Source organism: Streptomyces sp. NPDC091289, from assembly GCF_044757365.1.
GTDB lineage: Bacteria > Actinomycetota > Actinomycetes > Streptomycetales > Streptomycetaceae > Streptomyces.
The window spans coordinates 1-223,080 of the sequence record NZ_JBIVUT010000010.1; the positions used below are offsets into that span (position 1 = coordinate 1).

Annotated in this window: 210 protein-coding genes, 1 tRNA gene, 1 rRNA gene and 5 pseudogenes (1 of these 217 only partly in view); 116 read left to right on the top strand and 101 right to left on the bottom strand. The window is 71.7% G+C overall.

Translation table 11 applies throughout. From position 1 onward, the window contains the following. A 5S ribosomal RNA gene (rrf, locus tag ACIQPT_RS14695) occupies window positions 1-74 on the top strand; the annotation flags it as partial. 69 nt (window positions 75-143) lie between these two features. Here the strand turns inward: rrf and ACIQPT_RS14700 are convergent. The 4 genes and pseudogenes from ACIQPT_RS14700 to ACIQPT_RS14715 all read right to left on the bottom strand — a co-directional run bounded on the left by ACIQPT_RS14700 (window position 144) and on the right by ACIQPT_RS14715 (window position 3,786). Beyond that, entirely contained in the window at window positions 144-779 is a 636-nt protein-coding gene (locus tag ACIQPT_RS14700) for a response regulator (RefSeq protein ID WP_401156343.1), read from the bottom strand. A 3-nt stretch (window positions 780-782) separates the two neighbouring features. Then, window positions 783-1,883: pseudogene (locus ACIQPT_RS14705) on the bottom strand (sensor histidine kinase); the annotation flags it as partial. Window positions 1,884-2,026: 143 nt separating this feature from the next. Continuing rightward, window positions 2,027-2,827, bottom strand: coding sequence for an ABC transporter permease (locus tag ACIQPT_RS14710; RefSeq protein WP_401155963.1), 801 nt, complete (start codon window positions 2,825-2,827; stop codon window positions 2,027-2,029). Further along, entirely contained in the window at window positions 2,824-3,786 is a 963-nt protein-coding gene (locus tag ACIQPT_RS14715; protein WP_401155965.1) for an ABC transporter ATP-binding protein, read from the bottom strand. The genes ACIQPT_RS14710 and ACIQPT_RS14715 overlap by 4 nt, the downstream gene beginning before the upstream one ends. 158 nt (window positions 3,787-3,944) lie before the next feature. Here ACIQPT_RS14715 and ACIQPT_RS14720 point away from each other — a divergent pair, with 158 nt between their 5' ends. Beyond that, on the top strand, window positions 3,945-4,505 hold the full coding sequence (locus tag ACIQPT_RS14720) for a GNAT family N-acetyltransferase (protein ID WP_401155966.1): 561 nt from the start codon (window positions 3,945-3,947) through the stop codon (window positions 4,503-4,505). A gap of 52 nt (window positions 4,506-4,557) precedes the next feature. Here the strand turns inward: ACIQPT_RS14720 and ACIQPT_RS14725 are convergent, their stop codons facing one another. The 7 genes from ACIQPT_RS14725 to ACIQPT_RS14755 all read right to left on the bottom strand — a co-directional run bounded on the left by ACIQPT_RS14725 (window position 4,558) and on the right by ACIQPT_RS14755 (window position 12,788). Next, entirely contained in the window at window positions 4,558-6,138 is a 1,581-nt protein-coding gene (locus ACIQPT_RS14725; RefSeq protein ID WP_401155968.1) for a TraM recognition domain-containing protein, read from the bottom strand. A gap of 1 nt (window position 6,139) precedes the next feature. Further along, the gene (locus ACIQPT_RS14730; RefSeq protein WP_103512599.1) at window positions 6,140-7,558 is read right to left on the bottom strand and encodes an ATP-binding protein; all 1,419 of its coding nucleotides are present in this window, start codon (window positions 7,556-7,558) and stop codon (window positions 6,140-6,142) included. A gap of 123 nt (window positions 7,559-7,681) precedes the next feature. After that, window positions 7,682-9,232 (bottom strand): SCO6880 family protein, encoded by a 1,551-nt coding sequence (locus ACIQPT_RS14735; RefSeq protein ID WP_401155970.1) that lies wholly within the window; start codon window positions 9,230-9,232, stop codon window positions 7,682-7,684. After that, on the bottom strand, window positions 9,229-10,611 hold the full coding sequence (locus tag ACIQPT_RS14740; protein WP_401155971.1) for a hypothetical protein: 1,383 nt from the start codon (window positions 10,609-10,611) through the stop codon (window positions 9,229-9,231). The genes ACIQPT_RS14735 and ACIQPT_RS14740 overlap by 4 nt, the downstream gene beginning before the upstream one ends. Next, on the bottom strand, window positions 10,601-11,470 hold the full coding sequence (locus tag ACIQPT_RS14745) for a hypothetical protein (protein WP_401155973.1): 870 nt from the start codon (window positions 11,468-11,470) through the stop codon (window positions 10,601-10,603). Before ACIQPT_RS14745 ends, ACIQPT_RS14740 begins: the two co-directional genes overlap by 11 nt. Before the next feature lie 181 nt (window positions 11,471-11,651). Beyond that, window positions 11,652-11,960 (bottom strand): hypothetical protein, encoded by a 309-nt coding sequence (locus tag ACIQPT_RS14750; protein ID WP_003968086.1) that lies wholly within the window; start codon window positions 11,958-11,960, stop codon window positions 11,652-11,654. A 198-nt stretch (window positions 11,961-12,158) separates the two neighbouring features. Further along, window positions 12,159-12,788, bottom strand: a complete 630-nt coding sequence (locus tag ACIQPT_RS14755) for a hypothetical protein (RefSeq protein WP_401156345.1) — start codon at window positions 12,786-12,788, stop codon at window positions 12,159-12,161. A 353-nt stretch (window positions 12,789-13,141) separates the two neighbouring features. Between ACIQPT_RS14755 and ACIQPT_RS14760 the strand changes: the two genes are divergently transcribed. The 7 genes from ACIQPT_RS14760 to ACIQPT_RS14790 all read left to right on the top strand — a co-directional run bounded on the left by ACIQPT_RS14760 (window position 13,142) and on the right by ACIQPT_RS14790 (window position 21,453). After that, window positions 13,142-13,585 carry a hypothetical protein gene (locus ACIQPT_RS14760; protein WP_401155975.1) on the top strand — a complete coding sequence of 148 codons (444 nt, stop codon included), beginning with the start codon at window positions 13,142-13,144 and terminating at the stop codon, window positions 13,583-13,585. Next, entirely contained in the window at window positions 13,582-15,396 is a 1,815-nt protein-coding gene (locus ACIQPT_RS14765; protein ID WP_401155977.1) for an alpha/beta hydrolase, read from the top strand. The genes ACIQPT_RS14760 and ACIQPT_RS14765 overlap by 4 nt, the downstream gene beginning before the upstream one ends. Continuing rightward, window positions 15,393-15,953: a hypothetical protein gene (locus ACIQPT_RS14770; protein ID WP_401155978.1), complete on the top strand. Its 561-nt coding sequence runs from the start codon at window positions 15,393-15,395 to the stop codon at window positions 15,951-15,953. Before ACIQPT_RS14765 ends, ACIQPT_RS14770 begins: the two co-directional genes overlap by 4 nt. 233 nt (window positions 15,954-16,186) lie before the next feature. Further along, complete coding sequence (locus tag ACIQPT_RS14775; protein WP_401155980.1) at window positions 16,187-18,580, top strand: alpha/beta hydrolase; 2,394 nt, start codon at window positions 16,187-16,189, stop codon at window positions 18,578-18,580. Further along, on the top strand, window positions 18,577-19,197 hold the full coding sequence (locus ACIQPT_RS14780) for a hypothetical protein (RefSeq protein ID WP_401155982.1): 621 nt from the start codon (window positions 18,577-18,579) through the stop codon (window positions 19,195-19,197). Before ACIQPT_RS14775 ends, ACIQPT_RS14780 begins: the two co-directional genes overlap by 4 nt. Before the next feature lie 161 nt (window positions 19,198-19,358). After that, window positions 19,359-20,354: an NlpC/P60 family protein gene (locus ACIQPT_RS14785; protein WP_401156347.1), complete on the top strand. Its 996-nt coding sequence runs from the start codon at window positions 19,359-19,361 to the stop codon at window positions 20,352-20,354. Window positions 20,355-20,721: 367 nt separating this feature from the next. Next, window positions 20,722-21,453: a phosphatase PAP2 family protein gene (locus ACIQPT_RS14790; protein ID WP_401155984.1), complete on the top strand. Its 732-nt coding sequence runs from the start codon at window positions 20,722-20,724 to the stop codon at window positions 21,451-21,453. A 105-nt stretch (window positions 21,454-21,558) separates the two neighbouring features. Here ACIQPT_RS14790 and ACIQPT_RS14795 read toward each other — a convergent pair whose 3' ends face one another. Beyond that, window positions 21,559-21,777, bottom strand: a complete 219-nt coding sequence (locus tag ACIQPT_RS14795) for a hypothetical protein (protein WP_401155986.1) — start codon at window positions 21,775-21,777, stop codon at window positions 21,559-21,561. Between the two features lie 248 nt (window positions 21,778-22,025). Here ACIQPT_RS14795 and ACIQPT_RS14800 point away from each other — a divergent pair, with 248 nt between their 5' ends. After that, complete coding sequence (locus ACIQPT_RS14800; RefSeq protein ID WP_401155988.1) at window positions 22,026-22,901, top strand: hypothetical protein; 876 nt, start codon at window positions 22,026-22,028, stop codon at window positions 22,899-22,901. A gap of 174 nt (window positions 22,902-23,075) precedes the next feature. Further along, window positions 23,076-23,279 (top strand): hypothetical protein, encoded by a 204-nt coding sequence (locus ACIQPT_RS14805; RefSeq protein WP_215107999.1) that lies wholly within the window; start codon window positions 23,076-23,078, stop codon window positions 23,277-23,279. Between the two features lie 42 nt (window positions 23,280-23,321). Here ACIQPT_RS14805 and ACIQPT_RS14810 read toward each other — a convergent pair whose 3' ends face one another. Next, window positions 23,322-23,723: a metal-sensitive transcriptional regulator gene (locus ACIQPT_RS14810; RefSeq protein ID WP_401155990.1), complete on the bottom strand. Its 402-nt coding sequence runs from the start codon at window positions 23,721-23,723 to the stop codon at window positions 23,322-23,324. 285 nt (window positions 23,724-24,008) lie between these two features. On the opposite strand from ACIQPT_RS14810, the gene ACIQPT_RS14815 reads away from it, so the two are divergent. Then, on the top strand, window positions 24,009-24,629 hold the full coding sequence (locus ACIQPT_RS14815) for a DUF47 domain-containing protein (RefSeq protein WP_015610166.1): 621 nt from the start codon (window positions 24,009-24,011) through the stop codon (window positions 24,627-24,629). A gap of 5 nt (window positions 24,630-24,634) precedes the next feature. After that, window positions 24,635-25,633 (top strand): anion permease, encoded by a 999-nt coding sequence (locus ACIQPT_RS14820; protein ID WP_401155992.1) that lies wholly within the window; start codon window positions 24,635-24,637, stop codon window positions 25,631-25,633. Window positions 25,634-25,788: 155 nt separating this feature from the next. On the opposite strand, the gene pstB is transcribed toward ACIQPT_RS14820, so the two are convergent. The 14 genes from pstB to ACIQPT_RS14890 form a co-directional block, all read right to left on the bottom strand. Next, window positions 25,789-26,565 carry a phosphate ABC transporter ATP-binding protein PstB gene (pstB, locus tag ACIQPT_RS14825; RefSeq protein WP_398615393.1) on the bottom strand — a complete coding sequence of 259 codons (777 nt, stop codon included), beginning with the start codon at window positions 26,563-26,565 and terminating at the stop codon, window positions 25,789-25,791. Window positions 26,566-26,604: 39 nt separating this feature from the next. Then, window positions 26,605-27,690 carry a phosphate ABC transporter permease PstA gene (gene pstA, locus ACIQPT_RS14830; protein ID WP_401155993.1) on the bottom strand — a complete coding sequence of 362 codons (1,086 nt, stop codon included), beginning with the start codon at window positions 27,688-27,690 and terminating at the stop codon, window positions 26,605-26,607. Then, complete coding sequence (gene pstC, locus ACIQPT_RS14835) at window positions 27,687-28,679, bottom strand: phosphate ABC transporter permease subunit PstC (RefSeq protein ID WP_401155994.1); 993 nt, start codon at window positions 28,677-28,679, stop codon at window positions 27,687-27,689. The genes pstA and pstC overlap by 4 nt, the downstream gene beginning before the upstream one ends. A gap of 186 nt (window positions 28,680-28,865) precedes the next feature. Further along, complete coding sequence (pstS, locus tag ACIQPT_RS14840; RefSeq protein WP_401155996.1) at window positions 28,866-30,002, bottom strand: phosphate ABC transporter substrate-binding protein PstS; 1,137 nt, start codon at window positions 30,000-30,002, stop codon at window positions 28,866-28,868. A 198-nt stretch (window positions 30,003-30,200) separates the two neighbouring features. Then, window positions 30,201-30,650 (bottom strand): NUDIX hydrolase, encoded by a 450-nt coding sequence (locus ACIQPT_RS14845; protein WP_401155998.1) that lies wholly within the window; start codon window positions 30,648-30,650, stop codon window positions 30,201-30,203. Continuing rightward, window positions 30,647-31,903, bottom strand: a complete 1,257-nt coding sequence (locus tag ACIQPT_RS14850) for a CHAD domain-containing protein (RefSeq protein WP_401156000.1) — start codon at window positions 31,901-31,903, stop codon at window positions 30,647-30,649. The genes ACIQPT_RS14845 and ACIQPT_RS14850 overlap by 4 nt, the downstream gene beginning before the upstream one ends. After that, on the bottom strand, window positions 31,890-34,139 hold the full coding sequence (locus ACIQPT_RS14855; RefSeq protein ID WP_401156002.1) for an RNA degradosome polyphosphate kinase: 2,250 nt from the start codon (window positions 34,137-34,139) through the stop codon (window positions 31,890-31,892). The genes ACIQPT_RS14850 and ACIQPT_RS14855 overlap by 14 nt, the downstream gene beginning before the upstream one ends. Before the next feature lie 330 nt (window positions 34,140-34,469). Then, window positions 34,470-36,128: an IS200/IS605 family accessory protein TnpB-related protein gene (locus tag ACIQPT_RS14860; RefSeq protein WP_401156003.1), complete on the bottom strand. Its 1,659-nt coding sequence runs from the start codon at window positions 36,126-36,128 to the stop codon at window positions 34,470-34,472. 210 nt (window positions 36,129-36,338) lie between these two features. Further along, window positions 36,339-37,337 carry an ABC transporter permease gene (locus ACIQPT_RS14865; protein ID WP_401156005.1) on the bottom strand — a complete coding sequence of 333 codons (999 nt, stop codon included), beginning with the start codon at window positions 37,335-37,337 and terminating at the stop codon, window positions 36,339-36,341. Next, window positions 37,334-38,242, bottom strand: a complete 909-nt coding sequence (locus tag ACIQPT_RS14870) for an ABC transporter ATP-binding protein (RefSeq protein WP_401156007.1) — start codon at window positions 38,240-38,242, stop codon at window positions 37,334-37,336. The genes ACIQPT_RS14865 and ACIQPT_RS14870 overlap by 4 nt, the downstream gene beginning before the upstream one ends. Then, a complete protein-coding gene (locus tag ACIQPT_RS14875) occupies window positions 38,239-38,676 on the bottom strand; it encodes a GntR family transcriptional regulator (RefSeq protein ID WP_401156008.1) in 438 nt (145 codons plus the stop codon). Before ACIQPT_RS14875 ends, ACIQPT_RS14870 begins: the two co-directional genes overlap by 4 nt. Window positions 38,677-38,776: 100 nt before the next feature. Further along, on the bottom strand, window positions 38,777-39,115 hold the full coding sequence (locus tag ACIQPT_RS14880; RefSeq protein WP_401156010.1) for a MerR family transcriptional regulator: 339 nt from the start codon (window positions 39,113-39,115) through the stop codon (window positions 38,777-38,779). Between the two features lie 549 nt (window positions 39,116-39,664). Next, complete coding sequence (gene mshD / locus ACIQPT_RS14885) at window positions 39,665-40,588, bottom strand: mycothiol synthase (RefSeq protein WP_401156012.1); 924 nt, start codon at window positions 40,586-40,588, stop codon at window positions 39,665-39,667. Between the two features lie 116 nt (window positions 40,589-40,704). Continuing rightward, window positions 40,705-41,811, bottom strand: a complete 1,107-nt coding sequence (locus ACIQPT_RS14890) for a YhcG family protein (RefSeq protein ID WP_401156014.1) — start codon at window positions 41,809-41,811, stop codon at window positions 40,705-40,707. A 245-nt stretch (window positions 41,812-42,056) separates the two neighbouring features. On the opposite strand from ACIQPT_RS14890, the gene ACIQPT_RS14895 reads away from it, so the two are divergent. Then, window positions 42,057-43,892, top strand: a complete 1,836-nt coding sequence (locus ACIQPT_RS14895) for a bifunctional metallophosphatase/5'-nucleotidase (RefSeq protein ID WP_401156016.1) — start codon at window positions 42,057-42,059, stop codon at window positions 43,890-43,892. A gap of 92 nt (window positions 43,893-43,984) precedes the next feature. Here ACIQPT_RS14895 and ACIQPT_RS14900 read toward each other — a convergent pair whose 3' ends face one another. The 6 genes from ACIQPT_RS14900 to ACIQPT_RS14925 form a co-directional block, all read right to left on the bottom strand. Further along, window positions 43,985-44,965 (bottom strand): hypothetical protein, encoded by a 981-nt coding sequence (locus ACIQPT_RS14900; RefSeq protein WP_401156018.1) that lies wholly within the window; start codon window positions 44,963-44,965, stop codon window positions 43,985-43,987. 484 nt (window positions 44,966-45,449) lie between these two features. Next, on the bottom strand, window positions 45,450-46,106 hold the full coding sequence (locus tag ACIQPT_RS14905; RefSeq protein WP_401156020.1) for a YdcF family protein: 657 nt from the start codon (window positions 46,104-46,106) through the stop codon (window positions 45,450-45,452). Then, entirely contained in the window at window positions 46,103-46,951 is an 849-nt protein-coding gene (locus tag ACIQPT_RS14910; RefSeq protein ID WP_401156022.1) for a hypothetical protein, read from the bottom strand. The genes ACIQPT_RS14905 and ACIQPT_RS14910 overlap by 4 nt, the downstream gene beginning before the upstream one ends. A gap of 61 nt (window positions 46,952-47,012) precedes the next feature. Continuing rightward, window positions 47,013-47,507 (bottom strand): GNAT family N-acetyltransferase, encoded by a 495-nt coding sequence (locus ACIQPT_RS14915; RefSeq protein WP_401156024.1) that lies wholly within the window; start codon window positions 47,505-47,507, stop codon window positions 47,013-47,015. Window positions 47,508-47,580: 73 nt separating this feature from the next. Next, on the bottom strand, window positions 47,581-49,344 hold the full coding sequence (locus ACIQPT_RS14920; RefSeq protein WP_401156026.1) for an Imm49 family immunity protein: 1,764 nt from the start codon (window positions 49,342-49,344) through the stop codon (window positions 47,581-47,583). 74 nt (window positions 49,345-49,418) lie between these two features. Continuing rightward, a complete protein-coding gene (locus ACIQPT_RS14925; RefSeq protein WP_401156027.1) occupies window positions 49,419-50,135 on the bottom strand; it encodes an isochorismatase family protein in 717 nt (238 codons plus the stop codon). A 264-nt stretch (window positions 50,136-50,399) separates the two neighbouring features. On the opposite strand from ACIQPT_RS14925, the gene ACIQPT_RS14930 reads away from it, so the two are divergent. Further along, entirely contained in the window at window positions 50,400-51,395 is a 996-nt protein-coding gene (locus ACIQPT_RS14930) for a GlxA family transcriptional regulator (protein WP_401156029.1), read from the top strand. A gap of 162 nt (window positions 51,396-51,557) precedes the next feature. Here the strand turns inward: ACIQPT_RS14930 and ACIQPT_RS14935 are convergent, their stop codons facing one another. The 3 genes from ACIQPT_RS14935 to ACIQPT_RS14945 form a co-directional block, all read right to left on the bottom strand. Further along, window positions 51,558-54,902, bottom strand: a complete 3,345-nt coding sequence (locus tag ACIQPT_RS14935) for a S8 family peptidase (RefSeq protein WP_401156031.1) — start codon at window positions 54,900-54,902, stop codon at window positions 51,558-51,560. A 248-nt stretch (window positions 54,903-55,150) separates the two neighbouring features. Further along, window positions 55,151-56,389: a sensor histidine kinase gene (locus ACIQPT_RS14940; protein WP_401156033.1), complete on the bottom strand. Its 1,239-nt coding sequence runs from the start codon at window positions 56,387-56,389 to the stop codon at window positions 55,151-55,153. Beyond that, the gene (locus tag ACIQPT_RS14945; protein WP_401156035.1) at window positions 56,386-57,051 is read right to left on the bottom strand and encodes a response regulator transcription factor; all 666 of its coding nucleotides are present in this window, start codon (window positions 57,049-57,051) and stop codon (window positions 56,386-56,388) included. Before ACIQPT_RS14945 ends, ACIQPT_RS14940 begins: the two co-directional genes overlap by 4 nt. Window positions 57,052-57,278: 227 nt before the next feature. Between ACIQPT_RS14945 and ACIQPT_RS14950 the strand changes: the two genes are divergently transcribed. Then, the gene (locus tag ACIQPT_RS14950) at window positions 57,279-58,703 is read left to right on the top strand and encodes an ABC transporter permease (protein ID WP_401156036.1); all 1,425 of its coding nucleotides are present in this window, start codon (window positions 57,279-57,281) and stop codon (window positions 58,701-58,703) included. 8 nt (window positions 58,704-58,711) lie between these two features. Next, window positions 58,712-59,431: an ABC transporter ATP-binding protein gene (locus ACIQPT_RS14955; RefSeq protein WP_401156037.1), complete on the top strand. Its 720-nt coding sequence runs from the start codon at window positions 58,712-58,714 to the stop codon at window positions 59,429-59,431. Between the two features lie 142 nt (window positions 59,432-59,573). On the opposite strand, the gene ACIQPT_RS14960 is transcribed toward ACIQPT_RS14955, so the two are convergent. Continuing rightward, window positions 59,574-60,917: an LPXTG cell wall anchor domain-containing protein gene (locus ACIQPT_RS14960; protein WP_401156039.1), complete on the bottom strand. Its 1,344-nt coding sequence runs from the start codon at window positions 60,915-60,917 to the stop codon at window positions 59,574-59,576. Between the two features lie 290 nt (window positions 60,918-61,207). Then, entirely contained in the window at window positions 61,208-62,227 is a 1,020-nt protein-coding gene (locus tag ACIQPT_RS14965; protein ID WP_401156040.1) for a GlxA family transcriptional regulator, read from the bottom strand. Window positions 62,228-62,298: 71 nt separating this feature from the next. On the opposite strand from ACIQPT_RS14965, the gene ACIQPT_RS14970 reads away from it, so the two are divergent. Together ACIQPT_RS14970 and ACIQPT_RS14975 are read left to right on the top strand one after the other, a co-directional pair. Further along, the gene (locus ACIQPT_RS14970; RefSeq protein ID WP_401156041.1) at window positions 62,299-62,640 is read left to right on the top strand and encodes a cupin domain-containing protein; all 342 of its coding nucleotides are present in this window, start codon (window positions 62,299-62,301) and stop codon (window positions 62,638-62,640) included. A 233-nt stretch (window positions 62,641-62,873) separates the two neighbouring features. Next, a complete protein-coding gene (locus tag ACIQPT_RS14975; protein WP_401156043.1) occupies window positions 62,874-63,089 on the top strand; it encodes a hypothetical protein in 216 nt (71 codons plus the stop codon). A gap of 71 nt (window positions 63,090-63,160) precedes the next feature. On the opposite strand, the gene ACIQPT_RS14980 is transcribed toward ACIQPT_RS14975, so the two are convergent. Both ACIQPT_RS14980 and ACIQPT_RS14985 read right to left on the bottom strand, forming a co-directional pair. Continuing rightward, window positions 63,161-63,853 carry a fascin domain-containing protein gene (locus ACIQPT_RS14980; protein ID WP_401156044.1) on the bottom strand — a complete coding sequence of 231 codons (693 nt, stop codon included), beginning with the start codon at window positions 63,851-63,853 and terminating at the stop codon, window positions 63,161-63,163. 208 nt (window positions 63,854-64,061) lie between these two features. Next, a complete protein-coding gene (locus tag ACIQPT_RS14985; protein WP_401156046.1) occupies window positions 64,062-64,484 on the bottom strand; it encodes a MerR family transcriptional regulator in 423 nt (140 codons plus the stop codon). A gap of 113 nt (window positions 64,485-64,597) precedes the next feature. On the opposite strand from ACIQPT_RS14985, the gene ACIQPT_RS14990 reads away from it, so the two are divergent. Next, window positions 64,598-65,674 carry an alkene reductase gene (locus ACIQPT_RS14990; protein ID WP_401156048.1) on the top strand — a complete coding sequence of 359 codons (1,077 nt, stop codon included), beginning with the start codon at window positions 64,598-64,600 and terminating at the stop codon, window positions 65,672-65,674. 94 nt (window positions 65,675-65,768) lie between these two features. Beyond that, the gene (locus ACIQPT_RS14995; RefSeq protein WP_401156050.1) at window positions 65,769-66,713 is read left to right on the top strand and encodes a phosphatidylinositol-specific phospholipase C; all 945 of its coding nucleotides are present in this window, start codon (window positions 65,769-65,771) and stop codon (window positions 66,711-66,713) included. A 21-nt stretch (window positions 66,714-66,734) separates the two neighbouring features. Here the strand turns inward: ACIQPT_RS14995 and ACIQPT_RS15000 are convergent, their stop codons facing one another. From ACIQPT_RS15000 to ACIQPT_RS15020, 5 genes are all read right to left on the bottom strand, one after another. After that, window positions 66,735-68,186 (bottom strand): ATP-binding protein, encoded by a 1,452-nt coding sequence (locus ACIQPT_RS15000; RefSeq protein WP_401156052.1) that lies wholly within the window; start codon window positions 68,184-68,186, stop codon window positions 66,735-66,737. Further along, entirely contained in the window at window positions 68,183-68,920 is a 738-nt protein-coding gene (locus ACIQPT_RS15005) for a response regulator transcription factor (RefSeq protein ID WP_401156053.1), read from the bottom strand. Before ACIQPT_RS15005 ends, ACIQPT_RS15000 begins: the two co-directional genes overlap by 4 nt. A 55-nt stretch (window positions 68,921-68,975) precedes the next feature. Further along, on the bottom strand, window positions 68,976-70,031 hold the full coding sequence (locus tag ACIQPT_RS15010) for a S1C family serine protease (protein WP_401156055.1): 1,056 nt from the start codon (window positions 70,029-70,031) through the stop codon (window positions 68,976-68,978). Between the two features lie 132 nt (window positions 70,032-70,163). After that, a complete protein-coding gene (locus tag ACIQPT_RS15015; protein WP_401156057.1) occupies window positions 70,164-71,204 on the bottom strand; it encodes a LacI family DNA-binding transcriptional regulator in 1,041 nt (346 codons plus the stop codon). A gap of 24 nt (window positions 71,205-71,228) precedes the next feature. Beyond that, window positions 71,229-72,050: a winged helix-turn-helix domain-containing protein gene (locus tag ACIQPT_RS15020; RefSeq protein WP_401156059.1), complete on the bottom strand. Its 822-nt coding sequence runs from the start codon at window positions 72,048-72,050 to the stop codon at window positions 71,229-71,231. 290 nt (window positions 72,051-72,340) lie between these two features. Here ACIQPT_RS15020 and ACIQPT_RS15025 point away from each other — a divergent pair, with 290 nt between their 5' ends. The 8 genes from ACIQPT_RS15025 to ACIQPT_RS15060 all read left to right on the top strand — a co-directional run bounded on the left by ACIQPT_RS15025 (window position 72,341) and on the right by ACIQPT_RS15060 (window position 77,859). Next, entirely contained in the window at window positions 72,341-73,258 is a 918-nt protein-coding gene (locus tag ACIQPT_RS15025; protein WP_401156060.1) for an alpha/beta hydrolase, read from the top strand. A 46-nt stretch (window positions 73,259-73,304) separates the two neighbouring features. Beyond that, on the top strand, window positions 73,305-73,559 hold the full coding sequence (locus ACIQPT_RS15030) for a MoaD/ThiS family protein (protein WP_401156062.1): 255 nt from the start codon (window positions 73,305-73,307) through the stop codon (window positions 73,557-73,559). 10 nt (window positions 73,560-73,569) lie between these two features. After that, complete coding sequence (locus ACIQPT_RS15035; protein ID WP_401156064.1) at window positions 73,570-74,973, top strand: hypothetical protein; 1,404 nt, start codon at window positions 73,570-73,572, stop codon at window positions 74,971-74,973. A gap of 137 nt (window positions 74,974-75,110) precedes the next feature. Continuing rightward, on the top strand, window positions 75,111-75,800 hold the full coding sequence (locus ACIQPT_RS15040; RefSeq protein ID WP_401156065.1) for a DUF2993 domain-containing protein: 690 nt from the start codon (window positions 75,111-75,113) through the stop codon (window positions 75,798-75,800). A 229-nt stretch (window positions 75,801-76,029) separates the two neighbouring features. Then, window positions 76,030-76,110 carry a putative leader peptide gene (locus ACIQPT_RS15045; protein WP_350310325.1) on the top strand — a complete coding sequence of 27 codons (81 nt, stop codon included), beginning with the start codon at window positions 76,030-76,032 and terminating at the stop codon, window positions 76,108-76,110. Window positions 76,111-76,278: 168 nt separating this feature from the next. After that, window positions 76,279-77,118, top strand: a complete 840-nt coding sequence (locus ACIQPT_RS15050; protein WP_401156067.1) for a sulfurtransferase — start codon at window positions 76,279-76,281, stop codon at window positions 77,116-77,118. 39 nt (window positions 77,119-77,157) lie between these two features. Then, window positions 77,158-77,445: a DUF1416 domain-containing protein gene (locus ACIQPT_RS15055; RefSeq protein WP_003968135.1), complete on the top strand. Its 288-nt coding sequence runs from the start codon at window positions 77,158-77,160 to the stop codon at window positions 77,443-77,445. A gap of 156 nt (window positions 77,446-77,601) precedes the next feature. Next, on the top strand, window positions 77,602-77,859 hold the full coding sequence (locus ACIQPT_RS15060; protein WP_401156068.1) for a DUF3099 domain-containing protein: 258 nt from the start codon (window positions 77,602-77,604) through the stop codon (window positions 77,857-77,859). 35 nt (window positions 77,860-77,894) lie between these two features. On the opposite strand, the gene ACIQPT_RS15065 is transcribed toward ACIQPT_RS15060, so the two are convergent. Beyond that, the gene (locus tag ACIQPT_RS15065) at window positions 77,895-78,257 is read right to left on the bottom strand and encodes a DsrE family protein (protein ID WP_401156070.1); all 363 of its coding nucleotides are present in this window, start codon (window positions 78,255-78,257) and stop codon (window positions 77,895-77,897) included. A 193-nt stretch (window positions 78,258-78,450) separates the two neighbouring features. Here ACIQPT_RS15065 and ACIQPT_RS15070 point away from each other — a divergent pair, with 193 nt between their 5' ends. The 6 genes from ACIQPT_RS15070 to ACIQPT_RS15095 all read left to right on the top strand — a co-directional run bounded on the left by ACIQPT_RS15070 (window position 78,451) and on the right by ACIQPT_RS15095 (window position 83,346). Beyond that, on the top strand, window positions 78,451-79,272 hold the full coding sequence (locus ACIQPT_RS15070; protein ID WP_401156071.1) for a hypothetical protein: 822 nt from the start codon (window positions 78,451-78,453) through the stop codon (window positions 79,270-79,272). Then, entirely contained in the window at window positions 79,269-80,102 is an 834-nt protein-coding gene (locus ACIQPT_RS15075) for a hypothetical protein (protein WP_401156073.1), read from the top strand. The genes ACIQPT_RS15070 and ACIQPT_RS15075 overlap by 4 nt, the downstream gene beginning before the upstream one ends. After that, complete coding sequence (locus ACIQPT_RS15080) at window positions 80,099-81,019, top strand: hypothetical protein (RefSeq protein ID WP_401156075.1); 921 nt, start codon at window positions 80,099-80,101, stop codon at window positions 81,017-81,019. Before ACIQPT_RS15075 ends, ACIQPT_RS15080 begins: the two co-directional genes overlap by 4 nt. Window positions 81,020-81,295: 276 nt before the next feature. After that, window positions 81,296-81,868, top strand: a complete 573-nt coding sequence (locus ACIQPT_RS15085) for an FABP family protein (protein WP_401156077.1) — start codon at window positions 81,296-81,298, stop codon at window positions 81,866-81,868. A 50-nt stretch (window positions 81,869-81,918) separates the two neighbouring features. Next, a complete protein-coding gene (locus ACIQPT_RS15090) occupies window positions 81,919-82,371 on the top strand; it encodes a Fur family transcriptional regulator (protein WP_401156079.1) in 453 nt (150 codons plus the stop codon). 9 nt (window positions 82,372-82,380) lie between these two features. Continuing rightward, window positions 82,381-83,346 (top strand): YgfZ/GcvT domain-containing protein, encoded by a 966-nt coding sequence (locus ACIQPT_RS15095; RefSeq protein ID WP_401156081.1) that lies wholly within the window; start codon window positions 82,381-82,383, stop codon window positions 83,344-83,346. A gap of 24 nt (window positions 83,347-83,370) precedes the next feature. Here the strand turns inward: ACIQPT_RS15095 and dtd are convergent, their stop codons facing one another. Further along, window positions 83,371-83,820, bottom strand: a complete 450-nt coding sequence (gene dtd, locus ACIQPT_RS15100; protein ID WP_401156082.1) for a D-aminoacyl-tRNA deacylase — start codon at window positions 83,818-83,820, stop codon at window positions 83,371-83,373. A 115-nt stretch (window positions 83,821-83,935) separates the two neighbouring features. On the opposite strand from dtd, the gene ACIQPT_RS15105 reads away from it, so the two are divergent. From ACIQPT_RS15105 to ACIQPT_RS15120, 4 genes are all read left to right on the top strand, one after another. Further along, a complete protein-coding gene (locus tag ACIQPT_RS15105; RefSeq protein ID WP_401156084.1) occupies window positions 83,936-84,688 on the top strand; it encodes an ABC transporter substrate-binding protein in 753 nt (250 codons plus the stop codon). A 50-nt stretch (window positions 84,689-84,738) separates the two neighbouring features. Beyond that, window positions 84,739-85,725: an asparaginase gene (locus tag ACIQPT_RS15110; protein WP_401156085.1), complete on the top strand. Its 987-nt coding sequence runs from the start codon at window positions 84,739-84,741 to the stop codon at window positions 85,723-85,725. 24 nt (window positions 85,726-85,749) lie between these two features. Next, window positions 85,750-87,000: a GNAT family N-acetyltransferase gene (locus ACIQPT_RS15115; RefSeq protein ID WP_401156087.1), complete on the top strand. Its 1,251-nt coding sequence runs from the start codon at window positions 85,750-85,752 to the stop codon at window positions 86,998-87,000. A 323-nt stretch (window positions 87,001-87,323) separates the two neighbouring features. Beyond that, window positions 87,324-87,929, top strand: a complete 606-nt coding sequence (locus ACIQPT_RS15120; protein WP_401156349.1) for a TetR family transcriptional regulator — start codon at window positions 87,324-87,326, stop codon at window positions 87,927-87,929. Between the two features lie 58 nt (window positions 87,930-87,987). Here ACIQPT_RS15120 and ACIQPT_RS15125 read toward each other — a convergent pair whose 3' ends face one another. The 6 genes from ACIQPT_RS15125 to ACIQPT_RS15150 form a co-directional block, all read right to left on the bottom strand. After that, complete coding sequence (locus tag ACIQPT_RS15125) at window positions 87,988-88,791, bottom strand: phosphotransferase enzyme family protein (protein WP_401156089.1); 804 nt, start codon at window positions 88,789-88,791, stop codon at window positions 87,988-87,990. After that, window positions 88,788-89,411 carry an HAD-IA family hydrolase gene (locus ACIQPT_RS15130; protein WP_401156091.1) on the bottom strand — a complete coding sequence of 208 codons (624 nt, stop codon included), beginning with the start codon at window positions 89,409-89,411 and terminating at the stop codon, window positions 88,788-88,790. Before ACIQPT_RS15130 ends, ACIQPT_RS15125 begins: the two co-directional genes overlap by 4 nt. A 292-nt stretch (window positions 89,412-89,703) precedes the next feature. Then, on the bottom strand, window positions 89,704-90,705 hold the full coding sequence (locus tag ACIQPT_RS15135; protein WP_401156093.1) for a peptidoglycan-binding protein: 1,002 nt from the start codon (window positions 90,703-90,705) through the stop codon (window positions 89,704-89,706). A gap of 93 nt (window positions 90,706-90,798) precedes the next feature. Further along, window positions 90,799-92,325 (bottom strand): MFS transporter, encoded by a 1,527-nt coding sequence (locus tag ACIQPT_RS15140; RefSeq protein ID WP_401156095.1) that lies wholly within the window; start codon window positions 92,323-92,325, stop codon window positions 90,799-90,801. Window positions 92,326-92,414: 89 nt separating this feature from the next. Beyond that, on the bottom strand, window positions 92,415-92,903 hold the full coding sequence (locus ACIQPT_RS15145) for a MarR family winged helix-turn-helix transcriptional regulator (RefSeq protein ID WP_401156097.1): 489 nt from the start codon (window positions 92,901-92,903) through the stop codon (window positions 92,415-92,417). 188 nt (window positions 92,904-93,091) lie between these two features. Continuing rightward, complete coding sequence (locus ACIQPT_RS15150; RefSeq protein WP_401156099.1) at window positions 93,092-94,105, bottom strand: LysR family transcriptional regulator; 1,014 nt, start codon at window positions 94,103-94,105, stop codon at window positions 93,092-93,094. A 161-nt stretch (window positions 94,106-94,266) separates the two neighbouring features. Here ACIQPT_RS15150 and ACIQPT_RS15155 point away from each other — a divergent pair, with 161 nt between their 5' ends. Next, window positions 94,267-95,184: a reductase gene (locus ACIQPT_RS15155; protein WP_401156101.1), complete on the top strand. Its 918-nt coding sequence runs from the start codon at window positions 94,267-94,269 to the stop codon at window positions 95,182-95,184. Next, window positions 95,181-96,086: an aldo/keto reductase gene (locus ACIQPT_RS15160; RefSeq protein ID WP_401156103.1), complete on the top strand. Its 906-nt coding sequence runs from the start codon at window positions 95,181-95,183 to the stop codon at window positions 96,084-96,086. Before ACIQPT_RS15155 ends, ACIQPT_RS15160 begins: the two co-directional genes overlap by 4 nt. A gap of 33 nt (window positions 96,087-96,119) precedes the next feature. Here ACIQPT_RS15160 and ACIQPT_RS15165 read toward each other — a convergent pair whose 3' ends face one another. The 4 genes and pseudogenes from ACIQPT_RS15165 to ACIQPT_RS15180 form a co-directional block, all read right to left on the bottom strand. Then, on the bottom strand, window positions 96,120-96,974 hold the full coding sequence (locus ACIQPT_RS15165) for an alpha/beta fold hydrolase (protein ID WP_401156104.1): 855 nt from the start codon (window positions 96,972-96,974) through the stop codon (window positions 96,120-96,122). Between the two features lie 70 nt (window positions 96,975-97,044). Further along, a pseudogene (locus tag ACIQPT_RS15170) lies at window positions 97,045-97,940 on the bottom strand (aminoglycoside phosphotransferase family protein). Window positions 97,941-98,006: 66 nt separating this feature from the next. Further along, on the bottom strand, window positions 98,007-99,314 hold the full coding sequence (locus ACIQPT_RS15175) for an MFS transporter (RefSeq protein ID WP_401156106.1): 1,308 nt from the start codon (window positions 99,312-99,314) through the stop codon (window positions 98,007-98,009). Beyond that, complete coding sequence (locus tag ACIQPT_RS15180) at window positions 99,311-99,952, bottom strand: ArsR/SmtB family transcription factor (RefSeq protein WP_401156108.1); 642 nt, start codon at window positions 99,950-99,952, stop codon at window positions 99,311-99,313. Before ACIQPT_RS15180 ends, ACIQPT_RS15175 begins: the two co-directional genes overlap by 4 nt. A 189-nt stretch (window positions 99,953-100,141) precedes the next feature. Between ACIQPT_RS15180 and ACIQPT_RS15185 the strand changes: the two genes are divergently transcribed. The 3 genes from ACIQPT_RS15185 to ACIQPT_RS15195 all read left to right on the top strand — a co-directional run bounded on the left by ACIQPT_RS15185 (window position 100,142) and on the right by ACIQPT_RS15195 (window position 101,845). Continuing rightward, complete coding sequence (locus ACIQPT_RS15185) at window positions 100,142-100,648, top strand: helix-turn-helix domain-containing protein (protein ID WP_401156110.1); 507 nt, start codon at window positions 100,142-100,144, stop codon at window positions 100,646-100,648. A gap of 35 nt (window positions 100,649-100,683) precedes the next feature. Beyond that, window positions 100,684-101,361 (top strand): hypothetical protein, encoded by a 678-nt coding sequence (locus tag ACIQPT_RS15190; protein WP_401156112.1) that lies wholly within the window; start codon window positions 100,684-100,686, stop codon window positions 101,359-101,361. Between the two features lie 139 nt (window positions 101,362-101,500). After that, window positions 101,501-101,845, top strand: coding sequence for a DUF2516 family protein (locus tag ACIQPT_RS15195; protein ID WP_030590517.1), 345 nt, complete (start codon window positions 101,501-101,503; stop codon window positions 101,843-101,845). Here ACIQPT_RS15195 and ACIQPT_RS15200 read toward each other — a convergent pair. From ACIQPT_RS15200 to ACIQPT_RS15210, 3 genes are all read right to left on the bottom strand, one after another. Further along, the gene (locus tag ACIQPT_RS15200) at window positions 101,827-103,209 is read right to left on the bottom strand and encodes a PP2C family protein-serine/threonine phosphatase (RefSeq protein ID WP_401156114.1); all 1,383 of its coding nucleotides are present in this window, start codon (window positions 103,207-103,209) and stop codon (window positions 101,827-101,829) included. The genes ACIQPT_RS15195 and ACIQPT_RS15200 overlap by 19 nt on opposite strands. A gap of 306 nt (window positions 103,210-103,515) precedes the next feature. Next, window positions 103,516-104,607: an NlpC/P60 family protein gene (locus ACIQPT_RS15205; protein WP_401156116.1), complete on the bottom strand. Its 1,092-nt coding sequence runs from the start codon at window positions 104,605-104,607 to the stop codon at window positions 103,516-103,518. Between the two features lie 390 nt (window positions 104,608-104,997). Then, window positions 104,998-105,783, bottom strand: a complete 786-nt coding sequence (locus tag ACIQPT_RS15210) for a class I SAM-dependent methyltransferase (protein WP_401156118.1) — start codon at window positions 105,781-105,783, stop codon at window positions 104,998-105,000. A gap of 190 nt (window positions 105,784-105,973) precedes the next feature. Here ACIQPT_RS15210 and mshA point away from each other — a divergent pair, with 190 nt between their 5' ends. The 3 genes from mshA to ACIQPT_RS15225 all read left to right on the top strand — a co-directional run bounded on the left by mshA (window position 105,974) and on the right by ACIQPT_RS15225 (window position 109,859). Further along, entirely contained in the window at window positions 105,974-107,326 is a 1,353-nt protein-coding gene (gene mshA, locus ACIQPT_RS15215; RefSeq protein ID WP_401156120.1) for a D-inositol-3-phosphate glycosyltransferase, read from the top strand. 43 nt (window positions 107,327-107,369) lie between these two features. Further along, entirely contained in the window at window positions 107,370-107,882 is a 513-nt protein-coding gene (locus ACIQPT_RS15220; protein WP_401156121.1) for a YbjN domain-containing protein, read from the top strand. A 129-nt stretch (window positions 107,883-108,011) separates the two neighbouring features. Then, a complete protein-coding gene (locus ACIQPT_RS15225) occupies window positions 108,012-109,859 on the top strand; it encodes a glycosyl hydrolase family 28-related protein (RefSeq protein ID WP_401156123.1) in 1,848 nt (615 codons plus the stop codon). 8 nt (window positions 109,860-109,867) lie between these two features. On the opposite strand, the gene ACIQPT_RS15230 is transcribed toward ACIQPT_RS15225, so the two are convergent. Next, window positions 109,868-110,938: a phosphotransferase family protein gene (locus ACIQPT_RS15230; protein ID WP_401156125.1), complete on the bottom strand. Its 1,071-nt coding sequence runs from the start codon at window positions 110,936-110,938 to the stop codon at window positions 109,868-109,870. A 291-nt stretch (window positions 110,939-111,229) separates the two neighbouring features. Here ACIQPT_RS15230 and ACIQPT_RS15235 point away from each other — a divergent pair, with 291 nt between their 5' ends. After that, window positions 111,230-112,057, top strand: a complete 828-nt coding sequence (locus ACIQPT_RS15235) for a hypothetical protein (protein WP_401156126.1) — start codon at window positions 111,230-111,232, stop codon at window positions 112,055-112,057. A gap of 46 nt (window positions 112,058-112,103) precedes the next feature. On the opposite strand, the gene ACIQPT_RS15240 is transcribed toward ACIQPT_RS15235, so the two are convergent. The 4 genes from ACIQPT_RS15240 to ACIQPT_RS15255 form a co-directional block, all read right to left on the bottom strand. Then, a complete protein-coding gene (locus tag ACIQPT_RS15240) occupies window positions 112,104-112,346 on the bottom strand; it encodes a hypothetical protein (protein WP_401156128.1) in 243 nt (80 codons plus the stop codon). Continuing rightward, window positions 112,343-112,591, bottom strand: a complete 249-nt coding sequence (locus tag ACIQPT_RS15245) for a hypothetical protein (RefSeq protein ID WP_030590491.1) — start codon at window positions 112,589-112,591, stop codon at window positions 112,343-112,345. Before ACIQPT_RS15245 ends, ACIQPT_RS15240 begins: the two co-directional genes overlap by 4 nt. 139 nt (window positions 112,592-112,730) lie before the next feature. Continuing rightward, the gene (locus ACIQPT_RS15250) at window positions 112,731-113,120 is read right to left on the bottom strand and encodes a hypothetical protein (RefSeq protein ID WP_401156130.1); all 390 of its coding nucleotides are present in this window, start codon (window positions 113,118-113,120) and stop codon (window positions 112,731-112,733) included. 58 nt (window positions 113,121-113,178) lie between these two features. After that, complete coding sequence (locus tag ACIQPT_RS15255; protein WP_401156131.1) at window positions 113,179-113,892, bottom strand: class I SAM-dependent methyltransferase; 714 nt, start codon at window positions 113,890-113,892, stop codon at window positions 113,179-113,181. Window positions 113,893-114,061: 169 nt separating this feature from the next. On the opposite strand from ACIQPT_RS15255, the gene ACIQPT_RS15260 reads away from it, so the two are divergent. Then, complete coding sequence (locus ACIQPT_RS15260; RefSeq protein ID WP_401156133.1) at window positions 114,062-114,814, top strand: class I SAM-dependent DNA methyltransferase; 753 nt, start codon at window positions 114,062-114,064, stop codon at window positions 114,812-114,814. Window positions 114,815-114,927: 113 nt separating this feature from the next. On the opposite strand, the gene ACIQPT_RS15265 is transcribed toward ACIQPT_RS15260, so the two are convergent. Continuing rightward, window positions 114,928-115,689 (bottom strand): phosphoglyceromutase, encoded by a 762-nt coding sequence (locus ACIQPT_RS15265; protein ID WP_007446449.1) that lies wholly within the window; start codon window positions 115,687-115,689, stop codon window positions 114,928-114,930. A 205-nt stretch (window positions 115,690-115,894) separates the two neighbouring features. Here ACIQPT_RS15265 and ACIQPT_RS15270 point away from each other — a divergent pair, with 205 nt between their 5' ends. Then, window positions 115,895-117,238, top strand: coding sequence for an MDR family MFS transporter (locus ACIQPT_RS15270; protein WP_401156135.1), 1,344 nt, complete (start codon window positions 115,895-115,897; stop codon window positions 117,236-117,238). Between the two features lie 120 nt (window positions 117,239-117,358). Here ACIQPT_RS15270 and ACIQPT_RS15275 read toward each other — a convergent pair whose 3' ends face one another. Beyond that, window positions 117,359-117,508 (bottom strand): hypothetical protein, encoded by a 150-nt coding sequence (locus tag ACIQPT_RS15275; RefSeq protein WP_401156136.1) that lies wholly within the window; start codon window positions 117,506-117,508, stop codon window positions 117,359-117,361. A 277-nt stretch (window positions 117,509-117,785) separates the two neighbouring features. Beyond that, window positions 117,786-118,463 (bottom strand): phosphate signaling complex protein PhoU, encoded by a 678-nt coding sequence (gene phoU / locus ACIQPT_RS15280; protein WP_030590483.1) that lies wholly within the window; start codon window positions 118,461-118,463, stop codon window positions 117,786-117,788. Window positions 118,464-118,662: 199 nt separating this feature from the next. Between phoU and ACIQPT_RS15285 the strand changes: the two genes are divergently transcribed. Beyond that, a complete protein-coding gene (locus ACIQPT_RS15285) occupies window positions 118,663-119,925 on the top strand; it encodes a sensor histidine kinase (protein WP_401156138.1) in 1,263 nt (420 codons plus the stop codon). Then, window positions 119,922-120,602, top strand: a complete 681-nt coding sequence (locus ACIQPT_RS15290; protein ID WP_003968183.1) for a response regulator transcription factor — start codon at window positions 119,922-119,924, stop codon at window positions 120,600-120,602. Before ACIQPT_RS15285 ends, ACIQPT_RS15290 begins: the two co-directional genes overlap by 4 nt. 175 nt (window positions 120,603-120,777) lie before the next feature. Here the strand turns inward: ACIQPT_RS15290 and ACIQPT_RS15295 are convergent, their stop codons facing one another. Continuing rightward, on the bottom strand, window positions 120,778-121,482 hold the full coding sequence (locus ACIQPT_RS15295) for a DUF461 domain-containing protein (protein ID WP_401156140.1): 705 nt from the start codon (window positions 121,480-121,482) through the stop codon (window positions 120,778-120,780). Between the two features lie 690 nt (window positions 121,483-122,172). Here ACIQPT_RS15295 and ACIQPT_RS15300 point away from each other — a divergent pair. The 11 genes from ACIQPT_RS15300 (at window position 122,173) to ACIQPT_RS15350 (ending at window position 134,700) form a co-directional block, all read left to right on the top strand. Next, complete coding sequence (locus ACIQPT_RS15300; protein WP_006380568.1) at window positions 122,173-122,655, top strand: CarD family transcriptional regulator; 483 nt, start codon at window positions 122,173-122,175, stop codon at window positions 122,653-122,655. Window positions 122,656-122,984: 329 nt separating this feature from the next. Continuing rightward, window positions 122,985-123,752, top strand: a complete 768-nt coding sequence (gene ispD / locus ACIQPT_RS15305; RefSeq protein WP_401156142.1) for a 2-C-methyl-D-erythritol 4-phosphate cytidylyltransferase — start codon at window positions 122,985-122,987, stop codon at window positions 123,750-123,752. After that, a complete protein-coding gene (ispF, locus tag ACIQPT_RS15310; RefSeq protein ID WP_401156144.1) occupies window positions 123,742-124,254 on the top strand; it encodes a 2-C-methyl-D-erythritol 2,4-cyclodiphosphate synthase in 513 nt (170 codons plus the stop codon). Before ispD ends, ispF begins: the two co-directional genes overlap by 11 nt. 74 nt (window positions 124,255-124,328) lie before the next feature. Beyond that, a complete protein-coding gene (locus tag ACIQPT_RS15315) occupies window positions 124,329-125,051 on the top strand; it encodes a GNAT family N-acetyltransferase (protein ID WP_401156350.1) in 723 nt (240 codons plus the stop codon). Between the two features lie 27 nt (window positions 125,052-125,078). After that, window positions 125,079-126,632 (top strand): ABC transporter substrate-binding protein, encoded by a 1,554-nt coding sequence (locus tag ACIQPT_RS15320; RefSeq protein ID WP_401156145.1) that lies wholly within the window; start codon window positions 125,079-125,081, stop codon window positions 126,630-126,632. Between the two features lie 4 nt (window positions 126,633-126,636). Next, window positions 126,637-128,358 (top strand): ABC transporter permease subunit, encoded by a 1,722-nt coding sequence (locus ACIQPT_RS15325; protein ID WP_401156147.1) that lies wholly within the window; start codon window positions 126,637-126,639, stop codon window positions 128,356-128,358. After that, window positions 128,355-129,800, top strand: coding sequence for an MFS transporter (locus ACIQPT_RS15330; RefSeq protein WP_401156149.1), 1,446 nt, complete (start codon window positions 128,355-128,357; stop codon window positions 129,798-129,800). The genes ACIQPT_RS15325 and ACIQPT_RS15330 overlap by 4 nt, the downstream gene beginning before the upstream one ends. Before the next feature lie 51 nt (window positions 129,801-129,851). Then, entirely contained in the window at window positions 129,852-130,256 is a 405-nt protein-coding gene (locus tag ACIQPT_RS15335; RefSeq protein WP_401156151.1) for a PPOX class F420-dependent oxidoreductase, read from the top strand. Window positions 130,257-130,389: 133 nt separating this feature from the next. Beyond that, a complete protein-coding gene (gene cysS, locus ACIQPT_RS15340; protein WP_401156152.1) occupies window positions 130,390-131,790 on the top strand; it encodes a cysteine--tRNA ligase in 1,401 nt (466 codons plus the stop codon). A 100-nt stretch (window positions 131,791-131,890) separates the two neighbouring features. Beyond that, window positions 131,891-132,847 (top strand): 23S rRNA (guanosine(2251)-2'-O)-methyltransferase RlmB, encoded by a 957-nt coding sequence (rlmB, locus tag ACIQPT_RS15345; protein ID WP_401156154.1) that lies wholly within the window; start codon window positions 131,891-131,893, stop codon window positions 132,845-132,847. A 209-nt stretch (window positions 132,848-133,056) separates the two neighbouring features. Further along, a complete protein-coding gene (locus ACIQPT_RS15350; RefSeq protein WP_401156156.1) occupies window positions 133,057-134,700 on the top strand; it encodes a DoxX family membrane protein in 1,644 nt (547 codons plus the stop codon). A gap of 89 nt (window positions 134,701-134,789) precedes the next feature. Here the strand turns inward: ACIQPT_RS15350 and ACIQPT_RS15355 are convergent, their stop codons facing one another. The 3 genes from ACIQPT_RS15355 to ACIQPT_RS15365 form a co-directional block, all read right to left on the bottom strand. Beyond that, window positions 134,790-135,506, bottom strand: a complete 717-nt coding sequence (locus ACIQPT_RS15355; RefSeq protein ID WP_401156158.1) for an NDP-sugar synthase — start codon at window positions 135,504-135,506, stop codon at window positions 134,790-134,792. A 63-nt stretch (window positions 135,507-135,569) separates the two neighbouring features. Beyond that, a complete protein-coding gene (locus ACIQPT_RS15360; RefSeq protein ID WP_215106499.1) occupies window positions 135,570-135,983 on the bottom strand; it encodes a hypothetical protein in 414 nt (137 codons plus the stop codon). A gap of 246 nt (window positions 135,984-136,229) precedes the next feature. Beyond that, the gene (locus ACIQPT_RS15365; RefSeq protein ID WP_401156160.1) at window positions 136,230-137,366 is read right to left on the bottom strand and encodes an ABC transporter ATP-binding protein; all 1,137 of its coding nucleotides are present in this window, start codon (window positions 137,364-137,366) and stop codon (window positions 136,230-136,232) included. Between the two features lie 178 nt (window positions 137,367-137,544). On the opposite strand from ACIQPT_RS15365, the gene ACIQPT_RS15370 reads away from it, so the two are divergent. Both ACIQPT_RS15370 and ACIQPT_RS15375 read left to right on the top strand, forming a co-directional pair. Beyond that, window positions 137,545-137,618: transfer RNA gene (locus tag ACIQPT_RS15370), tRNA-Thr, on the top strand. Window positions 137,619-137,758: 140 nt separating this feature from the next. Beyond that, window positions 137,759-138,799, top strand: coding sequence for a MarR family transcriptional regulator (locus ACIQPT_RS15375; RefSeq protein WP_401156162.1), 1,041 nt, complete (start codon window positions 137,759-137,761; stop codon window positions 138,797-138,799). Between the two features lie 229 nt (window positions 138,800-139,028). Here the strand turns inward: ACIQPT_RS15375 and ACIQPT_RS15380 are convergent. Both ACIQPT_RS15380 and ACIQPT_RS15385 read right to left on the bottom strand, forming a co-directional pair. Continuing rightward, window positions 139,029-139,901: pseudogene (locus ACIQPT_RS15380) on the bottom strand (protein kinase); the annotation flags it as partial. Then, window positions 139,898-140,638 (bottom strand): FHA domain-containing protein, encoded by a 741-nt coding sequence (locus tag ACIQPT_RS15385; RefSeq protein ID WP_401156163.1) that lies wholly within the window; start codon window positions 140,636-140,638, stop codon window positions 139,898-139,900. The gene ACIQPT_RS15385 and the pseudogene ACIQPT_RS15380, both read right to left, overlap by 4 nt. Window positions 140,639-140,979: 341 nt before the next feature. On the opposite strand from ACIQPT_RS15385, the gene ACIQPT_RS15390 reads away from it, so the two are divergent. After that, on the top strand, window positions 140,980-141,894 hold the full coding sequence (locus tag ACIQPT_RS15390; RefSeq protein WP_401156165.1) for a diiron oxygenase: 915 nt from the start codon (window positions 140,980-140,982) through the stop codon (window positions 141,892-141,894). A gap of 9 nt (window positions 141,895-141,903) precedes the next feature. After that, window positions 141,904-143,571, top strand: a complete 1,668-nt coding sequence (locus ACIQPT_RS15395) for an FAD-dependent oxidoreductase (RefSeq protein ID WP_401156167.1) — start codon at window positions 141,904-141,906, stop codon at window positions 143,569-143,571. A 167-nt stretch (window positions 143,572-143,738) separates the two neighbouring features. On the opposite strand, the gene ACIQPT_RS15400 is transcribed toward ACIQPT_RS15395, so the two are convergent. Beyond that, entirely contained in the window at window positions 143,739-145,208 is a 1,470-nt protein-coding gene (locus ACIQPT_RS15400) for an MFS transporter (protein ID WP_401156169.1), read from the bottom strand. A 150-nt stretch (window positions 145,209-145,358) separates the two neighbouring features. Between ACIQPT_RS15400 and ACIQPT_RS15405 the strand changes: the two genes are divergently transcribed. Next, window positions 145,359-145,805: a MarR family winged helix-turn-helix transcriptional regulator gene (locus tag ACIQPT_RS15405; RefSeq protein ID WP_401156171.1), complete on the top strand. Its 447-nt coding sequence runs from the start codon at window positions 145,359-145,361 to the stop codon at window positions 145,803-145,805. A gap of 49 nt (window positions 145,806-145,854) precedes the next feature. Here ACIQPT_RS15405 and ACIQPT_RS15410 read toward each other — a convergent pair whose 3' ends face one another. Continuing rightward, complete coding sequence (locus ACIQPT_RS15410; RefSeq protein ID WP_401156173.1) at window positions 145,855-147,255, bottom strand: NAD(P)/FAD-dependent oxidoreductase; 1,401 nt, start codon at window positions 147,253-147,255, stop codon at window positions 145,855-145,857. 123 nt (window positions 147,256-147,378) lie between these two features. Here ACIQPT_RS15410 and ACIQPT_RS15415 point away from each other — a divergent pair. After that, window positions 147,379-148,234, top strand: a pseudogene (locus tag ACIQPT_RS15415) (aminoglycoside phosphotransferase family protein). Between the two features lie 79 nt (window positions 148,235-148,313). After that, window positions 148,314-148,793: a GNAT family N-acetyltransferase gene (locus tag ACIQPT_RS15420; protein WP_401156175.1), complete on the top strand. Its 480-nt coding sequence runs from the start codon at window positions 148,314-148,316 to the stop codon at window positions 148,791-148,793. A gap of 15 nt (window positions 148,794-148,808) precedes the next feature. On the opposite strand, the gene ACIQPT_RS15425 is transcribed toward ACIQPT_RS15420, so the two are convergent. Then, the gene (locus ACIQPT_RS15425; RefSeq protein WP_401156177.1) at window positions 148,809-149,807 is read right to left on the bottom strand and encodes a zinc-binding dehydrogenase; all 999 of its coding nucleotides are present in this window, start codon (window positions 149,805-149,807) and stop codon (window positions 148,809-148,811) included. Between the two features lie 80 nt (window positions 149,808-149,887). Then, window positions 149,888-151,087 carry an NAD(P)-binding protein gene (locus ACIQPT_RS15430; protein WP_401156178.1) on the bottom strand — a complete coding sequence of 400 codons (1,200 nt, stop codon included), beginning with the start codon at window positions 151,085-151,087 and terminating at the stop codon, window positions 149,888-149,890. A gap of 102 nt (window positions 151,088-151,189) precedes the next feature. On the opposite strand from ACIQPT_RS15430, the gene ACIQPT_RS15435 reads away from it, so the two are divergent. Next, the gene (locus ACIQPT_RS15435; RefSeq protein WP_401156180.1) at window positions 151,190-151,891 is read left to right on the top strand and encodes a pentapeptide repeat-containing protein; all 702 of its coding nucleotides are present in this window, start codon (window positions 151,190-151,192) and stop codon (window positions 151,889-151,891) included. A gap of 60 nt (window positions 151,892-151,951) precedes the next feature. Here the strand turns inward: ACIQPT_RS15435 and ACIQPT_RS15440 are convergent, their stop codons facing one another. Continuing rightward, the gene (locus tag ACIQPT_RS15440; RefSeq protein ID WP_352243609.1) at window positions 151,952-152,449 is read right to left on the bottom strand and encodes a hypothetical protein; all 498 of its coding nucleotides are present in this window, start codon (window positions 152,447-152,449) and stop codon (window positions 151,952-151,954) included. Window positions 152,450-152,673: 224 nt separating this feature from the next. Between ACIQPT_RS15440 and ACIQPT_RS15445 the strand changes: the two genes are divergently transcribed. From ACIQPT_RS15445 to ACIQPT_RS15460, 4 genes are read left to right on the top strand one after another with little or no spacing between them, the layout of a single operon-like run. Beyond that, window positions 152,674-153,072, top strand: a complete 399-nt coding sequence (locus ACIQPT_RS15445; RefSeq protein WP_401156182.1) for a hypothetical protein — start codon at window positions 152,674-152,676, stop codon at window positions 153,070-153,072. A 40-nt stretch (window positions 153,073-153,112) separates the two neighbouring features. After that, a complete protein-coding gene (locus ACIQPT_RS15450; protein WP_401156183.1) occupies window positions 153,113-153,880 on the top strand; it encodes an ATP-binding cassette domain-containing protein in 768 nt (255 codons plus the stop codon). After that, window positions 153,877-155,232 carry a hypothetical protein gene (locus tag ACIQPT_RS15455; RefSeq protein ID WP_401156185.1) on the top strand — a complete coding sequence of 452 codons (1,356 nt, stop codon included), beginning with the start codon at window positions 153,877-153,879 and terminating at the stop codon, window positions 155,230-155,232. Before ACIQPT_RS15450 ends, ACIQPT_RS15455 begins: the two co-directional genes overlap by 4 nt. Next, window positions 155,190-155,858: a hypothetical protein gene (locus tag ACIQPT_RS15460; RefSeq protein WP_401156187.1), complete on the top strand. Its 669-nt coding sequence runs from the start codon at window positions 155,190-155,192 to the stop codon at window positions 155,856-155,858. Before ACIQPT_RS15455 ends, ACIQPT_RS15460 begins: the two co-directional genes overlap by 43 nt. A 34-nt stretch (window positions 155,859-155,892) precedes the next feature. On the opposite strand, the gene ACIQPT_RS15465 is transcribed toward ACIQPT_RS15460, so the two are convergent. Beyond that, window positions 155,893-156,549, bottom strand: a complete 657-nt coding sequence (locus ACIQPT_RS15465) for a response regulator (protein WP_401156188.1) — start codon at window positions 156,547-156,549, stop codon at window positions 155,893-155,895. After that, window positions 156,546-157,838, bottom strand: coding sequence for a sensor histidine kinase (locus ACIQPT_RS15470; protein ID WP_401156189.1), 1,293 nt, complete (start codon window positions 157,836-157,838; stop codon window positions 156,546-156,548). Before ACIQPT_RS15470 ends, ACIQPT_RS15465 begins: the two co-directional genes overlap by 4 nt. A gap of 266 nt (window positions 157,839-158,104) precedes the next feature. Here ACIQPT_RS15470 and ACIQPT_RS15475 point away from each other — a divergent pair, with 266 nt between their 5' ends. The 4 genes from ACIQPT_RS15475 (at window position 158,105) to ACIQPT_RS15490 (ending at window position 162,070) form a co-directional block, all read left to right on the top strand. Further along, a complete protein-coding gene (locus ACIQPT_RS15475) occupies window positions 158,105-158,662 on the top strand; it encodes a heme-binding protein (RefSeq protein WP_401156190.1) in 558 nt (185 codons plus the stop codon). 34 nt (window positions 158,663-158,696) lie between these two features. Then, the gene (locus ACIQPT_RS15480; RefSeq protein WP_401156192.1) at window positions 158,697-159,293 is read left to right on the top strand and encodes an ankyrin repeat domain-containing protein; all 597 of its coding nucleotides are present in this window, start codon (window positions 158,697-158,699) and stop codon (window positions 159,291-159,293) included. Window positions 159,294-159,343: 50 nt separating this feature from the next. Continuing rightward, the gene (locus ACIQPT_RS15485; RefSeq protein WP_401156352.1) at window positions 159,344-160,552 is read left to right on the top strand and encodes a YncE family protein; all 1,209 of its coding nucleotides are present in this window, start codon (window positions 159,344-159,346) and stop codon (window positions 160,550-160,552) included. 108 nt (window positions 160,553-160,660) lie between these two features. Next, window positions 160,661-162,070: a M1 family metallopeptidase gene (locus ACIQPT_RS15490; protein ID WP_401156194.1), complete on the top strand. Its 1,410-nt coding sequence runs from the start codon at window positions 160,661-160,663 to the stop codon at window positions 162,068-162,070. Between the two features lie 37 nt (window positions 162,071-162,107). Here ACIQPT_RS15490 and ACIQPT_RS15495 read toward each other — a convergent pair whose 3' ends face one another. Continuing rightward, window positions 162,108-163,730 (bottom strand): M4 family metallopeptidase, encoded by a 1,623-nt coding sequence (locus ACIQPT_RS15495; RefSeq protein ID WP_401156195.1) that lies wholly within the window; start codon window positions 163,728-163,730, stop codon window positions 162,108-162,110. A gap of 272 nt (window positions 163,731-164,002) precedes the next feature. Further along, window positions 164,003-164,578, bottom strand: coding sequence for a TerD family protein (locus tag ACIQPT_RS15500; protein ID WP_401156196.1), 576 nt, complete (start codon window positions 164,576-164,578; stop codon window positions 164,003-164,005). A gap of 214 nt (window positions 164,579-164,792) precedes the next feature. Here ACIQPT_RS15500 and arfB point away from each other — a divergent pair, with 214 nt between their 5' ends. Next, window positions 164,793-165,227: an alternative ribosome rescue aminoacyl-tRNA hydrolase ArfB gene (arfB, locus tag ACIQPT_RS15505; protein WP_401156197.1), complete on the top strand. Its 435-nt coding sequence runs from the start codon at window positions 164,793-164,795 to the stop codon at window positions 165,225-165,227. Window positions 165,228-165,352: 125 nt separating this feature from the next. Here arfB and ACIQPT_RS15510 read toward each other — a convergent pair whose 3' ends face one another. Next, window positions 165,353-165,859, bottom strand: a complete 507-nt coding sequence (locus tag ACIQPT_RS15510) for a flavin reductase family protein (protein WP_401156199.1) — start codon at window positions 165,857-165,859, stop codon at window positions 165,353-165,355. 396 nt (window positions 165,860-166,255) lie between these two features. Here ACIQPT_RS15510 and cdgB point away from each other — a divergent pair, with 396 nt between their 5' ends. Then, on the top strand, window positions 166,256-167,911 hold the full coding sequence (gene cdgB, locus ACIQPT_RS15515; protein WP_401156201.1) for a diguanylate cyclase CdgB: 1,656 nt from the start codon (window positions 166,256-166,258) through the stop codon (window positions 167,909-167,911). A gap of 143 nt (window positions 167,912-168,054) precedes the next feature. Then, a complete protein-coding gene (locus ACIQPT_RS15520) occupies window positions 168,055-169,065 on the top strand; it encodes a carbohydrate-binding protein (RefSeq protein ID WP_401156202.1) in 1,011 nt (336 codons plus the stop codon). A gap of 42 nt (window positions 169,066-169,107) precedes the next feature. Here ACIQPT_RS15520 and ACIQPT_RS15525 read toward each other — a convergent pair whose 3' ends face one another. The 3 genes from ACIQPT_RS15525 to ACIQPT_RS15535 form a co-directional block, all read right to left on the bottom strand. Further along, window positions 169,108-170,034 carry a 1-phosphofructokinase family hexose kinase gene (locus tag ACIQPT_RS15525; RefSeq protein ID WP_401156204.1) on the bottom strand — a complete coding sequence of 309 codons (927 nt, stop codon included), beginning with the start codon at window positions 170,032-170,034 and terminating at the stop codon, window positions 169,108-169,110. A 156-nt stretch (window positions 170,035-170,190) separates the two neighbouring features. Continuing rightward, window positions 170,191-171,348, bottom strand: coding sequence for an N-acetylglucosamine-6-phosphate deacetylase (gene nagA / locus ACIQPT_RS15530; RefSeq protein ID WP_401156205.1), 1,158 nt, complete (start codon window positions 171,346-171,348; stop codon window positions 170,191-170,193). Continuing rightward, window positions 171,348-172,238 carry an ROK family protein gene (locus ACIQPT_RS15535; RefSeq protein ID WP_401156354.1) on the bottom strand — a complete coding sequence of 297 codons (891 nt, stop codon included), beginning with the start codon at window positions 172,236-172,238 and terminating at the stop codon, window positions 171,348-171,350. The genes nagA and ACIQPT_RS15535 overlap by 1 nt, the downstream gene beginning before the upstream one ends. A gap of 432 nt (window positions 172,239-172,670) precedes the next feature. Between ACIQPT_RS15535 and ACIQPT_RS15540 the strand changes: the two genes are divergently transcribed. Continuing rightward, window positions 172,671-173,948, top strand: a complete 1,278-nt coding sequence (locus ACIQPT_RS15540; protein ID WP_401156206.1) for an ABC transporter substrate-binding protein — start codon at window positions 172,671-172,673, stop codon at window positions 173,946-173,948. 58 nt (window positions 173,949-174,006) lie between these two features. Next, on the top strand, window positions 174,007-174,282 hold the full coding sequence (locus ACIQPT_RS15545; protein ID WP_401156208.1) for a DUF3263 domain-containing protein: 276 nt from the start codon (window positions 174,007-174,009) through the stop codon (window positions 174,280-174,282). A gap of 160 nt (window positions 174,283-174,442) precedes the next feature. On the opposite strand, the gene ACIQPT_RS15550 is transcribed toward ACIQPT_RS15545, so the two are convergent. Continuing rightward, window positions 174,443-175,123 carry a phosphotransferase gene (locus ACIQPT_RS15550; protein WP_401156210.1) on the bottom strand — a complete coding sequence of 227 codons (681 nt, stop codon included), beginning with the start codon at window positions 175,121-175,123 and terminating at the stop codon, window positions 174,443-174,445. 185 nt (window positions 175,124-175,308) lie between these two features. On the opposite strand from ACIQPT_RS15550, the gene ACIQPT_RS15555 reads away from it, so the two are divergent. From ACIQPT_RS15555 to ACIQPT_RS15570, 4 genes are all read left to right on the top strand, one after another. Beyond that, the gene (locus ACIQPT_RS15555; protein ID WP_401156212.1) at window positions 175,309-176,688 is read left to right on the top strand and encodes an alpha-lytic protease prodomain-containing protein; all 1,380 of its coding nucleotides are present in this window, start codon (window positions 175,309-175,311) and stop codon (window positions 176,686-176,688) included. A gap of 131 nt (window positions 176,689-176,819) precedes the next feature. Continuing rightward, window positions 176,820-177,680, top strand: coding sequence for a carbohydrate-binding protein (locus ACIQPT_RS15560; RefSeq protein WP_401156356.1), 861 nt, complete (start codon window positions 176,820-176,822; stop codon window positions 177,678-177,680). 171 nt (window positions 177,681-177,851) lie between these two features. Next, window positions 177,852-178,361: a SigE family RNA polymerase sigma factor gene (locus ACIQPT_RS15565; RefSeq protein WP_401156214.1), complete on the top strand. Its 510-nt coding sequence runs from the start codon at window positions 177,852-177,854 to the stop codon at window positions 178,359-178,361. Window positions 178,362-178,474: 113 nt separating this feature from the next. Further along, a complete protein-coding gene (locus ACIQPT_RS15570; RefSeq protein ID WP_401156216.1) occupies window positions 178,475-179,278 on the top strand; it encodes a hypothetical protein in 804 nt (267 codons plus the stop codon). Between the two features lie 15 nt (window positions 179,279-179,293). On the opposite strand, the gene ACIQPT_RS15575 is transcribed toward ACIQPT_RS15570, so the two are convergent. Next, on the bottom strand, window positions 179,294-180,979 hold the full coding sequence (locus ACIQPT_RS15575; RefSeq protein ID WP_401156218.1) for a bifunctional 3'-5' exonuclease/DNA polymerase: 1,686 nt from the start codon (window positions 180,977-180,979) through the stop codon (window positions 179,294-179,296). 81 nt (window positions 180,980-181,060) lie between these two features. Here ACIQPT_RS15575 and ACIQPT_RS15580 point away from each other — a divergent pair, with 81 nt between their 5' ends. Next, window positions 181,061-182,245, top strand: a complete 1,185-nt coding sequence (locus ACIQPT_RS15580; protein WP_401156220.1) for a DUF2786 domain-containing protein — start codon at window positions 181,061-181,063, stop codon at window positions 182,243-182,245. 38 nt (window positions 182,246-182,283) lie between these two features. Continuing rightward, window positions 182,284-184,410 carry an FUSC family protein gene (locus ACIQPT_RS15585; RefSeq protein ID WP_401156222.1) on the top strand — a complete coding sequence of 709 codons (2,127 nt, stop codon included), beginning with the start codon at window positions 182,284-182,286 and terminating at the stop codon, window positions 184,408-184,410. A gap of 27 nt (window positions 184,411-184,437) precedes the next feature. Here ACIQPT_RS15585 and ACIQPT_RS15590 read toward each other — a convergent pair whose 3' ends face one another. After that, window positions 184,438-184,962, bottom strand: a complete 525-nt coding sequence (locus ACIQPT_RS15590; protein WP_401156223.1) for a hypothetical protein — start codon at window positions 184,960-184,962, stop codon at window positions 184,438-184,440. A gap of 255 nt (window positions 184,963-185,217) precedes the next feature. On the opposite strand from ACIQPT_RS15590, the gene ACIQPT_RS15595 reads away from it, so the two are divergent. After that, window positions 185,218-185,460, top strand: coding sequence for a DUF397 domain-containing protein (locus ACIQPT_RS15595; RefSeq protein WP_073225869.1), 243 nt, complete (start codon window positions 185,218-185,220; stop codon window positions 185,458-185,460). Between the two features lie 37 nt (window positions 185,461-185,497). Here ACIQPT_RS15595 and ACIQPT_RS15600 read toward each other — a convergent pair whose 3' ends face one another. Continuing rightward, entirely contained in the window at window positions 185,498-186,004 is a 507-nt protein-coding gene (locus ACIQPT_RS15600; RefSeq protein WP_401156224.1) for an ATP-binding protein, read from the bottom strand. A gap of 360 nt (window positions 186,005-186,364) precedes the next feature. Here ACIQPT_RS15600 and ACIQPT_RS15605 point away from each other — a divergent pair, with 360 nt between their 5' ends. From ACIQPT_RS15605 to ACIQPT_RS15615, 3 genes are all read left to right on the top strand, one after another. Beyond that, window positions 186,365-187,228, top strand: coding sequence for a helix-turn-helix domain-containing protein (locus tag ACIQPT_RS15605; protein WP_401156225.1), 864 nt, complete (start codon window positions 186,365-186,367; stop codon window positions 187,226-187,228). Window positions 187,229-187,286: 58 nt separating this feature from the next. Then, on the top strand, window positions 187,287-188,744 hold the full coding sequence (locus ACIQPT_RS15610; protein WP_401156227.1) for an aldehyde dehydrogenase family protein: 1,458 nt from the start codon (window positions 187,287-187,289) through the stop codon (window positions 188,742-188,744). A gap of 109 nt (window positions 188,745-188,853) precedes the next feature. Next, window positions 188,854-191,892: a BTAD domain-containing putative transcriptional regulator gene (locus ACIQPT_RS15615; protein WP_401156229.1), complete on the top strand. Its 3,039-nt coding sequence runs from the start codon at window positions 188,854-188,856 to the stop codon at window positions 191,890-191,892. Window positions 191,893-191,954: 62 nt separating this feature from the next. On the opposite strand, the gene ACIQPT_RS15620 is transcribed toward ACIQPT_RS15615, so the two are convergent. Next, window positions 191,955-192,137, bottom strand: a complete 183-nt coding sequence (locus ACIQPT_RS15620; RefSeq protein WP_364874747.1) for a hypothetical protein — start codon at window positions 192,135-192,137, stop codon at window positions 191,955-191,957. 210 nt (window positions 192,138-192,347) lie between these two features. On the opposite strand from ACIQPT_RS15620, the gene ACIQPT_RS15625 reads away from it, so the two are divergent. From ACIQPT_RS15625 to thpD, 9 genes and pseudogenes are all read left to right on the top strand, one after another. Then, window positions 192,348-193,634, top strand: coding sequence for a diaminopimelate decarboxylase (locus tag ACIQPT_RS15625; protein WP_401156231.1), 1,287 nt, complete (start codon window positions 192,348-192,350; stop codon window positions 193,632-193,634). Next, window positions 193,634-194,032, top strand: coding sequence for a holo-ACP synthase (locus tag ACIQPT_RS15630; RefSeq protein ID WP_401156233.1), 399 nt, complete (start codon window positions 193,634-193,636; stop codon window positions 194,030-194,032). Before ACIQPT_RS15625 ends, ACIQPT_RS15630 begins: the two co-directional genes overlap by 1 nt. A 13-nt stretch (window positions 194,033-194,045) precedes the next feature. Further along, window positions 194,046-194,480, top strand: a complete 435-nt coding sequence (locus ACIQPT_RS15635; RefSeq protein ID WP_401156235.1) for a 3-aminobutyryl-CoA ammonia lyase — start codon at window positions 194,046-194,048, stop codon at window positions 194,478-194,480. Next, entirely contained in the window at window positions 194,477-196,021 is a 1,545-nt protein-coding gene (locus tag ACIQPT_RS15640; protein WP_401156237.1) for a class I adenylate-forming enzyme family protein, read from the top strand. Before ACIQPT_RS15635 ends, ACIQPT_RS15640 begins: the two co-directional genes overlap by 4 nt. Window positions 196,022-196,058: 37 nt before the next feature. Next, window positions 196,059-196,295: pseudogene (locus ACIQPT_RS15645) on the top strand (phosphopantetheine-binding protein); the annotation flags it as partial. 166 nt (window positions 196,296-196,461) lie between these two features. Then, a complete protein-coding gene (gene ectB, locus ACIQPT_RS15650) occupies window positions 196,462-197,730 on the top strand; it encodes a diaminobutyrate--2-oxoglutarate transaminase (RefSeq protein ID WP_401156239.1) in 1,269 nt (422 codons plus the stop codon). A 68-nt stretch (window positions 197,731-197,798) separates the two neighbouring features. After that, window positions 197,799-198,209 (top strand): ectoine synthase, encoded by a 411-nt coding sequence (locus ACIQPT_RS15655; RefSeq protein WP_364874761.1) that lies wholly within the window; start codon window positions 197,799-197,801, stop codon window positions 198,207-198,209. Continuing rightward, window positions 198,206-198,832, top strand: coding sequence for a diaminobutyrate acetyltransferase (gene ectA / locus ACIQPT_RS15660; RefSeq protein ID WP_401156241.1), 627 nt, complete (start codon window positions 198,206-198,208; stop codon window positions 198,830-198,832). Before ACIQPT_RS15655 ends, ectA begins: the two co-directional genes overlap by 4 nt. After that, window positions 198,829-199,725, top strand: coding sequence for an ectoine hydroxylase (gene thpD, locus ACIQPT_RS15665; RefSeq protein ID WP_364874765.1), 897 nt, complete (start codon window positions 198,829-198,831; stop codon window positions 199,723-199,725). Before ectA ends, thpD begins: the two co-directional genes overlap by 4 nt. A 57-nt stretch (window positions 199,726-199,782) precedes the next feature. Here the strand turns inward: thpD and ACIQPT_RS15670 are convergent, their stop codons facing one another. Further along, window positions 199,783-200,802 carry a GlxA family transcriptional regulator gene (locus tag ACIQPT_RS15670; RefSeq protein ID WP_401156358.1) on the bottom strand — a complete coding sequence of 340 codons (1,020 nt, stop codon included), beginning with the start codon at window positions 200,800-200,802 and terminating at the stop codon, window positions 199,783-199,785. A 64-nt stretch (window positions 200,803-200,866) separates the two neighbouring features. Here ACIQPT_RS15670 and ACIQPT_RS15675 point away from each other — a divergent pair, with 64 nt between their 5' ends. Beyond that, complete coding sequence (locus tag ACIQPT_RS15675; RefSeq protein ID WP_401156242.1) at window positions 200,867-202,150, top strand: MFS transporter; 1,284 nt, start codon at window positions 200,867-200,869, stop codon at window positions 202,148-202,150. A 72-nt stretch (window positions 202,151-202,222) separates the two neighbouring features. Continuing rightward, complete coding sequence (locus ACIQPT_RS15680) at window positions 202,223-202,468, top strand: hypothetical protein (RefSeq protein ID WP_073806258.1); 246 nt, start codon at window positions 202,223-202,225, stop codon at window positions 202,466-202,468. Here ACIQPT_RS15680 and ACIQPT_RS15685 read toward each other — a convergent pair. Then, window positions 202,438-203,532, bottom strand: coding sequence for a helix-turn-helix domain-containing protein (locus ACIQPT_RS15685; RefSeq protein ID WP_401156244.1), 1,095 nt, complete (start codon window positions 203,530-203,532; stop codon window positions 202,438-202,440). The two genes, ACIQPT_RS15680 and ACIQPT_RS15685, sit on opposite strands and share 31 nt — an antisense overlap. Next, window positions 203,510-204,541: a phosphoribosylglycinamide synthetase gene (locus ACIQPT_RS15690; protein ID WP_401156246.1), complete on the bottom strand. Its 1,032-nt coding sequence runs from the start codon at window positions 204,539-204,541 to the stop codon at window positions 203,510-203,512. The genes ACIQPT_RS15685 and ACIQPT_RS15690 overlap by 23 nt, the downstream gene beginning before the upstream one ends. A gap of 101 nt (window positions 204,542-204,642) precedes the next feature. Between ACIQPT_RS15690 and ACIQPT_RS15695 the strand changes: the two genes are divergently transcribed. From ACIQPT_RS15695 to ACIQPT_RS15705, 3 genes are all read left to right on the top strand, one after another. Next, window positions 204,643-205,284, top strand: a complete 642-nt coding sequence (locus ACIQPT_RS15695) for a PadR family transcriptional regulator (RefSeq protein ID WP_401156248.1) — start codon at window positions 204,643-204,645, stop codon at window positions 205,282-205,284. A gap of 86 nt (window positions 205,285-205,370) precedes the next feature. Continuing rightward, a complete protein-coding gene (locus tag ACIQPT_RS15700) occupies window positions 205,371-206,372 on the top strand; it encodes an ATP-binding cassette domain-containing protein (RefSeq protein ID WP_401156249.1) in 1,002 nt (333 codons plus the stop codon). Next, a complete protein-coding gene (locus tag ACIQPT_RS15705; protein ID WP_401156251.1) occupies window positions 206,369-207,235 on the top strand; it encodes an ABC transporter permease in 867 nt (288 codons plus the stop codon). Before ACIQPT_RS15700 ends, ACIQPT_RS15705 begins: the two co-directional genes overlap by 4 nt. A 26-nt stretch (window positions 207,236-207,261) precedes the next feature. Here the strand turns inward: ACIQPT_RS15705 and ACIQPT_RS15710 are convergent, their stop codons facing one another. From ACIQPT_RS15710 to ACIQPT_RS15725, 4 genes are all read right to left on the bottom strand, one after another. Then, entirely contained in the window at window positions 207,262-208,689 is a 1,428-nt protein-coding gene (locus ACIQPT_RS15710; protein WP_401156253.1) for a glutamate decarboxylase, read from the bottom strand. Window positions 208,690-208,730: 41 nt separating this feature from the next. Then, on the bottom strand, window positions 208,731-209,354 hold the full coding sequence (gene wrbA / locus ACIQPT_RS15715) for an NAD(P)H:quinone oxidoreductase (RefSeq protein ID WP_401156255.1): 624 nt from the start codon (window positions 209,352-209,354) through the stop codon (window positions 208,731-208,733). A gap of 154 nt (window positions 209,355-209,508) precedes the next feature. Then, window positions 209,509-210,804, bottom strand: a complete 1,296-nt coding sequence (locus tag ACIQPT_RS15720; RefSeq protein WP_401156257.1) for an ion channel protein — start codon at window positions 210,802-210,804, stop codon at window positions 209,509-209,511. A 116-nt stretch (window positions 210,805-210,920) separates the two neighbouring features. Then, window positions 210,921-211,286 (bottom strand): YbjQ family protein, encoded by a 366-nt coding sequence (locus ACIQPT_RS15725; RefSeq protein WP_070204481.1) that lies wholly within the window; start codon window positions 211,284-211,286, stop codon window positions 210,921-210,923. Window positions 211,287-211,438: 152 nt separating this feature from the next. Here ACIQPT_RS15725 and ACIQPT_RS15730 point away from each other — a divergent pair, with 152 nt between their 5' ends. Beyond that, window positions 211,439-212,167, top strand: coding sequence for a DedA family protein (locus tag ACIQPT_RS15730; protein WP_401156258.1), 729 nt, complete (start codon window positions 211,439-211,441; stop codon window positions 212,165-212,167). Window positions 212,168-212,254: 87 nt separating this feature from the next. On the opposite strand, the gene ACIQPT_RS15735 is transcribed toward ACIQPT_RS15730, so the two are convergent. Together ACIQPT_RS15735 and ACIQPT_RS15740 are read right to left on the bottom strand one after the other, a co-directional pair. Then, window positions 212,255-213,958 carry a threonine/serine exporter ThrE family protein gene (locus ACIQPT_RS15735; RefSeq protein ID WP_401156259.1) on the bottom strand — a complete coding sequence of 568 codons (1,704 nt, stop codon included), beginning with the start codon at window positions 213,956-213,958 and terminating at the stop codon, window positions 212,255-212,257. A gap of 189 nt (window positions 213,959-214,147) precedes the next feature. After that, the gene (locus ACIQPT_RS15740) at window positions 214,148-214,642 is read right to left on the bottom strand and encodes an inorganic diphosphatase (RefSeq protein WP_018514302.1); all 495 of its coding nucleotides are present in this window, start codon (window positions 214,640-214,642) and stop codon (window positions 214,148-214,150) included. A gap of 113 nt (window positions 214,643-214,755) precedes the next feature. Between ACIQPT_RS15740 and dacB the strand changes: the two genes are divergently transcribed. The 7 genes from dacB to ACIQPT_RS15775 form a co-directional block, all read left to right on the top strand. Further along, on the top strand, window positions 214,756-216,204 hold the full coding sequence (dacB, locus tag ACIQPT_RS15745) for a D-alanyl-D-alanine carboxypeptidase/D-alanyl-D-alanine-endopeptidase (RefSeq protein WP_401156261.1): 1,449 nt from the start codon (window positions 214,756-214,758) through the stop codon (window positions 216,202-216,204). A gap of 66 nt (window positions 216,205-216,270) precedes the next feature. Continuing rightward, window positions 216,271-217,407 (top strand): zinc-dependent metalloprotease, encoded by a 1,137-nt coding sequence (locus ACIQPT_RS15750; protein WP_401156262.1) that lies wholly within the window; start codon window positions 216,271-216,273, stop codon window positions 217,405-217,407. 186 nt (window positions 217,408-217,593) lie between these two features. Continuing rightward, window positions 217,594-218,706 (top strand): tRNA lysidine(34) synthetase TilS, encoded by a 1,113-nt coding sequence (gene tilS, locus ACIQPT_RS15755; protein ID WP_401156264.1) that lies wholly within the window; start codon window positions 217,594-217,596, stop codon window positions 218,704-218,706. Between the two features lie 97 nt (window positions 218,707-218,803). Further along, a complete protein-coding gene (gene hpt, locus ACIQPT_RS15760; protein WP_030593143.1) occupies window positions 218,804-219,343 on the top strand; it encodes a hypoxanthine phosphoribosyltransferase in 540 nt (179 codons plus the stop codon). A 182-nt stretch (window positions 219,344-219,525) separates the two neighbouring features. Then, entirely contained in the window at window positions 219,526-221,583 is a 2,058-nt protein-coding gene (gene ftsH, locus ACIQPT_RS15765; protein WP_401156266.1) for an ATP-dependent zinc metalloprotease FtsH, read from the top strand. A 164-nt stretch (window positions 221,584-221,747) separates the two neighbouring features. After that, a complete protein-coding gene (folE, locus tag ACIQPT_RS15770) occupies window positions 221,748-222,353 on the top strand; it encodes a GTP cyclohydrolase I FolE (protein WP_018514307.1) in 606 nt (201 codons plus the stop codon). A 67-nt stretch (window positions 222,354-222,420) separates the two neighbouring features. Further along, on the top strand, window positions 222,421-223,080 hold the 5' portion of the coding sequence (locus ACIQPT_RS15775; RefSeq protein WP_401156268.1) for a hypothetical protein. 330 nt of this gene lie beyond the right edge of the window; 660 of the gene's 990 nt are visible here — the first part of the coding sequence; it begins with the start codon at window positions 222,421-222,423; its stop codon lies off the right edge, out of view.

Sequence of the window (223,080 nt, forward strand, 5' to 3'; positions counted from 1 at the left end):
ACCCGGAAGCTAAGCCTTTCAGCGCCGATGGTACTGCAGGGGGGACCCTGTGGGAGAGTAGGACGCCGCCGAACAATTTTTCCGGGAAAGCCCCGTGCCTTGTGGCACGGGGCTTTTCTGCGTTCCCGGGTCCTTACGCACCGCTACATCGGGGTTACCAGGCGGGTGTCGTACGCCAGGATGACCGCCTGGACGCGGTCCCTCGCGCCTGTTTTGGCGAGGATGCGGGTCACGTGCGTCTTCACCGTGGATTCGGCGAGGTGGAGGCGGGCAGCGATCTCGGTGTTGGACCAGCCCTGACCGATCACGGTGAGGATCTCCCGTTCCCGTTCCGTGAGTGCGGTGATGCGCGGGTCCGACGCGGCCGGTGCGGCGCCGGGTACGGCCGGGAGGTGGTGGACGTAGGCGTCGAGGAGGCGGCGTGTCAGGGTCGGGGCGACCACCGCGTCGCCGGCGGCCACCGCGCGGATGCCGGCGAGGAGTTCCTCGGGCAGGGCGTCCTTGACCAGGAAGCCGCTGGCTCCGGCGCGCAGGCCGTCGTAGGCGTACGCGTCGAGGTCGAACGTCGTGACGATCAGGATGCGGGTCCTGGTGCCCGACGTGATGATGCGCCGGGTCGCCTCGATACCGTCCAGGCCCGGCATGCGGATGTCCATCAGCACGACGTCCGGGTGGTGGCGGGCGACCAGCTGGACGGCCTCGGTGCCGTTGCCCGCCTCGCCGACGACCGTCATGTCGTCCTGGCTCTCCAGCAGCATGCGGAAGCCGAAGCGCTGCATCGGCTGGTCGTCCGCGATGAGTCCGGCTTCGGCTCCGGTGCCCGTATCGGTGATGCGTGCGTCCAGGTGTGTGCGCGAGTAGGTGAGCGTGACCGTCGCGGATGTGGGCCCGGTGGCGTGTTTGAGGGTGCTGGTCAGGGCCTCCTGGACCACCCGGTAGACGGTGAGTTGGCGGCCCGGGGTGAGGGTCGGTCGCAGGGGTTCGCCGTTCAGTTCCAGGTGGACGGGCAGGCCCGCCCGGCGTACGCGTTCGATGAGGGGGGTCAGTTCGTCGAGCGTCGGCTGGGGCGTGCGGTCGGCGTCGGGGTGGTCGTCGCGCAGGACGCCCAGGAGCCGGCGGAGTTCGGAGAGCGCCTGCCTGCTGGTGGTGCCGATGGCGTCCAGCGCCTGGCCCGCGCGTTCCGGGTTCTTCCGGGCCGCGTACGCGCCGCCGTCCGCGAGGCCCGTGATGACGGACAGGTTGTGGCCGATGATGTCGTGCATCTCCCGTGCGATGCGGGTGCGTTCGGCGGCCGCGGCGAGCCGGGCCTGCTGGTCGCGTTCGTGTTCCAGCCGGTGGGCGCGCTCAACGAGGGCCTCGGTGTACTCGCGGCGCGTGCGTACCGCGATCCCCAGAAGCACGACGAAGACCAGGCCCCAGACGTACGAGACCACTTCCTGGCCCCAGGCGGAGGGGATGCGGATGCCGCCCGCCAGGACCGGGGCGACGAACAGCAGAGCCGCCGCCCCGACCGTACGGAAGGAGGAGCGCAGGACGATGTGGAAGACCGGGATCAGCTGGAGGAGGGATGCCTGCACCACGGCACCCGTCCAGATGTTGACGATCGAGACCGGTGCCATCAGCACCAGTACGGCCAGGGGGTGCGTGCGACGCCACAGCAGCGGCAGTGAGAAGCAGAGGCTCATCAGGAACACCAGCGGTTCGGCCGCCGTCACGTCGTGGTGTGCGACGGTCCGCCAGTCGCCGGAGGTGTAGTCGAGCACCGCCGCCACGGCCCAGAACGCCGTCACCGCCGCGTCCCAGACCCGTGGCCGGCGTCGGTCGAAGGCGCGGAGACGGTCCAGGGCGTCGCGGATGATCCGGGTGAGGGGGGCGGTGCCGGTGCTGTCGGAGCTGCTGTCGGAGCTGGTGTCGGCGGTGCTGGTGGTGTTGGCGGTGTTGGCGGTGTTGGCGGTGTTGGCGGGCGCGGTCGGGCCCGTGTCGGCGGGCTGGGAGTGGTCCGTCACCTGGTCGTTCTCCTCGTGCGTCAGACGTCGCGGCGGTTGAGCGCCAGCGCTGCCGCGGCCAGGGTCGTGCCGGCCCACAGGGACAGGGCGAGCAGGGCGGGGCCCGGGGAGATGGTGCCCGGGATGGGGGTGGCGGAGCCCAGGGCACCGGCGGCCTGGGTGGGAAAGTACATGATGGCGCGCTCGACGGCGTGGTACGGGAGCATCCCGAGGATCTCCGGCAGGATCATGACCCCGCCGATGAACGCGCCGATCGCACCGGGCACCGAGCGCAGCAGGGCGCCGAGGCCGAGAGCGATCAGGCCCATCAGGGTGAGGGCCCCGGCGTTGCCCACCAGAGCCCGCAGGACGCCCGGGTCGGTGAGCGAGGCCGCCTGGTCGGTGTCGTGGAGGAAGGCCTGGGCCGCCACGAACGTGACCAGGGCCGTCGCGAACATGACCGTGAAGACGGTGGCGGCGAACACCGCGGCCTTGGCCCCCAGGACGGGGAGCCGGGCGGGTACGGCGGTCAGCGAGGAGCGGATCATGCCGGTCGCGTACTCGCCCGCGGTCATCAGGATGCCCAGGACGACCAGGCACAGTTGGCCGAGCATGCTGCCGTACAGCGTCAGGACGACGGTGTCGATGTCGGAGTCCCCGCCGCCGGAGGTGTAGGTCCCGCCCATGATCAGGCCGACGCCCAGGACCATGACGACGGCTGAGGTGACAGTGATCCAGCTGGAGCGCAGGGAACGGAGCTTGTGCCATTCCGAGCGCAGGACGCGGGGCGGGGTGATGCGGTACGGCGGTGGCGGCTGAGGGGCGGGGTGGGGTGTGGTCATGCCGATGCTCCGATGCGGTGCTGGTGGTGGTGGCGTGAGCGGTGGTCTGCCGACTCCTGGGTGAGGTCCATGAAGGCCTGCTCCAACGACACGGTCTGCGGTGTGAGTTCGTACAGGGGGATCGCGTGCGTGGCGGCTACGGTCCCGATGCGTGTCGTGTCCACGCCCCGGATGCGGAGTTCGTGGGCCGGGGATTCGGGGTCGGGTTCGGGGACGTGGGTGGTGCTGATGGTCACGCCCGGGGCTGTCAGCTGCGCCCTCAGTTCCTCCGGCTGCGGGGTGACGACCTTGACCGACTCGCCGCCCGCCGAGCGGATCAGCTCGGCCACCGTCGTATCGGCGAGGAGCCTGCCGCGGCCGATGACGATCAGGTGGTCGGCGGTGAGGGCCATCTCGCTCATCAGGTGGGAGGAGACGAGGACCGTACGGCCTTCGGCGGCGAGGGAGGTGAGGAGGTTGCGGATCCAGAGGACGCCTTCGGGATCCAGGCCGTTGACCGGTTCGTCCAGGATGACGGTGGCGGGGTCGCCGAGGAGTGCGGCGGCGATGCCGAGCCGCTGGCCCATGCCGAGGGAGAAGCCCTTGACCCGTCGGTGGGCGGCGCCGGTCAGCCCGGCCAGGTCGATGACCTCCTCGACGCGGCGGCGCGGGATGCCGTGGGTGTGGGCGAGGGCGATGAGGTGGTTGAGGGCGGACCGGCCCGGGTGGACGGAGCGGGCCTCCAGCAGCGCGCCGACCTGGGTGAGGGGCGCGGGGTGGGTGGCGTAGGAGCGCCCGTTGACGGTGGAGCGGCCGTGCGTCGGGGTGTCGAGGCCGAGCAGCATGCGCATCGTTGTGGATTTCCCGGCGCCGTTGGGGCCGAGGAAGCCGGTGACCGTGCCGGGGCGGACGGTGAAGCCGAGGTCCTGGACGACGGTTCTGTCGCCGTACCGTTTGGTGAGTCCGTGTGCCGTGATCATGCGGTCGACGCTACGGAGCCGGCGGGGGGCGGTCGTCCGACCGGGGGTGGGACGTGGGCCGGCGTGTAGTACCGGGGTGCGACGGGGTGCGGGTGCGGGCGTGGGCGCGGTGGGTTTAGTCGGTTGAGCGTGGGCGGGCGGAGGACGAAGATCAGGGCATGGACTATGTGATGCGTGCTGTACGGGCCGACGAATGGCCGCAGGTCAGGCTGTTGCGGCTGGACGCCCTGAAGGATCCGGCGGCCCCCGTGGCGTTCCTGGAGTCGTACGAGGAAGCGGTGGCGAAGCCGGACGTCTTCTGGAAGGAGCGTGCTGCCGCCGCGGCCGAGGGCGGTGGCGGTCGTGTCCGGCAGTTCGTCGCGGAGTCGCCCGAGGGGGCGTGGGTGGGGACGGTCACCGTGCTCGTCGAGAGCCCGGAGGACGATGTGCGTTTCGGGGAGGCTCCGGCGGTGGACCAGGCGCACCTGGTCGGGGTGTTCGTCCGGCCCGAGGCCCGGGGGACCGGGGTGACGGACGCGTTGTTCCGGGAGGCCGTCGCGTGGGCCTGGTCGCTGTCCTCGCCCCGGCTGGAGCGGGTGCGCCTCTATGTGCACGAGAAGAACCCGCGGGCCGCCGCGTTCTACCGGCGGTTCGGGTTCGTGCCCTCCGGGCAGCGGATTCCGGCCCCGGGCGGCCGGGGCGAGCAGGAGCTGGAGTACGTCCTCGGGCGGGAGGGCTAGGGGCGGGGGTCCGGGGCTTTCATCTGGCCGACGACACCGGCCGGGGCTTTGATCAGCTGACGCCCGGGGCCGGAGCGTGGAGTTGTTCCCGCCAGCGGGCGCGGCCCTGTTCCCGGGAGCGGAGCAGCACCAGGGCGGGCATGCCCCGGTTCTGGCCGGTCGCCAGCAGCTCCGGGAGCTGGGGGAGCGGGGCCACGGCCGCGACGTCGTCGAGGACGAGCGTCATTGGTGGGTCGAGCCGACCGTCGGTTGACCGTGCGGCCATGCGGCGGCCGTGCTCGACCACGTCTGCGGCGAGCGCGGTGAGAAGGGGCATCGCGCCGGGGTGGGAGCGGGGATCCTCGATGGGTTCGCCCACCAGATAGAGCGTTCCCCCTTCGTCCGCAAAAGATTCCAGCGCGAGGGAATCCGCTCGGTTCGCCGTGCAGGCCTCGCGGATGTGCACCGAGGCCAGCGCGGCGAACGCCCGTACCGTCAGCTCCTGGGCCACTTCGCGCCGTTCCGGATAGGCGGTGAGGGCGGACTCCAGCAGCCCGGCGAGTCCGGACGCGGCTTTGGGGTGCGTACGGAGGAGGCGTACCGGTTCGTGGGCGCCGGCCCCGGAGGCCCAGCGCACGACCTGGCGGAAGGGGCGGCCGTCCACCGCGGCGGCGTGCAGCCAGCACTGGAGGAGCGTCTGCGCCGTGTCGGCCACCGCCGTGTCGATCCGGGCCTGCGGGCGTACCGGGGCGAGCAGGGCGGCCGCGCGGGCGGCGGCGACGTCGGGGAGCTCGCAGCCCGTGGTGGGCGACCAGTGGAGGCGGGCCGGGGTGTCGCAGAGGTGGCCCGGGTCGTAGACGAGGACCGGGCCGAGCTTGCCGCGGGCGTCCTTCGTCTCGGCCCAGACGGTGGGGTCCGAGGTGACGACGAGGGCGGGGCCTTCGGCGTCGTGGATGGCCTGGACGACGGTGGGGCGCCGGGCGGGGGCGGGGGCGTAGACGAGGAGGGGGGTGCGGGGGGAGGGGAGGAGAGCCGCGCTTGTCTCGGGGGGAGCGGGTGTGTCTTCGGCCTCGGGCGGGTTTACGGCTGGGGGGTGGGGTGTCGCTCCTGGTGCTGGTGCTGGTGCTGGTGCTGGTGCTGGTGCTGGTGCTGGTGCTGCGGGTGCCGGGGGCGCTGTCGGTGTCGGTGTCGGTGACGGCTTGTCCGTGGGGAGCTGCTGCTCGTGTGCCTGGAAGGCGCGCTCCTCGCGGCGCCGTTCCCGTACGGCACGACCGCGGGCCACGACCCCGAGGGTGAACACCGTGAGGACCAGCAGCACCATCAGTTCGCCGATGAACAGGCCCCAGAACAGCCCGTATCCGGAGAACTGGGCCGGGGGCGTGTCCGGCCAGGCGGCGGCGAGGTCCTGCGGGGCGGTGGCCAGTTCGCGCAGGGCGAGCGGGGCACGGGTGAACGTCACGCCGTCCGGCCAGGCCCCGTGGGCGAGGAGCCCGGCCAGGCCGGTGGCCGTCCAGGTGACCAGGGTGGCCGCGAGGAGCAGGGCCAGGAGGCCGATCAGCAGGCCGTCCGGGATGCCGCCGCCCTGGGGCCGGCCGTCGTGTCCGTCGTGATGGGCGGGCCTGCTGCCCCGGCCCCGTGCTGCCTGGCGTGCCATGTCATGCCACCGTTGACTCTGACGACTCGTTGATCCGTTGCTGGTTCTCGATCCGGGCCGCCCGTTGCTCCGCCTCCAGTTCGGCGGCGCGGATGTCCTCGGGGAGCAGGTCGTCCGTCGAACCTTCGGTCATGGCGCGGTCGGTGAAGACCAGGGGGCGTTCGGCTTCGGTGATCAGGTGTTTGACGACCTGGACGTTGCCGTTGACGTCCCAGACGGCGATGCCGGGGGTGAGGGTCGGGATGATCTCGACGGCCCAGCGGGGCAGCCCGATGACCCGGCCGGTCGCTCTGGCCTCGTCCGACTTCTGGGCGTAGATCGTGCGGGTGGAGGCCATCTTGAGGATGGCCGCCGCTTCCTTCGCCGCGGCCCCGTCCACCACGTCGCTGAGGTGGTGGACGACGGCGACGAAGGAGAGGCCGAGCCGGCGTCCGAACTTCAGCAGACGCTGGAAGAGCTGGGCGACGAAGGGGGAGTTGATGATGTGCCAGGCCTCTTCGACCAGGAAGATGCGCTTCTTGCGGTCGGGCCGGATCCAGGTGTGCTCCAGCCAGACGCCCACGATGGCCATCAGGATCGGCATCGCGATCGAGTTGCGGTCGATGTGCGAGAGGTCGAAGACGATGAGGGGCGCGTCGAGGTCGATGCCGACGGTGGTCGGGCCGTCGAACATGCCGCGCAGGTCACCGTCGACGAGCCGGTCCAGGACGAGGGCGACGTCCAGGCCCCAGGCCCGTACATCGTCTATGTCGACGTTCATCGCCTCGGCGGACTCGGGCTCGGGGTGGCGCAGCTGTTCCACGATGTCCATCAGGACCGGCTGGCGGTCGGTGATGGTCGCGGTGACGTAGGCGTGGGCGACCTTCAGCGCGAAGCCGGACCGCTCGTCGAGCCCGTGGCCCATGGCGACTTCGATGATCGTACGGAGCAGGGCGAGCTGGCCGGTGGTGGTGATGGAGGGGTCGAGGGGGTTGAGGCGGATGCCGCCGTTGAGCGCTGCGGTCGGGTCCAGGCGGATGGGGGTTATGCCCAGCTCCTGGGCGATGAGGTTCCATTCGCCGACGCCGTCCTCGCCCTGGGCGTCCAGGACGACGACCTGACGGTCGCGGAAGCGGAGCTGGCGCAGGACGTAGGTCTTCTCCAGCGCGGACTTGCCGTTGCCGGACTCGCCGAGGACGAGCCAGTGGGGGGCGGGGAGCTGCTGCCCGTACAGCTGGAAGGGGTCGTAGATGTAGCCCTTGCCGCTGTAGACCTCGCGGCCGATGATCACGCCGCTGTCGCCGAGGCCGGGGGCGGCGGTGGGGAGGTAGACGGCCTGGGCCTGGCCCGTGGACGTACGGACGGGGAGGCGGGTCGTCTCCACCTTGCCGAAGAGGAAGGAGGTGAAGGCATCCGACAATGCGGACAGGGGGTCTCGCATGGTGGAGTGCCCTCTCTGGTTGCGGGGGTGGTGCCTGGTGCCTGGTGCCTGGTGTGTCGAGTGTCTGTTGCCTGTTGCCTGTTGCGGGGTCTTTCGGGGCCGGGGCCGGGGTCGAGGTCCGGGTCAGCGGCGGATTCCTGTGGCGAACGGGAGGGTGTTCACGAAGGCCCGGTGGTGCTCGCGGTCGCACCATTCCAGCTTGAGGTAGGACTTGCCGGCCGAGGCGCGGATCGTGCGCTTGTCGCGGGCGAGGGCCTCGGGTGAACGGGACGACACCGTGATGTACCCCACCAGGTTCACTCCGGCCGCGCCGCTGGCGAGATCTTCACCCCGCTGGTCGAGCCGGCCGTGGGCGGCGATGTCGCGGGGGTCGACGGTGCGGTTCATCTTGGCCTGGCGGCTGGCCTCGGCGTCGTCGTTGGTCTTCTCGGTCAGCATGCGTTCGATGGCGACCTCGGTGGGTTCGAGGTCCATGCAGACGGCGACCGTACGGATGACGTCGGGGGTGTGGACGAGGAGCGGGGCGAGGAAGTTGACGCCGACGGGGGTCATCGGCCATTCCTTCACCCAGGCCGTGGCGTGGCACCAGGGGGCGCGGGTGGTGGACTCGCGGGTCTTGGCCTGGAGGAACGTCGGCTCGACCGCGTCCAGTTCGGCGGGCCAGGCGTTGCGCTTGGTCATGGCCTGGATGTGGTCGATGGGGTGGTCGGGGTCGTACATGGAGTGCACGAGGGAGGCCAGCCGGCTCTGGCCGAGGGGCTGGCGGACCCGGATGTCGGCCTCGGCGAGGCGGGCGCAGATGTCGGTCAGCTCGCGGGCCATGACGACGGCGAGGCCGGCGTCGCGGTCGAGCTTCCGGCCGCCGTGGGGGCGGGCGGCGCGGGCCATGGCGTTGGCCTCGGCGGCCAGTTCGCGGCTGTAGTGCATGCAGGCGACGAGGTAGGCGCGGTGCTGCTCGCTGGAGGTGGAGACCATGGACTGGAGCTGGTCGTAGGACTCCTGGAGCCAGCCCGGGGACGCCTTGTCGCCGCGCTGGGCGACGTCCTTGGCGTGGGCGTCGGGGTCGGCGGGGAGGGTGCGGGCGAGCATCTGGAGGCGGGTGACGAAGCCGTCGCCGTTGGCCACGTGCTTGAGGAGGGTGCCGAAGCGGTCGACGAGGGCTTCCTGGTCCTCGCTGTCGCGGAGGCCGACGCCGGGGCCCTCGATCTCGATGGCGGCGGTGACGGTGCGCCGGTCGGCGTGGAGGAGTACGGCGATCTCGTCGGGGCCGAAGGGGGCGGCGAGCCAGCTGATCCGGCCGATGCCGGGGGGCGGGCCGATCTCGACCTCACGGCCGTCGGAGCTGACGCCCGCTTCCATGGCGCTGGAGCGGTAGGCGGTGCCGCGGCGCAGGGAGCGCTTGAAGCTGCGGTTGATCTCGAACCACTTGTAGAAGGTCCGGCCCTTGTACGGGACGTACACGATGGCGAGGGCCAGCATGGGGAAGCCCACGAGGCAGACGATGCGCAGGGAGAGGACGGGGACGAGGAGCCCGCTCATCATGCCGAGGAACGCGCCGACGATGATCAGGGCGATCTCGCCGGTCTCGCGGTTCTTGCCGACGATCGCGTTCGGCCGGGCGCGGCCGATGAGATACGTGCGGCGGGGCGTCATCGTGTGGGACTGGGTCGTCAACGCCCTCCCCCTCCTGTGCTCGAGTTACCTGTGGTGCCGAAGCCGCCTCCGCCTCGGGAGGAGCGGCTGCTGTGGGGGGTCCCGGAGGTGGGGGCGGACCCGCTGCGGGGCGAGGGGGCGGCGGATGCGGCAGATCCGCCGCCGGCCCCGCCCCCGCCGCCTCCGCCGGAGGTACGGGAGCTGTGGGCGGCGACGCCTCCGCTGGCCGGGTTGGCGGGGCGGGCGCCTCCGCCTCCGCCGCTGTTCTGGTCGTTGCGGCCGCTGTGGGTCTTGATGCCCTGGGAGACGAGGGCGGCGGGGGAGCTGATCAGGGCGGCGGCCTGGGCGCCGTCGGTGGCCTGCTTGCGGTTGGTGCGGGCGCCCTGGATCTCGTCGCCGAAGCCGGGGACGAAGCGGTAGATCATGGCGGAGGCGAAGATGGCCAGCAGGATGATGGAGAGGCCGGAGACGACGGCGGAGAAGGCGTCGGGGCCGTCGTCGGCGGAGAGCGCTCCGGCGAGGCCGAGGACGATGACGATGACCGGCTTGACCATGATCACCGCGATCATGATGCCGGCCCAGCGGCGGACGTGGCCCCACATGTTCTTGTCGACGAGGCCGGCGTAGACGACGATGCCGAGGAGCGCGCCGACGTAGAGCAGGGCGGCGCGGATGACGAGTTCCAGCCACAGGATGCCGGCGGCGAGGATCGAGACGAGCGAGACGACGATCAGCATGATCGGTCCGCCGCCGATGTCCTCGCCCTTCTTGAGGGCATCGGCGAACGAGCCGAAGAAGACGTCGGTCTGGCCGCCGGTGGCGGAGGAGATGACCTCGGTGACGCCGTCGGTGGCGGAGACGATGGTGTAGAGGATCAGCGGGGTGAAGGCCGAGGCGAGGACGGTGAGCCAGAGGAAGCCGACGGCCTCGGAGATCGCGGTGGTGAGGGGGACGCCGCGGATGGCGCGCTTGGCCACGGCGAGGAGCCAGAGGACGAGGGTGAGGACGGTGGAGGCCGCGAAGATGACGGCGTACTGCTGGAGGAACTTGGGGTTGGTGAAGTCGACGTTGGCCGTGGACTCGACGGCCTCGCTGAGCTTGCCGACGATCCAGGAGGCGGCGTCGGCGCAGCCTCGGGCGAGGGAGGAGAGGGGGTCGAGGGATTCCGACGGGTCCGGAGACCCCGGCACGCTATCGGTCGCCCCGGCGCCGTCGCCCTCCTCGCAGAACTTCTTCACCTCACCGAACAGAAGACTGCAGTCCTCGTCGGTGCTCGGTGACGGGGTCGGGGTTGGGGTCGGCGCCGCGGCCGCACGTCCGGCGAACGCCAGTGCGCCGGCTTGCAGCCCGATCAGCGCGGTGGCCACCGAACGGAAGCGGTACTTGGGGCTACCTGGCATAAGTGAAGCCTCCGTACTCCTCGACGGCCTTGCTGATCGTGTCGGACTTGGAAGCCGCGACATCGCCGGGAACGGGCGCCGGTCCGTCGCTCTCGGTTGCGCCGGTCACTTTCCAGTCACCGCCCGACCACGACAACTCAGCTGTCCACGTCTTCCACGTGGTGCTCACAGGCTTGGTGGAGTCCTGTCCGGACATGCCGATGAGGCCCGTGTACCAAACAGCTACCTTTGCGGAGTCGCCTTCGTACGCCAGAACCTTCGTGCCCACGGGAACGGTCCGTGAGATGAAGGTGCTGCCCTCCGGGGCATTGCCGTCGGAGTCGAGACCGAGATGCTCGAGGAACGCGGTCGAGTAAGCCTGGTCCTGAGGTGCTCTGATCTTGTCTGCCGCGGCAGGTGAGTAGACGGTGTCGAGGATCTGGTCGCGGCCTTCCTTCGTGAACATCTCCGCCGACCCCAGCGCCACCGCATAGTTCGCCGCCGCGCTCTGCGCCCCCTGCTCGTCATGGGCGAAGCCGGAGGCGATCGTGCCGTTCTTGCCCTGGACGGGCTTGGTGCCGGTAGCGGCGGTGGGGGCGCTGCCCGCGGTTCCGGGGCTTTTGGCGCCCGAGGAGGCGTCCTTGTCGCTGCCACCGCCGCGGTTGGCGAAGGCGATGGCGGCGATGAGGAGGACCACGACGCCGGTGATCGTCACGAGCGAGCGGGAGTTGCGGACGGGGCGGCGCGCGTGAGGGTGGCCCGGGTCGCCGTCCGGGAGGCGGGTGCGGGTCTGGCGCGTGCCGCCGAGAGTGCTGTACGGGTCGTCCGGGCGGCTTCCCTGGTCCTTGCCGCGGTAGTCGTGCTCGTCACCGGGACTCATGCCGCGTTCGCTCCCTCGGTCGTGTGCGGATCCGCGCAAGACGACGGTAGCTGTGCTGGTTGCCGCTTGAGCGCGGTGTGGTGACTCGACATCAGGGAAACGCAACCTCAGCCGGTGGGCGCGACGGGCGGATGGTGGGGAGCGGGCTGGGACGGCCCGGACGGGGATGGCCGGCGCTGGGTCAGACGGCCATTCCGTACACGATGGTGAACAGGGTCCCCAAGGAGCCGATGATGAAGACTCCGGTCAGTCCCGCCACGATCAGGCCCTTGCCCTGTTCCGCGCTGAACGTGTCGCGCAGTGCCGTCGCTCCGATGCGCTGCTTCGCCGCGCCCCAGATCGCGATGCCGAGGCAGAGCAGGATGGCGATGGCCATCACCACCTCGATCATGATGCGCGCCTCGTTGCCCAGCGTCCCGAACGGCCCCCAGTCCGGAGCGATTCCGCCGATGATGGTGGTGATGTCGCCCTTCTCTGCTGCCAGGATCATGTAAGTCACCGCCCCTGTTGGGTAGTTCGCTGCCCATGCCGTCCGGCACGGGTCGCCTTCTATCTTCGCTGATGAAACCGCGCTCGCACGACGCCTTCCCGGGTCTCTTTACCCGGATCTCGCACGTTTGACCGGGTCGGTCGCCCTGACCTGCGGCTCGGCCCGGCTCCTCACGCATATGCCTGGTTACTCTGTGTATCACGGGGTGTGACCAGGAGCAACGACGGTGGCCATGGGTTCTGGTGCGGTTGCAGCGTTCGCGGGGCACGGCGTGTTCGTATGCGCCGTTCGAGAGCCGTTGGTGCGCCGGTAGTAAGAGATGGTGACGGCCCCGAGGAGCGGTCCCCAGAGGACGAGCGGCTGGTAGATGACGCCGACCAGGAGCCGGCCGGCGGGGGTCATGTCCGCGTGGGGGTACGTCCACCACAGCGGCATGGCGGCCCAGATCGCCGTCAGTGCGAGGGCCCCGGCGGCGGCAGGTACGACGGCGGCCAGAGGGCGAACGGGGCGGCCGCCGATGACGGGTATCCAGCGGGGCATCGTTTCGCCCCAAGGCCGCACCAGGCCGAGGGTCAGCAGGGCGAGCAGTTCGGAGGCGACGCTCAGCGCCAGCATCCACACCTTGGCGCCCGGGGTGTCGAACGGTACGAAGCCTGCCGCGGTGTACCCGGACGGGAACCCGCACGCCATCGCCAGCCGCCACAGCCCGGTCGGCAGCACGATCAGCGTGGTCAGCTGTGCGGCGCGGACCGCCCACCGGGGTGCGGGCGGGGGAGTAGGCGGAAGTGTGCGGGTGGCGTCGGTGGGGCGTTCCTGCCGGGTTCGCATCATGCATTTCATCGTGGCCCGGGGTCCGTGGTGGGGCGTCAGCTTCTGATCCCGAGTGCGCTGTTCTGCGGTACGAGGCCGGGGGCGGGGTCTCCGCCGTGCGGCGGAGGGGGCCTCGACCCTGGGCTCCGTGGAGGGGGAGGGGGCGATGACCACGGTGTGCGTGTGCCCGTCCTCTCCTCTCCCCTTCGTTCGGGTGAACCGCGCGGATCCGCGGGAACAGCGCCCCCGCTTCGCTCGGCCGGGAACCACGGGACCGGCCGCCTACGGAGATGGGGTTACGGAGCGTCGAGGGACGGCATGTCGCACACCGTGGATTTGGCACAGTGCCGCTCCACGATCAAGCGAACGGGGTGAGTGGTGTGGGCGGAGTAACCGTGGTCGGGCAGCCGAACGACGGCTGGGGGCGGCTGGGTGCACCGGCCGGAGCGGCGGGGCCGACGGGGTCGGCGGGGTCGGCGGGGGCAGCGGGGAGCGGGGATCTTCGGCACAGCAACGGTCCATGGCTGCGTGCCGCCGGTGGGGCCGACGAGCTGGTCACGCAGTTCGGCCCGGTGAAGAGCGAACTGGCGGCGGCGCACCAGGGCTTGATCGCCGAGGCCGGAGCGCTGTCCGCCTTGACCGAGCTGGGCACCGTGCGGGCCTCCTGGGAGCGCCGGATCGAGGCGGCGCGCGGCGAGTGCGGGAGCCTCGCCGGGAAGCTGCGGTCGGCCGTCCGAGGCCAGGCGCAGGTCAACGAGGCGGTGAAGAGCGGCTTCGACGGGGTGAAGACGCCGAGCGGTGGTGGCGCACGGTGAGTGGCTGGAGCGGTGCGGCGGGTTCCGCTCTGACCTGGTCCGCGTTACGCGATGTGAAGTGCGCCGAGCTGGAGGAGGCGGCGGACGGCTGGGGCCGGGTGAGTAATCGTGCCGACGCGGCCCGGGATCGTATCGAAGGCCAGTTCCTGCCCGGCCTGCGCGGTACGCAGGAGGGGGAGGCGGCGGGAAAGGCTGTGGGGCGGCTGCGCCGGCTGGGGACGAACTTCCAGTACATCTATACCGAGTGCGGGCTGCTGCGGACCACGCTGAACAGCCTGGCCCATGAGATCAAGACCCAGCAGCGTGTGTTGCAGGGGGCGCTGGACGATGCGGCGGCGCTGAAGTTCACGGTGCACGCGGATGGTTCGGTGACGTATCCGGCGGCGGGCGAGGGCCTGGTGGACGGAAAGCCGTTGGCGGGCGGGACGGCGTCCGGGGTTCCGAACCCGGGCATGGTCGCCCCTTCGGGGCTCGTCGCACCGAACCCGAACGCCGGCAAGGCCCAGGACATCGCGGACCGGGTGGCGCAGGCCGTACGGACGGCGGCCGATGCGGACTGGCGGTACACCAGGATCCTGCGGTCGCTGAAGGCGCACGAGGGCCTGGGCGTTCCGGCCGCGACGTGGACGGACGCCGCAGCCGATGCGGCGGCGGTGCGGCAGGCGGCGCGCAGCTACCTGAAGGACGCGATCCCGCACGATGCGAGTCCGGCCGAGCGCAAGGAGTGGTGGGCCGGGCTGACGGACGAGCAGCGGGAGGAGTACCTCGCCGTGTACCCGGACCAGATCGGCAACCTGGACGGGATCCCGGCGCTGGTACGGGATGCGGCGAACCGGGACAACCTCCAGTTGCTGATGGGGAAGCTGGAGGGGCGGGACGACGACGAGTCGGCGACCAAACTTGCGGCGCTGCGGGAGATCGACCGGCAGTTGCGGGGGGTGCCGAAGGCTGGGGAGCCGCCCATGTACCTGCTCGGGATCGGCGATCAGGGGAATGGGCGGGCGATTGTCTCGTACGGGAATCCGGATACGGCGCGGAATGTGGCGGCTTATGTTCCGGGGTTGAATACGTCGTTGGATGAGGAGTTTGCAAAGGGGGATTTGAAGCGGGCGCGTGACACGGCTGCCGCAGCACGAGAAATCGACCACTCGAGCGCGGTGATCACCTGGCTGGGATATGACGCGCCGCAGAGTCCGGACGGGTTGAGCAGCCTGGCTGTTGCCGGAACTGCGCGGGCGGAGACCGGTGGTCGTGCATTTAACGGCTTCATGGCCGGAATGGTGGCATCGAATGATCACGATGATCCTCACCTGACGGCTATTGGGCACTCCTACGGGTCCCGAACTGTGGGAGCGGCAACCCAACAGGGCGATGGAATCCCCGGAGTGACGGACATTGTCCTGGTCGGTAGTCCGGGCCTGGGCGTGGACCGGGCGGAGGACCTGGGGGTGGGGAGTGATCACGTGTACGTGGGCGCAGCCGAGAATGACGTGGTCACTAAGCTCCCATCGAAGGAGCGCGCAGTGATCTCAGGGGTCGGGCGGGTGCTCGGGCCAGCAGGTTCGCTGGTGGCGGATATGGCGAACAGAGGCGACGACGGGCTGTGGTTCGGACGAGACCCGGCGAGCGAGGAGTTCGGTGGGCGACGCTTCGGCGTGGAAGCAGGGCCGCCGTTGATCGGCCCAGGGGGCCTTTCTATCGATGCGCATTCACAGTACTTCGACCCGGAGTTGGATTCCGCCTCTGCCGGCAGTATCGCGCTGGTTGCTGCAGGGCGCGGACATATGGTCAAGCAGGAGCAAGCGCGATGACGCTGCTCGTGCGAACTCTAATTTCAGCGGTAATCGTCGGCCTGGTATCGACCGGGTGCGCCTCCGGGAAGGGTGATGCTTTGGATATGCAAGCTGCTGCGGTGCGATCTGACGAGATTCTTGACGCGGTGCTTCAAGAGATTCGCCCGGAGGTGCTGTGGACTCACGGTTTCACTTCGGTAGGAATGTGCGATGTGACGCGAAGGCGTGTCGTCATGACTGACATCTCTGCCGAGCGGAGGGGGAATTTTCTCGGGGTTGTCGACCGAATCTGGCGGAAGAGCGGGTACCGCATGACCGCGGTGAACAACAACGTGGAGCTTCCTGCTATCTATGCCCGTACCAGCGATGGGTTCCGTGTGAGTCTGCGTATCGGTGGTAAAGGGCAAGCGTTCTTCCAAGTGGATACGCCGTGTGTTCGGGAGTCCGAAGTGGCGGACTCCACCAGCAAGGCGACGGCGCCCCTGTACGAAGGCATGGAGTTCATCCCCCGCCCCAACATCCACTCCGACTTCTGGTCGGCAGGTGCCCCCAGCGCGGCGGCGAGTGGGTCGTGATCGGGTCAAGGTGGCTCAACTCAGTTGCACAGTAAGGATTTTGAGCCCGGCATTGGGCCCTGGGGCCCATGTCGCGTTCCCTGCCCGTGTGGTCGCATACGCGGAGTGACTGACCTGTCGCCCGTTCCGCCCACTCACGAGGTAGGGGACTGCTCTTGTCCGGCATACGAAGAAGCGCGGTCCCTGTTGGCGTCGATGTAAGCGCTGCCGTAGCGCGTTCGGGTGGGCGGTTGATGCCCCGGCCGTTGCAGGCGGTGCTGGTTCTCCTTCACGTTCTCTTGGTGGCCACCCTGGTGGGTGCGATCCGGGCGCTGTCGACGGCGTCCTCGGTGGACGCGGTCGACGGGTACCTCCTCGGGTTGCTGCTCTACGCATCGTTACCCGGCGTCGCCGCCTTCGTGCTGTCGTTGTACGTCCGTCATGGCGGCGTCCGGGTCTGGTACGGGCTCCTCGCCGTGCAGGCGTGGATCGTCCTCGGCGCCCTTGCCGAGCTGAGCGGCGGGGCCGGGGTCCAGGGCGTTGCGCGGTTGGTGATGCCGGCGGCCGTCATCGTGCTGCTGTGCCGGCCGGAGAGCCGGAGATGGTTCCGGAGCGGTCTGGAGCAACGGGCCGAGCAACGGCTGTTCAGCTTCGCTCGGATGATGAAGCTGCGCCGCGACGGCGGGCAGACCGCGTTGGAGTACCTGGGCCTCGTCCTGGTGGTCGTCGCTCTCGTCGGCGGGCTGATGGCCACCGGAACAGGCAGGCAGCTCACCGCGGAGATCCGTAGCGCGATCTGCGAACTGACCGGCAGCTCGTGCCCGGCCCCGGGGCATGACGTCGTGGCCGGCGGCGGGAGCACCAACGGCAACGGCAACGGCAGCGGTAGCGGTGACGACGCCTCAGGCGCCGGTGCCGACACCGGTGCAGGCGGTGCGGGCGGCGGCGGGGGTGACGAGTCCAGCCTTACCGGTGGTACCGGCAGCACCGGTACCAGCGGTGACACCGGAGGGGGCGCGACCACCGGCACCACCGCCGGAAGTAGCGGCAACACCGGCGGAAGTAGCGGCAATAGCGAGGGCAGCAGCGGTAGCTCCAGCAACTCCGGCAGCTCTGGAACCTCCAGCCCCTCCAGCCCCTCCGGTGACACCGCCCACCCCCAAGGCGACGACGCCTTCCCCCCGGCCGCCGTCTTCGTGCCGGTCGACGCGGGTAGACCCGCGGGCCCCAACGGCGGCGGGTTCCTCGACGGGCTGCTCGGGGACGGGCTGGGCGGTGACGTCCAAGGGGTCGTCGATGCGGTCCTGCGGCCGGGTGAGAGTGGGCGGCGCATCGTCGACCAGTGGGAGCGCGACACCCGTGGCGCGGGCGAGAAGTGGGCGCGGGGCGACTACATCGGTGCGGCCTGGGACTGGAACAAGGCCGTCGGCGGTGCCGGCGCCGGGCTGGCGATACCCGGCTCCGGGGCGCGGGTCGACGCCGAGGTGCGGGACGCCGAGCGCGCGCACCTCAGCGAGCGGATTCCGCAGAACGCCACGCCCGCCGAGCGCAAGGCCTGGTGGGACGGGCTCTCGCCGGAGGAGCGGGAGCGGTACATCGAGCTCGTCCCGGAGCGGATCGGCAACCTCGACGGCATCCCGGTCCTCGCCCGGGACGCGGCCAACCGCCGCAACCTTCCGGCGCTCATCGACAAGCTGGAGGGCGTCGACACCGACAAGGCCCGTGACCAGCTCGCCGGGCTGCGGGAGATCGAGCGGCAGTTGAAGGAGGACGGCGTGCCGCCCATGTATCTCATCGGGATCGGGGATGAAGGGAATGGGCGGGCCATCGTCTCGTTCGGCAATCCTGATGCCTCGCAGCATGTGTCCGCCTACGTGCCGGGGCTCAACACCTCGCTCGACGAGGAGTTCGCCAAGAACGACCTTGGGCGGGCCCGGGACACCGCGATCGGGGCGCAGGGGTACGACGACTCCACGGCGTCCATCGTCTGGCTCGGGTACGACGCGCCGCAGCTGCCGGACAAGGACGGGGCGGCGGGCTACTTCGCCGTCATGGGCACGGGGCGTGCCGAGAAGGGCGGGGCGGCCTACCGCGACTTCATGGGCGGGATCTCGGCCACCAATCAGAACGCGGATCCGCATCTCACGGCCATCGGGCACTCCTACGGGTCCCGGACTGTCGGTGCCGCGGCCGCGCGGCCCGGGGGGATTCCCGGGGTCGACGACATCATCCTCGTCGGCAGTCCGGGGGTCGGTGTCGACCACGCCGTGGACCTCGGCGTCGGCAGTGAGCATGTCTTCGTCGGGGCCGCCGCCAACGACCCGGTGACCAAGCTGCCCTCCAAGACCCAGGTCGTGGTGGGCGGGATCGGGCTGGCCCTCGGGGGACCAGGCGGGGCTTATCTCGCCGGCGACCTGGCCGATCCGGGTGACGACGACCTGTGGTTCGGGAAGGATCCGGCGAGCAAGGCGTTCGGGGCCCGGCGCTTCCCGGTGGCCGACGGGCCGCCGCTCGTCAGCGGGAGCGGGATCAGTCTGGACTCGCACTCGAACTACTTCAGCCCGGAACGCGACGCCGTGTCCGCGGACAGCATCGCCCTGATCGTGTCGGGCAACGCCGACCGGCTCAAGATGGAGGAACCGAAGTGAGGCGAGCGAAGCGGGTCCTGCCCCTCGTCGCGGTGGTCCTGGCCCTGGGGGTTCCGCTGTCCGGGTGCGGGAGCGTGGAGGGAAGCGCGCGCGACGACGGCGTGAGCACCGGGGAGGGGAGTAGAGAGGGGAGCAGAGAGGGGAGCGGGAAGGAGCGTGGGATGGATATGCAGGAGGCCGCCGAGCGGTCCGACGCGATGCTGGACGCCGTCCTGAAGGGCATCGACCCCGATGTGCAGTGGGCGCACGGGCCGACCACCACCCGGGCCTGCGGGGTGACCCGCCGGCGGACCGTCATGACCGTCATCTCCGCCGACCGCCGCCAGACTTTCCTGGACCGGGCGGAGACGTTCTGGCGGAAGAACGACTACCGGATCAAGGCGGTCAACAAGGACGAGAAGTTCCCGGCGGTCTACGCGGTCACGAAGAACGGATTCGGTGTCAGCGTCTCCTTCCGCGGGAAGGGGCAGGCCTTCTTCGAGGCCGACAGTCCGTGCGTGAAGGAGTCGAAGGTCGCCGACCCCACCACCGAGCCGAACGGGCCCGCGTACAAGGACGTCTATCCGCTGCCCCGGCCCAACGTCCGCTCCGACTTCTGGTCGGACAACGGTGCGTGAGGGCGGCTGAGGCCGCGTCAGCTCTGTGAGTGGTGAGCCGCCGGCGCCCCCGTGTGCTTCGGGTGCGCCGGTGGTGTGCCGCGGATGACTCGTACACACCGTCGAAAACACCTCTGAAGCGCGCCCCTATGGGGGATGGTTGAGGGGTGCGGAAATTCTGGGTGTTCGGTGGCATCGGCGTCGGCATGGCCATGTGCTTCGTGGCGCTGCTCGTCGTCGGTACGTACTCGGCCGCCGCCGGGCTCGCGGGGGCGGGCGGCGGCGGTGCCGTCGCGCTGGCCAAGGGGGCGGTCCCGGCACGCTTCCAGCCGCTCGTGCAGAAGTGGGGCAACCTCTGCCCGGCCATCAACCCGGCGCTGCTGGCCGCGCAGTTGTACCAGGAGAGCGGCTGGAACCCGAGGGCACAGAGCCACGCCGCCGCGCAGGGCATCGCCCAGTTCATCCCCGGTACGTGGGCCACGCACGGGATCGACGGCAACGGCGACGGCAAACGGGACGTGTGGGACCCCGCCGACGCGATCCCGTCGGCCGCCTCGTACGACTGCGAGCTCGCCGGGTACGTGAAGAAGGTGCCGGGCGACCCGACGAGCAACATGCTCGCCGCGTACAACGCCGGCGCCTACGCGGTGATCAAGTACGGCGGCGTCCCGCCGTACAAGGAGACGCAGAACTACGTCAAGATCATCCGTTCGCTGGAGGAGAGCTTCGCCCGGCCCGTCGGCCGTGTCGCGCCCTCCCGGCAGGCCGCCGGGGCCATCTACTTCGCACAGAAGAAGCTCGGCACGCCCTATCTGTGGGGCGGCAACGGGACGCCGGAGCAACAGGGCCGCTTCGACTGTTCGGGGCTGACCCAGGCGGCGTACCGGACCGTCGGCATCGAGCTGCCGCGTGTCGCCAATGATCAGTACAACGCGGGTCCGCACCCCTCGCGGGACGAGCTGCTCCCGGGGGATCTGGTGTTCTTCTCCGACGACCTGACCAACTCGCGCGCGATCCGCCACGTCGGGTTGTACGTCGGGGGCGGCTATATGATCAATGCGCCGTTCACCGGGGCGGTCATCCGGTTCGACAAGATCGATACGCCGGACTACTTCGGTGCGACCCGGGTCACCAAGGACGGAGCGGCCGCTCTTCCGACGGATCTGCCCACGGGGTGACGGATGTCTCCCCTGCGGGCGTGTGGATGTGCGGGTGTGCGGGTGTCCGTCGGGGTTCCGGAGCGGCGGCCGGTGCTGACAGGTAGTCGGCCGCGGTCGGAACTCTCCGTGAAGCCTGGGCCCTGAGCTGCGACGACCAGTCACTCTTCGATAACGTCATGGTGATCATTCGGTGGAGAGCGGAACGCACACGGCGGCCGGGCCGTTCCCTGGACGGGGTACGGGAACGGCATGCGCACTGAACCTTCGTCGCAGCGAGGGTGCAGTGCGGTAACGGATCGCACCGATACACGGGGGTTCGACCACGGCGGCGTGCAAGGACGCGCGTCGCAGCAGATGAAGCAGACAAGGCAAGGGGCCGCAGCAGATGGCTGGACTCGAACTCGACGGGTCGAACCCGGACGTCAGTCTGCTCTACGACATCAACGGGCTCGCGAAGGCCGCTCCGACCTGGTTCGACCGGGTCATGGAGTTCGTCGGCGAGTACGGGATCATGTTCGGCCTGGTCCTGGTGGGGCTCTGGTGCTGGTGGAGCATGCGCAAGCGTGGGACGGCCGAGGATTCGGTGACGGCTGCCGCCGCCATCGTCTGGGCGCCTCTCGCCGCCGCCATCGCGATCCTCATCAACATCCCGATCCGCGGTTTCGTCGAACGGCCGCGTCCGTTCAACGACCACGACGGCCTTGAGGTCCTGATCCACGGCAAGACGGACTTCTCGTTCGTCAGCGACCACTCCACCCTGGCGATGGGCATCGCCGTCGGCATCTTCGTGGCGAACCGGAAGTACGGCTTCATCGCGATCGGCCTCGCGCTCTTCGCCGGGTTCAGCCGGGTCTACATGGGCGTCCACTATCCGACCGACGTGATCGGCGGCTTCGCCCTCGGTACGGCGGTCGCCCTGCTGCTGGCCCCGCTCGCGATGGCGCTGCTGACGCCGCTGATGGCCGCGATCGCCCGCTCGCCGCGCGTCGGCTGGTTCGTCCGGTCGAAGAACGCGGACGTCGTGGCCGCGGATGAGCAGGGTGGGTCGAGGGGCATCCCCGAGCCCCGGCCCGGCCCCGGGCGCGGCGACCTGGGGGACAAGGACCTGGCCGCCTGACGGGCCCGTCCTTCCTCCCTTCCTTCTTTTCTCCCTCTGATCGACCGGTTCTTCCGTTCCCCCAGGTGTCCTGAGCGCCTGGGGGTTCGTGCTGAACAGGGCCGATCAGGGGGTGGCGAGGTGTTCGGCGGCGTCCGTACGGGCCCGGTCCCGCGATCTGCGCGCGGGGCCCGTCCAGCCGCAGGTGCAGCGGGCCAGGCAGAACGAGCCGCGCTCGGTCGTCGTGGCGCTGTGCCCGGCCGGCGGGCCGGTAGGGGGAGCTGACGCGGAGGCGGTCGTGGGCCCCGGGGTGGTGCGGGCCGGGGCGGGGCAATCCTCATGCACCCGACCACGGTACTGGCCGCAGCCAGCCGACGGGGACCGCGTCCCGGCCGTACCCCGGCCCCGCTCCCGGCCGTACCCCGGCCCGCTCCCGCCCGTACTCCGGCCCCGCTCCCGGCCGTACCCCGGCCCGCCTCGCCCGCGTCCCGGGGGCAGGACGCGCCGGGGCCGCGTGACGGGGGGCGGCGGCGGTCGTTATGCGGGGCGGGTGAGGGCTCGGCCGGGCGGTAGTCGTTGGGGGTTGGCAGGCGATGGTGGTGCAGCAGTACAGGGACGGAGGCGGGGCCCGTGCTGCTCGCGCCCTCGCCGTGGCCGGGGCGATCGCGGTCACCGCCGGGTGCTTCGGCGGGGACGCGGGGAGCGGCGCGAGCGACGGTTCCGGGCAGCGCTCCGTGGCCGCCGATCGTCCGCTCGATGTGCTCGGGCAGGCGGCGGACGTCCTCGTCGAGGCGGGCGGCGCGGAGGCCCGTACGTCGATGGAGACGGCGGCCGGCGGGACGCGGGTGACGATCCGGGGGCAGGGTGCGTACGACTTCCGCAGACAGATGGGGCGGCTCAAGGTGGTGCTGCCCACGGACGCCGCGGGCAAGGACGCCGCGGGCGCCGACGGCCACCGGCCGATCACGGAGCTGCTGGCCCCCGGCGCGCTGTACATGAAGAACCGCGGCGCCGGGGTCCCCGACGACAAGTGGGTCAGGATCGACACGACCACGCTGAAGGACGGCAACCTCGTCACGGGCGGGGTCACCGATCCGATGGCCGCCGCCGAACTGCTGCGCGGGGCCGACGATGTGACGTACGTGGGGAAGTCCGAGCTGGCCGGGGTGACGGTGCATCACTACCGGGGCGTCGCCGACCTGAACCGCGCGGCCCGGGCCGCATCGCCGCAGTCGCGCGGGGCGCTCGGCGCGGCGGCGAAAGGGTTCAGCAAGGACGCGGTCCCGTTCGACGCCTACCTGGACGAGGACGGCCGGCTGCGGAAGGTCCGGCACCGTTTCACCTTCCCCTCCGAGGGTCCGGAGGTGGCGGTGGTCTCGACGCTGCTGCTGTACGGGTTCGGGCTGCCGGTCAGGGTGACGCTGCCGGACGAGGACGCCATCTACACCGGCGAGATCCGGCAGAGCTGAGGGTGAGGGCCGGGACGGGCCGGGCGGTGGGGCCGGTTGGGAGGGGGCTCAAATGGTCCGTCCGTGCCATGCGCGGTGCGTATCCCGCTCCCTAGGCTGGGAAGCCGGTGCGCCCGCATGATCGGCAGGACGCCCCCAGGGGGGCCGGTGACGGCCGGGAGACGGCAGAGAGAGGTGACGCAGGTGGTGACGCTCAGCGCTCCGAACGCTCAGGACTGTGTGGCCCTCGCCGAGATCGAACTGTGCGGCGAGCTGATGATCGCCGCGTCGGCGGCGGGTGAGGAGCGCCTCAGTCCCGACCGTATCGACGAAGTGCTCGACGTCCGCGGTGCGGAGTCCTGGGCGACGGTCCCCCGGCAGGCCGCTCGCCGGGGGTGACGCCCACCACCCTCGTACCGCCGCCGCTCACGGGGCCGGGCCTCAGGTGCGGAGCAGGCGGGCGATGGCCTTCGTGGCCTCCTCGACCTTCGCGTCGATCTCCTCGCCGCCCTTGACGGCCGCGTCGGCGACGCAGTGGCGCAGGTGCTCCTCCAGCAGCTGGAGGGCGAAGGACTGCAGCGCCTTGGTGGACGCCGATACCTGGGTGAGTATGTCGATGCAGTAGACGTCCTCGTCGACCATGCGCTGGAGGCCGCGGATCTGGCCCTCGATCCGGCGCAGCCGTTTGAGGTGCTCGTCCTTCTGGTGGTGGTAGCCGTGGATGCCGCGGTCGTGGTCGGTGACGATCTCCACAGGAGCGGCCGCCCCCGCGTCCGGGGCCGCCACGCCCGCCGATTCCGTCCCAGTGCTCCCAGTGGTCCCAGCGGTCCCGGTGGTGGTCATCTGCGTCCTCCCGTTGTTGTCCTCATGCGTCCCGTGTCCCGTGTTCTGCGTTCTGAGCAACGCCGTGTTCTGCGCAACGCCGCGTTCTGCGTTCTGTGCAACGCCGCACTGTGCCGTTCTTATACCCCTGCCGGGTATATCGTAACGAATCCCGCCGAAACGTGACCGGGGGGCCGTGCTGATCGCCTTGTCCGATGGGCGACACTGAAGAACGCCGGTTAGCCGTGGCCGGATGATGCGCCTAGCATCAGCCTGACCGAATCCAAAGCACCCCGAGGACCCCACGTGCGCTTTCGTCTGACCCCCAGGGAGACGAGCTTCTACGACATGTTCTCCGCGTCCGCGGACAACATTGTCACGGGCTCGAAGCTCCTGATGGAACTGCTCGGGGCGGATTCTGCCTCCCGAGTCGAGATCGCGGAGCGTATGCGGGCAGCGGAGCACGCGGGGGACGATGCCACCCACGCGATCTTCCACCAGCTGAACTCCTCCTTCATCACGCCGTTCGACCGCGAGGACATCTACAAACTGGCGTCCTCGCTCGACGACATCATGGACTTCATGGAGGAGGCCGTCGACCTGGTCGTCCTCTACCAGGTCCAGGAGCTCCCCAAGGGCGTCGAGCAGCAGATCGAGGTGCTGGCCCGGGCGGCGGAACTGACCGCCGAGGCGATGCCGGGGCTGCGGACCATGGCCAACCTCACCGAGTACTGGATCGAGATCAACCGCCTGGAGAACCAGGCCGATCAGGTCCACCGCAAGCTGCTGGCCCAGCTCTTCAACGGCAAGTACGACGCCATGGAGGTGCTGAAGCTGAAGCAGATCGTGGATGTGCTGGAAGAGGCGGCTGACGCTTTCGAGCACGTGGCCAACACCGTGGAGACCATCGCGGTCAAGGAGTCCTGAACCTCGTGGACACCTTTGCGCTGATCGTGACCATCGGTGTCGCGCTCGGCTTCACGTATACGAACGGCTTCCACGACTCGGCGAACGCCATCGCCACCTCGGTCTCCACCCGGGCGCTGACCCCGCGTGCGGCTCTGGCGATGGCGGCGGTGATGAACCTCGCCGGCGCCTTCCTGGGCCAGGGGGTCGCCAAGACCGTCAGCGAGGGCCTGATCGCCACGCCCGTGGGACAGAAGGGGATGGGGATCCTGTTCGCGGCGCTGGTCGGCGCGATCATCTGGAACCTCATCACCTGGTACTACGGCCTCCCCTCCTCGTCCTCGCACGCCCTGTTCGGCGGCATGGTCGGGGCGGCGCTGGCCGGTGGGACGGACGTCATCTGGTCCGGCGTGCTGGAGAAGATCGTCATCCCGATGTTCCTCTCCCCGTTCGTCGGCCTGATCGTCGGCTATCTGGTGATGGTCGGCATCATGTGGATGTTCCGGAACGCCAACCCGCACAAGGCCAAGCGCGGCTTCCGGATCGCGCAGACGGTCTCGGCGGCGGGCATGGCGCTCGGCCACGGCCTCCAGGACGCGCAGAAGACGATGGGCATCGTCGTGATGGCCCTGGTCATCGCGGACATCGAGGGCCCCAACGACGAGATCCCCGTCTGGGTCAAGATCGCCTGTGCGCTGATGCTCTCGCTGGGTACGTACGCGGGCGGCTGGCGCATCATGCGGACCCTCGGCCGCAAGATCATCGAGCTGGACCCGCCGCAGGGCTTCGCGGCGGAGACGACCGGCGCCTCGATCATGTTCGGTTCGGCGTTCCTGTTCCACGCGCCGATCTCGACGACGCACGTCATCACCTCCGCGATCATGGGCGTCGGCGCCACCAAGCGGGTGAACGCGGTCCGCTGGGGCGTCGCGAAGAACATCATCCTGGGCTGGTTCATCACCATGCCGGCCGCGGCGCTGGTCGCCGCGCTGAGCTACGGAGCGGTTCTGCTGCTCTTCGGCTGAGCCCCGGCCGAGCGGCGCATCCGCCGGTTACACGTGTGGGTCCGCCCCCGTCCTCGTACATCTCGTACGGAGAACGGGGGCGGACCCTTTCGCCTTGTGGTGGCACCGCCATGCAGCACCGCAAGGCCGTATCGGGGGCGTGGAGCCGGGGCGGCTCAGCCGAAGCGGCCCGAGATGTAGTCCTCGGTGGCCTGGACCGACGGGTTGGAGAAGATCCGCTCCGTCTCGTCTATCTCGATGAGCCGGCCGGGCTTGCCGACCGCCGCGAGGTTGAAGAACGCGGTGCGGTCCGAGACGCGGGCCGCCTGCTGCATGTTGTGCGTCACGATGACGATCGTGAAGCGCTCCTTCAGCTCGCCGATCAGGTCCTCGATGGCGAGGGTCGAGATCGGGTCCAGCGCCGAGCACGGCTCGTCCATCAGCAGGACCTGCGGCTCGACCGCGATGGCGCGGGCGATGCACAGGCGCTGCTGCTGGCCGCCGGAGAGGCCGGAGCCGGGCTTGTTGAGGCGGTCCTTGACCTCGTTCCAGAGGTTCGCGCCGCGCAGGGACTTCTCCACGACGTCGTTCAGCTCGCTCTTGCGGTAGCTGCCGTTCAGCCGCAGACCCGCCGCCACGTTGTCGAAGATCGACATGGTGGGGAAGGGGTTCGGGCGCTGGAAGACCATGCCGACCGTGCGGCGCACGGTGACCGGGTCGACGTTCGCGTCGTAGAGGTTCTCGTCGTCCAGCAGCACCTTGCCCTCGACGCGGCCGCCGGGGGTCACCTCGTGCATCCGGTTCAGGGTGCGCAGGAAGGTGGACTTGCCGCAGCCGGACGGGCCGATGAAGGCGGTCACGGAGCGGGGCTCCACGGTCATCGAGATGTCCTCGATGGCCTTGTGGCTGCCGTAGAAGGCGTTGAGGCCGCTGATGTCGATGCGCTTGGCCATGGGAATCACTGCTTCTTTCGGGAGGTCGCTGTGGCCGCGTCAGCGACCGGTCTTCGGGGCCTTCCAGCGGGCGATGCCGCGGGCCACCAGATTCAGGATCATGACGAAGGCGATCAGCACCAGGGCGGCGGCCCAGGCGCGGTCGTAGGACGCGGCCTCGCCGACCTTGTACTGCTCGTAGATGTAGAAGGGCAGCGAGGACTGGGCGCCTTCGAACGGGTTCGTGTTGATCAGCTGGCTGCCGAAGACCAGCAGGATGATCGGCGCGGTCTCACCGGCGATACGGGCGATGGCGAGCATGACGCCCGTGGTGATGCCGCCGATCGCGGTGGGCAGGACCACCTTCAGGATGGTGCGCCACTTCGGGATGCCGAGCGCGAGGGAGGCCTCGCGCAGCTCGTTGGGGACGAGCTTGAGCATCTCCTCGGTGGAGCGGACCACGACGGGGATCATCAGGATCGTCAGGGCCAGCGCGCCCATCAGGCCGGACGGCTCCAGGTTGGCGATCAGCATGATCGACAGGATGAAGAGACCGGCCACGATGGAGGGGATGCCCGTCATCACGTCGACGAAGAACGTGACGGCCTTGGCCAGCGAACCCTTGCCGTACTCGACGAGGTACACCGCGGTCAGCAGGCCGAGCGGGGCGGAGATCACCGTGGCGATGCCGACCTGCTCCAGGGTGCCGATCAGCGCGTGGTAGACGCCGCCGCTGTGCTCGGAGCCGAGGACCCCGGCCATCGAGTGGGTGAGGAAGTAGCCGTCCAGGCGCTCGGAGCCGCGGACGATCGTCGTCCACAGCAGGGAGGCCAGCGGGACGACGGCGACCAGGAAGCAGACCCACATGACGCTGGTGGCGAGGCGGTCCTTGGCCTGGCGCTGGTTCTCGACGACCGTGGTCACCACGTAGGAGATGGCCAGGAAGAACAGGGCCGAGAGGAGGCCCCACTGGATGCGGCTGTGCCAGCCGGCGGCCAGCGGGATGCCGACGCCGAGGGCGACCGCCACGACGGCGAAGCCGAGCGGCGCGAGGCGGGGCAGGGAGCGGCTGCCGAGGCTGCTCTGCGGGGTGGGCGATGCGGGCGGCGTCGGGCGCTCGATGACGCCGGTGGGTGCGTGGCTCATGCGTTGGCCCCCGAGTACTCCTTGCGGCGGGCGATGATGAGCCGGGCCGCGCCGTTGACCAGCAGGGTGAGGACGAAGAGGACGAGGCCGGAGGCGATCAGGGCGTCCCGCCCGAACGCGTCGGCCTCGCCGAACTTGGCCGCGATGTTCTGGGCGAACGTCCCGCCGCCCGGGTTGAGCACATGCAGCGAGATGAGGAAGCTCGGGGAGAGGACCGTGGCGACGGCCATCGTCTCGCCGAGCGCCCGGCCGAGGCCCAGCATCGAGGCGGAGATGATGCCGGAGCGGCCGAAGGGCAGCACCGAGAGGCGGATGACCTCCCAGCGGGTGGCGCCGAGCGCGAGCGCGGCCTCCTCGTTCATCTTCGGGACCTGGAGGAAGACCTCGCGGCTGACGCTGGTCACGATCGGCAGGATCATGATCGCGAGCAGGATGCCGACGGTGAAGAGCGAGCGGGCGACGCCGACCTCGGTCTTCTCGAAGATGTACGTCCAGCCGAAGAACTGGTCGAGCCAGAGGTTGAGGCCCTCCAGGTACGGCACCAGGACGAGGGCGCCCCAGATGCCGTAGACGATGCTCGGCACGGCGGCCAGCAGGTCCACCACGTACGCGATGGGGGCGGCCAGCTTGCGCGGCGCGTAGTGCGAGATGAACAGGGCGATGCCGACAGCGATCGGAACCGCGATGACCATCGCGATGATCGAGCTGACGACGGTGCCGAAGAGCAGGACCGCGATGCCGAAGACCGGGGGGTCCCCGGCCGGGTTCCAGTCGAAGGTGGTGAGGAAGTTGCCCTCGTCCTTCGAGATGGCGAGCACCGAGCGGTACGTGAGGAACACGGCGATCGACGCCATGATCACGAGCAGCAGGATGCCCGAGCCGCGGGAGAGGCCCAGGAAGATCTTGTCGCCCATGCGCCCGGTGGCCCGGGTGCCGGGCCGCGGGACCGGCGGTGCCGGTGGCGTGTCTATCGGTGTGGTGGAAGCCATGGTCTTTCCGGTCTGTGTGGGGGAGCGGTGTGCTCCCCTGGCGGCGGTGCACCGGATGGGGGGAGCGGGGGGGGGGGGGGGGGGGGGGGGGGGGGGCCCCCCCCCGCCGGGGGGGGGGGGGGGGGGGGGGGGGGGGGGGGGGGGGGGGGGGGGGGGCGGGGGGGCCCCCCCCCCCCCCCACTGGTGTTACGAGAGGGAGCCGATGGTCTCGCGCACCTTCGCGTTGATCTCGGCCGGGATCGGGGCGTAGCCGGCGTCGGTCAGGATCTTCTGGCCGTCGTCGGAGGCGGCGTAGGAGAGGAAGGACTTGACCGTGTCGAGGGTCTCGGCCTTGTTGCCGCTGTCGCAGACGACCTCGTACGTCACCAGGACCAGCGGGTAGGCGCCCTCGGCCTTGGTGGTGTAGTCGAGGTCGAGCGCCAGGTCCTTGCCGGTGCCCTTGATCTTGGCGGCGGCGATGGCCTTGGAGGCGTTCTCCGAGGTGGCCTGGACCGGGGCGGCGCCACCGGTGTCGATGTCCACCGTGGTGATGTCCTGGGACTTGGCGTAGGAGAGCTCGAAGTAGCCGATCGCGCCGTCGACCTGCTTCACCTGGGCGGCGACGCCGGAGGAGCCGGACGCGGCCTGGCCACCGGGGGCCGGCCACTTCTTCTCGGCCTCGTACTTCCAGTCGCTCGGAGCGGCGGCGCCGAGGTACTTGCCGAGGTTCTGCGTGGTGCCGGAGTCCTCGGAGCGGTGGAAGGCCTGGATGGCCTTGTCGGGGAGGTTGGCGCCGTCGTTCAGCTTGGCGATCGCCGGGTCGTTCCACTTCTTGATCTTGCTGTCGAAGATCTTGGCGAGGGTCGGGGCGTCCAGCGTGAGCTTGTCGACACCCTCCAGCTTGAAGCCGACCGCGACCGGGCCGCCGACCATCGGGAGGTTGATGCCCTGGCCGGTCTTGCACATCTTCTTGGAGTCGGCGACCTCTTCGGGCTTCAGCGCCGAGTCGGAGCCGGCGAAGCCGACGGTGCCCTGGTTGAAGGCGACGATGCCCTCGCCGGAGGAGGAGGAGTTGTAGTTGATCTCCACACCGGAACAGGCGGCCATGTAGTTCTTGACCCAGAGGTCCATGGCGTTCTTCTGAGCGCTGGAGCCGGAGGCGCGCAGCTGGCCCTTGGCCTTGCCGCAGTCGACGTCCGACGCGGCGGTCGTCTTCTCGCCGGCGCCGGCCGTTCCGCCGCTGGTGTTGTCGTCCGAACCGCACGCCGTGAGGACCAGGGCGCCGGAGACGGCGAGGGCACCGAGCGCGGTGGCACGAAGCCGGTTCTTGCGCTGAAGCTTCACTTTCGGGTGTTCCTTCCAGGAGCCGCCGTGGTCAGTTCGTTCTACGACGGCGTGCGATGAGGAGGGATGCTGTGGCTTGTCGCCGCGCACCTTGTACGTCCGAAATTAGGCAGAACAGGTGAAGCCGCCTACGGGGGAGGGTGAACGGCAGGTGAACCGTGTCGGGCAGGCGGGTGCGCGGCCTGCCGGAGGCACTGATCAGGACGGGGGCAGGACGTCCAGGAGCGCGGTCAGCTGCTGGACGTCGCGGGGCTGGGTGAGGCGGACGCGGGCGGCGTCGGGTGCGAGCCACAGGATGCGGTCCACCTCGTCGTTGGCGGCGAAGGAGCCGCCGGTCGCCTCGGCCGCCCAGTAGGCGACCTCCTTGGGCCGGCCGTCCACCACGTAGTGCGCGGTGGGGAGGCGGGGGCCCGGGGCGCAGTGGTGTCCGGTCTCCTCCAGCACTTCCCGTACGGCGGCGGCGCGTGGCTCCTCGCCGCGCTTCAGCTTGCCCTTCGGGAAGGAGAAATCGTCGTATTTCGGGCGGTGTACCAGGCACACCTCCACGCTGCCGCCGCCCGGGCCGCGCCGCCACAGCACGCATCCCGCGGCGCGGATCACGGGGCCGTGGGGCGTGCCGCCCGCGGAGTCGTGAGGCGCGTCGCTCATGGGGCGCTCAGAGCGGTGGCGTACGGCCAGGTCTCCCGGAACACCGCCCGCGCCGCCTCCACCTCGTGGCGCTGGTCCGCGTGGAGCACGCCCAGCGCGTACGCCGTGGCCGGCGCGATCCGGGGGGTGCGGGCCGCTGCTGCCGCCGCTCCGGCCGCCTCCACGGCGTCCCGGTGCAGATCGAGGGCGTGCCCCGGCGCGGCCAGGACCGGGTCGACGGCGCCGAGGACGACCTCGTGGGCGTACCGGTGCAGCCGCAGCAGCAGGCGGGCCTGGTGCCACGCCGCGTCCTGCGCCTCGTTGTACGGCTCCGTGTCCGCGGGCGGGAGGGCGGCCACGGCGGCGAGGAGGCGTTGCTCGGCGCGTTCGGCGGGCTCCAGCAGGGCCTCGGCGGTCCGGCTCGCGGTGCCGGGGGCCAGCGGTACGTCGGAGGCCAGGAGCGCGACGGCGTCGGCGACCGCGTGGAAGCGGGAGGAGCCGAGCGCCTGGAGGGCCGCGGAGTGGGACCGGGTCCGGGCGAGGGTGAGGCGGCGTTCCAGCAGCGCCCCGGCGCGCGCGGCCCCGACCCCGAGGGCGGCGCGGCCCTGGGCGTCGGAGGCGGCGCCCTCCCCGGCGGCGCGGGCGCCCCGGGCGGCGGGGAGGGCCGGTCCTGAGAGCTGGTGCAGGGCCTCGACGAGCCGGGTGAGGCGGCCCGCGTAGGCGTGTTCGCGGGCGAGGACGCCGGAGAGCCAGGCCAGTTCGGCGCGGAGCTGATCGGCCCAGTGCGGGTCGAGCGCGGCCCGGAAGGTGTGCAGCGAGCCGCTGATCCGGCGGGCCGCGCGGCGCAGTGCGCGGGTGGCCGCCGCGGCGTCGTGGCCGCCGGACTCCGCGGGGGCGCTGTGCTCGTGGTGCAGGCGCAGGCTGCGCAGGAAGTCCGCGGCCTGCCCCCGGAGGTAGGGCGCGAGGACCGCCTCGGTGGTCAGGTCCCCGATGGGGCGGGCGGCGGCGGGCCGGGGGCCGGTGGGCCGGGATCCGGTGGGCCGGGAGCCGGTGGCGGCGTCCGGTAGGCGGCCCGCGTCGGCGGGGCGGCGGGCCGCGTCGGTGGGGTCGGCGAGGCTCCCTGTCCCCGTGGCGTCGGGGAGGCGCTCCGGTCCCGCCCCTGCCCCCGTCCCCGTCCCCGTGGCCCCGGCGGGCGGCGCGGCCGGTGTGGTGCCGGGGGCCGGGGCGGGACCCGTGGTCGGCCGGGTCGTCGTCTGCTGGTCAGGGCGTCGCACGCCTGCGCCTCCGGGCGTCGATGAGCATTTCCTGGACGTGCCGCAGCGGCTGGCCGTCCGCGTCCGTGGCGTGCCGGGTCCAGTTCCCGTCGGGGCCCAGGTGCCAGGAGGCGGTGGTGTCGGCCATACCGGTCTCCAGGAGTCGGCTGAGTGCGGCGCGGTGGGCGGGGTCGGTGACCCGGACGAGGGCTTCGATCCGGCGGTCGAGGTTGCGGTGCATCATGTCGGCGCTGCCGAACCACACCTCGGGCTCGCCGCCGTTGCCGAAGGAGAAGACCCGGGAGTGTTCGAGGAAGCGGCCGAGTATGGAGCGGACCCGGATGTTCTCGGAGAGCCCGGCGACGCCGGGGCGGATCGCGCAGATCCCGCGCACCCAGATGTCGACGGGGACGCCGGCCTGGGCGGCCCGGTAGCAGGCGTCGATGATCGCTTCGTCGACCATCGAGTTGACCTTGAACCGGACGTAGGCGGGACGGCCCGCGCGGTGGTGGGCGATCTCCTTGTTGATCCGTGCGATCAGCCCGTCGCGCAGGGACTTCGGGGCGACCAGCAGCCGGCGGTAGGTCTCGCGGCGGGAGTAGCCGGAGAGCCGGTTGAACAGGTCGGAGAGGTCCGCCCCGACCTGCGGGTCCGCCGTGAGCAGGCCGAGGTCCTCGTACAGCCGGGCCGTCTTGGGGTGGTAATTGCCGGTGCCGACGTGGGAGTAGCGGCGCAGGGTGTCGCCCTCCTGGCGGACGACGAGGGAGAGCTTGCAGTGGGTCTTCAGCCCGACGAGCCCGTAGACGACGTGGCAGCCCGCCTCCTCCAGCTTGCGGGCCCACTTGATGTTGGCCTGCTCGTCGAAGCGGGCCTTGATCTCGACGAGGACGAGGACCTGCTTGCCGGACTCGGCGGCGTCGATCAGGGCGTCCACTATCGGGGAGTCGCCGGAGGTGCGGTACAGCGTCTGCTTGATGGCCAGCACGTCCGGGTCGCCCGCCGCCTGCTCCAGGAACGCCTGGACGGAGGTGGAGAACGAGTCGTACGGGTGGTGGAGCAGGACGTCGCGTTCGCGCAGGGCGGCGAAGATGTCGGGCGCGGAGGCGGACTCCACCTCGGCCAGGTCCCGGTGGGTGCCCGCGATGAACTTCGGGAACTTCAGCTCCGGCCGGTCCAGCGAGGCGATGGCGAACAGACCGGTCAGGTCGAGCGGTCCGGGCAGCGGGTAGACCTCCGCGTCGGACACCTTCAGCTCGCGGACCAGCAGATCGAGGACGTACGGGTCGATGGACTCCTCGACCTCGAGGCGGACCGGCGGACCGAACCGGCGGCGCATGAGCTCCTTCTCCAGGGCCTGGAGGAGGTTCTCCGCGTCGTCCTCCTCGACCTCCAGGTCCTCGTTCCTGGTGACCCGGAACATGTGGTGCGCCAGCACCTCCATCCCCGGGAACAGCTCCTCCAGGTGGGCCGCGATGACGTCCTCGATGGGGACGTACCGCTGGGGCGAGGCCTCCAGGAAGCGGGTCAGCAGCGGCGGGACCTTGACCCGGGCGAAGTGCCGGTGGCCGCTGACCGGGTTGCGGACGACGACGGCGAGGTTGAGCGAGAGCCCGGAGATGTACGGGAAGGGGTGCGCGGGGTCGACGGCCAGCGGCGTCAGGACCGGGAAGACGCGCTGCCGGAAGAAGGTGAACAGGCGGGCCTGCTCCTTCTCGGTCAGGTCCGGCCAGCGGATCAGCTGGATGCCCTCGTCGGACAGGTCCGGGGCGATGTCCTGCTGGTAGCAGGCGGCGTGCCGGGCCATGAGTTCGCGCGAGCGGGTCCAGATGAGGTCCAGGACCTCGCGGGGCTGGAGGCCGGAGGCGGAGCGGGTGGCGACGCCGGTGGCGATGCGGCGCTTGAGGCCGGCCACCCGGACCATGAAGAACTCGTCCAGGTTCGAGGCGAAGATGGCGAGGAAGTTGGCCCGTTCGAGGACGGGGGTGTTCGGGTCCTCGGCCAGCTCCAGGACCCGTTCGTTGAACGCGAGCCAGCTGCGTTCGCGGTCCAGGAAGCGGCCCTGGGGCAGCTCGTCGCCGTCCCGGTCGGGCTCGTAGGCGTCCGCGTCGGCGTCGAGGTCGGGATCCAGATCGGCGGCGGTGGAGAAGCCGACCCCGTGGGACGCGGGGGTGGCGTGCGGCCGGTGCGCGGCGAGCGAGCCGACGGACGGCTGGGCTGCGGGCTGGACCGGGACCTCGGAGCTGGGCTGCTGGCTCATGGGCCCATTGTTCCGCGTGGAGGGCTCCGCGGGCGCGTCGGAGCCGCGAAAGATCGCGGAAGGCCCGGGAAACCCCGGGTCACGGCGGGGTGAGCCGGTGGGGGAGCCCGACGGGGAGGCCGGGGCGCCGGTGGAGGCGCTTCCCCGGGCTCTCCCGTTGCGGCGGGGGGCGGGCACAGCTGGCTGCATCCCGTGAGCGTCGCAAGGGCGTCTGAATGGCCGGTAACGGCGACATGACGTATAGGAAGCGGTGTGCCTGCGGATGACTGCGGCTCGGGCGCGCGGTGACTGTACGTGGTCGGTGAGCCGGGGCTGCCCCTGGGGGCCGGTCTAGGTGTTCGTCGTCCGGGCCCACCGTTCCTGGCCAGTGTGCATGAGTGGGTGTTGGATCCACTGATGTGTTCTGGGCGCATCCCGAACGGTTTTGGGTGCGCTGGGTTGCCGCTTTCGCGTCCCGTTCGGTGGCACGTCTCTGGGGGCGTGGTCCGTGGCGGGTGGGCGGGTTCCCTCGCGCTCTCGTGCACCTGGTGCGGCCTGGACGGTCCGATGCCGCACACGATCTCTCCGGTCGTGTGGGGGCGGTGCCGTCCGACGCCGGATCGGGTGTCCAAGAGCGCGTCTCCCGATGGCGATACCGGCGGCATCGTGACGGGACATCTTTCGGTGGGGTGTGGTCAGCGGTTTCTGCCAGTGCTGCCCGCCCCACATGGAGGTGTAGGCGGGGTCGACCGCGATGATGACCAAGCCTTGTTCGGCTGCCATGGAGACCAGCCGGGCTTTGAGTTTCCCGGTGGGGATGCCGGAGATCAGCTGCCGGAATCTTTTGCGGCGGCCGTGCTTCTCCCGGGTCTTCTCCGTACTGAAGTCGAGGTCCTCGATACCGATCCCCGTGGTACCGCTCTGCTTGGCCCAGTGGAGGAGGCGGGTGAGGGCGTGGCGGATCTGCGCGTCGCGGTGCGATGTGGTGCCGGAGAGGTCGTAGGGGAAGCGGTGTGGTTCGCCGACCGGGTTGCCGTGGGTGTCGAGGCGGTAGGCGGCGAAGTGGTCGGCGTTGGTGTCGACCCCGATCACACCCCCGGCCCGGGCGGCCTCCCACGGGATGGCCTGCACGAGGGGGCGTTGCCAGGACGCGGTGAGATACCAGCGGCCCCGGGCGGCATCGAGGTGGATCCGGTAGGCGACAGCCCGATTCGCTTGGATACGGTCGGCCCACTCCACACCCCGGTGCGCGAACACCACCGTCGAGGTGAGGGTGTAGCGCCCGTGTTTGGTGTTGGCCAGGTGGGCCAGTGGGGCGGGGAGTTTGATGCTGACCTGGCCGGTGGGGGTGACGCGGATCGTCTCGTTCGCGAACCGCTTCCCCGACTCGCCGTCCGCCGCCAGGAACCAGCGCTCCGCCTCCCACCGCCCACGCCACCGCTCCTCGGTGAGCCCAGCCACCGCGAGATGGTGGCGGGTGTTGAGGAGGCGTTTGCCGCCCCGCACGACCCGCACCCGTCCCGTCTGCCAGGCCGCGACGGCGGCAGCGTGCCGTGCTTCCAGGGTGGTGAGGCGACGTGACTTCTGAAACCACTCACCCCTGGACCGGTAACCGCCCGTCGCGCGTTTGGTGCCTTTCGTCCCGACCGGGATTGACAGGCGGTGCCGCAGTGTTCTGATCCCGGCCTCCAGCGACCGGATGTGCGCGGCCTGGCCGCGACGGGCGAGCGCCCACTGATCATGGGTGGCCTTGGTGATCGCCCCGGCGATCCGCGACGACGACACCTTCGTCAGCTCCCGCTTACGCGCAGCCCACGTATCAGCACCATGTTCCAGGCCCTGCGCGCAGCGAACCTTCAGATCACGCGAAGCGAGCGCACCCTGATGCTCACCGACCGCCCGCAACACCCGCTCGTCCTGAGGGGTGAGGTGTTTGAGACGGTCCCGCACCGCCACACCCGAAGGGCCCGACACCACGAACGGCGCCGCCAACGCGCGCACACCGCCCACCACCACACCCCCGCCCCAAAGCCGAACAACCCGTCACCCAGCACAACGAACAGCCGTCATCGAGGTCACCCATTCGGATTTGGAGCACCTGTTCTCATCTTCACCCGTCACACCACCGGACACACTCCCTGGTGCTGCAACCCACTCACGAACACCAAACCAACAGCAGTTGTCGACCCCCTCGTGGGGCCGACGGCTTGTGGAGCGCTTTCAGCCGTGCAGGCGGCGCAGGACCCGGAAGGCGGCGAACGCGGCGAGGGCGGCGAGGGCGAGGAGGATGCCGGTCTCGACGAGCTGGAGGGGCCAGTAGTGGGAGGCGGGGTGGTGCTCGGCGAAGTAGCCGACGGCGCCCCGGCCGCGCATGCAGGCCTCGATGCCCTGCACCCCGTCGGCGTCGTAGCAGTCCTGCCAGTACAGCTTCTGGCCCGACGCCGTGATCATGCCCATGTCGACGACCCAGTCGCCGGAGTTGAACGACACGACATCGGCGTTCTCGCGGAAGACGGTCGGCCACAGCTCGTAACGCCTCTTGCCCAGGCCCAAGGCCACCGTCCCGAGGACGAGGGCGGTGAGGGACATGGACAGCAGCGTGCGGCGGACGAGGACCGCACAGAGCGCGCCGACGGCCACGGCGAGCAGCCCGAAGCCGAGGAGGGCGGGCCCGGTGCCGGGGAAGATGCCGGATGCGTACCAGTTGGTCCCGTGTGAGTACGGGTATCCGCGGAGCGCCCACAGCCCCCAGCGGTAGACGATGGCCAGGACGGTCAGGCCGGTGACCGTCAGGGCGGCGGGCACGGCCAGCCGGGCGGCGAGCCAGTGGGCGGGGGAGACCGACTGCGCCCAGGCCAGGCGGAAGGTGCCGCTCTCCAGCTCGCGGGCGATCAGCGGGCCCGCGACGAAGACGCCGATGAGCCCGGCCAGCAGGAGCAGGACGGTGCCGCCTTCGGACAGGAAGGCCTCGGTGGACGTACGGGCGTAGCTGGGCTGGTAGACGGGGCCGCCGCACGGGGTGATGTCGCCGTCGGCGCACAGTTCCTTCGCGGACGCCATCCAGACGCGGAGGGCGACGACGATGCCGATGCCGATGACCAGCAGGCCGCCCGTCGCCCAGAGGGCCTTGCGGTGCAGGCGCAGCAGTACGCGTACCGGCCCGCGCAGGGTGGCCGGGGGCGTGGTGACGGCGTCCTTCGGGCGGGTGAGGGTGCTCATGCGGACGCCACCTCCGCATGCGTTCCGGCCGAGGCGCTCGGCGTGAGCAGCGGCGGGGCGTCCGGGGAGCGGAGGTGGGCGAGCAGCAGCTCCTCCAGCGACGGCTGGGTGACGGCCCAGTCGGCGGTGTCCACGGGGCCCTCCTTCCTGACGAGTGCGGTGAGCTGACGTCCCGTCGTGCGGGATTCGACGACGGTGTGCGGGGAAAGGTCCCGGGCCCGGCCGGTGAGCAGGGCGTGCGCGCCGACGATGTCCTCGGCCTCGCCGCCGAGCCGGATGCGCCCGCCGTCGACGAGCAGGAGGTAGTCGCAGGCGCCCTCCAGCTCGGTGAGGATGTGCGAGGACATCACGATGGTGGTGCCGTGCTCGGCGGTCTCCGCCATCAGGACGCCCATCAGTTCGTGCCGGGCGAGCGGGTCGAGATCGGCCATCGGCTCGTCCAGCAGCATGAGTTCGGGCCGCTTGCCGAGCGCGAGGGCCAGCGCGAGCCGGGTGCGCTGCCCGCCGGAGAGGGTACGGACGCGGGCCTTGTGCGGCAGTGTTCCGGCGATGCGATCGGCCGTGGCGCGGTCCCAGCGCCCGGGGTTCAGCTCGGCCCCGGCCCATAGCGTGTCGGCGACGGTGAGCTGCGGGTACAGGGGCTTGTCCTGGGAGACGAAGGCGATGCGGTCGCGTACGTCGCCGGGGCGGTCGGAGCCGAGGACGGTGAGCGACCCGGCGCTGGGCCGGTCCAGCCCGGCCGCCAGGTTCAACAGGGTCGACTTGCCCGCGCCGTTGGGCCCGACGAGGGCGCAGACGCGCCCGGCGGGCAGCCGGAACGAGCAGTCGTGCAGGGCGCGGTGGCCGCCGCCCCTGCGCCCGTAGGTTCTTCCGAGGCCGTGTGCCTCGATCGCGACGCCGGTCATCGTTCCTCGTCCCCCTTGTACGTGCTGTCCAGTACGGCGGTGAAGAGCGCGCCGACGTCGTCCTTCTCCAGCCCGGCCGCCCGGGCCCGGCGGGCCCAGTCGGCGAGTTCGGTGCGCAGCGGTGCGTCGGCGGCGGTCGCCTCGGCCGCGCCGCCCAGCGTCCCCAGCGTGCCCAGCGTCCTGCGGACGAAGGTGCCGAGCCCGCGGCGGGCCTCGACGAGCCCTTCGCGCTCCAGCTCCCGGTAGGCCTTGAGGACCGTGTTCGGGTTGATCGCGGTGGCTTCCACGACCTCGCGGGCGGTCGGCAGCCGGTCGCCGGGTTCGAGCACGCCCAGGCGCAGGGCCTGTTTGGTCTGCTGGACGATCTGGAGGTAGGTGGCGACGCCGCTGCGCCGGTCGATGCGGAACTCGACGGCTGCGGACTCGGCTGCCATGCGCTGCACCACCCTTTCACTAATTGAGTAGTGAAAGGGTGGTGTAAAAGTGGGGCGGCGTCAAGTGACGCCGCCCCGCAGTGGAGTTCGGGTGGAGCGGTCAGGGGCTCGGCGGGACCGGTACGCGGTCGGCGCGCAGCTCCTCGTTGATGCGCTGTGCCTCTTCCAGCTGGTCCTCGAGGATGACGATGCGGCAGGCGTCCTCGATCTTCGTGCCCTGGTCGACCAGTTCTCGGGCGCGGGCGGCGATGCGCAGCTGGTAGCGGGAGTAACGGCGGTGGCCTCCGTCGGAGCGCAGCGGGGTGATCAGGCGGTTCTCGCCGAGCGCGCGGAGGAAGGCGGGGGAGGTGCCGAGCATCTCGGCCGCCCGGCCCATGGTGTAGGCGGGGTAGTCGTCATCGTCGAGCTTGTTGGTGGGGCGGGTACTGCGAGGGGGCATAGCACCTCTTCTGCGGCTTCCTCGGCTTCTTCGGCCTTTTCGGGTTCTCCGGGGACACGTCGGGGGGCCCGAGCACCTTGCGGCGCTCGGGCCCCGAGCTTTCAACACCATCTGCCGGCCGACTGCGCCGGCTCATCTGTTCCGCCGGTCCGCCCGGGAGGGCGGGGAAGCGGGGATCGCGGATGCTTGACCGGGGACCACCTTCCGTTCCGGGGCCTGCGGTACCCGAGCGGAGTCTTCCTCGCTCAGGCGATCCTGATGGCGTCTGCTCCTTACCTCGTGCGGTTCAGCGTTTCGGTACTGCGGATGCGGCCGTGCGGCGGTGGTGACGTGCGACCCCTGGGGTCGCCCGGCCCGGCAGCCAGTGGGGGAACCCACCGTTTCCGGCTCCCTCGCTCCACTGCCGTTCCGCCTGTCGCTCCGGCCACGAGGAAAACGCTAACCCCGCCGAAGGCCAGATGTCTACTCCCGCCACGATAGATTTTCTTCGGAGTGGGGTGCGGTACTTCTGTGGCGGCGATGCTCCGGAAGCTGTCGCGTCCGACGGCCTCAGGACTCGGTGCGGTACATCAGGTCCACCTCGTGCGTGGTGAAGCCCATCCGCTCGTACACCGTCACGGCCGCCGTGTTGTCCGCGTCCACGTAGAGCATCGCGGTGGGCAGCGCCTGGGCCGCCAGGTGGTGCAGGCCGATCGAGGTCAGCGCCTTGCCGAGGCCGCCGCCCTGGGCCTCGGGCAGGACGCCGACCACGTACACCTCGCCGAGCTGCTCCTCGGCGTGCACCTTCGTCCAGTGGAAGCCGACGATCTCGCCGTGCTGCTCGGCCAGGAAGAAGCCCTTCGGGTCGAACCAGGGCTCTGCCTTGCGGTCGTCCAGGTCCTGCTGGATCAGCGTCCCCTGCTCGGGGTGGTGAGCAAAGGCGGCCCGGTTCACGGCGAGCCAGGCGGCGTCGTCGCGGCCCGGCTCGAAGGTCCGTACGGTGACGCCCTCGGGCAGCACCGGCTCCGCGAGGTCGAGCGGGATCAGACTCCGCCGGAGCTGGCGCAGTTCGCGGAAGAGGGAGAGGCCGAGGACCTGGGCCAGGTGGCGGGCCGCGGAGCTGCCGCCGTGCGCCCAGACCCGCAGCCGCTTGCCGGTCGCGGCGAGGAGGGCCGCGCCGAGCGCCCGGCCGTGCCCGTTGCCGCGCCGGTCGGGGTGGACGACCAGCTCGGCGGCCGGGGCCTCGACCGGGTCGGTGTCCTCGAGCTGGGCGTATCCGGCGAGCGCGCCGTCGACGGTGAGGAGGAAGTGCCGTACGCCGTCGCGGTGTCCGCCCCGGATCCGGAGTCTGCCCTGCTCGGAGACCGCCTGCCGGCCGTCGGACCGAGCGGCCTCGGCGAGCAGGGCGAGGACGGCGTCGGCCTGCGCGGAGTCGAGTGCGTCGAGGGTCTGGACCTCGCGTCCGGGAGCGGGGAGGGGTACGTCAGTCGTCATGTCTCCGAGCGTACGGCGATGGGCGCGCCCGACGGGGGCGCGGCGGGGTGGCGGGGCTGCGGTGCTGCGGCCTGTGTGGGGGCCGGCCGGTGCGCGGCCCAGGGTGGGAGGGGCGGTCAGGCGTCCTCGGGCGGTGGCGTGGCGTTGAGGACGTGGTCCGCGATGCGGGAGAGGTCCTCCGCGCTGGGCAGCAGCTCCCGTACCCCTTCGGGGAGCCCGGCGTACGTGCTGACGGCCAGCGGGGCGTTGTACCCGCGCAGGGCGTACTCCACCATGGCCCGGTCCCGGCTCTCGGCGATCAGGATGCCGAGCGTGGGCTCGTCCCGCTCCTTGTCCCTGACCAGGTCGTCCACCACCGAGACGTAGAACCCGAGCTGCCCGAAGTGCTCGGCCCGCGCCTTGCGGGTCTTCAGCTCCAGCACGACGTAGCAGTGCAGCTTGCAGTGGTAGAAGAGGAGATCGATGCGGTACTCGGAGTCGCCGACCACGATCGGGTACTGGCGTCCGACGAAGGCGAACCCGACGCCCAGCTCGGTCAGGAACCGGACGAGGTTGTCGACGAGCGCGTCCTCCAGATCGCGCTCCGCCGGCCGGCCCGTGAGCTCGGTGAAGTCGAGGCGGTAGGGGTCCTTGAGGATCTGCCGCACGGCGTCGGACTTGCCGGGCAGGCTGACGTCGAAGTTGTTCGCGGCAGCCCCTTCGGAGAGGTGCAGCTGCCGGTGGATCGCCGACTCCAGATGCGTACGCGACCAGCCGTGGTGGACGGCGTGCTGGGCGTAGAAGTCCCGCTCGAAACGGGTCGCGCACTTGCCCATGAGGAGGACGACGTGGCCCCAGGGCAATTGTCCAACAGGCTGTTGGACAATTGAATCGGGCCAGGTCCGGGCCATCTGCTGCATGTAGTGAAGGTTGGACCGGCTGAATCCCCGCTGCTGCGGGAACTCCGTCCGCAGCTCCGTGGCGATCCGCTCGATGACCTTCGTACCCCACCTTTCACCGCTCTGGCGCTCCAGGATGGTCCGCCCGATCTCCCAGTACATCCGGAGCATCTCGGTGTTGACCTTGAGCTGTGCTCGGACATGGGCGCCGCGGACGATCGCCTTGAGGTCGTCGACCATGTCGAGGAAGCCGTCGGGAAGGCCGGCGGGAGGCCCGGCGGGAAGTTCTGCCGACGGCTGCTGCTGGCCCGGAACCTTCGCCGTGGCCGCGAGTTCGTTCTCCATGGCGTACAGGCTTCCGGTGGCGATGCATGCGGTGACGTTTCTGCCCGGATATATGAGCCATACGGGTGACCCGGGCGCTCGTGGGCTGTTTCTGACGAGCCATTTGGCCGGATGGCAACCAGTCCGTAACCCCGAACACCTGTTGCGCTACGCGCGTTGACTCTAGGCTGCGGCACGCAGGATTCCAGACCTGACACCAGCGATACCACCGAGACCAGCGACACCACTGACACACAAGGGGACCGATGTCAGCGACTCCGCAGAAGAACCGTGCGACGCGGCGGGTGCTCGCCGCCGCGGCCGGTCTGGCCACCGTGGGCGCGCTCGTCGCCGCGATGCCGGCCGGCGCCCATGACCGGGGCAACGGGCACGGGCATGGCCACGGGCATGGCCACGGGAACGGCCACAAGTCCCGCACCGTCGACGTGCAGTTGCTGTCGTTCAACGACCTGCACGGCAACCTGGAGCCGCCGGCCGGTTCCGCCGGTACGGTCGACAAGACGCACGCGGACGGCACCGTCGAGGCGATCCCGGCCGGTGGCGTCGAGTACCTGGCGACCTCGCTGCGCACCGCGCGCAAGGGCAACCCGTACTCCGTCACGGCGGCCGGCGGCGACATGGTCGGCGCGAGTCCGCTGCTGTCGGGCCTCTTCCACGACGAGCCGACGATCGAGGCGCTGAACAAGCTCGACCTGGACGTCACGGCCGTCGGCAACCACGAGTTCGACGAGGGCGCGACCGAGCTGGCCCGCCTCCAGAACGGCGGCTGTCACCCGGTCGAGGGCTGCTACGAGAAGGGCAAGAAGTTCAAGGGCGCGGACTTCCCCTACCTCGCGGCCAATGTCACCAAGGAGAAGACCGGCAAGCCGCTGCTGAAGCCGTACACCATCTGGAAGAAGAACGGCGTCAAGATCGGCTTCATCGGGGTGACCCTGGAGGGCACGCCGGACATCGTCACCGCGAACGGCGTCAAGGGCCTCAAGTTCCACGACGAGGTCGAGACGATCAACAAGTACGCCAAGGAGCTGGACCGCAAGGGCGTCAAGTCCATCGTGGCCCTGATCCACGAGGGCGGGGCCCCGGCCTCCACCTCGTACAACTACGACTGCGACAGCCCCGGCGCGGGCGACGGCATCTCCGGCCCGATCGTCGACATCGCCAAGGGCATCACGCCGAAGGTGGACGCCCTGGTCACGGGCCACACCCACCAGGCGTACGTGTGCACTGTCCCGGACCCGTCCGGCAAGCCGCGCATGGTCACCTCGGCCTCGTCGTTCGGCAAGCTCTACACGGACACCACGCTCACCTACGACCGCCGTACCAACGACATCGTCCGTACGTCGGTGAAGTCCGCGAACCACGTCGTGACCCGGGACCAGCCCAAGGCCGCCGACATGACGCGCCTGATCGACCGCTGGAACAAGCTGGCGGCCCCGATCGCGAACGCGCCGCAGGGCTGGATCACCGCCGACATCAACGGCCGCGGCTCCACGGCCCCCGAGAAGCCGCTCGGCAACGTCATCGCCGACGCCCAGCTCGAAGGCCTCGCCCCGGCCGACAAGGGCGGCGCGGAAGTCGCGTTCATGAACCCGGGCGGTATCCGCGCGGACCTGGTGTACGCGGCGTCCGGCAGTGAGGGCGACGGGGTCGTCACCTACGGCGAGGCGTTCACCGTGCAGCCGTTCACCAACATGATGAACGTCGTCGACCTGACCGGCGCCCAGCTGGTCACCGCTCTCCAGCAGCAGGTCAGCGGCGGCAACGAGGCGAGCCCGAAGATCCTCCAGGTCTCCAAGGGCCTCACCTACACGCTCGACCTGACGAAGAGCGGCGCGGACCGCGTGGTCGCCGACAGCATCGAGCTGAACGGCGAGGCGATCGACCCGGCGCGCACCTACCGTGTCGCGATGAACGAGTTCCTCGCGGGCGGCGGCGACGGTTTCGCGGCCCTCGGCGAAGGCACGAACAAGCTGGTCGGCGCGTCCGACCTGGACCTGTTCAACGCCTACCTGGCGGCCCACTCCACGGCCGAGGCCCCGCTGGCCCCGCCGGCGACGGACCGGATCACGGTCATCCAGTAGCAGTAGCAGTAGCAGTAGCAGTAGCCCGTCATGTGACGGGGTGGAGGGGCGGCGGGCCTGCGGGCCTGTCGCCCTTTCTTGGTTGCGACGCTTCACGCTGCGGTTGGCATGTCGTCGGTTCGGTGCTCGTGGTGTGCGCGGGTTTCGCGGCAGTCGCGGCAGTGGCCGGGGGTGGGGGAGCGGAAGGCGCGGTCGCAGTCGTCGCATGTCTGGAAGGGGGTGACGGTGATGCGGGGGCGGTGGGTGAGTGCGTCGAGCGTGGTGAGGTCGTGGGTGCCGGGGGGTGGGGGTGGGAGGAGTTCGGTGAGCCGGTATTTGAGGAGGCTGGCGGGGTGGTTGAGGGGGTTGGGCAGGTCGTCGGTGAGGGTGCGGCGGATGGTGTCGGGGTGGGCGGCGCGTTCGAGCCAGGCGGCGACTGCGGGGGCGAGTCGGTGGATGTCGTTCTCGGAGAGGGTGAACTGGGGTGTGTGGCGGGGGAGGTCGCTGAGGAAGGTGGTGGCTGCGTGCTGGAGTTCCGGGGTGAGTTCGCTGGGTTGGGGGAGGGGTTTGCGCGGGGGCTTGGGCGCGGTCGGGGGCGGTACGAGCGGTAGCGGGGGCGGTACGGGGTCTTCCTGCGCGGGCGGTGCGGGCGGTGCGGGCGGCGTGGGCATCGGCTCCGGTTCGGGTTCCGGTTCCGGCGACGGGGCTGCCGGGTGGGGGCGTAGCAGTGCGGTGGGCTGGTTGCAGAAGACGGTGCGGGTGATGAATTTGCCGTTGGGGCGTCGGTCGCGGGCGCGTTGGAGGTAGCCGTGGGTTTCCAGTTCGCGCAGGGCGGCGGCGATGCGTTTTTCGCCTTCTTTGCAGCGGGCGGCGAGTGCTTTGATGCCGACCCTGGTTCCTTGGGGCAGTGACTGGATGCGTACGGCGAGGCCGACGGCGGTGCAGCTGAGGTCGGGGTGCTGGGCGAGGTGGTTGCCGACCACGGTGAAGTGGGTGGTGTGCGGGATCTCGATGTGGATCACGCCTCGGGCCGGGAGAGGCCCGGGAATCTCTGCCAGGGCGCGCAGGAGCGCAGTATTCTGCTGGGTATCCATCGGGGAAGCGGCTTTCTTCCTTGGTGGTCAGGCCCTCGGTTGGGATTGCACTCCCGGTCGGGGGCCGACGTATGTCCGGTGTGGTCTTGTCGCTGGCGTGAGCATATGCCGGGCAACCGGGCCGAAAGCGAGCCGAGTTGGCAAACCTCACCCGTGTGGGTGACGGAGCCCCAAGGCACCCACCGAGGCCCCTGGGGTGCGTCGGGTGGCTGCCGGGGTCGGGTCGGGTGGGGTTGGTTATTTCTCTTGTTTCTTTGAGTAGTTGATGTCGCGCTTCACCAAGTCGCGGTCGGGCGCGACCCGGTCGACGGCGTGTCGAGGTGTACCGGAACGCACCGGGTCGCGCCCGCGCACGACCCGGCATGACCAGGACTTTCAGCGGATGAAGGGCTTGACTCAAGCGGGCCCAGTGCGGGCTGGTTCAGTAGTGAGATTGGGCTGGTGGATGGCGCAGAGGGTGCCCACCGGGGTTGTGGACCTTCGGTCAGCCGGGGAGCAGCCAGGTGTCGTATCCGCGCTTCCGGAGGCGTTCGAAGGCGTCGCGGACATGCTCCGGAACCTCCTGCTCGATGGCGAAGCCACGGTGCGGATACTCCATGACCCGATGCGTGTCGCCCATCATCATGGCGATGAATTCCGCCTCGTCGTCCTGCGCTTTGGCGTAGTCGTCGAAGGTCACCGGTTGGGAAGCGCACACGAGGTCGACGTCCGGCCACTGCTTGCGACAGGTGGCGTACGCACGCCGCTGCATGTAGGGCATGGAGATCAGCAGAACCGACCGAACCACAGTCCCGCCGTGCGTGAGCACCTTGCGGCCGAAGCTGATGTTCTCCCCGGTGTTGGTCGCATGCGGCTCCAGCAGAGCGACATTTTCCGGTATGCCCAAGGCGATCGCTCTCTCGCGGAAGTGGACGGCCTCGCCGCGAGGGAAACGTCCACGGGTGGCCGGCATGATGCCGCCCGAGAAGACCACCGTGGGAAACAACCCGGCCCGGTAGAGATCGGCTGCGGCGGCCGCGACCCCGATGTCGCAGCCGCCCAGGGCCAGCGCGGCCGAACATGGGCGGACCGGCTGCTTCAGCACATTGAAGTCCCAGAGAATCCGGGCGCCGTCTCTGTCCGCGTCGGTGATCGGGTTCACGCGTACTCCTGGCTGTCACGAATGGTCATGATGCTGCGCAGTTGGTGCCCCAGTCCGTGTCGGCCGGCGGTGGCGGCTGCTCTGTCGAGGGTCTCCTCCCCTTCTCCGGCGGTCGCCGGGTCGGACAGCAGGATGTGAGCATGAGCGGTGTCGAGCTGCACATGCTCCAACGGAGAGTTCGGACGTCCGGCCGAGCGAGCCGTTTCGATGAAGCGGAGGGCGTGCGTGAGGTCGCCCGCTCCGCGATGGGCCAGCGCGAGCTTCTGCTGGGCCACCGCCCAGTCCTCCGGTTCCGTGAGGTCGTAGAACTCCCGGGCAGCCGACCGCATGAGGACGATGGCCGAGTCGGCTTGGCCTTGCTTGGACAGGGCGGTGCCGATCCAGAGCCGGGCCCGAACACGGTCACGCCTGCTGAGGCGGTCGTCCTCGGCCAGTGCCTCGTACCGGGATGCCGCAGAGGCGAGTTGGCCGGACATCTCCTCGACGACGGCCAGTGACAGCTCGATCTGGGCCGCACGACGTGGGACGCGGAGGCCGACGAACAGGCTGCGCGCGTCGGCGTACAGGCTCGATGCCGTGATGAGATCGCAGAACGAGCCCTGCAGGCGTCGCATATCGCCGAACAGCGTCAGAGTCCGCGCGTACAGATACTGACCTCGCTCGTCCAGTTCACGCGGCGGTACGCGGCGCAGCCACCGGTCGAGCAAGGTGCAGGCGAAGCCGAAGTCCTGTCGGCTCAAGCAGACCACCGCCCGCTCCAGGTCCTCGGCCCAGGTCTCGTCATCCCCGGCAGCCGACACCGGCTGCTTGTGGAGCCCGGCTGTCCCACCGTGGTCGTCCAGCAAGCGCTCGAACCGCTCCTGGACAGCAGCGTCGGCCCGGAACGTAGCGCACGGGGCCCGGGCTTCACGGACTCCAGGTGACGGCGAAGTACTTGACGCGTTCGTCCTCGCCGGCCGGTCGCATGCCGGCCGCGGTCATCACGTGCTGGGACGCCGTGTTGTCGTGGTCGGCGTCGCCCTTCACCGAGGCGACGCCCTGGGAGCGCGCGAACGACAGCAGGGCGCGCAGGGCTTCGGAGGCGTAACCCTTGCCCCGGGCCGACGGGACGAGGCCGTAGCCGATCGTGACGCTGCCGTGTTCGTCCGGAGGGCCGTGGAAGTCCACGCCGCCGATCGTCCGGCGGTCCGCGCGGAGGCAGATCTGGTACGGGCCGAACGGGCTGGGGTCACCGGTGCTCCCGTACGTCCTCAGGAAGCGTCCGGCCGCCGACACGTCCCCTTCGGTGGGGTACTCCGGGGCCCATCGGACGCTGTCGTCCGGCTCGTTCGCCACCAGCTTCTCGGCCTCGTCGATGGACATGGGGTGGAGCAGGAGCCGCGCGGTCACGAGATCGGTCATGTCGGGGAGATCTATCACCCGGGCGGCCCGGCCGCGCGTGGATTTCCGCGCGGCCGCGGCCGTTCCCCGTCGCTCAGGTCGGGAACTCCCCGCACCACGTCCGGCTGATCAGGTGCTTCGGCAGGCGCGGCAGTGTCGCGTCCACCGGGAAGTCCCCGTCGTGGGCCAGGCAGGCCAGGGCGAGGGGGCCGAGCGCCACGTGGCTGCGGGGGTCGGGTGAGCCGGTCCAGTAGCGGTCGTGGTGGGCCACAGCCTCGGTGAGGGTCTCCGCGAACGCCTCATGGTTGCGGGTGATGAGGCGGTGGAAGAGGGCGGCGGGCTGGTAGTCGATCTGGTTCAGCAGTTCGGGCGCGGTGCGCGTCGCCACCTTGGGCTCGGACGTCTCCATCGTCGCGATGAGCTTCTGGACGATGTCGTCCATGGACTGCCCGTTCCAGTAGGTCTGGAGGGTGTCGATCCAGTGGAAGAGGTAGGCGTCCTGCGACGGTTCCGCGCGGCGCAGGTCGTCCAGGGGGAACCGTGCCAGCCGGGTCAGGCGGTCGCCCTCGCGGCAGACGAGGGCGAGCCAGAAGGCGTCCAGCCAGGCGCGGCCGTTCGTGTGCGGGGACGGGCCGGTGGCGGGCAGGGGGATCACGCGGTCGCCGATGCGGAATTCCGCCGGGCCCCCGTGCGGGAGGGCCGTGGCGAACAGGGCGTCGCCGAGCTGCATCGCGGTGACCCAGGCCTCCCAGGTCTCCAGCTTCGCGCCGTCGGGGTCCTCGGCGCCGTGGGCGAGTGCGTGGGCCGTCGCCGCGCGGAAGGCCTCGGGGAGTGCGGCCGGGTCCTGAGCGAGGGCGGAGGTGAACCTGGTTGCTGTTGCGGCCAGTTCAGCGATGTCGGGTGCGGGGTTCGGGGCGGGGGGCTCCGTTGCGGGCCCACCCTCCGCGTGCAGCCTCCGCATCAGGTCCATCAGCTCCGGCGGCGGTGCGACCTCCATTGCGCGGGTCTTCTCGTCGACGGAGGTCAGGCAGACCAGGCCGTCCCGTCGCCACCAGTACAGCAGCGGGTTCAGGGATCCGGGCCCGTCCTCGTACGCGCCCATGGCGTACATCCCCAGGTCGTTGACCGCGTCCACCACCGTGGCGTCCTCGATGGGGTGGAACGCCAGCAGATGCCGGGTCGGTACGACGACGAGCGCCCCGGCCTCCGGCAGGTCCCGGCCCGTGAGGGAGCGGGCCAGGTCGCCCAGGACGAGCGCCTTGCTCGCCACGAAGTGGGAGTCGCCGTACACCGAGTGCAGGAGCGCCCCCGACGGCGTACGGATCTCCTCGTGCTCCACCGGTTCGGCCAGCAGGTTCGCCCGGCCCGCCGCCTGCAGCGCGTCGAGACCCGCGCGGTCGACGTCCGCATCCGTGAGCATGCGTACGGAGTCGGGGGCGTCCAGGGCGAGGGCGGTCACCAGGCCGTCCGCCGGCTGCCGGGCGTAGCCGTAGCCGGCCTCTTCGTCCGCCGTGAGAGCCTCGGCCGGCAGCAGGCGCAGGACGGTTCGGCGCAGCAGCTCCTCGGTGCTCTCGCCGCCCTGCGCCACCGCGTCCAGGGACGTGAAGTGCTGGGCTATCAGCGCCGGCCAGTGCTCCGGGTCCTCCGCCCCGCAGCGCTGCGCCAGGGCGGTGAGGTGGTGCGTGGAGCGTTCGCGTACGGCTGTGGCCCCCTCCACCCGGGCGGGCGCGCCGTCCCGCGCGCTCAGGTCGTCGGCCACCAGGCGGCGCAGGTGGTCGGCCCGGCCGGTGGTCAGCATGGGCAGATGGGCGTCGGGTGCGTTGTTGTTGTTCTGGGGTTCCTGGGTTTCCTGGGTCACCCGGAAACCCTACTGAGGCGTCTCGTCCGCCCGGAGCGCGCACGGCGGCTCCGGGCGGACGGGACGGGAACGGGCTACTTCAGGGACTTCTGCGTCGGGACGACCACCCCGTACAGGTCCTGGACCGTGGCCAGAGCCGACTCGTGCAGCTGCTGAGCCGGGATGCCGTTCGGGTTGCCCTTGAGCGGCAGTGGACGGGTCGCGGAGGCGTCGGCGACGACGGTCGGGTTGTTGCCGTTGATGAACGCGCCCTGGGTCGTGAACAGGGTGCACATGTTGGTCATGAACCCGGCGATGATGACGTTCTTGCGGCCGGCCTTCTCGACCTCGTCGGCGAGGTTCGTGCCGTGGAAGCCGTTCGGGACGCTCTTCTCGACGACCGGTTCGCCCTCGACCGGCTTCACGGCCGGGATGATCTGGCCCGCCTCGGACGTGAGGTCGTATCCCTTGTCGACGATGTGGATGACCGGTGTGCCGGCCGCGCGGGCGCGCTTCAGTAGGGCCGCTGTGTTGTCCACGGCGGGCTTCCAACCGTCGAGTTCCATCACGCCCTCGGTGTAGGTGTTCTGGTAGTCGACGAGGATCAGCGTCGCGTCGGTGAGCGTGGCGGGGGTCTCGTCGAGCTTGTTGAGCTCCCGCAGTGTCGTCGTCTTCTCGGCGACGTTCCCGGAGGCGGTGTTCGTCTTCTTGTCGGTCGCGGCATCGGCCCGTGAACTCCCTCCGCACGCGGTGGCGGTGGCGGCGAGAACGGCGGTGAGGCCGATCAGGGTGGCGGTGCGGAGCAGCTTCATGGGGTGATCTCCTTCTGGGCGGCGACGACGGCCCCGTGCAGGTCGCCGAGGGTGGCGATGCCTGCCGACCGTTGAGGTCGCGCGGGATGGCCGGTCCGGGGCATGGGTGTACCGCCTCGGGGCCGTACGTCGGGGGAGGGCGAGCGAGCTGAGCTCGGGTGGCGAGCTGTCTTAGACGCTAGGGCCCGGCCGTGATGTCCACAATGACGTCTAACATGCAGATACCGACATCCGCGTGGGCTGTCGGCGTCAGGAGGCCCATCCATGGACATCGTCGGACGGCTCGTCGTCATCGTCCTCTTCGACGGCGTCGACCTGCTCGACGTCACCGGGCCGCCGGAGGTGTTCTCGCTCGCCCGGCGCGAGACCGACGACGCTGCGGGGTACGAAGTCGTCCTGGCCGCAGCCTCCTTGGAGCCGGTCACCACCGGGGCCGGGGTCCGCATCCTCCCGGACCTCACCTTCGATGAGGCGGCCCGGCGGAGCATCGACACCCTCATCGTCCCCGGCTCGGTGGAGGTCGACAGCGAGCGGCGGGTGCACGCCCTCGTCGACCCCGAGCTGGTGGAGCGGGTGAAGGAACTCGCGGCGCGCACCCGGCGGGTCACCTCCGTCTGCGTCGGGGCGCATCTGCTGGCCGCCGCCGGACTGCTCGACGGCAAGCGCGCCACCACCCACTGGTCGACCGCGCGGCAACTGGCCGTCGAGCACCCGGAGATCGAGGTCGACGCCGACCCGATCTTCATCCGCGAGGGCGACGTCTGGACCGGGGCCGGGATCAGCGCCTGCCTCGATCTGTCCCTCGCCCTGATCGCCGACGACCTCGGCGAGGCCGTCGCCCTGCGCGTCGCACGTCAGCTCGTGATGTACCTGAAGCGGCAGAGCGGGCAGAGCCAGTTCAGCGTTCCGCTGGAGCGGATCTCGGCGACCCGGCGCATCGAGGACCTCCGCCACCACATCCTGCGCACCATCGGGCGCCGGCTCACCGTCGTGGACCTCGCGGAGTACGCCCATGTCAGCGATCGCCACCTCACCCGGCTCTTCAAGACCGAGCTCGGCATGACCCCGCACGCCTACATCGAGTCCGTCCGGGTCGAGAAGGCCCGTAACGAACTGGAGTCCTCCGACGCCACCCTCGAACGCATCGCGTCCGTCTGCGGGTTCGGCACGGTGGACACGCTGGTACGGGCGTTCCGGCGGCGGCTGAACACGACGCCCACGGAGTACCGGCGGCGGTTCCGGTCCCATCCGGTCGGCTGAGCGGCTGAGCGGCTGAGCCGTCGATCGGTCGATCGGTCGATCGGTCGATCGGTCGAGCCGTCGAGCCGTCGATCGGCTGAGCCGTCGAGCGGTGGAGGGCAGCGGGAACCCCCCGGCTCCCGCTGCCCTCCACCCGCTCTTTCGGGCCCCTGCCTCCCTCCCTCAGCGGCCCGCGAACGCGTCGTGGAAGGTCAGCGTGGACGTGTTGCCCTGCCGGTCGACGATCTCGGCGCGCAGCGTGACCGTCCGGTCCTCGGCGGGTGCCAGCAGGAGTGCCCTGCCGAGGATGACTGGGGCCCTCTGCCAGCTGACAGCGTTGTCGTACGACGCCTCGACCTTGAGGGACCGGAGACCGCTCCCGGCCGCCGCACCCTGGATCTCCACCGGTACGGAGACCGGGCGGCCCGCCCGGACCTGCGAGCGCAGGTCGACATCGGGCCGGAAGCGCACCACGGAGACCGGCAGGTCGCCGTCGTCGCCGGAACGCGAGCGGAACGTCCAGGAGGCGTCGATCCGGGTGCCGACCCGGGCGATCTTCGGGCTGCGTGTGACCGAGGTGCCGAGGGTGTACTCGGCGTCCTCGGCCGGCACCGGGAAGGAGCTGACGCTCAGGTCGTCGTCGTTCTCGGCGATCTTCTCGCCGTTCCGGTGCAGCGTGGTGCGGGCGCTTTCCACAGTGGTGTAGCCGTCGTGTCCCTGGCCGTCGGAGAACATGTTCAGGAACGCGTAGAGCGTGTCGCCGGAACGGCTGACGCCCTGCATGTCGCCGAGCACCGGACCGTAGACGCCGGTGTTGAAGGCGGTGCGGTAGGTCCGGCCCGGCCGGAAGGTCTCGTTGCTCAACCCGTAACGGCTGTCGGTGAGTTGCCAGCCGTTCGGCAGGGTGTCGCCGAGCTGCTCGAAGCCCACGTACCACTTCGTCCCGGTGGCTCCCGCCAGATACAGCGTCTGTGTGTTCGGGCTCGGCAGCGTGCGGCCCGAGGAGAGGCCGAAGCCGGCCGTCGGCAGCAGGCCCAGCGGGGTGAGGAAGGCGTCCTTGCCCGCCACCGGCTCCCCGAGTCCGGCGACCAGGCGGGCGAAGTCCCGGCTGCGCGGGTGCTGGGTGTAACCGGTCGCGGGGCGGGTCACCGGACCGCCGTGGATCTGTGAGTACTGGGTGTTCTCGCCGGAGGCGAAGTGCGCGTCCCACAGCTGCTGGAGCGAGCCGTCGGTGATGTCGGGGCCGAGCCCCGCCGAGCGGAAGTTCTCGAAGGACGGCAGCCGCCAGGCGAACTTCCGGTCCGAGCCGTCGACCTTGAGCGTGTAGCCGGCGTGCGTCTGCCGCGCCGTCGCCCTGCGGTCGGGGACGGTGATGTCGACCGGCTTCGCCGTCCGTGCGTCGAGCGTGACGTCCTGCGGGCCGTCGACCGTCAGCTTCGGCTGCGCGATCCAGTCGGCGCCCTTCGTGGTGTCGGCCCGGTCGGCGAGAACGATCCCGTGGACGCTGTACTCGCCCACTGGCAGCCGCAGTTCGGCCGACGCGCTCTTCTCGTCGAGGGGGAACTCCTGGCCCGCCGCCTCGCCGGTCAGGCCGGTGACGTACGTCTGGAAGGCGGTCGCGTCCTTGCCGTCGCGCCCCAGATGCCGGAGCTGTACGGGGTACGAGGCCGTCTCGCGTTCGACGGCTGCGGCGCTCCGGACGGACTGCCCGCCTCCGGTGGCGACCACGGCCGCGCTGTACTGCCCGTCGGGGGCGTCGACCGAGGTGTCGGCGGTCACCGCGACCTCGGCGGTCCCGCCCGCCGGGACGGTGACCTCGGCGGGGCTGACGGTGAACATGCCCTCGGGGGCCGCTGTGCCGCCCGGCCCCGTGCCGCCCGTAGTGACGTTCAGGGTGACGTCGGCGTCGGCGGAGTTGCGGTAGGTGAGCGTGCGCACGACGGGCCGGTCGTCGTCGTGCGGCCACTCGACGCTGCCGAAGTTCAGCGAGACCGGCTCGGCGTGCACCGTCTGCTCCACGGCCCGGTCGGCCTGGATGCGGCCGGAGCCCTGCTCGAAGGCGGTGAAACCGGTGTCCTTGGCGGAGGCGGTCAGGGCCCCCTTGAGCTCGGCGGCCCGCCAGTCGGGGTTGCGCTGCTTCAACAGGGCCGCCGCGCCCGCGACATGGGGCGTGGCCATCGAGGTGCCCGAGATGGTGACGTAACCCTCCGGGTTCTCGCCGTACTCGGTGGCGATGGCGCTTCCCGGTGCGGAGGCGGCGGTGATGTCGACACCGGGAGCCGTCACGTCCGGCTTGATCGCGCCGTCGCCGAGCCGCGGGCCCCGGCTGGAGAACGCCGCCATCGCGTCGTCGCCGTCCACCGCACCCACGGTCAGCGCCCGGTCGGCCGCGCCGGGCGTGCCGATGGTGCTCGCGCCGGGGCCCTCGTTGCCCGCGGCGATCGCGAAGAGGACGCCCGCGGTCTCGCTGTAGTGGTTGACCGCCTCTTCCAGCGGTTCGACCCCGGGCGCGTCCGGGCCGCCCAGGCTCATGTTGATGATGTCGGCGCCCTCGCCGACCGCCCACTCGATGGCGGTCATGATGTCCGACTCGTTGCCGCTGCCGGAGTCGTCGAGGACCTTGCCGTCGATGAGGCGCGCACCGGGCGCGACGCCCTTGTACGCGCCGCCGGCCTTGGCCCCGGTACCGGCGATGGTGGACGCGACATGCGTGCCGTGACCCTGACGGTCCTTGGCGTCGGCCGACGCGGAGAAGTTCTTCTCCGCGATCTGCTGCCCGGCGAGGTCCGGGTGGGTCTCGTCGACGCCGGTGTCGAGCACGGCGACCTTCACGCCCGTGCCGTCGTACCCGGCGGCCCACACCTGGTCCGCGCCGATCTGCGGGACGCTGACGTCGAGTTGGGAGGTGACCGTGCCGTCCAGCCACACCCGGTCGATGCCGGCGGCGGTGCGCCGGGCGGTGTCGTCGCCGCCTCCGCCGGCTCGTGTCAGCGCCTTCCACAGCTGTGGAAGGTCGCGGCCCGGCGTGGTGACGGCCTGCGCGTTCAACGCCCCGATGGTCCGGCGCACCTTCGTACCACCCGCCGCGGCGACCTCGGCGCGGGCCGTGGCGGCGGCGGCCGCGTCCGTGTAGCCGACGATGACCTTCAGGCCGTTCCGGTAGGAGGCGCGCGCCGCCTCGGTGTCCAGACCCGTTACCTCGAAGAGACGTTCGTCGACCGTGCCCGTGGTGATCAGCCGCTGGGCGTCCAGCGGCACGACCAGGCTGCGGTCGCCGTCCTCGCGCAGGTGGACGGGGATGTTCTCGCGGCCCGGCGCGGGGTCGAAGCCGGTGACGTGGCCCGAGGTCACCTCCACCACGTCGCCGGTGATCAGCTGTACGCGGTGCGGGGCGGCGGCCTTCGCCGCCTCTGCCGCTTCTTGCGCGGTCTGTGGACCGGCGGTCGCCGGTACGGCGGCTCCGGTCGTCGCCAGTGCCGCGATCACGGCTATGGCCGCGGCACGTCTTCTTCTCGCTTGGCTCGGCACGTGAATCCTTTGGATAGTCCGATGGGACAGATGCGTGCGGTGCGGGTGGTGCGTGCGGTGCGGGCGGTGCTGCGGTGCGGGCGGTGCGGCCGGGGCTCGTGCACTTTCGGCCATCTGCAGGCGCGACAACGCATCGGTCGCGTCAGAAACATCAGCCTCATCAGCACCACTGACCCCGTGGCCGTGCAGTATTCAGCCAGTGATCGTGTGGGACAAGAGCACGTCAGAGCCGGTGTACGTCCGCCGACTCACGCATCCTCGGTGAAATCCGCCCGTACCGTCAGGCCGCCGTCGGGGTTGGCGACGGCGGTGATCGTGCCGTGGTGTGCGCGCACCACCGCGTCGGCGATGGCGAGGCCCAGACCGTGTCCGGTCCGGTCGCTGCGCACGCGTGGCGCGGCCCGGTGGAACGGTTCGAAGAGGCGGTCGGTGTGCTCCGGGGCCAGCGGGGGACCGGAGTTGGAGACCTCCAGCGACACCTGTCCGTCGTGGCCGCCGAACACCGCCACGTGCACCCAGCCGTCGTCCGTGCCCGCCGCCGGGACGTTGTGCGTGAGCGCGTTGTCGACGAGGTTGTGCACCAGGCGGCGCAGCAGCGCGGTGTTTCCCGTGAACGTCCGGCGGCCGGGCTCCAGGTCGGTCTCCAGGGCGATTCCGGCGGCCCGGGCGCGTGGGGCCAGTTCCTCGCAGATCCCGGCGGTGATCGCTGCCAGGTCGACCGGTTCGCTGTCGGGCCGCGCGTGTTCGGCCCCGGCGAGCTGCAGCAGGCCGTGCACGATCTCGATGCTGCGTTCGTTGACGGCGGCCAGGCGCGGGGCCAGCCGCAGCAGTTCGCGGCCCGAGTCGTCCGCCGCCGCCAGTTGCAGGGCGGTACGGGTGGTGGCCAGCGGGGTGAGCAGCTCGTGGGAGGCGTTGGCGGCGAAGCGCTGATGGGCATCGAAGGAGCGCTCCAGCCGGTCCAGGGTGTCGTCGAAAGTGTCGGCGAGCGCGCGGAGTTCGTCGTTCGGGCCGGTGGCGTGGATCCGGTAGGAGAGGTCTCCCTCGCCCGCGCGGGCGGCGGCCCGGCCGATGGTGTGCAGCGGGGCCAGCAGGCGGCGCGAGAACAGCCAGCCGGCGGCCAGGCCGAGCGTGGCCACCAGCGCCGCGCCCGCGACGGACACGGTGAGCACGGTGGACCACACGTCCTCCTTGGAGCGGACCACCTGCGTCTCGGCGTACGAAGGCGGCGGATCGGCGGTGGGGAACGGCGTGGGCAGGCGGTCGGCCGGGAGACCGGGTACGAAGTCGGTGTGGACGGGCGCGGTGCCCAGGTCGTACGACGGCAGGAACCGCATACCGAGGTAGACCGCGGCCACCATCAGCGCCCCGGACACCACCAGGACTCCCGCGAAGCCGAGGAAGAGCCGGGTGTGGATGCTGACCCGGCGCTCACCCGTCGTGCGGGCCCCGCGCTTCCCGGTCCCGGGTTCCCGGCGCAGCCCGGTCACGGCCGTTCCGCCAGGTAGTAGCCGGCGCCGACCGCGGTGTGCAGCAGCGGTGGTTCGCCCAGCTTGCGGCGCAGGGTGTGGACGACGAGGCGCACCGCGTTGGTGAACGGGTCGGCCGCCTCGTCCCACGCCTTCTCCAGCAGATGCTCCGCGCTGAGCACACCGCCCTGCGCCCGCATCAGCAGCTCCAGGACGGCCAGTTCCTTCGGCGTCAGCCGGATCTCCCGGCCCGCCCGCTCCGCCCGCCTGCGGTGCGTGTCCAGGGTGAGGTCCGCGAGGGCCAGCGTCGGGGCGTGCGCGGGGGCGCCCCGGCGGTAGAGCGCGCGGAGCCGGGCCACCAGCTCCGGGAAGTCGAAGGGCTTGGGGAGATAGTCGTCGGCCCCCAGGCCCAGGCCCGCCACCTTGTCGCCGAGGCGGCCCGCGGCGGTCAGCATCAGGATCCGGCAGCCGGGGTGCTCCGCGACCGTACGGCGGCAGACCTCGTCCCCGTGCACGCCGGGCAGATCGCGGTCGAGGATCACGATGTCGTAGTCGTTGACCGCCAGCTTCTCCAGGGCCGCCGCACCGTCGTGGACGGTGTCGGACGAGATGCCCTCGCGGCGCAGGCCGAGCCCGATGACCTCGGCCATGAACTCCTCGTCCTCGACGATCAGCACGCGCATCGCCGGTCTCGCCCTCTCCTCGCGCGGGGTGGGCCGGGCCGCGGATGCGGAGGCGCCACTTGTCTGGATACGTCCCACAGCGGGCGCGTCCCCCATGACTATCAGAGCCCGCATTTGGACGACGTATGAAAGGCCGCCCGGCGCGGTCCGCCGCCGAACGCTGCCGATAACGCCCGCTTCCTAGCGTGAGCCGTCCGTTCGTCTCCGACTGCGAAGAGATCGATTCCATGAACCTGTTCAAACGGGCCTGGTGGCGTCTGACCGCCACGCCCGGCAAGGCGCTGCTGCTGACCGGCCTGTTCTTCGTCATCTGCGCCCTCGTCCTCTCCGGCTTCCTGATCCGGTCGGCGGCCGACCGCGCCGCGGCGGACGCGAAGCGCACGGTGGGGGCCGTGGCCACGATGTCCCTGGACATCAACGCGCTGATGGCGGCCGGGCAGGCGGAGAACGGGGGCGCGGCCGGTTTGCAGATCGACCCGGACGACCGGCTGCGCAGCGGACAGGCCGATCGCCTCGGCGCGTCACCGCTCGTCACCGGGTTCAGCTACAAGGTGGAGTCCGCCGGGCAGCCCACGGACCGGCTGAAGCTCTACCGCGCCGTACCACCGCCGCCCGCCACCGACACCGAGTCGGGCGACTTCTTCAAGATCGACGGTGTACGGGACCTCGCGGCGATGCCCGCCTTCCGCAACGGCACCTCGAAGATCGTCGCGGGCCGGGGCATCGGGCCGGACACCGGCGGCGGCGTCCTCGTCCTGGAGAAGCGGCTGGCCGAGGCGAACAAGCTGAAGGTGGGCGACAAGGTCACCGTGCGCCCCTTCCGCGGTGACGGCAGCACGCAGAAGCCGCAGGAGTTCACCGTCGGTGGCATCTACGTCAGCGACACCGCCTCCAGCAGCCAGTTCGGGCCCGCGCTCGCCGACCCGGCCAACCTGATCTACGCCTCCCCGGACGCGGCCGGCTCACTGTCGGCCGTCACCCCGACGGACGAGGGCTCGGACATCCAGGAGGCCACCTTCACCCTGCGCTCCCCGGACGATCTGCCGGAGCTGCGGAAGGCGGCCGAGAAGCTCGGCCTCGACCCGGAGATCTATCCGCTCGCGGTCAACGACAAGCAGTACCAGCAGCTCGTCGGGCCCATCACCAGGACGGCGGGGTTCGCCACGCTCACGGTGTGGCTGGTCTCCCTGGCCGGACTGGCGGTCGTGTCGCTGATCGTCGCGAGTTCGCTGCGCGAGCGCCGCCACGAGCTCGGCATCCTGCTGGCCATGGGCGAACGCAAGCCGCGGCTGCTCGGCCAGCACCTGGTGGAGATCGCCGCCTGCGCGCTCATCGCCATCGGCCTCGCCGTACCCGCCAGCCAGGCGCTGGCCGCGACCGTGGGCAGCGGGCTGCTCGCCGGCGAGGTCTCCGAGGCGAAGAACGACAGCAGCGCCGACAAGCAGAACGACTACGCCAACTCCATGGGCGCCGCACCGGAGGAGGAAGAGCCCACGGCCGAGCCCATCGACGCGCTGGACGTCCGGCTCACGGCGGGCGACATCGGCAAGGTCGGCGCGGCCGGTCTCGGGATCGCCGCCGCGGCCACCCTCGTACCCGGCTACCGCGTCCTGCGGCTGAAGCCCCGCCAGATCCTCACGAAGGGCGACTGACCATGGCCATGGCGCACACCGATGCGACGACCGGTCCGACGGATACCGGCCGGACCCCGGTTCTCCAGCTCGTCGACGTCCGGAAGAGCTATCCCGTCGGCAACCGGGCCCGGGAGCGTACGGTCCTCAAGGACGTCAGCCAGGACTTCGAGCAGGGCCGCATGTACGCGGTCGTCGGCCCCTCCGGCAGTGGCAAGACCACCCTGCTCTCCCTGGCGAGCGGCCTCGACGCACCCAGCGCGGGCACGGTCCGCTTCCGGGGGCAGGAGCTGGACCGGCTGGGCCTGGACACCTACCGCCGCCGGCACGCGGCCACCGTGTTCCAGTCCTTCAACCTGCTCGGCTATCTGACCGCCGTGCAGAACGTCACCTCGGCCATGGAGATCACCGGCGCGGCCCGGCGCGGCCGCAAGGACCGCGCGAACGAACTCCTCGGCCTCCTCGGCATCGCGGAGGAGGACCGCCACCGCAGGATCCAGCAGCTCTCCGGCGGGCAGCAGCAGCGGGTGGCGATCGCCCGCGCGCTGGCCTGCGAGGTGGACATCCTCTTCGCCGACGAACCCACCGGCAGCCTCGACCAGGACACCGCGGCCGACATCGTCGAGGTGCTGCGCAAGCTGGCCCACGACGAGGGCAAGTGCGTCATCGTGGTGACTCACTCCGCGAAGGTGGCCGAGGCGTCGGACGAGGTGCTGCACCTCAAGCGGGGGAAGCTGTCCCGGCGTTGAGCCGGACAGCCGCCCGGTACGAGGTGAGGGGGTGGAGCCCGCACGGGCCCCACCCCCTCACGCCGTCAAGCCTTCACGGCTCACTCCTTCACCGTCAGGTGTCGGAACCGTTAGGTGTCGGAACCGTTAGGCGTCGGAACTGTCAGGCGTCGGAACCGGCCTTCCGGCGACGGACGACGAACACCGCCGCCGCGCCGAGCACCACGGCCGCACCGCCCGCGAGGGCCATCGAGGTGGTGGCGGAGGACGAGCCCGTGGCGGCGAGGCTGCCGTCCGTACCGGTCTTCACCGGGGTGCCCGACGCCGTGCCCTGCGGCTTGTGCCCGGCGTCGTCGTTGCCGGGCTTCGCGGTCTTGACGGGCTTGGCGTCCCCGGGCTTGCCGGGCTTGCTGCCGGCGGCCTTGACGTCGAACTCGTACATGTCGAGACCGGGCGCACCGCCGCAGGAGCCGTCCTTGTTGTAGAACTCGGCGGCGATGAAGGCGACACCGTTGCCGGCCGGGGTGGCCTTGTCGAGCGTGAGGCGCAGCTTGACGTCGGCGTGGGCGCCGGGCTTCAGCGCGCCGACGGCGTCGATGTAGTTGTGCTTGTTGATGTTCTGCCACTTCGGCGAGGCCTTGGTGGACCACTGGAGGCGGAAGAACTTGCCTGTGTCCTTGAGACCGGTCCTGTCGGTGGCGTGGACACCGGTGTACGTGATGATCTCGTCCATGTGCCGCTTGCTGCCGTTGGTCACACGGATGGAGAAGGCGGTCGTCGTCCCGGCGACGAGCGTGGACGGCAGGCCGGTGACATCGGCGGTGAGGTCGAGTTCGGGCTCGCAGTCCAGGCCCTCCTCATCCTCTTCCGCCTCCTCCGCCTCCTTGACGGCCTTGGCCAGCGCCGCGTCGGCCGCGACCTTCGCGGCGCGCGCGTCGTTCAGAGCCTTGTCGGCCGCGCCGGCCGCGCGGAGTGCCGCGATCCGTGCGTCGTGGACCGCCTTGTCGGTCTCGGCGGCCTTGGTGTCGGCGGCGGTCTTGGCGGCGGCTGCCGTCGCCGCGGTCGCCTCGGCCTCGGAGAGAGCGGTCGCCGCGGCGGTCTTCTGCTCCTCGGTGGCGTCGGCGGGCAGGGCGTCGACGGCGGCCTTCGCGTCGGTCACGGCCTGGTCGGCGGCGTCCTTCGCGGCCGCGGCGTCCTTCGCGGCCTGCGCGGCGGTCTTGGCGGCGGCCACGAGCGGGTGGCTGTCCTTGGACAGTTCCTCGAGGGCCTTCTGCACCGTGACCTGGGCCTCGTCGCGAGCCTTGACGGCCTCTTCGTACGCCTTCTGCGCCTCGGCGGCGGCCTTCTCCAGCTCCTTGACGGTCGGCTTGCTCTGCTTGTTCTGCGCCTGTGCCTGCGCCTGTGCGGCCGGCTTGGTGTCGGCGAAGGCGGGCGTGACGGAGAGCAGCACGGCGGGAGTGGTCACGGCGAGGGCGACAGCCGTGGCGAGTACGCGGCGAATCTTCACATGATCCCTTGGGTCGGGTCCTGAACGGCAGATGAATGCCGAGGGGCGGCTGCCACAGCGGAATGGATCACGCGGGCGGCCTGTGCCGATCGTATGAGGATTCTGTGAGGGGCCGGCCGAATATTCCGGGGCCCCGGGCGGGGGCGGCGTCATGCGGAGCGGACAGACTTCGCCAAAGCGTGCAGTTGCTCTCAGTTTCTGCCTTATCGCTGTGACGAAGGCCATGCGGTCACGTTTCCCGCGCCGATGCGCTCTACCCGGTCCATACGGTCGCCCCCCGGCGGAGCGTGTCATTCCGTCAGGAGTGCTGTGGTGGTCGCCGCTTCGCCGAAGAGGGTGCGGTACGCGCCGGGAGTCGTCCCGAGGGCGGCGCGGAAGCGCCGCCGCAGATTGACCGCCGAGGACAGCCCGACCCGGACGGCGACCGTCTCGACGGGCAGTTCGGTCCGCTCCAGCAGCGACCGGGCCGCGTCGATGCGCTGCTGGAGCAGCCACTGCCCGGGGCTGGTGCCGACCTGGCGGACGAACCTGCGGGCGAAGGTGCGCGGGGAGAGTCCGGCGTACGCGGCCAGCCGGTCGACGGACAGGTCCGACCCCAGCCGCGTCAACGCCCACTCCAGGACCGGGGCCAGCGAGGCGTCCGAGCCGGATCCGGTACCCGCCCCCGTGACCGGGCCCACGGGGGCGGGCGGGGCCGCGTACTGGAGCTGGCTGCCGTCCCGGTGCGGCGGCAGCACCATGCTGCGGGCCACCTGCGTGGCGTAGAAGGCGCCGAGGTCGGACCGTACGAGGTGGAGGCAGAGGTCGATGCCCGCGCCGCTGCCCGCGCTCGTCGCCACATCGCCGTGGTCGACGTAGAGCACGTCCCCGACGACGGTCACCTCGGGGAATGCGTCGGCCAGTTGGCCGCTTCGACGCCAGTGCGTGGCCGCGCGCCGCCCCGTCAGCAGCCCGGCCCGGGCGAGGACGAAAGCCCCCGTGCAGATCGACACGATGCGCGCCCCGCGCCGGTGGGCCGCCCGCAGGGCGTCCAGGACGTCCTCCGGCACGGGCCCGCCGGGCGGCTGCCAGCCCGGCACGATCACGGTGTCCGCGCTGCGCAGTGCGTCGAGGCCGCTCTCGACGAGCAGCGCGTGCCCGACGGTGGTCGGCAGCGGGCCGGGCCGCCGCGCGCAGACCTCGAAGGTGTAGTGCGTGGGCAGCTCCGGGCGGACGGCCCCGAAGACCTCGGCGGCACAGGCGAGTTCGAAGGGGGACTGCGGCGCGTTGAGCAGCGCCACCACGTGATGCCGGGATCCGGATGCGGGCATGGCAGGAAAGTACCCGAGGATGTCATCTTGGACACTCGTCCGGGCTGATCGTTCCGCGTCACGCTGGGGCCATGAGCGAGGAGACCCGAAACGGCGCGGCGAGCGCCCTGAAGACCGTGGTCCAGGTCGACGACGTCGAGCCGCACGAGGTGGCCCCCGGAATCTGGCGCCGGAGGCTGCCGGGCACGGCGTACGCCCGGGGCTGGCTGATCGACTTCGCGGCGGGCACGGAATGGCCCGAGATCGACGAACACCACACGGAGGAGCGGTACTTCGTCCTCAGCGGTGAGGTCGTCGACGGCGGCGAGCGCCATGGGCCGGGGACGTACGTCGTGTTCGCGCCGGGCAGTGCGCACCGACCGCGTACGGAGACGGGGGCGCGGATGCTCGGCATCTCACTGATGACCGCCTGAGCCGGGGGCGATGGGTTTCGGCCGTCCGCCCGGAGCAGGGGACCGGGCGGACGGTTCGAGGCCGTCGGAGGCGTGTCTGCCGGTCGGCGTCGGTCGGCTGGCGTCGGTCGGTGTCTGCCGGTCGGTGTCGGTCGGTGTCGGTCGGTGTCTGCGCGGGCCCAATCCCTTCGCCGTGCGGCTACGAATCACTGGTGAGAGGCTGCCCGTCTCTCCTCGCACGGCAGGTGGGACCCATGGCCGCACGCTCACTCCTCACCCCTGATCTTCCGCCCCGCTACGCAACGCCGGACCTCCCCGGAGCGAGCGTTCCGGCGGTTCCGCCGCCGGCCGCCGTCGCGACCGTCGCCGCCGGCCGGGGGCGCTGTGTCCGTTCCGGGGGCCGCCGCCAGGGTGATCCCGGTGGTGAGCACCGCGAGGAGGGCGGCGGCGACCGCGAAGTCAGCCCGTGACCGTCCGCCGGGGAGGCGGGCACGGCCCGGTTGCTACGGCAGATCGGCCGGCCCGCGCGCGAACGGGTCGGTCAGCCGATGCTGTACAGGTCGAACTGCTCCCAGGAGCCGGTGACGTCGGCCGAGCGGGCGCGCAGCGCGTACTGGAGCGAACCCGTGTAGCTGTTCTCCATCGCGACGAAGAGATCGTTCAGGGTGGACCGGAGCGCGTAGAGGTTCAGGTCCGTGTTCTGGTAGAGCTCGAACCGCTCCCAGCCGCCCGCCGTCGTCGAACGGGCCCGCAGCACGTTCTTCGAATTTCCGGTGAAGTTCTTCTCGACCGCCACGTAGAGGTTGTTCGCGAGGGACTTCAGGGCGTACGTCTGGGAGGCCTCGTGCCACTCGAACGCGAAGCCCTCCCACGCGCCGGTGACATTGACTGAACGGGCCCGCAGTACACCGGTGTTGGGTGCGGCGTACTTCACCTCGGTGGAGGTGAACCTCCCGTTGCGCACCGACTTGACGGCCAGCTTCGATGTCTCGTCCGCCTGGGCCGAGGCGCTTCTGCCGGAGGCGGTCGGGGTCTGCTGTCTGTCGGAGGCGCCGGTGAGGTGTGCCAGGTCGTCTCCGTTCACCTTCTCCCAGCCTGTCGGGATCCGGCCTGTCGGGATCCCGGCTGCGGAGGCGCCGGCCGGCCGGTCGTTCTGCGGGGTGGCTCCGGCCGCCGGCGCGGCCAGGGCGGAGGCGGTCAGCGCGGCGGCCAGGGAAAGGAGGGTGGAGGTCATGCGACGCACAGGTATTTCCTCGCTTTTCGTCGCGGAAGATTCTGCACTCCACCGCCCCATTCCGTATTCCGGAATGGGGCGGTGGAGTGTGCAGGTTCGTGAAGTGGCCCCAGAGTAAGGGCAGTTCGCGATCTCCGGCAAAGCTTTTTATGGCTTCTCCGGAATTCCGGCAACAGCCGCGATGAATATATTCTTCCGTTGTTTCCCGTTAGGAAAGAAGACGTGCTTCGTTTCCGTCCCGGACGCATGCGGAAGGGGCGTCGGCGGGGCGGCGCAGGGTACGGCGGTGGGCGCGGTTGGTGGCCATCAGGATGTCCAGGGCGTCCCGGGTGGAGAGGAGGTCGTCGATGTGGGCGGAGAGCCGCTCCCGCTCCTGCTCCATCCGCTCCATCGCCGCGTCGGAGGATTCCTCGCTGGGGGCGTCGACGCAGGGCAGCAGCTCCTTGACGGTGCGGCTGGAGAGGCCGGCGGCGTAGAGGCGCTGGATGAAGTGGACCCGCTCGACCTCGGCGTCCGTGTAGTGCCGCTGGCCGCTCGGGCTGCGGGTGCTGCTCAGGAGCCGCTGCTCCTCGTAGTAGCGCAGGGACCGGACGCTGACCCCCGTGGCCGCCGCGAGCTCTCCGATGCGCATGCCGTGCCCCTCACGCTTGCCCCTCACATTGATGTCAGGTTTTAGCGTAGCGCTGTGCCCGGAAAACGGGCTTCACGGGAGCCGTACGGCCACGCAGCTAGGAGCTTCGCGCTATGAACCAGAGCCTTTTCGACAGCCACCGCCTCGGTGACCTGGTGCTGCCCAACCGGGTCGTGATGGCGCCGATGTCCCGCGTCCGGGCGGCCTCCGGCGGGCTGGCGACGCCCTCGATGGCCACGTACTACGCGCAGCGGGCCACCGCCGGGCTGATCGTGAGCGAGGGGGTGCAGCCGAGCCTGGTCGGGCAGTCCAACCCCGGCACGCCCGGGCTGTACACCGATGAGCAGGTCGCCTCCTGGCGTCCGGTGACCGCCGCCGTGCACGCGAACGGCGGCCGGATCTTCGCCCAGATCATGCACGGCGGCCGGGTCTCGCACCCCGACACCACCGGGCTGCGGCCGGTCGGGCCCTCCGCCGTCGCGGCGGTCGGCGATGTGTTCACCCCGACGGGCCCGCAGCCCGCGCCGCTGCCGCGCGCCCTGGAGACGGCCGAGGTGCCCGAGCACGTCGAGTCGTACGCGGCGGCCGCCCGCCGGGCCGTCGACGCCGGGTTCGACGGCGTCGAACTCCACGGCGCCAACGGCTACTTGATCTCCCAGTTCCTCTCCTCCAACGCCAACCTCCGCGACGACCGTTACGGGGGCTCGGTCGCCGGCCGCATACGGTTCGCGGTCGAGGCGGTGGCGGCGACCGTGGACGCGGTGGGCGCGGCCAGGACCGGTATCCGGCTCTCCCCGGGCGGCACGTTCTGGGGGGTCGAGGAGCGGGACGTCCCCGAGCTGTACGCCGCGCTGCTGGCCGAGCTGGCGCGGCTGGAGCCGGCGTACGTGCACCTGGAGGGCACCGCCGACGAGGATGTGCTGGTCGCCCTGCGGCGGGCGTGGCCCGGGACGCTGATCATGAACCCGTCGCTGCCGATGAGCGCGAAGCAGGTGGAACGCTCGGACGCCGACCGCTGGCTGGGGCTGGGGGCGGAACTGATCAGCTTCGGCCGGGCCTTCCTGTCCAACCCGGACCTGGTCGAGCGGCTGCGTACCGGGGTGCCGATCGCTCCGGCGGACGAGGCCTCGTACTTCCAGGGCGGCGACGAGGGCTATCTGACGTACTCGGCCTTCCAGTACGCGGCCTGAGGTGCGTCAGGTGGGCGTCGCCCTCTTCCCGCCGTGACGTGTGCCCGTCAGAATCCAAGGGCCCAGCCCCCCACGGCCCCTGGAGGCACCCCGCATGTCCACCGCCGCGCGCACGCCCAAGTCCCCGCCTCCACTCCTGCCCCTGCCGACCCGCAGAGGCTTCCTGGCCGGTGCGCTCGCCGTCTCCGCCACGGCGGTCGTCGGCGCCGCACCCGCCGTCGCCGCCACCCGGGAAGCCGGCCGCCGGGCGGTCCGGGGGACGCAGGACTGGATGGCCGCCCTGCCCGACGGCACCGCGCTCCAGCGGCTCACGATCCCGGGCACGCACGACTCGGGGGCCCGGTTCGGCGGTCCCTGGTCGGAGTGCCAGAACACGACGATCGCGCAGCAGCTGGAGAGCGGCATCCGCTTCCTCGACGTACGGTGCCGGATCACCGACGGTTCGTTCGCGATCCATCACGGGGCGTCGTTCCAGAACCTGATGTTCGGCGATGTCCTCGTCGCCTGCCGGGACTTCCTGGCCGCGCGGCCGACCGAGACCGTGCTGATGCGGGTCAAGCAGGAGTACTCGTCCGAGAGCGACGCCGCGTTCCGGGCGGTCTTCGACGACTACCTGGACGGGCGGGGCTGGCGGTCCTTGTTCCGCCTCGACTCCACCCTCCCCGACCTCGGCGGGGCCCGGGGCAAGGTGGTGCTGCTCGCGGACAACGGCGGGCTGCCCGGGGTGCGGTACGGGGATCCGGCGCTCTTCGACATCCAGGACGACTACATGGCGGAGCCGTTCGCCAAGTATCCGAAGATCGAGGCCCAGTTCCGCAAGGCGGCCGAACAGCCGGGCAGGTTCTACATGAACTACGTCTCCACCGCCGCCCTGATGCCGCCCCGCTGGAACGCCGACCGGCTCAACCCGCAGGTGCACTCCTTCCTGGAGCGCGCCGAGACGGCCGGGTGGACGGGGCTCGGCATCGTCCCGCTGGACTACCCGAACCAGCGGTCCGGGCTGGTGGAGTCGCTGATCCGGCACAACCCGACGGGGTGAGCGGAGTCCGCCGGCCAGGAATCACCTCTCCGGCGGCGGCGTCGGCGCCCCCGGCAGCGTGAGCGCCGCCACGGTCCCGGGGCCGTCGTCCGGGGCCGGGCGCAGGGCGATCGTGCCGCCCGTCTGGTGCACCGTACGGGCCACGATGGACAGGCCCAGGCCCGAGCCGGGGAGCTGGCGGGCGGACGGGGAGCGCCAGAAGCGTTCGAAGACGTGCGGGAGTTCCTCGGCGGGGATGCCGGGCCCCCGGTCCCGGACGGTCAGCTCGCCCCGGTGCAGCGTCACGTCGACCGTGGTGCCCGGCGGGCTGAACTTCACCGCGTTGTCCAGGACGTTGACGATCGCCCGCTCCAGGGCGGCCGGTTCCGCGCGTACGTACCAGGGGGCCAGGTCCTCCGTGATCGTCAGCTCGGGGCCGCGCAGGCGGGCGCGGCGCAGGGCGGTGCGGGTGATCTCGTGCAGGGCCACCACCTGGAGCGGGCCGGGCTGGGCGGCGTCCGGGCGGGCCAGTTCCTGGAGGTCGCCGATCAGCGCGGCGAGCTCCGTCATCTGGGCCTTCACCGACGCCATCAGCGCCTTGCGGTCCTCCGGCGGAATCATCCGGCCCGTCTCGTCGCTGCGGGCCAGCAGCTCCACGTTCGTCCGGAGCGAGGTCAGCGGGGTGCGCAGCTCGTGGCCCGCGTCCGCGATCAGCTGGGCCTGGCGGTCGCGGGAGGAGGCGAGCTGGGCCGTCATGGAGTTGAAGGAGTTCGACAGCCGGGCGATCTCGTCCTCGCCGTCCACCGGGATCCGTACGGTCAGGTCCTCGGTGCGGGCCACGTGCTCGACGGCCTCGGTCAGCTCGTCGACCGGCCGGAGCCCGGCCCGCGCGATCCACAGCCCGGCCGCGCCCGCGCCGACGACACCGATGCCGGAGACGATGAGCAGCACCCAGGCCAGCTGGTTCAGCGGATCGGTGACCTGCTTCATGGGGACGGCCACGGAGACCGCGAGGCCGGGGCGGTCCGGGCCGGCGGCCGAGGTGTGGACCCGCATCTCCGTGCCGTCCTCGGCCGTGGTCGTGTGCGTCGCGTCCTCGCGCAGCCCGGCGGCGACCGCCCGGTCGGCGGCCTCGATCGGGATGGCCGACTTGCCGGGCACCGTGCACGGCTTCTGCCCCACGGCCGGCACCAGCTGGATCGTGTACGGCCCGACGATCTGGAAGTCGCCGGGCAGCCCGCTCGTGCAGGACGTCGTCAGCAGGCGGATCGCGTTCTCGTTCGGCTTCACCTGGGACAGCGTCGTGTCGAGCTGCTCGGTCAGCCGCTCACGCGTGGTGACCCAGCAGGCCACCGCCACCGCCGCCACCGCCACCGCGACCGCCGTGGCCACCAGCATCGCGAGCCGCGAGCGCAGCGGCAGTGCCCGGAAGCGGCGCACCAGCCCGTTCCTGGCGGGCCCGGACCTGCCCGCGGGGGTGACCGCCGTGCTCACGCCTCCCCGCTCCCGCCCGTACGCAGCGCGTAGCCCACCCCGCGCACGGTGTGGACGAGGCGCGGCTCGCCGCCCGCCTCCGTCTTGCGGCGCAGGTACATCACGTACACGTCCAGGGAGTTGGAGCTCGGCTCGAAGTCGAAGCCCCAGACGGCCTTGAGGATCTGCTCCCGGGTCAGCACCTGGCGCGGGTGGGACAGGAACATCTCGAGCAGCGTGAACTCGGTACGGGTCAGCTCGACCCGCCGTTCACCCCGGGTGACCTCGCGGGTGGCCAGGTCCATCCGCAGATCGGCGAAGGAGAGGACGTCGTCGTCGGGGGCGTCCGCGCCCGCCGCCGACGCCGCGTAGGAGCTGCGGCGCAGCAGGGCCCGGATGCGGGCGAAGAGCTCGTCCAGCTCGAACGGCTTGACCAGGTAGTCGTCCGCCCCGGCGTCGAGGCCGGTGACCCGGTCCCCGACGGTGTCGCGGGCGGTGAGCATGAGGATGGGCGTGGTCGAGCCGGTGCCCCGGATGCGGCGGGCGGCGGTGAGGCCGTCCATCCGGGGCATCTGGATGTCCAGGACGATGAGGTCGGGGGCGTAGGCCTCGGTCATCGCCAGGGCGTCGTACCCGTCGACCGCGACCTGGGTGCCGTACCCCTCGAAGGCGAGGCTGCGCTGAAGCGCCTCGCGCACGGCCGGTTCGTCGTCGACGATCAGGATGCGCTGGGGATCGTCTTCGGCGGGGCTCATCGCTGTGTCGTCCTCTTCTCGTTCCGGCCGGTGGGAGTGTCCCAGCCTCGCACGGTCAGGAGTTGTTCCCGGCGCGCAGGGCGTCCAGGTCGGCCTTGAGCGTGTTCACCGGGATCGCGAAGCCGAGCCCCACGCTGCCCGCCGCCGAACCGCTGCCGGCCGCCGAGGAACTGGGCGCGTACATCGCGGAGTTGATGCCGATGATCTCGCCGTCCATGTTGATCAGCGCCCCGCCGGAGTTGCCGGGGTTGAGCGACGCGTCGGTCTGGAGCGCCTTGTACGTGGTGGTCTCCTCGCCCGTGTCGCCGTTGAACTGCTGCCCCCCGAACTCGAACGGCCACCGGTCGTTGCCGTTGCCGTTGCCCCGGTCCTGTCCGGAGCTGTCGGAGTCGTCCTTCGCCACCGTCACGTCCCGGTCGAGCGCGGAGACGATGCCGCTGGTGACGGTGCCGGTCAGGCCCTCGGGCGAGCCGATCGCCACGACCTGGTCACCGACCTTGACCTGCGAGGAGTCGCCGAGCGTGGCCGTCTTCAGCCCGCTCGCGCCCCGGAGCTTGATGAGCGCGAGGTCCTTGTCGGGGTCGGTGCCCACGACGTCGGCGGTGTACGTCTTACCGGTGGAGAGGGTCACCTGGATCTGCTGCGCGCCCGAGATGACGTGGTTGTTGGTGACGATCTCGCCGTCCTCGGTGATCACGACCCCGGATCCGGTGGACTTGCCCGCCGACGAGGCCGCGCCGATCTCCACGATCGCGGGCGAGACCGCCTCCGCGACGCCCGCGACGGTGCCCTTGCTGCTCTGCGAGACGGTGGTGCCGTTGACCGCGCCGCCCGATCCGGTGGCGCCGGAGCCGCCGTTCAGCTGCCCGACCAGGGCGGCGGTGCCGCCGCCGATCACGCCTGCCGCGATGGCCACCGCCGCCAGCAGCGCGACCGGCCGCTTCGCCCGGTGCTTGTTGGTGGGGGCGTACGGGGGCGGCGGCGGGTAGCCACCGCCCGCAGCGCCGTCGTACGCCGAGCCGTAGGAGGAGTCGTACGCCGTGCCGTAGCCGTACGGGGTCGGGTCCTGGTCCGTCGAGTGCGCGCCGCTCGGGCGAAGGTTCTCCGTCATGTGCACCAGGCTGGTCGGCGAACATGAGAAGGGCCTGAGCGCGCCCTGAGAAGCCCGGAAGAACCGCGTATGCCCGCTGTAAAGCTGTAAAGGGCCCGGCGGTCCAGACAGGTCCAGACCGGTCCAGACAGGTCAGGCGGACGCCGGGGGCTCCCCGCAGCCGCACGAGCGCCGGACCACCAGCGCGGAGGGGAACTGCTTCAGCCGCTCCCGGCGCGAGCCCGAGACCCGGAGCGAGTCGTCCAGCACCAGGTCCACCGCCGCCCGCGCCATCGCGGGGCGGTCGGAGTAGACGGTGGTCAGCGGCGGATCGGTGAGGCCCGCTTCCTTGACGTCGTCGAAGCCGGCCACCGCCAGCTCGCCCGGCACGTCGATGCGCAGCTCACGGGCGGCCCGCAGCACACCGAAGGCCTGGTCGTCCGTGGCGCAGAAGATCGCCGGGGGCCGGTCCGGGCCCGCCAGCAGCCCGAGGGCCACCTGGTAGGCGTCGTAACGGTTGTACGGGGCCTGGAACAGCCGGCCCTCCGTGGAGCGGCCCGACTCGTGCATCGCCCGCCGCCAGCCCTCGACGTGGTCGGCGACCGGGTCGCCGACCACCGGGGTCTCCTCCGTGCCGCCGAGGCAGGCCACGTACGCGTTGCCGTGTTCCAGCAGGTGCCGGGTGGCGAGCTGGGCGCCGCCCACGTCGTCGGTGACGACGGCGACGTCGTCGATCGCCTCGGGGCGCTCGTGCAGCAGGACGACCCGGGCGTCCCAGGCCTCGATCTCGGCGGCGGCGCGCTCGCTGGGGCCCTGGCTGACCAGGATCAGCCCGGAGACGCGCATGCCGAGGAAGGCCCGCAGATAGTGGACCTCGCGTTCGTCGCGGTAGTCGGAGTTGCCGACGAGCACCATTTTCCCGCGCTCGGCGGCGGCCTGTTCGACCGCGTGCGCCATCTCCGCGAAGAACGGCTGCCGGGCGTCCGGCACGATCATGCCTATGAGGTCCGTGCGGCGCGAGGCCATGGCCTGGGCGACCCGGTCGGGCCGGTAGCCCAGCTCCTTGATCGCGGCGAGCACCCGCTCGCGCGTGGCCGGGGCGACCGGCCGGGGTCCGTTGTTGATGACGTAGCTGACGACCGCGGTCGACGTCCCCGCCAGTCTCGCCACATCGTCCCGCGTCACCTTGGCCACGCGCCGCAGTCTACGCGGATGGACCTACCTCTTGGCAGCCTCTACCGGGGCTTCTTCCGTCACCCCGGCGGCCGGGGACTGCTCCGAACGGGCGACGGGGTCGGCTGCCTTCTGCTGGGCGGACTTCTGCTGGGCGGCGGCCCGGTCCTTCGCCTCCTCCGCCGCGCGCTCGACCTTCTCCGGAGTGACGAAGCGGTAGCCGACGTTGCGCACGGTGCCGATCAGCGACTCGTGCTCGGGGCCGAGCTTGGCGCGCAGCCGCCGTACATGGACGTCGACCGTCCGCGTACCGCCGAAGTAGTCGTAGCCCCAGACCTCCTGGAGGAGCTGGGCGCGGGTGAACACCCGGCCCGGATGCTGGGCGAGGTATTTCAGCAGTTCGAATTCCTTGAAGGTCAGGTCGAGGACCCGGCCCTTGAGTTTCGCGCTGTACGTCGCCTCGTCGACGGAGAGATCGCCGTTGCGGATCTCCATCGGGGAGTCGTCGGAGGTGATCTGCTGGCGGCCCATGGCCAGCCGCAGCCGGGCCTCGACCTCCGCCGGGCCCGCCGTGTCCAGCAGGACGTCGTCCACGCCCCAGTCGGCGGTGACGGCCGCGAGACCGCCCTCGGTGACGACGAGGATCAGCGGACAGCCGGGGCCCGTGGACCGCAGCAGCTGACAGAGCGAGCGGACCTGCGGAAGGTCGCGCCGCCCGTCGACGAGGATCACGTCGGCGCCCGGGGTGTCCACCAGGGCCGGGCCCTCGGCGGGGGCCACCCGCACGCTGTGGAGCAGAAGCCCGAGGGCGGGGAGCACCTCCGTCGACGGCTGGAGTGCGTTCGTCAGAAGCAGCAGTGAACTCATCGCCGCCCACCTGCCTGGTTCGGTCGATCGTGTTGCACGGTTCGCTCGCCCATTACGTCGGTCCTCCTCGTTCCCTGCGAGAGGGGCACTCCCGGGTCGGACCCGGGGGAGTATGCGGCACTGCTTCGTACGTCATGCGTCCCGCGTCACGCTTCATGCGGGTTTTACGGTGCGGTCCCGCGCCCTGGGACCGCTGAGCTTGTGGAAACGTCGTCGTAACAACGCCGGTAAAGCACAAAAGGACCCGGGGGCTGCATTGCCCGGATCCTCTTCGCAGCAGAATAGCCCACATGAGTTCCGTGTCCGAGGGTCGATTCCTGAGTTCTTCTGTTCCCTTCCTCACGCGACCCCCACGATTCGCCACGTTGCTGACGGATGACGGCGTACCGGTCGAGGCGGTGTACGAACCGTGTACGGCGGGTTCCGGGGCGGCGGAGACCGGGGCGGCCGGGACCCCGGCGGACACCCCCGCGATCGTCGTCGCGCATGGGTTCACCGGCTCGGCCGACCGCCCCGCCGTACGCCGTGCCGCGCAGGCATTCGCCCAGCGTGCGGCCGTGATCACGTTCTCGTTCCGGGGGCACGGGCGGTCCGGCGGGCGCTCCACCGTGGGTGACCGCGAGGTGCTGGACCTGGCGGCGGCGGTGGCCTGGGCGCGGGAGCTGGGACACACCCGGGTCGTCACGGTCGGGTTCTCCATGGGCGGCTCCGTGGTGCTCCGGCACGGCGCTCTGTATACGGCGGAATCCGTCCTCGGGGATGCACCCGTTCGCGTACCGGCGCGCGAGGGGCGCACTGGTAGCGCGGGGGCGCATTCGGACGCGGTGGTGTCCGTCAGTGCTCCCGCCCGCTGGTACTACCGGGGGACGGCCCCGATGCGCCGGCTGCACTGGGTGGTCACCCGCCCCACGGGCCGCCTCGTCGGCCGCTACGGATTCCGTACCCGCATCGCCACCGAGGAGTGGGACCCCGTCCCGCTCTCCCCGGTCGCCGCGGTCCCGCTCATCGCCCCGGCCCCGCTGCTCCTCGTGCACGGCGACCGCGACCCGTACTTCCCGCTGGACCACCCGAGGATGCTGGCGGACGCGGCCGGTCCCGGCGGCGCGGAGCTGTGGCTGGAGCGGGGGATGGGCCATGCGGAGAACGCGGCGGAGGACGCCCTCCTGGCCCGCATCGCCGACTGGGCGACGGCCGCGCCGCCCGCGTGACCCATCATGGAGAGCTGACGCACGAACCGACCGAAGGAGTGGCGCCATGGCAGCGGGGACGATCCGCTACTGGGCTGCGGCCAAGGCAGCCGCGGGGACCGCGGAGGAACCGTACGCGGCGGCGACCCTCGCCGAGGCGCTCGACGCGGTGCGGAGCAGGCACCCCGGCGAGCTGAGCCAGGTGCTCCGGCGGTGCTCGTTCCTCGTCGACGGGAACCCCGTCGGGACCCGCGGGCATGAGACCGTACGCCTTGCCGAGGGCGGCACGGTCGAGGTGCTCCCGCCGTTCGCAGGAGGGTGAACCGCAGGCCATGAGCAGCAGCGATCAGCAGTACCCGTATCCGTACGATCCCGAGCACGGGCAGCAGCGGCAGCAGCCTCCGTCGCCGCACTGGCCCGACGGGACGGCCGGACAGCACGCCGCGCCCCAGGAGCCGGCCGCCTTCGACCAGGGCGCGACGCAGACGTGGCAGGCACCGACCTGGGACACGCAGTACCAGCCGACGATCCGCCCGGACGACCCGCATCGGGCACAGGCACAGGCACAGCCTCAGGGATACGGGCACGGGCAGGGGCACGGTTACGGGCAGCCGCAGCAGCCGGATCCGTACCAGCAGCAGCACCAGGAACCGCAGTACCAGGAACCGCGGTACCAGGAACCCCCGTACCAGCCGCAGCAGCAGCCGTATCAGGAACCGCAGCGCCAGGGGCAGCACCAGCATCAGCACCAGCCCCAGCAGCCGTACCGGCCCTCGCCATCGCCATCGCCATCGGCGGCCGACACCGCCTATCTGCCGCCTCAGGGGGCATCGGGCTCCTTCCCGCTGCCGCCCGAGGTCCCGGCCACGCCCGCCGCCCCCGCCTCCGTGCCCGCCGCCCCCGCGCCCGCGCCCGTGGCCGGGCAGCCGGGGCCCGGTGACACGGGCTACAGCGCGCCCACGACGCTGGGCAACGCCCGGATCACCGACGCCCAGCGGGCCCGCGCCGAGGGGCGCTCGCCGATCATCGCGCCGGGGATGCAGCCCGCGGCGCTCACCGCCGTACTGGGCCTGCTGCTCGCGGGGGGCGCGGCCATCGGGCCGTACGCCCTGCTCGTCCCGGTGGTGCTCCTCCAGGCGGTGACGGCGGCCGGCTGGTTCCGGCTCAACGGCATGTGGCCCGCCCGCCAGGGCATCGCGCTCGCCTTCGCCGGGGGGCTCGTCGCCGACGTCGTCCTGCTCGCGGCGGGCCGGGAGCACGGCCCCGCCGCGCTGCTGGGCACGCTGGGCGTCTGGGTGCTGCTCACCGTGGTCCTCCAGCTCCGCAGCCACGCGGGGGCCGACGAGCGGATGTACGGGCTGATGGCCACCGTCGTCTCCGCGTCCCTCGCGGTCCTCGCCGGCGGACACCTCGCGGCGGTCCCGGACGCGGTGACCGTCGGCGGGGTGGCCGTCGCGGCGGCCGTGCTCGCCCGTGCCCTGCCGCTGCCGGGCGTGGTCTCCGTCGCGGTGGCCCTGCTCGCCGGTGCGGGCGCGGGTGTCGCGGTCGGCGGACTGACCGACTTCGGCGCGAAGGGCGCGCTGCTCGGCCTCGCGGCGGGCGGGTGCGCCCTCGTCGGGCTGCGGGTGGCGAGCTACGACTACCCGTCCCGGTTCGTGCACATGACCGCCGGGGTGGCCCTGCCGCTGACCGCGGCGGCCCCGGTCGTCTACCTGGTGGGCCGCGCCATCCTCTGACCGTCGTCAACCGCTGCTGACGGCCCCTCGGGAACCGATGAGGGGCCGTCATTCGTCGATCATCCAGGGTGTCCTCCTGCGGCAGTAGGCTCACGGACGCCAGGGGGACCGATCGGCACAGGGTGGGGAAACGACACATGCGCGCACTGCGAATACTGCTGGTTCTTGTGGTGGTGCTCGGCGGCCTCTTCATCGCCGTCGACCGCGCGGCCGTCTGGTTCGCCGAGTCCGAGGCGGAGGACCGGGTCACGATCAGCGGGGGCGGCTCCGCCACGACGGAGATCTCGATCAAGGGTTTCCCCTTCCTCACCCAGCTCGCCGGTTCGCAGCTCGACCGGGTCGACGTCAACCTCACCGGCATCAGGACCAGCGCCGCCGGCCGGGCGATGCGGGTCAGCGAGGTCCGGGCCGAACTGCACGACGTGAAGCTCGGCTCCGGCTACCGGAGCGCCACGGCCGCCCGCGCCACCGGCACCGCGCGCGTCAGCTTCGAGGACCTGACGGCGGCGGCCAGCGACGGCGTCGTCGTGGAGTACGGCGGCAACGGCAAGGCCAAGGTCACCGGCACGGTCGAGGTCCTCGGCCGCCCGATCTCGCGCAGCGTGCTGTCCACCGTGACCCGCGCCGACGGCCACACGATCAAGGTGCGCGCGGACGAGGTGCCGGGCAACGGGATCCCCGGCGTCGAGGAACTGGTCCGCAAGAAGACCGACTTCGAGGGCGACATCGACGGACTGCCGAAGGGCCTGGAGCTCCGGGACGTCAAGGTGACCGAGAAGGGCCTGGAGATATCGGTGACCGGTTCGGACGTCTCCCTGACCGGCTGAGCGGCTGACCGGCTGAGCGGCTGAGCGGTCGTACGCGGGGCGTCGGCCCCGGTTGATCCGGATGGTGAGACGCCCGCGTCCGGTCCGTAGATGAGGGGAAGGCTCGGGGGAGCCCGGCAGGCGGTCCGGGGCCCGACCACCCCTCTCGCGTCTCACATCACGGATGATCGTGTCTCATCATGCGACACGACGGTGACATCTCCGTCCGTACCTCCCTACGATCGGACCCATGAAGCGACAGGCGGATCTCACGAAGCGGCGGGCAGTAGACCTGTGCCGCGTCGCCGCCATGCTCTGTCGCACCTTCTGAGTGGGGCGTTCGCACCCGTCCCGCCTCCCCCCCCGGCCCTTCGACCGTCGTCAGGGCCGGCGCCGTGCCCCGTACGCGCCGCGTTCCGTGCCTCCGCGCGTACACCCGCACCTCGCACACTCCGCATCTCGCACCACACCGCCGCAGACTGCCCCGGAGGAGAACAACATGAGCCGCAGCGACGTCCTGGTAGACGCCGACTGGGTCGAGGCCCACATCGACGACCCGCAGGTTGCCATCGTCGAGGTGGACGAGGACACCTCGGCGTACGAGAAGAACCACATCACGAACGCGATCCGGATCGACTGGACCAAGGACCTCCAGGACCCGGTCCGCCGCGACTTCGTCGACCAGGCCGGCTTCGAGAAGCTGCTCAGCGAGAAGGGCATCGGCAACGACACGCTGGTCGTCCTCTACGGCGGCAACAACAACTGGTTCGCCTCGTACGCCTACTGGTACTTCAAGCTGTACGGCCACGAGAACGTGAAGCTCCTCGACGGCGGCCGCAAGAAGTGGGAGCTCGACTCCCGCGACCTGACCGACGTCGTCCCGACGCGCCCGGCCACCCAGTACACGGCCAAGCCGCAGGACGAGTCGATCCGCGCCTACCGCGACGACGTCGTCAAGGCCATCGGCAGCCAGAACCTGGTCGACGTGCGCTCGCCCGACGAGTTCAGCGGCAAGCTGCTCGCCCCGGCCCACCTCCCGCAGGAGCAGTCGCAGCGCCCCGGCCACGTGCCGAGCGCCCGCAACATCCCGTGGTCGAAGAACGCCAACGACGACGGCACCTTCAAGTCGGACGACGAGCTCAAGGCCCTCTACGAGGACGAGCAGGTCGACCTGGCGAAGGACACCATCGCCTACTGCCGCATCGGTGAGCGCTCCGCGCTCACCTGGTTCGTGCTCCACGAGCTGCTCGGCCAGGAGAACGTCAAGAACTACGACGGTTCCTGGACCGAGTACGGCTCCCTCGTCGGCGTGCCGATCGAGCTCGGCGCCAACAAGTAACCCACCGACCAGCACCACGACGACCCGAAGGACAGAACCATGTGTGGAGCACAGGCCGGTGGCCCCGACGCTTCGACGATCAAGCCCGGTGAGACCACCATCCAGGGCAGCGTGACCCGCGACGGCGAGCCCGTCACCGGTTACGTACGGCTGCTGGACTCGACCGGTGAGTTCACCGCCGAGGTCCCGACCTCGGCGACCGGACAGTTCCGGTTCTACGCGGCCGAGGGCACCTGGACGCTCCGCGCCCTGGTTCCGGGCGGCAGCGCCGACCGCACGGTCGTCGCGCAGACCGGCGGTCTCTCCGAGGTCGCCATCGCCGTCTGATCCTTCACGGGATCCGCGGCACGCCGTTTTCCACGGCACGCCGTTTTTCGCGGCACACGGAACGGCCGAAGGGCCGCACCCCAGGGGGTTGGACGCCACCTGACGCGGGGTGCGGCCCTTCGTGCCGTCCGGCGGCCGGAGACCTACGCTGGAAGCATGTACGCCCGACGCAGGCGGAACTACTTCCTCATGATGGGCGGATGCATCGCGCTCTTCGTGTCCGCCTGGGCCGTGGTGCGCCTGTGGTCCGTGCCGGTCGCCGTCGGCATGTGCGTGGTCGCCATGGTGATCCCGCCGGTCGCCGCGATGATCGCCAACCGGCGTGGCCCGGAGGACCGTTGGTGGGACGACCCCTCCGGGGACCCGAAGTCCGACGAGTGGTGGGACGAGCTGGACGGCAAGAAGCGCCACTGAGTCGTCGGTGTCATCAGTAACCGAGCTGTCCCGTACTAGTACACGAGCGCCTGGGTGCCGTCCGTCATGGCCTCCTGCACGAAGACCTGCGCCCCCGCGATGCGTACGCCCTCCAGCACGTCCTTCTCGGTGATGTCGCGCCGGGCCGCGCACTGGGTGCACAGGGTGATCCGGCCGCCCGCCAGGATCGAGTCCAGCAGGTCGGGCAGCGGGGCGGCGTGCGGCAGTTCGAACTCGGCGGCCCGGCCCGGCAGCGCGAACCACGAGGACTCCCCGGTCAGCCAGAGCGAGACCTCGACACCGCTGGCGACGCCCACGGCCGCCACGGTGAAGGCCTGCGAGCAGCGCTCGGCGGCCTCGGGCCCGGCGGTCACCTTGATCACAAGCTTCTTCGACATATGCCGAACTGTAATCGTCCGGAAGGCAACCTCCTTGCTGACCTGGGGGTCACTTGTGCGCGCGGGTAAGGGAACCCGCGCTTCAGGTCTCTTGGGGGGACCCCTTTTGGAACCGAACGACACCATTCCTGCCGCGCCGGAAGGGCCCGCACCCGTGCCGGCCCCGCCGGCAGAGCCGCCCACGCAGGCCGATGTGCCGACGCAGGCTGAGCCGCCCGCGCAGGCCGATGTGCCCGCGCAGACGGATCCGTCCGCCCCGGCCGACGGGCCCGTACGCCGCCGGCCGCGCGGCCGTACGACGCTGATCATCGCGGCGGCGGCGCTGCTCGGGATCTCGGGCGGGGCGGCGGTGGGCTACGGCATCCAGGCGGAGCGGGCACCGACGCCGCTGACCGCCCTGTCGCAGCCCGGCCTCGGCTACCCGGCGAAGCCACTGGCTGCCGACCGGGCCCCGGCCCCGCTGTCCGCGGCCGAGGACCGGCAGGTCAGGACGGACGGCGACCTGCGCAAGCTGCTCGTCGACCGGCCCAAGGGCGCGAAGAAGACGCTCACCGGCGAACTGGGCCCCGAGGAAGGCTGGGAGCCGCTCGGCCAGTATGCCGAGGGCTACTACAAAGACCCGAACTACATGTTCGAGTCGCTGGCCGGGTTCGGGCTGCGACGGGTGGCGTCGGTCGCCTGGCAGCAGGGGCAGCACCGCGAGACGTCCGTCCATCTGATCCAGTTCCGGCCGAGCGTCGTGCTCGGTGCGTCCAGCCACATCGCCGACCAGATGTCGTACATGCCGCGCGACGAAGGGGGCGCGGGCAACCTGGGCGATCCGATCAAGGGAAGCCGCGAAGGCCGCTATTTCCTGTACAAGGTCGAGCGGAAGGCCGGCTATCTGCCCGCCTACCGCGCCAGGGCCCTGGCCGTGCGCGGTGACATCGCGCTCGACATCAACATCCACGACACCGTCCCGATCAGCAAGAAGGACATCCGGACGCTGGCCGAGCGACAGCTGGAGCGGCTGTGAACGACGACGACACGCGCCCCGTGACCGAGGCGACCGGGACCGGTCCGGCCGAGCCCGACGCCGCGCCCGCGCCCGCACCCCCGCCCGCATCCGGCCGAGGGCGCCGGGTGGTGCTGGCCACGCTGCCCGTCGTCCTGGTGCTCGGGGCGGTGGGCGGCGCGGCCGCCTACACGAAGAACACCGTGGACACCGCCGACCGGACGGTCACGACGACCGTCTGGGACGAGGACCACGCCCCCGCGGGCAAGGATCCGGCGGGCGAGCCGTCCCGGGGCCGCCACGACAGCGAGCTGACCAAACTCCTGCTCCCGGTGCCCAAGGGCTACCAGCTCGGCCCGGACATCGGCGGGCTCGGCAACGACAGCGAGACGAGCGGCGCGAAGGCCACCGCCGCGATGAAGGAGATGGGGCGAGGCCTGGCCGGGAAGGACCGCCGCGCGCTGAACAAGTCCGTCGAGAAGCTCCGGGTCCGGGGCATCGCGCAGCGCTCGTACGCCTCGGACGCCCATGACCTCGTCGTGAACGTCCAGATCGTGAAGATGCAGGACAAGCGAGCGGTCCGCGAGACATATCTGACCCGCAAGAAGCTGCTGGACGGCATCGACGCGTTCCGCAAGGGGCCGTCGGTCGACGGCCACAAGAAGGTTTCCTGCTACCGGCTGCCCAAGGGCGACAAGGACACCCTCGACGGCGTCATCTGCGTCGCGTACGACGGAGAGACCTCGGTCACCGTGAACGCGAGCGGCAGCAAGCCGTTCAGCCCGTCCGACGTCGGGGACCTGGTGAAGGACCAGCTCGACCACATCGTGTCCCCGGGGGAGTACATATGAGCGAGCAGACGGTGAACCCCGAGGCGACGGCGACGCCGGAGGCGGCAGCGGCACCCGAGCCGGCGGCCACGCCTCCCCTGTCCGAGGCCCCGCCCGAGGCCCCGCCCACGGCCGCCCCCGAGGCGACCGGCACGCCCGCCGACGCGTCGCCGAAGCCGCCCCGGCGGGTCCTGCGCGCCGTGGCGCGATGGACGGCCGCCGCGCTGGCGTTCGGGGTGTTCGGCACCGGTACGGCCTTCGGGATCGCCTCCCTGGAGCGGACGGATGTCCCCGGGCTCGCCACCGAGGGCGACGGCCGCTGGGACTACCCGGAGCTGACGCTGCCCCCGCTCCCGGCCGGTTCGCCCCGGCCGTTCGGGGCCAACCCGGCCGAGACCCACCACGCCGACCTGCGCGACCTGCTGCTGCCGGCCCCCGCCGGAGCGGTGCCGGACAAGAAGCTGACCGGCGGCTGGATCTCCACGGAGACGTATCTCGACGCCTACCTGCCGCAGCACCGGAAGGCGGTGTCCCAGCTCCTCAAGGACTCCGCTCCGCGGCACATCGCGGCCCGTGGCTGGACCATGCCGGACGGCACGACGTCCCGGATCTATCTGGTGCGGTTCAACTCGACGGCGTTCGCGAGCCGCATGCTCGACGACCTGAACGTGGGCTCTTCGGCCGGTACGCCGCTGGACCGTACGGACACGGACACCACGGAGATCGACAGCAGCTGGAGCTCGGCCAACGACATCGAGAACCTCTCCTCGTTCGTCTTCGCCGAGCAGGCGCCCTTCGGGGCCGAGCACGTCCGGCTCGCGTACACCCTGGCGGGGGACACGCTCGCCCTCGTCGTGCACGAGCGCGCCGGGAAGCGGGAGACGGGCCGGATCCCCTTCCAGCAGACGCTGATCCTGCAGAACCAGCTGCTCGCCTGAGACCCGCCGCGGCGGCCTCCGGCCGACACCTGGACGAGAAGGCCGGGCCCCCACCCATTAGGCTGGGGGCCCGGCCCTGTACTGCCGCCACCCGCTCGTCACGAGGAGCCCCCTGTGCTTGAGGCATTCTTCACCGCCCTGCTGATCCTGGTCTGCGTCGGCGTCACCGCCTTCGCCGCGATCACCGTGAAGAAGCTGTACCAGGGCCAGCGCTGACCTCGCCGTCCCACGGTTCCCGCCCACCCCTCGCACCCTCACAGATCGTCTGAGCCGCTCATGATCGAGATTCCGTCCGACCTCCACCCGGACCTCGTCCCGCTGGCCTTCCTCCTCGGCAACTGGGCGGGCGCGGGCGTGTCCGACTTCCCCGGCGCCGAGAAGTGCAACTTCGGCCAGGAAGTCACCTTCAGCCACGACGGCCGTGACTTCCTCGAGTACGTCTCCCACACCTGGGTCCTGGACGACGAGGGCAAGCAGGTCCGGCCGCTGGAGACGGAGTCCGGCTACTGGCGCATCGACAAGGACCGCAAGGTCGAGGTCGTCATGGCCCGCGACCAGGGCGTCATCGAGATCTGGTACGGCGAGCTGGCCGACCAGAAGCCGCAGATCGACCTGGTCACCGACGCGGTGGCCCGTACGGCGGCCTCCGGCCCGTACAGCGGCGGCAAGCGGCTCTACGGGTACGTCAAGAGCGACCTCATGTGGGTCGGCGAGAAGGCCACCCCCGAGGTCGAGCTGCGCCCGTACATGTCGGCGCACCTGAAGAAGGTCGTCACCCCCGAGGAGGTCGCCGAGATGGCGCGGAACCTCGAGGACATGCCGGACGACGGCATCGCGTTCTTCAAGTAGAGGCAAGTAGAGGCACCACAGGTGTTTGACCGCACGCCTAGACTGGGCGTGTGGTGAGCACCGACTGGAAGACCGATCTTCGGCAGCGCGGCTATCGGCTGACGCCCCAGCGTCAGCTCGTCCTGGAGGCGGTCGACGCCCTGGAGCACGCGACGCCGGACGACATCCTGTGCGAGGTGCGCAGGACCGCGTCCGGCGTGAACATCTCCACGGTGTACCGGACCCTGGAGCTCCTGGAGGAGCTCGGTCTGGTCAGCCACGCGCATCTGGGGCACGGCGCCCCTACGTACCACCTGGCCGACCGCCACCACCACATCCACCTGGTCTGCCGGGACTGCAAGGACGTCATCGAGGCGGACCTCTCCGTCGTCGCCGAGTTCACCGAGAAGCTCCGTGCCGACTTCGGCTTCGAGACCGATATGAAGCACTTCGCGATCTTCGGCCGCTGTGCCGCGTGCACGGCAGCCAAGAAGGCAGCGGAGGACGCCTCCGCCAAGTCGTAGGCTGGGCGCATGAAGAGCCCCCTGCTGTCCCTGCCCGGTGCCGTTCCCGCCGAAGGCCGCGACGAAGGCGTCGCCGCGCATTACGGCGACCTGTTCCGCGAGCAACGCGCCCTCGCCGACGGCAACGGCTTCGTCGACCTCTCCCACCGGGGCGTCGTCACCGTCACCGGCGGCGACCGGCTGGCCTGGCTGCACCTGCTGCTCACCCAGCACGTCAGCGACCTCGCCCCGCACCAGGCCACCGAGGCGCTCATCCTCACCGCCAACGGCCACATCGAGCACGCGATGTATCTGGTGGACGACGGTACGACGGTGTGGATGCACGTCGAACCGGACACCCAGGACGACCTGATCGCCTACCTGGAGTCGATGAAGTTCTTCTACCGGGTCGAGGTCGCCGACCGCACCGAGGACATCGCGGTCGTGCACCTTCCGGCCGGCTCCATCGCGGAGGTCCCGGACGGGGCGGCCGTACGGGAGACCCCGCAGGGCCGCGACCTGTTCCTGCCGCGCCCGGAGCTGGAGGCGTACGCCGCCGCCCACGGGCCCGCCGCCGGGATCCTGGCGTACGAGGCGCTGCGCGTCGAAGGACACCGGCCGCGCGTCGGCTTCGAGACCGACCACCGGACCATCCCGCACGAGCTGGGCTGGATCGGCAGCGCCGTCCACCTCCAGAAGGGCTGCTACCGGGGTCAGGAGACCGTGGCCCGCGTCCACAACCTGGGGAAGCCGCCGCGCAGGCTCGTCTTCCTGCACCTGGACGGCAGCGAGGTGCACCTGCCCGGACACGGGACGCCGGTGCGGCTGGCCGCCGACGGCCAGGAGGGCCGCCAGCTCGGCTTCATCACCACCTCGGCCCGCCACCACGAGCTGGGCCCGATCGCGCTGGCCCTGGTCAAGCGGAATGTGGCCGTCGACGCGGAACTGATCGCCGGGGACACGGCGGCGGCCCAGGAGACGGTCGTCGAGCCGTAGGAGCCCCCTTCCGGTGGCGTACGGCTACACCTCGATGATCACCGTGAACGGGCCGTGATTCGTGAGCGAGACGCGCATGTCCGCTCCGAACCGGCCCGTCTCCACGTGCGCCCCCAGCTCCCGCAGCCGCGCCACGACCTCGTCCACCAGCGGCTCGGCGACCTCGCCCGGCGCGGCGGCGTTCCAGGTGGGCCGGCGGCCCTTGCGGGCGTCCCCGTAGAGAGTGAACTGAGAAATCACCAGGAGGGGCGCATGCACATCCGAACAGGACTTCTCGCCCTCCAGGATGCGCACCGACCAGAGCTTGCGGGCCAGCTGCGCCGCCTTCTCCGGGGTGTCGTCATGGGTGACCCCCACCAGCACACACAGGCCCTCACCGACGATCTCCCCGACGACTCCGGGGGCCGAGGGGTCGTCCGTCGCACCGGCGACGGAGACGCTCGCGCCGTCCACTCTCTGTACCACTGCACGCATACAGACCAACCTATCTTGGGCTGAACGGGTACAGAGCACCTGCATCGGCACGGTGCGGAGTGGCACGATGCACGATGTCGGTGTGCCGACGCACCGGTCGAGGGGACGGAACAGCATGAGTACATATGGAGCCGGACAATCTCCCGGTGCCGTACCGGGCGCACGTCACCGCACCAGCACCCTGCGGTCACCCGTACAGCGCAGTCTGCCAGGGCAGGGTCCCGTACCCCTGCCGCCGCCCGCCCAGGGCCCCGCGTCCGGACCCGCCTCCGGACCCGCCTCCGGACCTGCCACCGGGCCTGCTTCCGGACCTGCCACGGGGCCTGTCTCCGGGCCTGTCTCCGGGCCCGCCACTGTGCCCGAGCAGGCCGGCGGCGACGCGGGCTTCGGCGGGCTGCGGCTGCCGGAGCTGCGGACGCTGCGCCGGGACGCCCAGCGCGACGAGGCCGATATCGGTTACGTACGCCGGCTGGTGCAGGGGCGGATCGACATCCTGCGCGCCGAACTGGCCCGCCGCCGTGACCCGGAGGCGCCCGTGGAGGACGCGGCGGTGGTCGACCGGCTCTCGGAGATCCTGGCCGACACCCCGTCCCGGCACCGCTCCTCCGCCCGGCACGTCACGCTGCGGACGCCGCGCGGCGACGAGTTCCGGCAGCTCGCCGCCGAGACCCTCGCCGAGGTCGAGCTGTCCGATCTGGACGCCCGGACGGACGAGGAACTGCACACGGCGATGGGGCGGCTCGTCCGCTACGAACAGCAGGTCTCCCGGCGCCGTCACGAGCTCCAGCGCACCGCCGACGATTGCAGCGCGGAGATCGCCCGCAGGTACCGTGACGGTGAAGCACAAGTAGACGACCTGCTCGCCTGAAGCGATCCTTCCGGGCGCGGGTCCCGCACCCCCGTCCCCGGAAGGCCACCATGACGTCGACCGACGCCCCGTCCGCCATATCCTCCGCCCCGGTCCCCGCTCCGCCCGTCCTCGCCGAGGTCGTGCGCTCCGGGTTCACGGAGGGGCACCACCGGGGGTCGCTGGTGCTGCTGGCCGCCGACGGCAGCGTGGAGCGGGCGATCGGCGATCCGGCGGCGCCGGTCTTCCCCCGGTCCTCCAACAAGCCGATGCAGGCGGCCGCGATCCTGCGGGCCGGCCTCGACCTGTCGGGCGAGCGGCTGGCGCTGGCCGCCGCGAGCCACTCCGGGGAGCCCTTCCACCTCGACCTCGCGCGGAAGATGCTCGCCGAGCACGGACTGAGCACCGCCGACCTGCAGACCCCGCCGGACCTGCCGCTGGACCCGGTGGAGGCGGAGGCCTACCTCGCGAGCGGGAACGTACGCGAGCGGATCACGATGAACTGCTCCGGCAAGCACGCGGCCATGCTCGCCGTCTGCGTCCGCAACGGCTGGGACACCGCGACCTACCTCGACCCCGCCCACCCGCTCCAGCAGCTCGTGGGCCAGGTCGTCGCCGAGGCGGCCGGCGAGCCCGTCGCGGCGCTCGGCACGGACGGCTGCGGGGCCCCACTGATGGCGATCGGGCTGACCGGGCTGGCCCGCGCCTTCCGGTCCTTCGTGCTGGCCGAGCCCGGCAGCGCGGAGCGCCGGGTCGCGGACGCGATGCGCGCCCACCCGGAGTACGTCGCGGGCACCCGGCGGCCGGACACCTGGCTGATGCGCGCGGTGCCGGGGACGCTCTCCAAGATGGGCGCCGAGGCGGTCCAGGCGGTGGCCCTGGCCGACGGCCGGGCCCTCGCCTTCAAGATCGACGACGGGTCCGTCCGGGCGCTCGGCCCGGTGCTGGCCCGGGCCCTGGAACTGCTGGACGTGGACGCCCCGGTGGTCGCCCGGATCGGGCGTTCGCCGCTGCTCGGCGGGGCGGCGGAGGTCGGGGAAATTCGGGCGACATTCTGAGGCGCGCGTGCCTAGCGTGGGGGAATGAGCCTTGAAGTCCGTACCGTCACCGCGTCCGAGACCGCCGACTGGATGGGGGCGGTGGGGAACGGATTCCTGACACCGGGCACACCGGGCGAGGAGGTCGTCGCGGACAAGTTCGCCGACGCCGATCTCTCCCGTACGCAGGGCGCGTTCGAGGCGGGGCGCTGCGTGGCGACGTTCCGCTCGTTCGCCCAGGAGCTGACCGTGGTGGGCGGGGCCACCGTGCGGGCCGACGCGATCACCGGGGTGACGGTGACGCCCACGCACCGCCGGCGCGGACTGCTCAGCCGGATGATGGCGACGGACCTGGCGGCGGCCAAGGAGCGCGGCGAGCCCCTCGCCTCGCTGATCGCCGCGGAGTACCCGATCTACGGGCGGTTCGGCTTCGGCCCCGCCACCTGGAACACCGTGTGGGAGGTCTCCGTACACCGCGCCGGCCTCGACCCGCGCCGTTCCGGGCAGCCGGCGGGCGGCGGCCGGATCGAGATGGTGGACGGCGCGGACGTCCGCAAGATCGGCCCCGAGGTGCATGCGGCGCTGGCGGCCCGGCAGCCGGGCGTGGTCAGCCGGGGCGAGCGCTGGTGGCGGCAGCGCACGGGGGTCGCGCCCCGCGCGGACCACGACACGTGGGTCGAGCCCTTCTACGTGGTGCACCGCGCCGCCGACGGCACGGTCGACGGCCTGCTGGTGTACGGCGCGGACGACAAGTGGAGCGACGCCAAGCAGCCGCTGAACACCGCTTCCGTACGGGACCTGATCGCGCTGAACCCGGCGGCTGAGCGGGCCCTGTGGCACTACGTCTGCTCGATCGACTGGATCACCACGGTCCGCTCGGGCTACCGCGCCCCCGACGACCTGCTCCCGCTGCTGCTCCCCGACCCGCGCGCGGCGCGGATCATCACCGACACGGACTGGCTGTGGCTGCGGATGCTGGACGTGCCGCGCGCCCTGGAGGCCCGGACCTACGGCACCGAGGCGTCGCTGGTCCTGGAGGTCCGGGACGACGCGGGCCTGGCCGGCGGCCGCTTCCTGCTGGACGCCTCACCCTCCGGCGCGCGCTGCGTCCCGACCACCCGGAGCGCCGATCTGGCCCTGGGGGTGGGGGAGTTGTCCACGCTGTATCTGGGCGATGAGTCCGTGCGGCGGCTGGTGGACCTGGGCCGGGCCGAGGAGCTGCGGGCGGGTGCGGCGACAACGGCGGACGCGGCGTTCCGTACGGGCCGGCGGCCGTGGTGCCCGGACGTGTTCTGAGGTGACGGGCGGCGCTGATCCGGAAGACGCCGAGGGCACCCACGCCCCGGGCGGCGAGGTCAAGTCCGCTTGAGGTCAAGGGCGTACGCTTCATGGTCATGAGCGGAGAGAAGGCCGGGAGCGCGTCCGAGAACGACCCCGGGAACGGAGTCGGGAGCGGAGTCGGCAACGATCCCGGGAGCGATCCCGAGGGCGGCGTCGACGGGCAGACCGCCGGCCACGCGCGGCAGCGTCGCCGGGCCCAGGCCCAGGCCCCGGCCCCGGCCGCGGCCCCGGCCCAGGCTCCGGCCTCGCCCCGGGCCCCGGCCGCGGCGCCGGTCGGTCTGCGGGAGCGCAAGAAGCAGCTGACCTACCAGGCGGTCTCCGAGGCGGCCATCGCGATGTTCCTGGAGCGCGGCTTCGACAAGGTGTCCGTGGCGGAGGTGGCGGCCGCGGCGGACATCTCCAAGCCGACACTGTTCCGGTACTTCCCCGCCAAGGAGGACCTGGTGCTGCACCGGTTCGCCGACCACGAGGACGAGCCCGCCCGGGTGGTCGCCGGACGCCCCTCCGGCGACAGCCCGCTGGACGCCCTGCGCCGCCACTTCCTCGACGGCCTCGACCGCCGCGACCCGGTGACCGGCCTGTGCGACGTGCCCGAAGTGCTGGCGTTCCTCCGCCTGCTGTACGGAACGCCGTCGCTGGTGGCCCGCATGTACGCCTACCAGGGCCGCTCCGAGGCGGCCCTCGCCCGCGCCCTCGGCGGCGGCGCGCCCGAACGGCTCGCGGCCGGGCAGATCATCGCCGTCCTGCGCATCCTGGCCCTGGACAACTGGCGGCGGATCGACGCGGGGGAGAGCGCGGACCGGGTCTACGCGGGCGCGGTGCAGGCGGCCGAGCAGGCGTTCGTCCAGCTGCGGACAGGGCTGGAGCCCCGGCCGCGCGGCTGAGGGGGGCGATGGGGGCCGCCGGTTCGGCAGTGAGGCTTCGGCCGCTTCGCGGTGGCGGTCAGTCGGCGAGCAGGGCAGCGGTCAGCGCGCGGCGGTGGTCCACCAGCCAGGACTGGTGCCGGTCCCACACCGCACGCCCGCTTACGTCGTACACCGCTGTGTACGCCGGGTCGCCCCGCTCCACCCGCCGTTCGACGAACGCCCGGCACACCGCGGTGGCCCGCTCGATGACCCGAGGCAGGGCGGCACGGTCCGCGCGCCCCAGTCCGTAACCGTCGGCCAGGACGCGCAGGCGGTGCGGCGGGTCGAGACCGGCACGTCCCCGCATCGGCACCCAATAGCGCGCCGCCATGGCCACGTCCCACACCGGCCGGCCGGGCGCGGCCAGATCGAAGTCGATGAGGGCGGCGGCCCGACCGCCCCGGAACACCACGTTCTCCAGGCACACGTCGTTGTGGCAGACCACCGCGCCGGGAGCCGTCGCCCCCTCCGGATCGGCCAGGTCGCAGGGCCAGCCCACCCCACGGTCGAACGGAACGGCCGCCGTCGCGTCGTGCATCCGCCGGAGCAGCGCCCCCACGGAGTGCAGGGCCTCATCCGTCCAGGCCCAGGGCGGATGCGGGGCGATGGCGACCTCGCCGGGGACGTACGAGAGCCGCTCGCGGTGCCCCGAGGCGGAGACGCCCAGGGGTACCGGCACGCTGTCGAATCCCTGCTCCCGGAGGGCCCGGAGGTGGGCGTGCAGGACGGCGACGTGCGGTGGGGCAGGGCGTTCGACGGCGTCGCCGTGGCGGAGGACGGCTCCGGCGTTGGCCAGCCCGCCGGGCAGCACCTCCGGTTCCCGGCCCACGGCGTCCGTCACCGCCGCGCCCCGGTGTCCTGCGCGTACGCATACTCCGCGCACGGCCCCAACGCCCGCCGAAGGTCGGCCGGTTCGTGGTAGAGGACGCCGGTCATGCCGAGGGCGGCGGCCGCGTCGACGTTCTCCTGGCGGTCGTCGACGAACAGGCACCGTGCCGGCGGTACGCCCGCCCGCTCGGCAGCGATGCGGTAGATGGCCGGGTCGGGCTTGGCCACCTGCTCCAGCGCGCTGCTCACGACCGCGTCGGCCAGGTCGGTCAGGCCCAACAGGGCCAGATCGGCGTCCAGTTGGAGGGTGGCGTTGGTGACGATGACCAGGGGGACATGGGTCCTGGCCCGGCGCAGCAGGGACACCACCTCCCCGTCGGCCCGGAACGGCGCGTCCGCGAGGGCCCGGCCCAGTTCGCGGGCCCGGTCCGCGCCCACCCGCTCCGTGAGCCCCGCGGCGATGGACTCCACCCAGGCGTCCGGGGTGATCCGGCCCAGGAGCAGCGGGAGATCGACCTCCGGCGCGTAGGCGACGTCCGTCGTGGTGCCTTCCGGCAGTCCGGCGGCCCGTTCCAGGGCGGCGAGCGGGGCGGTGTCGTAGAAGCGGACGACGTTGTCGAGATCGCAGAGCACGGCGTCGAAGGCGCGCCCGGCGGGGGCAGGCGCGAGAGCGGGGGAGAGAGCGGGGGAGGGGGCGGCTCCGGTCGGGGTGCGGTCGTTGCTGCCCGGGGCGTGACGCGTGCTGATGGCTGGCCTCCTACGGCGGCTTTCGATGCGGTGGTGAGGCGCTGTGGTGGTGCGGTGCTGCGTGGTCGACCATAAACGGCCGCCGGACCGTTCATGGCCGACCACAACCGCCCCTTCGGGCGGCCTGCGGGGCGGCACGCGTCACCGCGCGCCCCACACTTGGAGGCGGGCCGGCCGGTCAGCCGGTCAGCGCCCGCCAGGTCACCGGGCCGGCCTCGCCGTCGGCCACCAGGCGGTTGGCGCTCTGGTAGGCGCGTACGGCGCTCGTGGTGACGGAACCGAACCCGCCGTCGACCGCCAGCCGTGCGCCGCGCTTGTTGAGCGCGGTCTGCAGGGCCCGGACGTGGGACCCGCCGCCGCCCTGCCGCAGGGTGTACACGAGCACCGGCCAGGTGGCCGGGCCGACCTGGCCGTCGGCCGCCAGCCCCTTGGAGCGCTGGAACCGCTTGACCGCCTCGGCCGACACGGACCCGTACTGCCCGTCGGCGACGAGCGCGTGGCCGCGTTGGGTCATCAGGTGCTGCATCACGACGACGGTGGCACCGCTCGCACCCGGGTCGATCCTCGACCAGCCGCCGGCCAGGTCCACACCCCGGGCGGCCAGGAAGCCGACCGGGTTCACCGTGGTGCCGAGGCTTCCCGTGTGCGTCTCGAAGTGCAGGTGGGGTCCGGTCACATTGCCGGTGGCGCCCATGTCGGCGATCCGCTGTCCGGCCGTGACCTTGGCGTTGAGGGCGACCCGGTAGGCGCTGAGGTGCCCGTAGTACGTGTACTGGTTGCTGCCGTGCGCGATCACCAGGGCGTTACCGGTCCGGCCGGGCAGGCCCCCGCCCCACGACCGGCGGACGACCGTGCCCGCCGCCGCCGCGTGGACGGCGGTCCCCGTGGAGTTGCTGACGTCCTGGCCGGCGTGGGACGCGCCGCCTCGGGGCGCGCCGTAGTGGCCGCCGGCCGGGAACCGCCCCAGGGCGGGATTGGCCCATGCCCCGTTCTTCGCGGACGCCGTTGCCGACGCTGTCGCCGTCGCTGTCGCCGTGGAGGCCCCCGCCGACAGATTCACGGCGAGCACGCCCAGGCCCAGCCCGGCCAGCAGCCCCCGACGGGACAGTCCGTGGACCGGGCCCTCCGCGTCCACCGGCAGTCCGGCCGGCGTGGCGGTGGTTGCACAGGATCGGCACATCAGGTCTCCCTCGAAGCGGGTCGGCGCGTGGCGTGGGGCGAGCGGGATACGAGGATCTACCCGCATAGACGGTAGGCCCGGCCGGCGGTCCTGTCAGGGGCCCACGGGCCCACCGCTGGGCCCAACGCGCGGATCGTTTCGCCGAGTTGAGCGTGCGGATGCCCCTCCGGTGCGCCCCGGCCGGAGCATCAGGGCCGCGACGACGAAGGCCGCGACGAGAAGCCCCGCGCCGACGGTGAACGCCAGCCGGTAGCCCCCGGTCAGCGCCTCGTCCGAGGGGAGTCCGGCGGCGCCGAGCGCCTCGGTCCGGCCGGCGGCCAGGGTGGACAGGACGGCCACGCCGAGCGCCATGCCGATCTGCTGGGTCGTGTTGAAGAGGCCCGAGGCGAGCCCGGCGTCGTCGTCGCCCGCGCCCGACATGCCGAGCGAGGTGAGCGCCGGGAGCGCGAGCCCGAACCCGGCCGCGAGCAGCATCACGGGCAGCAGATCGCTCACGTAGTCCGCCCGCACCGGCAGCCTGGCGAGCAGCCCGAGGGCGGCGACCAGCAGCCCGATCCCGGTCAGCAGGACGGCCCGCTCGCCGAACCGGGTGGCGAGCCGCGCCGAGAACCCCAGCGAGACGACTCCGATGACCACGGCGGCCGGCAGCATGGCGAGCCCGGTGGCGGCGGCCCCGTAACCGAGGACCTTCTGCAGGTAGAGCGCCATGACGACCTGGAACGCGAAGAGCGCGGCCACCATCAGCATCTGGACGAGGTTGGCGCCGGACACGTTCCGCGAGCGCAGGATCCGCAGGGGCATGAGGGGGGTGTGCGCGGTGGCCTGCCGTACGACGAAGGCGGCGAGCAGCGCGAGTGCGAGGCCGCCGAGGCCCAGGGTGTGCGCCGAGAGCCACCCGTACGACTCCACCTCGACCACGGTGTAGATGCCGAGCATCAGACCGCTGGTGACGAGCAGGGCCCCGAGCACGTCGGCCCCGGCGGCGAGACCGGGGCCCCGGTCGGCGGGCAGGACGCGCCGGGCGACGAGGAGGACGGCGAGGCCGATCGGCAGGTTGATGAAGAAGATCCAGTGCCAGTTCAGGGCGTCCGTGAGGACACCGCCGAGCACCTGGCCGATGGAGGCCCCGGCCGCGCCGGTGAAGGAGAACACGGCGATGGCGCGGGCGCGTTCGGCGGGTTCGGTGAACAGGGTGACCAGGATGCCGAGGGCCACCGCGGCGCTCATCGCGCTCCCGAGGCCCTGCGCGAATCGGGCGGCGATCAGTACGGCGGGCGAGGAGGCGGCCCCCGCGACCAGCGAGGCGGCGGTGAACAGCACGGTCCCGGCCAGGAACATCGGCCGGCGGCCGATCAGGTCGCCGAGCCGGCCGGCCAGCAGGAGCAGGCTGCCGAAGGCGATCAGGTAGGCGTTCACCACCCAGCTGAGCCCGGCGGGCGTGAACCCGAGGTCGTCCTGGATGGCCGGCATCGCGACGGTCACGATCGAACCGTCGAGCACGATCATCAGCATCCCCGTGGCGATCACGCCGAGGGCGAGCGCCCGGGTCCGGGCTGTGGGTGGCGGTGGCGGCGGCTGCGGCGGGCGGTGCGCGGAGGTGGGCAGGGCGTCGGCAGACATGGGTCCACTCCTGTCGATGGAGGCGACGACAGGTGTGACCGTAGCAGATGGTTTTGTTGCGGACTATCTCTTACGGTCCGCCCGGCTTCCTACTTCGCTGTCTGGCGCGCCCGGCGCACCGTGCGGGGGCTCTCCACGGGCGTGGCCAGATGTCCGGCGGCCAGCGCGTTCAGCGCCTTGAGCAGGGCGGCGCGGTCGTCCGCGCCCAGGGCCCCCAGGGCCTCGTCGTGGACCTGGTCGACGATGGTCTGGCTCTGCTGCGCGAGGGTGGCGCCCTTCTCGGTGACCGCGATGATCCGGGCGCGCCGGTCCCGGCTGGAGGGTCGGCGCTCGGCGAGCCCGGCGCTCTCCAGCGCGTCGACCGTCACGACCATCGTGGTCTTGTCCATGTCGCCGATCTCGGCGAGCTGGATCTGGGTGCGCTCTTCCTCCAGGGCGTGGACCAGGACGCAGTGCATCCGGGCGGTGAGCCCGATCTCGCCGAGCGCCGCCGACATCCGGGTCCGCAGGACGTGGCTGGTGTGGTCGAGGAGGAAGGAGAGGTCGGGGGCGGTGCGGGTGGGTGTCATGGCGGTCATGGCATCCAGCGTAACCATTCGATCCGTGATGGATCATCCGGAAAGGGATGTTCGGCGGCTACCGGCGGCTACCGGCGGCTTCCGGTGGCTTCCGGCGGTGGAGCGGCCCGGCGCAGCTCCGTGCGATGCGGTGCGATGCGGTGCGGACGAGGCACGGTGTGGCTCCGTCGGTACGGGCGTGGCTCGGGCTACCGCGCGGGTCCGGCCGGCTCCTGTGTGCCGCCGAGGGCGCGCTCCCCGTCGAGGACCTGGGCCCAGGTCTGGGTCTGGGGCTGAGCTTGGGCCTGGGACTGGGCCTGGGCCAGGATCCGGGATGCCAGCTCCTCGGCCAGGCGGGCGGCGGGGCCGCGCCGGCGGCGGGAGAGGGCCAGGCCCAGGTGGCGGCGCGGGCTCGGTTCGGCCAGCGGGAAGTCGATCAGCTCCGGGTCCCGGGTCAGGCCGATCTCGGGGATCAGCGCGATACCGACGCCGGCGCGGACGAGCGACTGGGCGAAGTCGTAATCCGTCGCCGTGCACGAGATCCGCAGCTCGACGCCGGCCAGTTCGGCGTGGCCGGCGAGCTGGGCGGCCGACTTGCGGCAGCCCAGGATCCAGCGCTGGTCGGCGAGTTCGGCCAGATGTGGCGGCTCCGGCCGGTCCAGGTAGCGTGCCGCCGCGGGGTGGACCCGGGGCAGGACGACCCGCAGCGGGTCGACACCGAGGGGCGTCCAGTCCAGGCCGGAGCGGTCGCCGGGCCGGGCGGGCGGTGGCCCGTCGAAGTGGTAGGCGAGGGCGAGATCGGCCCGCCCCTCCCGGACGCCGGGCAGGCTCTCCTCCGGCTCCGCCTCCAGGATCGTCAGCTCCACCTCCGGGTGGTCGGCGACGAAGCCGGAGAGTGCGGCGGGCAGCAGTCGACGGCCGCCGCTGGCGAACGTGGCGACGGTGAGGGCGATCCGCTCGGCGGCCAGCCGGTCGATGCGCCGCTGGGTGTCGGACAGTTCGGCGGCGATCGAGTCCGCCGCCTCCACCAGCAGTCGGCCCGCGTCCGTCAACGTGACGCCCCGGGTGGAGCGTTCCACCGCGGGCGCGCCGAGGCCGCGCTCCAGGGCGGCGATCTGCTGCGAGACCGCGGAGGGCGTGCAGTGCAGTGCGAGGGCCGCCCGATTGAAGCTGCCGTGCCGGGCGACCTCGCGCAGGACGGCCAGCCGCTGAACGTCGATCAACAGTTCTCCTAATGACGTGGTGCCTCGATCGACACTACCGCCGTTGATCGGGGCTGAGCAGACTGAAGGCCGAAGGCGACGCGGTGCGAAGCAGTACGACGCAGTGCGAAGCAGTGACGACGCAGAACTCGCGGGACGACGTACGGGAAAGGGGCCGCGGCATGGACGTGTGCGTGATCGGAGGAAGCCGCCACTTCGGGCGCCGGCTGATCGGGGAACTCCGGGACTCGGGGGCGGCGGTGACCGTCGTGAACCGGGGGTCGACGCCCGCGCCGCGCGGCGTGACCCACCTGCTCGCCGACCGCGACGACGAGGCCGCACTGCGGGCGGCGCTCGGCGGCCGGCGCTTCGACGCCGTGGTCGACCAGGTCTGCTATTCGCCGCTCCAGGCGGCTGTCGCCGCCCGGGTCTTCGCCGGCCGCACCCGGCGCTATGTGCTGACCTCCACGGTCGAGGTCTACGCCGAGCTCGGCCGGCCGGGCGGACCGGCGCTACCGGAGGAGGCGGTCGACCCGTCGGTCGGGTCGTTCGACCTCCAACTCCCATGGACGGAGCAGCGGTTCCTGGAGGACCACTACGGCGAGGGCAAGCGCCAGGCGGAGGCGCTGCTCACGCGGGAGGCGCCGTTCGACGTCGCCGTGGTCCGTACGGCGCATGTCCTCGGCGGCGCCGACTTCACCGGGCGGCTCGCGCACTACGTCGAGCGGATCGAGCAGGGCCTGCCGGTGGTGGTTCACCCCGCGCCGCAGCCCGCGTCCTTCGTCCATGAGCCGGAGATCGCCCGCTTCCTGGCATGGGCCGCGGCGGCTGACTTCACCGGACCCGTCAATGCGGCGTCCCACGGGGCCCTGGACGCACGGGAGTTGTGCGCGGCGATCGGCGAGGTGATCGACGAGGTGGTCGGCGGGCCGCCCGGTGCGGAGCCGCGGCTCGCCAACGGGCCGGACGAGCTCCTCTCGCCGTTCTCCTTCGACCGCTGCTACGCCATGGACACCGACCGGGCATCGCGGCTCGGCTTCGGCTTCTCGGCGGTCGCCGACTGGCTGCCGCGCGTGATCAAGGAGGCCCGAGAACGATGAAGACCCCACCGAATCCGACGACGTCCGCCGTCGCCCGCACCATCGGCGGCATCGCCGTGGGACCCATCGGCCTCGGCGCGATGCCGCTCTCCGTCGAGGGGCGCCCGCGCGAGGAGCAGGCGGTCGCCACGATCCATGCCGCACTCGACGCCGGCGTACGGCTGATCGACACCGCCGACTGCTATCAGTGGCACGCCGGCGAACTCGGCCACAACGAACGGCTGATCGCCCGGGCGCTCGCCGCCTACGGCAGCGGTTCGGCGGAGGTGCTGGTGGCGACCAAGGGCGGTCGCGGCCGTCCGGGAGACGGTTCCTGGACGGTGGACGGCGACCCGCGCCACCTGCGTCGCGCGGCCGAGGCCTCGGCGGTCCGGCTCGGCGTGGAGGCCATCGGCCTCTACCAGCTGCACAAGCCGGACCCGGCCGTCCCCTTCGCCGAGTCGGTCGGCGCACTGCGGGACCTGGCCGATGCCGGCACGATCCGGGCGGCCGGCCTCTCCAACGTGGACGGGGAGCAGATCCGTACGGCGTACGAGATCCTCGGCCCCCGCCTGGTCTCGGTGCAGAACCGCTTCTCCCCGGCGCACCTGGCCACCCGGGACACCCTCGACCTGTGCACCGAACTGGGCCTGGCCTTCCTGCCGTGGAGCCCGCTCGGCGGAATCTCGCGCAGTGCGGTCGACGACCCGGGCACCGCCGATCCCGCACCGGACACGCCGTTCCACACCCTGGCCCGTACGCGCGGCGTCAGCCCGCAGCAGATCTGCCTCGCCTGGCAGTTGGCCCAGTCGCCGGTCCTGATCCCGATCCCGGGCGCCCGCCGGCCGGTCTCCGCCCGCGACTCGGCCGCGGCGGCCGGGCTCACGCTGTCGCCGGCGGAGGCGGCGGGCCTCCACCTCTGACCGGGGGACAGGGAGGTCAGGTGACCGTGGGCGTCAGCCCGCCGCGAGGTCGGCGAGCAGCTCGGCGGCGGGCTTCGGGTGGACGAGCCAGCGCAGATGACTTCCGTCGAGCGTCCGGACGTCGAAGGGGTTGTCCGGGGTGAGGGCGTCGGCTTCGCGGATCATGCGGTCCTGCACGGCGGGCGGAAGGCTGGTGTCGGCGGCCAGGCGCACGTAGGTCCTGGGGATCCGCCCCCAGGTCGCGGCCTGCGCCCGGTCGGCGGTCGTACCGGCGTCGAGGCTCTCGTCGGGCTGGAAGGTGTTCAGGAAGGTCCGGAACTCGTCGTCGGTGAGATCGGCGGCGAAGGCGTGCCGGAACGCGGCGAGTACGCCCGGGTCGGAGGTCCGGAAGTTGGTGCGGATCAGGCCGAGTTCGGCCGGGTTCCCGGCGGCGGCCGGAGCGAAGGCGGCCGGGTCGACGTCCGCCATCTCCGGCTCGGCGTAGTAGTCGCCGACGGTCAGGTCGACCGGGCACCAGGCGGAGACGTACACGATGCGGTCGACCAGGTCGGGCCGCTGGTTGCCGACCGCGGTGATCGTGGCCCCGCCCCGGCTGTGTCCGACGAGGACGGTGGGCCCGTTCCGCTTGGCCCGTTCGAGGGCTTCGATCACGCGGGCGGCGTTGTCCGCGAGCGTGACTCCCTTGATGCTCCCCGGCTCCGAGGCGAGGGCGCCGAGATCCTGGGGGGCTTGGTAGGCGGCGGGGTAGGTCGCCTCGAACCCGTGCCCCGGAAGGTCGACCGCGACCGAGCGGTGCCCGAGCAGGCCGAGTTCGGCTTGGAGCGGCGCGAAGGAGAACGAGTTGGCGAAGGCTCCGTGGACAAGGATGAAGGTCGGAAGAGTCGACATGCCCAAAGGCTCCAACGGAACGATCTTCGAAGGCAAGGGCCGGGACGCGACGTTTCGGGTCCGGCCCCGGTCAGCCGATGAGCGCCTCGGTGATCTGCCGGGTGGTCTGCGCGGCGACCCGGGGGTCGACGGCGGCGTAGGAGAGGTAGGCGTTCAGGCCGGTGGCCATGGCCCAGCCGCGGCCTCGCAGCCAGGTGGCGTCGTCCACGCCGAGCGTGTGCCGGAACGCGGCTCGGCTGCCGGCCGTCATCAGGGTGAAGGCGATCATCAGATCGCAGGCAGGGTCACCGATGCCGAGCCCGCCGAAGTCGATGACGGCGCCGATACGGCCGTGGACGGTCAGCAGGTTGCCCGTATGGAAGTCGCCGTGGAAACACACCGGAGGGCCGTCCCATGCGGGGGCGCTCATGGCCGCGTCCCACAGCTCGGTCATCGCCGTGGCGTCGAAGACGTCGTCGGCCTCTGCGATGGCGGCCCGCGTCGCGCGGTCCCGGTCGGACAACGACCAACTGGTGAGAAGTTCGAGGGCGGTTACGGGGAGGTCCTCGGGCGTGAACCGCTGCAGAGCGGCCAGGAAGCGCGCCAGTTCGACGGCGGTCGCAGGGGAGCCGGCCAGCGCGTCGACGGTCGCCACTTCGCCTTCGAGCCAGCGGGACACCGCCCACGGCCACGGATAGCCGAAGGAGGGCTCCCCTACTCCGGCCGGCACCGGAATGGCCAAGGGGAGGTGCGGGGCGAGTCGCGGGAGCCACTGGAACTCCTTCCTGGCCTGACCGATGGCTCCGGCATGGCGGGGCAGCCGGACGGCCAGCTCCTCGCCCAGCCGGTAGATCACATGGTCGGAGCCGGCCGGGTCGAGCAGCTTCAGGGGAGTCCCGCCCACTGCGGGAACTGGGTGTCGACCAGGCGCCTGACGAGTGAGGCGCCGATCTCGGGCCGGATGTCCGCGGTTCTCGCGGTTGCCAAGACAGCTCCTGCGGTCGGTCCACTCCGTGAGGCGGACGGTAGGGGTCATCACAGTGTTCAGCGGCTCTACCTGTCGACCGATTTATCGCGGAGGCCGGGGCCGGGGCCAGGGCCAGGGTCAGGGGATGGGGCAGGGCCAGGCGGACGTCCGTGGAGTTCGGCGCGACGCAACACGGGAACAGCGACACCGAGCGCCGCGGCGAGCAAGCAGATGCCACCGCACAGGGTGAAGAACATGGCGGCGCCCCATACGGCCACGACGACGCCGACGACGGGGAAGAGAATCGGGGCCAGGCCCAGTGCGCACAGGGTCGTGACCGAGGTGACCCGGCCCAGATAGCGCGGTTCGGTCTCCGTCTGGACCAGTGCGCCGGTCACCGTCGTGGTGATTCCGTTGGTCAGCCCGATCAATACGCCGAACGCGACGGCGTACGGCAGAGACCGCGTGTGCCCCAGGGCGACCGCCCCCACGGCCGTGATGAACAACGCGCCGGACATCGCCGGCCCGGCGCGGGGGATGCGGGCCCGCACCGTGAGCAGCAGGGCCGCGGCCACTGCTCCGACACTGAACGCGCTCGCGATCCACCCCATGCCCGCCGCGCCCCAGCCGCGTTCGTCCGCCAGGAGCACCAGACCGGCGGCGACCGGGCCGCTGAAGCACATCTCGCTCAGCCCGATCACCGTGACCAGTGGTGCGAGCATCCGGTGCCGGCGGATGTAGCGCAGCCCGTCGGTCAACTCACGCCGGGCAGTGGTTCGTTGTGGCAGCGACGGCAGGGGCGAGACGCGCACGGTGAGCAGGAGGGCCAGCGAGACGGCGAACAGCGCACCGGCGGCCGCGAGCGCGCCCGCCGCGCCGCCCACCGCGAGCACCACGCCCGCCAGGAGAGGGCCCACGGCATTGCTCAGCCGGATCGAGAGGCCGCGCATCCCCTGGACGCGGGCGAGTTGTTCCGGGGCGGTGATGCGTGGCGGAAGCGCGCCCACGGCCGGCATGAACACCGCGTCGACCACGCCGAACACCAGGGCCACCGGGATGAGCAGCCAGAGGTTCGGCGAGATCAGCAGCAGAGCCGCCGCGGCGGCGAGGATCACGACGCAGCGGGTCGCGTCACTGGCGACCGCGACCCGGCGCGGCCCGAACCGGTCTGCCACGACGCCTCCGCCGAGCATGAGCACGGCCCGGGGTAACGCCCCGGCGGCGATCACCAGACCGACCTGCGACGGCCCGGCGGCACGCGTGGCGGTCCAGGAGAGGGCGAGGAAGTAGACCACGTCGCCGGTGACGGAGGCGGTGTAGGCGGCGAGCCAGCGCAGGACGTTCCTGTCCCGGTACGCGGGCGGTCCGGCCGTCGCTGTGCCGTACGAGGTCATATGCCGCTGCCGCCCGCGTCGAGATCCACGGTGCCGGGCACGGGGAACGCCTGCACCTGCAGCGAGACCCGGGAGGCCCCCTGCGGCGCTTCGGCCTCGCTGTGCCGATAGCGGGCGATCACCTCGAAGATCTCGGCCCGCATCCGGTCGACGTCCTGCGGGGTCAGCCACAGGGCGAAGTCGCTGTACACACTGGCCTCGTACCACTCGGCCGGAAGCAGCGGCACTTCCTGGGCGGCCCTCTGCAGGCGATCGACGCACGCCAGAGCGACGGCTTGCGTGTAGGCGCGACCGGCTTCGCGCTGCTCCACGGGTCCGGTGGCCGGGTCGTGGATCGACTGGCGGTGCGCGGATTCCCACCACCGTTCGCGTCCCGTACCGCGTTCCGGCACCTCCACGATGAGCCCGCCCGCCGCGAGGCGACGCAGGTGGTAGCTCGCCGAACCGGGGTTGATGCCGAGCTCGTCGGCGATCCGGGTCGCCGTCGACGGGCCGCGCTGGCGCAGCAGGGTCAGCACGTTCACGCGCAACGGGTGGGCGAGCACGCGCAGCCTGGCGGTGTCGAGCTGGACGTCCCGTTCCACGGCGGGTTCGTCGGGCGGCGCAGAAGAAGAAGAGGCCGAGGAAGAAGAGGTCATGGGCGCAGAGGATAGACCTGCAACAGTTGTTTTGAAAGAGATGTTGTGAAGCGATGCGGCGATGCGAGGAGCCTTCGGCGGGACCAATGGTGAGCGTCACGCCTCGCGCGCAAAGCCGTTCGCGTGGCGCGCGACACTTTTGCAAGCATGTGCTTGCAAAAGTTAGCAAGGGTGTTGCACTATCGAGTCATGGCATCACTCAACGTCGGCAATCTCGGTGAGTACCTGCGGGAGCAGCGCCGTGCAGCGCAGCTCTCGCTGCGGCAGCTCGCCGATGCCACCGGGGTGTCGAACCCGTATCTCAGCCAGATCGAGCGCGGTCTGCGCAAGCCCAGCGCGGACGTGCTCCAGCAGGTCGCCAAGGCGCTGCGGATCTCGGCCGAGACCCTGTACGTGCGTGCGGGGATCCTCGACGAGCGGGAGCGGGAGGAGTTGGAGACGCGGGCGGTCATTCTGGCCGATCCGTCGATCAACGAGCGGCAGAAGAACGTGCTGCTGCAGATCTACGACTCCTTCCGCCGCGAGAACGGATTCGTCCCCGGTCCCGACGCGGACGCGGACGCGGGTGCGGACGTGAAAGCGGACGCCGACGCCGACGCCGGCGCCGACGCGGGCCGCGATGCCGGGCCCCGTAACGGCGACGACGCCGGTACGGACGTCACCGACACCGAAGACCAAGACCCTCACAGCAGCTGAACAGCTGGTTCTGATGATCCGGGAGGACCACAGTCATGGCCATCACCGATGACCTGCGCAAGACCCTCACCGACCCCACCCCCCTCTACTTCGCCGCCGGTACGGCCGACCTGGCCGTCGAGCAGGCGCGCAAGGTCCCGGCGCTGATCGAGCAGCTGCGGGCCGAGGCGCCCGAGCGGATCGACGCCGTGCGCAACACCGACCCCAAGGCCGTGCAGGAGAAGGTGACCACGCAGGCCAAGGAGGCCCAGGCCACCGTCCAGGCGAAGGTCACCGAGGTGTTCGGTTCGTTCGACGCCGCCGACCTGAAGAAGCTGGGCGAGAACGCCCAGGACCTGGCGCTCCGCAGTGTGGGTGTGGCCGCCGAGTACGCGATCAAGGCCCGGGAGACGTACGAGAAGGTCGCCGAGCGCGGCGAGCAGACCGTGCGGACCTGGCGCGGCGAGACGGCCGAGGAGATCGTCGAGATCGCCGCCGTCGTCGAGGCCGAGCCCAAGCCCAAGGCCGCGCCCGCCGCCAAGCCCGCCGCCCCGGCCAAGCCGGCCGGCAAGCCCGCCGCGACGAAGGCCGCGCCCACCGAGGCCAAGCCCGCCGCCCCGGTGAAGCCCGCCGCCCCGGTGAAGCCCGCCGAGGCCAAGGCCGCGCCGGCCAAGAAGACGCCCGCGCCGCGCAAGCCCGCGGCCAGGAAGACCCCGCCGGCCGACGGCAAGTGACCCTCACGGGTCCTTACCCGACGCGGTACGCGTGACCGGGGCGCGGGGCGGGCACCTTTACGGGTGGCCGGCTCGTTGTCCCGGTACCTTGGCCCTCTCGGCCGCAGGGCGCTCATCCACTCACTAGGCGGTACACAGCATGTTGCTCTCAGGATTCGGCACGATTCTCCAGCTGCTCTATCTGGCGATGCTGGTGCTGGCCGTGGTCGCGTTCGTCTTCGCGGCGACCGCCCGTGAGGACGCCTACCGTGCCGCCGACAAGAAGAAGAAGTCCTTCTGGCTGGTGATCCTCGGGGTCGCCGTCGCCGTGAACCTGCTCATCCCGATGCTCTTCCTGCAGCTCGCGGGCGTCGTCGCGTCGATCGTGTTCATGGTCGACGTGCGCCCCGCGCTCAAGGAGGTCTCGGGCGGCGGCGGTGGTGGTGGCCGCAGGGGCGGCTCCAGCAGCGACGGCCCGTACGGTCCCTACAACGGCGGGCGCTGAGCCCTCGCCGCCCTCGCGGGCGGGGACGGCGGCCGGTCGACGGACGCGGGGTGGGAGCGCGACGCGCTGCCGCCCCATCGTCGTATCCGCTCCGGATCGCGGCCCAGCAGCAGGACCGCCACATCGTCGGTCAGCTCGCCGCCGTTCAGCTCCCGCACCTCGGCGACCGCCGCCTCCAGCAGCTCCTCGCCCGCCAGGCCCTGCTCCAGCCGGCTGTTGACCATCGCGACCATGCCGTCCTGGCCGAGCCGCTCGCTGCCGCCGGTGCCCACGCGTCCCTCGATGAGTCCGTCCGTGTACATCATCAGGCTCCACGCGCCGCCCAGCTCGACCTGACGGCGCGGCCAGCGGGCCCGCGGCAGCAGCCCCAGGGCCGGGCCGCCGTCCTCGTACGGGAGCAGCCGGGCCGGCCGGCCGTGGCGGGCGAGCAGCGGCGCCGGGTGTCCGGCCAGGCAGAGTCCGGCCCGTCGCCCGTCGGGCGCGATGTCGACGGTGCAGAGCGTCGCGAAGATCTCCTCGCTCTGCCGTTCGTGCTCCAGCACCTGCTGGAGCGTGGAGAGCAGCTCGTCCCCGCACAGCCCGGCCAGGGTCAGCGCCCGCCAGGCGATCCGCAGCTCGACGCCGAGCGCCGCCTCGTCCGGGCCGTGTCCGCAGACGTCGCCGATCATCGCGTGCACCGTGCCGTCCGGGGTGCGGACGACGTCGTAGAAGTCGCCGCCGAGGAGGGCACGGCTGCGGCCGGGGCGGTAGCGGGCGGCGAAGCTCAGGCCGGAGCCGTCCAGCAGCGGGGTGGGGAGCAGGCCGCGTTCGAGGCGGGCGTTCTCCTGGGCGCGCAGCCGGGACTCGGTCAGCTGGTGCTGGGCGATGTCGGCGCGCTTGCGCTCCACGGCGTACCGGATGGCGCGGCTCAGGACGCGCGCGTCCAGCTCGCCCCGGAAGAGGTAGTCCTGCGCCCCGACGCGTACGGCCTCGGCCGCCAGCTCCGTGTCGTCCTGCGCGGTCAGCGCGAGGACCGCGTGCAGCGGAGCGATGCGGAGTACGTGGGTGAGGGCCGCCAGCTCGTCGGCCCGCCCGGAGAGCGGCTCGGTCGGCTCGGAGCCGGGCTCGGCCGGCTCGGCCCCGGCCCCGGCGACCGGCAGCGCGAGGTCCAGCAGGATGCAGTCGACGTCGTCGGTGAGCAGCCGCGCGGCCTCGGTGAGGTTACGGGCGGTACGGATACGGACCCGGGTCCCGGCCGCGGCCGAGAGCTCGGGGACGGTGATGGTGGTGCCCGCCGGGTCGTCCTCGATCACCAGCAGGGTGAGGTCGCCGTGCGAGGTCTCCGCAGCGGGAACGGATCGCTGCTGCGGTACGGGTACGGGCATCGGTTCGTATTTCCTTCCCTCCCCCCGAGGGCGCGGCGGTCCGACGATCGACGATCCGCCAGTCGGGGACGATAGCGGTCCGCGGTGGGGGAACGGAATGGCGCACGGGAACCGGCCCCTGTCATATGCGGCGTCATAAGCCGCGTCCCGACACGGATCCGGCGCGATGGGCCGCCGAACGGGCGGGGAAGCGCCCATGACAAACATCACCCGCCCGTGAACGGCGGCGTGGCCCCGCTCACGTGGCCCGGCCATCCCGGCCCGTCCCGGTCGGCGCCCCTACTTGTCCGGCCTGCCTGTCCGGATCTACTTGTCCGGGCGGACCACGCCGAGGATCTTCATCGAGCCCGCGCCCGCCAGCGTGACATTGCGGCCGGGGCGCGGGGCGTGGACGATCGCGCCGTCGCCGACGTACATCCCGACATGGCTGGCGTCGGCGTGGTAGATGATCAGGTCGCCGGGGCGCATGTCCTGGATGTCGATGCGCGGCAGCAGCCGCCACTGCTCCTGCGAGGTGCGCGGGATCGGCCGCTTCGCCGCCAGCCAGGCCTGGGACGTCAGGCCGGAGCAGTCGTACGAGCCGGGGCCCTCGGCTCCCCAGACGTACGGCTTGCCGATCTGGGCCGTCGCGAAGGCCACCGCCGCCGCTCCGCCCGCGCTCGCCTCACCGCTGACGTCCTTGACCGCGCCGGAGGAGAGCCAGTCCGTCTGCGCCTTGGCCGCGGCGTCCCGCTCCAGCTGGCGGAGCCGGTCGCGCTCCTTCTTCTCCAGCTGCGACTCGAGCTTCTCCGCCGCCTTGATCTGGGCGTTGATCTTCTTCTTGGCCTTGGCCTGCTTGACCCGGTTCGTCTCCAGCTTCTCCCAGTTGGCGCTGGCGTCCTGGGTGTACGTCTCCAGGTCCTCCTGCGTCTGCTTGAGGTCGGTCAGGAGCGACTTGGAGGCCTGCTGGCTCTGGCGGACCTTGTTGATCCCGTCCAGGAAGAGCTTCGGATCGTTGCTCAGGGCCAGCTGCGCGCCGGGCGGCAGGCCGCCGTTGCGGTACTGCTCGCGGGCCTGGGCCCCGGCCCGTTCCTTCAGTGCGGCGATGCGCGCCTGGCCGTCGACGATCGCCTTGGCCAGCTTCACGATCTCGCCGGACTGCTTCTTCGTCTGCTCCTCGGCGAGGTTGTACGCGTCCGTCGCCGCGCCCGCCTTCCGGTACAGCGTCTCGATCTGCTCGCGGACCTTTTCCAGGTCCGCGTTGGAGTAGCGGGGTGGCGAGCCGGCGGGGGAGGAGGAAGCGGAAGGGGTGGGCGACGGTTCCGGTACGGGGGCGGCCATGGCCTGGCCCGTGGACGTCAGCAGGGCCAGCGCACAGACCAGCGTGATGGCGGCAGTGGCGCAGTGGCGTCGGTTCACGAGCTCCCCCTCCGGGCGGTTACTCCGGGCCCGCCTCCGGACGAAGGCGACAAAGACAACGACTACGGTGAATGCAACAAAAGCGAGAAAAGCAACAGAAGCCGGGTATCGCATATCTGACTTACCGTCAGTAACTTTTCGGCAACGTCGCGATCGTGCCATGCCGCCCTGTAAAGCAACAGAGGCCGACGGCACCTGACGCGTCACATACCGCCCCCGGTGGGCCACTTCGTCATGATTCCCCCTGTGCTTGCCCGGGTGCTTGCCCGGGTTGCGATCCGCGCCCCCCTGTCCCCATGCCCCTACGCACTCCTGTCCCCACTCACTGGGACGAATGATGCCGCTGCGGTGTTCCCGGAGCGGAGGAGTTCTGCCCTTCCGGGCAATTGTTCAGCGGCTGTTGGGCCGCAGGGCGTCCCACGGCACGGTGACCTCGCCCTGCCGCCACCGCCGTACCCCGTCCGTCACCGGCCAGTCGGCCGCCATCGCCCGCACCGCCGCGATCCAGCGCTGCCGCGCGCCGAGCGAGGCGTACGGGGAGGCCGTCGCCCAGGCCCGGTCGAAGTCCCGCAGGAACGCGTGGACCGGCTCGCCCGGCACGTTGCGGTGGATCAGCGCCTTCGGCAGCCGTTCCGCGAGGTCGGAGGGGCGCTCCAGCGAGCCGAGCCGGGTCGCGAAGGTGACCGTGCGCGGCCCCTCGGGCCCCAGGGCCACCCAGACGTGCCGGCGCCCGATCTCGTCGCAGGTCCCCTCCACCAGGAGTCCGTCCGGGGCGAGGCGGGAACGCAGCCGTGCCCAGACCTCGGCGACCTGGTCCTCGTCGTACTGGCGCAGCACGTTCGCCGCCCGGATGAGCAGCGGCCGGACCTCCAGCGGGATCTCGAAGCCGCCGTGCACGAAGGCCAGCCCCTCGCGCTCGTACGGCTTCGCCGCCGCGACCCGCTCCGGGTCGATCTCGATGCCCGCCACCACGGTGCGCGGCTCGGCGGTGCGTAGCCGGTCCAGCAGCTCGACGGCGGTCCAGGGGGCGGCCCCGTACCCGAGATCGACGGCCAGGGGCGTCCCGGCGCGGCGCAGGGCGGGGCCGTGCGCGTCGGCGATCCAGCGGTCCATGCGGCGCAGCCGGTTCGGGTTGGTGGTCCCGCGGGTGGCGGTGCCGATGGGGCGCTGGCGCATGGGTCGAGCGTATGCGACGGGGCGGGGCGCGGCGGATACCCGGAGGCCCCGCGGGGGCCGCGCGACGCGCCGCCCCCGCAACGTAATGATTTGGCAAAGCGGAAATGAATGCCGGGATTCCGCTGTTCTCGCCCTTCGGAGGGCCCCGTGCCCTCACCCCAGCATGCCCCGAACGAGGAGGACCGACGAGGTGAGCCAGTACGTCTCCCGGCTCGGCTCCACCCGGACGGCCGCGCGCCTCAGGTTCCCCGGAGGCTTCTCCGGGGTCTCCCGCAAGCCGCGCCGCATCGCGATGCTCTCCGTGCACACGTCCCCGCTCCACCAGCCCGGCACGGGCGACGCGGGCGGGATGAACGTCTACATCGTCGAACTGGCCAAACGCCTCGCCGCGATCAACATCGAGGTCGAGATCTTCACCCGGGCCACCACCGGCTCGCTGGCCCCCGCGGTCGAGCTGGCACCCGGGGTCCTGGTGCGGCACGTCGACGCCGGGCCGTACGAGGGTCTCGCCAAGGAGGACCTGCCCGCCCAGCTCTGCGCGTTCACGCACGGCGTGATGCAGGCCTGGGCCGGTCAGCGCCCTGGCTACTACGACCTCGTGCACTCCCACTACTGGCTCTCCGGCCAGGTCGGCTGGCTCGCCGCGCAGCGCTGGGGCGTCCCGCTCGTGCACGCCATGCACACCATGGCCAAGGTCAAGAACGCCGCGCTCGCCGAGGGCGACACCCCGGAGCCGCCCGCCCGCGTCATCGGCGAGACCCAGATCGTGAATGCCTCGGACCGGCTGATCGCCAACACCGCCGAGGAGGCCGCCGAACTCGTCCGCTTCTACGACGCGGACCCCGCCGCGGTCGCCGTCGTGCACCCCGGCGTCAACCTGGACCGCTTCCGCCCCGCCGACGGCCGTGCCGCCGCGCGGGCCCGGCTCGGCCTGCCGCAGGACGCGCTGATCCCGCTCTTCGCGGGCCGCATCCAGCCGCTGAAGGCCCCCGACGTGCTGCTGCGCGCGGTGGCCGTGCTCCTGGACCGGGATCCGTCGCTGCGCTCCCGCATCGTCGTGCCGGTGGTCGGCGGCCCGAGCGGCAGCGGTCTGGCCAAGCCCGAGGGCCTGCAGAAGCTGGCCGCCCGCCTCGGTATCGCCGACGTCGTGCGGTTCCACCCGCCGGTGGGCCAGGACCGGCTCGCCGACTGGTTCCGGGCCGCGTCGGTGCTGGTCATGCCGTCGTACAGCGAGTCCTTCGGCCTGGTCGCCATAGAGGCCCAGGCGGCCGGCACCCCGGTCGTCGCGGCAGCCGTGGGCGGGCTGCCGGTGGCGGTGCGCGACGGGGTCAGCGGCTTCCTGGTGCCGGGCCACGAGCCGGAGGCGTACGCCCGCGCGCTCGGGCGGTTCGCGGACGCGCCGGAACTGGTCGAGCGGATGGGGGCGGCCGCCGCGACGCACGCCCAGTCCTTCGGCTGGGACACGGCCGCGTCGGCGACCGCCGACGTGTACACGGCCGCGCTCTGCGACCACCGCCGGCGGGCCACGGCGCACCACGGCTGAGGCCCCTCCTGCCGCCCGTACCGGGCTGTCGTACGCTCGCTGCATGGCTGACGTACCCGACGAAACAGCAGCGGCCCAGGTCATCGAGGCGACGCTGAACGACGCCGGGCTCGTATGGGAGAGCCCGGGGCGCGGCAACTACGTCGTGACGCTGCCCGGCACCCGCAAGCTGTCGACGACCTGTTCCCTGATCGTCGGCAAGCACTCGCTCTCCCTCAACGCGTTCGTCGTCCGGCACCCCGACGAGAACGACGCCGAGGTGCACCGCTGGCTGCTGGAGCGCAACCTCCGCCTGTTCGGCGTGAGTTACGCGATCGACTCGCTCGGCGACGTCTATCTGGTCGGCAAGCTGCCGCTGTCGGTGGTCACCGCCGAGGAGCTGGACCGGCTGCTCGGCGTGGTGCTCGAAGCGGCCGACGGGGCGTTCAACACGCTCCTGGAGCTCGGTTTCGCGAGCTCCATCCGCAAGGAGTACGCCTGGCGGGTGTCGCGCGGCGAGTCCACGCGGAACCTGGACGCGTTCAGCCACCTGACTCGACGTCCGACCACGGGCTGACGCTCACACCTCCACCCCTAGGGCTCTCTCGGCGGCGCACGGGTCTATCCGTGCGCCGCCGAGTCATGCCATGCTCACCGCCAACGCACACATGAACGTCATTCACATACATGAAGGGCGGCTCGGGGTATGGCGACACAACAGGGGAGTGGCCGGGGCCGGGAGGGCGGCCGGGGTGGCATCGGGAGACGCGCGGTCCTCGGCAGCGCCGTGGCCGTGGCGGCGGCCGTTGTGACCGGGACCGCGACCGGGACGGCGACCGCAGCCGAGGCCGCTGGGGCGGCCGGGGCAGCTGGGACGACTGGGGCTGCCGGGGCAACTGGGGTGGCGGGGACGGCCCGGGCGTCGTCGGCCCGAGCGGTCCGAGCGGCCCGCCCGGCCCGGCCGGTCCGGGACGCGGCCCTCTGGCGGGAGTTCGCCGCCGCCCCCTTCACCCACCCGCAGATCCCCTTCGTCGGCCGCGCCGGCTACCGCGCGGGATCCCCCCTCCCGCGCCGCCCCTCCGCGGGCCGGCCGGCCCGCGGCCTCGTCGTCGACGTCGTACGCGACCACGGGGCCCGCCCCGACGGCTCGGCCGACGCCGCGCCCGCGATCAACCGTGCCATCGCCGCCGCCGGAGAGCGCGGCGGTGGCACGGTGATCATCCCGGCGGGGACGTACCGCATCGACGACGTCATCCGCATCGGCCACAGCGACGTCGTGGTGCGCGGTGCGGGCAGCGGCGCGACGACGCTGTACGCGACCCGCGGCCTGACCGAGCTGATCGGCGTCTACGGCAGCCGTTACGGCGGCGACAAGTCCAGCTGGTCCTGGGCCGGCGGGCTGATCTGGCTCTGCCCGAAGGACCGTTGGGCCTCCCTGACCGACGCGATTCAGGCGAAGGAATGGCCCTTCGAGGGCTGGACCGGCAACCGCCGCGACGAGTGGAGCACGCTCGCCGTTCCGGCTCCCGCCCGCCGGGGCGACCGTACGGTCACGGTCGACGACGCACGCCGCCTGCGGCCCGGCGCGCTCGTCCTCCTCCGCCTCGCCGACGACCCCGGCCACACGCTGCTCCAGCACATGGCGGGCGACGGCGCGGGCGCGCGGGCGTACGCCTGGGACGACAAGACCAAGCTGACCTCGTACGTCCCCTACGAATGGCCGGTCCGTATCACGGCGGTGCAGGGCCGCCGGATCACCCTGGAACGCCCGCTCCCGCTCGACCTGCGCCCCGCATGGAACCCGCGCCTCACCACACTGGTAACCCCCCTCACCGGGTCCGGCGTCGAGGGCCTCACCCTGGAGGCGGTCGAGAAGCCGCAGGCCCCGCACCTGCTGGACCAGGGATACAACGGCCTCGCGTTCCAGTGCGCGTACGACTGCTGGGCCGACGACGTCACGGTGCGGCACGTCGACAACGGCTTCGGCCTGATCGGCGCGTCCGCCTGCACCCTGCGCCGTACGAAGGTGGAGGGGCGCGGCGCACACCACCCGTACTACTGCCGCGAGGGCTCGCACGACAACCTGACCGAGGACTTCACGATCTCCGAACGCACCACGCCCGCCCCCTCCGGCACCCAGCTCCACGGCATCAACGTCGAGGGCCTGTCCAGCTACAACGTCTGGTCGCGGGGCCGGATGGAGATGGGGACGTTCGACTCGCACCGGGGAATGCCGTTCGCCAACGTGCGCACCGACATCACGGTGAACAACAACGGTGTCCACGGCGGCGACGCGAGCGCGGGCCCGCTGTTCGGGGCACGCTTCACGCACTGGAACATCCGGGTCACCAACGAACGGGCCGGGCTGATGAGGATCGACGGCCTCGCCCCGTACAGCGCGACCGTGGGCATCAGCGAGGTAAGGGAGTTCGGCCAGATCGACGTCCCCGACTTCACCGGCGACCTGCACACCCGTCTGGAGGCGTACGGGAGTCCGGAGGCGGTCCGGCCGGCGAACCTGTACGAGGCACAGCGAGGCGTGCGCGTGCGGTGACGGGTGCTTCAGCTGCCCTGCCGGACCGCGTCCAGGGCGTCGACGAGGTGGGGCGCGACCAACTCCCAGGTCTCGGCGGCGGCTTCGGCTCCGACGTCGCGGGGCACGGTCTCGACGAGCATGATGAGGTAGAGGTAACTCCGGTAGAGGGCGAGCCGGGCCCGCAGCGAGTCGGTGAACTCCACCTCCACCTCCACCCCCACACTCACCCCCACCTCCGTCCCGCCGGACCGCGCGTATCCATCAAGGAAATCCCGGTCCTGCTCGATGTCCCCGAAGAGCGCGAGCGAGACGAAGTCGGCCACCGGGTCGCCCCAGAACATCCGCTCGCCGTCGATGATCCCGCCGATGGTGCGCGCGCCGGGCTCCCCGGTGACCAGCAGGTTTCCCGGCCACAGGTCGAAGTGCACGAGGGCGGGCCGGGTGACCTCGTCCAGGAGCCGGTCCGCGCCCGCCAGCACCGTACGGATATGGCCGACGGGGTACGGCAGCCGGGCCCGGTAGGTCTCGGCGTCGGCGAGCACGGCGTCGGTCATCGCCGTGAAGGCGGTACGCCAGGTGGGGGCGAGCGGCCTGAACGGTTCGGCGGGATAGCCGAAGCCGGTTCCGGTTCGGGATCCGGAACCGGAACCGGAACCGACGGGCGGGGTCACGGCGTGCAACCGTCCCACGATCTCGCCGAGTTCGGTGCGCAGCCGACGCTCGTCGCCGGTGTCCGCCGTGATGCCGGCCTCGTGCCAGGGGCGGCCGGGGCGGGCGGTCATGACCAGGTACGCGCCGGTCGGCGAGGCCGGATCCGCTTCGCTGCGGACGACATGAGGGATCACCGGACCTCCCGCCCGCGCGGCGGCGGTGTAGAAGGCGACCTCGTTGACGAGGAGATCGCGTTCGTACCGCAGGGCGGCGGTGTGCGGCGGGGGCGTCTTGACCACCCAGTCGCGGCCGTCGGTGAGCGTGACACGGGTGACGGTGTTGTACGTACCGCCGGTGAGGGTGGCGCGCGCGGCGATGTCGCGTTCGCCGACCCCGAGGGCGTCGAGAACGCGGGCGAGAGGGGCGGCGGAGGCCTGGTCGGACACGTGGGTGACGCCCTTTCGGCTGCGGGGGCGGGGGCGGGGGCGGTGGTGCGCGACGGGGTGTACGGGGCTGCGACGGTCGCGCACGGGAGGGTTGCACTGCGGTTCCGCACAGTGCGTTCACAGGATGATCACAGCAGAATCACGATCACAGGTGGGGCCGCTGGACCGGTCATCGCTCACAGGTTCGATCGTAAAGTGTGATCACTGCGACGGCCCGTCCCAGACGGCGTCGAAGTGCCGTGCGGGGGAGGGACTGTTGCTCCCGAACCGGAGATTGCAGGAAGTAGAACCATGCGCGCCACTGCCGTACGCCGTACCGCCCTCGCCGCCTCCGCGGCCGCCCTCGCCCTGCTGGTCACCGCCTGCGGCGGCTCGTCGGACGCCGACGCCAAGGACGGGAAGGACGACAAGGGCGCAGCGGGCGGGAGCAGCTCGGCCCCGAAGGACCCGAAGGCCCCGAAGGCCCCGGCCAAGGCGCTCACCGCCGCCGAACTGGAGACGGCCACGCTCGCCCAGGGCGATGTGGAGGGCCGCAAGGTCACCAAGGCCGGTCCGGACGACGAGGTCCCGGCGGACAGCGTGACCGTCGACAAGAAGGAGTGCCTGCCGGTCGCCCACGCCATGTACGGCGTGGCGCAGGAGGGTTCGGTGGCCACCACGAAGCGCAAGGTGATCGACGAGCCGAAGAAGACCGACGGCAAGAAGTCGTTGGAGGACCTGGCGGACGGTGAGGCCGAGGACGCGTTCAAGAACGCCTTCAACCTGACGTCCACGTTCGTCGCGCTGAACGCGTACGAGGGGACGGCGGGCCCGGACGCGTTCGCCGCGCTGAAGAAGGCCGCGGCGGACTGCGCGGGCGGCTTCACCGCCACGGTCGCCGGTACGCCGACGAAGGTCGCCTCGGTCACGGAGGAGAAGGTCACCGGCGGCGACGAGTCCGCGGCGTGGACGGTCACCTCCGAGGACGACGGCGACCAGGCCCCGTTCAAGCTGGTGGCGCTCCGCAAGGAGGGCACCGTGGCGACGTTCTTCGCCTTCAACCTGGCGGCGGCGGGCGGCGACGTGAAGTTCGAGGTGCCGGCGGAGGTCGTGGCGGCGCAGGACAAGAAGCTCGCCTGACGCACGGCCGCCGTGCCCCTGCCCTCCTCGCTCGGGGCGTCCTCGCTCAGGGCAGGGGCACGAGGCGGACGACAGTGACGGTCAGGACGGACCGGGAGACGTAGTAGAGGACGATGGCCCCGGAGACGGTCGCCTCGCGCCGGTCCCGTTCGCTCTTGACGGCGGAGGAGGCGTGGCCGTACGGCTCCACGCCGAGGGTGCGGGCCATCTCGTCCCGGAAGGACTCGCCGCCGCGCATCTTGGCCAGGGTGTCGTCGGCGGGCGGTGCATAGGAGATGCGGAAGCTCAAGCGACGCTCCGCCTCTCGGCCTCGTCCTGCGCCAGCCGGTCCAGGATCTTCTCGGCCTCGGGATCGGGGACGGCCTCCAGCATCCAGTGCCGCATGACGGCCTGAATCTCGTGCACCCCGGCCTCGTTGATCGCGAGATCGAACTCCTCGCGTCTCTCCTCGGGCAGCGCGGCCCGGATGTCCGGAATGCTGTTGGGCACGTCGACCTCGGCACCGCCGACGAAGGTCTTCAGAGACTCACCCATGATCGCTCTCCTCGATCTCCTTGCCCTGGAAGCAGACGGACGACGACATGGGCCCACCGTAATGCGTACGAGGGGCATTCCGGCCGACTCGGGCGGGCACGGATCGGCCACGGATCAGGTGGGAGGCGGTACTTCGCGCTCAGCTCCGCCCGAGCCTCTCCGCGACCCGGTCGCGCAGGATCGCGTACTCCCCCTGAAGCCGCCGCCACTCGCTCACGGGCGGCCGCACGATGACCTCACCGCCGACGACGACCTCCTCGGGCCCGAACTGCTCCCGCGTCAGATCGATCTCCACACCCATGCCCAGGCGGTTCCACCAGTGGAAGTCGATGCGCACCCCGTCGACATGCACCTCGCCCCGGATCAGCTCCCCGCCGAGCAGATCGTTGACCACCATGGCGGTCACCCCGCACTGATCCCGCGCCGGATTGTCCGGAGTCCAGCGGTCGCGGTACTCCGGGGTGCAGGTCTCGGCGCTCCAACTGCTGCGGATGGCCTGTTCGATGCCGGAGAGCAGGTAGACGGTCATGGCGACCATCGTGGCAGGGGGCACTGACAACGCTTGCCCGGACGGTCCCGGAATGTCGTCACCGCGTGCGCCGGGCCACCGTGTAGGCGGAGGAGCCGACCAGTTCTCCGCCCGTCTCGTCCTCCATGGTGAGGATTTCGAAGCCGGCGATGGAGGCGTACCTTTCCAGCTCGAGCGGAAACAGCACACGGCGGTGGATTTCGTCCTCGACCTCGGTCCCGGAGGGGAGCGGCCAGACCCTGCACATGGTGTTGATCTGCGTGCGGAGATCCCACGCGTAAGTGAAGGTGACCTGAGCGACGCCCTCCGGGACAGCGATTTCCGCTCGCATTGCTTCCTTGCGGAGGACCGGCGACACCGGAGAGCAGAGCACAAGGAGACCGCCGGGCCGGACGTGCGCGGCGAACGTGTCGAACGCTTGGGCAATGCCGTCGTTGTCATGGACGTAGGCGAGTGAATTGCCCAGGCAGACCACAACGTCCGCGCGCTCCGGGAGCCTGACCGTGCGCATGTCGCCCAGGCGGACATCGAGCCCTGGGCGTACGAGGCGAGCGTGCTCGACCATCGCCGGTTGCAGATCCACTCCGACACACGCGTAGTGCTCCGAGAGGAGCGCCATATCCCGCCCTGTGCCGCATCCGAAGTCGATCAGACTTGCTGCTTCCGGGGCATGGCGCTCGATCAGGCTCCTGCACGCGGCGGCGGAAGTACTGTCCGCCTGGGCCAGGTCGTACAGCGCCGGGTCCCGGTAGAAGAGATTCGTCGCTTCCATCCGTGTCGTTTCGATTCGGGGGAGGTCAGCAGCATGCTCGGCATCTTCTCGGGCTCGGCCCAGTGCTTCGGGGTCAACGTAGCCCAGGTCGACTTGGCTGCGTCCGTGTGGGGGAGTCGCCCCTAAACACTTCGACAGGGCCTCCGGGCTCGCGGCAGAGTGGTCGCCCGTGACGAGCAGCGAACTGTGGACCCGAGCGACCGCCGACCGCTACGACGCCGAGGAGGCCGAGAACTCCTCGGCCGCCGTCCTTGAACCCACCCTCGACTTCCTCACCCAACTCGCCGGAGACGGCCGCGCCCTGGAGTTCGCCATCGGCACCGGGCGCGTGGGCGTGCCGCTCCGGGAGCGCGGCGTGCCGGTCGTGGGCATCGAACTGTCCGAGCCCATGGCGGCGGTCCTCCGCCGCAAGGTCGACGAGGACACTCTCCCGGTGGTCATCGGGGACATGGCCACCACCGTCGTCCCCGGCGAGTTCACCCTGGTCTACCTCGTCTACAACACCATCTCGAACCTGCTCACCCAGGACGAACAGGTCGCGTGCTTCCGCAACGCGGCCCGCCACCTGGCCCCCGGCGGCCGGTTCGTCATCGAACTCGGCGTGCCGCCGCTGCGGTTCCTGCCGCCCGGGCAGGTCGCGGTGCCGTTCGACGTATCCGAGCGGCATCTCGGCTTCGACACCTTCGATCTGGTCGAACAGATCCTCGTCTCGCACCACTTCACCCGTGAAGCCGAGGGTGACGGCGAGGACGGCCACTATCGCCGAGGCGCCTCCCGGCACCGGTACGCCTGGCCCGCCGAGCTCGACCTGATGGCCCGTATCGCGGGGCTGGACCTGGAACGCCGCGTCGCGGACTGGGACGGGTCACCGTTCACCGATGACTCCGGCAAACACATCTCCGTATGGCGCAAGCCGGTCTGAGACCCGTTGGCCCGGAGCACCGCCGGCCCGGAGCTGCGGCGGTCCGGAGCGCCGACGAGCCCCCTGCCTCGCGGTCCGCGGAGCAGGGGGCTCGGTGAGAAGGCGAGGGCGGGCTACTTCTTCTTGCCCTGGTTCTTCACGGCCTCGATGGCGGCCTTCGCCGCGTCCGGGTCGAGGTACGTGCCGCCCGGCTTCAGCGGCTTGAAGTCGGCGTCCAGCTCGTAGGAGAGCGGGATGCCGGTCGGGATGTTGAGGCCCGAGATGTCCTCGTCCGAGATGCCGTCCAGGTGCTTCACCAGACCGCGCAGGCTGTTGCCGTGGGCGGCGACCAGGACCGTGCGGCCCGTGAGGAGGTCCGGGACGATGTTGTCGAACCAGTACGGGAGCATGCGGACGACGACGTCCTTCAGGCACTCCGTGTCCGGGCGCACCTCGGGCGGGAGCGTCGCGTAGCGCGGGTCGTCGAACTGGCTGTACTCGTCGTCGCGGGCCAGCGGCGGCGGCGGGGTGTCGTACGAGCGGCGCCACAGCATGAACTGCTCCTCGCCGAACTCGGCGAGCGTCTGCGCCTTGTCCTTGCCCTGGAGCGCGCCGTAGTGGCGCTCGTTCAGGCGCCAGGAGCGGCGGACCGGGATCCAGAGGCGGTCGGCGGACTCCAGGGCCAGCTGGGCGGTCCGGATCGCGCGGCGCTGGAGGGAGGTGTGCAGGACGTCGGGGAGCAGACCGGCGTCCTTGAGCAGCTCACCGCCGCGGACTGCTTCCTTCTCGCCCTTTTCGGTGAGGTTGACGTCCACCCAACCGGTGAACAGGTTCTTCGCGTTCCATTCGCTCTCGCCGTGGCGGAGGAGGATCAGCTTGTACGGTGCGTCGGCCATGAGTCCGAGCGTAATCGAACCCGTGCGGCCTCCGCGCGCCCGCCCGCACCGCGGACAGGGCCGGTCCGGGAGGGCCCGGCGGCCGGTCGATTGACGGGGGGCGTCAATCCGGTGGCGGGCGAGGAGCCGGGCTTCGTAATGTCTCGATCGTCGTCGGGGGTATTACCCGAGGCCTTGTTCCGTACGTCCCGTGGGGGGAATCCTTATGTCCGTCGCCGGTCTGCGCACAGCCGCCCGCGAGACCGTCTCGGGGATGCCCCGCGAGTTCTGGTGGCTGTGGACCAGCACCCTGGTCAACCGCCTCGGGGCGTTCGTCGCGACCTTCATGGCCCTGTATCTGACCCTGGACCGGGGCTACTCCGCCTCGTACGCCGGGCTCGTCGCCGCCCTCCACGGGCTCGGCGGGGTCATCTCCTCGCTCGGCGCGGGCGTGATGACCGACCGGCTCGGGCGGCGGCCCACCATGCTGATCGCCCAGGTCTCCACCGCGGTGTCGGTGGCCGTGCTCGGGTTCATGGTGCATCCCTTCGCCATCGCCACCGTGGCGTTCTTCGTCGGCATGGCGAGCAACGCCTCCCGCCCCGCCGTCCAGGCGATGATGGCGGACATCGTGCCCCCGAAGGACCGGGTCCGGGCCTTCTCGCTCAACTACTGGGCCATCAACCTCGGCTTCGCGATCTCCGCCGCCGGGGCCGGGTTCATCGCCGAGTACAGCTACCTCGCCGGCTTCATCGGCGAGGCCCTGATGACGCTCGTGTGCGCCGTTCTCGTCTTCCTGAAGGTGCCGGAGTCACGGCCCGCGGAAGCGGTCGTGAAGACCGTCGGCGGCAAGCGGCCCAAGGACGAGGTGCGGCTGACCACCGTCCTGCGCGACGGGCGCTTCATGGGCGTCGTGGGGCTGTCGTTCCTGGTGGCGCTGATCTTCCAGCAGGGGTACGTGGCGCTGCCGGTGGCGATGGGTACGGACGGGCTGTCCAGCTCCGACTTCGGTACCGCCATCGCCGTCAACGGCGTGCTGATCGTGGTCCTCCAGATCCCCGTCACCCGCTTCATCCAGCACCGCGACCCGCGCCGGCTGCTGATCCTCTCCTCGCTGCTCGCCGGGTACGGCTACGGGCTCACCGCCTTCGCCGGGTCGGTCGCCGCGTACGCCCTGACGGTGTGCGTCTGGACGCTGGCCGAGATCGTGAACGCGCCCACCCAGACGGGTCTGGTCGTGCAGCTGTCGCCCGCCCGGGGCCGGGGCCGCTACCAGGGCATGTACACGATGTCGTGGTCGGTGGCCGCGCTCGTCGCGCCGCTGATGTCCGGCTTCGTGATCGACCACTACGGCGCCTCCTGGCTCTGGGGCATCTGCGCCGTGATCGGCACCGTCGCCGGCCTCGGCTACTGGCTGCTGATGCGCAACCTGCCGCGCGAGGAGCATGACGGGGACGGGGCGGACACCCTGCCCGAGCCGGCGCCCGTCCCGGCCCAGGCCCGGCCGGACCAGGCCGAGCCGGAGGCCGCACCCGCGGCGGCGGTGGCGGCGGCGGAACGGGCCTGCTGAGCCCGCCCACGCGATCCTCGTGCGGGTACGGGTACGGGTACGGGCACGGGTACGGCCACGGCTGCGGCGCCCGTCCGGATTCCTCCGGGCGGGCGCCGTCCGTTTCGTACGCTGCGCGGGTCAGCCGGAGCAGCCGCCGCACTGGCACGGGGCACCGGACTGGCAGCCGCACCCGCAGCCCGAGCCGCAGCCGCAGGCGCCGAGTACACCTCGGTGCACCACTTCGGTCGGGGTCTCCTGCTGGGGTTCGGTCATGGGGGAATCGGCCATGGTCCCTCCTCAGGGCGTACGGCTGGGGCGGCCGTCGGCATGGTGCACCGCCCCCGCCCCATTGCATGCCCATCCCGGCAGGCGCATCAACGGCGCACGCGAGCAGGAACGTATGTGCGACTCGCGTACGCCGGTGACGCTCCGGTACGAGGCAGGTGACGCCCCGGTACGAGGCCGGCGTGCTCCGGTACGAGGCCGGCGTGCTCCGGTACGAGGTCGGCGTACCGGAGTGGCCGTTACGCCGGGCCTCTCGCGCCCTTACGCGCCCTACCCGTCCTTACGCGCCCTCGACCGGGGCCGCCGCCTGGATCTCGTCCGCGTGCTCGCCCGTCACCAGGTAGACCACGCGCTTGGCGACCGACACCGCGTGGTCGGCGAAGCGCTCGTAGTAGCGGCCCAGCAGCGTCACGTCGACGGCCGTCTCGATGCCGTGCTTCCAGCGGTCGTCCATCAGGTGCTGGAACAGCGTGCGGTGCAGCAGGTCCATCTCGTCGTCGTCCTGCTCCAGCTGGAGCGCCAGATCGACGTCCTTGGTGATGATGACCTCGGCCGCCTTGGCCATCAGGCGCTGGGCGAGCTGGCCCATCTCCAGAATGGTGGCGTGCAGGTCGTGCGGGACCGCCGCCTGCGGGAAGCGCAGCCGGGCCAGCTTCGCCACGTGCTGGGCGAGGTCGCCCGAGCGCTCCAGGTCGGCGCTCATCCGCAGCGAGGTCACCACGATGCGCAGGTCGGTCGCCACCGGCTGCTGGCGGGCGAGGAGCGCGATGGCGCGGGCCTCCAGGTCGTGCTGGAGGTCGTCGACCTTCTGGTCGCCGGCGATCACGTTCTCGGCCAGCGTCAGGTCGGCGTCGAGCATGGACGTGGTCGCCCGTCCGATCGCCGAGCCGACCAGCCTGGCCATCTCGACCAGGCCTTCTCCGATCGAATCGAGTTCCTCGTGGTAAGCGTCGCGCATGGGAAGTCCCTCTCCAGTTCCAAACTGAGGCCGGGGTCTCGGACCGACCCCCACGGTTACACGGTGGGGGCGCAACGCGTCCGGATCCGACCCCCTAAGTGAACCGACCCCATCCCCTCGGTGAACTCTGGGCGACGAGTGTTCGAGAAGGCACTCGGACGGCTGGGAGGGAGTCGTCGCACCCGCATAACCTTGAAGCATGGACGTGAACGCGGCGGTCGCCGCAGCTGCAGCGATCGCCGGGCTGTTGACCGGTGTGATCGCCATGCTGGCGTTCCGCTGGAGCGAACGCGACCTGAAACGGCCCACGCGTACGTCGCTGCGGCCGGACAGCAACGCCGCCCTGCCCCCCGGAGTGGACACCGTCCTCTCCGTCCTCAGCTCCTCCGCCGTCGTCCTCGACGAGAGCGACAGCGTGGTCAAGGCCAGCTCCGCGGCGTACGCCCTGGGCCTGGTCAGGGGCGGCCGGCTGGCCGTCGAGCCCATGCTCAACATGGCCAGGGACACCCGGCGGGACGGGGAGATACGCCAGGGCGAGCTGGACCTGCCCCGGCGCGGCACGGGCCGGGGCGACACCCTCGCCGTCTCCGCCCGGGTCGCCCCGCTGGGCTCGCGGCTGGTGCTGCTGCTCGTCGAGGACCTCACCGAGGCCCGCCGGATAGAAGCGGTACGGCGCGACTTCGTCGCCAACGTCAGCCATGAGCTCAAGACGCCGACCGGAGCGCTCTCCCTGCTCTCCGAAGCGGTCATGGACGCCTCCGACGACCCGGAGGCGGTGGAGCGGTTCGCCGGGCGGATGCAGATCGAGGCGACCCGGCTGACCAACCTCGTCCAGGAGCTCATCGACCTCTCCCGGGTGCAGAACGACGACCCGCTGGAGGACGCCGAGCCGGTCAAGGTGGAGACGCTGGTCGCCGAGGCGATCGACCGCTGCCGCCAGCAGGCCGGCTCGAAGCAGATCACCATGGCCTCCGCGGGAGCCGAGGGCCTCACGGTCTGGGGCAACCGCGGCCAGCTCGTCGGCGCGCTCGGCAATCTCGTCGAGAACGCCGTCAACTACAGCCCCGCCCACACCCGCGTCGGCATCGCCGCACGGCGGATGGCGTCACCCGGCGGGGACCTCATCGAGATAGCCGTCACCGACCAGGGGATCGGCATCTCCGAGAAGGACCGCGAACGGGTCTTCGAGCGGTTCTACCGCGTCGACCCCGCCCGCTCACGGGCCACCGGTGGCACCGGTCTCGGCCTCGCCATCGTCAAACACGTGGCCGCCTCGCACGGCGGGGAGGTCACCGTCTGGAGCTCCGAGGGACAGGGCTCCACCTTCACCCTCCGGCTGCCCGAATCGGGCGTCACGAGGGAGCGCACCACCGGCGGACCGCTTATCGTCAACGGCGACGACGAGGGGCCGTACGAGACCGACACCTTTGACCCCTTCCCTGCCCCGGAGGCTCTTCCGTGACCCGAGTGCTTGTCGTCGAGGATGAGGAATCCTTCAGCGACGCCCTGTCCTACATGCTGCGCAAGGAAGGTTTCGAGGTCGCCATCGCGGCGACCGGCCCCGACGGGCTGGACGAGTTCGAGCGCAACGGCGCCGACCTGGTCCTGCTCGACCTGATGCTGCCCGGCCTGCCCGGCACCGAGGTGTGCCGCCAGCTCCGCAGCCGCTCCAACGTTCCGGTGATCATGGTCACCGCCAAGGACAGCGAGATCGACAAGGTCGTGGGGCTGGAAATAGGAGCCGACGACTACGTCACCAAGCCCTTCTCCTCCCGGGAGCTCGTCGCCCGCATCCGGGCCGTCCTGCGCCGCCGCGGGGAGCCGGAGGAGGTCACCCCGGCCGCTCTGGAGGCGGGCCCGGTCCGGATGGATGTGGACCGGCACGTGGTCACCGTCTCCGGCGGCAAGGTCGACCTCCCGCTCAAGGAGTTCGACCTGCTGGAGATGCTGCTGCGCAACGCGGGCCGCGTACTGACCCGGATGCAGCTCATCGACCGGGTCTGGGGCGCGGACTACGTCGGCGACACCAAGACCCTCGACGTCCACGTCAAGCGCCTGCGCGCCAAGATCGAGCCCGACCCGGGCGCGCCGCGCTACCTCGTCACCGTGCGGGGCCTGGGGTACAAGTTCGAGCCGTAAACCGCGAGGCCGCGTATGCCGAAGGGGCGCTTCCCGGCCGGGAAGCGCCCCTTCGGCGTGCGTGCTGCGTGCTGTGCGCCCCGGTGTGCCGCGGGCCGGTGTGCCTGCCGGCTGGTGTGTCTGCGGGCCGGTGTCTGCGGGCCGTGCCTGCGTAACGGGGGCCGGAGCCGCCGCGTCAGTTGGCCGCGGGCACCGAGGCGGCGTCGCCCTCGCCCTGCGTCCCCGTCTCGCCCTGAGCGCCCTCGGTGCCGGCGCCGTTCGCCGGCGCACCGGACGTCTCGCCCGTGGTCGCGCCGGGGGTCTCGCCCTCGCCGGACGCGTCGCCCGACGGGGTCGGGCTCGGCTTCGGCGCGGGCGCCTCCGCCTTCGGGCTGGGGCCGAAGTCCTTGAAGAAGCCCTCGGCCGGGAAGACGCTGGCGCCGAGGCCGACATCGCCGGTCCGGCTGAGCTTGAAGACGACCTGCTGGACGTCGCCGTTGCGCGCGGCCTCGCCGCTGTTCTCGATCACGGCGGCGGCGTTGCCCTTGCCGCCGATGATGACCTGGCCGCCGGCCGGGACCACGATGGGACCCGTGCCCTTGGCGGCCTGGAGCTTCACCTCGACGTCGCTGCCGGGCAGCGTCACCGCTTCCAGCACCTCGCGCTCGGTGCCTTCGTTGAACAGCGTCGCGGCGACGACGGCGGGGCCGTCCGCGCCGGCGTCGGGCTGCGTGATCACGTTCACGTTCTGGATCTTGATGTCGCCCACCGTGGTGGCCGGGTTGTCCGGCCTGACCTTGAGCGTCTCGGCGTTGTTGCCCGCCGCACAGGCGGACAGGGAGACGATCGAGAACACGGTGGCGGTGGCGGCGAGGGCGCCGTGTCGAAGGCTGCGGCTCACGGCGGCGGCAACTCCTTGAACGATCGGATCTGCGGGCTTCGGACGTCAGGCGTCGGGCGGTGGTGTGGAGCCGCCCCGAGGGTGTGTCAGCGGCCTTAGGCTACCGAGCCGCCGGGCCCGCCCCGCACCCGACCCGCCTCTAGGCGGGTTCTCGTCGATCACGGTCGGACCGTCCGTTCTCCGGCAAGCCCGCCGAACGGTCCGCCAGGTGTTCCCGCAGGTGTTCTCGCGGGTGTTCCCGCAAGGTGTTCTACCGGCCGGTACGCCATGTGCCGTTCACATAATCCGCGTGATCAATTCTTCGGCCCGTGTCGCGGCTTCTTCTCCATTCCCCGCTGCGCGGCGGAAAGGTGCCGGGCGGCACGTGGCTTGATCAATTTCATTGCGGCCCGGCAGTTACGTCCGTACGGGTGAGCGATCACCGAACGGAGTACGGAATGATCGCCATCTGCAAACCGACAAAACGGGACTTTCGCCCTCTTCTGTAGGGCTTCCGGGCTGTGTGACGTGGATGTTTCGCTCCGGGCGCACAGTGGCTCCGACCTGCGAATACCGTCTTCCGGAACCCTTCCGCAGCACGTACGTGTCGCTGTTGTCAAGCCCCGAGATATGCCCTGACCTGCGAAAACGCCATTCAGGAGATGCCGTTCTCGTGTTACTCTGGATAGCCACGGAAGGGGTACCTGTCACATGACGTTCAAGGTTGGCGACACCGTGGTCTATCCCCATCACGGGGCCGCGCTGATCGAGGCTATCGAAACTCGCCAGATCAAAGGCGTGGACAAGACCTACTTGGTGCTCAAGGTCGCCCAGGGCGACTTGACGGTTCGTGTGCCGGCGGACAATGCGGAGTTCGTGGGTGTGCGCGACGTAGTCGGGCAGGAGGGACTGGACCGGGTCTTCGAGGTGCTGCGCGCACCGTATGCCGAAGAGCCGACGAACTGGTCCCGGCGTTACAAGGCAAATCTCGAAAAGCTCGCCTCCGGCGATGTCATCAAGGTCGCCGAAGTAGTGCGTGACCTGTGGCGTCGGGAGCGCGAGCGCGGTCTCTCCGCCGGAGAGAAGCGCATGCTCGCCAAGGCCCGCCAGATCCTGGTGAGCGAGCTCGCTCTCGCGGAGAACACGAACGAGGACAAGGCCGAGGCTCTGCTCGACGAGGTCCTCGCGTCCTGAAACCGGATCACACCGGTCGTATGAATGTGCCGCGGTGCCCGCTGACCAGCCGTTTTCACGCTGTGTCGTCGGGCGCTGCGGCATGTTCGGACCCAGACACACCCGGACCCGGAACCACGTATGCGGAGACCGTCGGTGGGTGACGACGGCCCCGGTGTTGCGTGAGCGCCCGATGCGACCTGTGCTCGACATGCGACCTGTGCTCGACCGGGCGGGTCACGGAAGGGGCCCGGTGCGAGTCAGGGCGTCACGCCCGGCTCGCTGGGCCCCTACCCATGTCGGTCGTGGAAACAAACCTGCCGAACCTTCGGACCTTCGGAGTGCAACCGATGTCATCGACACCGTCCCCGACCGACCGGCCGCGCCCTCCCCGTACCGCCGCGGTGATTCCCGCCGCCGGGCGGGGCGTGCGGCTCGGGCCGGGCGCGCCCAAGGCCCTGCGGGTGCTCGGTGGGACGCCCATGCTGATTCACGCCATTCGCGCCATGGCGGCGTCCCGCGCCGTCTCCCTCGTCGTGGTCGTCGCCCCGCCGGACGGCGCGCCCGAGGTGAAGCACCTCCTGGACGAGCACGCGCTGCCCGAGCGCACCGACTATCTGGTGGTGCCGGGCGGTGAGACCCGCCAGGAGTCCGTGCGCCTGGGCCTCGACGCGCTGCCCGAGGACATCTCCGTCGTCCTGGTCCACGACGCGGCCCGCCCCCTGGTGCCGGTCGACACGGTCGACGCGGTCGCCGCCGCCGTACGGGACGGAGCGCCCGCCGTCGTTCCCGCGCTGCCCCTCGCGGACACCGTCAAGGAGGTCGAGCCCGCCGGGACGCCCGGCGAGCCCGAGCCGGTGCTCGCCACTCCCGTACGGGCCAGGCTGCGCGCGGTGCAGACGCCGCAGGGCTTCGACCGGGACACGCTGGTGCGGGCCCACGCCGAGGTCGCGGTCGACGGCGAGGGCGCCACGGACGACGCGGGCATGGTGGAACGCCTCGGACAGCCGGTGGTCGTCGTCCCCGGCCACGAGGAGGCGTTCAAGGTGACCCGGCCGCTCGATCTCGTCCTGGCCGAAGCGGTACTCGCCCGCAGGAGGGCCAACGATGGTTTCTGACACCTCTGCGACGGGGCCCGCCCCCGTCATCCCGCTCGTCGGCATCGGCACCGACATCCACGCCTTCGAGGAGGGCCGCGAGCTGTGGTGCGCGGGCCTGAAGTGGGAGGGCGAGGGCCCCGGCCTGGCCGGTCACTCGGACGCCGACGTCGTCGCGCACGCCGCCTGCAACGCGCTCTTCTCCGCCGCCGGCCTCGGTGACCTCGGGCAGCACTTCGGCACCGGCCGCCCCGAGTGGTCCGGCGCCGCGGGCATCACGCTGCTCACCGAAGCCGCCCGGATCGTCCGCGCCGGGGGCTTCGAGATCGGGAACGTCGCCGTCCAGGTCGTCGGCCTCCGCCCGAAGATCGGCAAGCGGCGCGAGGAGGCCCAGAAGGTGCTGTCCGACGCGGTGGGCGCCCCGGTCTCGCTCTCGGCCGCCACCTCCGACGGGCTCGGCTTCACCGGTCGCGGCGAGGGCATCGCCGGCATCGCGACCGCCCTGGTCTACCGCACCTCCTAGCCGTACGCAGCCGCCTGCTGCACATCACTTGCACGTACGCTGAAGACGCAAGCGATGTGTGGCACGAGGCGGGAGTGGTACCGGTGACCAGCGCGACCACGGTGATGACGGGGACGGTGGCCGCCCGGGCCGGCGATCCGACCGGCGACGTGACCGGCGACGTGACCGATGGTCCGACCGCCGGCGAGGGTCGCGCGGACACCGGATACGTCCTGCGCACCGCCACCGCCGACGACCTCGGTGGGGCGCGGGCCGTGATGCTCGACACCGTCTACCGCGACCTGAAGTCCGGCTACGTACCCCGCTGGCACGCCGACATCATCGACCCCGAAGCCGCCTACCTGCGCCCGGAGCGCTGCACCCTGCTCGTCGTCGAGCACCGCGGCGAGATCGTCGCCACCGGCGCCGTACGCGACCGGGGACCGCAGGCGCCGCCCAATCCGCAGTGGGTCGCCGACCGCTTCCCCTCCGGGTCCACCGCCCAGCTCTGCCGGATCTATGTGCGCCCCGAGCACCGCAGGCACGGGCTGGCCCGGCAACTGGTGCGCGAGCTGGGGGAGTTCGTGGTCCGGGCAGGCGGCTACACCGCCCTGTACCTGCACACCGACCCCGCCGTGCCCGGCGCCGAGCCCTTCTGGCGCTCGCTGGCCCGCGAGGTGTGCGACGAGCGGACCCTGCCCGGCGGCGGGCAGGGGATCGTCCACTTCGAGCTGCCGATGCCCGGGGTCGTCGCTCCGGCTTCCGGAAGCGCCGTCCAGGCCACCCCCGCCCGGGCCGCCACCCCGCCGGTTAGATGACAATCGTTTTCATATAAGGTCGCCGTCATGCCCACCTCCCGTCCCCGTCCCCGCCCCCACCGCCGCCGCGTCGCGCTGCCCCTCGCCGCCGCCGCGCTCCTCGTGCCCGCCGCCACCGCCTGCACCTCGTCCACGGATTCCGGCGGCTCCGGCGGGGACCAGCGGCTGAAGGTGGCCATGGCCTTCCCGCCCGCCCAGGCCATGTCCCCGTACGGCGACGACGCCGTCACCCTGAGCCGGCTCGCCGTCGTCGAGGGGCTCACCCGGCTCGACCGCGACGGGGAGGCCAAGCCCGCGCTCGCCGCCTCCTGGAAGCGCGACGGCGACCGCGCCTGGGAGTTCACGGTCCGCGAGGACACCGTCTTCCAGGACGGGACGAAGCTCGACGCCGCCGCCGTGGTCCGCTCACTGGCCGCCGCACAGAAGGCGTCCCCCAAGCCCCGCGTGCTGTCCGACACCACCCTCACCGCGACGGCCGGGGACGCGGACGCCGAGGGCGCGGGCACCGTACGGATCACGACGAAGGACGCCGACCCGCTGCTGCCCCAGCGGCTCGCCAACCCCTCCCTCAGCATCCTGTCCGCCGCCGCCTACCAGGACGGCTCCAAGGTGAACCCCGCCGGGCACGCCACCGGACCCTTCACCCTTGCCAAGGTCAACGGCGCGGTCAGCGCCACCCTGGAGCGCAACGACACCTACTGGGGCTCCAGGGCGAAGGCCCCCGGCGCCGACGTGAAGTTCGTCGCCGACGGCACCGCCCGCGCCAACGCGCTGCGGACCAAGGACGTCGACATCGCCGAGTACGTCCCCATCTCGCAGGCCTCGCTGCTGGGGGACGGGCTCGTCCACGAATTCCCCTCCGCCCGCACCAACGGCCTCTCCCTCAACACCGCCCGCGGCGTCTTCGCCGACCCGGCCGTGCGCGCCGCCGCCCGCGAGGCCATCGACTCCCAGGCCCTGGTCGACGGCGTCTACGAAGGCCGCGCCGACACCGCCCAGGGGCTGCTCGGCCCCGGCGTCCCCTGGGCCGCCGACCTGCGCACCGCCCCCGCCGGCCGGGCGAAGGCCGCCGCCCCGGCCGAGGTGAGGAAGACGCAGCAGATCACCCTCGCCACCTACACCAACCGGCCCGAGCTGCCCGAGGTCGCCACCGTCGTCCAGCAGCAGCTGGAGAAGCGCGGCTTCACCGTCAAGCAGGTCGTCCGCGACTACGCGCAGATGGAGGCCGACGCGCTCGCCGGGAAGTACGACGCGTTCATCCAGGCCCGCAACACCCTCCTGGACACCGCCGACCCGGTCTCCTACCTCGCCTCCGACTTCACCTGCGACGGCAGCTTCAACATCACCCAGCTCTGCGCGAAGCCCGTCGACACCGCCGTCGACCGGGCCGCCGCCCTCGCCGACACCGACGCCCGCCACCAGGCCGAGATGACCGCCGAGGCCGCCATTCTCGGCTCCGACGCCCTCGTCCCGCTCGTCCACGAACGCTTCACGCAGGGATACGACGACACCCGCGTCCGGGGCGTCGCCCTCGACCCGATGGAACGCACCCTCATCACCGCCGACACCCGCATCGGGTGACCGCGTGAAGTACCTCGCCGGACGGCTCGGCACGCTGCTCGCCGTCGTCGCGGTGATCGGGCTGCTGCCCTGGCTGACCCGGACCGACCCGGCCCGCACGATCCTGCACGCCCGCTACGCCGACCGGGCCCCGACGCCCGAGACCCTCGCCGCGATCCGCGCCGAGACCGGACTCGACGGCGGCCCGCTCCCCGTACTCGGCGACTGGCTCGGCGGACTGTTCCGGGGCGACCTCGGCACCTCCTGGGTCTCCGGGCAGCCCGTCGGACCGGACGTCATGGCCGCCCTCGGCAACTCCCTCACCCTGATGGGCGTCTCGCTCGCCGTCGCCGTGCTCCTCGCCCTCGCGCTGAGCGCGGCCACCCTGCGGCGCGGGGCCGCGCGCCGGATCGTCCGGGTGCGCGCCGGAGCGGGCGCGGCGGTGCTCGCCGCACTGCCGGAGTTCCTGCTCGCCGCCGTCCTGGCCACCGTGTTCGCCGTGCACCTCGGGTGGTTCCCGGCGCTCGGCTGGGGCGCGCCCGACCAGCTCGTGCTGCCCGCGCTCGCCATGGGCGTACCGGCGGGGGCGTTGCTGGGCCGGCTGCTGGACGACGCCCTGCCCGGCGCGTTCGCCGAACCCTGGGCGCGGGCCGCCGCCGCGAGCGGACTGCCGGGCCGGACCGTCGCCCGGCACGCCCTGCGCCGGGCGCTGCCGGGCCTGCTGCCCCAGCTCGGCCTGGTCGCGGTCGGGCTGACCGGCGGGGCCGTCGCCGTCGAGACGCTGTACGCGATCCCCGGCCTCGGCGGTACGGCGCTGGCCGCCGCCCTCGCCCAGGACCTGCCCGTCCTCCAGGCGACCGTCCTGATCCTGCTGCTCCTCGGGGTCGCCGCGGGCCTGGCCTCCCGTCTCGCCGTCCGCGTGCTGCTCGGCCCCGCGCTCACCGACCGCGCACTCCCCGCCCTCGTCGCGCCCCGGCTCCCCGGCCGCCGGTCGCTCGCCGTCGCCGCCCTCGTCCTCGGCGCCCTCCTCATCGCCGTCACCGTCGCGGGCCTCCTGCGCGACCCCCTCCACGTCGACACGGCCGCCCGCCTCGCCGGCCCATCCGCCGCGCACCCCTTCGGCACCGACAACCTCGGCCGCGACGTCCTCGCCCGCCTCGGCCACGGCGCGGCCCGCACCGCCCTGGCCGCCGTAGCGGTCGGAGCCGTCACCCTTCTCCTCGGCCTGCTCCTCGGGGCGGCCCGCGCCGGAGCGCTCACCGAGACCGCGAACGCGCTCCCCGCCGTGCTCGCCGGCCTCGTCGTCGCGGGCATCGCCGGGCCGGGCCCCTGGGGCGCCGCAGCGGCGGTGGCAGCCGTCGCCTGGGCCCCGCTCGCCGCGCACACCGCCGCGCTGTACGCCCAGGAGAAGGCGGCCCCGCACCTCGCCGCCGCCGTCGCCCTCGGCGCGGACCGGGCCCACCTGCTGCGCCGCCACATCCTGCCCGGCGTCCTGCCCCCGGTGGCCCGCCACGCTCTGCTCCGTATCCCCGCCATCGCACTGGCCCTCGCCTCCCTCGGCTTCCTCGGCCTCGGGACACAGGCTCCCGCGCCGGAGTGGGGCCGGATGTTGTCGGAGAACATGCCGTACGCGGAACGCGCCCCGTGGGCCGTCCTCGCCCCCGCCGCCGCGCTCGCCGTCCTCGGCACCCTGGCCGTCCTCACCTCGGCAGCGGTGCGCGGGCGCACCCCGGCGGGCCTGAAGTGAACCGGCCCGAGTCCGCGCCGGTGCCCGCGCCCGCACCCGGGTCTGCGCCCACGCCCGCGCCCGGCGATGCGCCTGCCGAGAGCCACCAGTCCCGCCCCCGCCCCCGCCCCCGGCTCGCGAGTGCCCCCACCCCCTACCTCCGGCTCCTCACCGCCACCCAGTTCGCCTTCAACATCGGCTTCTACGCCGTCCTGCCCTACCTGGCCACCCACCTCGGCAGCGGCCTCGGCATGGCGGGCTGGCTCGTCGGGCTCGTCCTCGGGCTGCGCACCTTCAGCCAGCAGGGGCTGTTCGTCGTCGGCGGCGCGCTCACCGACCGGTACGGTCCGCGCCCCGTCGTCCTGGTGGGCTGTGCGCTGCGGATCGCCGGATTCGGCTGGCTCGCCCTCGCCGGATCCACGGCCACCGTCATCGCCGCCGTGCTCCTCATCGGCTTCGCCGCCGCCCTGTTCTCCCCGGCCGTCGAGTCCGAGGCCGCCCGCGAGGCCGTCCGGCACGAACGCGACACCGGTACCCCGCGCGCCCACGTCCTCGCCCTGTTCTCCGCCGCCGGACAGGCCGGGGCGTTCCTCGGGCCCCTGCTCGGCTCACTGCTCCTGCTCCTCGGCGGCGGCTTCCGGGCCGCCTGCCTCGCCGGGGCCCTCGTCTTCGTCGGCGTACTGGCCGGGCACGCCCGCCTGATGCCGCGCGCCGACCGCGTACGGGAACGGGGACGGGACCGGGACCGGAACCCGGAAGCCGACCGCGTACGGGAACGGGAACGGGAACGGGTGCCGGAACGGCCCCGGGTGCCGGACGACGTCACCCGTACGGCCCAACCGGGGCGGTCGTCCTGGCGAGCGGTGTTCACCAACCGCCCCTTCCTGCTGCTCTGCCTCGCCTACTCCACCTACCTCGTCGCCTACAACCAGCTCTACCTCTCCCTCCCCGTCGAAGTGGAACGGGCCACCGGCTCACAGGCCGCGCTCGGCTGGCTCTTCGCCCTGTCCTCGCTGCTCGTCGTCGTCGCCCAGCTGCCGCTGACCCGCTGGTCCGCCCACCGGATCGCCCCGCGCACCGCGCTCGTCACCGGCCTCGCGGTCGTCGCCGCCGGCTTCGCCGCCGTACCGCTCACGCCGGGCGGACCCGGCGGTCTGCTGCCCGGCGCCGCGCTCGTCGTCCTGCTCACCCTGGGCCAGATGCTGCTGGTCCCCGCCGCCCGGGGCCTGGTGCCGGACCTGGTCGAGGACCGGCAGCTCGGACTGGCCACCGGGGCGCTGTCCTCCGTATCCGGCATCGCCGTCCTCGGGGGCAGCGCGGCGACCGGCGCGCTGCTCGACGCGCCCGCGCCCGTCATGTGGGCGGTGCTGGCGGCGGTCCCGCTGGCCGGGGCGGCACTGGCGTTCACTCTTCCGGCGGGACGAGGCGGGAAGGAAGCGGGGGCGGGCGCGGTTGCCGGGTAGGAGCAGCACTGGACCACAGGACCGCACCACCGCACCCAGGAGGACGTACGCATGACCGCCGCACTCTCCGCCGAGCTCAAGAACCTGCTCGACAGCCCCGTGTTCGTCAACATCGCCACCATCCAGCCCGACGGCAGCCCCCAGGTCTCCCCGGTCTGGGTCAAGCGCGACGGCGACGACGTCCTGATCTCCACCACCGTCGGCCGCCGCAAGGAGAAGAACCTCCGCCGCGACCCGCGCGTCACCGTGGTCGTCCAGCCCTTCGACGCCCCCTACTCCTACGCCGAGATCCGCGGCGAGGCGACGCTCACGACGGAGGGCGGCCAGGAACTGATCGACGAGCTCTCGGTGAAGTACACCGGCAAGCCGTACGCCGAGTTCAACCCGAACTCCGGCGCCGACGACCCCCGAGTGGTCGTCCGCGTCTCCCCGCGCAAGGTCGTCGGCAGCCTGTAGAGCGCCGGAGGGCGGCCGGAGGACGGCCGGAGAACGCTCTCAGGGGCGCTTCGGGCCATCCCGGTACCAGAAAGTTGTCCCCGCGATCCCCAAGGGTCGCGGGGCACTGGTGCGGGCCTACTACCCTTGAGACGTGACTCTTCGCCTGCACGACACCAACGCCCGGCAGATCCGTGACTTCGTCCCGCTCACCGCGGGCTGTGTCTCGATCTACCTCTGTGGCGCCACTGTCCAGGCAGCACCGCATATCGGCCACATCCGCTCGGGCCTGAACTTCGACATCATGCGCCGCTGGTTCACGTACCGCGGCTACGACGTCACGTTCATCCGGAACGTCACCGACATCGACGACAAGATCATCGCGAAGTCCGCCGAACAGGGCCGCCCCTGGTGGTCGATCGGCTACGAGAACGAGCGCGCGTTCAACGACGGCTACGACGTGCTCGGCTGCCTGCCGCCCACCTACGAGCCCCGCGCCACCGGCCACATCCCCGAGATGATCGAGATGATGCGCGGCCTGATCGAGCGCGGTCACGCGTACGAGGCCGACGGCAACGTCTACTTCGACGTGCGCTCCCTGCCCAGCTACCTGGAGCTCTCCAACCAGGAGCTGGACGATCTGCGCCAGCCCTCCGGCGACGGCGAGACCGGCAAGCGCGACCAGCGCGACTTCGCCATGTGGAAGGCCGCGAAACCGGGCGAGCCCAGCTGGGAGACGCCCTGGGGCCGCGGCCGGCCCGGCTGGCACCTGGAGTGCTCCGCGATGGCCCACAAGTACCTGGGCTCCGCGTTCGACATCCACGGCGGCGGCATCGACCTGATCTTCCCGCACCACGAGAACGAGATCGCCCAGGCCAAGGCGTACGGCGACGAGTTCGCCAAGTACTGGGTGCACAACGGCTGGGTCACCATGTCCGGCGAGAAGATGTCGAAGTCGCTCGGCAACTCCGTCCTCGTCAGCGAGATGGTCAAGCACTGGCGCCCGATCGTCCTGCGCTACTACCTGGGCACCCCGCACTACCGGTCGATGATCGAGTACAGCGAGGAGGCCCTGCGCGAGGCCGAGTCCGCGTTCGCGCGGATCGAGGGCTTCGTCCAGCGCGTCACCGAGAAGGCCGGGGAGATCGTTCCCCCCGCCGCCGAGGTGCCGCCCGCCTTCGCCGAGGCGATGGACGAGGACCTCGGCGTACCGCAGGCGCTGGCGATCATCCACACCACCGTCCGCCAGGGCAACAGCGCGCTCGCCGCCGACGACAAGGAAGCCGCCGCCGCCCGCCTCGCCGAGGTCCGGGCCATGCTCGGCGTCCTCGGCCTGGACCCGCTCGACCCGCAGTGGGCGGGCGAGGGTGACCGGGGCGAGGACCTGCACGGCGTCGTCGACACCCTCGTCCGCCTCGTCCTCGACCAGCGGCAGTCGGCCCGCGCCCGCAAGGACTGGGCCGCCGCCGACGCCATCCGCGACCAGCTCAACCAGTCCGGCCTCGTCATCGAGGACAGCCCCACCGGCCCCCGGTGGACGCTGGGACCGCGCTGAGCACCCGCTCCGAGCAGTGAGATTGTGCCGCCCGGCGATCCGGGCGGCACACTTTCCTTATACGTACGTACGTCTGAAAGCAACGAAACAGGTAGAGATCATGGCCGGGAACAGCCAACGCAGGAACCGCCGCACGTCCAACAAGAAGGGCATGCAGGTCGGCAGCGGTGGCCAGCGACGCCGTGGTCTCGAAGGCAAGGGACCGACGCCGCCCGCCTCCGCCCGCAAGGGACACAAGAAGAACCGGGTCGCCAACGCCCAGGCCAAGCAGGCCGCGGCCCGCCGCCCCGCCCCCCGGCGCGGCGGCGTGAAGGGCACCTCGGAGATGGTCGTCGGCCGCAACCCGGTCTACGAGGCCCTGCGCGACGGCGTGCCCGCCGTCACCCTCTACGTCCAGCAGTACATCGACAACGACGAGCGCGTCCGCGACGCCCTCAAGCTCGCGAGCGAGCGCGGCAACATCAACCTGATGGAGGCCCCGCGCCCCGAGCTGGACCGGATGACGAACGGCCTGAACCACCAGGGCCTCGTCCTCCAGGTCCCGCCGTACGAGTACGCGCACCCGGAGGACCTCACCGCCGCCGCGTACGACAACAACGAGGACCCGCTGATCGTCGCCCTCGACGGCGTGACCGACCCGCGCAACCTCGGCGCGATCGTCCGCTCGGTCTCCGCGTTCGGCGGCCACGGCGTCGTCGTCCCCGAGCGCCGCGCGGCCGGCATGACCGCCGGTGCCTGGAAGTCCTCCGCCGGCACGGCGGCCCGCACGCCCGTCTCCCGGGTCACCAACCTCACCCGCGCGCTGGAGGGCTACCAGAAGGCGGGCCTCACGGTCGTCGGCCTGGCCGCCGACGGCGAGCACACGGTGGAGGACCTGGAGCAGTTGGCCGGTCCCGTCGTCATCGTCATCGGCAGCGAGGGCAAGGGCCTCGGCCGGCTCGTCGGCGAGACCTGCGACTACCGGGTGCGGATCTCGATGCCCGGCGGCGCGGAGTCGCTCAACGCCGGTGTCGCGGCGGGCATCGTGATGTACGAGGTGGCGCGCCGCCGGGCATAACCGGCGCGCCGGACCGACGGGGCCGCGGCGTTCGCGCGGCGGCCCCGCGCCCGGCACCCGGCTCGCCCCACCCGGCCCGCCCGGCCGACGTGTTGACACGCGAACGCCGAACACAGTTCCAGGATGCCCGAGTTTGGCCTGATCTTGACGGGTCTCGGACACATCCCGTGCGGTCAAGGCAGTGTCCTAAACACACATCACTCGGTTAGATGAGTGTGGACACCAGAACGCCTCGGTTCGACGAGCAACCCGCCCTGAGCATGACCAAGGTGGACAGCGACCCCGCGCAGGTCATCGTCAACCACGCCAGCTTCCGGGTGCAGCTCGCCCCGGGCCAGCGCGCACGGCTGCGCGGTGCCCCCGCGGAAACGGCCCGCATCCCCGCCATGAGCGGCGCCGGCGGAGGCCGCAGGCGGGCACCGGTCGTCTGGAGCGGCAAGTCCGCCCCCGGCGACCCCGGCGCGACAGGCCTCCTCCAGGCCGTACGCAACTCCACCGCAGGACACCTCGACGCAGGACTCGGCGGGGCCTCCCCGGACGGGCACGGGCACGAAGCGGGCGCGACACAGGTCATCCCGCTCCTGGAGGAGACCCAGCCCACCCCCGTACTGACCGCCCCCCACCAGCCAGGACGCACCGGCCCGCTCCTGCCGCCCATGCGGCAGGCCGTCGGCGCGTACGACGACCCGGTCGACGGATCCGACGACCCCGGCCGGCCCGGCGGCCCCGACGGCATCGACGACGACTACGACGAAGCCGCCGACACCCGCGCCCGACGCGGCGCGGGCGACCCCGTCCGGCACGCCTACTACCCCGGCCACCGGATGAACCTGGGCGTCGTCCTGCTCCCCATGCGGGTCCTCCTCGGCTTCATCGCCATCTACGCCGGCATGGGCAAGCTGTGCGACCCCGTCTACTTCGACGGCGGCGAGCGCGGCTCGATGGTCAAGTGGCTGACCTCCCTGCAGCCGTGGGCGCTCGCCGAACCGCTGCGCGACTTCGCGCTCGCCCACCCCGTCGGCGCCGGACTCACCGTCGCCTTCCTCCAGGTCGTCGTCGGCGTGCTCACCGTCCTCGGCCTCTGGCAGCGGGTCGCCGCCACCTTCGGCGCGCTCCTCTCCGCCGCGCTGCTGGTGACGGTCAGCTGGCGCACCGTCGCCGTGTACGACGCCCCCGACATCATCCTGCTGGCCGCCTGGAGCCCGCTGATCATCGCGGGCGCCCCCGTCTACTCCGTGGACGGCCGACTCGCCGGCGAAGCCTGGCGCAAGCTCGGCCCGCGCTCCGAGATCTGGGACCTGCGCCGCCGGGTCCTGCGGCGGGGCACCGTCGTCGCCACGGTCGTCGTCGGCCTCACCCTGCTCGTCGGCTCCATCCTCGGCGGCGCCGTCCGCTCCACCGACGTCGTCACCGTCCCCGGCCGCAACGACAACCCCACCAACCGCCTCCCCGGCATGCCGCTCCCCCAGGAGTCCACCGGCGAGCGCCAGGCCTCCCGTACGCCGGAGCAGCAGCGACAGCCGGACCCCACCCGCTCCGGCGCGGCCACCGAACCCGCCCCCGGCCAGGCCACCCCGGGCGCGACCCGCGACACCGGCGGCCAGACCACCGGTTCGGGCACCCAGCCCAGCGAGACACAGGGCACGGGCCAGGAGCCACCGCAGCAGTCCACCCCGCAGCAGCCCCCGGCCGCCACCAGCGCCGGACCCACCTCCTCCGGCTCCACCGGCGGAGACGCCTCCTCCGGCGGCGGCGGCGAACCGGAGCCCACCGGCGGCTCGACCTCCTCCGGCGGCGAAGGCTCGACCTCCGGCGGCGGCGGCCGGAACCCGATCGGCGGCCTCCTCGGCTGACCCGTACGACAGACACCACGAAGGGCGGCGCCCACCCGGAGGAAAACCGGGTGGGCGCCGCCCTTCTCGTGCGTGTGTGCCGGCCCCCGTCAGGAGGTGTGGGAACCCAGCTCGCGGGCCGCCTCCGTCAGGTCCTTCGCCGTGTCGATGGCCCGCCAGTACGCCCCGTTCGGCAGCGGATACCCCGCCAGCCGGCGCTCGCGCGCCAACCGCGGGAACGTCGTCCGCTCATGGTCACCCCGGTCCGGCAGCAGCTTCGTGAACGCGGGCGAGAACACGTACACCCCGGCGTTGATCAGATACGGCGACGGCGGCGACTCGATGAAGTCGGTGATGTGCCCGAACGCGTCCGTCTCCACGGCACCCCACGGGATCCGGGGACGGGCGAGCGCGAGAGTGGCGGTCGCGTCGCGCTCCGCGTGGAAGGCGGCCATCTCCCGCAGGGAGAAACGCGTCCAGATGTCGCCGTTCGTCGCGTACCAGGGCTGCTCCGGATCGGGCAGCCGCCCGGCCGCGTACTTCAGCCCGCCACCGCGCCCCAGCGGCTCGGTCTCCACGACCGTGGTGACCCGCAGCGGCAGAACGGCCGCCTCCAGCCACTCCTGGAGCACCTCGGCGAGATGCCCGCAGGACACCACGGCGTCGGTGACCCCCTCGGCGGCCAGCCAGGACAGCTGATGGCCGATGATCGGAGTCCCGGTCCCGGGGATCTCGACCATCGGCTTGGGGCGGTCATCGGTGTACGGCCGCAGCCGCGACCCCTGGCCACCGGCAAGGATCACGGCCTGCGTCGGATACGTATGCATGGCAGGCACGATATGCGGTACCCGCCGAGGGACGGCGGCGCTCCGCGCGGCCGCCTCCCGGGCTCAGCTGAACTGGGCGACGCCCGAGGCGAACGAGGTGTCGCAGACGGGCCGCGAGAAGCGGTGCGCACGGGTCGGGCCGTACTGCTCGACGGCCGCCTTGCCGAGGGCCTTCGCGATCGACATGCAGTGGCGGGCGAGCGACGGACGCTGCTCGACGGCGCGCTGGAGGCCCGTGAGCGCGGTGCCCGGGTCCTTCTCCTGCAGCTCCACGAGCAGCTTCTCCCGCAGGACGTCCTGCGGGGCGTGCGGCTTCGCGGGCTTGGACACGGTCTCCGAGGAAGCGGCCAGCAGCTGCGAGTCGTTGTCCGACTCCGCCCACTGGACGCTGGTGACCGCGAGGGTCCCGGACAGAACCATGACGACGGGCAGGACGAGAGCGAGGGATCGGCCGATGCGGCGCGCGGTGTGGGTCACGCAGCGAGCGTAGCGGCCAGTGATGACTTGGCGACAATTCGTCACCCTCGCGAGGGATGGTTCGACGCGTCCTTTCGAATACGAGGTTGACGAACCAGGGTGAAATGCCCTGTGTGCCGGGGTATTTGACCCCACCCGGCGCCGAAACCCAAACCCGCCGGGACCACGCAAACGGCCCCGCACCCCCGTGTGTTGCCGGGGATCCGGGACCGTGCGTACGGCAGGAGCGCGTCAGTGGGCGAGACGCTAGTTGGTGAGACGCTCACCGGTGGAGGTCGCGAAGACGTGCAGCTCGTCCGGGCGCGGGACGACGTGCAGCTCCGTGCCCTTCTCCGGAACGGCACGGCCGCCGACACGGACGACCAGGTCCTTGTGCTCACCGGCGACCTGCGCGCCGCCGTAGACGAAGCCGTCGGCGCCGAGCTCCTCGACGACGTTGACGGAGACGGCGAGACCGGCCGGCTCGTCCGAGGCGTCCTTGGTCAGCGACTTCGCGGCGGCGCCACCGTGCTCGACGATGTCGAAGTGCTCCGGGCGGATGCCGACCGTGACGGTGGTGTCACCGCGGTCCGCGGCGGCGGAGAGCGCCTCGCGGGAGACCGGGACGACGCTGTTCCCGAACTTCACGCCACCGTCGGTGATCGGGACCTCGACGAGGTTCATCGCGGGGGAGCCGATGAAGCCGGCGACGAAGAGGTTCGCGGGGCGGTCGTACATGTTGCGCGGCGAGTCGACCTGCTGGAGCAGCCCGTCCTTCAGCACCGCGACCCGGTCGCCCATGGTGAGGGCCTCGACCTGGTCGTGGGTGACGTACACGGTGGTGATGCCGAGGCGGCGCTGCAGCGAGGCGATCTGCGTACGGGTGGAGACACGGAGCTTGGCGTCGAGGTTCGACAGCGGCTCGTCCATGAGGAAGACCTGCGGCTCACGCACGATGGCCCGGCCCATCGCCACACGCTGACGCTGACCACCGGAGAGCGCCTTCGGCTTGCGGTCCAGGTAGTCGGTGAGGTCCAGCATCTTGGCGGCCTCTTCGACCTTCGCCCGGATCTCGGTCTTGTTGATACCGGCGATCTTCAGCGCGAAGCCCATGTTGTCCGCGACGGACATGTGCGGGTAGAGCGCGTAGTTCTGGAACACCATGGCGATGTCCCGGTCCTTCGGCGGCAGGTGCGTGACGTCGCGGTCACCGATGCGGATCGCACCGCCGTTGACGTCCTCGAGACCCGCGAGCATGCGCAGGGAGGTCGACTTGCCACAACCGGAGGGACCGACGAGGACGAGGAACTCACCGTCCGCGATGTCGATCTCGAGCTCGTCCACAGCCGGCTTCGTGGAGCCGGGGTAGACACGGGACGCCTTGTCGAACGTGACACTGGCCATGCTGAATCTTCTCCTCAACCGGCAGGAACGTGCCGGACGATCCGAGTAGGGAGTGGTCTGGTCCACAGACGCGAACCTGCCGTGACGCTACCTGGCGTTTCCTGATCTGTCAGTAGTCCGAGGCACACGTAAACCGCGGACGGGCGGGGCGCGAGGTTGGTTAGACTGCTCCCGTTACGCCTCCTTAGCTCAGCTGGCCAGAGCAACGCACTTGTAATGCGTAGGTCGTCGGTTCGAATCCGACAGGGGGCTCGCGTGAAGCCCAGGTCGGATCCCCTCCGACCTGGGCTTCTTCCGTTTCCGGGTGGCGCATGCCCGTTTATTTCTCGTTTACCGGACCCTTATCGCGTTTCCCTAGGCTCGCAACGAGCCGAACTCATGGGGGGAACCACATGCTCCGCATCCACTTCGACGACGCGGATCTGGCCAGGACCCGACTCGCCCCCGCCCCCGACCCCCTGTTCGAGATCGCCGCGAGCATGCACCGCCTGCAGTCCAGCCACGGGCGCTGGGCCCACGCCGGGTGGTACCGCACGGCGCGGCGGGATCTGCGGGAGAAGGGTCTGGAGCGGGCCCTGCGGAGCGTGCTGCTGCCCATGTACCCCAGGGCCGCGTACTTCCCGGACTTTCTCACGCCGTCCACCGGGGTGGACGGGCTGGAAGCGGGTCTGGAGACGATCCTGGCCACGCCCGCGCGGCGGGTCGAGGGGGAGATCGCCCACTTCGACCGGCTCATCGGGGCGCCGCAGTGGGCCGGGAGGCTGGCCGAGCGCGCAGCGCGTCAGGAGTTCGTCGGGATACTGCGCGCCTATTACGCGACCGCCGTCGTCCCGCACCAGGAGCGCATCCAGGCTCGGATCGAGGCCGAGCGGGCGGTGCGGGGGCGGGGGCTGTTGCATGGTGGGGTCGAGGGCATGCTCGCCGGACTCGGGCCCATGCTGCGCTGGCGTGCGCCCGTCCTGGAAGTCGCGTATCCCCGGCAGACGAAGGACCGGGACCTGTATCTGAACGGGCGTGGGCTCACCCTCGTCCCCTCGTTCTTCAACTGGGGCGAGCCGGTCGCGTTCGCCGATCCGGGGTTGCCGCCGGTGCTCTGGTACTCGCTGCTGCACGAGCCCGCGGCCCGGCCCCTGCGCGACGAGGATCCCGAGCGGTCTCTGGCCAATCTGCTCGGGCGGGTCCGGGCGATCGCTCTGCGGGCGGCGGCCGGTGGTGCCACCACGGGTGAGATCGCCCGCGCGGCCGGGGTTTCGGCGTCCGCCGCCAGTCGGCATGCCACGGTGCTGCGTGATGCGGGGCTCATTGCGACCGCCCGCAACGGGCCCGCTGTTCTGCATACGCTCACTCCCACCGGTGCGTCTGTTCTGCGTGCCGCCCGGAGTGAGGCGGGTGCCGAGGCTCCGGGCGGGGTGCGTCGAACTGAGTCGATCTGAGCTGATCTGAGCTGATCTGACGGATCTGGTCGCGCCACCGTTCTTCGGGTGGTGCCCCCGGTCCGTTGTGGCGAGGGCGAAGAACGGTGGCGGCCGGATGGGTGGGGGAGCGCGGGGTGTGATGCCCGGGCTCTCCGCCGTCCCCACTGTCGCCCGGTGTGGCCCTGCCCGGCCACGCTGTTGCGGCTGAGCGCAAAAGCGCAGGTCAGTGGGTGGGCGCGTGGGGGTGGGCGTGCTGTACGCGGCGGAGCAGTGTGGGGGTGTCGGGGCGGTCGGCGGGTGTGGGTGCCAGGCAGTCGCGGATGATCTCCTGCCAGGTGTGCGGCAGTGCGGTGGACAGCCGGAGTGGCTGTGTTCTCCGGGCGTATCGGGTCGCCGCGTCGCAGCGGGCGCTCGTGGTGCTGCCGGGGAGGGGGAAGGCGCCGGTGAGGACGACGTGGGCGAGGACACCGAAGGCCCATACGTCGACCGATGGCTGGACGGGTGTGCCCCGTTCGTCCATTTCCGGCCACAGTTGTTCGGGTGGGGTGTAGTCGCGGCTGGTGAAGGGGGGCGCGTAGGCGTGGGTGCCTTCGAGTTCGGCGGCTGTGTTGAAGTCGGCCAGCCGGATGGAACCGTCCGCCATGACCAGGATGTTGGCCGGTTTGAGGTCTCCGTGTATCCAGCCCGCGTCGTGGAGCTGGGCCAGGCCTTCGCCGATCTGTGCCAGGACTTCGCCGGGGTCGGCCGGCGGTGGGGCGGTGTCCAGGCAGGAGTCGGCGCGTTCGAGGACGAGGACGGTGGCGCCGTCGAGTTCCGGGTGCCGGGGGTCGTCGACGACGAGGGTGTCGTACATGCGGATCAGGCGTGGTGACCGCAGACGGCGGAGGAGTTGGACCTCTCGTTCGATGTGGCTGTGCAGGGGGTCCGGTCGGTGGGAGGTGCGGGTGCAGGCGCGGGTCGGCCAGAATTTCAGGGCGGCGGTTCGGGGCATGTCTGTGCCGTGGGCGCGGTGTGCCTCGTAGACGGTGGTGAAGGAGCCGGAGGCGAGGGGTTCGTGGACTTCCCACGGCCCGATGCGGTAGCCCTTCGGGACGGTGACGGTGTGCCGGCCGGTCCTCATCCGCATCCCTCGTACGCGTGCGAGGTCAGGACGATGAGGTCGTCCTCGCGTACGAGGTCGAACCGTAGGGCGAGGGAGGCCAGCGCGTCCTTCTTGCCGTTGGCGCGGCGGCCGGGTTCGGCTGCTTCCGGGCCGGGGCGTACGCGGAGTTTCAGGGCCAGGTAGTCGATGTTCCAGTAGACGGAGGAGCGGTTGACCGTCGGCCATGAGGGGCGCAGTCGCTGGACGAGTTGGTCGACGGCGGGGGTGGGGGCGTGGGGTTCGCCGCGCAGACGGGGTTCGCACAGGGCGGCCAGGACGGCGAAGTAGCGCTTGGTCCGGTCGAGGGTGAAGGCGGGTGCGGTTGTGGAGCCCGGGAGTTCGCGGGCTTCGGTGCTGGCGAAGATCTGGCGTGGTGCCCAGACGTCGAAGGTCAGCAGGTCGCCTGCCGCGGGCAGGACGACGCGGGAGAATTCGAAGGCCACGGGTGCGTCGACGCGGCCGGGGGCGACTTTGATGTGTTCGCCCGCGCCTTCCGGGTTCTCCACGACGTAGGTCTGGTCGGTGCTGCGGTTGGTCAGGAGCCAGAAGTCGCGCTGTGCGGAGATTTCCCCGGCGATGCGGGGGACGCCTTCGTGGGCGATGGTGAGGCCGTCGGGTGTGTGCTGCCGGCCGAAGGTCAGGCTTTCGCCGGAGGCGATGTTGATCTGGCTGTCCGGGTGCGCGCATGCCGGAGGTACGACGATGACGCTGTACATGGACTTGTCCCCTCGTCAAGCCATGAGGGCCACCCTCCCCCGGTCCAACACGGGGGAGAGTAAGCGAGGTTGGCGTCGGGCGCAAAGGGTGTGCTCGTCGTCGGTGTGTCCTTCTCCGCGGTGTTCTTCCGGGCCGATTTCTACCGGGGGGTAGGCGGCCCGGGCTCCTTGTTATACCTTGCGTCTAACAAGCGGGTGGGGCGCCCGGCCGGTGCCCGGGCGACAGGGCGGTCGCCGTACGCGCGTCACCATGCCGTACGCACCTGCACGTATCTGTACGCACCTGTACGCACACATCGCCACGATCAAGGATCACCGCACTCGACCCAAGGAGCCGCAGCATGGCCGGCAGCACCGTTCCGTCGAAGGTCCAGGAGAGTCCCGAGGGCGACGACGTCGCGCGGCGGCTGCTCGACTCGGCCGCGCAGTTGGCGTACGACCCGGCCACCGAGGTGGACTGGGAGACACCGCTGGACAAGGAGTTCCACGGCGCGAGCCCGGAGTGGTGCAGCCTCTACGGGACCGCGTACTGGGGCGAGTTGACCGAGGCCCAGCGCAAGGAACTCACCCGGCAGGAGGCGGCCTCGGTCGCCAGTACCGGGATCTGGTTCGAGATGATCCTTCAGCAGATGGTGCTGCGCGACATCTACATGAAGAACCCGGCGGGCGCGGAGTTCCAGTGGGCGCTCACTGAGATAGCCGAGGAGTGCCGCCACTCGATCATGTTCGCGCGCGGCGCGCAGAAGCTCGGCGCGCCCCACTACCGTCCCCGCCGTGCGGTGATGGAGCTGGGCAGGGCCTTCAAGACGCTCGCCTTCGGTGAGGCGGCGTACGCGGCGATCCTGGTGGCCGAGGAAGTCCTCGATGTGATGCAGCGGGACTGGATGCGCGACGAGCGGGTCGTGCCGTTCGTCCGCACCATCAACAACATCCATGTGGTGGAGGAGTCCCGGCACATGAAGTTCGCCCGGGACGAGACCCTCAAGCGCCTGGCGGGCGCCGGGTGGGCGCGGCGGCAGCTCAACGCGTTCGTCGTCGCCGTCGCCTCGTACTTCATCGTGACCAGCATGGTGAACCCGGAGGTCTACCGGAAGGCCGGGCTGGACCGGAAGCGGGCGCTGGCCGCCGCCAAGGGCAACGAGCACCACAAGTCGATGATGCGGTCCAGCTGTTCGGGGCTGATGGACTTCCTGGCCTCCGCCCGCCTCCTCACCAAGCCCGCCCTCGCGTTCTACAAGCGCGCGAACCTGATCTGAGCCGGGGCCATGACCTACGCCATCACCCAGACCTGCTGCAACGACGCCACCTGTGTGGCCGTGTGCCCGGTCAACTGCATCCATCCGACGCCGGAGGAGCGGGCTTTCGGCTCCACGGAGATGCTTCACATCGATCCCCGGGCGTGCATCGACTGCGGTGCCTGCGCGGACGCCTGCCCGGTGGACGCGATCTTCCCGGTGGACGAACTCGTCGCCGGGCAGCGGGAGTACGCGGAGATCAACGCCGCCTATTACGAGGGGGATGCGTCCCCTTCCGCCGGGGACGGGGTCGACGGGCCCAACTTCCACGTCTGGGGCGAGCCGGTCTTCGGGCGCAGCCTGCCGTCCGATTTCGGGCCGCTGCGGGTGGCCGTCGTCGGCACCGGGCCGGCCGGGATGTACGCGGCGCAGGATCTTCTGCTGCACACCGCCGCCGAGGTGACGCTGATCGACCGGCTGCCGGTGGCCGGCGGGCTCGTCCGGTACGGGGTGGCCCCCGACCATCCCGCGACGAAGAAGGTCGGCGACACCTTCTCCCGCTTCCACTCCCATCCCCGGGTCCGGATGCACCTGGGCATCGAGGTGGGCCGGGACGTCACAGCGGAGGAGCTGGCCGCCCACCATGACGCGGTGATCTACGCGGTCGGGGCTTCCACGGACAAGCGGCTCGGCATCCCCGGCGAGGACGGCCCGGGCTGTGTCTCCGCGACCTCGTTCGTCGCCTGGTACAACGCCCATCCGGAGGCCGTCGCGCAGGGCGTCGACCTGTCCGCCGAGCGGGTCGTCGTGGTGGGCAACGGCAACGTCGCCCTCGATGTGGCCCGGATCCTGGTCGCCGACCCGGAGGCGCTCGCGGGCACCGACATCGCCGCCCACGCGCTGGAGGCCCTGCGGGCGAGCCGGGTCCGGGAGGTGGTGGTACTGGGGCGGCGGGGTCCCGAGGACGCCGCGTACACCCGCTCCGAACTCCTCGCGCTGAAGCATCTGCCGGGCGTGGAACTGGTCGTGGACGACCACGACGCGCGTACGGGGGCGGCGATCGACGCGGCCGGGGCGGGCGACCGGGCCGGGCTGCTGCGGGGGCTGCCCCGGGCCCGGACGGACGCCGCGTCCCCCGCGGGCGGCGGCCGGCGCATCGTGCTCCGTTTCCACTCCGAGCCGGTGGAGGTCCTGGACGACGAGGGGGTGCGCGCCGTACGGGTCACGGACGGCGGCGGCGCGCGTACGGCCGACCTCGGCACCGGGCTGCTGCTGCGGGCCATCGGCTACCGGGGGCTGCCCGTCCCCGGGCTGCCGTTCGACGAGACCGCGGGCACCGTCCCGCACGAGGGCGGCCGGGTCGCCGGGCGGGCCGGCAGCTATGTGGTCGGCTGGATCAAGCGGGGGCCCTCCGGCGGGATCGGCGCCAACCGCACCTGCGCGGCCGAGACGGTCGGCACGCTCCTGGCCGACGCGGTCGCCGGGGCGCTGCCCGCGCCGACGGGCGACGCCAAGGCGTTCCGGCGGGTGGCCCGGCAGCGTAACCGCCGGGTCGTGGACGCCCGGGGCCTGGCCGCGATCGACCGTGCCGAACGGGACCGGGGGCGGCGCGACGGGCGGCCCCGGGTGAAGCTCGCCACCGTCGAGGAGCTGGTGGCGACGGCGAGGTCGGGGCGGCTGCTGCGGTTGCCCCGCTGAATCGCCTGCCCGCGGCTTCGTCTGCCCGCGGCTTCGCTGTCCTGTTGCCATGCTGCCCCGCTGACGCGTTGTTGCGGCGGCTGTGCTCGTCACCACCGTACGAAGTGCGGCCCGGGGTGCGGCGGTTGAGCCGTCGTACCCCGGGCCGCGTTCCGTTCGGACGGTGATCAGGCCTTGGCCTGCGACGCCTCCGGCGTCCCCGCCGGTTCGGAGGCGGCAGCCGGCTGGAGGAGTGCGGTCGCCGGGCGTACGGGGATGAGGGCGGCGACGACCGCCGCCGCGAGGCCCACCCCGCAGCCGATCAGCATCGCGACGCGGAAGCCGTTCTGGGAGGCGAGCTGGAAGCCGCCGAAGTCGGTGGTCATCCGGGCCAGGACCACGCCGATCACCGCCGCCGCGAAGGACGTGCCGATCGAGCGCATCAGGGAGTTGAAGCTGTTCGCCGACGCGGTCTCGGACTGGGGCACCGCGCCCATGATGAGCGCGGGCATCGCCCCGTAGGCGAAGCCGACGCCGGAGTTGCAGACGAGGGTGACGATCAGCAGGCTCCACGGGGAGTCCGCGCCGATCAGCGGTACGGACAGGCCGTAGCCGGCCGCGATGAGGAGGCTGCCGACGGCCAGGGTGACCTTCGGGCCCTTGGCGGCGGACAGCTTCGCGCCGACCGGGGACATCGCCATCATCATCAGGCCCGCCGGGGCCATCCACAGGCCCATCGCGAGCATCGACTGCCCCAGGCCGTACCCGGTGGCCTCGGGCAGCTGGAGCAGCTGGGGCACGACGAGGGACTGGGCGTACATCGCGAAGCCGACCAGGACCGAGGCGGTGTTCGTCATCAGGACCTGGGGGCGGGCGGTGACGCGCAGGTCGACCAGCGGGTCGCTCAGGCGCAGTTCCCACCAGCCCCAGGCGGGCAGCAGCACCAGGACGGCGGCGAAGAGGGTGAGCGTCGTCGCGCTGCCCCAGCCCCAGTCGGCGCCCTTGGAGACGGCGAGCAGCAGACAGATCAGCGCGGCGCCGAGACCGATCGCCCCGGGCAGGTCGAAGCCGCCGGACCTGGTGGCCGGCCGGTCCCCGGGAACCACGGCCATGATCAGCGCGCCGACCGCGAGGGCCAGCACGGCGACCACCCAGAACAGCACGCGCCAGCTGGTGTTCTCCGCGATGGCGGCGGCGAACGGCAGGCCCAGCGCGCCGCCGACGCCCATCGAGGCGCTCATGATCGCGATGGACGCGCCGAGCTTCTCGGCCGGGACCACATCACGCAGCAGGCTGATGCCGAGCGGGACCACGCCCATGCCCAGGCCCTGGAGGCCGCGCCCGGCGATCATCGGGACCACCGACGAGGACAGGGCGCAGACCACCGAGCCGAGGACCAGCGGGACGAGCGAGAACAGCAGCATGCGCCGCTTGCCGTACATGTCGCCGAGCCGGCCGGCGACGGGCGTGGCCACGGCGGCGGCGAGCAGGGTGGCGGTGATCACCCAGGAGGCGTTCGACGCGGAGGTGTCGAACAGCTTCGGCAGCTCCGCGATCAGCGGCACCACCAGGGTCTGGGTGAGTGCCGCCACGATGCCGGCGAAGGCCAGGATGCCGACCACGCCTCCCGGCCGGGCTGCGGGGGGTGAACTGTCCACGGGTGCTGCTCCCTCTTGTCCGCCCTCCGGGCGGGTCGGTTGATGTGCCTTCGGTGTTCGACTAGGCAAGATACATGGGATGTGCATCATGCATAGCGAGTGCATAATGCACATCTATCGTGATAGTCCTGGTCAACGAAGGAAGAGCGCGTGGACAAGCCCATCGACCGGATCGAACGCGAGACGATGCTGCTCGGCCGGTACATGCACCTGCTCAGCCCGCGCGTGGAGTGGCGGCTCGACCGCAGCGCCTACATCCTGCTGAGCCGGATCCAGGTCGAGGGCCCGATGTCCATCAGCCAGCTCAGCGACGCCTTCGGTCTGGACGCCTCCACGCTCAACCGGCAGACCGCCGCGATGCTGCGGGCCGGGGTCGTCGAGCGCATCCCGGACCCCGACGGCGGCATCGCCCGCAAGTTCGCCATCACGGACGAGGGCGAGCGCCGCCTCGACAACGACCGGACCAGGAATCTGGCGGGCCTGGCGAAGGTTCTCGCGGACTGGACGCCGGAGGAGGCCGAGCAGCTCGCCGCCTCCCTGGGCCGCCTGAACCTCTCCATCGAACGCCTCGACGGGCGGCCCTGGCCCCGCGACTGAGGCCCGGCCGGGGCCGGACACGGCCGGGGCCGGGACAGGGCCTGGCGGCTCAGTGGCGGCCCGCGATGCGGTCCGCCGCCTTCGCGATGGGGTCGGTGCCGGGGCGGGGCGAGGTGGCCTCGCGGCGGTCGGCGGCGCGGTAGGCCGCGTACATGCCGTGGACGCCGAGCCAGCGGAAGGGTTCCGGCTCCCAGCGGCGGACCTTGTGGTTCACCCAGGGCAGGGTGGTGAGATCCGTCGGGCCCGCCTGGCCGGAGTCCTGCTGGATCAGGTCGCGCAGGGTGCGGGCGGCGAGGTTGGCGGTGGCGACGCCGGAGCCGACGTAACCGCCCGCCCAGCCCAGGCCCGTGGAGCGGTCCAGGGTGACCGTGGCGCACCAGTCGCGCGGGACGCCGAGGACGCCGGACCAGGCGTGGTCGACGCTGACGCCCGCCGTGGTGGGGAAGAGCCGGACCATCAGGTCGCGCAGGGCGGCCACGGTGGCGGGCTGGGTGCGGCCGTCGTTGTCGGTGGCCGAGCCGAAGCGGTACGGGTAGCCGCGGCCGCCGAGCGCGATGCGGTCGTCGGCGGTGCGCTGGGCGTAGAAGTAGGCGTGGGCCATGTCGCCGAGGGTCTCGCGGCCCTCCCAGCCGATCGTGTCCCAGATCCGGTCGGGCAGCGGCTCGGTGACGATCATGGAGGAGTTCATCGGGAGCCAGGTGCGCTTCTGGCCCTTGAGGCTCGCGGTGAAGCCCTCGGTGCAGCGCAGGACGTACGGGGCGCGGACCGTGCCGTACGGGGTGACCGCGTGCTTGGGCTTGATCTCGGTGACCGGCGTCGACTCGTGGATGGTGACGCCGAGCGCCTCCACCGCGTCCGCGAGGCCCTTGACCAGCTTGGCCGGGTGGAGCCGGGCCCCGTGCGGGGTCCAGCTGGAGCCGACGGCCCCGGTCACATGGACGCGCTCGGCGGTCTCGCGCGCTCCGCGCAGGACCCGGTCGGTCTCCCCGAAGGCGATCTCGACGCTGTGGAAGTCCTTGAGCCGGGCGAGCTGCGCCGGGGTGTGGGCCACCTCCAGGACGCCGCCCTGGTGGATGTCGGCCTCGATCTTCTCCTCGGCGGCGGCCCGGACGACCTCGCCGACCGTCTCGTTCATCGCCTTCTGGAGCCGTACGGCGGACTCGTGGCCGTGCAGTTTGGCGTACCGGTCGCGGCCCGCGATGCCGTTGTACAGCCAGCCGCCGTTACGGCCGGAGGCCCCGTAGCCGCAGAACTTCGCTTCCAGGACGGTGATGTTGAGGAAGGGGACGGCCTTCTTCAGGTAGTACGCCGTCCAGAGGCCGGTGTAGCCGCCGCCGACGATGCAGACGTCGACGCTCGTGTCGCCGGGGAGGGGTTCGCGCGGGGCGGGGGTGCCCTCCTGCGCGTACCAGAACGATATGCCGCCGACGACGGTACTGACGGTGCTCATGATGCCCCTGGTGTCCCTGCCCGGTCCGGTGCGATGCCGAGCGTACGTGTGGCGGGACGTTACTGCGCGCGGGGCCGATCCGTCTCCTGCCGCCCGGCCCGGCACCTCCCTAGGATCGGTGGCGTGATCGAGATCCCGGACGAACTGGCCGCTACCCAGTCCGCCTTCAACGGAGCCGCCGGGCGGGCGTTCGTCGCCGGTCTGCCAAACCTCGCCGCGCGGCTGCTGGAGCGGTGGGGGCTGCGGCTGGACGGCCCGTCGATGTACGGGATGTGCGCGCTGGTCCTGCCGGTGGTGCGGGAGGCGGACGGGCGGCCCGCCGCGTTGAAGCTCCAGGCGGTGGACGAGGAGACGGCGGGCGAACCGGTCGCCCTGCGGGCCTGGTCGGCGGCGGGCGCGGGGGCGGTGGAACTGCTCGACCACGACCCGGAGAGCGGTGCGCTGCTGCTGGAACGGCTCGACGAACGGCGGCCGTTGTCGGGCGAGACCGACGTACGGGAGGCGGTGAAGGTCCTCGGCTCGGTGCTGGCCCGGCTGGTGGTGGTGCCCGCGCCCGAGGGGCTGCGCACGCTGGGCGGGGTGGCGGAGCGGATGCTCGCGGAGGCGCCGGAGCGGGTGGGCCTGCTGCCCGACGCGGCGGACCGGCGGCTGCTCGCCGACTGCGCGGCGGCGGTACGGGAGGTCGCGGGCGAGCCGGGGGACCGGCTGCTGCACTGGGACCTGCACTACGACAACATCCTGGCCGGGCGCGCGGACGCCGGGCGGGCGGGTCAGTGGGTGGCGCTCGACCCCAAGCCGCTGGCGGGCGACCCGGGCTTCGAGCTGTTCCCGGCGCTGGACAACCTCTTCGACGCCGAGGAGGTGCTGTGGCGGTTCGACGCGTTGACGGAGGCGCTGGGCCTGGAGCGGGACCGGGCGCGGGGAGGGGCGGATCTCGCCGGACCATGCGGAGATCGCGCGGCGGCTGCTGGGGCGGTGACCGTACGACGGGGGCGGGGCGGGGCGGCGGCCGGGAAAATGTGGTGTGGCGTCGGCCGCGCGCTGCCTACGCTGCGCCCATGATCCGTACCGCCACACCTGACGACATCCCCACCCTGCACGCCCTGGTGCGTGAACTCGCCGCGTACGAGAAGGCCCTCGACGAGGTCGTCGCCACCGAGGAGCAGCTGCACCAGGCGCTGTTCGGCGACCGGCCCGCCGCGTACGCGCACGTGGCGACGGCCGATGACGGCGGCGGCGAGGTGATCGGCTTCGCCCTGTGGTTCCTGAACTTCTCCACCTGGCGCGGTGTCCACGGCATCTACCTGGAGGACCTGTACGTCCGCCCCGAGCGGCGGGGCGGCGGCCACGGCAGGGCGCTGCTGACGGAGCTGGCGCGGATCTGCGTGGAGCGCGGCTACCAGCGGCTGGAGTGGTCGGTGCTCGACTGGAACGCTCCGGCCATCGCGTTCTACGAGTCGCTGGGCGCGCGCCCGCAGGACGAGTGGACGGTGTACCGGCTGACGGAGGGGCCGTTGGCGCGGCTGGGCGCCGCCTAGCCACGTACCTCCTGGTCATGGCTCCAGGACGACCTTGCCGATCGTGCCCCGGGTCTCCAGCGCGCGGTGGGCGGCGGCGGCCTCGGCCAGCGGGTAGCGCTGCACGGCGGGCCGCAGCCGGCCGGCCGCCGCCTCGGCGAGGGCGCGGGTCTCCAGGGCGCGCAGGCCTCCGCCCTTCTCCATCATCCCCGGGCCGAGGACGGACCCGGAGGTGATGGAGCGTTCGGCCAGTTCCTCGGCGGTGAAGGAGAGCGGACCGCCGTCGGCTCCCCGGCCGGACCAGCCGTAGACGACGTGCTGCCCGCCGGGGCCGAGGAGGTCGACGGCGGCGCGGGCGGTGGTTCCGCCCACGGAGTCGTGGACGACGGTGGCGCGCAGGCCGGCCGCGTCGAGGAAGTCACGGGCGTGGCGCGGCCAGTCGGGGCGGGTGTAGTCGAGGGCGAGGTCGGCGCCCCCGGCCTCGGCCCGGGCCACCTTCGCCGGGCCGCCGGCCAGCGCGATCACGGTGGCGCCGGCGTTCTTGGCGTACTGGACGACGAGCGTGCCGATGCCGCCGGCCGCCGCGGTGACGACGACCACCGACTCCGGGGTGAGCGGGGTGAACGCGAGGATCGCGAGAGCGGTGCGACCGGTGCCGATCATGGCGACGGCCTCAGCGGCGTCGAGCCCCTCGGGGATCTCGTGGAGCCGGTCGGCCTCGGTGACGGTGAGCTCGGCGTACCCGCCCGGGGCCATGCCGATGTGGGCGACGACGTGCTTGCCGAGCCAGCCGGTGTCCGTGCCCTCGCCCACCGACTCGACGGTTCCGGCGACCTCACGGCCGGGAATCGTCGGGAGATCGAGGGGCGCCGGGTAGGGGCCGCTCTCTCCTTCCCGCAGGACGGTGTCGATGAGGTGCACGCCGGCCGCGGCCACGGCGATGCGGACCTGGCCGGGGCCGGGGACGGGGTCCTCGGTCTTCTCGTGCACGAGGTTCTCGGCGGGGCCGAAGGCGTGGAGACGTACGGCATGCATGAAGGCTCCCTGAGGGCGGCGTACCGGGCTGTGCCCCTCCCCCGGCAGCGGGGCGGGGCTGGTGCCCCCAGCCTCATACCTCAAGTCCGCTTGAGGTCAACCCCGGATCCGGATCCGGAGCGCTGTCCGGCGGCCTTCACGGCGAGCATCGCGGCTTCGAGGCCGCTGGTGAAGGAGACCTCGCTGAGGAGTCCGGGGGCGGCGACCTGGTCGCCCGCCAGGAAGATGCCGTCGCCCCGGACGACGGAGGGCCGGTCCCGCCAGGTGGTGCCGGGGCGGTCGACGGCCCCGGTGCGGCCGTCGGCGAGGGCCTCGACGCGCCAGGTGGTGCGCTCCCGCCAGCCGGGGAAGCCGAGGTCGAGGAGTTCCCCGGCGCGGGCGGCGCCGTCCGCCCGGCGCGCGTCGGGGCCGATCGGGAACTGGCCCTGGAGCAGCTGTTCGCCGGCCGGGGCGAGGCCCGGGTCCTGGGCGCTGAACCGTTCCAGCCAGCCGGGCGCGTCCAGGTCCGACACGACGAACGCGTCGCCGCGCCGGGTGCGCAGGGCCAGGTCGACGAGGACGCTGCGGCCGCTCTCCCAGGTGAGGGACGGGTCGGCGAGGAGGGCGCGGGCGGAGTCGAGGGAGGTGGCGACGATGACCGGTCCGGTACGGGCCAGTTCGCCGAGCGCCCGGGTGTCGGTGCGGGCGCCCGTCTCGACGGCCACCCCCAGGCCGCGGGCGTGCGCGGCCATCCGCTCGATGAGCCGGGCCCAGCCGCCCGCCGGGTAGCGGGCCTCGGGCGGGAGCGAGGTGAGGCGGCGGTAGCGCTCCTGGACGAACCGGGCGGAGAGCGCGCCGGGGTCGTGGTGGAAGAGCGCGGCGGCGGCGAAGTTCGCGGCGGCCCGGGCGCCCTCCTCGCCGACCTGCCCGGCGGCCCACTCCAGGAAGGTGCCGTCCACCGGGGCGGTGTGGGAGGCCCGGCGGGAGAGGCGCAGCAGAGCGGCGGGCGGCAGCCGGCGGGCGGCACCCGCGCGGCGGAAACGGAAGCGGAGGCCTTCGAGGGGCGGTACGGAGACGACGGGACCGAGAAGATCCCGCCGGGCCAGCCAGGTCCAGTGCGGCCCGCGCCGGTACAGCGCGTGCGGGCCCTCGTTGGCGCGGTGGGGCCCGTCCGCGGTCCTGGCCCGGCCGCCGAGGGTCCGGTGGCCCTCGTGCAGGGTGACGTGCGCACCGGACTCGGCCGCGGTGATCGCGGCGGTGAGCCCGGCGAGGCCGCCGCCGATGACGTGGATCTGCTCCATGACGGGATCTCCTTCGCTTCTTTGATGATGCGACGGATCGGGGGCGGCGGCTCGTGACATGGTCGCCGGGGCGTTGTCAGTGGGGTGCGTCACGATGGGGTCATGGCAGCGAGCGCGGGCAGGACGACCAGGACGACCAGGGGCAAGAAGGAGACCGTCGCGGCGGCGCGGCGTCCGGAGGTGCGGCTGCCGCCGCTCGTTCCGTACGACGGGGAGGGCCTGGAGCCGGACGGGGACTACGACGGGGTGCGGTTCGACGGGGTGGACCTGGCGGACGCGTCGGGCCGGGGCGCGCGGTTCATGGACTGCGCCCTGGACAACTGCGCCCTGGACCGTACGGAGCTGGCGCGGGCCCGTTTCATCGACGCGGTGCTGACGGGCGTACGGGGCGTGGGCACGGACCTCGCGGAGGCGTCGTTGCGGGACGTGGAGGTGGTGGACGCGCGGCTGGGCGGGGTGCAGCTGCACGGGGCGGTGCTGGAGCGGGTGGTGGTGCGGGGCGGCAAGATCGACTACCTGAATCTGCGCAGGGCCCGGCTGAAGGACGTCGTCTTCGAGGGCTGCGTGCTCTCCGAGCCGGACTTCGGGGACGCGCATCTGGTCCGGGTCGAGTTCCGGGACTGCGTGCTGAAGCGGGCGGACTTCAGCGGGGCCCGGATGGAGTCGGTGGACCTGCGGGCGGTGGCCGAGCTGGACATCGCCCGGGGCGTGGACCGGCTGGCGGGCGCGGTGATCAGCCCGTCGCAGCTGATGGAGCTGGCCCCGGCGTTCGCGGCGCAGATCGGGGTGCGGGTGGAGGGGTGAGCGGCCGGGGGCGTCTCCCGTACGGGGATGTCACATGCGGGGGAAGCGGCCGCGGGGGCCTTACATGCGGGGGAAGCGGGCCTGGAGGTCCCAGATCACGGGGTTGTCGGCGAGGCCGTCGTGCATGTCGGCCAGGTCGGCGATCAGGTCGTGCAGGAAGTCGCGGGCCTCGCGGCGCAGGAGGGAGTGGCTGAAGGTCAGCGGGGGCTCGTCGCCGGGCATCCAGTCCGCCTCGACGTCGACCCAGCCGAAGCGCCGCTCGAACATCATCCGGTCCGAGGACTCGGTGAAGTCCAGCTCCGCGTACTGCTGCCGGTGCGAGCGGTTGCCGCGCGGGTCCTGGTCGATCTGCTCGACGATGTCGCACAGCGCCCACGCGAAGTCGAGCACCGGCACCCATCCCCAGGCTGTGGACACCTCGCGGTCCGCCTTGGTGTCCGCGAGGTAGACGTCGCCGGAGAACAGATCGTGCCGCAGCGCGCGGACGTCCGCGCGGCGGTAGTCGGTCTGCGGGGGATCGGGGAAGCGACGGGAGAGGGAGTAGCCGATGTCGAGCACGGATCGATGGTGTCATGCCGGACCGGACGGGTCCGCCGCGATCAGGCGAGAAGCGGGCCTGCATCGCCTATGAATCGAAGGTCCGACAGCAAGATCGAATCGATGTGCGCGACGTAGTGGATCTTGATAGCCTCCCGAAGTCGCCCGGACGTGCGTTCGAGGTGATGGTTCAGTGTCGATGCTCTGTGCAATCGACATTTCACGAGTTGGGGGAGGAATCGAGAATGATCAGCAAGAAGGCGGTCTCGTGGAGCGCGGCCCTGGTGCTGGCGACCGGAGCCGGTGTCGCGGCGGCAGCTGCGCCGGCGTGGGCTGCTCCGAATGGCTGTGAGGCGGCCAAGGTCAGCCTGACCAGCACGAATGGTCTGCTCAAGGGCAAGGCGACGTCGACGTGCACCAAGTCGGCGACGCGTGCGCTGGTGGTCGAGATCAAGTGGGACAAGAACGTGCTTCCGGACCCGCTGACGGCCAAGAACACCGACTCGGGCACCAAGAAGTCCTACAGCGCGTCTGTTTCTTCGTGTGACAAGGGAAACAAGCGTGGTTACTACGCTCGTGGTTACTTCACGCAGAATGACTCCCACCACGACACCAAGCCCAAGGACATCAAGTCCTGCGGCTGAGTGCGGATGAAATGAACGGCTAGGGGGAGGGGGCGGCGACATGGCCGTGGTGGAAGTGCGCGAGCTTGAACAGCGTCGCGGGACACGGAAGATTCTTCACGGGGTGAGTTTTTCGGTCGGCACCGGTGTGACCGGGCTCCTGGGGCCCAACGGCGCCGGAAAGACGACCCTCTTGGAAACGCTGACCACGTTGCTTCCTCCTTCCTCGGGCTCACTCGTCGTCCTGGGCGCCGACGCGGGACACCGTCGGACGAGGCAGGAGATCAGGCGTCGTACGGGCTTTCTGCCGCAGAATTTCGGTTATCCGGCCAACTTCCGCGTCATCGACCTCGTCGAGTACGCCGCGTGGAGCAAGGGTGTTCCGCGGGGTCACGTCTCCGGGATGGCGCGCGAGGCAATTCGTGACGTGGACCTGGCCGAGGTCGAGAAGCGTCCTCTGAGAGCGCTGTCCGGTGGCATGCTTCGCCGGGCCGGTATCGCCTCGGCCATCGTGCACAGGCCGCCGCTCCTGATTCTCGACGAACCGACGGTGGGGCTCGACCCGCAACAGCGAACGCAGTTCCGCGAACTTGTCCTTTCTCTTTCCGCCAGGACGGCTGTGCTTCTGAGCACGCACTTGACGGAGGACATCTCCGTCGTCTGCGAGAAAGTCCTGGTGCTGAACCAGGGCCGGATCGCGTTCGACGGTTCCGTGCTCCAGCTCTCCGAGCTCGGGCACGGAGAGCTGGAGCAGCCAGCGGCTCACGGTGGCCGTGCGACGCAGACCGCTCTGGAGCGTGGATACGACAAGGTGGTCACTTCCGTATGACCGACCAGTCGTGCCTTCACGAGGAATCCGTTCAGGGCGCTCCTCGAATGCCGCCGGAAAGCGGGTTTCGCGCTTCTGTCTCCGCGTTCAGGTCTCCTCTGAGAATGGAACTGACCCGCTCCGGGCTCCTGTGGTTCGTGCCCGTGCTGGTGGGTGTGGGAGTGGCGGTCGCCTGGAACTCGCTCAGGCCCGGTGTCGCCTACTGGCCCAGCGCCACCACCGCGGTCAATGCCTCGGTCGTCATCACCGGACCTCTCGTCGCGGGCGTGGCGACATGGCTCGGGTCCCGCGAGCGGCGCAGAGGACTTGCCCACCTCAGGAGCATGTCCTCCAGGAGCGGTTGGCTCTTCCCGGCAGCGGAAATGGCGGCCCTCCTTCTCTGGGTGGTCTTCTCCTACGGTGTGGTGCTGCTGACCGTCGTCCTGCGAACGCTGTTCATGGGGCCGTCCGGTCACCTCGGGCCGTCCGCCGTGCTGGCCGGTGCCATGGGACTGTGCGTGCACGCGGCGGCGGGCTATCTCGTCGGGCGCTGCTGGTCGGCAAGGGTCGCACCGCCACTTGTGGCGATCTGTGCGTTCGGTGTCACCTTGTACGGATCAGGGCAGTACGGCTCGCCCTGGTACGTGCTGTTTCCCGTGCTCATCGATGTGCCGGACCCGTTCTCGGCATGGCAGCCAGGCCTGTACTGGCGCCAATTGCTGTGGCTTTCCTCATGGGTCGCCCTGCTGGTCAGCGTGTCCTTCCACGCTGTGTGGCGGAGCCGCGCGCTGCGGGTCTGCATGGCCGTTGCCGCCTCTCTGGCGGTGCTCGGCGGGCTCCTCACCTGGCAGCTGCGTGGTGTCTACTTCAAGCCGGGCGAGCCGAGTTTCACGTACGCCTGCCGGCAGGACGGCATCAAGGTGTGCGTCAACCCGACCTTCCGTGCCGCTCTTCCCGATCTGGTGGTCGGCTTCTCGGATATCGCGGGCAAACTGGACGGTACGCCGGGTGAGTTCACGGGACTGGAGCAGCGGCCGCGGGGTGTGGGGGGCGAGGCGTCGGCCGGATTCCGGCCCATCCACATGGACTCGCTCGGGCCCGGCTGGCTCAGCGAGGCTCGCTCGGAGTTCCTCCAGGAGCTCGTCGACCAGGACGCGTGCATGGACGCCGACGAGGACCGCTACCTGCTGACAGAGGCCGTCGCCTCGTGGATGGCCGACGACGCCGTGTCGGAGGACGACGCCAGGGCCTCCGCCGTGAAACACCTGCGCAGCCTCTCCCCTGACGAATCGACAGGGTGGATGAACCAGCACTTCGCCGACTTCCGGCAGTGCGCGCTCTCTCCGTCCGACTTCACGCGGAGCACCCGCTGAACACGATCAAGCCGTGGCTCACCTTCGCCCGCGCCTACAGAGGCGTTCCGTCGCTCGCCGGGATCCTGGCGCTCGTCGTCCTCAACGCGCTGGTAGGGGCACGCGAAGTGCAGTCGGGAATCACCGAGCCGGTCACGATTCCCTTCGCACTCCTCATCCCCGCGGTGATGGCGTGCGTCATCGGGTTCTCCAGCTACGGGGATGTCGGATATCTGGACCGGACGGGAACACTCCGGGTGCCGGTGGCCCGCCTGCTGCTGTTGCTGACACTCCTCCTTCCCGCCGCCGTCGGCCTCCTGCTCCTCACACCGGCCGCCGCGTCACCGGAAGCTCTCGGCCAGGGTGAGTGGGCCGCGCTCCGCAATCTGCTGGGACTGACCGGTGTGGTCATGCTGGCGGCCTGCTTCCTCGGCCAGGAAGCAAGCTGGGTCCCGGCGACCGTGCTCACGGGTGCCGCGCTCTTCCTCGGCCGACACGGTGTCGGGTCCGGTGCCTGGTCCTGGATATCCGCTCCGCAAGGAGACTCGGGCGCTTTCTTCGTCGCGGCGGCACTTTTCCTCTGCGGCCTGGCGCTCCTTGTCCCGTACGGGGAGCGAGGCCTGTCGCGGCTGCTGCTGCGGAGCTGACACCGAGCACCGGCGGCCCCACGTCCTGGCCGTCTCACGGCAGCAGGCGCTGTTCCTTCGCCACCGACACCGCGCCCGCGCGGGTGTCGACGCCGAGCTTGTCGTAGATCCGGCCCAGATGGGTCTTGACCGTGGCCTCGCTGATGAACAGGGCGCGGGCGATGTCGCGGTTGCCGAGGCCCTGGGAGAGCTGGGCCAGGATGTCGCGTTCGCGGTCGGTGAGAGTGGGGCGGGGGCTGCGCATCCGGGCCATGACCCGGCTGGCGACGGGGGCCGAGAGTGTGGTGCGGCCCTGGGCGGCGGACCGGATCGCGGCGAAGAGTTCCTCGGGGCGCTCCGCCTTCAGCAGATAACCGGTGGCCCCCGCCTCGATGGCCCGGGTGATGTCGGCGTCGGTGTCGTACGTGGTCAGCACCAGGACGTGGACCGTGCCGTCGGCCGCGATGCGGCGGGTCGCCTCGACGCCGTCGATGCCCTCGCCGAGCTGGAGGTCCATGAGGACGACGTCCGGGGTGAGCCGGGCGGCCAGCACCACCGCCTCCTCGCCGCTGCCGGCCTCGCCGACGACCTCGATGTCCGGTTCGCTGCCGAGGAGCGCCAGCAGCCCGGCGCGGACGACCACATGGTCGTCGCAGAGGAGGATCCGTACGGGGGCGGAGGACGGGGAAGGGGCCTGGGCGGGGTCGGTCATGCGGGGTCCTCCGGGGTGGTGAGTGCGAGCGGGACCTCGGCCGAGAGCACCGTGCCCTCGCCCGGCGTCGACTCGATCGTCAGCGTTCCGCCGAGCTGGTGCACGCGGGCCCGGATCGCGGGGAGTCCGTGGCCTCGGACGCCGTCCGCCGGGCGGGGGCCGCCGGGCTCCACCGTGAAGCCGCGGCCGTTGTCGCCGATGTCGAGGACCACCCGGTCGTCCAGGTGGGTCAGGGTCAGCCCGGCGGCGGTGGCGTCGGCGTGCTCCCGCACATTGGCCAGGGCCCCCTGGGCGATGCGCAGCAGGGCGGACTGCACCCGGTCCGGCAGCGGGGCGTGCGGGGTGCCCTCCACATGGCAGTGGACGGTGAGCGCGCCCGCCCCCTGGGAGCTCTCGCGGGCCGCCAGCGCGTGCAGGGCCGCCTCCAGGCCGCCGCCCTCCGCCAGGTCGGCCGGGGCCAGGTCGTGGACGAAGCGGCGGGCCTCGGCGAGGTTGCGTTCCGCGATGCCGGTGGCCGTACGGACATGGCGGCGGGCGGCGTCCGGGTCGGCGCTCCAGGTGCGGTCGGCCGCCTGGAGCAGCATCTGCTGGCTGGACAGGCCCTGCGCCAGGGTGTCGTGGATCTCCATGGAGAGCCGCTGGCGCTCGGCGAGGGTCCCCTCACGCCGCTCGGTGGCGGCCAGTTCGCGCCGGGTGCGGAGCAGGTCGTCGATCAGCTCGCGCTGACGCGTCGCCAGTTCCCGTTGGCGTACCGCCTGGCGTTGCATATGGACGAAGACGGCGGTCGCCACGGCCGCCACGGCGGGCGGGGCCAGGACCAGGTTCGGGTCGAAGCCGGTGGCCAGGCGCAGTTGCGCGGCCACCACGAACGCGGTGAGCAGGGCGACCAGGGCGAGGGCCGCGCGCGGCGGCAGGATGCGCAGCCCCGTGTAGAACAGCGGCACCGCGCACCACGCGAAGCTCGGCGCGAGGACGACCAGCACCATCCAGACGAGGACGAGTACGCCGAGCCAGGCGATCCGGCGCGGGGTGGGGCGCGAGCCCAGGACGGGGCCCAGGAGGTACAGCACCGCCAGGGTGATGGAGAGGGCGATGATCCACGGGGTGCGGGCCTCACCGGGGTGCCGCATCAGGAACCTGGTCAGCGAGGCGCCGAGCAGCAGGAAGAACGCGGCGTGCATGAGGAGGGCGAGCCAGCGGGCGTCGGGGTCGGGGCCGGGGCCGACCGGTCCGCCGTCCCCGTCGGCCCCGCTGCCCACCACGTCCCGAGGACCGCTTCGGTGGTGCACCTTTTACCTCGCGTTCCCTGTCGCTGCGCTGCCTCTGCCCCTTTTGACCTGCGTGGATCCCTCCATGGTGGCCCGGTCCGACCACCCCCGCATCAACCGATCGGCTGATGGGGGCGTCCGCCGGTCCGCGCGCCGCTTCCAGCCGGTACGTCGACCGTACGGGGCCGGATCCGCCGGGAGGATCGATACCAGAGCGAAACGCCCGGACCACTCCGGGCCGCTCCCCCCGAACGCACCGGGCCGCCCCGGATCACCAAGGAGCCACCATGAAGAAGCTGTCGCTGCGCACCCGTGTCGTCACCGGCGCCGTCGTCGTCGCCGCCCTCGGGGCCGGCACCTTCGGCGCGATGTCCGCGAGCGCCTCCGCCCCGGCGGCCGCCCCCGCCGCCGCGGTCAAGGCCGACACGAGCAACCGCAACCTCCAGCAGACGACGCACCTGACCGTCGCCGCCGCCACCAAGGCCGCGCAGGCCACGCTGGACGCGGCGAAGAAGGAGAACCAGCGGGTCTCCGTCGCGGTCGTCGACCGCAACGGCAACACCATCGTCACCCTGCGCGGCGACGGCGCGGGCCCGCAGTCCCCGGAGTCCGCGGTGAAGAAGGCGTACACCGCCGTCTCCTGGAACGCCACCACCTCCGAGCTGGCCGGGCGTCTGGAGCAGGCCCCGAACCTGAAGGACATCCCCGGCACCCTGTTCCTCGCGGGCGGCGCCCCGGTGCAGGTCAAGGGCGCTCCGGTGGCGGGCATCGGCGTGGCGGGCGCGCCCAGCGGCGACCTCGACGAGAAGTTCGCCCAGGCGGGCGTCGCCGCCCTCGCCCGGTAGCCACCTCCGCACGACCGACGGGAACGGAGTACCCATGAACGCCCTCGATCACGACCTGCTCACCGCCGCACGCACCGGCGACACCGAAGGTGTGCGCACTGCGATCGAGGGCGGCGCCCGGGTCGACGTCCGCGACGAGGAGGTGCGTACGCCGCTGCTCCTGGCGGTCCACGGCGACCACGTCGAGGCGGCCCGGCTGCTCGTGGCCGCCGGGGCCGACCCGGACGCCCAGGACCGGCGCGAGGAGAGCCCGTGGCTGGCCACCGGGGTCACCGGCAGCGTCGCGATGCTGCACGTGCTGCTGCCGGCCGGCCCGGACCTGACCCTGCGCAACCGGTTCGGCGGCGTGTCCCTCATCCCGGCGAGCGAACGCGGCCATGTCGCGTACGTACGGGAGGTGCTGCGGGCCACCGACATCGACGTCGACCACGTCAACCGGCTCGGCTGGACCGCCCTGCTGGAGGCGGTGATCCTCGGCGAGGGCGGGCTCGCGCACCAGCAGGTCGTGGAGCTGCTGCTCGCGGCCGGGGCGACCCGGGACCTGCCCGACGGCGACGGGGTGACACCCCTCGCCCACGCCGAACGGCGCGGCTTCGCCGAGCTCGCCGCCCTGCTGCGGGACGCCGCGTGACCGGCACCGACGGGACCGGCACCGGCGTGACGGGGACTCGCACGACCGGCATCCGCACGACCGGCATCCGCACGACCGGCACTCCCCGCCCCCGCCCCCGCGCCCGTCGCCTCACCCTTGCCACCCTCGGCCTCCTCGCCGCCGCCCTGCTCGCCGGGTGCGCGACCGGCACCACGGAGACGGCCCCGGGCACCCCCGACACGTCCGCCGCGACCGGCACCGTCGCGACCCCCGACCCCTCCCGCGCCCCCACCGGCCGCACCCCCGAAGGCACGCTCCTCGTCGCCGACTTCGGCAGCGACACCGTGACCTTCGTCGACCCCGGCCGGGACGGTTCCGGGGAGGGCGGGGCCCCCATCGCCTCGGTGAAGGTCGGCACCGCGCCCTACGGTCTCGTCGTCGGCGAGGACGGGCGGGCCTGGGTCGCCACCGCCGAGGGCGTCGCGGTCGTCGACACGCAGAAGCGGACCCGGCTCGCGCTCGTCCCGTACGCGACGGAGTCCGGCCCGGTCACCACCGGCGAGTACCGGGGCGGCGGCATGGGCATCGCCCTGGCCCCGGACGGGAACCACGTCTACGTCGGGGTCAACGTGCCCGGCGGCAATGGCGCGGTCGAGGTCATCGACACCGCGACCCGCGAGGTCACCGGCACCGCGCCGGTCGGCATGCGCCCCTTCGACGTGGACGTGTCACCGGACGGCCGCGAGGTGTACGCCACCGATCACGACTCGTTCGATGTCACGGCGGTGGACGCCCGCTCGCTGGAGACCCGGCGCATGGAGGTCGCCCCGTACGGCACGGAGGGCGGGCTCGGCTCCTGGCTGAAGCCGCACTACGCCGTCGTACGCCCCTCCGACGGCAAGCTGCTGCTGCCCTTCGAGGGGGAGCGGCTGGCGGTCCTCGACCCGCGCACCGGCGAGGTGACGATCGAGCGGATGACCGCGAACACCCACCAGCACGGCGCGGCCCTCGCCCCCGACGGCACCCTCCTCGTGGTCGGCACCGGCCCGATCGGCCCGGACGACGAGGACCCCTCGCTCACCGTCCGCACCCCCGACGGCGCGGAACGGGTCGTTCCGCTGGACGGGCCGCACGAGGACGTGGCGGTGTCGAAGGACGGCTCCACGGCGTACGTCACCGGCGGCTTCACCCGCGACGGGTACGGGAACGGCATCACGGTCGTCGACCTGGACGACACGAAGAGCGAGCCGGTCCGGCTGAAGGCCGGCAACCGACCTCTCGGTATCGCCGTCCTCTGAGCTGGAGCCGCCCGTTCTTCCCCCGAGGCGGGCGGCTCCTTCCGTCGGGGGGATCGCCCTGGGGGACATCGCCCGGGGGACGTCGCCCCGAGATCTAGGATCGACCGGGTGAATCGCCCCCGCCCGGCCCGCCGCCGCACCGCCCACGTCCCTCTGCTGCTCGCCCTCGCCCTCCTGGCCGGGGGCTGTGCGGGCGGGGTCGAGGGGACCCCGGGCGCGGTCGGGCTGCGCGATCCGTACTTCCCGGGGCTCGGCAACGGCGGCTACGACGTCACCCATTACGGCCTGGAGCTCGACGTCGACCCCGCCGCCGGCCATCTGCGCGGCACGGCCACGATCACCGCCCGCGCCACCCAGGACCTGAGCGCCTTCCACCTGGACCTCGCGGGGCTCGACGTGGAGAGCGCCACCGTCGAGGGGCGTCCGGCCGCCGTGAACCGGGCGGGCAAGGAGCTGACGATCCGTCCGGGCGCGGCGGTGGAGGACCGGCTGCGCAAGGGGCGCACGTTCACCACCGTCGTGCGCTACGCCGGCTCCCCGCAGGCCATCACCGACGCGGACGGCGAGCGGGAGGGCTGGCTGCGGACGGCGGACGGGGCGGTGGCCCTCGGCGAGCCGACCGGGTCCATGGCCTGGTTCCCCGGCAACCACCATCCGAGCGACAAGGCCGCGTACGACATCCGGATCACCGTTCCCGAACCGCTGACGGCCGTCTCCAACGGGGAGCTGGTCTCCCGGCGTACGGTCAACGGCCGCACCGCCTACCGCTGGGTGACCGCCGAACCGATGGCGAGCTATCTGGCGACCGTCGCCGTCGGGCGGTTCACCACCCGGGAGTCCGTCACACCCGAGGGCATCCGGCTGTTCACCGCCGTGGACCCGGAGTCGGCCGCCGCGAGCGAGGACGTGCTGGCGCGGATCCCGGCCGTACTGAAGTGGTCGGCCGACAGGTTCGGCCCGTACCCCTTCGCCTCCGCCGGGGCGATCGTCGAGCGGACGGGCGACTCGACCTACGCCCTGGAGACCCAGAACCGGCCCGTCTTCCCCGGCCCGCCCGACACCGCCCTGCTCGTCCACGAGTTGGCCCACCAGTGGTTCGGGAACTCCGTCACCCCCAGGACCTGGCGGGACATGTGGCTGAACGAGGGATTCGCCACGTACGCGGAGTGGCTCTGGGCCGCCGACCACGACGACGTACCGGTCCAGGAGAGCTTCGACGAGGCGTACGAGGACGATGACAACTGGGCGTTCCCGCCCGCCGATCCGCCCGCCGCCCTCGACCTCTCCGACCCGCCGGTCTACGGGCGCGGGGCGATGGTCGTGCACCGCATCCGGCTCGCCGTGGACGACGACGCGGAGTTCTTCGCCCTGGTCAGGGGGTGGACGAAGAAGTACCGGCACGGCAACGCCTCCACCGACGACTTCATCGCGTACGTGGAGGAGGAGACCGGGCAGGATCTCGGCAGGCTGTGGGACGCCTGGCTGTACGGCGGAAGCCGGCCACCCCTGAAGGGCTGACCGGCTTCCGTGTTCCCGTACTCCGTTGTGCAACGCGTTACTTGACGTTGACCCCGGTCCAGGTGGCCGAGACCGCCTTCAGCTCCTCGCTGTCCGCGCCGAACAGGTCGGTCGCCGCCTTCTCGGTCGCGACGCGCGCGCCCGCGTAGTCGGTGGTCGAGGTCATGTAGACGGAGAGCGCCTTGTACCAGATCTGGTACGCCTTCTCCCGGCCGATGCCCGTCAGCGTCGAGCCGTCGGAGGTCGGGGAGTCGTAGTCGACGCCGTTGATCGTCTTCTTTCCGCTGCCCTCGGCGAGCAGGTAGAAGAAGTGGTTGGCGACACCGGAGGAGTAGTGGACGTCGATGTTGCCGAGGTTCTCGTCCCAGTAGTCCGCCGAGCTGCCGTCCTTGCTCGGCTGGTCCATGTAGCGCAGCGGGGTGCCGTCGCCGTTGATGTCGATCTTCTCGCCGATGAGGTAGTCGCCGGCGTCCGAGGCGTTGTCGGCGAAGAACTCCACCGAGGCGCCGAGGATGTCGCTGGTCGCCTCGTTGAGGCCGCCGGACTCGCCCGCGTAGTCCAGGTTCGCGGTGGCGGAGGTGAGGCCGTGGGTCATCTCGTGGGCCGCGACGTCGATCGAGGTGAGCGCGTTCTTGTTGCCCTCGCCGTCGCCGTACGTCATGCAGAAGCAGCTGTCGTCCCAGAAGGCGTTGACGTAGGACTCGCCGTAGTGGACCCGGGAGTAGGCGGCCTTGCCGTCGCCCGCGATGCCGTCGCGACCGAGCTCCGACTTGTAGAAGTCCCAGGTCTTGGCCGCGCCGTAGTGGGCGTCGACGGCGGCGGTCTGCCGGTCCTCGCCGGTGCCGTCGCCCCAGGCGTCGTCGTCGTCCGTGACGAGTTCGCCGGTGCCGGAGGAGCCCTGGTTCAGGTCGTACGTCTTGTGCCCGCCGCGCTCGCCGTCGGTGAGCTCGAAGCCCGCGTCGGTCTTCGTGGTGGTGAGCTCGACCTCGCCGCTGTACTGGCTGTTGCCGGTGCCGGTCTCGATCGCCTCGTAGCTGTGCAGCTTCTCGCCGGTCGTGGCGTCGGTGATGGTGTGGACGCGGCTGGGCGTGCCGTCGTTCTGCACACCGGTCTTGACGGTCTCCCAGGCGAGGACGGGCGATCCGTTGCCCGCGTAGATCACCTTGCGGGCGCTCGCCGCGGCCTTCAGCTTCGGCGTCGTCGACGCCACGGCTATCTTCGCCTTCGTCGCCTTGTCCACGCTCTTCAGCGCGCCGTCGGCGGCGGTGTGGGTGACGAGGTCGCCGCCGAGGACGGGCAGGCCGTCGTAGGTGCGCTCGTAGCGGGTGTGGACCGTGCCCGAGGCGTCCTTGATGACGTCGCGGACGATCAGCTTCTCCTGGCCGCCGAGCTTCAGGGCCTTCGCCGCCGAAGAGGCGTCCGCCTGGGCCGACTTGATGGCCGTGGCGCGCTGCGCCGCGGGGTTCACACCGAGCGCGGCGGCCGTGGAGGGCGTCTTCGCGGTGGTACGGGCGTCGTCGTCGCCGGGCGTGGCGACGGCGGATCCGGCCTGGACACCGGCGACGACCATCGCGGCGACCGCCGCGAGTGCTGCGAGTCGTCGGGTGGTGCGGGTGCGGCCGGTGGCGCGGGAGTTGTGGGGGGTGGTGTGGAGGTTCATGTGTGTTCTCCGTTGGTCGTCCTGTGGGGGGACTACGAGCGGAGAGCGTGCCACCAAATGAGCGAAGTTGACGGTGTGCCGACAATTGCCTCACATTTTTTTGACCAGTTCTTGTACGAATGGGGTGCCGCGCTGTCCGGTATTCGGCGAAGTGGCGGCTTTTCGCCGTACGGAGTGCGTGAGATGACGTGCCCTCACACGCACGGGAGCCCCCGGCCGCGAAGGCGGTCGGGGGCTCCCGTGAAGCAGGGTGAAGCAGAGGTGCGCTCGGGTCAGAGGTTGACGCCGAAGTCGCTGGCGATGCCGCTCAGGCCGGAGGCGTACCCCTGGCCGACCGCGCGGAACTTCCACTCGGCGCCGTTGCGGTAGAGCTCGCCGAAGACCATGGCGGTCTCGGTGGCGGCGTCCTCGCTCAGGTCGTAGCGGGCGATCTCGGTGCCGCCGGCCTGGTTGAGGATGCGGATGTACGCGTTGCGGACCTGGCCGAAGTTCTGGCTGCGGGTCTCGGCGTCGTAGATGGAGACCGGGAAGACGATCTTGTCCACGTCGGCCGGCAGGCCCGCCAGGTTGACGTTGATCTGCTCGTCGTCGCCCTCGCCCTCACCCGTGACGTTGTCACCGGTGTGCACGATGGTCTGGTCCGGCGTCGCCTTGTTGTTGAAGAAGACGAAGTGTCCGTCCGAGACGACCTTGCCCGTCGGGTTGACCGCGATCGCCGAGGCGTCGAGGTCGAAGTCGGTGCCGGTGGTGGTGCGGACGTCCCAGCCGAGGCCGACCGTGACGGCGGTAAGGCCCGGTGCCTCCTTGGTGAGCGAGACGTTGCCGCCCTTGGACAGGCTTACTGCCATGGGAAGTCCCTTTCCTCGTCGTGTGCGGGCTTCGTGCCATCACGAAAGCTACCGTCACCCGTCATAACGCAAGTAGCAGACCATGAGGTTCCTGGTCGCTTTACTTTCTTTGCCGAACTTCGTCCTGACGAGACATGCCTGACGAGACATGCCTGACGAGACATCGGACACCGGGTGCAAAAGAAGGTGACGAACGGGGCGCGGGGAAGGGACCATGGGTGTCATGTCCGGGCCCTATGTCATCCGCGGCTCGGTCTCCCTCCCGGAGGCCGAGCTCATGTGGCGTTTCTCGCGGTCCTCCGGGCCCGGAGGACAGCACGTCAACACCAGTGACTCCCAGGTGGAGCTGCGCTTCGACCTGGCGGCGACCGACGCGCTCCCCGAGGTGTGGAAGGCGCGGGCGCTGGAGCGGCTCGCGGGCAGGATGGTGGGCGGGGTGGTCGCCGTACGGGCCTCCGAGCACCGCTCCCAGTGGCGCAACCGCGAGACGGCCGCCGTGCGGCTCGCCGCCCTCCTGGCCGAGGCCACCGCGCCGCCGCCCAAGCCCCGGATCAAGCGGAAGATCCCGCGCGGGATCAACGAGCGCAGGCTGCGCGAGAAGAAGCAGCGCGGCGACACCAAGCGCGGGCGCTCGGGCCGCGACTGGTGACACCGAGGGCCGCGCGCCGTAGGCCTGGTCGGCCGCGCGCCGTAGGTCCGGCCGGCAGGCGTCGGCCCGGCCGACCGCGCGCCGGTCCGGCCGGCAGGCGTCCGCCCGCGGAAACGGAACGGCCGTCAGCCCAACTGGCGGTAGCGCCCCTTGAAGTACGTCAGCGGATCGCCCTCCGCGCTCGGCAGGTCCGCCGTCAGCACCCGCCCGATCACCAGGGTGTGGTCCCCGGCCACCACGCGCTGCTCGGTGCGGCACTCCAGCGTCGCCAGCGCCCCGCCGATCAGCGGCGCGTGCGTCACCTCGCCCCGTACGTACGGGACGTCCTCGAACAGCAGCCGGTCGCTGATCCGGCCCTTCATGGCGAACCGGCCCGCGATGTGCCGCTGGCTCGCGGCCAGGACGGAGACCGCCCACAGCGGCTGCTCGTCCAGCAGGTCGTCCATCCGGGAGCCGTTGCGCAGGCTGACCGTCACCAGGGGCGGTTCCAGGGACACGGACATGAAGGCGGTCGCCGTCATGCCCACGTCCTCGCCCCGGCCGTCCTCGTCGAGGGGCGGTTCCTGGGCGGTGACCAGCACCACCCCGGCGGCCAGCCGCGCGAGTGCGGCACGGAACTCGTCGTTGCTCACCCCCTCAGCATGGGGGATGGGCTCGGGGCGCGGGGTGGGAGGCTTCGTCTGGAGCACACCCCGACGCTAACCGCGGGGGCGGGCCGGTCGCATCGGGCCAGGGGACCAGGCCGGTCCTAGGACCCCGGGCCCAGGTGCCCAGGATTCCGGCCAGGGCGGCGTGCGCGGGCGCACACAACAGGAACCGGTCCCTCCCGGTGACCGCCGAACGACTGCCGTCGCCGTGGGTCACCGGCGTATCATGATCATCTGTTGTGACTTGAGTCACAGAGTCCATTTTCTGCTGACCCTGTGTACCGGGTGCACAGCTCACTGTGATTCAGTGGCCGTGACACTGCAACAAGTACGTCGATATGAAACCTGGAGTTGCTGTCGAGGTCTCGGGGAGTGCGAGCGATGGAGGCCGAGTCGGAACCGTACGTCCGCCTTGCGACCATGCGGCAGCTGCATCAGGCTGTCGCTGATCTCAATACGGCGCGGAGTCTGGCGGACACGCTGCAGACCGTGGCCGACGGGATCGTCGAGGGCCTCGGTTACGAGCTGGGCTGCGTCAACCTGGTCCGGCCGGACGGCGACCTCGTCATCGCGGCCTTCGCGGGCAACGCCGCCGCCGAGGCGCTGATCACCGGCCGCGTCGGCTCCCGCGACTCCTGGGAGCGCCGGCTCTCCATGGGCGAGGCCTGGGACCAGCTGCGGTTCATCCCCCACACCGAGGGCTGGGTCCTCCTCGACGACGACGTACCCCAGTGGCACACCGAGGGGCCCGAACCCCGGTTCGAGGACGAGTGGCACCCGTTGGACCGGCTCTACGCCCCGATGTACGCCTCGGCGGGCGGCCGCGATCTTCTCGGGGTCATATCCGTCGACCGGCCGCGCAACGGACGCCGCCCCGGCGCGTGGGGGCGCGAAGCGCTCCAGATGTACGCCTCCCAGGCCGCCATCGCGATCAGCAACGCCCGCCTGCGGGCCAATATGCAGCGCGCCCTGGTCCGCCTGGAGCGGGAGCAGCAGGCGCTGCGGGCCAGCGAGGAGTCCTTCCGGCAGGCCTTCGAGTACGCGCCCAGCGGCATGGCCATCGCCGAGATGGGCGGCGACCAGCAGGGCAGGCTGCTGCGCACCAACGACGCCCTGTGCCGGCTGCTCGGCCGCCCCGTCTCCGTGCTCCGCCGCTACTCCTTCGCCGACCTGGTCCACCCCGAGGACATCGGCACCCTGCTGCGCACCTCCGCCGAGGGCGGCCGGGCCGAGCTGCGCCTCAGCCGCCGCGACGGCACCTATCTGTGGGTCTCGCTGCGCAACTCCGTCGTCGCCGACACCGCCGACGGACCGCGCTTCCTGCTCACGCATGTCGAGGACATAGAGGAGCGCAAGCGGCACGAGCTGAACCTCGCCCACCGCGCCTCGCACGACGCGCTGACCGGGCTGCCCAACAGCGCCGAGCTGAAGTCGCGGCTCAGCGCCCGGATCTGCGAGCGGCCGCACTCCCCGGCCGCGACCGCGATCGAGGCGCTGGACGCGGCGTACGGGGACGTCGAGTCGTCCCTGACCCACGGCTACCAGGCCGACGGCTACGAGGGCGAGGCGATCCCCGGCGGCGGGCCCTTCGACCACCATGTGCACACGGCGGCCCCGGACCCGGCGCACGACGACGGGACGAAGGGGCTCGCGGTCCTCTTCTGCGACCTCGACGGCTTCAAGTCCATCAACGACCGCTTCGGACACCACACCGGCGACGCCGTGCTCATCGAGGTCGCCCGGCGGCTGAGCACCTGTGTGCGCGACGGCGACACCGTCGCCCGGCTCGGGGGTGACGAATTCGTCGTCCTCGCCGACGGCCTCGGGGCGGCGGACGCCGCTGACCTGGCCGTTCGTCTGCGAAATGCCATCATTCCGCCCATAAGGGTCGACGGTCGCGCGGTCCGGGTCGGGGCGAGTTTCGGCATCGGCTGGGCCGAGTGCGGAATGACCGTGGAAGAGGTCCTGCGCTCCGCCGACCAGCGGATGTACGTGGAGAAGCGGTCCCGGTCGAAGGTTCACCGCAGGGCCGGATGACGTTCACGGCTCGTTTCTCCCCTACCCCGTACCCGTTCCCCGCAGGCCGTCCCGGTCCGTGATCGCAATTCGGGGCCTGCTCCGTTCGAGGTAGGCTCGGCCGGTCGGCGACGGCTGGCGACATGGTGAGGAGTGACCCAGGGATGACGGCCGGAAACAACGGCGCGAGCAAGCCCGAGGACGACGATCCGTTCGGCTATCTGTACGCGGACGGACAGGCGGCAGGCGCCCAGCCGCCCGGCCAGGGCGGCTACGGCTACCCGGGTCCGGCCGCGCAGCCGGGTGTGCCCAGAACGTCCTACAACCAGGTGCGTGCCGTCGGCGAGCGCCAGTACGGCCAGCAGCAGGTGCCGCAGCAGCAGGGCGGGTACGGCTACCCGCCCCAGCAGCAGTACGGCCAGCCCGCGCAGCAGTACAACCGGCCGAACCCGCAGTACGCGGCCCCCGAGACCTACCCCGGCGGCGCGTCCAACGGGCAGCCTCCGGCGCAGGGCGGTCACGGCGGCGGCCCGGGGCGCGGCGGTCCGAACACGAAGGCGCTCCTGATCGCGGCGGTCGCCGTGGTCGCGGTCGTCCTCATCGGCATCGGAGCCGCCCTGCTCACGGGCGACGACGGCGACAAGGACGACAAGAAGGACGAGGCGTCCTCCTCGCAGGGCTCCGCCGGCCAGGTCGAGGAGTCGAAGAAGCCGGAGAAGAAGCCCGAGGAGACGCCGAAGCCGGTCGAGCTGCCGAAGCAGGACGCGGCGACGCTGACGCTGGGCGGCACGGCGGCCCTGGACTCCACGGTCAAGGGCGCCAAGGGCGCGAACGGCAACTACATCAACCTGAACGAGGTCGGCCGCTCGGCCACCTGGTCGGTGGAGGTGCCCGAGGCCGGCGCGTACACCCTGTACGTGACCTACGGCGTGCCCGGCAAGGACGCGAAGACGACCCTGACGGTCAACGCGCAGGAGCCCCGCTCCATCAACATGACGAACTTCGCGAAGGCCGCCGAGGGCGATCTGGAGAAGGGCTGGACGAACACGTTCGCCTACGTCCAGCTCGACAAGGGCGCCAACACCCTCAAGCTGTCCTGCGAGACGGGCGACGAGTGCGACGCCAATCTCGACCAGCTGGAGCTGAAGTCGGGCCACATCAAGAAGAACGGCTGACGGCCACTTCCCGTACGTACGCCCTGATCACCGCCCAGGTGGTCAGGGCGTCGGCGTGTGCGGCTCCACCGTGACGCGCGGCAGCAGCTCCGCGTAGGCCGCCGCGTCGAACTCGCCGGCCGTCGGGGCCAGCACGGTCGCCGTCGACAGGGCCACCGCCCGGGCCAGCCGCTCCGGCCAGGGCAGGCCCTCGGCCAGGGCGGAGAGCAGCCCGGCCACCGCCGAGTCGCCCGCGCCGGTCGGGTTGCCGCGCACCGGGGCGGGCGGGGCGGCCCGCCAGACGCCGTCCGGGGTGACGGCGAGCACGCCCTCCGGGCCGAGCGACGCGATCACGGCGTGGGCTCCCCGGCGGCGGGCGTCGCCCGCGGCGCGCAGGGGTTCGCGGGAGCCGGTCAGCTGGGCCAGCTCCTCCGCGTTCGGCTTGACCAGGTCGGGGCGGGCGGCGATGCCCCGGCGGAGCGGTTCGCCGCTGGTGTCCAGGAGGACGGGCACGGCGGCGGCGCGGGCGATCCGGACCAGTTCCGCGTAGGCCCCGACATGGATGCCGGGCGGCAGGGAACCGCAGAGCGCGACCGCCTCCGCCCCGGCGGTCAGCTCCTCGTACGTCCGCAGGAAGGCGGCCCATTCGTCGGGGCTCACCTGCGGTCCCGGCTCGTTGAGCTGGGTGGTGTCGCCGGTCGAGCGGTCGGTGATCGCGAGCGTGCGACGGGTGTTCCCGGCCACGGGCACGAGGGCGTCGCGCGGCGGGAGCGGGGCGAGGAGATCGCGCAGGACGCCTCCGGTCGCCCCGCCGACGAAGCCGGTGACGACGGTGTCGTGGCCCAGCGCGCCGAGCACCCGGGCGACGTTGAGGCCCTTGCCGCCGGGGCGTTCGGTGACCTCGCCGACCCGGTGGCTGCTGTGCGGGACGAGCGCGTCGACGGTGTACGTCACGTCGAGCGCGGTGTTCAGAGTGACGGTCAGGATCACCTGCCGGCCCCTCCCTCGGTCTGTGCTCCTGGCGGCCCGTGCCCGGACGGCGGCACGCGATTCTGATGATCATGTCAAAGCGGTGGCGGTCGGCCCAGTCCCGCGGGCCGACCGCCATCTCTTCGTTACGTGCGTCGCGCGGCCCGCCGGCCGGCCTCAGACCGTCTTCGGCTCGATGATCCACTCGCCCCGGCGCATGACGCCCTTGAGGACGAAGTCCTCGTCGAGGACCACCAGGTCGGCGTCCTTGCCCGGGTCCAGCGAGCCGACCCGGTCGTAGACGCCGAGCAGCCGGGCCGGGTTGGCGGAGATGGACCGGACGACGTCCTCGACCGGGATCTCGTCGAGGGTGACGGCCCGGCGGAACGCGGTGTCCAGGGTGAGCGTGGAGCCGGCGATCGAGCCGCCCTCCACCAGCCGGGCCACCCCGTCGGTGACCTCGACCGCGAGCGGGCCGAGCTGGTACTCCCCGTCGCCGAAGCCGGCGGCGTCCATCGCGTCGGTGATCAGCGCGACGCGGCCCGCGCCCTTGTGGCGGTAGGCCAGCTCCAGGACGGCCGGGTGCAGATGCGTGCCGTCGTTGATCAGCTCGACGGTGATCCGGTCGTCCTCCAGGAGGGCGGCGATCGGGCCGGGCTCGCGGTGGGCGAGCGGCGGCATCGCGTTGAACAGGTGGGTGGCGACGGTCGCGCCCGCGTCGATGGCCTCGACGGTCTGCTCGTACGTCGCGTCCGTGTGGCCGATCGCGGCGATGACGCCGTGCTCGGCGAGCAGCCGTACGGAGTCGATGCCGCCGGGCAGCTCGGTGGCGAGGGTGAACATCCGGGCGGTGCCGCGCGCCGCGTCCAGCAGCTTGCGGACCTCGGCCGGGTCGGGGTCGCGCAGCAGTTCCTCGCTGTGGGCGCCCTTGCGGCACGGCGAGATGAAGGGGCCCTCGAAGTGGATCCCGGCCAGGTCGCCCTGCTCGACCAGCTCGGACAGGACGCCCGCGCGCCGGGCGAGGAAGTCCATCTCGCCGGTGACCGTGGAGGCGACCATCGTGGTGGTGCCGTGCTCGCGGTGCGTACGGATGCCGGTGAGGACCTCGTCCACGGTGCCGGAGGTGAAGGAGGCCCCGCCGCCGCCGTGGTTGTGCATGTCCACGAAGCCGGGGACCACCCAGTGGCCGGAGAGGTCGACGGTCCGGGCGCCCTCGGGTGCGGAGGCGGCGATGCGGGTGCCCTCGACGGTCACCCGGCCGTCCTCGACGGTGCCGGTGGGGAGCACCACCCGGGCGCCGGCGAGAACGGTGCTGTCTGCTGCGCGTCCGGCCATCAGGCGGAAACCTCCGTGGAGAGTAGATCCCAGGCGAGCAGCCCCGCGCCCAGGCATCCGGCGGTGTCCCCGAGGGCCGCCGGGACGATGTGGGGCAGCTTCTGGAACGTGATCCGTTCCTCGACGGCCGCACGCAGTGGTGTGAACAAGGTTTCCCCGGCTTCGGCGAGACCGCCACCGATGATGAGCGTGCCGGGGTCGAGGAGAGTGAGCGCGGTGACGAGGCCGGCGGCGAGCGCGTCGATCGCGTCCTGCCAGACCCGGACCGCCGCCGGGTCGCTCGACTCGACGGCCTTCGCGCAGTCCGCGGCGTCCGCCCCGGGGTCCCCGGAGGCGGCGGCCCAGGCCCGGGTCACCGCGGCGGCGGAGGCCAGCGTCTCCAGACAGCCGCGCTGGCCGCAGCTGCAGTCGGGGCCGTCCGGGCGGACCACGATGTGGCCGATCTCGCCCGCGTCCCCGTGGGCGCCCGCCTCGATGCCCCCCGCGATGCCGATGGCCCCGGCGATCCCGGTGCCTAGCGGGACGAACAGGAAGCGGTCCGCGCCCCGCCCGGCCCCGATCCGGCCCTCGGCGAGCCCGCCGGTGCGGACGTCGTGGCCGAGGGCGACGGGGACGCCAAGGCGCTCGCCGAGCAGGGCGCGCAGCGGTACGTCGCGCCAGCCCAGGTTCGCGGCGTACACCGCGATGCCCTTCTCGGCGTCGACGATGCCGGGCACGGCGACCCCCGCGGCGACGGCGCTCTCGCCGAGGTGCTCCTCGCCGTGGGCGCGCAGATCTGCCGCGAACGCGAGGATCGACTCGACGACCGCGTCGGCGCCGCGCTCCCGGCCGGTGGCCCGCCGCGCCTCGTGGAGGAGGGTGCCGTCGGTCCCGACCAGTGCGGCCTTCATTCCGGTGCCGCCCACATCGAGGGCGATGACATGTCTCACGGGAGACAGTTTCGCCCGCCGACCCCCAATAGGTCTAGTCCACTAGCGAGGTTTGTTGCGCACCCATACAAAATGATGAACGAGTGAAGGCGGGGCGTTTTCCGCCGGAAAGTCACTAATGGGAAGCCCGGATCGGGGGAATCCGGCCTAAAGGTCTGGACCAAGATACGGGTCGGGGGCTCCGACTGCCAGTACCGGTAAGCCAGTTGTGGCCTCCGGAGTCCCTATACGTTGCCGAAGCGATACGCCGGTGGTGTAGACCTTCGCGTCGGCAATGGGGGAAAATCGCAGTTCATCCGGACGGTGTCCAGGACAGGGCGGCACTGCCGCGGCCGAGCAGAGGCCGCCGGCCGACGCCGTGCGCACCGTCCGTGAGCAGGTGTATCAACGAGGATGGGCGAGGCTGTGCAGCGGCGCTTTTTGGGTCTGACCGCGGTGGTGGCCGCGCTGGGAATGACGGCAACGTTGTCGGGCTGCGGGGGTGACACCGGCTCGGTCGACGTCACGCTCAAGCTGGTGGCCGCCGACTACGGCACCGGCCCGGAGAACAGCTCCGAGAAGTACTGGAGCGGGGTCGCGACAGGCTTCGAGAAGGAGCACCCCGGCATCAAGGTCGACGTCACCGTCCTGTCGTGGAAGGACGTCGACCGCGAGGTCGCCGCGATGGTCAAGGCCGGCAACGCCCCGGACATCGCCCAGATCGGCGCGTACGCGGACTACGCCAAGCAGGGCAAGCTCTACACCGCCGACGAGACGCTCGCGATCCGCACCGTGGCGAACTTCCTCCCGTCGCTCACCGACGCGGGCAAGGTCAACGGCACGCTCTACGGCATGCCCTTCGTCGCCAGCACTCGGCTGCTCTTCTACAACCAGAAGCTCTTCGGCGACGCGGGTCTGGACGCCCCCGAGACCTGGGACGACATCCGCAACGACGCCACGGCGCTGAAGGCGAAGGGCGTCGAATACCCCTTCGCCCTGCCGCTCGGCCAGGAGGAGGCCCAGGCCGAGACCCTGATGTGGCTCCTCAGCGGCAACGGCGGCTACACGGACGACGTCGGCTCCTACGACATCGACTCGGCCGAGAACGTCGCCACGTTCCGCTGGCTGCGGGACAACCTCGTCGGCAAGGGCCTCACCGGCCCGGTCGCCCCGGGCAAGCTGGACCGGGCGAAGGCGTTCGAGGCGTTCGCCGGGGGCAAGGTCGGCATGCTCAACGGCCACCCCACCCTGATGGACGAGGCCGAGGCCAAGGGCATCAAGGTCGGCATGGTGCCGCTGCCCGGCGCCGACGGCCCGACCAAGGGCTCCATGGGCGTCGCCGACTGGATGATGGGCTTCAAGGAGAACGGCCACCGCCAGGAGATCGGCAAGTTCCTCGACTACGCCTACTCCGACGAGAACGTGCTGGAGTTCGCCGAGGAGTACGACCTGCTCCCGGTGACCGGCAGTGCCTCCGCCGCGATGGAGGCCGACAAGAAGCACAAGAAGCTGCACGAGTTCCTGGCCGCGCTGCCCAACTCGACGCTTCCCCCGTTCGGCAAGACGTCCTGGGCCACGGTCAGCGACGCGATCAAGAAGAACATCGGCAGCGCGGTCGCGCCGGGCAGCAACCCCGAGAGCATCCTCGGCGGGATAGCGGCCGAGGCGACCCAGGCGGAGGCCGCCGAGTAGCGGCCGTGGGGCGCGGGGCGCGGGCGCGGTGTCGGGGGCGGGTATTAGGTTGGTTGATATGACCGCCCCCGACCCTGCCGCCGCCGACGGCCCCGCTCCGTCGCCGGCCTCCGAGCTGTCCGTACGGGACCGGGCGCTGCTGGCCCTGGAGCGGCGGTCCTGGGCGGGGCCCGGGGCGAAGGAACGGGCGATCCGGGAGGAGCTCGGGATCTCGCCGGTCCGCTACTACCAGCTGCTGAACGCGCTGATCGGGGACGAGCGGGCGCTGCGGGAGGATCCGGTCACGGTGAATCGGTTGCGGCGGGTGCGGGACGCGCGGCGCGGGCGGCGCTGAGCTCGGGCTTTCGGGGGCTCCGCCCCCGGGCCCCCGCTCCTCAATCGCCGGAGGGGCTTGAAAAGCCCCGGGCCCCGCTCCTCGAAGGTCGGAGGGCTTGAAATGCCCCGGCCCCCGCTCCTCAATCGCCGGAGGGGCTTGAGGAGCGGGCGCTCGAGTTCTACGGGGCGCAGCCCATCACCAGGTCCACCGCCCGGTCCAGGCAGCCTCGTTCGTGGTCGGTCAGGTGGGGGTTCGCCTGTTGGCGGGTGCGGGCCAGGGCCAGGTCGGCGGCCGACGCGCCGCCGTCGTCGGCGAGTTCCGTCAGGAGCGCCGCCAGCAGGGGCCGTACGTCCGCCCCGGCCGGGAACTCCGGGTCGAGCGCGACCCGGGCCAGGATCAGCGCCGACATCGCGCGGTCGAGGCCGGGCGGGCCCTCCGCCGCGGTGTCCCAGTCGATCACCACCGCGCCGTCCTGCGACAGGATCACGTTCTGCGGATGCAGGTCCAGGTGGAGCACGCAGTCCTCCGGGTTCGCCGAGACCCGGGGCGGTATGGCGTGGAGCTCGCGCAGCAGCCGGGCCAGCAGCGCGCCCGCCTCGGCCGCCCCCACCCGCCCCGCCAGCAGCGCCTCGGCCAGGGTCGGACCGGTCAGCCGCTGCAGCACCAGATCCGTGGGGCGGGCCCCCTCGGCGGGCGGACCGATGCGCGGCACGGGGAACCCGAAGGCGCCGACGTACGACATCACGGCCAGCTCCTCCGTGGTGTCGGCGCGGTCCCGGTAACGGCGAAGGACCCAGGAGCCGTCGAGTGCGTACACGTCGGCGGTGCGTCCCGAGCCCAGAAGTTGCCCTGTGTGCATGAGGGCGAACCTACCCGGGCGCCCCGCCGAAAGGGAGACGGCTTCCGGCTTCGCCCCATAACGCGGAGGGAGGGGGGTGAACGGGATCTCCTGCGACGGGTGTCGCCGCCGCTACGGTTTCGGCAATTCCCTGGTCCGGACCAACCCCCGCCGGATCCGGACACCCCTGAACCAAGGAGAGTTACGTGGAGAGAACCACGCTCCGCAGACGCGCCCTCGTCGCCGGCACCGCCACGGTGGCCGTGGGTGCGCTCGCCCTCGCCGGGCTCACCGGCGTGGCGTCCGCCGACCCCGCGGGCACCACCGCCCCGCCGGTCTCCGCCGACAGCCTGTCGCCCGGACTGCTGGCCGCCATGGAACGCGACCTCGGCCTGGACGCGGACGACGCGCGCAGCCGGATAGCCAACGAGTACCGCGCCGCCGCCGTCGCCGCCGGTCTGGAGAAGTCCCTCGGCGCCAGCTTCGCCGGAGCCCGGGTCAGCGGCACGAAGGCGGCCCTGACCGTCGCCACCACCGACGCCTCCCAGACCGCCCGGATCACCGGGGCCGGGGCGAAGGCCGAGGTCGTCGGCCACAGCCTGGACCGGCTCGAAGGCGTCAAGGAGGCCCTCGACAGGGCCGCGCTGCGCAAGGCGCCCAAGGACGTGCCCGTCTGGTACGTCGACGTCGAGGCCAACCGGGTCGTCGTGAACGCCGCGAGCACCGCCGCCGGAGCCGCGTTCCTGAAGACGGCCGGCGTCGACAGCGGCCTCGTCACCGTCGCCCGGTCCGCCGAACAGCCCCGCGCCCTCGCCGACCTGCGGGGCGGCGACGCGTACTACATGAACGGCTCCGGCCGCTGTTCCATCGGCTTCTCGGTGAAGCGCGGCACCCAGAACGGCTTCGCCACGGCGGGCCACTGCGGACGGGTCGGCACCACCACCAACGGCTTCAACCAGCAGGCCCAGGGCACCTTCCAGGGCTCGACCTTCCCCGGCCGCGACTACGCCTGGGTCGCCACCAACGCCAACTGGACCCCGCGCCCGACGGTCAACGGCTACGGGCGGGGCGACGTCACCGTCGCCGGATCCACCTCGTCCGTCGTCGGCGCCTCGGTCTGCCGCTCCGGCTCCACCACCGGCTGGCACTGCGGCACCATCCAGCAGCTCAACACCAGCGTCACCTACCCGGAGGGCACCATCTCCGGCGTGACCCGCACCAGCGTCTGCGCGGAGCCGGGCGACTCCGGCGGCTCGTACATCTCCGGCAACCAGGCGCAGGGCGTCACCTCCGGCGGCTCGGGCAACTGCTCCTCCGGCGGTACGACGTACTTCCAGCCGCTCAACCCGCTGCTCCAGGCGTACGGGCTGACCCTGGTCACCAGCGGTACGCCCACCGACCCGCCCACCACGCCGCCGACCGACCCGCCCACCGACCCGCCGGGCGGCACCTGGGCGGCCGGCACCACCTACGCCGCCGGAGCCACGGTGACGTACGGCGGAGCGACCTACCGCTGCCTCCAGGGACACACGGCCCAGCCCGGCTGGACCCCCGCCGCCGTCCCGGCGCTCTGGCAGCGGGTCTGACCAACCCCGGCCCGTACGGGTGTCACCCGGCACCCGTACGGGCGGCACCGCCCGTCCGGCGTCACCGAACCTCCTGAACCTCTCCGCCTCCCCGCACCGAGGACTCCGAGGAAACCGTCATGACCCCACCCATGGACAACGCGAGCCCCCACGACCCCAACGCGTCCGACGAGGCGTCGGGCGACCGGTGGCGGATCAGCCGCAAGGGCCTCCTGAAGGCCGCGCTCGTCGCGAGCGCCGCGCCCCTGCTCGCCGGAGGGGGCGTCGCGCTCGCCCGGGACGCCGTCTCCACCGGGAACGGGCCGCTGGCCCCCACCCCGGAGTGCGACGACGGCGACGACACGACGCCCCCGCAGATGGAGGGGCCGTACTTCAAGCCCAACTCGCCGCTCCGCACCAGCCTGGTGTCCCCGGGCACGCCCGGCGTACCGCTCACCGTGAGCGGCTATGTCTTCGGCCGGGCCTGCCGGCCCATCTCCGGGGCGCTGCTCGACTTCTGGCAGGCGGACACCAACGGGGCCTACGACATGGCCCAGTTCGCCTTCCGGGGACACCAGTTCACCGGGGCGGACGGGTCGTTCAGCCTCACCACCGTCGTGCCGGGCCTCTACCCGGGCCGTACGCGCCATCTCCACGTGAAGGCACAGGCGCCCGGCGGCCGCATCCTCACCACCCAGCTGTACTTCCCGGACGAGCCGCGCAACAACACCGACGCGCTGTTCGACCCGGAGCTGCTGATGAACGTCCGCGACGCCGGAAACGGGCGCCAGGGCACCTTCGACTTCGTCCTGGACGTCGCCCAGACGCCCGGCCCGACCGATCCGCCCACCGACCCACCGACCGAGCCGGGGACCAGTTGGGCCTCCGGCGCCTCCTACCGCGCGGGTGACCGCGTGACCTACGGCGGGGTCGCCTACCGCTGTCTGCAGGCGCACCAGGCCGTACCCGGCTGGGAGCCGCCGAACGTCCCCGCGTTGTGGGAACGCGGGTAGACGCAGGACAGCGAGCGCGCACCACCGCCCGCGCCCCGTTCACGCCGTCCGGCGCGTGAACGGGGCGCTTCCCTGTTCCGGAAACTTTTCCCGGATCGGCCGAAACATTTGCCCGGCCCCGTCGCGTCATACAGGGGGAAGGGCGGAACGGATGGACGGACGGGGGAGGGTATGAGGGCGTCGCGCACCGAGGAGTTCCGCGTGTTCGCGGCCGGCCGGGCCGGCCATCTGTTCCGCTCGGCCTGCCTGCTGACCAGCGGCGATGTGCATCTCGCCGAGGACCTGGTGCAGGAGACGCTGAGCCGGATGTACGTGTTGTGGGGCCGGGCCCGCCGGATCGACAACCCGGCGGCGTACGCGCAGACCGTGCTCGTGCGGACCTTCCTGACCCACCGGCGACGGCGCTCCGCGAGCGAACGCCCGCTGGCCGAACTGCCCGAGGGCGCCCCGGCCGCCCCCGACGACCCGGCGCTGCGGATGACGCTGCTCCAGGCGCTGGCCCAGCTGGCTCCCAAGGACCGTGCGGTCGTGGTCCTGCGGTACTGGGAGGACCGCAGCATCGAGGAGACCGCCGCCGCCCTCCAGGTCAGCCCGGCCGCCGTCCGGACCCGCTGTGTGCGGGCGCTCGGGCGGCTGCGTGATCTGCTCGGCGGCAGCATCGCGGAGTTCGCCGCCCGCTGACTTCCGGGCTTCTGACTTCCGGGCTTCTGCCCGACCGGTCCCCCCCCCGGGGCCGTCAACCGTTGTGCATCCAGAGTGAGAAGTGGTGATTTCCCATGCCCATGGACGATGACATGCCCTTTGAGGACGGACTCGGCGAGGAACTCCGTCGTACCGGCGGGGGTTTCGAGCTGACCGGCCGCACCGCCGTGGTGGACGGCGCGCTGGAGCAGGGGCGGCGCAGGCTGCGCCGCCGCCGGGCCGCCGCCGTGGCGGGCAGCGTGCTGGCCCTGGCCCTCGTCGGCGGCGGGGTGACGTTCGCGACCGGAGCGCTGAACGCCGCCGGCGACGGGTCGGGGGTCGCGAACAGCGGACCGGCCGCGCCGACGGCCGGAGCCACCACCCCCACGAGCGTGGCCGAACCCACGCCCGCCCCGTCCGCGCCCGCCTCTCCGTCGCCCGCCTCTCCGTCGACCGCCCCGGAGAGCACCCCCGAGCCGGGGCCCCCGCTCGACTACACGCTGCTGATGCCGACCTTCCGCGCCCTGCTGCCCGAGGGGCTGACCGTGAGCGACGAGACGGACAGCGAGGACGAGTTCGCCTCGGTCGTCGTCGACGACGGCAAGGGCCGGTCCCTCGTGCAGATCAATGTGCAGCGCGACATGCGGGACGTGGCCGGCGATCTGTACGGCGAGGCGACCACCCTGCCCGACGGCACCCTGCTCGCCACCTCGAAGGCGCCCGGCGAGAAGGGCGGCGCGGGGGTCGTGTGGTGGACGGCGGACACGATGCGCCCCGACGGCATGCGGGTCGTCGTCTCGGCCTTCAACTCCGGCGAGCAGTCCACGCCCGCCACCCGCCCGGAGCCGGCGCTCACCATGGACCAGCTCACCGCCCTGGCCACCAGCCCGGAATGGCTGAAGCTCCAGCAGCGGTAGGCACGCCGCGGGGTGTCATTTGGCGTCCGCGTACCGCTCCACCACCGCCGTCGTGAAGGGGAACCGCACCGGGGTCTGCCCGAAGGCGGTCCGGCCGGCCAGCTCGCCCGCCGCGCGGATCGCCTCGGCGACGGCGGCACTCTCCCCGGCCGGGCAGTGCACGATCACCTCGTCGTGCTGGAAGAACACCAACTGCGCCCGCAGCCCCTGCTCGAAGAGCGCCCGGCGCAGCCCGGCCAGGAGCAGCAGCGCCCAGTCGGCCGCGCTGCCCTGCACCACGAAGTTACGGGTGAAGCGCCCCCGGGCCCGTGCCGTACCGCCGCCGGACGCGGCCCCGGAGCCCCGGTCGCCCTCGGGACCCTCCTGGGGGATGCCCGCCTCCTCGTCCTGGCCCGCCAGCGCGACCGGCGGGCTGGTCCGGCCCAGCCAGGTCCGCACCACCCGCCCCTCCTCGCCCGCCCGGGCCGCGTCGTCGACATAGGCGACGGCGAGCGGGAAGCGGCGGCGCAGTGCGGCCAGGTTCTTCAGGCCGTCGCCGGACGTCTGGCCGTAGATCGCACCGAGCAGCGCCAGCTTGGCGTGCTCGCGGTCGCCGGAGAACGCCCGGTCGGACAGGGCCTTGTAGAGGTCGCCGTCGTGACCGGCCACCTCCATCAGGCCCCGGTCGCGGGAGATCGCCGCCAGCACCCGGGGCTCCATCTGGTCGGCGTCCGCGACGACGAGCCGCCACCCCTCGTCGGCGACGACGGCCTGCCGTATCACCTTGGGGATCTGGAGGGCCCCGCCGCCGTTGGTCGTCCAGCGGCCGCTGACCGTGCCGCCCGGCTGGTACTCCGGGCGGAACCGGCCCTCGCGCACCCAGTCCTGGAGCCAGGACCAGCCGTGCGCCGTCCAGATCCGGTACAGCTTCTTGTACGCGATCAGCGGCTCGACCGCCGGATGGTCCACCTCCTCCAGCTCCCACCGCCGGGTCGACTTCACCGGGATCCCGGCCTGCGCGAACGCCTTCACCACATCGGCGGGCAGGTCCGGGCGGACCCTTCTGCCGAACGCCGCCGACACCTCGTCCGCCAGCTCCGCGAGTCTTCGGGGCTCGCCGCCGCCCGCGTACCGCTCGCCGAGCAGTCCGTTCAGCAGCTCCCGGTGGACGTCGGCGCGCCAGGGCAGCCCGGCCCGGTGCATCTCGGCGGCCACGAGCATCCCCGCCGACTCCGACGCGGTCAGCAGCCGCATCCGGTCCGGGTGCTCCGCCGTGTCGTGGCGGCGCAGCTGGTCCGCGTAGACCCGCAGCAGCCCCTCGAACGGCACCCCGGTCCCCGACGACGGCTCGAAGAGGGAGGACTGCGCGCCCGGTTCGGCGGACCGGGCGGGCGGATCGGGCGGCACCGGCGCGTTGTCGAGGCGGGCCAGCGCGGCGGCGGCCGACCGGGGCTCGCCGAGCCGCCCGGCGTGGCCGAGCAGCAGCAGCTCGGCGCACTCGATGTCGTAGCACCGCTCGACCCGGACCCCGGCGGCCAGCAGCCGGGGGTAGATCCCGGCGGTCGACCGCCACACCCAGCGCGCCACACCGGGCCGGGAGCGGACCGCCTCGACGAGGTCGGGCTCGGCGACGACGGGACCGGCGGGCGTGCCGTCCCGGGCCAGCGGCGCGAGCAGCGCCCCGCCCCCGTCCGCAGCCGCCACCGCCCACCGTTCGGTCATGGGTGCGAGTCTGGCACCCGCCACTGACAGTGCCCGGAAGCGGGGACCGGCCTGTCGGTGCGGCCGCCTACCCTTGGCCGGATGGAATCGGTGATCGACCGGGCGTGCGCGGCGGCCCTCTACGCGGAGGGCGACGCCGCCCTGGACGCCGGCGCGTCCCTGCTCGCCGCCGCCCCGGACGCCGACGACCGGGCGCACCGGCGCGGCGAGGAGTTCGTACGCCGGGCGTGGGACCGGGGCTGGCACCCGGCCGACCTGATCCGGTTCGTCCGCCGCGAGCTGGACGAGCGGCGGGCGGCGCTGGCCGCGACCCTGATCGCCGCCGAGACCGCCCGGTACGCGGAGCTGCCGCCCCGCTGGCGGCAGCAGCTCGCCGAGCTTCCGCCGCCCGCGCCCCGCAACCGCCCCGACCGGTTCTCCTACGCCGCCGATCTGCTGGAGCTGTACCGGCTGCTGCTGCGGCTGCCCGCCATCGAGCCGGTGGGACCGCCGCCCGGCACGGTCGCCGACGACCTGCACCGGCCGCCCGCCGCCGACGAGCCCCGCATGCTCACCCGGATCCGGGCGCTGCTGGCGAAGGCCGAGGCGACCGGCTTCCCGGAGGAGGCCGAGGCGCTGACCACCAAGGCGCAGGAGCTGATGGCCCGGCACAGCATCGACGAGGCCCTCCTCGCCGCCCGGACGCGGAGCCGTGAGACGCCGGGCGCCTGCCGGATCGGGGTGGAGCCCCCGTACGAGAGCGCCAAGGCGATCCTGCTCGACGCCGTCGCCTCGGCGAACCGCTGCCGGGCCGTGTGGAACGAGGACCTCGGCTTCACCACGGTCGTCGGCTTCGAGCCGGACCTGGAGGCCGTCGAGCTGCTGTTCACCTCCCTGCTCGTCCAGGGGACGGCCGCGATGACCCGGGCGGAGGCCGGACAGCGGGCCGGGGGCCGCAAGCGGACCAAGACCTTCCGGCAGGCGTTCCTGATGGGGTACGCCCAGCGCCTCGGCCGCCGGCTCGCCGACGGGGCCGAGCGGATCACGGCGGCGGCCGGCTCCGACGCGGACCAGGGCGGCGCCGGGTTGCTGCCCGTCCTCGCCGCCCGCGATGTCGCGGTCACCGACACCGCCGGGCGGATGTTCCCGAGGACCACGACCACCCGGGTCCGGGGCGTGAGCGACCTGGACGGCTGGACGCACGGCACCGAGGCCGCCGACCGGGCCCGCATGGGAGGCGCGCGGACCGGCGCATCCCCCCGACCCGATGGCGAAATCACGCCATAAGTCGAGCTTGTCCGAGATTGCACGGTTAGGCTCGGCCCATGAGCTGGCTCCGGGCGCTGAAGGAGACCGCCCGCTCGGGGCTGGAGATCGAGCGGCAGAGGCTGGAACCCCTCATCGCCTTTCGCGGTGCGGCCGGCCTCGCCCTCGTCGTCGGCACCAGCCTCGTCCTGTTCGGGCCCGAGATCGCGGCGAGCTCCGCGTTCGGCGCGTTCCAGGCGGCCATCGCCACCTTCCAGCGCAGTTGGCGGCCGCGCCCCGTCCTCGCCCTGGTCTCCGGCGCCAGCCTCGCGATCTCGACGTTCGTCGGCTACGTCAGCGGCGCGCACGTCGTGCTCTTCCTGTGCCTGCTCGGCGCCTGGACCTTCCTCGCCGGCCTCGCCTGGGCGGCGGGCCCCACGGGCGGCATCATCGCCTCGTCCAACGTCGCGATCATGCTGGTGACGATCACCCTGCCCACCTCGGTCGTGGACGCCGCCGCCCACGCGGGGATGATCGCCGCCGGCGGCCTGGTGCAGGCGGCGCTCATCGTCCTCTTCCCGGTCCGCAGATGGGGAGCCCAGCGCGACGCGCTCGCCGACGCGCTCGCCGCCGAGGCCGACTACGCCCGGCGGCTGCGGCACGACCCGGTCGCCTCCTTCGACCCGCTGCCCCTGATGACCGCCCGCAGCGCCGCCGCCGTCACCCCGCGCGAGGCCCGCCGCCGCCCCGCCGAACTGCACGGGGCGCGGGGCGTCGCCGAGCGGCTGCGCCCGGTGCTCGCCTCGCTCGCGGACCCGGCGATGGGCGTGCCCGGCGACGGTCTGGAGCGGCTCTGGGTGAACGAGCTGCTGGGCGCGGCCGGCTCGGTCCTGGACGCCGCCGCGCGGGCCGTCCGGCACGGCGAGCCCGTCCACCTCTCCGCCACCGACCTGGGCGTCCTGAAGACCCCCGACAACGACGTGATCCTCGTCGGCCCCGCCCGCCGCGCCGCCGACCGGCTCTCGGCCCTGCTCGACGACGTCCTGGAGATCGCGGAGGGCACCGGCACCGACAGCGGGATCCCCACGGACCTCGCCCCGGACACCCGGCACCGGCCCACCCTGCTGAAGCTGATCCCGGTGGTGCTGGCCTCGATGCGCCGCGAGCTGCACCACGGCTCGCCGGTCATGCGGCACGCCATCCGGGTCGCCGTGGTCGCCGTCTCCGGGTATTTCGTGGGCGAGGCCGTGCCGCTCGGCCACGGCTACTGGGCGCCGATGACCGCCGTCATGGTGATGCGGCCCGAGTTCTCGCAGACGTACGCCCGTTCCGTGGCCCGCTTCGGCGGCACCCTGGTCGGCGTCGGACTCGCCACCGCCGTCGTGCAGACCGCCCACCCCGACGCCCGGCTCTCCGCGCTCCTCGCGGTGATCTGCGCCGGGCTGATGTATCTGCTGATGCGCACCGGCTACGCGGTCGGCCAGGTCTGCGTCGCCGCGTACGTCGTCTTCCTGCTCGGCATGGCCGGCGACGACTGGTCCCAGACCATCACGGAACGCATCGTGCTGACGCTCGTCGGCGGGCTCCTCGCGATGATCTCGTACGCCGTCTACCCGGCCTGGGAGACCCCGCGCCTGCGCAACCGGCTGGCCGAGTGGCTGGTGGCGGACGGGCGGTACGCGGCCACGGTCGTCGACCGGTACGCGAACCCCGCCGACCGGGACGCCGAGGACGTCCGGGACGCCCTGATCGCCACCCGGGAGGCCAGGGTGGCGTGGCAGGAGGCGCTGGCGACCGCCCAGCACGAACCCGTACGCCACCGGGGCATCTCCCGGGCCGCCGCCACCGACGCCCAGCACGCGCTGGCGCAGCTGGGCCGGTCCGCGATGGTCCTGGAGGCGCATCTGCCGGCCCGGTCGGCCGACCCGGTGCCCGGCGCCGCCCAGTTGGCCGAGGCGTTGCGCCGGGCCACCGAGAAGGGCGCCAAGGCGGTACGGGAGCGGCGGCTGCCCGACTGGCAGCCGGTGGTGGACGCGGTGGCCCACTGGGACATGCCCACGCCGACGGAGGACGGCACGACTCCGGTCGGCGACCCGGTCGTGCGCCGGGGTGCGGCGCTGCTCCTGGACGCGCTGGAGGAGTTCACCCGCGCCCTGGACGAGCGGGGCGGCTCCACCCGGGTCAGCAGCACGCTCGCCGAGACCTGAGCGCGCGATCCCCGCCGGCCGCGTTCCTTACGGCGCGGGCACCTCCGGCAGGTCCGGCAGGTCCGGGAGGTCGGGGAGCGAGGGCATGCCGCTCGGCAGCTTGCCCTGGTCGGCCTTGGTGAGGGTGTCCTTGACGCCGCCGTCCCACGAGACGACCAGCTTCGAGCCGTCGACGGATTCGATCGTGCCCATCGTGCGGTCGGTACCGCCGCCGGTGCACTTCAGCGCCAGCATCGGTTCGCCGCCCATGTCCTTCACATCGCCCTGGCACACGGACTGGTCGGCGACGAGGGCGACCTTGCGGGCGGCGATGGACGCGGTGACGTTCTTGCCGTCCGTCAGCCCCACCCAGGTGCCCTCCAACGCGGCGGCGTCCGTGCCGCCGCCCGCGGACTCCCCGGAGCCGTTGTCGTCGCCGCCACCGGGCTTCGCGCTCGGTGCGGAGTCCGCGCCGGAATCCTTGCCCGCGTCGTCGCTGCCGCACGCGGTGAGCGCCAGTGAGGCGGCGAGAGCGGCGACCATGACGGCGCCGTTGCGTAGATACCTGGTCACGTGGAGTTCCCCCTTGCAGTTTTCCGGTCGAAAGACCGCGCCACGTTACCAAGGTCCGCAACGATCAACTCCGGTGAACGGGAGCGAAATAGGCGTGCCGTTCGTCTCTCTTCCGGGAGGTCGTGGCCGGGGGCGGAAAGCCTGTAATCAAAGGAACACCCCGCGTGCACGTGCATCTGCTCATGCATTGGCATATGAACAGAGCTATGATCCGAGCTAGTTGACACTTGCACCTTGCAACTCGGGGAGCGTCCTGTGCACCACGTGTACAACGGCATGGCGGCCACAGAGCTTCGCGGAGTCGTCTGGCAGAAGAGCAGGCACAGCAACTCCCAGGGGTCCTGCGTGGAGTTCGCGCGGCTGCCCGGAGGAAATGTGGCGATGCGGAACTCCCGTCACCCCGACGGGCCCGCACTCGTCTATACGCCCGCGGAGATCGAGGCGCTGCTGCTGGGCGTCAAGGACGGCGAGTTCGACCACCTCGCCACCGGCGCCTGACGCCGGGTCCGACCCGTGACGGGCCGGACCGGGGTTCCTACGAACCCGACTTCGTGTTTTCCGGCAGCCGGAAAAGGGCCCAGACGACCTTGCCGTACAGCGGTCCCGAAGGCAGTTCCCCGAGCGGCGCGGGGGAGGGGTGCCAGCCCCAGCTGTCGCTGACGCATTCCACCAGGAACAGGCCACGGCCGGATTCGGCCGAATCCGCGGCCTCGCCCGCCACCGGGCTCTCCCGGCTGGGATCGCGCACCGCGCACACCAGCCGCGAGGTCCAGCGCATCAGATGCAGGCGCACCGGCGGGTCCTGGAACTCCCGGGGCGGATCGCCGGGCAGCGCGTGACGCAGGGCGTTGGTGACGAGTTCGGACACCACCAGGGCGACATCGTCGAAACGGTCGCCGAGCTCCCATCGCTCCAGCGTGGTCCGGGTGAACTTCCGTGCGCCGCCGACCGCTTCGTAACGTGCGGGCAGAGCGCAGGACGCCGATCCGGCAACCCCTGAGGGGTCGGTGGGGGGAAGCCCCTGCCGTAACGGCTCGAGCATCGTCGATCCATTCGTCCCCATACGAGGCACTCCCGGGATTCGCGGCTGTAGCGGCACTGCCTGTAGCGGTACTGCGGGGGGTACAGCGGCACAACACGAGCACGCAGGTGCGCGAGGACCATGGTTCCGAATGCGCAGGGCAGATGCAAGGGCAGATGCACGTGCACGCGCCGGACCTGCCCGATAGCGTGGTGGTTCTGGGGTATTTCTTCCCGAGGTCAGTTTCGGAGCTTTCTGGACGTCTTCCCATTTCCGTAATCGAATGAGTACGGGCTGAAGCGTTTTGGTGGCAGAATCCGGCACTCGGGGTTCCGGGGGGCTCCGGGTGCCAGGGAGAGCGATGGGGAGAGGGTCGGACCAGTGTCGGCAGGCGAGTCGAGTGGATCGGTGGTGCGACGCATCCTCCTGGGCTCTCAGCTCAGGAGACTGCGGGAGTCGCGCGGTATCACCCGTGAGGCGGCCGGCTACTCGATCCGGGCCTCCGAATCGAAGATCAGCCGCATGGAGTTGGGACGGGTGAGCTTCAAGGCCAGGGACGTCGAGGACCTGCTCACGCTCTACGGAGTCGCGGACGAGGCGGAGCGGGACTCCCTCCTCGGCCTGGCCCGCGAGGCCAATGTGGCGGGCTGGTGGCACAGTTACGGAGATGTGCTGCCCGGCTGGTTCCAGACGTACATCGGTCTGGAGGGTGCGGCCTCCCTCATCCGTATCTACGAAGTCCAGTTCGTGCACGGCCTGTTGCAGACCGAGGCGTACGCCCACGCCGTCGTCTCGCGCGGGATGCGCGGCGCCTCGCCCGCCGAGATCGACCGCCGGGTGGCCCTGCGTCTGGAGCGCCAGAAGGCGCTGGTCTCGGAGCGTGCCCCGACGTTCCACGCCGTGCTCGACGAGGCGGCGCTGCGCCGCCCGTACGGCGAACGCGATGTCATGCGTGCCCAATTGCGGCATCTGATCGATATGTCGGAGCAGCCGAACATCACGCTCCAGGTCATGCCCTTCAGCCATGGCGGTCATGCCGGTGAGAGCGGCTCTTTCACGATGCTGCGTTTTCCGGAATCCGATCTGTCGGACATTGTCTATTTGGAGCAGCTGACGAGCGCGCTCTATCTGGACAAGCCCGAGGAGGTCGCGCAGTACGAAAAGGCCATGGCGGGCCTGGCCCAGGACAGTCCCGCTCCGGAAGAGAGCCGGGATCTTCTGCGCGGTCTACTCCAACTGACGTAATTACTCAGTACGATGACGTCGCATCAGGAGTCTGCGAACGCCTGCAGTAAGGGATTGCATGTCCTTCTTCCATGAACTGGCCCACCAGTACATCGACGGCGAGTGGCTGACCGGCAGCGGCTCGTGGGACATCATCGATTTCAATCCCTACAACGGCGAGAAACTCGCCGCCGTCACCGTGGCCACCGCGCTGGAGGTCGACCGGGCCTACCGGGCCGCCGAGCGGGCGCAGCAGGAGTGGGCCGTCGTCAATCCGTACGAGCGCCGTGCCGTCATCGAGCGCGCGCTCCGCATCACCGGCGAGCGCGCCGAGGAGATCGCCGAGGCGATCATCGACGAACTGGGCGGCACCCGGCTGCGCGCGCGGTACGAGGTCCGCAGCGCCACGGAGTTCCTGCGCGAGGCGATCCGCCAGGCGCTGCGGCCCACCGGGCGGCTGCTGCCCGCCGTGGGCGACGGCCGGGAGAACCGGCTCTACCGGCTGCCCGTCGGCGTCGTGGGCGTCATCAGCGCCTTCAACTTCCCTTTCCTGGTGACGATGAAGTCCGTCGCGCCCGCCCTGGCGCTCGGCAACGCGGTCGTCGTGAAGCCCCATCAGAACGCGCCCGTCGTGGGCGGCGGACTGATAGCGAAGATATTCGAGGACGCGGGGCTGCCCGCCGGGCTGCTCAACGTCGTCATCACCGACAGCGCCGAGATCGGCGACGCGTTCATCGAGCACCCCGTGCCCAAGGTGATCTCGTTCACCGGCTCCGACCGGGTCGGCCGGCACATCGCCGCCACCGCGGCGGGCGCCTTCAAGCGGACCATCCTCGAACTGAGCGGCAACAGCGCCCTGGTGGTCCTGGAGGACGCCGACATCGACTACGCGGTCCGGGCGGCCGTCTTCAGCCGCTTCCTCCACCAGGGCCAGGTCAGCATGGCGGCCAACCGGATCCTGGTGGACCGGTCGGTGGCGGCGGAGTTCACCGAGCGGTTCACCGCCGAGGTGGCCGCCCTCAAGACCGGCGACCCGAGGGATCCGGAGACCCGGATCGGGCCGGTCATCAACGCCTTCCAGGCCGACGCGCTGGACGCACTGGTCGACCGGGCGGTCGCGGACGGCGCGACGGCCCTCGTCCGGGGCCGGACCGTCGGCAACGTCGTCCCGCCGACCGTCCTCACCGGCCTCCCGGCCGACTCCCCGCTGCTGACCCAGGAGATCCTCGGCCCGGTGGCCCTGCTGATGACGTTCGACGGCGAGGAGGAGGCCGCGCGGATCGTCAACGAGGGCCCGTACGGCCTCAGCGGCGCGGTGCACACCCGGGACGCGGAGCGCGGGGTGAAGTTCGCGCAGCGCATCGTCAGCGGGATGTTCCACGTCAACGACTCCACCGTGCAGGACGATCCGCTGGTCGCGTTCGGCGGCGAGAAGACGTCCGGGGTGGGACGGCTGAACGGCGAGGCGGTGGTGGAGGCGTTCACCACGCAGAAGTGGATGTCGATCCAGCACGGGCGTTCGGTCTTCCCGTTCTGAGGGGAGCACCGGATCCGGCGGGCGGCTCGGCAAGGCGCACGACCGGGGGCGGCATCGCGGCCGGCCCCGGGTACAGACCCCAGGGGGTTGGGTGCACACCACGAGGCCAGTGCGACAAGGGACGAGCGCCGACCGGAGACCGAACTTCCGGATCCTCGGGTCCCTGGAGGTGCTGACCGCGCAGGGCCCGCTCACCATCACCGGCGCCCTGCGCCGGCGCGTCCTCGCCCTGCTGCTGCTCGACGCCGGGAGGGTGATCCCCGTCTCCCGCCTCGTCGAGGCCGGCTGGGACGCCGACCCGCCGGAGAGCGCGGCCCACCAGGTCCGCAAGGCCGTGGCCGGACTGCGGCACCGGCTGCCGGCGGGCGCCGAGCTGATCGTGACCGACGGCCCCGGCTACCGTGCGGTGGTCGACGAGGACCAGCTGGACCTGCTGAGCCACCGGCGGCTGCTGCGCCGGGCCCACGAGGCCGGGGACGAAGGACGCCGCGAACAGGCGGCGGTGCATCTGCGCGAGGCGCTCGACCTGTGGCGGGGACCGGTGCTGGCCGGCTCGGGCGGGCCGGTCATCGACGCGATGTCGACCGCGCTGGAGGAACAGCGGCTCGCCGCCGCCGAGAAACTCTACGAACTGGCCATCGAAGCCGGGGACTCCGCCTCCGTGATCGGTGAACTGCGCTCCCTGGCGAGTCAGTTCCCGCTGCGCGAGACGCTCCGCGGCCGGCTGATGCTCGCCCTCTACCACTCGGGCCAACAGGCCGCCGCACTCGATGAGTTCCAGCAGATCCGGCAGCTGCTGGCCGAGGAGCTCGGGATCGACCCGAGCAGCGCGCTGTGTGAACTGCACGCGGACATCCTGCGCCAGGAACCCGCCCTCGGCCGGCCCGAACGGTCACCGGGGCGGGCGCAGCACGGCGGAACGTCCCCCTCGGTGCCGCAGACCCTGCCCTACGACGTGCCGGACTTCTCCGGCCGCGCCTCCGAGCTGGAGCGGATCCGGGCCTCGGTCGACCGGGCCCGGGAGGGGTTCCCCACGGTCGTCGCGATCGACGGCATGGGGGGCGGCGGCAAGACGGCGCTGGCCGTTCGGGCCGCGCACCAGCTGGCGCAGCGCTACCCGGACGGACAGCTCTTCGTCGACCTGCGGGGGTTCACTCCGGGCCAGAAGCCGCTCAGCACGTTCTGCGCCCAGGGGGATCTGCTGGCCGCTGCCGGGATACCCAGCGAGGAGATCCCCGGTGTGCCCGCCGGACGCAGCGCGCTCTGGCAGTCCTACGCCCGGGGCCGCCGGATGCTGCTGATCCTGGACAACGCCGACACCTCCGAGCAGGTCCGTACCCTCATCCCGGCCTCGCCCGGCAGCCTCACCCTCGTCACCAGCCGCCCCCGGCTCACCGACCTCGACGGCGTGACCTGGATCTCCCTCGGCGCCCTGCCGGAGGTGGACAGCCACGAGATCCTGCGGCACTCCCTCGGCGCGGAGCGGGTGGAGCAGGAGCCGGAGGCCGCGGCCGAACTGCTGCGGCTGTGCGGCGGACTCCCGCTCGCGGTGCGGATCGCCACCGCCCGGTTGTCGAACCGCCCCCGCTGGACCGTGCAGCGGCTCGTCGACCGCATGCAGGACCACGGGCGCCGGCTCGACGAACTCTCCAGCGAGGACCGCGGAGTGGCCAGCGCGCTGTCGCTCTCGTACGCCTCCCTGCCGGACGCCCAGCGCACCGCGTTCCGGTTACTGGGGCACCACCCCGGCCGGTACATCGACCTCGGCGAGGCGGCGGCGCTGCTGGATCAGGAGGCCCTGGAGGCGGAGGATCTCCTGGAGCGGCTGGTGGACGTCCGGCTGCTGGAGGCCAGGGAGCCGGGAACGTACGCCTTCCACGATCTGGTACGCCATTTCGCCCGCCGGGTCGCCCAGGGCGAGGCCGATCCGCAGGACCAGCCGGCGGTGGAACGGCTTCTCGACCACTATCTGGATACGGCGGAGCGCGCCTGCGACACCCTCTTCCCCGGTCGGACCCGGTACGGCGGCGCCGCCGGGGCGACTGACCGGCCGACCGGGGGAGAAGGCGAGTTCACCGCGAAGGAGAGCGCGCTGCGCTGGCTCGACCGGCATCGTGACAGTCTGCTGGCTGCGGTGGACATCGCCCATGGGAAGGGCCTGTTGCGCCATGCGGCACGGCTGCCGCGCGAACTGGGGTTCCACTCCAGCATCCGCAGCTACGACCTGGAGGCGAACGGGGCGCTGGAGACGGGCCTCGCGGCCTCCCGGCAGCTCGCGGACCCGGCGCTGATGCGGCTGAACCTGACCAACCTGGCGATGGGGCAGTGGCGGCTGGGCCGCATCAGGGACACGATCACCCACCTGGAGGACGCCCTGGAGCTGTCCCGCTCGATGAACGACCGCCGCAGCGAGGCCGAGTGCAAGGCCCGGCTGGGACAGGCGTACAACAGCCTGGGCGAGCTGCGGCGCGCGCTGCGGCTCAGCGAGGAGGCCAACCGCGTGGCGCGGGAGACCGGCTTCGCCCGGCTGCACGGCTCGTCCCTGAGCACGCTGAGCCAGGTGCAGGTGCGGCTGGGGCAGTTCTCCGAGGCCGTCACCACCGCCCGGGAGGCCCTCGTCGTCTTCGACGCGCTGGACGAGATCCAGCTGTCGGTCGACGCGCTCAGCTACCTCGCGCGCGCCCTCGAAGGCATGGGCCACTACGACGAGGCGCTCGCCCGGGTCACGGAGGCGGTGACGCGCTGCGAGGCTCTGCGGATGCCGTCGGCCCTGCCGTTGCTGCTCGCCTGCCGTGCGGACGTCCTGCTGCGCACGGGCAGGGTCGAGGACGCCCGCGGATGTGTCGTCCAGGCGCTGGCCGAGGCCGTACGCAGCACGGACGCCATCCATCGGGCCTTCGTCCATCTCGCCGCCGCCCGTACGTACTTCGCGCTGGGCGACTTCCCGGAGGCGCTGAGCCACAACCGGTCGGCCCACGCGATCGCCGGCCGGATGGAGCTCCGCTACGAGGAGGCCCAGGCCCTGGACGGCATCGCCGCGACGCGGGAGGCGCTGGGTGACCCGGAGGCCGCCGCCGACGACCGGCTGCGGGCCGGCTCGCTCTTCGCCGCCATGGGCGTGCCCACGGCCGCTTTCCGCTCCTCCTGAGGGCGCGCGCTCCCCAGCGGGCCGGACCGGCCGCCCCGGGCCGGACCGGCCGCGAACAGCCCTCAGCTGTTGCCGTTGTTGTCCCGGGCGTCCCCTTCGCCGGTGGCCAGGGTCGCGCTGTTCTCCGCCGCCGGGCGCAGCTGCCAGCCGGAGTCCTCGGTGATCGCCTGCGCGGGGGACGCGAGCGCGCAGACGAACATTCCGGCGGTGACGAACGAGATGACCGTGCCGAGACGGATGCGCATGTCGGATCTCCCTTGAGTCACGTTTCCCTCTGACGTCTCCGATACTTCCCGGCCGCCTTCCCCGCGCGATACCGCCTCGGCACCCTCCCGGTCCCACGTCGCCCCACCCGCGGACCCAACCGGCCAAGGACCCTTTTGACCAGCTGTTCTCTGTTCACTCGGGCGGCGTGGGCGGCAAGAATTCCGAACGGCGGCAAGGAGGAGAGGTACATGAGCACCGACGAAATCCATGTCCAGGGAATTCCCGCTTCGGCACTGGCCGAGCGTTTCGGAACCCCGCTGTTCGTCTATGACACCGAGATCCTGGAGAGCACCTTCCGCACGCTCCGCACGGAGCTGCCGGAGGAGATCGACATCTTCTACTCGCTCAAGGCCAACCCCAACATCAGCGTGTGCGCCTTCCTGGGCACGCTGGGCGCCTGCGCGGAAGTCTCCTCGTACGCCGAACTGCTCACGGCGCTGCGTGCGGGCATCGCTCCCGAGGACATCATCTTCCTCGGTCCCGGCAAGGACGAGACGGAACTGGTGGCCTGCGTCGAGGCCGGCATCCATGCGGTGGTCTGTGAGTCGATCGCCGAACTCCAGCTGCTGGACGAGCTGGTGGAACGGTCGGGCCGGGACTCCTTCCCGGCCATGCTGCGGGTCAACCCGGCTTTCGCGGCCACCGGTTCGGGGCTCTCCATGGGAGGCAAACCCCGGCAGTTCGGCATCGACGAGGAGATCGTGCGCGGGGCCAAGGAACAGGTGGCGGCGTTGCGGCGGGTCGAGGTCATCGGACTGCACGCCTATATGGGCACCCGCATCCTGAACGCCGCCGACGTCGTCCGCAACACCCGCGAGATCCTGGGGACCGCCGAGGAGCTGGCGGGGCGCCTGGGGATCCCGCTGCGCACCGTGGACGTGGGGGGCGGCCTGGGCGTCGCCTACTTCACCGGGGAGACGGACCCCGACACGGCCGAGCTCGGCGCCGGAATGCGCGAGGCCGTCGGCCACTTCGCACGGCGGCACCCCGGCTGCCGGGTGATCGTGGAGCTGGGCCGTGCGCTGGTCGCCCACGCGGGGACCTACATGGTGCGCGCCCGCTATGTGAAGGAGTCCATGGGGGAGCGGTTCGTCGTCGCGGACGGCGGAACCAACCACCACATGGCCGCCGTCGGCATCGGCAGTTTCGTCAAGCGGAACTTCCCCGTACGGCACCTGGGGCGGCCCGCGGGCCCGGCGGACCGCACCTACACGCTGACCGGCCCGCTCTGCACCCCCAACGACGTGGTGGCCAAGAAGGTCCCGCTGCCGCCGGTGCTCCCCGGCGACCTGCTGGGCGTCGAGCGCTCCGGGGCGTACGGCCCGACCGCCTCCCCCGGGCTCTTCCTCAGCCACGGCTTCCCCGCCGAGGTGGTGGTGCACCGGGGCGAGGCCCACCTGGTCCGCGAGCGGGACACCACCGAGCAACTGCTCGGCCGGCAGCGGCTGGCCGACTTCCACCGGGCGAGCCCCTGATGAGCCCGCCGGCCCTGCGGATCGGGCTCGATGTGCTCGACCGCGGCGAACTGCGGCGGCTCGCCGACCGGGACTGGTTCCTGCGCTACACCTTCACCGCCGAGGAACTGGAGCTCGCCGCGCGGATGACGGCCGGGCGTCGCCTGGAGTTCCTCTCGGGCAGGTTCACCGCCAAGGAAGCGATCCTCAAGTCGCTCGGCCGGGGGCTGTTCCAGGGCGTCGCGCCCCGTGAGATCAGCATCGGCCGGACGGACGACGGCGCGCCGTCGGTCAGCTTCACCGGCCGGGCCTCCGGGCTGTCCCTGCCGCCGGTGGCTCTTTCCATCGCCCACAAGAAGGACGTGGTCGCGGCGGTGGCGATCAGCGTCCCCGTTCCGGGACCGGCAACGACCCCTTGAAGGAGACCCGCACATGACTGCACCAGAAGACGAGGAGACCCCCGCCGCCGACGCGTCCCTGCGGGTGCGGATGAGCCAGGCGGACGCCCACTACGGCGGGAGCCTGATCGACGGGGCCAGCATTCTCCGGCTGTTCGGAGACCTGGTCACCGAGATCACCGTACGCATCGACGGCGACGAGGGACTGTTGTCCGAGTACACGAAGGTCCGGTTCACCGCGCCCGTCTTTCCCGGCGACTACATCGAGGCCCGTGCGCGACTCGTCCACCGCACCCGGTTGCGGCGCGTGGTGGAACTGGAGGCCTACAAGGTGGTCTCCGCACGCCCCGGCGCGTCCCCGAGCGCCGCCGAGGCGCTGACCAGCCCCCAACTGGTCTGCAGTGCCACGGCGACCACGGTGGCTCCGCTGGTGGCCGGGCGGCGGCGGACCGAGGGAGCCGCGGTATGAGCGGGGCGGAGGGCCGGCCGCGGCTGCTGCACGAGGCGTTGGACCTGGCGGCCGTACGGTACGAGCGGCGCACCGCCCTCGCCGACCGGAACCGGGGCCTCACCTTCGGCGAGCTCGCCGAGGCGGGCCGCCGGGCCGCCACCGCCCTCGCGGGCCGAGGCGTGCGGCGCGGCGACCGGGTGGTGGTCACGGCCGCCGACGGGCTGGATGTCGCGGCGGTGCTGTACGGCCTCTCACGCCTCGGGGCGGTCTTCAGCGTGCTGCACGAGCAGGTGCGCGGCGGACCCCTGGAGCATGTGCTGCACGACTGCGAGCCGGTGCTGCTGGTCACCGACGACCCGGCGGCCGGTGCCACCGCCCGCCGGTCGGGGACGCGGTCCGTGCCGCCGGCCGAGCTGCTCGCCGAGGGCGGCGACGCCGGACCGCTGCCCGATCCCGGCACCCTGGAGGTCGATCCGGCCTGCCTGATCTACACCTCGGGCACGACCTCCCTGCCCAAGGCGGTGGTGAGCACCCATCAGCAGGTGCTGTTCGCCGTCTCGGCCATCCAGGACCGGCTGGGCTACCGCGCCGCCGACGTCGTCTACTGTCCCCTCCCGCTGTCCTTCGACTACGGCCTGTACCAGCTGTTCCTCGCCGTCCACAGCGGCGCACGGCTCCGGCTCGCCACCGCGGCCGAGGCGGGCCCCCCGCTGCTTCGGGGGCTGGAGACCAGTGGGGCGACGGTGCTGGCGGGCGTGCCCTCGGTCAGCGACCGGATGGCCTGGCTGCTCGGCCGCGGCAGTGGCGGCGGCGCGCGGCTGGCCGGCCTGCGCCTCCTGACGAACACCGGAGCCGCCCTGTCCGCCGAGACCATGTTGGCGCTGCGCGGCGCGCTGCCGGGCCTGCGCATCCAGGTGATGTACGGGCTCACCGAGTGCAAGCGCGCGGCGATCATGCCGCCGGACGGCGACCTCGTACGTCCGGGTTCCAGCGGCCTGCCGCTGACCGGTACGGAGATGTACGTCGCCGGGGACGACGGCGAGCGGCTCCCCGCCGGGAAGATCGGCCAGTTCGTGGTGCGCGGTCCCCATGTGATGGCGGGCTACTGGCGACGCCCCGAACTGACCGCCGAGCGCTTCCACCGCGCCGAGGGGATCTTCCCCGAACTGCGCACCGGCGACTACGGCTGGATGGACGAGGACGGATACCTCTACTTCTCCGGCCGCCGGGACGACCTCTACAAGGAGCGCGGCTTCCGCGTCAGCTGTACGGAGGTCGAGGCGGCGGCGCGCCGCATCCCGGAGGTGTCGGCGGCGGCGGTGCTGCCCCCGGAGGCCGGCCGGCCCGCGCTGCTCGCGGTGGTCACCGACCTGACGGTCGACGAGGTGCTGGGCCGGATGCGCGAACAGATCGAACCGTTCAAGATCCCCCGCCGGTGTGTGCCGCTCGACGAACTTCCGGTCAACGGCAACGGCAAGGTCGACCGGAAGCGCCTCGCTTCCCTGGCCGGGGCGGGACGCACCGCCGGTCCCGGTCGCCGGACCACCCCACTCGACTGAAGAACCGGACAACCCACTCGACCGAAGGAGAAGACCCATGGAACGCAAGGATGTCGTCCAGGCCCTGGAGACGGCCCTGACCGATGTACTGGAGCGCCCCGTCACCGGACTCCGGGGAGAGATCAGGCTCTTCGACGATCTGCACCTGGACTCCACCACCATGCTGGAGATGCTGATGGCGCTGGAGGACTCCATCGGGCTCGTGGTCGATCCCGAGGAACTGGACGTGGACGACTTCGAGTCGGTGGACACCTTCACCGACTTCGTCCTCTCCGGCCCGCTGGCCTCGTCCTCCGCCTCGTCCTCGTCCTCCTCCTCGTCCTCCTCCTCGTCCTCGTCCTCGTCCTCGTCCTCGTCCTCCTCCTCCTCGTCCTCCGCCTCGTCCTCCTCCTTCGCCGCATGACCACCGTCGTCGCTCGTGGAACGTCAGGAGGAAGCACATGACGATGACGCTGGCGGACGTGAGCGTCTTCGAAGCCGTGGAGTCCAGGGTGCGGAGCTACTGCCGGGGCTGGCCCACCACGTTCCACCGGGCCCGGGGCTCCCGGCTGACCGACGAGGACGGCCGCTCCTACCTGGACTTCTTCGCCGGAGCCGGCTCGCTGAACTACGGCCACAACAACCCGGTGCTGAAACGAGCGCTGATCGACTACATCGAGCGCGACGGCATCACCCAGAGTCTTGACATGTTCACGACTGCGAAGCGTGCGTTCCTGGAGACGTTCCAGAACGTGATCCTGCGGCCGCGCGACCTGCCGTACAAGGTGATGTTCCCCGGCCCGACGGGCACCAACGCCGTCGAGTCGGCGCTGAAGCTGGCCCGTAAGGTCAAGGGCCGCGAGTCCGTCGTCTCGTTCACCAACGCCTTCCACGGCATGTCGCTGGGCTCGCTCGCCGTCACCGGGAACGCGTTCAAGCGGGCCGGCGCCGGGATCCCGCTGGTGCACGGCACGCCGATGCCGTTCGACAACTACTTCGACGGTACGGTCCCCGACTTCCTCTGGTTCGAGCGTCTGCTGGAGGACCAGGGTTCCGGGCTGAACAAGCCCGCCGCCGTGATCGTGGAGACCGTCCAGGGCGAGGGCGGCATCAACGTCGCCCGCGCCGAGTGGCTGCGCGCGCTGCAGGAGCTGTGCCACCGCCAGGACATGCTGCTGATCGTCGACGACATCCAGATGGGCTGCGGCCGGACCGGCGGCTTCTTCTCCTTCGAGGAGGCCGGCATCGTCCCGGACATCGTCACGCTGTCGAAGTCCATCAGCGGCTACGGCATGCCGATGTCGCTCTGCCTCTTCAAGCCCGAGCTGGACATCTGGGAGCCCGGCGAGCACAACGGCACCTTCCGCGGCAACAACCCGGCCTTCGTCACGGCCGCCGCCGCACTGGACGCCTACTGGGCCGACGGCCAGATGGAGAAGCAGACCCTCGCCCGCGGCGAACAGGTCGAGCAGACCCTGCTGGCCATCTGCGCCGAGCACCACGACGAGGTGGCGGGCGTCCGGGGCCGCGGACTCGTCCGGGGCCTGGAGTTCACCGACCCGACGCGGGCGGCGCGAGTCTGCCGGCACGCCTTCGGCCTGGGGCTCCTGGTGGAGACCTCGGGCGCGCTGGACGAGGTGGTGAAGCTGCTGCCCCCGCTGACCGTCAGCGAGGACGAGCTGGACGAGGGCCTGGCCGTCCTCGCCCGTTCCGTACACGAGACCCGCTGAGGCGTCGAAGCGCCGACAGCCGAACACAGACAGCCGAACACGGACAACCGCGAAGAGGAGAACCACCCATGATCGTCAGGTCGTTCGCCGACATCACCGACACCGACCGCCATGTGCGCTCACGTTCCGGTACGTGGGAGAGCAAGCGGATCGTGCTCGCCAAGGAGAACGTCGGCTTCTCGCTGCACGAGACGACCGTCTTCGCGGGCACGGAGACGTCGATGTGGTACGCGAACCACATCGAGGCCGTGCTCTGCGTCGAGGGCGAGTCGGAGCTCACCGACGAGGAGACGGGGGAGAAGCACTGGATCACCCCGGGCACGATGTACCTCCTCGACGGGCACGAGCGGCACACCCTGCGCCCCCGCACCGACTCCCGCTACCTGTGCGTGTTCAACCCGCCGGTCACCGGCCGGGAGGACCACGACGAGAACGGTGTCTACCCGCTGCTGACCGAGGGCGAGGTGAACCGCCCGTGACCACCGCACTCGCGTCCGGGACCCGGCCCGCGCAGCGGAAGAAGCCCGTGTTCCGCACGCCGCGCCCCGAGGACGGCATCGCGGTCTGGGAGCTGGTGCGCGACACCCCGGGCCTGGACACCAACAGCCGCTACTTCTACGTCCTGTGGTTCAGGGACTTCGCCGACTGCTCGCTGCTGGCCACGGTGGACGACGAGATCGTCGGATTCCTCCTCGGCTACCGGCGTCCCGAAGAACCGGACACCTACTTCGTGTGGCAGACCGCGGTCAGCCCCCGGCACGGCATCCCGTTTCTCGGCGTGAAGCTCTTCGAGGCCGCGGCGGACCGGCAGCGCGAACGCGGTGCGCGGTACGTCGAGGCCACCGTCTCGGCCGAGAACAAGGCCATCCTCATGGTCCTCAAGCAGTACGCCCGCAAGCGCTCGGCCGAGGTCGCCGACCGGGTGCTGTTCCCGTCCGGATGGCTGGGAGAGGGCCATCACGACGAAGTCCTGCACCGCATCGGCCCGTTGGGCCGGACCCCGGCCCAACAGCCCTCCGCGCAGCAGCCCCAGGCACCGCAGCCCTCCGCACAGCAGCCCCCCGTGCGGGAATCCGCCCAGCAGAAGGAGAACGCCGCATGACCACGCTCGCCCGCCCCGACCTCTACCCGACCCGCGTCGCCGGCGAGGCCGTGCCCCGGCCGCGCCTCGACCCGTCCGTCTGGGGCGCCCACGAGGGGCCGCTCACCGCACGGGAGCTGGAGCGTTACGAGAGCGACGGCTACCACGTCTTCGACAACCTGCTGACCCCCGAGGAGGTGGGGACCTACCGTGCCGAACTCCAGCGGCTGAGCGAGGACTCCGAGCTGCTGGCGAGCGAGCGCGTGGTCCTGGAGCCCGACTCCGACCGGCTCCGTTCCGTCTTCGAGGTCGAGAAGGTCAGCGAACTCTTCGCGGGTCTGCTCGCCTCGCCCCGGCTGACCGACGTGGCCCGGCAGGTGCTCGGTTCGGACGTGTACGTCCACCAGAGCCGGGTCAACTACAAGCCGGGCTTCGGTGGCGCCGAGTTCGACTGGCACTCCGACTTCGAGACCTGGCACGCCGAGGACGGCATGCCCCGGCCGCGCGCGTTCAGCGTGTCGATCGCGCTCAGTGAGAACTACGAGTTCAACGGCCCGCTCATGGTCATGCCGGGCACGCACAAGACGTTCGTCCCGTCCGTCGGTGAGACGCCGCCGGACTTCCACAAGGAGTCCCTGCGGGTGCACCGCATCACGGTCGGCTCCCCCGGGCAGGACCATCTGACCCGGCTGGCCCATGAGCGGGGTATCCGGCAGATCGCCGGCCCGGCCGGCTCCGCGGTGATGTTCGACTCGAACCTGCTGCACGGTTCCAACGGCAACATCACCCCGTTCGCGCGCTCCAACATCTTCATCGTCTACAACAGCGTGGAGAACACGCTGGAAAGGCCGTTCGCGGCGGCGCGGCCCCGCCCCCAGCACCTGGGGAACCGGGAGTTCAACGGCGCCGGCTGATCGGACAGGGCGGCACACACGCGCGGGGCGGCTCCACGGGAGCCGCCCCGCGCTTCGTCATGCCCCGGACGGCCGCGGGCCGGCCGGCCCGCGGAACGTGGTGCGGTACGCGCTGGGCGAGATGCCCAGGGCCAGATGGAAGTGCTGGCGCAGATTGGCCGCCGAACCGAGTCCGGTCCGGGCCGCCACCTGATCGATCGGTGCGTCCGACTCCTCCAGCAGCTCCCTCGCCAGCTCGACGCGTTGCTGGGTCAGCCAGTTGATGGGCGTCGTGCCGACCTCGTCCCGGAAGCGGCGGGTGAAGTGCCGTACGCTCATCGACTCCCTGGCCGCCATCTGCCCCAGGGTGATGGGCTCCTGGAGCCTGCGTAGCGCCCACTCCCGGGCGGCCGACGTCGCGGGCGCCGACAGCGCGGGCACGGGGCGCCGGATGTACTGGACCTGCCCGCCCTCGCGGTGGGGCGGTACGACGGTGCGACGGGCCACGTCGTTGGCGACGGCCGTTCCGTGGTCCCGCCGGATCATGTGCAGGCACAGATCGATCCCGGAGGCGCAGCCCGCCGAGGTCAGCACCGTCTCCCCGTCGGTGTAGAGGACGTCCGGGTCCAGCTGGACCCGGGGGAACAACCGGGAGAACAGGTCCGTGTAGCGCCAGTGCGTGGTCGCGGTGTGTCCGTCGAGCAGCCCGGCGGAGGCCAGGACGAAGGCGCCGGTGCAGATCGAGGCCACCCGGGTCCCGGGGCGGATCAGGGCGAAGGCCTCGGCGAGCGGGGGCGTGAGCTCCGGGGTGTCCTGCACATAGTCCTCGTACGACGACAGGACGATCACGGTGTCGGCCTCGGCCAGGGCTCGCGGGCCGTGCGGCACCGAGACCGTGAAGTCGCCGTCCGTCCGCACGTCGCCCGCGCGCAGGGAACAGGTGGCGACCTCGTAGAGCGGCTCCCCGTCCGCCGACGCCCCCTCCTTGGCCTGGCCGAACAGCTGGTGCACGATGCCCAGCTCGATGGGGAGCAGTATCTGCCGGGCCAGCACGGCGACGCGGTGCCGACCGGGATGAGTGAATACCGTCATGGCCATATCCTTGCGCATGTGGTCCATCCAGACCCTCGTTTCGGTGGAGGCCCCCCGTCAGGCTTGAGCCATGGCTCAGCTGACAACGACCTCACCGACTCCCGCCCATCGCGTGCGGGAGCCCCGCTTCCACCGCGCCTGGGTGATCGCCGTGGTCGCGGGCGCGGCCATCGTCACCGCCGGTGCGTTCACCACCGTCCCCGGACTGCTGGTGACGCCCCTGCACGAGAACTACGCCTGGGACCGGGGCCAGATCGCGCTGGCGGCCTCCGTCAACATGATCCTGTTCGGTCTGACCGCGCCCTTCGCGGCGGCCCTGATGGACCGGGTGGGTATCCGCCGGGTGGTCGTGGGCGCGCTGCTGCTCGTCTCCGCCGGCGCCCTTCTCACCAGCTTCATGAGTCAGCCCTGGCAACTGGTCGCGTACTGGGGCGTACTGATCGGCCTCGGCAGCGGCTGCCTCACCATGACCTTCGCGGCCAGCATCACCGCCGACTGGTTCGACAAGCGCCGGGGGCTGGTCACCGGTGCGCTCAGCTCCTCCAGCCACCTGGGCCAGCTGATCTTCCTGCCGCTCCTCGCCTGGTCCGTCGACCGCTTCGACTGGCGGCCTCCGGTGGTGACCCTGGCGTTCGTCGCGCTCGCCGTCGCCGGCCTGGTCTTCCTGCTGCTGCGTGACCACCCGGCCGACGTCGGGGCGAAGCCCTACGGCGCGACGGAGTTCGTCCCCAAGCCCGCCCGTGTGCCCGGGGCCGCCCGGCGCACGATCGCCGTGCTCGTCGCCGCCCTGCGCACCGGCCCGTTCTGGCTGCTGGCGGGCATGTTCGTGATCTGCGGAGCCTCCACCAACGGCATCATGTGGAGCAACTGGGCCCCCGCCGCCCACGACCACGGCATGGCGGTCACGGCGGCGGCCTCGATGCTCTCGCTGATCGGCATCTTCTCCGCCCTCGGCGCGATCTTCTCCGGCTGGCTCACCGACCGGTTCGACCCGCGTCGCCTGCTCACCGTCTACTTCGCGATCCGGGCGCTGACGCTGCTCGCGCTGCCCATGGTGTTCAGCTCCACGGTCACGGTGCTGATGATCGCCTTCGTGGTGGTCTACGGACTGGTCGACGTCGCGACCGTGCCTCCGGTCATCGAGCTGTCCCGCCGGGTCTACGGCGAGGACGGCCCCATCGTCTTCGGCTGGGCCAACTCCGCCCATCAGCTGGGCGCGGGGGCCGCGGCCTTCCTCGGCGCCACCGCCCGGGACATGTTCGGCACCTACGACGTGGTGTGGACCGCCCTGAGCGTCGCCTGTGTCGTCGCCGCCCTGATGGCCCTCGTCGTCCGCGCTCCGCGCCCCGCCTGACGTACTCCGCACACCGCCCGGCCCCCACCGTCCGTCCGGGCTTCCCGCCCGTGGCCACAGGAGAGCTTCGCCATGACGCAGACCCTCACCGCCGCCCCGGCGTATGCGCCGCCCGGAAAGCCGCTCTGCGGCCACTGCGGCACCGACCGCCACGACGATTTCCGCATCCTTTCCCGGCACCGGACCTCGGTCGGGACCACGGTCTGGATCCGCTGCTCCTGCGGCACCCCGCAGGTCCGCGTCGCCACGGGCGCAGGGATCCAGCTCGTCGCCCGCGGCCGTCTTCCTCAGGGGCGGGGTCCGGGGCCGGGCAGATGACCGCGCTGCGCGGCGAGGACCCCGGCCTGGAAGCGGCTGCGCGCGTCCAGCCGCGCCATGACCTCGGCGGCGGTGCGCCGCGCCGTACGCGGCGAGATCCCGAGACGCTTGGCGACGGCCTGGTCGGTGTGGCCCTGGGCGAGCAGCCGTAACGCCTCCGCCTGCTGCTGGCTGAACTCCTCGGTGTCCCCGCGCAGGGGACTTCCGAGCGGGTCGGCCCGCCGCCAGGTCTCGTCGAAGAGCGCGCACAGGGTCTCGATCAGGCCGTGGGTCCGCAGGACGACGGCGCCCCGGCCGGTGCTCTCGCTGTCCACCGCGACGACGGCCACCTTCCGGTCGCAGACGATCATCCGGTTGGGGAGGGTCGGTGTGGTGCGGACCTCGCCGCCGTGCCGGGTCAGCCACTCCGCGTGGGCCACGCTGGCCCGGTCGCGCCGCAAGCTGTCGAGATAGACGGTACGCATCCGCACCCCGCGTTCGAGGAGTCGCCGGTTCAGCGGCCGGGAGGCGTGCATGTTGGCGTCGGTCTGGGCCCCGCCGGGTGCGAACGCCAGCATCTCCTCGCCGACCTCGGAGTTCAGATGCCGGAGGAAGTCCCGGATGCTGTCGACCCCGTCGAGGAACTCCACGCCGTCCCGCGACGCGGCGCTCCCCTGGGCCGGGAACTCGCCGATCAGCCGGGCCGCCGCGGCCCTCGCCTCGCGCAGCCGCTGCTGGCGGGCGCCCAGTTCGGCCTCCTGGCGGGAGAGCAGGATGTCCAGGCCCAGCCGGGGGCTGACGGCGTGCAGGCGGTGCGGGGGTTCGGCCGCCGGGCGGACGAAACCCAGCGCACGCAGCCGGCCCAGGGCCACGCCCACGGTCCGGTCGGTCAGCCCCAGGCGCTCCGGCAGCCGCTGCCGGCCCTCCCCGGGGAACGCCAGAAGCCGCCGGTAGACGGCTTCGCACGTGGCGTCCAGCCCGAGGACGTCGAGCGAGCCGCCCGAACGGTCGCTGAGGTGATCCGCGCCGTTTCTGAGGTGATCCGTGCTGTCCGTGCTGTCCCTAGGGTGATCCGTGCTGTTCATGGGTTTCTGCCTCCGGACGGATGTCGGTGACGAGATCGGCCCGCGCCTGCCGGAGCCGCTCACCGGTGCTCTCCGGCGAGCCGCCCTCCACCACCACGTAGGCGCGCCGCGAGCGCGGATCCGTGGAGGGCGGGATCAGGTCGCGTACGGCGTACGGGAAACGGGCGCCGCGTACCCACGGGGTGACGGCGATGTCCTCCGTCCCCGCGAAGGTCAGCAGCCGGCCCTCGGGCAGCCGGAAGAAGCCGATCTCGGCGTACTGGCGCGCGGGCAGGGCCTGCGGGAGGTCGCCGAGGAGGGCTTCGAAGAGCGCCGCCTCGCAGTCGAACGCGGTCGCGACCTGGATCAGCAGGGGGATACGGTCGGGCCCGAACCGGGGACGGCAGCGCACTACCCGCGGGCCCTCGGGAGTCATGGCCACCTCGGTGTGGGCGGGGCCGAAACGGTATCCGCTCGTGTGCAGCACCCGGCGGACGAGCGCCCCGACCGCCGCCTCCTGCTGGTCCGAGAGCGGCGCGGGGCACAGATACCCCGTCAGCGTGCGGCCCGGCGGGCCCGAGACGCGGTGCGCGGCCGTGCCGACGACCTGGTGGCAGCCGTCCACGGTCAGGGTCTGCACGGTCAGCCGGGGGCCCGGGGTGCCCGCCTCACCGGCGCTCCCGAGCCGCAGGAACGCGTCGGGCGGGTTCGGGGACAGGCCGAGGCGCCATGCCTCCTCGACGACCGGCAGGAGGGACGGCCCGCCGCCGCAGTGCAGGACGGTGCCGATGCCGTGCCGACGCGCGGTCCGCGCCACCAGCGAGCGCAGCCCCGCCGGGTCCGCGAATCCGGCGTGGAGCAGTTCCCGCGACGCCTCGGCCACCTCCGGCAGCAGGTCTGCCTCGGGTGCCCGGGGGTCCCACAGGGACCAGACACCGAAGCCCGCCTCGGTGGCCTTGCCGATGAGCTGGTGGTAGGGCATGGCGAGCAGGAGCCGGTTCTCCCGCGGCGGTGAACGGCGTGGAGTCATGGCGTCCACTCTGCGCCCGCCCGTTCCTCCCGCCTTCCCTTCCCGTTCCTCCGGACCGGGGGGGCTACCCTAGTCAAAGTTGATTAGGAAAGATGGGTGTCATGTCCGCGATCCGGCTGCTGGTCCTCGGCGCCGTGCGTATGCACGGCCGCGCACACGGCTATCAGGTCCGCAACGACCTGGAGTACTGGGGCGCGCACGAGTGGTCCAACGCCAAGCCCGGGTCGATCTACCACGCCCTGAAGCAGATGGCGAAGCAGGGGCTGCTCCTCGCGCACGAGACGGCCCCCTCCACGGCCGGCGGCCCCCCGCGCACGGAGTACGAGGTCACGGACGAGGGGCTCGCGGAGTACCGCACGCTGCTGCGTGACGCCATCCGCTCCTACGACCAGGACATGGACGTCCTCTCGGCGGCGATCGGGTTCATCGTCGACCTGCCCCGCGAGGAGGCGGTCGCGCTGCTCAAGGAGCGGATCGAGGCCATGAAGGGGTGGCGGGAGTCGGTCACCGAGTACTACACGCCCGAGGAGGGCCCCGAATCCCTCGGCCACATCGGCGAGATCATGAACCTGTGGGTGCACTCGGCCGACACCGGAGCGGAGTGGACCCGGGGCCTGATCGCCCGCATCGAGGGCGGCGCGTACACCTTCGCGGGCGAGGGCGACCCGTTCGTCGGGGTGCTCGCCGAGGGCGAGGAGAACCCCTTCGCCACCGGGATCCCCGACCCCGGGGATCGCGACTAATCAAGTTTGACGAATGCTGCGGCGGGGTTTACCTTCGAGCTTCTAGTCAAGTTTGACTACGAGGCTGTGGAAGGGTGGCGGGGTACGTGACCGAAGCGATCGTCATGGACGGCGTGCACAAGCGGTACGGGGAGAAGCGGGCCCTGGACGGACTGGACCTGGCCGTCGGCACCGGCACCGTGCACGGAGTGCTCGGCCCCAACGGAGCGGGCAAGACCACCGCCGTACGGATCATGTCGACGCTGCTGCGCCACGACGCGGGCCGGGTCACCGTGGCCGGCCTCGACGTCCGTGAGCGGGCGGGCGAGGTGCGGCGCAGGATCGGGCTGCTCGGGCAGCACGCGGCGGTGGACGAGCAGCTCGGCGGCCGGCAGAACCTGGAGATGTTCGGGCGGCTGTACCACCTGGGCGCACGCCGGGCGGGCAGCCGGGCGGACGAGCTGCTGGAGCGGTTCGGCCTCGCGGACACCGGGCGCAAGGCCGTCAAGCAGTACAGCGGCGGCATGCGCAGGCGGCTCGACCTGGCCGCCTCGCTGATCACCGAGCCGGACGTGCTGTTCCTGGACGAGCCGACGACCGGCCTCGACCCGCGCGGCCGGGCCGAGGTGTGGGACGCGGTGCGGTCCCTGGTCGGCGGCGGCACCACGGTGCTGCTGACCACGCAGTATCTGGACGAGGCGGACCAGCTGGCCGACCGGATCTCCCTGATCGACGGCGGCCGGGCGGTCGCCGAGGGCACCCCCGACGAGCTGAAGGCCCTCGTCGGCGGCGACCGGATCGACATCGTCCTGCGCGACGCGTCCCGGCTGGTGGAGGCGGCCGCGCTGGTCGGCGGCCCGGACCTGGTGGTGGACGCCGACCGGCGGCGGATCGGCGCGCCCGCCCCGGACCGGATGGCGGCCCTGACCCGGACGGTGCGGGTGCTGGAGGAGGCGGGCATCGAGGCGGAGGACATCGCGGTGCGCCGCCCGACCCTGGACGAGGTGTTCCTGGCCCTCACCGGCCGGCCCGACGGCGAACAGGCCGCACAGCGGGCGGAGAAGGCGGAGAAAACGGAGAAGACGGAGAAGACGGAGGTGGCGGCATGAGCGCGGCGACGACGACGGCGGTTCCCGGGCGGGGCGGCGGCGGGCGCGGCGGCCCCGGACCGGGCGGGGCGGGGGCGTCCTCCCGGATCGGCTGGGCGCTGACCGACTCCTGGACGATGACCCGCCGCGAACTGGCGCACTGGGCCCGGCAGCCCGTCGCCGTCCTCGTGGGCCTGGTCTTCCCGGTGATGCTGCTGCTGATGTTCACGTATCTGGTCGGCGGCGGCCGGGGCGTGGACGGCGACCCCACGGAGTTCCTGGTCCCCGGGATGCTCGCGCTGACCATGGCCTTCGGCCTGGAGAGCACGATGCTCGCGGTCACCCAGGACCTCGGCAAGGGCGTCATCGACCGCTTCCGCTCGATGCCGATGGTCCCGGGGGCCGTCCTGGTCGGCCGCAGCGCCGCGGACATGCTCCAGTCGACGGTCGCGCTCGCGGTGATGACCGGCGTCGGCTACGCGGTCGGCTGGCGCTGGCACCACGGGGCGGCCGCCGCGCTGGGAGCGGTGGGGCTGCTGCTCCTGCTGAGGTTCGCGATGCTCTGGGTCGGCATCCACCTCGCCATGGTGGCGGGACGGCCCGAGCTGGTGCAGGCGGTCCAGATCCTGGTCTGGCCGGTCGGCTTCCTCTCCAATGTGTTCGCCACCCCCGAGTCGATGCCGGGCTGGCTGGGGGCGGTGGTCGAGTGGAACCCCATGTCGGCGACGGCCACCGCCGTACGGGAGCTGTTCGGCAACCCGGGCGGCGCGACCGGTTCCTGGGCCGCCGAGCACGCCCAACTCCTCGCGGTGCTCTGGCCGGTGGCCATCATCGCGGTGTTCTTCCCGCTGGCGGTACGGAAGTTCGCGCGGCTCAGTCGATAGGCGCTGTCCGCGGCTGTCCGTGGCTGTCAGTGGTGGAAGGGTGTCGGGGTCGCCCGGTCGTGGCTCAATGGATGCTTCTGCGCCCGCAGTTCGGGCAGCAGCAGCTTCAGGTCCTCGATCAGCAGCTCGGCCAGGTCGGAGGAGAATCCGTTGCGGCAGACCACCCGCAGCACCGACAGGTCCTGCCGGTTGGCGGGGAAGGTGTAGGCGGGCACCAGCCAGCCGTGCTCCCGCAGCCGGCGTGACACGTCGAACACGTCGTACGCGTGGACGTCGCCGTTCGTCGTGAAGGCGAACACCGGCAGCTCGTCGCCCCGGGTGAGCAGCCGGAAATCGCCCAACTGCTCCACCGCGTCGGCCAGTCCGCGGGCCACGTCCCGGGAGGCCTGCTGGACCGCCCGGTAGCCTTCGTGCCCGAGGCGCAGGAACGTGTAGTACTGCGCGACCACCTGCGCCCCGGGCCGGGAGAAGTTCAGCGCGAACGTCGGCATGTCGCCGCCCAGGTAGTTGACCCGGAAGACCAGCTCCTCCGGCAGCGCGTCCGCCGTGCGCCACAGCGCCCAGCCGACCCCCGGGTAGACGAGGCCGTACTTGTGGCCCGAGGTGTTGATCGACGCCACCCTCGGCAGCCGGAAGTCCCACACCAGGTCCGGATCGAGGAAGGGCGCCACCATCGCGCCGGACGCCCCGTCCACATGGACCGGGATGTCGAGGCCGGTGCGCTCCTGGAGGGCGTCCAGGGCCGCGCACAGGTCGGCGATCGGCTCGTAGGACCCGTCGAAGGTGGAGCCGAGGATGCCGACGACCCCGATGGTGTTCTCGTCGCAGAGCTCGGCGGCGGCCTGCGGGTCGAGATGGAACCGCTCGCCGTCCATCGGGACCTGCCGGGCCTCCACCTCCCAGAAATCGCAGAACTTGTCCCAGCAGACCTGCACATTGACGCCCATCACCAGATTGGGCCGGGCCGTCGCCGGATAGCGGTCCGCGTTCCGCTTCGCCCAGCGCCGCTTCAGGGCGAGCCCCGCGAGCATGCACGCCTCGCTCGACCCGGTGGTCGAACACCCCACGGTCGCCCGGGGATCGGGCGCGTTCCACAGGTCGGCGAGCATCGCCACACAGCGCCGCTCCAGCTCGGCGGTGCGCGGGTACTCATCCTTGTCGATCATGTTCTTGTCCCGGCACTCGGCCATCAGGACGCCCGCCTGCGGCTCCATCCAGGTGGTGACGAACGTGGCCAGGTTGAGCCGGGAGTTGCCGTCGAGCATCAGCTCGTCGTGGACCAGCCGGTACGCGGTGAGCGGCGGCAGCGGCCCGTCCGGCAGCCGGTGCCGGGGCGGCGCGGTGTTCATCGCGGCCGTCGGGTCCGCCTCGCCGAAGAACGGGTTCAGGGCGAGCCTGCGCCGCTCCTCGGAGGGTTCGTCCTGTTCCGGGTGGGCACCGCGGTGGAGCGGCATGGGGGAAGCCCTTCTCTCGGCCGACGCGGTCCGCGTACGGGTCAGCTCTCCGCCGCCAGGCCCGCCTTGATCGCCCGGGTGAACTTCACGACCCGCTCGGCCTGCACCCGGGCGGCGGTCAGCGTCTGCTCGCCGACCGGGATGTCGCCCTGCCCGGCGATGTGGGAGGTGCCGTACGGATTGCCGTCCACGAACTTCGTCGGGTCGGTGTACCCGGGCGTGACGAGGATCCCGCCGAAGTGATGGATCGTGTTGTAGAGCGCGAGCAGCGTGGACTCCTGGCCGCCGTGGGCGGTGGCGGTGGAGGTGAAGCCGCTGTAGACCTTGTCGGCGAGCTGCCCCGACTGCCACAGCCCGCCGAGCGTGTCGAGGAACTGCTTCAGCTGGGCGGTGACGTTCCCGAACCGGGTCGGCGAACCAAGGATCACCGCGTCCGCCCAGACCATGTCGTCCGGCGAGACCTCGGGGATGTCCGCGGTCGCCTCGACGTTCTCCGCCCACGCCGGGTTGGAGTCGATGGCCGCCTGCGGGGCCAGCTCCGCCGCCCGGCGCAGCCGCACCTGCGCCCCGGCCCGCTCCGCGTCCTCGGCGATGGCCTTCGCGATCGTGGCGACGGTGCCGGTGGAGGAGTAGTAGATGACGGCGACGTTGACGGGCGTGGGCATGCGGAGGACCTCCGTCGGAGCAGCGGTACGGAACCGGATCGGGACGTAGCTGCGCAAAGCGCACGAACCAGACGATACGGAGGTTCGGCCCGTCCGGCGCGCCGGGCAGAGCTTTCTCCGTGACCGCGCACACCGCCCGTATGCCGCCGCCCGTTCACCGCAGCGACTTCCCGTCCCCGTCCAGCTGCATCTGGGCCCGCCCGGTGACCAGCAGCCAGGCGGGCAGCGTGGCCGCGCACAGCAGCGGCACCACGGACGTGTCGCCGACCAGCACCGCCGCGGTGAACAGGCTCACCCAGCCCTGCCGGGTGACGGCGAGCAGCACGCCCAGCACCGCACAGGAGACCGCGAGCGCCGGCGGGACCGCGTCGACGAGCGCGTGGGCGCAGAGCCCGAGCGACACCCCGGCGAAGACCGCGGGGAAGATCCGGCCGCCCCGGAAGCCGCAGGTCGCCGCGATCACGAGGGCGGCCATCTTCACCACGGCCATCCCCGCGAACTCCCCGGCCGACCAGCCGTCCGGGTCCCCGGCGAGCTCCTTCACCTCCTCCAGCCCCTTGAAGAGGGTGAGATGGCCGCCCAGCGCGCCGAGCAGCCCCAGCACCAGACCGCCCGCCGTCAGGGCGAGCACCGGGTGGCGCAGCGCCGTGAAGACCCGGTGGGCCACCGGGAAGGCGTACACCGCGAGCAGCCCGAGGAGTGCGCCCGCCGAGGCGATCAGCAGGGCGGAGAGCAGATCGCCCCAGTGCGGTCCGGCGTACGCCGGGAGGGACAGGTCGAAGCTGGGCTCGGCGATCAGTGACATGGTCAGCGCGCCCGTCGTGCCGGCCGCGAGCGGCGCGAACAGCCGGTCCCAGAACGCCCCGGGGCCCGGCTGCGAGGCCAGCGTCTCGGAGAGGATCAGCGCGGCGGCGATCGGCGTGCCGAAGAGCGCCCCGATCGTCCCGGCCGCGGCGAGGGACACCCACAGCTCGCCCGGTGCGCCGGGCGCGAACCGCCGGCCCAGCCAGAACGCCAGCGCGATGTTGGCGGCGGTGATCGGGTTCTCCGGCCCGAGGCTCACCCCGCCCGCCAGAGCCAGGGCGGTCACCAGGAGCAGCCCGGGCACGACTCCGGGCCGCACCGGCGCGTCGACCAGCCCGGTGGTGGCCGGATCCGGGCCGCCGTGACCGGGCACGGCCCGCAGGACGAGACCCACCGCGAGGCCGGTCGCGGTGAGCATCGCGACCATCCACACCGAGGAGAACCGCCCCACCCCGAGCGCGTCCGGCAGGGTCTCCCAGAGCACGTCCTGGAGCCGCTCCGCCAGCACGCTCACCCCGAGCAGGATCAGCGCGCAGACGACGCCGACGACGATCGCGGGCAGCACGAGCGGCAGGAGCCGCCGGGCCGGGGCGGCCGGGGGATGCGGGGGAGCGGGCGGCGGAGATGCGGGGGATTCGGAGGCCACCGGCTCACCCTAGGGCGACGAAACGGGCAAACCGCTCCAATAGCGGCCCCAGTGGCCCCGCGTCACGCCCGCGTGGCACCCGCACCCACCCCGGGCCGCGCCCGCACTCGCCCCCGTCACACCTTGCTGATCACCGCCGCCGTCCCGTACGCGCAGACCTCCGTGCCCACGTCCGCCGCCTCGGTGACGTCGAAGCGCATCATCAGGACCGCGTTCGCGCCCCGGGCCCGCGCCTGCTCCACGAGCCGCTCCATCGCCTGGTTCCGGGTCTCGACCAGCGTCTTGGTCAGCCCCTTCAGCTCGCCGCCGATCATCGACTTCAGCCCGGCGCCGATCTGACTGCCCAGGTGACGCGACCGTACGGTGAGCCCGAAGACCTCGCCGATGACCTGGGTCACCTGATAGCCGGGTACGTCGTTCGTGGTGACGACCAGCACGTCCGCCTGGGCCGTCTGGCCGCCGCCGTATTCCTCAATGCCCATGTTTGTGGCACCTCCTGTGATCAGCTTCGGGCCGCTTCCCGGGATGCGCATTCCCGCGGTGGGCCACTGGAACCACGGGGGTTCATCGGGCGTTGATAGCTTGGGGTAGCCACAGCGCCGCCATCGCACACATCATCCTGGAGCCCGGACCCTTGAATACGCTTGCGCTCGGACCGAGCTGGCTGGACCCGGACTATCTGCTCAACACGTTCGGACTCCCCGGCCTGCTCCTCATCGTCTTCGCCGAGTCCGGCCTCCTGATCGGGTTCTTCCTGCCCGGCGACTCGCTGCTGTTCACCACGGGCCTGCTGGTGACCACGGGACAGCTGAAGTACCCGCTCTGGCTGGTCTGCACGCTGGTCGCCGTCGCCGCGATCGTCGGCGACCAGGTGGGCTATCTCTTCGGCCGCAAGGTCGGCCCGGCCCTCTTCAAGCGCCCCGACTCCCGCCTCTTCAAGCAGGAGAACGTGGAGAAGGCCCACGAGTTCTTCGAGAAGCACGGCCCGAAGTCCCTGGTCCTGGCGCGCTTCGTGCCCATCGTGCGCACGTTCACGCCGATCATCGCGGGCGTCAGCCGGATGAACTACCGCTCCTTCATCACGTACAACATCGTCGGCGCGATCCTCTGGGGCGTCGGCGTCACCGTGCTCGGCGCGATGCTCGGCAAGATCGACTTCGTCCACGAGCACATCGAGATGATCCTCATCCTGATCGTGCTGATCTCCGTGGTGCCGATCGTGATCGAGGTGCTGCGGGCCCGCAGCCAGAACAAGAAGGCGGCCGCGGCCGAGGCACGGGACGGCGGCGACGGCACCGGCCGCCCCCCGGCGGGCGGCAACGGCCCCGCCTCCGGCCAGCGCGGCCGCCACGCCAAGCGCTGACACCCCCCGCGTACGTACGCGACGAAGGCGCCCCTCCCCGGACCTGCGGGAGGGGCGCCTTCGTACGTACACGACGCCCGGCTGGGCTCAGAACCCGCGCGTCCGCTTCGCCGCCCGCCGGCTCGCCCCGCCGACCGCGCCCGGCACCCCCATGAACAGCCGCGAGATCTCGCTCCCCAGGTTCACCCCGATCGCGATGGCCAGCGCCGTGGCGACCGCCGTCGACAGCGAGGTCAGCCCCCGGGTCACATCGTTCTGGGCCACGCCCAGCAGACCGAAGTACGTCGCCGAACCCGGCAGCAGCGGCCCGATCGCCGCCGTGATGTACGGCAGCGAGGAGTGGAACCGGTAGCGCGAGAACAGCTGGCCGAACAGGCCCACCAGACCGGCCGCCACCGCCGTCGCCGCGACCGGCGAGATGTCCCCGGTCCTGGCCATCGCCCCGAAGATGATCCAGGCCACGCCGCCGTTGAGCGTGACCGCCAGCACCGTCGAGCGCTCCTGCTGGAGCAGCACCGCGAAGGCCAGGCTCAGCGACATCGACACCAGGATCTGGATCACCGGCCGGTCATGGGCCACGAACTGGGCCTCGGGATTGAGCTGGGCCCCCAGCTGCACCCCCAGGTACAGGATGATCAGCACGCCCGCGACGATCCCGATGAAGAAGTACATGACCTCCAGGAGCCGGGCCGACGCGGTGATGTAGTAACCGGTCAGCCCGTCCTGCACCCCCGCCACCAGCGCCCGCCCCGGCAGCAGCGCGAACAGCCCACCGGTGATCACCGCGGACGGGCGGATGTCCGTCGAATGGGTCAGCGTCAGCGCCACCCCCATCGCGGCCGGCGGCATCGCGGCCACCGTGAACTGGTAGAACTCCGGCAGCCCGCGCCCGGCACACAGCCACGCCAGCCGGTCGCCGAGCATCGCGCCCGCCGCCGCCACGATGAACACCAGGAACCCGCCGCCGACCAGCACGGAGGCCGAACCGGCCAGCAGCCCGGCGGCCGCCGTCAGCACCCAGCCCGGGTACGGGTGGCGATTACGGCGGATCTCCGCGAGACGGCGGTAGGCCTCCTCCAGCGAGACGTCGGCATCGGTGCTCGTGATGTCGTCGACCAGCCGGAACACGGCCGCCAGCCGCGTGTAGTCGGTGCCCCGGCGACGTACCGTACGGCTCGCCGTCACCGGGTCGTCGACCAGCGACGGCTGGTGCGAGATGGACAGCAGCGTGAACGTGACCGTCGGCTCACTGCGGTCGAGACCGTACGAACGGGTCACCGCGAACATCGCCGCCTCGACGTCCTCGGCGCCCTCACCGCCCGCCAGCAGCAGCTCCCCGATACGCAGCGTCAGGTCGAGCACGCGCGGCACCGCCGGGCCCGTCTCGTCGTCGGTGCGCTGGATGGACTCCGCGGCCGGACGCTCGGTCACCGGCATCCGCAGCATCGTGCGCATCCGGTCCTGCCAGGGCGCCTCCTTGGTCAGCCTGACCATCGGAATGCCCTGCGCCGGGGTGAACGCGGGCGGCGACTGCTGGGCGTTGTACGTGCTCGGCGGCGTGAAAGCGGAACTCAGCGTGTCGGAGTTCGAACCGCCCCCGGAACCGCCGCCCGACGCGGCCGGACCACTCGGTTCCTGGTGCACACCGGTCGGCAGCGCGAACTCCGACGTCGGGTGGTCCTCCTCGGGCGGCGACACCGGATGCATCGTCCCCGCGGGCGGAGAGAAAGCGCTCCGCGCCTCGTCGGACTGGGGCTTCTGGTCCTCAGGACCGCCCGATTCCGCCACCACTCGACCTCGTTCCTCCTCGACCGCACATCACTGGGGGTGTCTCCCGCCGCACGTCTGCCCAGTATGGCCACCGGCATGGGCCCCGCACGCGCAGGAGTGCGGACAGCGAAACGGGCGGCACACCCGCGAAGGTGTGCCGCCCGTTCCCGTACGGCCGTCCGGCTCACAAACGGAACCGGAAGAGGGACGTCAGTGCTTGCCGCCCTGCGCCTCAAGACGCTTGTACGAGGCCTCGATCTCGGCCTCCGCCTCGGTACGGCCGACCCAGTCGGCGCCCTCGACGGACTTGCCCGGCTCCAGGTCCTTGTAGACCTCGAAGAAGTGCTGGATCTCCAGGCGGTCGAACTCCGACACGTGGTGGATGTCGCGCAGGTGCTCGACGCGCGGGTCGGACGCCGGGACGCAGAGCAGCTTGTCGTCGCCGCCCGCCTCGTCGGTCATCCGGAACATGCCGATGGCGCGGCACTTGATGAGGCAACCGGGGAAGGTCGGCTCGTCCAGAATGACCAGCGCGTCCAGCGGGTCGCCGTCCTCGCCGAGGGTGTTCTCGACGAAGCCGTAGTCGGCCGGGTAGCTGGTCGAGGTGAAGAGTCGACGGTCCAGGCGGATCCGACCGGTCTCGTGGTCCACCTCGTACTTGTTCCGCGAACCCTTCGGGATCTCGATGGTGACGTCGAACTCCACGGGTGGCTCCTCCATGATCAACACATACGACTGGTGATTAAGTGTCCCCCACGCAGAAGAGTGCTCGCGAAAGGGGCTGGTCAACGGTGGCCGAGCCGGTGGAAAGACCGTCGATGCGCCCGTCGGACCCGTGGGGCAGGCTGAAGGTCCTGAAGAACAGACACAACGGGTCGTACACCTGGCAGGTCATCGCAGGCTCCGCCACGCTCGGCCTGGTCGTCGCCACCGGCGCCGTCCTCGCCGCCGGCCCCTGGGACAACGGTCAGCGTAAGGCCGAGCGGGCACTCGCCGTCACCGCGGACCGCACAGGTGGCGCACATCACGGACGCCCGACGCCCGACGACCCCCGCCCGGCCCCCAGCGCCCCGCCCGTCCTGCCCGCCCTCGGCACCACCACCCACGACGCCCCCCAGGACCCCGCCGCGCTCCGCGACACCCTCGCCCCGCTCATCGGCGTGCCCGCACTCGGCACCGAGGTCGCCGCGTCCGTCGTCGACACCGCCACCGGCAAGCAGCTGTACGGCCACGGCGCCGACACCGCCCTGACCCCGGCCTCCACCGTCAAGATCGCCACCACCACCGCGGCGCTCTCCGTCCTGGGCCCCGACCACCGCATCGCCACCACCGCCGCGCTCTCCCCCGACTCCCGCACCCTCACCCTCGTCGGCGGCGGCGACCCCACGCTCAGCAGGGCGGCCCTGCGCGCGATGGCCACCGAGGCCGCCGAGGCCCTGCGCGAGGAGGACGGCACCTCCGTACGGCTCACGTACGACACCTCCCGCTACACCGGCCCCGTCCTCCACCCGATCAGCCCCAACGAGAACATCGCCCCCGTCACCGCCCTGATGGTGAACGAGGGCCGCCTCGACGACACCGACCGCGGCACCGCCGAGCGCAGCGAGGACCCCGCGGGCGACGCCGCCCGCGCCTTCGCCGCCCAGCTGAAGAAGGCCGGGGTCAAGGTCACCGGCGCCCCCCGCGAGGCCCGCCCGGCCGACAAGGCCCGCACCGTCGCCACCCACCACTCGGCCCCGCTCTCCGCCCTCGTCGAACGCACCCTCACCAACAGCGACAACGACATCGCCGAGGCCCTCGCCCGGCAGACCGCCATCGCCAAGGGCGAGAGCGCCTCGTTCGCCGGAGCCCGCCGCGCCGTCACCAACGAACTCAAGAAGCTCCGGGTCCCGGTCGCCGGCGCCCACCTCGCCGACGGCAGCGGCCTGGACCGCGAGGACCGGGTCACCCCCGCCCTCCTCACCGCCCTCCTCGCCCGCGCCGCCGACCCCGACCGCCCCGGACTGCGCCCCGTCCTCACCGGCCTCCCGGTCGCCGGCTTCAGCGGCACCCTCGACGCCCGCTACGAGAAGAGCTCCGGGGGCACCGGCCTGATCCGCGCCAAGACCGGCACCCTGCGCGGCGTCAACTCCCTCGCCGGAACCGTCGTCGACCCGCGGGGCCGGCTCCTCGCCTTCGCCTTCCTCGCCTCCGGCACCGAATCCGCCCCCGACGCCGAAGCCGCCCTCGACGCCCTGGCCACCGCACTCGCAGGACCGGCGGGCTGAGCCCCCGGCACCCGAAGAGCGCCCAACACCCCACCGCCGGGCGAAGGCCTCACGTACGGTTGACGCATGACGAGCATCGGTGGTGCAGAGATGGTCGACTGGAACCTCGCGGTCGCGACCGCGACCCGACTGGTGAGGCCCGGGCCCGACATCAGCCGCGAGGAGGCCCGTGCCGTCGTCGCGGAGCTCCGGCGGCACGCCAAGGCCTCGGAGGAACACGTCCGGCTCTTCACCCGGATGATCCCCGAGGGGACCGAACCCGAGGACACCCCCGTCCTCGTCGTCGACCGGGCCGGCTGGATCAAGGCCAACGTCGCCGGCTTCCGCGAACTGCTGCGCCCCCTGCTCACCAAGATGGAGAGCCGCCGCTCCGGCGGACCCGGCGGCGTCGTCCTCGGCGCGGTCGGCGGCAAGGTCACCGGCGTCGAACTGGGCATGCTGCTCTCGTTCCTCGCCTCCCGGGTGCTCGGCCAGTACGAGACCTTCGCCCCCGCCACCCGCGACCTCCCCGCCTCCGCCAACGGCGGCGGCCGGTTGCTCCTCGTCGCCCCGAACATCGTCCACGTCGAACGCGAGCTGGACGTCGACCCGCACGACTTCCGGCTCTGGGTCGCCCTCCACGAGGAGACCCACCGCACCCAGTTCACCGGCGTGCCCTGGCTCCGCGACCACCTCCAGGGCGAGATCCAGACGTTCCTCGACGAGACCGACGTCGACCCGATGACCTTCGTGGAGCGGCTCCGCGAGGCCGCCCAGTCCCTCTCCGGCGCCGGACGCCCCGAGGGCGAACAGGGCGAGGACGGCGGCCGCAGCCTCGTCGACATCGTCCAGACCCCCGCCCAGCGCGAGGTGCTCGGCCGCCTCACCGCCGTCATGTCCCTCCTGGAGGGCCACGCCGACTTCGTGATGGACGGCGTGGGCCCCGAGGTCGTCGGCTCCGTCGCCGAGATCCGGGAGAAGTTCCAGCAGCGCCGCGCCCAGGGCGCGGGCCGCCTCGACCAGGCCCTGCGCAAGCTCCTCGGCCTGGACGCCAAGCTCCGGCAGTACAAGGACGGCGAGAAGTTCGTACGATCGGTCGTCGAAGAGGTCGGCATGGACGGCTTCAACCGCGTGTGGACCTCACCGAACACCCTGCCGACCAAGGCCGAGATCGCCAAGCCCGCCGACTGGGTCGCGCGGGTGCACCGTAAGGCCGAATCCTGACCTCCAGCCGTCCCGCAGGCGGAAATTGGCCCTCCAATCACCCATCCGAGGGACCATAGGGGCATGGGAAGGCGTGCAATGCTCGATGAACAGCTTGCCTCTGTCACCATCGACGCACTCTGAGTGACGGGACTCACGCGTTCCGGCGCTCGACGCTCCTCCCGAACTCCACGAAGGGCACCGGACATGGGTCCCCATCCTGCGGTCGCGGCGATACGCCTGGCGGTCCGCCGCGTACTCCACGACGTACTCACCGAATTCCACCGGCACGACGGCCACGACCGGCCCGCCGAAGCGGCGAGGCGCCCCGCGCACGCCGCCCGCTCCCGCTACGCCGAGGCCGGCGCCGCGGGCAGCCCCCGCACAGCACTCCCCGAACGGCCCGACACCCCACTCGTGCTCGTCGCCTGCTCCGGCGGCGCCGACTCCATGGCGCTCGCCTCCGCGCTCGCGTTCGAGGCCCGCAAACTCGCCGTCCGGGCCGGCGGCATCACCGTCGACCACAACCTCCAGCCGGGATCGGATCTCCGCGCCGCCGAGGTCGTCACCCGGCTCACCGCCATGGACCTCGACCCCGTCGAGGCCGTCGCCGTGCACGTCGGACGCGAGGGCGGCCCCGAGGCCGCCGCCCGCGACGCCCGCTACGCCGCGCTGGACGCCGCCGCCGAACGCCACGGCGCCGCCGCCGTCCTCCTCGGCCACACCCGCGACGACCAGGCCGAGACCGTCCTCCTCGGCCTCGCCCGCGGCTCCGGCATCCGCTCGCTCTCCGGCATGGCCGCCGCCTCCGGACCGGCCGGCCGCTACCGCCGCCCCTTCCTCCAGCTCGACCGGCAGACCGCCCGCAAGGCCTGCCTGGTCCAGTCCCTGCCCGTCTGGGACGACCCGCACAACATCGACCCCGCCTACACCCGCTCCCGGCTCCGCCACGAAGGCCTGCCCGCCCTCGAGAAGGCGCTCGGCAAAGGCGTCGTCGAAGCCCTCGCCCGCACCGCCCAGCTCTCCCGCGACGACGCCGACGCCCTGGACACCTGGGCCGCCGAGGCCGAGCTCTCCGTACGCGACGACACCGGCCGCCTGGAGTGCGCCAAGCTCTACGTCCTGCCGCCCGCGGTACGCCGCCGGGTGCTGCGCCGCGCACTGATCGAGGCCGGGGCGCCCGCCGGCTCCCTCTTCGCCCGGCACCTCGAAGAAGTCGACCGCCTGATCACCGGCTGGCGCGGCCAGCGGGCCATCAACCTGCCCGGCCGCGTCGAGGCGATGCGGCAGGGTGGCAGACTGGTCATTCGGCAGAGCTGACGCGCAAGCGGCTGAAGTGCAGGCGAACAGCCGGCCCGGCCCGGGGCGCGCCCCGGGCCGGCAGGCAGAGAAAGAGACGTGGGTGAACGAGAAGGACATGGGTACCGACCTTCAGTCGGTGCTCCTCACCAAGGAAGAGATCGACGCGAAGCTCGTCGAACTGGCCGCGAAGATCGACGCGGAGTACGCGGGCAAGGACCTGCTCCTCGTCGGCGTCCTCAAGGGCGCGGTGATGGTCATGGCGGACCTGGCGCGCGCGCTGTCCACCCCCGTCACGATGGACTGGATGGCCGTCTCCTCGTACGGGGCGGGCACGCAGTCCTCGGGCGTCGTCCGGATCCTCAAGGACCTCGACACCGACATCAAGGGCAAGCACGTCCTGATCGTCGAGGACATCATCGACTCCGGGCTGACACTGTCCTGGCTGCTGTCCAACCTGGGCTCCCGGGAGCCGGCCTCGCTCGAGGTCTGCACCCTGCTGCGCAAGCCGGATGCCGCAAAGGTCGCGATCGATGTGAAGTGGATCGGTTTCGACATCCCCAACGAGTTCGTCGTCGGCTACGGGCTGGACTACGCGGAGAAGTACCGCAACCTGCCCTTCGTCGGCACGCTCGCCCCGCACGTCTACGGCGGCTGACCCCGGCCGACCCGCCGGGGAACCCTCGCCGCCCTCGGGCCGTTGGAGCTTCGAAAGCAGGTTTCTCCGTCGTACCCGGCAGTCGCGGGTGACGATGCTGGGGTACCGTCCGAAGAACAGTCTTTTCAAACAGCAGCATTTACCTACGGGCAGGAGGGACGGGGCGTCTTCGCTCCGTATGGATGGACGTGAAGCGATACTTCCGTGGGCCGGTCATGTGGATCGTGCTGGCCGTCCTCGCCGTGGTCGTGTTGATGCAGGTCGTCGGCTCGTCTGGCGGCCACAAGACGGTGGACACCGGCAAGGTGATCCAGGCGATCAGTAAGAACCAGGTGGAAGAGGCCAAGCTCACCACCGGTGACGAACAAATCCTCAAGATCCAGCTGAAGGACGGCCAGAAGCTCGAAGGCGAGTCCGGCAACAAGTTCCAGGCGAGCTACATCGGCAACCAGGGCGTCGAGCTCGCCAACACGCTGCAGCAGAAGTTCGAGAACGGTGACATCGAGAAGGGTTACACCGTCTCGCCGTCGAAGCAGTCCCCGTTCATCTCGATCCTGCTCTCGCTGCTGCCCTTCGTCCTCATCGTGGTCGTCTTCCTGTTTCTGATGAATCAGATGCAGGGCGGCGGTTCCAAGGTCATGCAGTTCGGCAAGTCCAAGGCCAAGCTGATCACCAAGGACACCCCCAAGACGACCTTCTCCGATGTGGCCGGATCCGACGAGGCGGTCGAAGAACTCCACGAGATCAAGGAGTTCCTCCAGGAGCCGGCGAAGTTCCAGGCCGTCGGCGCCAAGATCCCCAAGGGCGTCCTGCTCTACGGGCCGCCCGGTACGGGCAAGACGCTGCTCGCACGCGCCGTCGCCGGCGAAGCGGGCGTGCCGTTCTACTCGATCTCCGGTTCCGACTTCGTCGAGATGTTCGTCGGCGTCGGCGCCTCCCGGGTGCGCGACCTCTTCGAGCAGGCCAAGGCGAACGCCCCGGCGATCGTCTTCGTCGACGAGATCGACGCCGTCGGCCGCCACCGCGGCGCCGGCATGGGCGGCGGTCACGACGAGCGCGAGCAGACGCTCAACCAGCTGCTCGTCGAGATGGACGGGTTCGACGTGAAGGGCGGCGTCATCCTGATCGCCGCCACGAACCGCCCGGACATCCTCGACCCGGCTCTGCTGCGCCCGGGACGCTTCGACCGGCAGATCGCGGTCGACCGCCCGGACATGCAGGGCCGGCTGGAGATCCTCAAGGTGCACCAGAAGGGCAAGCCCGTGGCGGAGGGCGTCGACCTCGGCGCCGTCGCCCGACGCACGCCCGGCTTCACCGGCGCCGACCTGTCGAACGTGCTCAACGAGGCCGCGCTCCTGACGGCGCGCAGCAACAAGAAGCTCATCGACAACGAGAGTCTCGACGAGGCCATCGACCGCGTCGTGGCGGGCCCGCAGAAGCGGACCCGGATCATGTCCGAGAAGGAAAAGAAGATCACCGCGTACCACGAGGGCGGACACGCCCTGGTCGCGGCGGCCTCCCCCCAGTCGGACCCGGTCCACAAGATCACGATCCTCTCCCGCGGCCGCGCCCTCGGTTACACGATGGTGCTCCCGGAGGAGGACAAGTACTCCACGACCCGCAACGAGATGCTCGACCAGCTGGCGTACATGCTGGGCGGGCGTGCGGCCGAGGAGCTGGTCTTCCACGACCCGACCACCGGCGCCGCGAACGACATCGAGAAGGCCACGGCAACGGCCCGCGCGATGGTCACGCAGTACGGCATGACGGAGCGGCTCGGCGCGATCAAGTTCGGCGGCGACAACTCGGAGCCCTTCCTGGGCCGCGAGATGGGCCACCAGCGCGACTACTCGGAAGAGGTCGCGGCACTGGTCGACGAGGAGGTCAAGAAGCTCATCGAGACCGCCCACAACGACGCGTGGGAGATCCTCGTCGAGAACCGCGACATCCTCGACGCCCTGGTGCTCGAACTGCTGGAGAAGGAGACGCTGGGCAAGGACGAGATCGCGGAGATCTTCGCCCCGCTCGTCCGGCGCCCCGCCCGCCCGGCATGGACCGGATCCGCCCGACGCACCCCGTCGACGCGGCCCCCGGTGCTCTCTCCCAAGGAGCTGGCCCTCACCAACGGCGCTTCGACCGCCAATGGTTCGGCCACCCCGCCGGAGATCGCCCCGACGGACCTGACGAAGGACATCGCCCCGTCCACCGAGGCGATCCCCGAGGAGCGTCCCGAGAGCTAGTCCCGGACCGACTCCGGTGAGACCCCCGTCACGGGGGCCGACCCGGTCCCGGAATGGATGCCGCGCCCCCCAGGTTTTAGCCTGTGGGGGCGCGGCTTTTCCGTATGCCTGCGAGGTCCGAGCGCGAACCCGCGCAGGGGACAGCACAGAGGAACGAGGCACAGATGACCGACCCGGTGACGCTGGACGGCCAGGGTTCGATCGGCGAATTCGACGAGAAGCGGGCCGAGGCGGCCGTACGCGAACTGCTGATCGCCGTTGGAGAGGACCCGGACCGCGAGGGCCTGCGGGAGACGCCGGGGCGGGTGGCGCGGGCGTACAAGGAGATTCTGGCGGGCCTGCGCCAGGAGCCCGAGGACGTGCTCACCACGACCTTCGACCTGGGGCACGACGAGATGGTCCTCGTGAAGGACATCGAGATCATGTCGCTCTGCGAACACCACCTCCTGCCCTTCCATGGTGTCGCGCACGTCGGGTACATCCCGGCCGACACTGGGAAGATCACCGGCCTGTCGAAGCTGGCCCGACTGGTGGATGTCTTCGCCCGCAGGCCCCAGGTGCAGGAACGGCTCACCACGCAGGTGGCGGACTCGCTCATGAGGATCCTGGAGGCGCGGGGCGCGATCGTGGTGATCGAGGCGGAGCACATGTGCATGTCCGTCCGAGGCATCCGCAAGCCCGGGGCGAAGACCACGACGTCGGCCGTACGCGGTCAGCTGCGGGACGCCTCGACCCGGGCGGAGGCCATGAGCCTGATACTGGCGCGCTAGCCCGCTTTGTCAGTGGTGCCCGATACGCTCCTCGGCCTGTGATGGTGAACGGGCCGAGGAGCGTCGCATGAGTTACGGGTTACCCAGCAGGCAGACCGTGAACGCGGTGGGAGGGCGCCTCCGGGCCCGGGGCATAGGCGTCGGTACCAGGCTGTGGACGCTGGACGGATCCCGTGCGGCGCAGACCACGGTCACGGACGTGACGGCGGTCAAGGTGCGATCGGCCGTGGAAGTCGTCACGAGCCACGCGGCCTTCACAGCGGCTCCGGATCTCCTGCTGGCCACACCGGACGGCTGGACCCGCGCCGGGGATGCGGCGGGCAGTGCCGTCGCGTGGACGCACGCCCGCAAGCTCTGCCGCGAACGGTTCACGTTCCGCGTGGGATACGCGTTCGGCTACTTCGTGGGTGCTACCTGCGCGGACGGCACGGTGGGCAGGAACTACGTCTCGCTCGTGGTGAACGACGAAGCGTTCGCCACCCGCTACGCGCGAAGTCTCACCGAGGCGACAGGTCTGGAGGCCAGGCCCCAGCCCGTGACGCGGCCCTCCGGGTACCTGGGCCGGGACATCCCGGGCTTCCGGGTGCGCGTGGTGTCCTCCTACCTCTCCGACGCGCTGCGCCAGTACGTGGGTGGTGACGCGCACCACTTGCGGCAGGGGTTTCCCCGAGTGGTGCTGCGGGACCGGGAGGTCTTCGACGGCTTCCTGGACGGATACGCGGACGGC

Bases quoted from the DNA above. Each gene is read 5' to 3' on its own strand.
- ACIQPT_RS14700 (WP_401156343.1), bottom strand. From the start codon at position 779: ATGCAGCGCTTCGGCTTCCGCATGCTGCTGGAGAGCCAGGACGACATG.
- ACIQPT_RS14710 (WP_401155963.1), bottom strand. From the start codon at position 2,827: ATGACCACACCCCACCCCGCCCCTCAGCCGCCACCGCCGTACCGCATC.
- ACIQPT_RS14715 (WP_401155965.1), bottom strand. From the start codon at position 3,786: ATGATCACGGCACACGGACTCACCAAACGGTACGGCGACAGAACCGTC.
- ACIQPT_RS14720 (WP_401155966.1), top strand. From the start codon at position 3,945: ATGGACTATGTGATGCGTGCTGTACGGGCCGACGAATGGCCGCAGGTC.
- ACIQPT_RS14725 (WP_401155968.1), bottom strand. From the start codon at position 6,138: ATGGCACGCCAGGCAGCACGGGGCCGGGGCAGCAGGCCCGCCCATCAC.
- ACIQPT_RS14730 (WP_103512599.1), bottom strand. From the start codon at position 7,558: ATGCGAGACCCCCTGTCCGCATTGTCGGATGCCTTCACCTCCTTCCTC.
- ACIQPT_RS14740 (WP_401155971.1), bottom strand. From the start codon at position 10,611: ATGCCAGGTAGCCCCAAGTACCGCTTCCGTTCGGTGGCCACCGCGCTG.
- ACIQPT_RS14745 (WP_401155973.1), bottom strand. From the start codon at position 11,470: ATGAGTCCCGGTGACGAGCACGACTACCGCGGCAAGGACCAGGGAAGC.
- ACIQPT_RS14750 (WP_003968086.1), bottom strand. From the start codon at position 11,960: ATGATCCTGGCAGCAGAGAAGGGCGACATCACCACCATCATCGGCGGA.
- ACIQPT_RS14755 (WP_401156345.1), bottom strand. From the start codon at position 12,788: ATGCGAACCCGGCAGGAACGCCCCACCGACGCCACCCGCACACTTCCG.
- ACIQPT_RS14770 (WP_401155978.1), top strand. From the start codon at position 15,393: ATGACGCTGCTCGTGCGAACTCTAATTTCAGCGGTAATCGTCGGCCTG.
- ACIQPT_RS14775 (WP_401155980.1), top strand. From the start codon at position 16,187: ATGCCCCGGCCGTTGCAGGCGGTGCTGGTTCTCCTTCACGTTCTCTTG.
- ACIQPT_RS14790 (WP_401155984.1), top strand. From the start codon at position 20,722: ATGGCTGGACTCGAACTCGACGGGTCGAACCCGGACGTCAGTCTGCTC.
- ACIQPT_RS14800 (WP_401155988.1), top strand. From the start codon at position 22,026: ATGGTGGTGCAGCAGTACAGGGACGGAGGCGGGGCCCGTGCTGCTCGC.
- ACIQPT_RS14810 (WP_401155990.1), bottom strand. From the start codon at position 23,723: ATGACCACCACCGGGACCGCTGGGACCACTGGGAGCACTGGGACGGAA.
- pstB (WP_398615393.1), bottom strand. From the start codon at position 26,565: ATGGCCAAGCGCATCGACATCAGCGGCCTCAACGCCTTCTACGGCAGC.
- pstA (WP_401155993.1), bottom strand. From the start codon at position 27,690: ATGAGCCACGCACCCACCGGCGTCATCGAGCGCCCGACGCCGCCCGCA.
- pstC (WP_401155994.1), bottom strand. From the start codon at position 28,679: ATGGCTTCCACCACACCGATAGACACGCCACCGGCACCGCCGGTCCCG.
- ACIQPT_RS14845 (WP_401155998.1), bottom strand. From the start codon at position 30,650: ATGAGCGACGCGCCTCACGACTCCGCGGGCGGCACGCCCCACGGCCCC.
- ACIQPT_RS14855 (WP_401156002.1), bottom strand. From the start codon at position 34,139: ATGAGCCAGCAGCCCAGCTCCGAGGTCCCGGTCCAGCCCGCAGCCCAG.
- ACIQPT_RS14865 (WP_401156005.1), bottom strand. From the start codon at position 37,337: ATGAGCACCCTCACCCGCCCGAAGGACGCCGTCACCACGCCCCCGGCC.
- ACIQPT_RS14870 (WP_401156007.1), bottom strand. From the start codon at position 38,242: ATGACCGGCGTCGCGATCGAGGCACACGGCCTCGGAAGAACCTACGGG.
- ACIQPT_RS14875 (WP_401156008.1), bottom strand. From the start codon at position 38,676: ATGGCAGCCGAGTCCGCAGCCGTCGAGTTCCGCATCGACCGGCGCAGC.
- ACIQPT_RS14880 (WP_401156010.1), bottom strand. From the start codon at position 39,115: ATGCCCCCTCGCAGTACCCGCCCCACCAACAAGCTCGACGATGACGAC.
- mshD (WP_401156012.1), bottom strand. From the start codon at position 40,588: ATGACGACTGACGTACCCCTCCCCGCTCCCGGACGCGAGGTCCAGACC.
- ACIQPT_RS14890 (WP_401156014.1), bottom strand. From the start codon at position 41,811: ATGGAGAACGAACTCGCGGCCACGGCGAAGGTTCCGGGCCAGCAGCAG.
- ACIQPT_RS14895 (WP_401156016.1), top strand. From the start codon at position 42,057: ATGTCAGCGACTCCGCAGAAGAACCGTGCGACGCGGCGGGTGCTCGCC.
- ACIQPT_RS14900 (WP_401156018.1), bottom strand. From the start codon at position 44,965: ATGGATACCCAGCAGAATACTGCGCTCCTGCGCGCCCTGGCAGAGATT.
- ACIQPT_RS14915 (WP_401156024.1), bottom strand. From the start codon at position 47,507: ATGACCGATCTCGTGACCGCGCGGCTCCTGCTCCACCCCATGTCCATC.
- ACIQPT_RS14925 (WP_401156027.1), bottom strand. From the start codon at position 50,135: ATGAAGCTGCTCCGCACCGCCACCCTGATCGGCCTCACCGCCGTTCTC.
- ACIQPT_RS14930 (WP_401156029.1), top strand. From the start codon at position 50,400: ATGGACATCGTCGGACGGCTCGTCGTCATCGTCCTCTTCGACGGCGTC.
- ACIQPT_RS14945 (WP_401156035.1), bottom strand. From the start codon at position 57,051: ATGCGCGTGCTGATCGTCGAGGACGAGGAGTTCATGGCCGAGGTCATC.
- ACIQPT_RS14950 (WP_401156036.1), top strand. From the start codon at position 57,279: ATGAACCTGTTCAAACGGGCCTGGTGGCGTCTGACCGCCACGCCCGGC.
- ACIQPT_RS14955 (WP_401156037.1), top strand. From the start codon at position 58,712: ATGGCGCACACCGATGCGACGACCGGTCCGACGGATACCGGCCGGACC.
- ACIQPT_RS14965 (WP_401156040.1), bottom strand. From the start codon at position 62,227: ATGCCCGCATCCGGATCCCGGCATCACGTGGTGGCGCTGCTCAACGCG.
- ACIQPT_RS14970 (WP_401156041.1), top strand. From the start codon at position 62,299: ATGAGCGAGGAGACCCGAAACGGCGCGGCGAGCGCCCTGAAGACCGTG.
- ACIQPT_RS14975 (WP_401156043.1), top strand. From the start codon at position 62,874: ATGGCCGCACGCTCACTCCTCACCCCTGATCTTCCGCCCCGCTACGCA.
- ACIQPT_RS14980 (WP_401156044.1), bottom strand. From the start codon at position 63,853: ATGACCTCCACCCTCCTTTCCCTGGCCGCCGCGCTGACCGCCTCCGCC.
- ACIQPT_RS14985 (WP_401156046.1), bottom strand. From the start codon at position 64,484: ATGCGCATCGGAGAGCTCGCGGCGGCCACGGGGGTCAGCGTCCGGTCC.
- ACIQPT_RS14990 (WP_401156048.1), top strand. From the start codon at position 64,598: ATGAACCAGAGCCTTTTCGACAGCCACCGCCTCGGTGACCTGGTGCTG.
- ACIQPT_RS14995 (WP_401156050.1), top strand. From the start codon at position 65,769: ATGTCCACCGCCGCGCGCACGCCCAAGTCCCCGCCTCCACTCCTGCCC.
- ACIQPT_RS15005 (WP_401156053.1), bottom strand. From the start codon at position 68,920: ATGAGCCCCGCCGAAGACGATCCCCAGCGCATCCTGATCGTCGACGAC.
- ACIQPT_RS15010 (WP_401156055.1), bottom strand. From the start codon at position 70,031: ATGACGGAGAACCTTCGCCCGAGCGGCGCGCACTCGACGGACCAGGAC.
- ACIQPT_RS15020 (WP_401156059.1), bottom strand. From the start codon at position 72,050: ATGAGTTCACTGCTGCTTCTGACGAACGCACTCCAGCCGTCGACGGAG.
- ACIQPT_RS15025 (WP_401156060.1), top strand. From the start codon at position 72,341: ATGAGTTCCGTGTCCGAGGGTCGATTCCTGAGTTCTTCTGTTCCCTTC.
- ACIQPT_RS15030 (WP_401156062.1), top strand. From the start codon at position 73,305: ATGGCAGCGGGGACGATCCGCTACTGGGCTGCGGCCAAGGCAGCCGCG.
- ACIQPT_RS15035 (WP_401156064.1), top strand. From the start codon at position 73,570: ATGAGCAGCAGCGATCAGCAGTACCCGTATCCGTACGATCCCGAGCAC.
- ACIQPT_RS15040 (WP_401156065.1), top strand. From the start codon at position 75,111: ATGCGCGCACTGCGAATACTGCTGGTTCTTGTGGTGGTGCTCGGCGGC.
- ACIQPT_RS15045 (WP_350310325.1), top strand. From the start codon at position 76,030: ATGAAGCGACAGGCGGATCTCACGAAGCGGCGGGCAGTAGACCTGTGC.
- ACIQPT_RS15050 (WP_401156067.1), top strand. From the start codon at position 76,279: ATGAGCCGCAGCGACGTCCTGGTAGACGCCGACTGGGTCGAGGCCCAC.
- ACIQPT_RS15055 (WP_003968135.1), top strand. From the start codon at position 77,158: ATGTGTGGAGCACAGGCCGGTGGCCCCGACGCTTCGACGATCAAGCCC.
- ACIQPT_RS15060 (WP_401156068.1), top strand. From the start codon at position 77,602: ATGTACGCCCGACGCAGGCGGAACTACTTCCTCATGATGGGCGGATGC.
- ACIQPT_RS15065 (WP_401156070.1), bottom strand. From the start codon at position 78,257: ATGTCGAAGAAGCTTGTGATCAAGGTGACCGCCGGGCCCGAGGCCGCC.
- ACIQPT_RS15080 (WP_401156075.1), top strand. From the start codon at position 80,099: ATGAGCGAGCAGACGGTGAACCCCGAGGCGACGGCGACGCCGGAGGCG.
- ACIQPT_RS15085 (WP_401156077.1), top strand. From the start codon at position 81,296: ATGATCGAGATTCCGTCCGACCTCCACCCGGACCTCGTCCCGCTGGCC.
- ACIQPT_RS15095 (WP_401156081.1), top strand. From the start codon at position 82,381: ATGAAGAGCCCCCTGCTGTCCCTGCCCGGTGCCGTTCCCGCCGAAGGC.
- dtd (WP_401156082.1), bottom strand. From the start codon at position 83,820: ATGCGTGCAGTGGTACAGAGAGTGGACGGCGCGAGCGTCTCCGTCGCC.
- ACIQPT_RS15105 (WP_401156084.1), top strand. From the start codon at position 83,936: ATGAGTACATATGGAGCCGGACAATCTCCCGGTGCCGTACCGGGCGCA.
- ACIQPT_RS15110 (WP_401156085.1), top strand. From the start codon at position 84,739: ATGACGTCGACCGACGCCCCGTCCGCCATATCCTCCGCCCCGGTCCCC.
- ACIQPT_RS15115 (WP_401156087.1), top strand. From the start codon at position 85,750: ATGAGCCTTGAAGTCCGTACCGTCACCGCGTCCGAGACCGCCGACTGG.
- ACIQPT_RS15135 (WP_401156093.1), bottom strand. From the start codon at position 90,705: ATGTGCCGATCCTGTGCAACCACCGCCACGCCGGCCGGACTGCCGGTG.
- ACIQPT_RS15140 (WP_401156095.1), bottom strand. From the start codon at position 92,325: ATGTCTGCCGACGCCCTGCCCACCTCCGCGCACCGCCCGCCGCAGCCG.
- ACIQPT_RS15145 (WP_401156097.1), bottom strand. From the start codon at position 92,903: ATGACCGCCATGACACCCACCCGCACCGCCCCCGACCTCTCCTTCCTC.
- ACIQPT_RS15155 (WP_401156101.1), top strand. From the start codon at position 94,267: ATGGACGTGTGCGTGATCGGAGGAAGCCGCCACTTCGGGCGCCGGCTG.
- ACIQPT_RS15160 (WP_401156103.1), top strand. From the start codon at position 95,181: ATGAAGACCCCACCGAATCCGACGACGTCCGCCGTCGCCCGCACCATC.
- ACIQPT_RS15165 (WP_401156104.1), bottom strand. From the start codon at position 96,974: ATGTCGACTCTTCCGACCTTCATCCTTGTCCACGGAGCCTTCGCCAAC.
- ACIQPT_RS15175 (WP_401156106.1), bottom strand. From the start codon at position 99,314: ATGACCTCGTACGGCACAGCGACGGCCGGACCGCCCGCGTACCGGGAC.
- ACIQPT_RS15180 (WP_401156108.1), bottom strand. From the start codon at position 99,952: ATGACCTCTTCTTCCTCGGCCTCTTCTTCTTCTGCGCCGCCCGACGAA.
- ACIQPT_RS15185 (WP_401156110.1), top strand. From the start codon at position 100,142: ATGGCATCACTCAACGTCGGCAATCTCGGTGAGTACCTGCGGGAGCAG.
- ACIQPT_RS15190 (WP_401156112.1), top strand. From the start codon at position 100,684: ATGGCCATCACCGATGACCTGCGCAAGACCCTCACCGACCCCACCCCC.
- ACIQPT_RS15195 (WP_030590517.1), top strand. From the start codon at position 101,501: ATGTTGCTCTCAGGATTCGGCACGATTCTCCAGCTGCTCTATCTGGCG.
- ACIQPT_RS15200 (WP_401156114.1), bottom strand. From the start codon at position 103,209: ATGCCCGTACCCGTACCGCAGCAGCGATCCGTTCCCGCTGCGGAGACC.
- ACIQPT_RS15210 (WP_401156118.1), bottom strand. From the start codon at position 105,783: ATGCGCCAGCGCCCCATCGGCACCGCCACCCGCGGGACCACCAACCCG.
- ACIQPT_RS15220 (WP_401156121.1), top strand. From the start codon at position 107,370: ATGGCTGACGTACCCGACGAAACAGCAGCGGCCCAGGTCATCGAGGCG.
- ACIQPT_RS15225 (WP_401156123.1), top strand. From the start codon at position 108,012: ATGGCGACACAACAGGGGAGTGGCCGGGGCCGGGAGGGCGGCCGGGGT.
- ACIQPT_RS15235 (WP_401156126.1), top strand. From the start codon at position 111,230: ATGCGCGCCACTGCCGTACGCCGTACCGCCCTCGCCGCCTCCGCGGCC.
- ACIQPT_RS15245 (WP_030590491.1), bottom strand. From the start codon at position 112,591: ATGGGTGAGTCTCTGAAGACCTTCGTCGGCGGTGCCGAGGTCGACGTG.
- ACIQPT_RS15250 (WP_401156130.1), bottom strand. From the start codon at position 113,120: ATGACCGTCTACCTGCTCTCCGGCATCGAACAGGCCATCCGCAGCAGT.
- ACIQPT_RS15255 (WP_401156131.1), bottom strand. From the start codon at position 113,892: ATGGAAGCGACGAATCTCTTCTACCGGGACCCGGCGCTGTACGACCTG.
- ACIQPT_RS15265 (WP_007446449.1), bottom strand. From the start codon at position 115,689: ATGGCCGACGCACCGTACAAGCTGATCCTCCTCCGCCACGGCGAGAGC.
- ACIQPT_RS15270 (WP_401156135.1), top strand. From the start codon at position 115,895: ATGTCCGTCGCCGGTCTGCGCACAGCCGCCCGCGAGACCGTCTCGGGG.
- ACIQPT_RS15275 (WP_401156136.1), bottom strand. From the start codon at position 117,508: ATGGCCGATTCCCCCATGACCGAACCCCAGCAGGAGACCCCGACCGAA.
- phoU (WP_030590483.1), bottom strand. From the start codon at position 118,463: ATGCGCGACGCTTACCACGAGGAACTCGATTCGATCGGAGAAGGCCTG.
- ACIQPT_RS15285 (WP_401156138.1), top strand. From the start codon at position 118,663: ATGGACGTGAACGCGGCGGTCGCCGCAGCTGCAGCGATCGCCGGGCTG.
- ACIQPT_RS15300 (WP_006380568.1), top strand. From the start codon at position 122,173: ATGACGTTCAAGGTTGGCGACACCGTGGTCTATCCCCATCACGGGGCC.
- ispD (WP_401156142.1), top strand. From the start codon at position 122,985: ATGTCATCGACACCGTCCCCGACCGACCGGCCGCGCCCTCCCCGTACC.
- ispF (WP_401156144.1), top strand. From the start codon at position 123,742: ATGGTTTCTGACACCTCTGCGACGGGGCCCGCCCCCGTCATCCCGCTC.
- ACIQPT_RS15320 (WP_401156145.1), top strand. From the start codon at position 125,079: ATGCCCACCTCCCGTCCCCGTCCCCGCCCCCACCGCCGCCGCGTCGCG.
- ACIQPT_RS15335 (WP_401156151.1), top strand. From the start codon at position 129,852: ATGACCGCCGCACTCTCCGCCGAGCTCAAGAACCTGCTCGACAGCCCC.
- rlmB (WP_401156154.1), top strand. From the start codon at position 131,891: ATGGCCGGGAACAGCCAACGCAGGAACCGCCGCACGTCCAACAAGAAG.
- ACIQPT_RS15350 (WP_401156156.1), top strand. From the start codon at position 133,057: ATGAGTGTGGACACCAGAACGCCTCGGTTCGACGAGCAACCCGCCCTG.
- ACIQPT_RS15355 (WP_401156158.1), bottom strand. From the start codon at position 135,506: ATGCATACGTATCCGACGCAGGCCGTGATCCTTGCCGGTGGCCAGGGG.
- ACIQPT_RS15365 (WP_401156160.1), bottom strand. From the start codon at position 137,366: ATGGCCAGTGTCACGTTCGACAAGGCGTCCCGTGTCTACCCCGGCTCC.
- ACIQPT_RS15375 (WP_401156162.1), top strand. From the start codon at position 137,759: ATGCTCCGCATCCACTTCGACGACGCGGATCTGGCCAGGACCCGACTC.
- ACIQPT_RS15385 (WP_401156163.1), bottom strand. From the start codon at position 140,638: ATGTACAGCGTCATCGTCGTACCTCCGGCATGCGCGCACCCGGACAGC.
- ACIQPT_RS15390 (WP_401156165.1), top strand. From the start codon at position 140,980: ATGGCCGGCAGCACCGTTCCGTCGAAGGTCCAGGAGAGTCCCGAGGGC.
- ACIQPT_RS15395 (WP_401156167.1), top strand. From the start codon at position 141,904: ATGACCTACGCCATCACCCAGACCTGCTGCAACGACGCCACCTGTGTG.
- ACIQPT_RS15410 (WP_401156173.1), bottom strand. From the start codon at position 147,255: ATGAGCACCGTCAGTACCGTCGTCGGCGGCATATCGTTCTGGTACGCG.
- ACIQPT_RS15420 (WP_401156175.1), top strand. From the start codon at position 148,314: ATGATCCGTACCGCCACACCTGACGACATCCCCACCCTGCACGCCCTG.
- ACIQPT_RS15425 (WP_401156177.1), bottom strand. From the start codon at position 149,807: ATGCATGCCGTACGTCTCCACGCCTTCGGCCCCGCCGAGAACCTCGTG.
- ACIQPT_RS15430 (WP_401156178.1), bottom strand. From the start codon at position 151,087: ATGGAGCAGATCCACGTCATCGGCGGCGGCCTCGCCGGGCTCACCGCC.
- ACIQPT_RS15435 (WP_401156180.1), top strand. From the start codon at position 151,190: ATGGCAGCGAGCGCGGGCAGGACGACCAGGACGACCAGGGGCAAGAAG.
- ACIQPT_RS15445 (WP_401156182.1), top strand. From the start codon at position 152,674: ATGATCAGCAAGAAGGCGGTCTCGTGGAGCGCGGCCCTGGTGCTGGCG.
- ACIQPT_RS15450 (WP_401156183.1), top strand. From the start codon at position 153,113: ATGGCCGTGGTGGAAGTGCGCGAGCTTGAACAGCGTCGCGGGACACGG.
- ACIQPT_RS15455 (WP_401156185.1), top strand. From the start codon at position 153,877: ATGACCGACCAGTCGTGCCTTCACGAGGAATCCGTTCAGGGCGCTCCT.
- ACIQPT_RS15465 (WP_401156188.1), bottom strand. From the start codon at position 156,549: ATGACCGACCCCGCCCAGGCCCCTTCCCCGTCCTCCGCCCCCGTACGG.
- ACIQPT_RS15475 (WP_401156190.1), top strand. From the start codon at position 158,105: ATGAAGAAGCTGTCGCTGCGCACCCGTGTCGTCACCGGCGCCGTCGTC.
- ACIQPT_RS15480 (WP_401156192.1), top strand. From the start codon at position 158,697: ATGAACGCCCTCGATCACGACCTGCTCACCGCCGCACGCACCGGCGAC.
- ACIQPT_RS15495 (WP_401156195.1), bottom strand. From the start codon at position 163,730: ATGAACCTCCACACCACCCCCCACAACTCCCGCGCCACCGGCCGCACC.
- ACIQPT_RS15500 (WP_401156196.1), bottom strand. From the start codon at position 164,578: ATGGCAGTAAGCCTGTCCAAGGGCGGCAACGTCTCGCTCACCAAGGAG.
- arfB (WP_401156197.1), top strand. From the start codon at position 164,793: ATGGGTGTCATGTCCGGGCCCTATGTCATCCGCGGCTCGGTCTCCCTC.
- cdgB (WP_401156201.1), top strand. From the start codon at position 166,256: ATGGAGGCCGAGTCGGAACCGTACGTCCGCCTTGCGACCATGCGGCAG.
- ACIQPT_RS15520 (WP_401156202.1), top strand. From the start codon at position 168,055: ATGACGGCCGGAAACAACGGCGCGAGCAAGCCCGAGGACGACGATCCG.
- nagA (WP_401156205.1), bottom strand. From the start codon at position 171,348: ATGGCCGGACGCGCAGCAGACAGCACCGTTCTCGCCGGCGCCCGGGTG.
- ACIQPT_RS15535 (WP_401156354.1), bottom strand. From the start codon at position 172,238: ATGAAGGCCGCACTGGTCGGGACCGACGGCACCCTCCTCCACGAGGCG.
- ACIQPT_RS15540 (WP_401156206.1), top strand. From the start codon at position 172,671: ATGGGCGAGGCTGTGCAGCGGCGCTTTTTGGGTCTGACCGCGGTGGTG.
- ACIQPT_RS15545 (WP_401156208.1), top strand. From the start codon at position 174,007: ATGACCGCCCCCGACCCTGCCGCCGCCGACGGCCCCGCTCCGTCGCCG.
- ACIQPT_RS15550 (WP_401156210.1), bottom strand. From the start codon at position 175,123: ATGCACACAGGGCAACTTCTGGGCTCGGGACGCACCGCCGACGTGTAC.
- ACIQPT_RS15560 (WP_401156356.1), top strand. From the start codon at position 176,820: ATGGACAACGCGAGCCCCCACGACCCCAACGCGTCCGACGAGGCGTCG.
- ACIQPT_RS15565 (WP_401156214.1), top strand. From the start codon at position 177,852: ATGAGGGCGTCGCGCACCGAGGAGTTCCGCGTGTTCGCGGCCGGCCGG.
- ACIQPT_RS15570 (WP_401156216.1), top strand. From the start codon at position 178,475: ATGCCCTTTGAGGACGGACTCGGCGAGGAACTCCGTCGTACCGGCGGG.
- ACIQPT_RS15575 (WP_401156218.1), bottom strand. From the start codon at position 180,979: ATGACCGAACGGTGGGCGGTGGCGGCTGCGGACGGGGGCGGGGCGCTG.
- ACIQPT_RS15580 (WP_401156220.1), top strand. From the start codon at position 181,061: ATGGAATCGGTGATCGACCGGGCGTGCGCGGCGGCCCTCTACGCGGAG.
- ACIQPT_RS15585 (WP_401156222.1), top strand. From the start codon at position 182,284: ATGAGCTGGCTCCGGGCGCTGAAGGAGACCGCCCGCTCGGGGCTGGAG.
- ACIQPT_RS15600 (WP_401156224.1), bottom strand. From the start codon at position 186,004: ATGCTCGAGCCGTTACGGCAGGGGCTTCCCCCCACCGACCCCTCAGGG.
- ACIQPT_RS15610 (WP_401156227.1), top strand. From the start codon at position 187,287: ATGTCCTTCTTCCATGAACTGGCCCACCAGTACATCGACGGCGAGTGG.
- ACIQPT_RS15620 (WP_364874747.1), bottom strand. From the start codon at position 192,137: ATGCGCATCCGTCTCGGCACGGTCATCTCGTTCGTCACCGCCGGAATG.
- ACIQPT_RS15625 (WP_401156231.1), top strand. From the start codon at position 192,348: ATGAGCACCGACGAAATCCATGTCCAGGGAATTCCCGCTTCGGCACTG.
- ACIQPT_RS15630 (WP_401156233.1), top strand. From the start codon at position 193,634: ATGAGCCCGCCGGCCCTGCGGATCGGGCTCGATGTGCTCGACCGCGGC.
- ACIQPT_RS15635 (WP_401156235.1), top strand. From the start codon at position 194,046: ATGACTGCACCAGAAGACGAGGAGACCCCCGCCGCCGACGCGTCCCTG.
- ACIQPT_RS15640 (WP_401156237.1), top strand. From the start codon at position 194,477: ATGAGCGGGGCGGAGGGCCGGCCGCGGCTGCTGCACGAGGCGTTGGAC.
- ectB (WP_401156239.1), top strand. From the start codon at position 196,462: ATGACGATGACGCTGGCGGACGTGAGCGTCTTCGAAGCCGTGGAGTCC.
- ACIQPT_RS15655 (WP_364874761.1), top strand. From the start codon at position 197,799: ATGATCGTCAGGTCGTTCGCCGACATCACCGACACCGACCGCCATGTG.
- thpD (WP_364874765.1), top strand. From the start codon at position 198,829: ATGACCACGCTCGCCCGCCCCGACCTCTACCCGACCCGCGTCGCCGGC.
- ACIQPT_RS15670 (WP_401156358.1), bottom strand. From the start codon at position 200,802: ATGGCCATGACGGTATTCACTCATCCCGGTCGGCACCGCGTCGCCGTG.
- ACIQPT_RS15675 (WP_401156242.1), top strand. From the start codon at position 200,867: ATGGCTCAGCTGACAACGACCTCACCGACTCCCGCCCATCGCGTGCGG.
- ACIQPT_RS15680 (WP_073806258.1), top strand. From the start codon at position 202,223: ATGACGCAGACCCTCACCGCCGCCCCGGCGTATGCGCCGCCCGGAAAG.
- ACIQPT_RS15685 (WP_401156244.1), bottom strand. From the start codon at position 203,532: ATGAACAGCACGGATCACCCTAGGGACAGCACGGACAGCACGGATCAC.
- ACIQPT_RS15690 (WP_401156246.1), bottom strand. From the start codon at position 204,541: ATGACTCCACGCCGTTCACCGCCGCGGGAGAACCGGCTCCTGCTCGCC.
- ACIQPT_RS15695 (WP_401156248.1), top strand. From the start codon at position 204,643: ATGTCCGCGATCCGGCTGCTGGTCCTCGGCGCCGTGCGTATGCACGGC.
- ACIQPT_RS15705 (WP_401156251.1), top strand. From the start codon at position 206,369: ATGAGCGCGGCGACGACGACGGCGGTTCCCGGGCGGGGCGGCGGCGGG.
- ACIQPT_RS15710 (WP_401156253.1), bottom strand. From the start codon at position 208,689: ATGCCGCTCCACCGCGGTGCCCACCCGGAACAGGACGAACCCTCCGAG.
- wrbA (WP_401156255.1), bottom strand. From the start codon at position 209,354: ATGCCCACGCCCGTCAACGTCGCCGTCATCTACTACTCCTCCACCGGC.
- ACIQPT_RS15725 (WP_070204481.1), bottom strand. From the start codon at position 211,286: ATGGGCATTGAGGAATACGGCGGCGGCCAGACGGCCCAGGCGGACGTG.
- dacB (WP_401156261.1), top strand. From the start codon at position 214,756: ATGCGCCCGTCGGACCCGTGGGGCAGGCTGAAGGTCCTGAAGAACAGA.
- ACIQPT_RS15750 (WP_401156262.1), top strand. From the start codon at position 216,271: ATGACGAGCATCGGTGGTGCAGAGATGGTCGACTGGAACCTCGCGGTC.
- tilS (WP_401156264.1), top strand. From the start codon at position 217,594: ATGGGTCCCCATCCTGCGGTCGCGGCGATACGCCTGGCGGTCCGCCGC.
- hpt (WP_030593143.1), top strand. From the start codon at position 218,804: ATGGGTACCGACCTTCAGTCGGTGCTCCTCACCAAGGAAGAGATCGAC.
- ftsH (WP_401156266.1), top strand. From the start codon at position 219,526: ATGGACGTGAAGCGATACTTCCGTGGGCCGGTCATGTGGATCGTGCTG.
- folE (WP_018514307.1), top strand. From the start codon at position 221,748: ATGACCGACCCGGTGACGCTGGACGGCCAGGGTTCGATCGGCGAATTC.